This window comes from Sphingobium sp. TA15 (genome assembly GCF_037101235.1).
GTDB lineage: Bacteria > Pseudomonadota > Alphaproteobacteria > Sphingomonadales > Sphingomonadaceae > Sphingobium > Sphingobium indicum.
In genome coordinates this window covers 312,501-543,186 of record NZ_AP025356.1, presented here as the reverse complement: position 1 = coordinate 543,186, position 230,686 = coordinate 312,501, and the positions used below count along the sequence as shown (strand labels likewise).

Annotated in this window: 184 protein-coding genes, 2 rRNA genes and 3 riboswitches (2 of these 189 only partly in view); of the genes, 112 read left to right on the top strand and 74 right to left on the bottom strand. The window is 65.6% G+C overall.

The window, feature by feature from the left end; all coding sequences use genetic code 11:
• The 3 genes from Sj15T_RS19565 to Sj15T_RS19555 all read right to left on the bottom strand — a co-directional run.
• Positions 1-562 carry the 5' portion of a zincin-like metallopeptidase domain-containing protein gene (locus Sj15T_RS19565; protein ID WP_004213405.1) on the bottom strand. Its footprint begins 311 nt before the window's first position, so only the first 562 of its 873 coding nucleotides appear in the window; it begins with the start codon at positions 560-562; the stop codon falls past the left edge of the window.
• A gap of 502 nt (positions 563-1,064) precedes the next feature.
• Entirely contained in the window at positions 1,065-1,679 is a 615-nt protein-coding gene (locus tag Sj15T_RS19560; protein WP_338756236.1) for a hypothetical protein, read from the bottom strand.
• Positions 1,680-1,889: 210 nt separating this feature from the next.
• The gene (locus Sj15T_RS19555) at positions 1,890-2,483 is read right to left on the bottom strand and encodes a recombinase family protein (RefSeq protein WP_013039114.1); all 594 of its coding nucleotides are present in this window, start codon (positions 2,481-2,483) and stop codon (positions 1,890-1,892) included.
• 139 nt (positions 2,484-2,622) lie between these two features.
• On the opposite strand from Sj15T_RS19555, the gene Sj15T_RS19550 reads away from it, so the two are divergent.
• Positions 2,623-5,580, top strand: coding sequence for a Tn3 family transposase (locus Sj15T_RS19550; RefSeq protein WP_011627729.1), 2,958 nt, complete (start codon positions 2,623-2,625; stop codon positions 5,578-5,580).
• An 801-nt stretch (positions 5,581-6,381) separates the two neighbouring features.
• Positions 6,382-7,356, top strand: a complete 975-nt coding sequence (locus Sj15T_RS19545) for a ParB/RepB/Spo0J family partition protein (protein WP_338756235.1) — start codon at positions 6,382-6,384, stop codon at positions 7,354-7,356.
• Between the two features lie 50 nt (positions 7,357-7,406).
• On the opposite strand, the gene Sj15T_RS19540 is transcribed toward Sj15T_RS19545, so the two are convergent.
• Positions 7,407-10,364, bottom strand: coding sequence for a Tn3 family transposase (locus Sj15T_RS19540; RefSeq protein WP_011627729.1), 2,958 nt, complete (start codon positions 10,362-10,364; stop codon positions 7,407-7,409).
• A 139-nt stretch (positions 10,365-10,503) separates the two neighbouring features.
• On the opposite strand from Sj15T_RS19540, the gene Sj15T_RS19535 reads away from it, so the two are divergent.
• From Sj15T_RS19535 to Sj15T_RS19525, 3 genes are all read left to right on the top strand, one after another.
• Positions 10,504-11,097, top strand: coding sequence for a recombinase family protein (locus Sj15T_RS19535; RefSeq protein WP_013039114.1), 594 nt, complete (start codon positions 10,504-10,506; stop codon positions 11,095-11,097).
• 66 nt (positions 11,098-11,163) lie between these two features.
• The gene (locus tag Sj15T_RS19530) at positions 11,164-12,378 is read left to right on the top strand and encodes a TonB-dependent receptor (protein WP_013054014.1); all 1,215 of its coding nucleotides are present in this window, start codon (positions 11,164-11,166) and stop codon (positions 12,376-12,378) included.
• 29 nt (positions 12,379-12,407) lie between these two features.
• Positions 12,408-13,691, top strand: a complete 1,284-nt coding sequence (locus Sj15T_RS19525; protein ID WP_013054013.1) for a metallophosphoesterase — start codon at positions 12,408-12,410, stop codon at positions 13,689-13,691.
• A gap of 129 nt (positions 13,692-13,820) precedes the next feature.
• On the opposite strand, the gene Sj15T_RS19520 is transcribed toward Sj15T_RS19525, so the two are convergent.
• Positions 13,821-15,161, bottom strand: a complete 1,341-nt coding sequence (locus tag Sj15T_RS19520) for a 4Fe-4S binding protein (protein WP_013054012.1) — start codon at positions 15,159-15,161, stop codon at positions 13,821-13,823.
• Between the two features lie 429 nt (positions 15,162-15,590).
• Between Sj15T_RS19520 and Sj15T_RS19515 the strand changes: the two genes are divergently transcribed.
• The 4 genes from Sj15T_RS19515 to Sj15T_RS19500 are packed head-to-tail and all read left to right on the top strand — an operon-like array spanning position 15,591 to position 18,822.
• Positions 15,591-15,716, top strand: a complete 126-nt coding sequence (locus tag Sj15T_RS19515; RefSeq protein WP_267904108.1) for a hypothetical protein — start codon at positions 15,591-15,593, stop codon at positions 15,714-15,716.
• Complete coding sequence (locus Sj15T_RS19510; RefSeq protein ID WP_013054009.1) at positions 15,706-16,692, top strand: aliphatic sulfonate ABC transporter substrate-binding protein; 987 nt, start codon at positions 15,706-15,708, stop codon at positions 16,690-16,692. Before Sj15T_RS19515 ends, Sj15T_RS19510 begins: the two co-directional genes overlap by 11 nt.
• A 5-nt stretch (positions 16,693-16,697) precedes the next feature.
• Positions 16,698-17,876: an acyl-CoA dehydrogenase family protein gene (locus tag Sj15T_RS19505; protein ID WP_013054008.1), complete on the top strand. Its 1,179-nt coding sequence runs from the start codon at positions 16,698-16,700 to the stop codon at positions 17,874-17,876.
• A gap of 1 nt (position 17,877) precedes the next feature.
• Positions 17,878-18,822 carry a D-isomer specific 2-hydroxyacid dehydrogenase family protein gene (locus Sj15T_RS19500; protein ID WP_013054007.1) on the top strand — a complete coding sequence of 315 codons (945 nt, stop codon included), beginning with the start codon at positions 17,878-17,880 and terminating at the stop codon, positions 18,820-18,822.
• Between the two features lie 209 nt (positions 18,823-19,031).
• Here Sj15T_RS19500 and Sj15T_RS19495 read toward each other — a convergent pair whose 3' ends face one another.
• On the bottom strand, positions 19,032-19,868 hold the full coding sequence (locus Sj15T_RS19495) for a LysR substrate-binding domain-containing protein (RefSeq protein WP_013054006.1): 837 nt from the start codon (positions 19,866-19,868) through the stop codon (positions 19,032-19,034).
• Between the two features lie 292 nt (positions 19,869-20,160).
• Here Sj15T_RS19495 and Sj15T_RS19490 point away from each other — a divergent pair, with 292 nt between their 5' ends.
• The 6 genes from Sj15T_RS19490 (at position 20,161) to Sj15T_RS19465 (ending at position 25,598) form a co-directional block, all read left to right on the top strand.
• A complete protein-coding gene (locus Sj15T_RS19490; protein WP_013054005.1) occupies positions 20,161-20,979 on the top strand; it encodes an ABC transporter permease in 819 nt (272 codons plus the stop codon).
• Between the two features lie 2 nt (positions 20,980-20,981).
• Positions 20,982-21,782, top strand: a complete 801-nt coding sequence (locus Sj15T_RS19485) for an ABC transporter ATP-binding protein (protein ID WP_013054004.1) — start codon at positions 20,982-20,984, stop codon at positions 21,780-21,782.
• Positions 21,779-22,405 carry a cysteine dioxygenase gene (locus Sj15T_RS19480; protein WP_013054003.1) on the top strand — a complete coding sequence of 209 codons (627 nt, stop codon included), beginning with the start codon at positions 21,779-21,781 and terminating at the stop codon, positions 22,403-22,405. The genes Sj15T_RS19485 and Sj15T_RS19480 overlap by 4 nt, the downstream gene beginning before the upstream one ends.
• Complete coding sequence (locus tag Sj15T_RS19475; RefSeq protein ID WP_013054002.1) at positions 22,402-23,676, top strand: rhodanese-like domain-containing protein; 1,275 nt, start codon at positions 22,402-22,404, stop codon at positions 23,674-23,676. The genes Sj15T_RS19480 and Sj15T_RS19475 overlap by 4 nt, the downstream gene beginning before the upstream one ends.
• Positions 23,677-23,781: 105 nt before the next feature.
• Positions 23,782-24,741 carry an ABC transporter substrate-binding protein gene (locus tag Sj15T_RS19470; protein ID WP_013054001.1) on the top strand — a complete coding sequence of 320 codons (960 nt, stop codon included), beginning with the start codon at positions 23,782-23,784 and terminating at the stop codon, positions 24,739-24,741.
• A 68-nt stretch (positions 24,742-24,809) separates the two neighbouring features.
• Complete coding sequence (locus Sj15T_RS19465) at positions 24,810-25,598, top strand: class II aldolase/adducin family protein (protein WP_013054000.1); 789 nt, start codon at positions 24,810-24,812, stop codon at positions 25,596-25,598.
• A gap of 18 nt (positions 25,599-25,616) precedes the next feature.
• On the opposite strand, the gene Sj15T_RS19460 is transcribed toward Sj15T_RS19465, so the two are convergent.
• The 3 genes from Sj15T_RS19460 to Sj15T_RS19450 are packed head-to-tail and all read right to left on the bottom strand — an operon-like array spanning position 25,617 to position 28,118.
• Positions 25,617-26,855 carry an amino acid aminotransferase gene (locus tag Sj15T_RS19460; protein WP_013053999.1) on the bottom strand — a complete coding sequence of 413 codons (1,239 nt, stop codon included), beginning with the start codon at positions 26,853-26,855 and terminating at the stop codon, positions 25,617-25,619.
• Positions 26,856-26,869: 14 nt separating this feature from the next.
• Entirely contained in the window at positions 26,870-27,892 is a 1,023-nt protein-coding gene (locus tag Sj15T_RS19455; RefSeq protein WP_013053998.1) for a putative sulfate exporter family transporter, read from the bottom strand.
• Positions 27,893-27,899: 7 nt separating this feature from the next.
• Positions 27,900-28,118, bottom strand: coding sequence for a DUF6356 family protein (locus Sj15T_RS19450; protein ID WP_013053997.1), 219 nt, complete (start codon positions 28,116-28,118; stop codon positions 27,900-27,902).
• A gap of 114 nt (positions 28,119-28,232) precedes the next feature.
• On the opposite strand from Sj15T_RS19450, the gene Sj15T_RS19445 reads away from it, so the two are divergent.
• Positions 28,233-28,691, top strand: coding sequence for an Lrp/AsnC family transcriptional regulator (locus tag Sj15T_RS19445; protein ID WP_233448199.1), 459 nt, complete (start codon positions 28,233-28,235; stop codon positions 28,689-28,691).
• A gap of 136 nt (positions 28,692-28,827) precedes the next feature.
• Here Sj15T_RS19445 and Sj15T_RS19440 read toward each other — a convergent pair whose 3' ends face one another.
• On the bottom strand, positions 28,828-29,682 hold the full coding sequence (locus tag Sj15T_RS19440) for a fumarylacetoacetate hydrolase family protein (protein WP_013053995.1): 855 nt from the start codon (positions 29,680-29,682) through the stop codon (positions 28,828-28,830).
• 145 nt (positions 29,683-29,827) lie between these two features.
• Positions 29,828-30,346 (bottom strand): VOC family protein, encoded by a 519-nt coding sequence (locus tag Sj15T_RS19435; RefSeq protein WP_020819532.1) that lies wholly within the window; start codon positions 30,344-30,346, stop codon positions 29,828-29,830.
• 214 nt (positions 30,347-30,560) lie between these two features.
• Here Sj15T_RS19435 and Sj15T_RS19430 point away from each other — a divergent pair, with 214 nt between their 5' ends.
• From Sj15T_RS19430 to Sj15T_RS19350, 17 genes are all read left to right on the top strand, one after another.
• A complete protein-coding gene (locus tag Sj15T_RS19430; protein WP_013053993.1) occupies positions 30,561-31,235 on the top strand; it encodes a TetR/AcrR family transcriptional regulator in 675 nt (224 codons plus the stop codon).
• A 395-nt stretch (positions 31,236-31,630) separates the two neighbouring features.
• Positions 31,631-33,265 (top strand): FAD-dependent monooxygenase, encoded by a 1,635-nt coding sequence (locus Sj15T_RS19425; RefSeq protein ID WP_041386838.1) that lies wholly within the window; start codon positions 31,631-31,633, stop codon positions 33,263-33,265.
• Positions 33,262-33,684, top strand: coding sequence for a nuclear transport factor 2 family protein (locus Sj15T_RS19420; protein WP_013053990.1), 423 nt, complete (start codon positions 33,262-33,264; stop codon positions 33,682-33,684). Before Sj15T_RS19425 ends, Sj15T_RS19420 begins: the two co-directional genes overlap by 4 nt.
• Before the next feature lie 141 nt (positions 33,685-33,825).
• Positions 33,826-34,581 (top strand): SDR family NAD(P)-dependent oxidoreductase, encoded by a 756-nt coding sequence (locus Sj15T_RS19415; protein WP_013053989.1) that lies wholly within the window; start codon positions 33,826-33,828, stop codon positions 34,579-34,581.
• An 85-nt stretch (positions 34,582-34,666) separates the two neighbouring features.
• Positions 34,667-35,866 carry a cytochrome P450 gene (locus tag Sj15T_RS19410; protein ID WP_013053988.1) on the top strand — a complete coding sequence of 400 codons (1,200 nt, stop codon included), beginning with the start codon at positions 34,667-34,669 and terminating at the stop codon, positions 35,864-35,866.
• 182 nt (positions 35,867-36,048) lie between these two features.
• Entirely contained in the window at positions 36,049-36,939 is an 891-nt protein-coding gene (locus Sj15T_RS19405; protein ID WP_013053987.1) for an enoyl-CoA hydratase/isomerase family protein, read from the top strand.
• A 178-nt stretch (positions 36,940-37,117) separates the two neighbouring features.
• Positions 37,118-39,460: a TonB-dependent receptor gene (locus tag Sj15T_RS19400; protein ID WP_013053986.1), complete on the top strand. Its 2,343-nt coding sequence runs from the start codon at positions 37,118-37,120 to the stop codon at positions 39,458-39,460.
• Positions 39,461-39,557: 97 nt separating this feature from the next.
• A complete protein-coding gene (locus Sj15T_RS19395) occupies positions 39,558-40,403 on the top strand; it encodes an SDR family oxidoreductase (RefSeq protein ID WP_013053985.1) in 846 nt (281 codons plus the stop codon).
• Complete coding sequence (locus Sj15T_RS19390) at positions 40,400-41,392, top strand: phosphotransferase family protein (RefSeq protein WP_013053984.1); 993 nt, start codon at positions 40,400-40,402, stop codon at positions 41,390-41,392. Before Sj15T_RS19395 ends, Sj15T_RS19390 begins: the two co-directional genes overlap by 4 nt.
• Positions 41,382-41,849 carry a DUF6285 domain-containing protein gene (locus Sj15T_RS19385; protein WP_013053983.1) on the top strand — a complete coding sequence of 156 codons (468 nt, stop codon included), beginning with the start codon at positions 41,382-41,384 and terminating at the stop codon, positions 41,847-41,849. Before Sj15T_RS19390 ends, Sj15T_RS19385 begins: the two co-directional genes overlap by 11 nt.
• Complete coding sequence (locus tag Sj15T_RS19380; RefSeq protein ID WP_013053982.1) at positions 41,833-42,831, top strand: NADPH:quinone oxidoreductase family protein; 999 nt, start codon at positions 41,833-41,835, stop codon at positions 42,829-42,831. The genes Sj15T_RS19385 and Sj15T_RS19380 overlap by 17 nt, the downstream gene beginning before the upstream one ends.
• 13 nt (positions 42,832-42,844) lie before the next feature.
• The gene (locus Sj15T_RS19375) at positions 42,845-43,339 is read left to right on the top strand and encodes a MaoC family dehydratase (protein WP_013053981.1); all 495 of its coding nucleotides are present in this window, start codon (positions 42,845-42,847) and stop codon (positions 43,337-43,339) included.
• 46 nt (positions 43,340-43,385) lie between these two features.
• Entirely contained in the window at positions 43,386-44,648 is a 1,263-nt protein-coding gene (locus tag Sj15T_RS19370) for an aromatic ring-hydroxylating dioxygenase subunit alpha (protein ID WP_233448197.1), read from the top strand.
• Positions 44,645-44,989 (top strand): hypothetical protein, encoded by a 345-nt coding sequence (locus Sj15T_RS19365; RefSeq protein WP_013053979.1) that lies wholly within the window; start codon positions 44,645-44,647, stop codon positions 44,987-44,989. Before Sj15T_RS19370 ends, Sj15T_RS19365 begins: the two co-directional genes overlap by 4 nt.
• A gap of 155 nt (positions 44,990-45,144) precedes the next feature.
• A complete protein-coding gene (locus Sj15T_RS19360; protein WP_049775250.1) occupies positions 45,145-46,374 on the top strand; it encodes an acyl-CoA dehydrogenase family protein in 1,230 nt (409 codons plus the stop codon).
• 43 nt (positions 46,375-46,417) lie between these two features.
• Entirely contained in the window at positions 46,418-47,896 is a 1,479-nt protein-coding gene (locus Sj15T_RS19355; RefSeq protein ID WP_253720730.1) for an AMP-binding protein, read from the top strand.
• Between the two features lie 21 nt (positions 47,897-47,917).
• Positions 47,918-48,709, top strand: coding sequence for an SDR family NAD(P)-dependent oxidoreductase (locus Sj15T_RS19350; RefSeq protein WP_013053976.1), 792 nt, complete (start codon positions 47,918-47,920; stop codon positions 48,707-48,709).
• A gap of 51 nt (positions 48,710-48,760) precedes the next feature.
• Here Sj15T_RS19350 and Sj15T_RS19345 read toward each other — a convergent pair whose 3' ends face one another.
• Positions 48,761-49,738 carry an alpha/beta hydrolase gene (locus tag Sj15T_RS19345; protein WP_013053975.1) on the bottom strand — a complete coding sequence of 326 codons (978 nt, stop codon included), beginning with the start codon at positions 49,736-49,738 and terminating at the stop codon, positions 48,761-48,763.
• Between the two features lie 299 nt (positions 49,739-50,037).
• Between Sj15T_RS19345 and Sj15T_RS19340 the strand changes: the two genes are divergently transcribed.
• Complete coding sequence (locus tag Sj15T_RS19340; RefSeq protein ID WP_013053973.1) at positions 50,038-51,738, top strand: FAD-dependent oxidoreductase; 1,701 nt, start codon at positions 50,038-50,040, stop codon at positions 51,736-51,738.
• A 68-nt stretch (positions 51,739-51,806) separates the two neighbouring features.
• On the opposite strand, the gene Sj15T_RS19335 is transcribed toward Sj15T_RS19340, so the two are convergent.
• Both Sj15T_RS19335 and Sj15T_RS19330 read right to left on the bottom strand, forming a co-directional pair.
• Positions 51,807-53,855 (bottom strand): PQQ-dependent dehydrogenase, methanol/ethanol family, encoded by a 2,049-nt coding sequence (locus tag Sj15T_RS19335; protein ID WP_041386926.1) that lies wholly within the window; start codon positions 53,853-53,855, stop codon positions 51,807-51,809.
• A gap of 88 nt (positions 53,856-53,943) precedes the next feature.
• A complete protein-coding gene (locus Sj15T_RS19330) occupies positions 53,944-54,330 on the bottom strand; it encodes a nuclear transport factor 2 family protein (protein ID WP_013053971.1) in 387 nt (128 codons plus the stop codon).
• A gap of 449 nt (positions 54,331-54,779) precedes the next feature.
• Between Sj15T_RS19330 and Sj15T_RS19325 the strand changes: the two genes are divergently transcribed.
• The 4 genes from Sj15T_RS19325 (at position 54,780) to Sj15T_RS19310 (ending at position 60,416) form a co-directional block, all read left to right on the top strand.
• Positions 54,780-55,871: a CaiB/BaiF CoA-transferase family protein gene (locus Sj15T_RS19325; RefSeq protein WP_013053970.1), complete on the top strand. Its 1,092-nt coding sequence runs from the start codon at positions 54,780-54,782 to the stop codon at positions 55,869-55,871.
• A 56-nt stretch (positions 55,872-55,927) separates the two neighbouring features.
• Positions 55,928-57,133 (top strand): acetyl-CoA C-acetyltransferase, encoded by a 1,206-nt coding sequence (locus Sj15T_RS19320; RefSeq protein ID WP_013053969.1) that lies wholly within the window; start codon positions 55,928-55,930, stop codon positions 57,131-57,133.
• Positions 57,134-57,143: 10 nt separating this feature from the next.
• On the top strand, positions 57,144-59,339 hold the full coding sequence (locus Sj15T_RS19315) for a 3-hydroxyacyl-CoA dehydrogenase NAD-binding domain-containing protein (protein WP_013053968.1): 2,196 nt from the start codon (positions 57,144-57,146) through the stop codon (positions 59,337-59,339).
• 312 nt (positions 59,340-59,651) lie between these two features.
• A complete protein-coding gene (locus Sj15T_RS19310; RefSeq protein WP_253720728.1) occupies positions 59,652-60,416 on the top strand; it encodes a TetR/AcrR family transcriptional regulator in 765 nt (254 codons plus the stop codon).
• Positions 60,417-60,473: 57 nt separating this feature from the next.
• Here Sj15T_RS19310 and Sj15T_RS19305 read toward each other — a convergent pair whose 3' ends face one another.
• Both Sj15T_RS19305 and Sj15T_RS19300 read right to left on the bottom strand, forming a co-directional pair.
• Entirely contained in the window at positions 60,474-61,715 is a 1,242-nt protein-coding gene (locus tag Sj15T_RS19305) for an acyl-CoA dehydrogenase family protein (RefSeq protein ID WP_013053966.1), read from the bottom strand.
• A gap of 406 nt (positions 61,716-62,121) precedes the next feature.
• Positions 62,122-62,610, bottom strand: a complete 489-nt coding sequence (locus Sj15T_RS19300) for a nuclear transport factor 2 family protein (protein ID WP_013053965.1) — start codon at positions 62,608-62,610, stop codon at positions 62,122-62,124.
• Between the two features lie 492 nt (positions 62,611-63,102).
• On the opposite strand from Sj15T_RS19300, the gene Sj15T_RS19295 reads away from it, so the two are divergent.
• The 3 genes from Sj15T_RS19295 to Sj15T_RS19285 all read left to right on the top strand — a co-directional run bounded on the left by Sj15T_RS19295 (position 63,103) and on the right by Sj15T_RS19285 (position 66,558).
• On the top strand, positions 63,103-63,885 hold the full coding sequence (locus Sj15T_RS19295; protein ID WP_041386924.1) for a crotonase/enoyl-CoA hydratase family protein: 783 nt from the start codon (positions 63,103-63,105) through the stop codon (positions 63,883-63,885).
• Between the two features lie 175 nt (positions 63,886-64,060).
• A complete protein-coding gene (locus tag Sj15T_RS19290) occupies positions 64,061-64,846 on the top strand; it encodes an enoyl-CoA hydratase-related protein (RefSeq protein WP_013053962.1) in 786 nt (261 codons plus the stop codon).
• 257 nt (positions 64,847-65,103) lie between these two features.
• Complete coding sequence (locus Sj15T_RS19285) at positions 65,104-66,558, top strand: AMP-binding protein (RefSeq protein ID WP_013053961.1); 1,455 nt, start codon at positions 65,104-65,106, stop codon at positions 66,556-66,558.
• A gap of 57 nt (positions 66,559-66,615) precedes the next feature.
• Here Sj15T_RS19285 and Sj15T_RS19280 read toward each other — a convergent pair whose 3' ends face one another.
• The gene (locus Sj15T_RS19280; RefSeq protein WP_013053960.1) at positions 66,616-67,290 is read right to left on the bottom strand and encodes a TetR/AcrR family transcriptional regulator; all 675 of its coding nucleotides are present in this window, start codon (positions 67,288-67,290) and stop codon (positions 66,616-66,618) included.
• A 102-nt stretch (positions 67,291-67,392) separates the two neighbouring features.
• Positions 67,393-68,256, bottom strand: a complete 864-nt coding sequence (locus Sj15T_RS19275) for a MaoC/PaaZ C-terminal domain-containing protein (RefSeq protein ID WP_013053959.1) — start codon at positions 68,254-68,256, stop codon at positions 67,393-67,395.
• Positions 68,257-68,394: 138 nt separating this feature from the next.
• Here Sj15T_RS19275 and Sj15T_RS19270 point away from each other — a divergent pair, with 138 nt between their 5' ends.
• Both Sj15T_RS19270 and Sj15T_RS19265 read left to right on the top strand, forming a co-directional pair.
• Positions 68,395-69,558, top strand: coding sequence for an acetyl-CoA C-acetyltransferase (locus Sj15T_RS19270; protein ID WP_013053958.1), 1,164 nt, complete (start codon positions 68,395-68,397; stop codon positions 69,556-69,558).
• A gap of 72 nt (positions 69,559-69,630) precedes the next feature.
• Entirely contained in the window at positions 69,631-70,350 is a 720-nt protein-coding gene (locus Sj15T_RS19265; protein ID WP_013053957.1) for an enoyl-CoA hydratase, read from the top strand.
• A 58-nt stretch (positions 70,351-70,408) separates the two neighbouring features.
• Here the strand turns inward: Sj15T_RS19265 and Sj15T_RS19260 are convergent, their stop codons facing one another.
• Positions 70,409-72,472 (bottom strand): 3-hydroxyacyl-CoA dehydrogenase NAD-binding domain-containing protein, encoded by a 2,064-nt coding sequence (locus tag Sj15T_RS19260; RefSeq protein WP_013053956.1) that lies wholly within the window; start codon positions 72,470-72,472, stop codon positions 70,409-70,411.
• Between the two features lie 332 nt (positions 72,473-72,804).
• On the opposite strand from Sj15T_RS19260, the gene ribB reads away from it, so the two are divergent.
• Positions 72,805-73,887, top strand: a complete 1,083-nt coding sequence (gene ribB / locus Sj15T_RS19255) for a 3,4-dihydroxy-2-butanone-4-phosphate synthase (RefSeq protein ID WP_338057854.1) — start codon at positions 72,805-72,807, stop codon at positions 73,885-73,887.
• Positions 73,888-73,999: 112 nt separating this feature from the next.
• Entirely contained in the window at positions 74,000-75,409 is a 1,410-nt protein-coding gene (locus Sj15T_RS19250) for a 4-hydroxyphenylacetate 3-hydroxylase N-terminal domain-containing protein (protein WP_013053954.1), read from the top strand.
• Positions 75,410-75,531: 122 nt separating this feature from the next.
• On the opposite strand, the gene Sj15T_RS19245 is transcribed toward Sj15T_RS19250, so the two are convergent.
• From Sj15T_RS19245 to Sj15T_RS19220, 6 genes are all read right to left on the bottom strand, one after another.
• Positions 75,532-76,260 (bottom strand): EthD domain-containing protein, encoded by a 729-nt coding sequence (locus tag Sj15T_RS19245; protein WP_013053953.1) that lies wholly within the window; start codon positions 76,258-76,260, stop codon positions 75,532-75,534.
• Positions 76,261-76,278: 18 nt separating this feature from the next.
• The gene (locus Sj15T_RS19240) at positions 76,279-77,118 is read right to left on the bottom strand and encodes an SDR family NAD(P)-dependent oxidoreductase (protein ID WP_013053952.1); all 840 of its coding nucleotides are present in this window, start codon (positions 77,116-77,118) and stop codon (positions 76,279-76,281) included.
• Positions 77,115-77,456, bottom strand: a complete 342-nt coding sequence (locus tag Sj15T_RS19235) for a hypothetical protein (RefSeq protein ID WP_013053951.1) — start codon at positions 77,454-77,456, stop codon at positions 77,115-77,117. Before Sj15T_RS19235 ends, Sj15T_RS19240 begins: the two co-directional genes overlap by 4 nt.
• Positions 77,457-77,500: 44 nt before the next feature.
• A complete protein-coding gene (locus Sj15T_RS19230; protein ID WP_013053950.1) occupies positions 77,501-77,923 on the bottom strand; it encodes a nuclear transport factor 2 family protein in 423 nt (140 codons plus the stop codon).
• A gap of 55 nt (positions 77,924-77,978) precedes the next feature.
• Entirely contained in the window at positions 77,979-79,625 is a 1,647-nt protein-coding gene (locus tag Sj15T_RS19225; RefSeq protein ID WP_013053949.1) for an FAD-dependent monooxygenase, read from the bottom strand.
• Positions 79,626-79,775: 150 nt separating this feature from the next.
• Entirely contained in the window at positions 79,776-80,351 is a 576-nt protein-coding gene (locus Sj15T_RS19220) for a VOC family protein (RefSeq protein ID WP_013053948.1), read from the bottom strand.
• A 341-nt stretch (positions 80,352-80,692) separates the two neighbouring features.
• On the opposite strand from Sj15T_RS19220, the gene Sj15T_RS19215 reads away from it, so the two are divergent.
• Together Sj15T_RS19215 and Sj15T_RS19210 are read left to right on the top strand one after the other, a co-directional pair.
• Entirely contained in the window at positions 80,693-81,391 is a 699-nt protein-coding gene (locus Sj15T_RS19215; RefSeq protein ID WP_233431822.1) for a TetR/AcrR family transcriptional regulator, read from the top strand.
• A gap of 296 nt (positions 81,392-81,687) precedes the next feature.
• The gene (locus Sj15T_RS19210; RefSeq protein WP_013053946.1) at positions 81,688-82,500 is read left to right on the top strand and encodes a glucose 1-dehydrogenase; all 813 of its coding nucleotides are present in this window, start codon (positions 81,688-81,690) and stop codon (positions 82,498-82,500) included.
• 39 nt (positions 82,501-82,539) lie between these two features.
• On the opposite strand, the gene Sj15T_RS19205 is transcribed toward Sj15T_RS19210, so the two are convergent.
• Positions 82,540-82,872: a hypothetical protein gene (locus Sj15T_RS19205; protein WP_013053945.1), complete on the bottom strand. Its 333-nt coding sequence runs from the start codon at positions 82,870-82,872 to the stop codon at positions 82,540-82,542.
• A 40-nt stretch (positions 82,873-82,912) separates the two neighbouring features.
• Positions 82,913-84,142 carry an aromatic ring-hydroxylating dioxygenase subunit alpha gene (locus tag Sj15T_RS19200; RefSeq protein WP_013053944.1) on the bottom strand — a complete coding sequence of 410 codons (1,230 nt, stop codon included), beginning with the start codon at positions 84,140-84,142 and terminating at the stop codon, positions 82,913-82,915.
• Positions 84,143-84,409: 267 nt separating this feature from the next.
• On the opposite strand from Sj15T_RS19200, the gene Sj15T_RS19195 reads away from it, so the two are divergent.
• The 4 genes from Sj15T_RS19195 to Sj15T_RS19180 all read left to right on the top strand — a co-directional run bounded on the left by Sj15T_RS19195 (position 84,410) and on the right by Sj15T_RS19180 (position 88,599).
• The gene (locus tag Sj15T_RS19195) at positions 84,410-86,785 is read left to right on the top strand and encodes a TonB-dependent receptor (protein ID WP_013053943.1); all 2,376 of its coding nucleotides are present in this window, start codon (positions 84,410-84,412) and stop codon (positions 86,783-86,785) included.
• Positions 86,782-87,540 (top strand): glucose 1-dehydrogenase, encoded by a 759-nt coding sequence (locus Sj15T_RS19190; RefSeq protein ID WP_013053942.1) that lies wholly within the window; start codon positions 86,782-86,784, stop codon positions 87,538-87,540. The genes Sj15T_RS19195 and Sj15T_RS19190 overlap by 4 nt, the downstream gene beginning before the upstream one ends.
• A gap of 42 nt (positions 87,541-87,582) precedes the next feature.
• Positions 87,583-87,957 (top strand): EthD domain-containing protein, encoded by a 375-nt coding sequence (locus tag Sj15T_RS19185; RefSeq protein ID WP_013053941.1) that lies wholly within the window; start codon positions 87,583-87,585, stop codon positions 87,955-87,957.
• Between the two features lie 138 nt (positions 87,958-88,095).
• Positions 88,096-88,599, top strand: coding sequence for a flavin reductase family protein (locus tag Sj15T_RS19180; protein ID WP_013053940.1), 504 nt, complete (start codon positions 88,096-88,098; stop codon positions 88,597-88,599).
• Here the strand turns inward: Sj15T_RS19180 and Sj15T_RS19175 are convergent.
• On the bottom strand, positions 88,560-89,483 hold the full coding sequence (locus Sj15T_RS19175) for a LysR family transcriptional regulator (protein ID WP_013053939.1): 924 nt from the start codon (positions 89,481-89,483) through the stop codon (positions 88,560-88,562). The two genes, Sj15T_RS19180 and Sj15T_RS19175, sit on opposite strands and share 40 nt — an antisense overlap.
• Positions 89,484-89,578: 95 nt before the next feature.
• Between Sj15T_RS19175 and bla the strand changes: the two genes are divergently transcribed.
• Complete coding sequence (gene bla, locus Sj15T_RS19170) at positions 89,579-90,502, top strand: subclass B3 metallo-beta-lactamase (protein WP_013053938.1); 924 nt, start codon at positions 89,579-89,581, stop codon at positions 90,500-90,502.
• Positions 90,503-90,557: 55 nt separating this feature from the next.
• Here the strand turns inward: bla and Sj15T_RS19165 are convergent, their stop codons facing one another.
• Positions 90,558-91,451, bottom strand: coding sequence for a type 1 glutamine amidotransferase domain-containing protein (locus Sj15T_RS19165; RefSeq protein WP_049775249.1), 894 nt, complete (start codon positions 91,449-91,451; stop codon positions 90,558-90,560).
• A 167-nt stretch (positions 91,452-91,618) separates the two neighbouring features.
• On the opposite strand from Sj15T_RS19165, the gene Sj15T_RS19160 reads away from it, so the two are divergent.
• Positions 91,619-92,248 (top strand): TetR/AcrR family transcriptional regulator, encoded by a 630-nt coding sequence (locus Sj15T_RS19160; RefSeq protein ID WP_013053936.1) that lies wholly within the window; start codon positions 91,619-91,621, stop codon positions 92,246-92,248.
• Positions 92,249-92,252: 4 nt separating this feature from the next.
• On the top strand, positions 92,253-93,383 hold the full coding sequence (locus Sj15T_RS19155) for an MBL fold metallo-hydrolase (RefSeq protein WP_013053935.1): 1,131 nt from the start codon (positions 92,253-92,255) through the stop codon (positions 93,381-93,383).
• Positions 93,384-93,452: 69 nt separating this feature from the next.
• Here the strand turns inward: Sj15T_RS19155 and Sj15T_RS19150 are convergent, their stop codons facing one another.
• Both Sj15T_RS19150 and Sj15T_RS19145 read right to left on the bottom strand, forming a co-directional pair.
• On the bottom strand, positions 93,453-96,509 hold the full coding sequence (locus Sj15T_RS19150; protein WP_013053934.1) for a TonB-dependent receptor: 3,057 nt from the start codon (positions 96,507-96,509) through the stop codon (positions 93,453-93,455).
• A gap of 169 nt (positions 96,510-96,678) precedes the next feature.
• On the bottom strand, positions 96,679-97,641 hold the full coding sequence (locus tag Sj15T_RS19145) for a fumarylacetoacetate hydrolase family protein (RefSeq protein WP_013053933.1): 963 nt from the start codon (positions 97,639-97,641) through the stop codon (positions 96,679-96,681).
• Positions 97,642-97,740: 99 nt separating this feature from the next.
• Here Sj15T_RS19145 and Sj15T_RS19140 point away from each other — a divergent pair, with 99 nt between their 5' ends.
• On the top strand, positions 97,741-98,631 hold the full coding sequence (locus Sj15T_RS19140) for an NAD(P)-dependent oxidoreductase (RefSeq protein WP_013053932.1): 891 nt from the start codon (positions 97,741-97,743) through the stop codon (positions 98,629-98,631).
• A 13-nt stretch (positions 98,632-98,644) separates the two neighbouring features.
• Positions 98,645-99,442, top strand: a complete 798-nt coding sequence (locus Sj15T_RS19135) for a TIM barrel protein (protein ID WP_041386920.1) — start codon at positions 98,645-98,647, stop codon at positions 99,440-99,442.
• Positions 99,443-99,479: 37 nt separating this feature from the next.
• On the opposite strand, the gene Sj15T_RS19130 is transcribed toward Sj15T_RS19135, so the two are convergent.
• Both Sj15T_RS19130 and Sj15T_RS19125 read right to left on the bottom strand, forming a co-directional pair.
• Positions 99,480-101,009, bottom strand: coding sequence for an acyl-CoA synthetase (locus tag Sj15T_RS19130; RefSeq protein WP_013053930.1), 1,530 nt, complete (start codon positions 101,007-101,009; stop codon positions 99,480-99,482).
• Between the two features lie 96 nt (positions 101,010-101,105).
• Positions 101,106-102,092, bottom strand: a complete 987-nt coding sequence (locus tag Sj15T_RS19125) for a ketopantoate reductase family protein (RefSeq protein WP_041386830.1) — start codon at positions 102,090-102,092, stop codon at positions 101,106-101,108.
• A 100-nt stretch (positions 102,093-102,192) separates the two neighbouring features.
• Between Sj15T_RS19125 and Sj15T_RS19120 the strand changes: the two genes are divergently transcribed.
• On the top strand, positions 102,193-103,497 hold the full coding sequence (locus Sj15T_RS19120) for an MFS transporter (RefSeq protein ID WP_013053928.1): 1,305 nt from the start codon (positions 102,193-102,195) through the stop codon (positions 103,495-103,497).
• A gap of 54 nt (positions 103,498-103,551) precedes the next feature.
• A complete protein-coding gene (locus Sj15T_RS19115; RefSeq protein WP_007686119.1) occupies positions 103,552-104,262 on the top strand; it encodes a GntR family transcriptional regulator in 711 nt (236 codons plus the stop codon).
• A gap of 58 nt (positions 104,263-104,320) precedes the next feature.
• Here the strand turns inward: Sj15T_RS19115 and Sj15T_RS19110 are convergent, their stop codons facing one another.
• The 4 genes from Sj15T_RS19110 to Sj15T_RS19095 all read right to left on the bottom strand — a co-directional run bounded on the left by Sj15T_RS19110 (position 104,321) and on the right by Sj15T_RS19095 (position 107,864).
• Entirely contained in the window at positions 104,321-105,337 is a 1,017-nt protein-coding gene (locus tag Sj15T_RS19110; protein ID WP_013053927.1) for a fatty acid desaturase family protein, read from the bottom strand.
• An 85-nt stretch (positions 105,338-105,422) separates the two neighbouring features.
• A complete protein-coding gene (locus Sj15T_RS19105; protein ID WP_007686117.1) occupies positions 105,423-105,860 on the bottom strand; it encodes a hypothetical protein in 438 nt (145 codons plus the stop codon).
• A 70-nt stretch (positions 105,861-105,930) separates the two neighbouring features.
• Positions 105,931-106,917 (bottom strand): demethylmenaquinone methyltransferase, encoded by a 987-nt coding sequence (locus Sj15T_RS19100; RefSeq protein ID WP_013053926.1) that lies wholly within the window; start codon positions 106,915-106,917, stop codon positions 105,931-105,933.
• 71 nt (positions 106,918-106,988) lie between these two features.
• On the bottom strand, positions 106,989-107,864 hold the full coding sequence (locus Sj15T_RS19095; RefSeq protein WP_013053925.1) for a ThuA domain-containing protein: 876 nt from the start codon (positions 107,862-107,864) through the stop codon (positions 106,989-106,991).
• A gap of 337 nt (positions 107,865-108,201) precedes the next feature.
• Between Sj15T_RS19095 and Sj15T_RS19090 the strand changes: the two genes are divergently transcribed.
• A complete protein-coding gene (locus Sj15T_RS19090) occupies positions 108,202-108,615 on the top strand; it encodes a MarR family transcriptional regulator (protein ID WP_013053924.1) in 414 nt (137 codons plus the stop codon).
• A 118-nt stretch (positions 108,616-108,733) separates the two neighbouring features.
• Here the strand turns inward: Sj15T_RS19090 and Sj15T_RS19085 are convergent, their stop codons facing one another.
• Positions 108,734-109,774, bottom strand: a complete 1,041-nt coding sequence (locus Sj15T_RS19085) for a LacI family DNA-binding transcriptional regulator (protein WP_041386828.1) — start codon at positions 109,772-109,774, stop codon at positions 108,734-108,736.
• 40 nt (positions 109,775-109,814) lie between these two features.
• Positions 109,815-111,947 (bottom strand): alpha-glucuronidase family glycosyl hydrolase, encoded by a 2,133-nt coding sequence (locus tag Sj15T_RS19080; RefSeq protein WP_013053922.1) that lies wholly within the window; start codon positions 111,945-111,947, stop codon positions 109,815-109,817.
• A 158-nt stretch (positions 111,948-112,105) separates the two neighbouring features.
• On the opposite strand from Sj15T_RS19080, the gene Sj15T_RS19075 reads away from it, so the two are divergent.
• The 9 genes from Sj15T_RS19075 to Sj15T_RS19035 all read left to right on the top strand — a co-directional run bounded on the left by Sj15T_RS19075 (position 112,106) and on the right by Sj15T_RS19035 (position 128,373).
• Positions 112,106-114,481 carry a glycoside hydrolase family 3 N-terminal domain-containing protein gene (locus Sj15T_RS19075; protein WP_013053921.1) on the top strand — a complete coding sequence of 792 codons (2,376 nt, stop codon included), beginning with the start codon at positions 112,106-112,108 and terminating at the stop codon, positions 114,479-114,481.
• Complete coding sequence (locus Sj15T_RS19070; RefSeq protein ID WP_013053920.1) at positions 114,478-116,850, top strand: glycoside hydrolase family 3 N-terminal domain-containing protein; 2,373 nt, start codon at positions 114,478-114,480, stop codon at positions 116,848-116,850. Before Sj15T_RS19075 ends, Sj15T_RS19070 begins: the two co-directional genes overlap by 4 nt.
• A gap of 14 nt (positions 116,851-116,864) precedes the next feature.
• Positions 116,865-118,076: a D-mannonate dehydratase ManD gene (gene manD / locus Sj15T_RS19065; RefSeq protein ID WP_013053919.1), complete on the top strand. Its 1,212-nt coding sequence runs from the start codon at positions 116,865-116,867 to the stop codon at positions 118,074-118,076.
• Between the two features lie 127 nt (positions 118,077-118,203).
• Positions 118,204-119,481: an MFS transporter gene (locus Sj15T_RS19060; RefSeq protein ID WP_013053918.1), complete on the top strand. Its 1,278-nt coding sequence runs from the start codon at positions 118,204-118,206 to the stop codon at positions 119,479-119,481.
• A complete protein-coding gene (uxaC, locus tag Sj15T_RS19055; RefSeq protein ID WP_013053917.1) occupies positions 119,478-120,890 on the top strand; it encodes a glucuronate isomerase in 1,413 nt (470 codons plus the stop codon). The genes Sj15T_RS19060 and uxaC overlap by 4 nt, the downstream gene beginning before the upstream one ends.
• The gene (locus Sj15T_RS19050; RefSeq protein WP_013053916.1) at positions 120,887-122,359 is read left to right on the top strand and encodes a mannitol dehydrogenase family protein; all 1,473 of its coding nucleotides are present in this window, start codon (positions 120,887-120,889) and stop codon (positions 122,357-122,359) included. Before uxaC ends, Sj15T_RS19050 begins: the two co-directional genes overlap by 4 nt.
• Before the next feature lie 339 nt (positions 122,360-122,698).
• Positions 122,699-125,629 carry a TonB-dependent receptor gene (locus tag Sj15T_RS19045; RefSeq protein ID WP_013053915.1) on the top strand — a complete coding sequence of 977 codons (2,931 nt, stop codon included), beginning with the start codon at positions 122,699-122,701 and terminating at the stop codon, positions 125,627-125,629.
• Positions 125,630-125,698: 69 nt separating this feature from the next.
• On the top strand, positions 125,699-126,934 hold the full coding sequence (locus Sj15T_RS19040; RefSeq protein WP_013053914.1) for an SGNH/GDSL hydrolase family protein: 1,236 nt from the start codon (positions 125,699-125,701) through the stop codon (positions 126,932-126,934).
• Between the two features lie 152 nt (positions 126,935-127,086).
• The gene (locus tag Sj15T_RS19035; RefSeq protein WP_013053913.1) at positions 127,087-128,373 is read left to right on the top strand and encodes a DUF3422 domain-containing protein; all 1,287 of its coding nucleotides are present in this window, start codon (positions 127,087-127,089) and stop codon (positions 128,371-128,373) included.
• A gap of 118 nt (positions 128,374-128,491) precedes the next feature.
• Here the strand turns inward: Sj15T_RS19035 and Sj15T_RS19030 are convergent, their stop codons facing one another.
• Both Sj15T_RS19030 and Sj15T_RS19025 read right to left on the bottom strand, forming a co-directional pair.
• Positions 128,492-129,673, bottom strand: coding sequence for an acetyl-CoA C-acyltransferase (locus tag Sj15T_RS19030; RefSeq protein WP_007686088.1), 1,182 nt, complete (start codon positions 129,671-129,673; stop codon positions 128,492-128,494).
• A 150-nt stretch (positions 129,674-129,823) separates the two neighbouring features.
• Complete coding sequence (locus tag Sj15T_RS19025) at positions 129,824-130,456, bottom strand: MgtC/SapB family protein (protein ID WP_013053912.1); 633 nt, start codon at positions 130,454-130,456, stop codon at positions 129,824-129,826.
• Positions 130,449-130,640: riboswitch (cobalamin riboswitch) on the top strand. (Overlaps the previous gene by 8 nt.)
• Positions 130,641-130,831: 191 nt before the next feature.
• Here Sj15T_RS19025 and Sj15T_RS19020 point away from each other — a divergent pair.
• From Sj15T_RS19020 to cobU, 7 genes are read left to right on the top strand one after another with little or no spacing between them, the layout of a single operon-like run.
• The gene (locus tag Sj15T_RS19020) at positions 130,832-131,239 is read left to right on the top strand and encodes a DUF1636 domain-containing protein (protein ID WP_007686084.1); all 408 of its coding nucleotides are present in this window, start codon (positions 130,832-130,834) and stop codon (positions 131,237-131,239) included.
• Positions 131,236-132,252 carry a nicotinate-nucleotide--dimethylbenzimidazole phosphoribosyltransferase gene (cobT, locus tag Sj15T_RS19015; protein ID WP_013053911.1) on the top strand — a complete coding sequence of 339 codons (1,017 nt, stop codon included), beginning with the start codon at positions 131,236-131,238 and terminating at the stop codon, positions 132,250-132,252. The genes Sj15T_RS19020 and cobT overlap by 4 nt, the downstream gene beginning before the upstream one ends.
• A complete protein-coding gene (locus Sj15T_RS19010; RefSeq protein WP_013053910.1) occupies positions 132,249-132,812 on the top strand; it encodes a histidine phosphatase family protein in 564 nt (187 codons plus the stop codon). Before cobT ends, Sj15T_RS19010 begins: the two co-directional genes overlap by 4 nt.
• A complete protein-coding gene (locus Sj15T_RS19005) occupies positions 132,809-133,519 on the top strand; it encodes an adenosylcobinamide-GDP ribazoletransferase (RefSeq protein ID WP_013053909.1) in 711 nt (236 codons plus the stop codon). Before Sj15T_RS19010 ends, Sj15T_RS19005 begins: the two co-directional genes overlap by 4 nt.
• Positions 133,516-134,493 carry an aminotransferase class I/II-fold pyridoxal phosphate-dependent enzyme gene (locus Sj15T_RS19000; protein WP_013053908.1) on the top strand — a complete coding sequence of 326 codons (978 nt, stop codon included), beginning with the start codon at positions 133,516-133,518 and terminating at the stop codon, positions 134,491-134,493. The genes Sj15T_RS19005 and Sj15T_RS19000 overlap by 4 nt, the downstream gene beginning before the upstream one ends.
• Positions 134,486-135,421 carry an adenosylcobinamide-phosphate synthase CbiB gene (gene cbiB, locus Sj15T_RS18995; RefSeq protein ID WP_013053907.1) on the top strand — a complete coding sequence of 312 codons (936 nt, stop codon included), beginning with the start codon at positions 134,486-134,488 and terminating at the stop codon, positions 135,419-135,421. The genes Sj15T_RS19000 and cbiB overlap by 8 nt, the downstream gene beginning before the upstream one ends.
• Before the next feature lie 5 nt (positions 135,422-135,426).
• Positions 135,427-135,930, top strand: coding sequence for a bifunctional adenosylcobinamide kinase/adenosylcobinamide-phosphate guanylyltransferase (gene cobU, locus Sj15T_RS18990; protein ID WP_007686074.1), 504 nt, complete (start codon positions 135,427-135,429; stop codon positions 135,928-135,930).
• A gap of 33 nt (positions 135,931-135,963) precedes the next feature.
• Here the strand turns inward: cobU and Sj15T_RS18985 are convergent, their stop codons facing one another.
• The 3 genes from Sj15T_RS18985 to Sj15T_RS18975 are packed head-to-tail and all read right to left on the bottom strand — an operon-like array spanning position 135,964 to position 141,623.
• Positions 135,964-137,340 carry an efflux transporter outer membrane subunit gene (locus tag Sj15T_RS18985; protein WP_013053906.1) on the bottom strand — a complete coding sequence of 459 codons (1,377 nt, stop codon included), beginning with the start codon at positions 137,338-137,340 and terminating at the stop codon, positions 135,964-135,966.
• A complete protein-coding gene (locus Sj15T_RS18980) occupies positions 137,337-140,480 on the bottom strand; it encodes an efflux RND transporter permease subunit (RefSeq protein ID WP_013053905.1) in 3,144 nt (1,047 codons plus the stop codon). Before Sj15T_RS18980 ends, Sj15T_RS18985 begins: the two co-directional genes overlap by 4 nt.
• A gap of 12 nt (positions 140,481-140,492) precedes the next feature.
• A complete protein-coding gene (locus Sj15T_RS18975; protein WP_013053904.1) occupies positions 140,493-141,623 on the bottom strand; it encodes an efflux RND transporter periplasmic adaptor subunit in 1,131 nt (376 codons plus the stop codon).
• Positions 141,624-141,865: 242 nt separating this feature from the next.
• Here Sj15T_RS18975 and Sj15T_RS18970 point away from each other — a divergent pair, with 242 nt between their 5' ends.
• The 6 genes from Sj15T_RS18970 to Sj15T_RS18945 all read left to right on the top strand — a co-directional run bounded on the left by Sj15T_RS18970 (position 141,866) and on the right by Sj15T_RS18945 (position 149,638).
• The gene (locus Sj15T_RS18970) at positions 141,866-142,594 is read left to right on the top strand and encodes a response regulator transcription factor (RefSeq protein WP_013053903.1); all 729 of its coding nucleotides are present in this window, start codon (positions 141,866-141,868) and stop codon (positions 142,592-142,594) included.
• A gap of 18 nt (positions 142,595-142,612) precedes the next feature.
• Positions 142,613-143,983, top strand: coding sequence for an ATP-binding protein (locus tag Sj15T_RS18965; protein WP_013053902.1), 1,371 nt, complete (start codon positions 142,613-142,615; stop codon positions 143,981-143,983).
• A 462-nt stretch (positions 143,984-144,445) separates the two neighbouring features.
• The gene (locus tag Sj15T_RS18960; protein WP_013053901.1) at positions 144,446-146,389 is read left to right on the top strand and encodes a PrkA family serine protein kinase; all 1,944 of its coding nucleotides are present in this window, start codon (positions 144,446-144,448) and stop codon (positions 146,387-146,389) included.
• 19 nt (positions 146,390-146,408) lie between these two features.
• Positions 146,409-147,716 (top strand): YeaH/YhbH family protein, encoded by a 1,308-nt coding sequence (locus Sj15T_RS18955; protein WP_013053900.1) that lies wholly within the window; start codon positions 146,409-146,411, stop codon positions 147,714-147,716.
• Between the two features lie 13 nt (positions 147,717-147,729).
• A complete protein-coding gene (locus tag Sj15T_RS18950; RefSeq protein WP_013053899.1) occupies positions 147,730-149,271 on the top strand; it encodes a SpoVR family protein in 1,542 nt (513 codons plus the stop codon).
• 163 nt (positions 149,272-149,434) lie between these two features.
• The gene (locus tag Sj15T_RS18945) at positions 149,435-149,638 is read left to right on the top strand and encodes a hypothetical protein (protein WP_013053898.1); all 204 of its coding nucleotides are present in this window, start codon (positions 149,435-149,437) and stop codon (positions 149,636-149,638) included.
• Between the two features lie 48 nt (positions 149,639-149,686).
• On the opposite strand, the gene cobF is transcribed toward Sj15T_RS18945, so the two are convergent.
• From cobF to Sj15T_RS18920, 5 genes are read right to left on the bottom strand one after another with little or no spacing between them, the layout of a single operon-like run.
• Complete coding sequence (gene cobF / locus Sj15T_RS18940) at positions 149,687-150,433, bottom strand: precorrin-6A synthase (deacetylating) (protein WP_013053897.1); 747 nt, start codon at positions 150,431-150,433, stop codon at positions 149,687-149,689.
• Positions 150,430-151,749, bottom strand: coding sequence for a cobyrinate a,c-diamide synthase (locus Sj15T_RS18935; RefSeq protein WP_013053896.1), 1,320 nt, complete (start codon positions 151,747-151,749; stop codon positions 150,430-150,432). Before Sj15T_RS18935 ends, cobF begins: the two co-directional genes overlap by 4 nt.
• Positions 151,746-152,528, bottom strand: a complete 783-nt coding sequence (gene cobM, locus Sj15T_RS18930; protein WP_013053895.1) for a precorrin-4 C(11)-methyltransferase — start codon at positions 152,526-152,528, stop codon at positions 151,746-151,748. The genes Sj15T_RS18935 and cobM overlap by 4 nt, the downstream gene beginning before the upstream one ends.
• Positions 152,525-152,890, bottom strand: coding sequence for a cobalamin biosynthesis protein (locus tag Sj15T_RS18925; protein ID WP_013053894.1), 366 nt, complete (start codon positions 152,888-152,890; stop codon positions 152,525-152,527). The genes cobM and Sj15T_RS18925 overlap by 4 nt, the downstream gene beginning before the upstream one ends.
• Complete coding sequence (locus tag Sj15T_RS18920; RefSeq protein WP_013053893.1) at positions 152,887-154,095, bottom strand: bifunctional cobalt-precorrin-7 (C(5))-methyltransferase/cobalt-precorrin-6B (C(15))-methyltransferase; 1,209 nt, start codon at positions 154,093-154,095, stop codon at positions 152,887-152,889. Before Sj15T_RS18920 ends, Sj15T_RS18925 begins: the two co-directional genes overlap by 4 nt.
• Here Sj15T_RS18920 and Sj15T_RS18915 point away from each other — a divergent pair.
• Complete coding sequence (locus Sj15T_RS18915; protein WP_013053892.1) at positions 154,094-154,843, top strand: cobalt-precorrin-6A reductase; 750 nt, start codon at positions 154,094-154,096, stop codon at positions 154,841-154,843. The two genes, Sj15T_RS18920 and Sj15T_RS18915, sit on opposite strands and share 2 nt — an antisense overlap.
• Here Sj15T_RS18915 and cobJ read toward each other — a convergent pair.
• The 10 genes from cobJ to Sj15T_RS18865 form a co-directional block, all read right to left on the bottom strand.
• Entirely contained in the window at positions 154,819-155,568 is a 750-nt protein-coding gene (cobJ, locus tag Sj15T_RS18910; protein WP_013053891.1) for a precorrin-3B C(17)-methyltransferase, read from the bottom strand. The genes Sj15T_RS18915 and cobJ overlap by 25 nt on opposite strands.
• Complete coding sequence (cobI, locus tag Sj15T_RS18905) at positions 155,565-156,284, bottom strand: precorrin-2 C(20)-methyltransferase (protein WP_013053890.1); 720 nt, start codon at positions 156,282-156,284, stop codon at positions 155,565-155,567. Before cobI ends, cobJ begins: the two co-directional genes overlap by 4 nt.
• Positions 156,281-156,910 carry a precorrin-8X methylmutase gene (locus Sj15T_RS18900; protein WP_013053889.1) on the bottom strand — a complete coding sequence of 210 codons (630 nt, stop codon included), beginning with the start codon at positions 156,908-156,910 and terminating at the stop codon, positions 156,281-156,283. Before Sj15T_RS18900 ends, cobI begins: the two co-directional genes overlap by 4 nt.
• Positions 156,910-157,974: a cobalamin synthesis protein CobG gene (locus Sj15T_RS18895; protein ID WP_013053888.1), complete on the bottom strand. Its 1,065-nt coding sequence runs from the start codon at positions 157,972-157,974 to the stop codon at positions 156,910-156,912. The genes Sj15T_RS18900 and Sj15T_RS18895 overlap by 1 nt, the downstream gene beginning before the upstream one ends.
• A gap of 172 nt (positions 157,975-158,146) precedes the next feature.
• A riboswitch (cobalamin riboswitch) is annotated at positions 158,147-158,364 on the bottom strand.
• An 87-nt stretch (positions 158,365-158,451) separates the two neighbouring features.
• Positions 158,452-159,060, bottom strand: a complete 609-nt coding sequence (bluB, locus tag Sj15T_RS18890; protein ID WP_073507147.1) for a 5,6-dimethylbenzimidazole synthase — start codon at positions 159,058-159,060, stop codon at positions 158,452-158,454.
• 17 nt (positions 159,061-159,077) lie between these two features.
• Positions 159,078-159,683 carry a cob(I)yrinic acid a,c-diamide adenosyltransferase gene (cobO, locus tag Sj15T_RS18885; RefSeq protein ID WP_013053887.1) on the bottom strand — a complete coding sequence of 202 codons (606 nt, stop codon included), beginning with the start codon at positions 159,681-159,683 and terminating at the stop codon, positions 159,078-159,080.
• The gene (gene cobN, locus Sj15T_RS18880; protein WP_013053886.1) at positions 159,680-163,492 is read right to left on the bottom strand and encodes a cobaltochelatase subunit CobN; all 3,813 of its coding nucleotides are present in this window, start codon (positions 163,490-163,492) and stop codon (positions 159,680-159,682) included. Before cobN ends, cobO begins: the two co-directional genes overlap by 4 nt.
• The gene (cobW, locus tag Sj15T_RS18875; protein WP_013053885.1) at positions 163,492-164,532 is read right to left on the bottom strand and encodes a cobalamin biosynthesis protein CobW; all 1,041 of its coding nucleotides are present in this window, start codon (positions 164,530-164,532) and stop codon (positions 163,492-163,494) included. The genes cobN and cobW overlap by 1 nt, the downstream gene beginning before the upstream one ends.
• The gene (locus Sj15T_RS18870) at positions 164,529-165,602 is read right to left on the bottom strand and encodes a HoxN/HupN/NixA family nickel/cobalt transporter (protein WP_013053884.1); all 1,074 of its coding nucleotides are present in this window, start codon (positions 165,600-165,602) and stop codon (positions 164,529-164,531) included. Before Sj15T_RS18870 ends, cobW begins: the two co-directional genes overlap by 4 nt.
• A 151-nt stretch (positions 165,603-165,753) precedes the next feature.
• A riboswitch (cobalamin riboswitch) is annotated at positions 165,754-165,984 on the bottom strand.
• Positions 165,985-166,139: 155 nt separating this feature from the next.
• Positions 166,140-166,382 (bottom strand): hypothetical protein, encoded by a 243-nt coding sequence (locus Sj15T_RS18865; RefSeq protein ID WP_013053883.1) that lies wholly within the window; start codon positions 166,380-166,382, stop codon positions 166,140-166,142.
• A 309-nt stretch (positions 166,383-166,691) separates the two neighbouring features.
• On the opposite strand from Sj15T_RS18865, the gene Sj15T_RS18860 reads away from it, so the two are divergent.
• The 9 genes from Sj15T_RS18860 to Sj15T_RS18820 all read left to right on the top strand — a co-directional run bounded on the left by Sj15T_RS18860 (position 166,692) and on the right by Sj15T_RS18820 (position 190,182).
• The gene (locus Sj15T_RS18860; RefSeq protein WP_041386918.1) at positions 166,692-169,760 is read left to right on the top strand and encodes a CHAT domain-containing protein; all 3,069 of its coding nucleotides are present in this window, start codon (positions 166,692-166,694) and stop codon (positions 169,758-169,760) included.
• 5 nt (positions 169,761-169,765) lie between these two features.
• Positions 169,766-171,805, top strand: coding sequence for an adenylate/guanylate cyclase domain-containing protein (locus Sj15T_RS18855; protein ID WP_013053881.1), 2,040 nt, complete (start codon positions 169,766-169,768; stop codon positions 171,803-171,805).
• On the top strand, positions 171,792-172,535 hold the full coding sequence (locus Sj15T_RS18850) for a hypothetical protein (RefSeq protein ID WP_013053880.1): 744 nt from the start codon (positions 171,792-171,794) through the stop codon (positions 172,533-172,535). Before Sj15T_RS18855 ends, Sj15T_RS18850 begins: the two co-directional genes overlap by 14 nt.
• 154 nt (positions 172,536-172,689) lie before the next feature.
• Positions 172,690-174,474 (top strand): ShlB/FhaC/HecB family hemolysin secretion/activation protein, encoded by a 1,785-nt coding sequence (locus tag Sj15T_RS18845; protein WP_013053879.1) that lies wholly within the window; start codon positions 172,690-172,692, stop codon positions 174,472-174,474.
• Positions 174,474-180,788, top strand: coding sequence for a hypothetical protein (locus Sj15T_RS18840; protein WP_013053878.1), 6,315 nt, complete (start codon positions 174,474-174,476; stop codon positions 180,786-180,788). The genes Sj15T_RS18845 and Sj15T_RS18840 overlap by 1 nt, the downstream gene beginning before the upstream one ends.
• A gap of 153 nt (positions 180,789-180,941) precedes the next feature.
• Positions 180,942-182,288: a multiheme c-type cytochrome gene (locus Sj15T_RS18835; protein WP_148225614.1), complete on the top strand. Its 1,347-nt coding sequence runs from the start codon at positions 180,942-180,944 to the stop codon at positions 182,286-182,288.
• Positions 182,285-184,264, top strand: coding sequence for a heme-binding protein (locus tag Sj15T_RS18830; protein WP_013053876.1), 1,980 nt, complete (start codon positions 182,285-182,287; stop codon positions 184,262-184,264). Before Sj15T_RS18835 ends, Sj15T_RS18830 begins: the two co-directional genes overlap by 4 nt.
• A gap of 3 nt (positions 184,265-184,267) precedes the next feature.
• A complete protein-coding gene (locus Sj15T_RS18825) occupies positions 184,268-186,091 on the top strand; it encodes a hypothetical protein (RefSeq protein ID WP_013053875.1) in 1,824 nt (607 codons plus the stop codon).
• A gap of 113 nt (positions 186,092-186,204) precedes the next feature.
• Entirely contained in the window at positions 186,205-190,182 is a 3,978-nt protein-coding gene (locus tag Sj15T_RS18820) for a multiheme c-type cytochrome (protein WP_013053874.1), read from the top strand.
• Positions 190,183-190,191: 9 nt separating this feature from the next.
• Here the strand turns inward: Sj15T_RS18820 and Sj15T_RS18815 are convergent, their stop codons facing one another.
• Positions 190,192-191,097: a tetratricopeptide repeat protein gene (locus Sj15T_RS18815; RefSeq protein ID WP_013053873.1), complete on the bottom strand. Its 906-nt coding sequence runs from the start codon at positions 191,095-191,097 to the stop codon at positions 190,192-190,194.
• 168 nt (positions 191,098-191,265) lie between these two features.
• Here Sj15T_RS18815 and Sj15T_RS18810 point away from each other — a divergent pair, with 168 nt between their 5' ends.
• Genes Sj15T_RS18810 through Sj15T_RS18795 form a run of 4 tightly spaced genes read left to right on the top strand, consistent with a single transcriptional unit; the run spans position 191,266 to position 197,382 of the window.
• Positions 191,266-193,779, top strand: a complete 2,514-nt coding sequence (locus Sj15T_RS18810) for a cyclic nucleotide-binding domain-containing protein (RefSeq protein WP_013053872.1) — start codon at positions 191,266-191,268, stop codon at positions 193,777-193,779.
• On the top strand, positions 193,779-194,657 hold the full coding sequence (locus Sj15T_RS18805) for a hypothetical protein (RefSeq protein ID WP_013053871.1): 879 nt from the start codon (positions 193,779-193,781) through the stop codon (positions 194,655-194,657). Before Sj15T_RS18810 ends, Sj15T_RS18805 begins: the two co-directional genes overlap by 1 nt.
• A 7-nt stretch (positions 194,658-194,664) precedes the next feature.
• Positions 194,665-196,491 carry a cytochrome c3 family protein gene (locus Sj15T_RS18800; RefSeq protein ID WP_013053870.1) on the top strand — a complete coding sequence of 609 codons (1,827 nt, stop codon included), beginning with the start codon at positions 194,665-194,667 and terminating at the stop codon, positions 196,489-196,491.
• Positions 196,492-196,536: 45 nt separating this feature from the next.
• The gene (locus tag Sj15T_RS18795) at positions 196,537-197,382 is read left to right on the top strand and encodes a phosphodiesterase (RefSeq protein ID WP_013053869.1); all 846 of its coding nucleotides are present in this window, start codon (positions 196,537-196,539) and stop codon (positions 197,380-197,382) included.
• Positions 197,383-197,396: 14 nt separating this feature from the next.
• Here Sj15T_RS18795 and Sj15T_RS18790 read toward each other — a convergent pair whose 3' ends face one another.
• A complete protein-coding gene (locus Sj15T_RS18790; RefSeq protein WP_007683450.1) occupies positions 197,397-198,332 on the bottom strand; it encodes a LysR family transcriptional regulator in 936 nt (311 codons plus the stop codon).
• A 141-nt stretch (positions 198,333-198,473) separates the two neighbouring features.
• Here Sj15T_RS18790 and Sj15T_RS18785 point away from each other — a divergent pair, with 141 nt between their 5' ends.
• The 4 genes from Sj15T_RS18785 to Sj15T_RS18770 all read left to right on the top strand — a co-directional run bounded on the left by Sj15T_RS18785 (position 198,474) and on the right by Sj15T_RS18770 (position 201,243).
• The gene (locus tag Sj15T_RS18785; protein WP_013053868.1) at positions 198,474-199,586 is read left to right on the top strand and encodes an S-(hydroxymethyl)glutathione dehydrogenase/class III alcohol dehydrogenase; all 1,113 of its coding nucleotides are present in this window, start codon (positions 198,474-198,476) and stop codon (positions 199,584-199,586) included.
• Between the two features lie 68 nt (positions 199,587-199,654).
• The gene (gene fghA / locus Sj15T_RS18780) at positions 199,655-200,512 is read left to right on the top strand and encodes an S-formylglutathione hydrolase (RefSeq protein ID WP_013053867.1); all 858 of its coding nucleotides are present in this window, start codon (positions 199,655-199,657) and stop codon (positions 200,510-200,512) included.
• Between the two features lie 3 nt (positions 200,513-200,515).
• Positions 200,516-200,644: a hypothetical protein gene (locus Sj15T_RS18775; protein ID WP_013053866.1), complete on the top strand. Its 129-nt coding sequence runs from the start codon at positions 200,516-200,518 to the stop codon at positions 200,642-200,644.
• On the top strand, positions 200,641-201,243 hold the full coding sequence (locus tag Sj15T_RS18770) for a GNAT family N-acetyltransferase (RefSeq protein WP_013053865.1): 603 nt from the start codon (positions 200,641-200,643) through the stop codon (positions 201,241-201,243). Before Sj15T_RS18775 ends, Sj15T_RS18770 begins: the two co-directional genes overlap by 4 nt.
• 22 nt (positions 201,244-201,265) lie before the next feature.
• Here Sj15T_RS18770 and Sj15T_RS18765 read toward each other — a convergent pair whose 3' ends face one another.
• On the bottom strand, positions 201,266-202,513 hold the full coding sequence (locus Sj15T_RS18765) for a TetR/AcrR family transcriptional regulator (protein ID WP_253720768.1): 1,248 nt from the start codon (positions 202,511-202,513) through the stop codon (positions 201,266-201,268).
• A 204-nt stretch (positions 202,514-202,717) separates the two neighbouring features.
• On the opposite strand from Sj15T_RS18765, the gene Sj15T_RS18760 reads away from it, so the two are divergent.
• From Sj15T_RS18760 to Sj15T_RS18740, 5 genes are all read left to right on the top strand, one after another.
• Positions 202,718-203,962, top strand: coding sequence for an acyl-CoA dehydrogenase family protein (locus tag Sj15T_RS18760; RefSeq protein WP_013053863.1), 1,245 nt, complete (start codon positions 202,718-202,720; stop codon positions 203,960-203,962).
• Complete coding sequence (locus Sj15T_RS18755) at positions 203,959-204,996, top strand: phosphotransferase family protein (protein WP_013053862.1); 1,038 nt, start codon at positions 203,959-203,961, stop codon at positions 204,994-204,996. The genes Sj15T_RS18760 and Sj15T_RS18755 overlap by 4 nt, the downstream gene beginning before the upstream one ends.
• 29 nt (positions 204,997-205,025) lie before the next feature.
• Positions 205,026-205,802, top strand: a complete 777-nt coding sequence (locus Sj15T_RS18750) for an SDR family oxidoreductase (protein WP_013053861.1) — start codon at positions 205,026-205,028, stop codon at positions 205,800-205,802.
• Positions 205,799-206,596, top strand: coding sequence for an SDR family oxidoreductase (locus Sj15T_RS18745; protein ID WP_013053860.1), 798 nt, complete (start codon positions 205,799-205,801; stop codon positions 206,594-206,596). Before Sj15T_RS18750 ends, Sj15T_RS18745 begins: the two co-directional genes overlap by 4 nt.
• Positions 206,597-207,158: 562 nt before the next feature.
• Entirely contained in the window at positions 207,159-208,025 is an 867-nt protein-coding gene (locus Sj15T_RS18740; protein WP_013053858.1) for an OmpA family protein, read from the top strand.
• A gap of 135 nt (positions 208,026-208,160) precedes the next feature.
• On the opposite strand, the gene Sj15T_RS18735 is transcribed toward Sj15T_RS18740, so the two are convergent.
• Positions 208,161-208,484, bottom strand: a complete 324-nt coding sequence (locus Sj15T_RS18735; protein ID WP_013053857.1) for a hypothetical protein — start codon at positions 208,482-208,484, stop codon at positions 208,161-208,163.
• 186 nt (positions 208,485-208,670) lie between these two features.
• On the opposite strand from Sj15T_RS18735, the gene Sj15T_RS18730 reads away from it, so the two are divergent.
• The gene (locus Sj15T_RS18730; RefSeq protein WP_013053856.1) at positions 208,671-208,961 is read left to right on the top strand and encodes a hypothetical protein; all 291 of its coding nucleotides are present in this window, start codon (positions 208,671-208,673) and stop codon (positions 208,959-208,961) included.
• A gap of 216 nt (positions 208,962-209,177) precedes the next feature.
• Here the strand turns inward: Sj15T_RS18730 and Sj15T_RS18725 are convergent, their stop codons facing one another.
• Positions 209,178-210,179 (bottom strand): IS30 family transposase, encoded by a 1,002-nt coding sequence (locus Sj15T_RS18725; protein WP_013039050.1) that lies wholly within the window; start codon positions 210,177-210,179, stop codon positions 209,178-209,180.
• Between the two features lie 221 nt (positions 210,180-210,400).
• Complete coding sequence (locus tag Sj15T_RS18720) at positions 210,401-210,949, bottom strand: hypothetical protein (RefSeq protein WP_007688040.1); 549 nt, start codon at positions 210,947-210,949, stop codon at positions 210,401-210,403.
• Between the two features lie 379 nt (positions 210,950-211,328).
• Here Sj15T_RS18720 and Sj15T_RS18715 point away from each other — a divergent pair, with 379 nt between their 5' ends.
• Positions 211,329-211,586: a hypothetical protein gene (locus Sj15T_RS18715; protein ID WP_253720766.1), complete on the top strand. Its 258-nt coding sequence runs from the start codon at positions 211,329-211,331 to the stop codon at positions 211,584-211,586.
• 6 nt (positions 211,587-211,592) lie between these two features.
• On the opposite strand, the gene Sj15T_RS18710 is transcribed toward Sj15T_RS18715, so the two are convergent.
• A complete protein-coding gene (locus Sj15T_RS18710) occupies positions 211,593-212,507 on the bottom strand; it encodes an NAD(P)/FAD-dependent oxidoreductase (protein ID WP_013053853.1) in 915 nt (304 codons plus the stop codon).
• Between the two features lie 4 nt (positions 212,508-212,511).
• On the bottom strand, positions 212,512-213,513 hold the full coding sequence (locus Sj15T_RS18705; RefSeq protein ID WP_013053852.1) for an SDR family oxidoreductase: 1,002 nt from the start codon (positions 213,511-213,513) through the stop codon (positions 212,512-212,514).
• Positions 213,514-213,862: 349 nt separating this feature from the next.
• On the opposite strand from Sj15T_RS18705, the gene Sj15T_RS18700 reads away from it, so the two are divergent.
• A complete protein-coding gene (locus Sj15T_RS18700) occupies positions 213,863-214,660 on the top strand; it encodes a DUF2189 domain-containing protein (protein ID WP_007688037.1) in 798 nt (265 codons plus the stop codon).
• A 5-nt stretch (positions 214,661-214,665) separates the two neighbouring features.
• Here the strand turns inward: Sj15T_RS18700 and Sj15T_RS18695 are convergent, their stop codons facing one another.
• Positions 214,666-215,571 carry a LysR family transcriptional regulator gene (locus Sj15T_RS18695; RefSeq protein ID WP_020817728.1) on the bottom strand — a complete coding sequence of 302 codons (906 nt, stop codon included), beginning with the start codon at positions 215,569-215,571 and terminating at the stop codon, positions 214,666-214,668.
• A 101-nt stretch (positions 215,572-215,672) separates the two neighbouring features.
• Here Sj15T_RS18695 and ilvD point away from each other — a divergent pair, with 101 nt between their 5' ends.
• Positions 215,673-217,526 carry a dihydroxy-acid dehydratase gene (gene ilvD / locus Sj15T_RS18690; protein WP_007688035.1) on the top strand — a complete coding sequence of 618 codons (1,854 nt, stop codon included), beginning with the start codon at positions 215,673-215,675 and terminating at the stop codon, positions 217,524-217,526.
• Positions 217,527-217,773: 247 nt separating this feature from the next.
• Here ilvD and Sj15T_RS18685 read toward each other — a convergent pair whose 3' ends face one another.
• Complete coding sequence (locus Sj15T_RS18685; RefSeq protein WP_007688033.1) at positions 217,774-218,205, bottom strand: MarR family winged helix-turn-helix transcriptional regulator; 432 nt, start codon at positions 218,203-218,205, stop codon at positions 217,774-217,776.
• 94 nt (positions 218,206-218,299) lie between these two features.
• On the opposite strand from Sj15T_RS18685, the gene Sj15T_RS18680 reads away from it, so the two are divergent.
• The 4 genes from Sj15T_RS18680 (at position 218,300) to Sj15T_RS18665 (ending at position 223,261) form a co-directional block, all read left to right on the top strand.
• Positions 218,300-219,451 carry an HlyD family secretion protein gene (locus Sj15T_RS18680; protein ID WP_013053850.1) on the top strand — a complete coding sequence of 384 codons (1,152 nt, stop codon included), beginning with the start codon at positions 218,300-218,302 and terminating at the stop codon, positions 219,449-219,451.
• Positions 219,448-221,004, top strand: a complete 1,557-nt coding sequence (locus Sj15T_RS18675) for a DHA2 family efflux MFS transporter permease subunit (protein WP_013053849.1) — start codon at positions 219,448-219,450, stop codon at positions 221,002-221,004. The genes Sj15T_RS18680 and Sj15T_RS18675 overlap by 4 nt, the downstream gene beginning before the upstream one ends.
• A 10-nt stretch (positions 221,005-221,014) precedes the next feature.
• Positions 221,015-222,454 carry an efflux transporter outer membrane subunit gene (locus tag Sj15T_RS18670; RefSeq protein WP_013053848.1) on the top strand — a complete coding sequence of 480 codons (1,440 nt, stop codon included), beginning with the start codon at positions 221,015-221,017 and terminating at the stop codon, positions 222,452-222,454.
• 108 nt (positions 222,455-222,562) lie between these two features.
• A complete protein-coding gene (locus tag Sj15T_RS18665; RefSeq protein ID WP_041386816.1) occupies positions 222,563-223,261 on the top strand; it encodes a methyltransferase domain-containing protein in 699 nt (232 codons plus the stop codon).
• Here Sj15T_RS18665 and Sj15T_RS18660 read toward each other — a convergent pair.
• The 5 genes from Sj15T_RS18660 to Sj15T_RS18640 all read right to left on the bottom strand — a co-directional run.
• Positions 223,191-224,324, bottom strand: a complete 1,134-nt coding sequence (locus Sj15T_RS18660; RefSeq protein ID WP_013053846.1) for an FAD-dependent monooxygenase — start codon at positions 224,322-224,324, stop codon at positions 223,191-223,193. The genes Sj15T_RS18665 and Sj15T_RS18660 overlap by 71 nt on opposite strands.
• Positions 224,321-225,385 (bottom strand): type III polyketide synthase, encoded by a 1,065-nt coding sequence (locus tag Sj15T_RS18655; protein WP_013053845.1) that lies wholly within the window; start codon positions 225,383-225,385, stop codon positions 224,321-224,323. The genes Sj15T_RS18660 and Sj15T_RS18655 overlap by 4 nt, the downstream gene beginning before the upstream one ends.
• Before the next feature lie 297 nt (positions 225,386-225,682).
• Entirely contained in the window at positions 225,683-227,578 is a 1,896-nt protein-coding gene (locus Sj15T_RS18650; protein ID WP_025160872.1) for a potassium transporter Kup, read from the bottom strand.
• Positions 227,579-228,090: 512 nt separating this feature from the next.
• Positions 228,091-228,205 (bottom strand): 5S ribosomal RNA (gene rrf, locus Sj15T_RS18645).
• Positions 228,206-228,350: 145 nt separating this feature from the next.
• Positions 228,351-230,686: ribosomal RNA gene (locus tag Sj15T_RS18640) — 23S ribosomal RNA — on the bottom strand (it continues 460 nt past the right edge of the window).

The window sequence follows — 230,686 nt, the reverse complement described above, 5'->3', positions numbered from 1 at the left end:
CGGCGGAATGGAACGCTTCAAAAGCAGGCATTTGGATATAGTCGTCGCGGGTGTGGTAATAGGCTTGCGATCCGCCGATGCGAACGGTTGCGTCGATGCGAGAGAACATCACTTCAAGCTCAACGTCGCGGGTTTCGGGATTGGTAATGATCGGGGCGGGCGCGGGATATTTGCCGTCCAGTCCCTCGACCTGATCGGCATTGAAAACCGTGTATCGTTTCAGAAACGGAATGGCGCGCTCGTCGTCCGTCTCGGAGTCCTTCACGACAAGCTTGTTAGCATAGACAACGGTGGTCCCCTTGCTGCCCTTCCGGACATTGCCGCCAAGCTCCAATGCCTGTTTGAAGGTCAGCCAATAGGGGGAGGCGAAGCCCTGACGCATGGCGCTGGCCCAAAGGCTGAGGACGTTGATCCCACGATAGGCGACCCCATTGTGCCGGAGCGGAATGGTCGGCCCACCGCTCCACGGCTTCACCCAAGGCTTGGTGCCCGCTTCGAGCATCGCAAGAATGTCGTCGGTGACGGCCTGATAAATGTCGATCCGGTTCGTTTCCTTAGCCATTTTCCTCACTCCTTTAGGCGAAGCCGCTGCCTGCGGCCTGCGGCTCTGACCCGCTGGCGAAGCGCGGGATGGGGAGGGGGGAGCAAAATCGATGGGAGTGGTGCGGGCGGCGCGACTAGGGAGGCCCCGGCGCGCGCGAGCGCGCCGGAACTGGCCGAACTTGTCGGGCAACCCGGTCCTGTCGATTATGCTTCGGGAACGAAAGGGCGGGTGCCCTTGGTGTTCCCCCGGTGGCAGCTGCCACCACTGACGGAGCGCGGCCCTGGGCCGCTCGATCCTATGTGGCAGCTGACAGACTACTAAGCGCGCGGCCCTGGCCGCTCATTTTGGCGGCGGCTTGCATGATTTTGTGCTGTTCGTCGCACCCATCGGGATTTTCTTCCTCAACAGGCGCATTCGCTAATCGCAAAGGCGGGGCGGTGGCAGCTGCCACCGCCCCCAAGTTTGCGGGGAGCGCGGGAGTGAAGCGCGCTCCCCGTGCCGTCATGCCGCTTGGCTTTCGCTATCGGCGGCATCGGGCAAGGCAGAGGGTCGAAGCGGGGGGCAGGATGCGCCGCCCCGCAAGGCGCTCGTTGACCGTCACGGCAAGGTCAGAGCGCTTCATGGTCTGGCAATTCTCTACAGCGTCGTTGCCGCAACCTTCGGCCAGCAGCTTCAAGAGCGTGGCCTTGCTAAGCTGGTCATAGAATACCTGATTAGGTTCCCACTTGTCGGCCATGTTGATCTGCGCGGCTCCGACGATCTGCGCCAGCTGGCGGTCGCGGTCGCTGTGGAACGAAAGGCTCGTGATCTGCGAGGCAACGCAGTAGGCCAGCAGCCGCAATTTCGCTTCGCTGTCCATCTGGCGCATGTCGTCCAGCGTGGGTGTTTCGGCCAAGCGGTCAAGATCGGCCCTTGCGATCTCGTCAATGTCGGCAATCGTGGAATGGCCCATGACCGCATCGTCAACATGGAAGCGGTTCTTCTCGGCGGTGATTTCGGCGGCTTGTTGCCACGAATAAGCGTTGCCGCGAACCTGCCCCAAGAGGCCCGTTAAGAGCACGTCCAGCGCCAGCTCCGGGTCGCTGGCAAGGGCTTCCCGAACCGCCATCGTGCGGATGCCGCCCAGCTGATCCATGACTTTCTGCGAGTAGTCGGGGCGAGGAGGCTTGGGGCCATCGGCGGCGGTGCCCTTGGCGGTGCGGGTGAACGCGACCTGTTCGATACCGTCATGGCCGATGAAGACGATAAGCGAGTGCTCGGCCTTCTGCTCGGCGGTGAAAACGCGGCAAGCCGATACGATAGCGTCCTGTTTGGGGTGACTGCACGAAAGTGACTTATCTGCACGCTAAGAGCGAACGGACCGGGAACGCTGGGACTTTGTGTTCTTCTCCGTGGCTTCGAGGGCTTTGTAGAGGGCGGTTTTGCCGATCTTGAGGCGCGCGGCGGCCTCGCGAACTGTGAGGCCGGAAGCGATATGTTCGCGCGCCTTGCGGAGCTTGTCAGGTGTGACCACTGGCCGCCGCCCACCGGGGCGACCTCGCTCGCGAGCGGCCTTGAGGCCTGCATGGGTGCGCTCCCGGATCAGATCGCGCTCAAACTGGGCAAGCGAGCCGAAGATGTTGAACACCAGCATCCCGCCCGAAGTGGTGGTGTCGATGTTCTCGGTGAGCGAGCGGAACCCGATACCTCGCGTCGCTAGCTCGCCGACCTTCTCAATCAGATGGCTCATCGAGCGCCCAAGACGGTCGAGTTTCCAAACCACCAGCGTGTCGCCGCTGCGCAGATAGGCGAGCGCCTCGGCCAGGCCGGGCCGATCGGCTTTTGCACCAGATGCGTGATCGTCGAATATCCGGTCGCACCCGGCCGCGTTCAGCGCGTCGAGCTGGAGTGAGAGCTTCTGGTCTGCCGTCGAGACGCGCGCATAGCCGATCAACGCCACATGCAGCCCAATCCTGTCCGTTTTCCCATCATTATCTGATCTTGTCCGAATCGCCGTTATAGGTCCAGAGTTAACGGACATATTCCTGCTGGCCGCCAGAGGACCGTCTGACGGACAAGGACGCGGAAGGAGATAGTGCTTGGCGAGACGGCGACTGGTGAGCGCGGAAATCTGGGCAGGGCATTATGGCGCGCCGCTCGATGAGCGCGAGATTGCGCGGCACTATACGCTGACCGGTGACGACCTGGAAATTGTCGGCCGCCGTCGCGGCGATGCCACCCGGCTCGGCTACGCGATGCTCCTACTCTATATGAGATGGCCTGGCCGTGCGCTGGAAGCGGGTGAAGTCCCGCCCGCTCCTGTGCTCGCCTATGTGGCGCAGCAACTCGGCGTCGCGCCCGAAGCCTTCGCGGACTATGCCCATCGGGACCAGACCCGTCGCGAACATCTCGTTGAAATCCGACGATCGCACGGGTTCAGGATTTTCGACCGCAAGGCTTTCCACGAAGTTGTCGCATTCTCGATCCCGATCGCACAGACCATCGTCCACCCCGGCCAGATGGCGGGGGTCATCGTTGACGAACTTCGGCGCCGGCAGATCCTCCTGCCTTCTTCATCGGTTCTCGAAGCGGTACTCCGGCGTGCTCGCCAGCAGGCCGAACAGCTTACCTATGAAGTGCTCACGAACGGCCTGCGGCCCGATACGCTGCAGGGGCTGGACGATCTGCTGGCCCGACGAACAGGGCAAGCCGCGACATGGCTATCCTGGCTGCGCAATGCACCACAGTCGCCGGCAGCGCGCAACATCCTACGCCTGATCGAACGGCTCACTCATATCCGCGCGCTGGATCTCGATCGCGCCCGTGCCGACATGATCCCGGCTTTGACTTTTGACAGGCTGGCGGACGAAGGCAGCCGGATCACACCCCAGCACCTTGGCGAACTCAATGCCCTGCGCCGCCATGCGACGCTGGCGGCGCAGGGCATCCGTCTTGAGGAAAGCCTGACCGATGCCACCCTGACGATGTTCGACAAGCTGTTGGGCAGCATGTCGCGTCGCGCCGAGAACCGGACCCGTGACAAAGCCCTCAAGACGGTGCGCGAGTTGCAAGGCCATCTCCGGACGCTCACAGGGTCTTGCCGCATTCTCATCGAAGCGCGCACCAACGGTGTGGACTCTCTGGCGCAGATCGAGGCGCTGGATTGGCAGCGCTTCGCCGTGGCGGTCGCGCGGGCCGAAGTACTCGGGCGACCGGAAACCGTCGATCGCACCGCTGAATTGATCGAGCGGCATCGCACGGTGAAGCTCTTTGCCGGTGCCTTTCTCAACACCTTCGAATTTCGCGGCGCCGGTGCGGTGCAGGGACTCCTGTCGGCGCTTACCATCATCGCGGAGCTATACCGGACCGGCAAACGGCGCTTGCCTGATCGCGTGCCGCTGCGCTTTGTGCCCTCCGCATGGCGGCCGTTCGTCCTGCGGGACGGCATCGTCGATCGCGCCGCCTATGAACTATGCGCCTTGTCCCAGCTACGGGAGCGGTTGCGAGCGGGAGACATATGGGTCTCGGGAAGCCGCCAGTTCCGCGATTTCGATAGCTACCTCATCCCGCCGGCCACCTTCGACGCGCTTCGCGAGAAGGGGCCGTTGCCGCTCGCCATCGAAACGGACTTCGATCGTCATATCGAGGAAAGGCGCGCCAGGCTCGACACGGCGATCGAACAGGTGACGGTCCTCGCCCGACAGGGCGAGCTGCCCCAGGTCAGGCTTGACGAAAGCGGCCTTATCATCTCGCCGCTGAAAGCGGCAACGCCACCCGCCACCGAGATTGCCCGTCGCGCTGCCTATGACCGACTGCCGCGCGTGAAGATCACCGATCTCCTGCTTGAGGTCGATGCCTGGACCGGGTTCAGCGAATGCTTCATCCATCGGCGTTCGGGCCGGGAGGCCGACGACCGCAATGCGCTGCTCACCGTCATCCTTGCCGATGGCATCAATCTCGGCCTCACACGCATGGCGGAAACCTGCCGAGGCGCAAGCCTGCGCCAGCTCGCCCATCTCCACGACTGGCACATCAGCGAGGCCGCCTATGGTGAAGCGCTGGGAAGGCTGATCGACGCCCATCGCGCCATGCCGCTCGCCGCGCTGTGGGGAGACGGCACCACCTCGTCGAGCGACGGACAGCAATTCCATGCCGGGGGCCGTGGCGCCGCAATCGGCGACATCAACGCGCGCAGCGGCAACGAACCGGGCGTTGCCTTCTACACCCATGTCTCGGATCGATATGACCCCTTCGCGACCCGGGTAATCGCGGCGACCGCCGGCGAAGCTCCCTATGTGCTGGATGGCTTGCTGTATCAGCAGACCGGCCTGACAATCGAGGAGCACTACACCGATACAGGCGGTGCATCGGACCATGTGTTCGGCCTTATGCCCTTCTTCGGCTACCGCTTCGCGCCGCGCCTGCGCGACATCAAGCAGCGTCGTTTGCACCTCCTTCCCGGCCAGGAAGCCGGCCCCTTGCTTGCCGGCATGACGGCCGAACCGATCGCATTGGGTCATGTCGCGGCGCATTGGGATGAACTGCTGCGGTTCGCCACATCGATACGCACCGGCACCGCCACCGCTTCGGCGATGCTTCGCCGCCTGTCCGCCTATCCGCGACAGAACGGACTGGCCCTCGCGATGCGCGAGCTGGGCCGCCTCGAACGCTCGATCTTCATGCTCGACTGGCTGCGCGACATTGATCTGCGCCGGCGTACCCAGGCGGGCCTCAACAAGGGCGAGGCCCGCAACGCGCTCGCACGCGCGCTCTTCTTCAACCAGCTCGGCGAATTGCGTGATCGGCGGTTCGAGAACCAGACCTATCGCGCCTCCGGCCTCAACCTGCTCGTCGCCGCCATCATCCTGTGGAACACCCGCTATCTCGAAGTGGCGCTGGCTGATATCGGCACGCCCGACGAAATCGCACGTCACGTCGCGCCATTGGGCTGGGAACATATCTCGCTCACCGGCGACTATAGCTGGAATGTTGAAGATCGGCCCGATCCGGATGTCCTGCGGCCACTGCGCGCCATCAGTTCGTTGCTCGCCGCGTAACGTTCACCATACGTTCGCGCTTAGCGTGCGGATGCGTCACTTTCGTGTAGTCACCCCTGATTGTCGATTATCCGCAGTTCCTGCCGAACAGCTATATCGGCTTCCTGATCTACCGGGCCGGTCCCGCCGCCACCTTGCTATGGGCCTGCGCCGGCGCGACCATCACCGTCAGTGCAGCGCCGAGGCGTCCCGTTCTCCTGATCGCTCTGGTTAGCTCGATCGCCGCGTGCTTCGCGCTCTCCGGGCTTTGATCTCTAACCCCATGCCTTGCGTTGATAATTCAGGCATTAACCCTGGAACACCACCATCCATTATCCAATCAGGCTCACAGCGTTTTCATGAGCAGGTCCCCTCACGATTATCATAGACGCTTGCGGGCGGTTGATGAGCGCGCCGCAGCTCTCCGCGCTGAATCAGAACGCTGGCAAGCCTTCTGGAATGAAGCTGGCGGAGATCAGATCGATCCTCCCATTGTCGCAAAGCCCCCACGCCGCCGCTGGTTCTCCTTCTTAAAGCGACCGCAATAGTTTGAGCGGCCCAGGGCCGCGCTCCGTCAGTGGTGGCAGCTGCCACCGGGGGAACACCAAGGGCACCCGCCCTTTCGTTCCCGAAGCATAATCGACAGGACCGGGTTGCCCGACAAGTTCGGCCAGTTCCGGCGCGCTCGCGCGCGCCGGGGCCTCCCTAGTCGCGCCGCCCGCACCACTCCCATCGATTTTGCTCCCCCCTCCCCATCCCGCGCTTCGCCAGCGGGTCAGAGCCGCAGGCCGCAGGCAGCGGCTTCGCCTAAAGGAGTGAAAAATGACCATCCAGACCATCCAACTGAACAAGCTGGCGCTTTCCGACCTCAACGTGCGGAAGGTGAAGCCCAAGGAAATCGAAGCCCTCGCCGCCGACATTCAGGCGCGGGGCGTGCTGCAAAACCTGATCGGCTATGATGAAGACGGCAAAATCAGGATTTGCGCCGGAGGGCGGCGCTACCGGGCCTTGAAGCTGTTGCAGAAGGCAAAGGCCATCCCCGGCACTTTCGAGGTTCCCGTTGAAATCCGCAGCAAGGACGAGGCGCTGGAAATCTCGCTTGCCGAGAACGCGCAGCGCGAGGACATGCACCCCGCCGATGCCATCGCAGCCTATCGGGCGATCATCGACAGCGGCAAGGACGTTGACGATGTTGCAGCATCGTTCGGCGTCTCCCCGGCCTATGTCCGCCGCGTGTTGAAGCTGGCGGCGCTGCACCCGACCATTCTCAAAGCCTTCCAGAAAGACGAAATCGGCATGGGCGCGGCGCAGGCTTTCGCGCTGACCGACGATCAGGACCGCCAGCTTGAGGTTTTCAAGCGCACCGGCGACAACGCCCACCAAATCCGCGCCATGCTCACCCAGGAGAAGGTTGCCGATACCGACAAGCATTTTCGCATTGTAGGCGAGGAAGCCTATTGCGCCGCAGGCGGCACCTTCACCACCGATCTTTTCGGAGAACGTCGCTATTGCGATGATGCGGGCCTTGTCATGGACCTTGTGCAAGATCGGCTCGACGCCATCGCCAAGGCGGCGCGCGAAGATGGCTGGCGCGATGCAGAAGGGCAGCTCTACCGGCCTGATTCCTACTGGATGCGCGGCCATCTGGAACCCGCTGGCGAGCGCGATCCGACCGAGGAAGAAACCGCGCAGCTGGTCGAGATCGAGGCGGCAATCGCCAAGCGGGAAAGCGAGGTGGACGAGGACGATCACGACTATGACGACGAGTTGCGCGCCCTGACCCGCAAACAGGGGTGACTACACGAAAGTGACGCATCCGCACGCTAAGCGCGAACGTATGGTGAACGTTACGCGGCGAGCAACGAACTGATGGCGCGCAGTGGCCGCAGGACATCCGGATCGGGCCGATCTTCAACATTCCAGCTATAGTCGCCGGTGAGCGAGATATGTTCCCAGCCCAATGGCGCGACGTGACGTGCGATTTCGTCGGGCGTGCCGATATCAGCCAGCGCCACTTCGAGATAGCGGGTGTTCCACAGGATGATGGCGGCGACGAGCAGGTTGAGGCCGGAGGCGCGATAGGTCTGGTTCTCGAACCGCCGATCACGCAATTCGCCGAGCTGGTTGAAGAAGAGCGCGCGTGCGAGCGCGTTGCGGGCCTCGCCCTTGTTGAGGCCCGCCTGGGTACGCCGGCGCAGATCAATGTCGCGCAGCCAGTCGAGCATGAAGATCGAGCGTTCGAGGCGGCCCAGCTCGCGCATCGCGAGGGCCAGTCCGTTCTGTCGCGGATAGGCGGACAGGCGGCGAAGCATCGCCGAAGCGGTGGCGGTGCCGGTGCGTATCGATGTGGCGAACCGCAGCAGTTCATCCCAATGCGCCGCGACATGACCCAATGCGATCGGTTCGGCCGTCATGCCGGCAAGCAAGGGGCCGGCTTCCTGGCCGGGAAGGAGGTGCAAACGACGCTGCTTGATGTCGCGCAGGCGCGGCGCGAAGCGGTAGCCGAAGAAGGGCATAAGGCCGAACACATGGTCCGATGCACCGCCTGTATCGGTGTAGTGCTCCTCGATTGTCAGGCCGGTCTGCTGATACAGCAAGCCATCCAGCACATAGGGAGCTTCGCCGGCGGTCGCCGCGATTACCCGGGTCGCGAAGGGGTCATATCGATCCGAGACATGGGTGTAGAAGGCAACGCCCGGTTCGTTGCCGCTGCGCGCGTTGATGTCGCCGATTGCGGCGCCACGGCCCCCGGCATGGAATTGCTGTCCGTCGCTCGACGAGGTGGTGCCGTCTCCCCACAGCGCGGCGAGCGGCATGGCGCGATGGGCGTCGATCAGCCTTCCCAGCGCTTCACCATAGGCGGCCTCGCTGATGTGCCAGTCGTGGAGATGGGCGAGCTGGCGCAGGCTTGCGCCTCGGCAGGTTTCCGCCATGCGTGTGAGGCCGAGATTGATGCCATCGGCAAGGATGACGGTGAGCAGCGCATTGCGGTCGTCGGCCTCCCGGCCCGAACGCCGATGGATGAAGCATTCGCTGAACCCGGTCCAGGCATCGACCTCAAGCAGGAGATCGGTGATCTTCACGCGCGGCAGTCGGTCATAGGCAGCGCGACGGGCAATCTCGGTGGCGGGTGGCGTTGCCGCTTTCAGCGGCGAGATGATAAGGCCGCTTTCGTCAAGCCTGACCTGGGGCAGCTCGCCCTGTCGGGCGAGGACCGTCACCTGTTCGATCGCCGTGTCGAGCCTGGCGCGCCTTTCCTCGATATGACGATCGAAGTCCGTTTCGATGGCGAGCGGCAACGGCCCCTTCTCGCGAAGCGCGTCGAAGGTGGCCGGCGGGATGAGGTAGCTATCGAAATCGCGGAACTGGCGGCTTCCCGAGACCCATATGTCTCCCGCTCGCAACCGCTCCCGTAGCTGGGACAAGGCGCATAGTTCATAGGCGGCGCGATCGACGATGCCGTCCCGCAGGACGAACGGCCGCCATGCGGAGGGCACAAAGCGCAGCGGCACGCGATCAGGCAAGCGCCGTTTGCCGGTCCGGTATAGCTCCGCGATGATGGTAAGCGCCGACAGGAGTCCCTGCACCGCACCGGCGCCGCGAAATTCGAAGGTGTTGAGAAAGGCACCGGCAAAGAGCTTCACCGTGCGATGCCGCTCGATCAATTCAGCGGTGCGATCGACGGTTTCCGGTCGCCCGAGTACTTCGGCCCGCGCGACCGCCACGGCGAAGCGCTGCCAATCCAGCGCCTCGATCTGCGCCAGAGAGTCCACACCGTTGGTGCGCGCTTCGATGAGAATGCGGCAAGACCCTGTGAGCGTCCGGAGATGGCCTTGCAACTCGCGCACCGTCTTGAGGGCTTTGTCACGGGTCCGGTTCTCGGCGCGACGCGACATGCTGCCCAACAGCTTGTCGAACATCGTCAGGGTGGCATCGGTCAGGCTTTCCTCAAGACGGATGCCCTGCGCCGCCAGCGTCGCATGGCGGCGCAGGGCATTGAGTTCGCCAAGGTGCTGGGGTGTGATCCGGCTGCCTTCGTCCGCCAGCCTGTCAAAAGTCAAAGCCGGGATCATGTCGGCACGGGCGCGATCGAGATCCAGCGCGCGGATATGAGTGAGCCGTTCGATCAGGCGTAGGATGTTGCGCGCTGCCGGCGACTGTGGTGCATTGCGCAGCCAGGATAGCCATGTCGCGGCTTGCCCTGTTCGTCGGGCCAGCAGATCGTCCAGCCCCTGCAGCGTATCGGGCCGCAGGCCGTTCGTGAGCACTTCATAGGTAAGCTGTTCGGCCTGCTGGCGAGCACGCCGGAGTACCGCTTCGAGAACCGATGAAGAAGGCAGGAGGATCTGCCGGCGCCGAAGTTCGTCAACGATGACCCCCGCCATCTGGCCGGGGTGGACGATGGTCTGTGCGATCGGGATCGAGAATGCGACAACTTCGTGGAAAGCCTTGCGGTCGAAAATCCTGAACCCGTGCGATCGTCGGATTTCAACGAGATGTTCGCGACGGGTCTGGTCCCGATGGGCATAGTCCGCGAAGGCTTCGGGCGCGACGCCGAGTTGCTGCGCCACATAGGCGAGCACAGGAGCGGGCGGGACTTCACCCGCTTCCAGCGCACGGCCAGGCCATCTCATATAGAGTAGGAGCATCGCGTAGCCGAGCCGGGTGGCATCGCCGCGACGGCGGCCGACAATTTCCAGGTCGTCACCGGTCAGCGTATAGTGCCGCGCAATCTCGCGCTCATCGAGCGGCGCGCCATAATGCCCTGCCCAGATTTCCGCGCTCACCAGTCGCCGTCTCGCCAAGCACTATCTCCTTCCGCGTCCTTGTCCGTCAGACGGTCCTCTGGCGGCCAGCAGGAATATGTCCGTTAACTCTGGACCTATAACGGCGATTCGGACAAGATCAGATAATGATGGGAAAACGGACAGGATTGGGCTGCATGTGGCGTTGATCGGCTATGCGCGCGTCTCGACGGCAGACCAGAAGCTCTCACTCCAGCTCGACGCGCTGAACGCGGCCGGGTGCGACCGGATATTCGACGATCACGCATCTGGTGCAAAAGCCGATCGGCCCGGCCTGGCCGAGGCGCTCGCCTATCTGCGCAGCGGCGACACGCTGGTGGTTTGGAAACTCGACCGTCTTGGGCGCTCGATGAGCCATCTGATTGAGAAGGTCGGCGAGCTAGCGACGCGAGGTATCGGGTTCCGCTCGCTCACCGAGAACATCGACACCACCACTTCGGGCGGGATGCTGGTGTTCAACATCTTCGGCTCGCTTGCCCAGTTTGAGCGCGATCTGATCCGGGAGCGCACCCATGCAGGCCTCAAGGCCGCTCGCGAGCGAGGTCGCCCCGGTGGGCGGCGGCCAGTGGTCACACCTGACAAGCTCCGCAAGGCGCGCGAACATATCGCTTCCGGCCTCACAGTTCGCGAGGCCGCCGCGCGCCTCAAGATCGGCAAAACCGCCCTCTACAAAGCCCTCGAAGCCACGGAGAAGAACACAAAGTCCCAGCGTTCCCGGTCCGTTCGCTCTTAGCGTGCAGATAAGTCACTTTCGTGCAGTCACCCCCAGAAGCTGGGCGACGCGCTCCGGCTCGATCTGGTGGCGGGGCACGAGGAATCCGACCGCACGCTGGACGGCGCGCCGGGTGCACCCTTGCGCATCAATCAGTTTATCTTCACCGATCAGGTCAAGCAGACCTCGCTGGAAGCGCGCCTGTCCAACGCGCAGGAAGGCGGCTTCAATTGGGTGGCCGGCGCCTATTATCTGAAGGACAAGACCGATTTCGGCACGACGCTGTTCTACGAGGACAGCCGGTTCACGCAGATCGAGACCGACTATCATCAGAAGCGCGACAGCTTCGCCCTGTTCGGCCAGGTCGACTGGCGGCTGTTCGACCGGCTGACGCTGACCGGCGGCCTGCGCTACACCACGGAATCGTCCAATTATTTCGGATCGACCATCGACGCCAATCCCTATGGCATCTCGCTGGGCGTCGGCCTGCCGCTGCCTGTCTTCTTCGACAATGATTTCGACGACGACAATCTGTCGGGCCGCGCATCGGCGAAGTTCGACCTGACCCGGTCGCTGTCGATCTACGGCGCCTATGGCCGTGGCTACAAGGCGGGCGGTTTCGACGGGACGAGCATCTTCTCCGCGCCCGAAGCGCTGTCCTTCAAGTCGGAGACGGTGGATTCCTTCGAAGGCGGCATCAAATGGTTCCCGGCCTCCAATCTGTTCAACCTTTCGGTCGACGGCTTCCATTATTCCTTCAAGAATCTGCAATCGAGCACGGCGACGCCCAACGGCAATGTCCGCACCAACATCGCGGCCGCCAAGCTGAAGGGAGTGGACGTCACCGGGACGCTTAACCTGGTGCGGACGGAGACGCAGCAACTGACCTTCGACGTAGGCGCGACTTTCCTGGACAGCGAAATCACCAGGTTCGAATCCAGCAACCCGGTCCTGGTGACGCTGAACCTGGGCAATAATCTGCCCGCCGCGCCGAAGGCGTCGGGCCATGCGCGTCTGGCGCACAGCATTGCCCTGATGCCTGACTGGCGCTTGCGGTCGAGCGTGGACGTCACCTACAAGGGCAGCGAATATAAGCGCCTCGACAATTCGCTGTCGTCGAAGACGGAGGCTTACGCCCTTCTGAACCTGCGCCTGGAACTGCAAAATGCCGCCAGCGGGATTTCGCTCTACGGCTATGTCAGGAACGTCACGAACGAGCGCTATTATGTCGACATTGCAGGACCGTCGCGCCTTATCGGGGCGCCGCGCACATTCGGCGCGGGGGCGCGCTTCGCCTGGTGATCATCGGCCATTTTTCAGGGGCTTGACGCATGAAACCGAACCATCTCTTCCGCGCCGTCGCGGCATCGTTCCTTGCCATGGCCGCGCCTTCCGCGGCGCAGGCTCCCGATCGGGGCTTCACCATAGCGGTCATTCCCGACACGCAGAATTACCTGGACTACAGCCATCAGCGGGAGGCGGGCTTCCCCATCGACGCCAGGGAAATCTTCCTCGACCAGATGGAATATATCGCCCGCAACGCCAGGTCGGCCGGCGGCGACATCGTCTTCGCGACCTCCGTCGGCGATGTGTGGCAGCATGGCAGCCGGTCGATGGACGCCGAACATGCGGCGAAGGGGCTGAAGGCGATCCCCAATCCGGTCTTCGGCAATTATCTGAAGCCCGAACCGCGCACCCTGACGGTGGAGATGCCGACGGCGCGCGCGGGCTACAGCATATTGGCCGGAAAGCTGCCCTTCTCGGTCGTGCCGGGCAATCATGATTATGACGCCGTATGGTCGGACTCGCGCTGGCCCGCGACGATGAAGGGCAACGATCCTATGCGATACGGCATGCTCCATTATGGCGGGCTGGACAATTTCCGCTCCGTCTTCGGCAGCGGCTCGTCCTTCTTCAAGGACAAGCCCTGGTATGTCGCCTCCTTCAACGGAGGCGCCGACAGTGCCCAGATTTTCGAGGCGGGCGGCTATCGCTTCCTGCATATCGGGCTGGAGATGGCGCCGGAGGATGATGTGATCCAATGGGCGCAGGGCGTGCTGAAAAGCCATCCGGGCCTGCCCACCATCATCTCCATCCACGATCATCTCAACATAGCGGGAGAGCGCAAGCCGATCCCGGCGGTGGATTTCGACGCCGTCCACAAGGAACATAATTCGCCGGAAGAATTGTGGCGGAAGTTCATCGCCCGCAACGATCAGATCTTCATGGTCCTGAGCGGTCATCAGCATGGGCAGGCGCATGCAACCGACAGCAACGCCTTTGGCCATGACGTGCATCAGATATTGGCGGACTATCAGGATCGCGGCCAGATCTTGCCGATGATCGCGCCGGGGGCGCCGAAAGCCGCGCTGGGCGACGGCTGGCTGAGGTTGATGAAGTTCGATTTCTCAGGCGAGGTTCCGACCGTGTCGGTGTCGACTTACTCCACTTATTTCCACAGCTCGTCCGATCGCATGACAAGCTATCCCGCCCTCTACAAGGAACATGAGAAACCCGCCGCCAGCGACGCCGCCTTCGGCGCGGAGGATCGGTTCACGCTGACCCTTTCGGACTTCAGGGAACGCTTCGCGAAAGCGGCGGTCGCGGCAAGATAAGGAGGGGTTGGAGCAGGGCCGTCCGGTCCTGGCCCGTTGAAAACCGCCGCTGATGTCGCGCCAGCCCACCCCCTAACCCCCTCCCGCTTGCGGGAGGGGGAATGACCGCTTCCCACCTGTCCACCTTGCCTAAAATGGGAAGCAGGCGAGATAGGCGTCCAACTGGCTCCGCTCTCCTTCCAGCCGGATGGAGCCTTCCTCGAAAAGGTCGTCCAGCTCGCACAGCATGTTGAGATAATCATACCATCGCTCCAGCCTGACCCAGACCTTGAAATCGGCTTCGCCCACATGGCTCCGATCGCTGATGTCGAGTTGCTTGCCGGCGATGCGGACGGTGACCAGATGCGGTTTCGCATCCTCGAAGGTCCAGTGGCTGGTCAGATTGAGCTTTCGCGCCGCGCCGCGCTGGAAGCTGAGGCGAAGAGAGAAGATGTGGCCCATCAGGCTGGTCGTGATGCGCCCCGCCCGGACATGCTTGATCTGCTTGTGCGGGAACTTGCGCGGCACGCTCTCGTCCGCGTCCGTGCCCTTGATGACGTAGAGGGTCTCTTTTTTGTCCAGAAGAGGTTTCACCACATCCTCAACATAGGTCTTGCGATCCCGCAGGAACGGGGAAATCACTTCCTCGCCGGCCGGACAGACGGAGATGCAATAGGCCGCCTTGTACTGCGGCTTGAAGGACAGGGATTGCCACATCAACTGGGTCTCGCTGGGCGGAATGCGCTTGCGATAATCGGCCTTGTCCTTCGCCTCGACGACATTTTCCACCCAGTTCAGGAAATTGCCGGTGAAGTCGTGATAATTGTGGGTGTAGCAGGTCATGAAGTCGAACGCGCCGTCCGCCTTGATGGCGCCCACGGGACAGGCGGCGACGCACAATTTGCAGCCCAGGCACGGATTATAGTCGACCGGCTGGTCATATTCGTCGACCTCCACGCCCAGCAATACGGTCCCCAACAGGATGAAGCTGCCGAATTTCGGATGGATCACGCTGCGGTGGACGCCCATATGGCCCAGCCCCGCCTCGACGGCGACGGGCTTGTGCTGCACCATCATGATCTTGGGTTGGTCGAGTTCCATCGGAAATGCCGCGATGGCGTTGCAGGCCGGAATGCCGCGCCGGGCAAGTTCGCGCACGATTTCGCGGCAGGCTTCGTTCACATGGTCGTAGGTCGCATGGAATTCCTCGTTCGCGACCGATCGCGTCTCCGAACGCACCGGCCACTCGTTCATCCGGCAGACGATCGCGAGAAGCGTCTTCGTCCTGCCATAGACCTTCCGGATATAGGGGATTTGCGGGGCGAGCGCGGGGCGCGTGAGTTCCACGAGCCCGGCGTCGGCGGCGCCGCATTCGCGCGCGATCTGCTTCAGGAGGGCGGCGGACACCTTCTCGACAGGCTCGATACTCTCCTGCTCGCGCAGGGCACGAACGGTAGGATGATCGTCGAACGCCATGGCTTCACCTGTCATGATATTATGTCAATAATCTAATGGCTATCTTCCTTCCTTGACGATTGCAAGAGCGCAACGGCGGCAGCGCCTGTCGCTTTCGCCGCTTTGCCGATCCGGGGCCGGAATGGCGCGGATTTTACAGGACTATTTCCATCGCGAGGTGAAAGATCGGCGGCGGGACGCCGCGCTCTCCGGCGCCAATGCCCGCCTGGCAATCTTCGCGACGGCTGGAAGTCCAGTTCCAGATAGTCGAGCAGCTGGCGGCTTTGGCTGCCGGGCCAGTTTTTCATGGCGGAAGGGCACGCTGCTCTTGCCCTCCGACTCGTCGAACGGCGGAAGCCTCCACTAAGGAAATCTAATAAGCCGCCCAACATTGCTTGTGAGACTAATCTCTACCAATAAAATAGATAATGCTCGTCCCATTCCGGAAGGATGAGTATGAAGCCGTTGCAAGCCCTTAAGGAATATTGGATCCGCCTGCGCGCTGCCGCCCGGCGCGAATTTCTGCGCGACCCGGACGTGATCCTGTTCGAACGCGCCGCGCCGCAGCAGGAAAGCGCCGGTGGTCGCTGAGGGCTGGTCGCGGCGCGCCGTTCTGGCGGCGGGTGCGGCGACGGGGCTTTTGCTCGGCGGATGCGGCGCGGGGCGCCATGCGCGGCCCCGGCTGCGCGTCTCCCTCACCGGCAAGGGAGAGGTGGACTCGCGGCTGCTGTTCAAGGCGGCAGGGATCGCGCCCAAGGGATTCGACATCCATTACAGCGAATTCCAGTCCGGCCATCTGGTGGTGGAGGCGCTGAACGGGGGGTCGCTCGACTATGGCGGGATGAGCGAGATTCCGCCGATCTTCGCGGCCGCCTCGACGATCCAAAGCTTCCGACAGGTTGCCGTGGTCCATGGCGACGTCAACAACCAGGTGGTCCTGTTGCCGAAAGGGTCGAAGGCGCGCTCGATCGCCGACCTCAAGGGCAAGCGGGTGGGCTATGTGCGCGCCACCACTTCGCAATATTTCCTGATCCGGATGCTGGAGGAAGCGGGCCTTGGCTGGGACGACATCAGGCCGGTCGCGATGGGCGTTTCCGACGGCGCGGCCGCCTTTTCCCAGGGCGCGCTGGATGCCTGGGCGATCTATGGCTTTCCGATCCAGCGTGCGATCGCGATCGAGGGGGCCCGGATATTGCGCACCGCCCAGGGCATATTGTCGGGCAACTATCTGATTTCCGTCCATGTCGATGCGCTGGCCGATCCGGAAATGTCGCGGATCATCCGCGAATATCTGGCGCTGGCGCAACAGGCCTATGGCTGGGCGGCGGCGAACCAGGATGAATGGGCCGGCATCATCGCCAGGAATATCGGCGTGCCGCGCCAATATGTGACCGACCAGTTCCGGCGCAGGAGCGCCATTTACGAACTGCGCCCCGTGACCGATGCGGCCATCGCATCGCAACAGGAGGTGGCGGACCTCTTCTTCGCCCAGAAACTGCTGCCCAGGGCGGTCGATGTTCGACCGCTCTGGGACGCGCGCTTCAATGATTCCATAGGGAAAGGCTGAAAATCATGGCCAGCCACGCATTTGCTGTCGAAACACCGTCCCGCGAACCGATCGGTCCCGAATTGCTGGACCGGATCACCCGGAAATTGGCGGAAACGGCGGAGGCCTACGACCGCAGCGCCGAATTCCCCCGCGCCAATTTCGACCTGCTGGCACGGGAAGGGCTGGTCGGCCTGACCGTGCCGGTGGAATATGGCGGGCGGGGCGCGTCCCTTTCCGAAGGCCTGCGCGTGCTCGGCGCAGTGGCGAAGGGCGAGCCGTCGACGGCGCTGATCCTGTTCATGACCTATCATTATCATGCGGCCCCGGCCCGGGCGCAGGGCTGGCCGCCCGGCATTTACGAACGATTGGCGCGGCAGGCGGTGCAGGGGCGCGGCTTGATCGGCGGCCTGCGCGTCGAACCGGAACTGGGCACGCCTGTGCGCGGCGGCCTGCCCGCGACGGTCGCCCGGCGCACGGCGGACGGCTGGGCGATCAGCGGCACGAAAATCTATTCGACGGGATCGACCGGGCTCGACTGGTTCGCCGTCTGGGCCAGGACGGATGAGGAACAGCCGCGCGTCGGCAATTTCCTGGTCCGCTCCGATAGCCCCGGCATCGCGATAGAACCGGCCTGGGACCATCTGGGCATGCGCGCCACGGTCAGCCACGCGGTGCATTTCACGGACACGCCGGTGCCGCTAGACCATGCAGTCGACATCCGCCGGCCCGAACAATGGGCGTCGGGGGCGGGCGATTTCAGCCTGGCGATCTGGAACGCGCTGGCCATCTCCACCATCTATGACGGCGTGGCGCGGGCCGCGCGCGACTGGCTGCGCGCCTATCTCAACGATCGCGTTCCCAGCAATCTGGGCGCCTCACTGGCGACCCTGCCGCGCGTTCAGGAGAAATTCGGCAAGATAGAGACGCTGTTGCAGGTCAACCGCACGCTGATCCGCGACGCCGCGGCGCGCCATGACGCGGGCGACGCTCCGGGCGCGGTGGAGGTCAACAACATCAAATATCTGGCGACGGCCAATGCGATCCGCGCCGTGGAGATCGGGCTGGAACTCACCGGCAATCCAGGCATCAGTCGCAAGAACCCGCTGGAGCGCCATTATCGCGACGTGCTGTGCAGCCGCATCCACTCGCCGCAGACCGACACGATATTGATCGCGGCGGGTCGTGCCGCGCTGGGGAACTGACATGTCCTTGATCATCGCCAGCCAGCTGGACCCTGATTTCAACCGCAGCCTCGGCCTGCACCCATCCGCCCCGACCCTGATCGACGTGGCGGAGGATGAACCCTGGACCGCCGCGAGAGAGGCGGACATATTGCTGATCAGGCCGTCCCCGGCCTGGCGGCAATCCGCCCGGATACGGCCGGACATCTGGCCGGGGCGGCTCAAATGGGTCTACAGCGCGTCGGCGGGGGTGGATTTCTACCCCGGCTGGCTGCTGGAAGCGCCGCTCGTCACCTGCGGCCGCGGCGTCGCTTCGGAGGAGATCGCGGATTATGTGATCGCCGCCATCTACGCCCATGCCAAGAATCTCCAGGCGGCGGAAGCGCATTCGCGGGAACAGTGGATTCCCCGCCCGCTCGGCCGCGTCTCCGGAACGACCATCGGCATCGTCGGCCTGGGCGCGATCGGCGCGGCGGTGGCGCGGCGCGGGCTGGCGCTCGGCGCGCAGGTCATCGGCCTGCGGCGCAGCGGCGCGCAGTCGGGCATCAGCGGCGTGCAGCATGTCAGCGACCTCGCAACGCTCGCGGCGGAGGCGGACCATATCGTCGTCGCCGTCCCCGGAACCCCCGAAACCCGCCACCTCTTCAACGAGGCGCTGTTCGCCCGGATCAAGCCGGGCGCGCATCTCATCAACGTGGCGCGGGGTTCGGTGGTCGACCAGGAGGCGCTGATCGACGCGCTGGACCGGGACAGGCTGGGCTTCGCGACGCTGGACGTCACCGATCCGGAACCGCTGCCCGAAGGCCACCCCCTCTACACCCATCCCCGCGTGCGGCTGACGCCGCATATCTCCAGCAACTACAGCCTGGTCCGCCACCGCCTGCTGGAAAAGGTCAATGACGACCTGTCCCGCTTCGTGCGCGGCGAAAAACCCAGCGACATCGTCGATCCGGCGCGGGGCTATTAGGCAGCGTGGACCGATAGGGGACGCTCTCAATCCTCCCTACGCGCAGCGTGGGGAGGGTCGAAGAGAGGCACGTGCCTCTCTTCGACGCCGCTGAAAGCGGTGGTGGAGGGGAAAATCGGAGGTCATGCCCCATTCCCCTCCACCAGCCTTCGGCTGGTCCCCCTCCCCATCTCCCGATAGGGAGGAATAGGATAAGGTTCAGCTCCGCCCTAAAGCGTCTGAACCGTTTCCCGCGCCAGTTCCGCCAGCCGGTGCGCGGCCTTGTCCAGCTTCTCCCCCGCCCGCAGGATCGCCGCGACCCGCGGCAGGTGCGGCAGCCGCTCATGCTCCAGCGCCTGGCTGTCCTCCAGGAACAAATGGGTGCGGCAGGTGATGCCCAGTCCCGCCCCGACAGCGGCTTTCAGCGTCGCCAAGTTGGGCGTCTCCACCGCGATCCGCCATTGCAGTCCGCTATCCTCCAGCGCCCGGATCGCCGCCTCGCGGAAGCGGCACGGCTCCTCCAGCACGGCGAGCGGGATCACCTCCCGCTCGACCAGCGCCTGCTCGCCATACCAGCTCATCGGCGCGACCGTCACCGCATGCGGATCGTTGGGCGCGGCGAAGCCCAGCACGATGTCCAGTTCGCGCCGGTCGAGCAGCGTCTGCAATTCCGCCGTGCCCGCAACCCGCGCATAGATTTGCGCGTCGGGATGCAGTTCGGAAAAACGCGACAGCAAACCGCTCAGCAGGCTGTCGGCGAAATCCTGCACCATGCCGATCCGCGCCGGTCCGGCGAAACGCCCCGCGCTCACCGCCGCCACCGCCTCGTCATGCAGCAGCAGCACGCGCCGCGCATAGTCCAGCAGCACTTCCCCGGCGGTGGTCAGGTTCAGCCGCCGCCCCTCGCGCAGGAACAGCGTCTGCTGCACCAGTTCCTCCAGCCGCTTGATCTGCAGGCTGAGCGCGGATTGAGTCACGAACACCTGCTCCGATGCGTTCAGCATCGACCCCGTGTCGACGATGGCGACGAAGCTGCGCAGCAGGTTGGTGGGCAGATTGACCGGCATGGAAACCTCGATGGAAAAAGGGGGAAGCCGCCGATCCGATGCCGGAAACGGAGTCGCGCTTTTATCGCGAAGGCTTATATATCAATCAAAATAGTAGAGATTTAAAGAGGCCATGAAAATCTTGGCCAATACGGTCGAAGCAAGGAAACCCGCCATTTCCGGCGGCGGACGGCGCCTGATTTGCGGCCACATGTTCCCTATGAGCGCCCCTCATAGATCGACCGAGAAAACTTAATTGAATTGGTAGAGAATTAATGTTGGGCTTTCCCTCACCACAAAGAGGGCGAGTTTGATGACGGTTTTGACAGTGGACAGAAGCGGTGCCGGGCATGTCGGCGCGCGGGGATTTTCCCTCTCGCGCTTCGGCGGACGCTGGCTCTCGCCCGTTGTCCTGCTGCTGCTCTGGGAATTGGGATCGCGCAGCGGCCTGATCCCGGAACGGACCTTGGCCGCGCCCTCCGCGGTGATCGGCACGCTGCTGGAAATGCTGCTGTCGGGCGAACTGCCCTCCAACCTGCTCGTATCCTTCGCGCGAGTCGCCGCCGGCCTGCTGATCGGCGTGAGCCTGGGCCTCATCCTCGGCCTCGTGGCGGGCCTTTCCCGCGCTGGTGAGCTTGCGGTCGACCCGCTGATGCAGATCAAGCGCACCATTCCTGCGCTCGCGCTGACCCCGCTCTTCATCGTCTGGTTCGGCATCGGCGAGACGCCCAAGGTGGCGCTGATCGCTTTCGGCACCGTCTTCCCCGTCTATCTCAACCTCTACAGCGGCATCCGCAGCGTCGACCTGCGCCTGCTGGACGCGGCGAAAAGCTTCGGCCTCAGCCGCTGGGAACAGATCTGGCATGTCGTCCTGCCCTCCGCTCTGCCCTCGCTGCTGGTCGGGCTGCGCTATGCGCTGTCGGTCGCCATCCTGGTGCTGGTCGTGGCGGAGCAGATCAACGCCTCGGCCGGTCTTGGCTATCTCATCAACAATGCCCGCGATTTCATGCGGACGGACATCATCGTCGTCTGCCTCATGGTCTACGCCATTCTCGGCCTTGGCGCCGACTGGCTGGTCCGCACCGTCGAAGCCCGCGCCCTCATCTGGCGCCCCAGCATAGTGGAGCAATAAGCATGGACGCCCGTCTCGGATTTTCCGCCCTGCAAAGCGCCGCCGACCATCGCGACCCGCCGCATCCCGAACCAGTCGTCAGGCTGCGCGATTTCACCCGCCGCTTCGGTCCCAACACGATCATCGACGGCCTGGACCTCGACATCGCGCCGGGCGAGTTCATCGCCCTGCTGGGCCGTTCCGGCTCCGGCAAGACCACGCTGCTGCGCACGCTCGCGGGGCTGGACGAGGTGCGGGGCCAGGATGTGGAAGTCCCCGACTCCCGCGCCGTGGTGTTCCAGGACGCCCGCCTGCTCCCCTGGAAGCCGGTGTGGAAGAATGTCGCCCTGGGCCTGAAGGGCGACCGGGTGCGCGACCGCAGCGAAGCCGCGCTCAAGGAAGTCGGCCTCGGCCACCGGCTCGACGCCTGGCCGCTGACGCTTTCGGGCGGGGAGGCGCAGCGCGTGGCCCTCGCCCGCGCCCTGGTGCGCGAACCGAAATTGCTGTTGCTCGACGAACCCTTCGCCGCCCTCGACGCGCTGACCCGCTACCGCATGCACGACCTGGTCCTCTCGCTCTGGCGCGCCCACCGGCCCGCCGTGCTGATCGTGACCCATGACGTGGAGGAAGCCATCGCCCTGGCCGACCGGGTGCTGGTGCTCGACAAGGGCCGCATCGTCGCGCAGGAACGGATCGCGGTCCCGCGCGGCGACCGCTCCGCCATCTCCGGCCGCCTGCGTGAAAAGCTGCTCTCCTATCTGGGCGGCGACGATCATGGGGAGGGCGTCCTGCCCTTCGCCCCCGTCGCCGAGGCTGCCGAATGAACGCAGTCGCCGCCATGGCCCAACCCGTCGAAGGCGCCGCCGACATAGGCCGCCTGCGCGGCTTCGTCACCGCCTTTGCCGACTTGCTGGCGGCGACCCGCGACGAAGGCGCGATCCTGGAAGGCGGCCGCGCCCTGCTGAGCCGCCTGATCGCCAGGGACGACTGGCTGCCGGAGGAATTCACCCGCCCGCATCCGGACCGCTACCAGCAATATCTGCTCCATTGCGACAGCCGCGAACGGTTCAGCGTCGTCAGCTTCGTCTGGGGACCGGGCCAGTCGACGCCGATCCACGATCACACCGTCTGGGGCCTGGTCGGCGTGCTGCGCGGCGTCGAGAAGGTGGAGCGCTTCCGCCAGTCGCCCGACGGCCGGTTGATCCCGCATGGCGAACAATTTCTGCGCGAAGGCGAAGTCGATGCCGTCTCCCCCCGCATCGGCGACATCCATCGCGTGACCAACGGCCTGGCTGACCGCCCGTCGATCAGCATCCATGTCTACGGCGCCAATATCGGCGCGGTCGAGCGGGCGACCTACGCGCCCGACGGCACCCCCAAGACCTTCATATCGGGTTACGCCAACGGCGTGATCCCCAACCTCTGGGACAGATCGAGAAACGCATGACCACCGAAACGCTGGACCGCACGAGCGACCGCACTTTGACCGCCACGCCGCAGGACATCCGCCGCGCCCTGCTGGTCGGCAGCGAGATCGCCCTGATCGACGTGCGCGAGGAACATGAATTCGCGCAGGGCCACCCCCTCTTCGCCGCCCAGATTCCGCTGCGCCGCATCGATGAGGAGGCGCGTTGGCGCATCCCGCGCCTCGACACGCCGATCATCGTCTATGACGATGGCGAAGGTCTGGCGCGCAAGGCCGCCGTGCGGTTCGAGGGGCTGGGCTACACCGACGTCCGCGAACTGGAAGGCGGCCTCAACGCCTGGCGCGAGGCGGGCTATGAACTGTTCGAGGATGTGAACAGCTATTCCAAGGCGTTCGGCGAACTGGTCGAACATCGCCGCCACACTCCCAGCCTGGCGGCGGAGGAAGTGCAGGCGCTGATCCGCGAAAAGGCCGACATCGCCATCCTCGACGCCCGCCGCTACGACGAATATAACACGATGAGCATCCCCACCGGCACCAGCGTGCCCGGCGCCGAACTGGTGCTGCGCGCCCGCACCATAGCGCCCGATCCGGACACGACGATCATCGTCAACTGCGCGGGCCGGACCCGGTCGATCATCGGCACCCAATCGCTGGTGAATGCGGGCCTGCCCAACCCGATCTTCGCGCTGCGCAACGGCACCATCGGCTGGACGCTGGCGGGGCAGGAGCTTGAGACCGGCCAGACCCGCGTCGCGCCGGAGGTCGACAACCGCTCCGCGGAGGACGCCCGCGCCCATGCCCGCGACGTCGCCTATCGCGCCGGGGTGAAGCGCATCGGCTGGGAGGAACTGGAGGAGCTGAAGGCGGACAAGGCCCGCACCCTCTATCTCTACGACGTGCGCCAGCCCCGCGAATATGAAAGCGGCCACCTGCCCGGCTTCCGCAACGCGCAGGGCGGCCAGTTGGTGCAGGAAACCGACCATAACGCCCCGGTGCGCGGCGCCCGCATCGTCGTCACCGACGATATCGGCCCCCGCGCCGACATGACCGCCTCCTGGCTCGCGCAACTGGGGTGGGAGGTGTTCGTGCTGGACGTCGACTGGTCGGCCGTGACGCTGGAAAAGGGACCGGACGGCGCGCCCGGCCCGCGCGGGCCGGAGGGCCGCTACAAGCGCCCTTATGAAGGCACCGACAACAAGGCCGCCGCCATGCAGGCCTATCTCGACTGGGAATATGGCCTCGTCGCCCAACTGGAGCGCGACGGCACCCACGGTTTCTTTGTCATCTGATTTTTTAGGGGCGACCCATGAGCGTCAAATCCATCGGCCATATCGGCTTCAACAACGGTTCCGAAACCCAGGCGGCGGTGCGCAGCCGGGCGCTGGCGGGCTGACATGGCGAAGAACAGGGGTGCGATCGTCGCGGTGGCATTGGTGGCGGCGGCGGGCTTCGGCCTTGCCGCCGCGAAATTCGGCGGCGGCGACGACAAGGTGCTGCGCGTCGCCAACCAGAAGGGGCAGGTCAAATCCATGATGATCGCGTCGGGCGTTCTGAAGGATGCGCCCTACACGGTCGAATGGTCGGAATTCCCGGCGGCCCAGCCGCTGCTGGAGGCGGTCGGCGGCGGCGCGGCGGATCTGGGCCTCGCCGCCGACGCGCCCTTCATCTTCGCCTATCAGAGCGGCAGCCCGGTCAAGGCCATAGGCATACAGGCGCCCGCCGCCCAGGCGGGGGAGGCGCTGGCGATATTGGTGAAGAACGGATCGCCCGTCCGATCCGTGCAGGATCTGGTCGGGAAGTCCGTCGCCGCCACGCGGGGATCGATCGGCCATCACCTGCTGCTCCAGGCGCTGGAGCGGGCGCATATCCCGGCGGACCGGGTGCGCGTGACCTTCCTGCCGCCCGGCGACGCCAAGGCCGCCTTCGACAGCGGCGCCATCGACGCCTGGTCCACCTGGACGCCCTACACCAATGTGGCGATCAAGGAAGGGGCGAGGGCGGTCGTCGACGCGAAGGATTACGGCCTGCCCATCTATATCGACATAGCGCACGCCGAATCCATCGGCCCCAAGCGCGCCCTGCTGGCCGATTTCCTCCAGCGGGAGGCGAAGGCGGTCCAGTGGGCGAGGGCGCATCCCGACGAATTCGCGCAGGTGCTGGCGAAGGAGACCGGCCTGCCGCTGGACATCGCCCGCGCCAGCTTCGACCGCAACAACCGCATGGCGCAACCGATAGACGACAAGATCATCGCGCATGAGCAGGCGATCACGCAACGCTTCCAGCGCGCCGGCCTGACCGACGGCAAGCGCCCCGTCGCGGACGCCTTCGACGCGAGCTTCAGCAAGGGCGGATAAAGCCGCACTTCGCCCACCCGCCATCGATCATTCGAACGATCCCGAATCCGCCCAGAAGGAGCATCCCCATGGCCACAGTCTTGAAGGACGACCGTTTCCGCCAGCCGGGCGTCAGCGAAGCGGAATGGAAGGTCCGCGTCGACCTTGCCGCATTCTACCGCCTGTCCGCCCTCTATGGCTGGGACGATTTGATCTACACCCACATCTCCGCCCGCGTGCCGGGGCCGGACCATCATTTCCTGATCAACCCCTTCGGCCTGATGTTCGATGAAATCACCGCGTCCAGCCTGGTCAAGGTCGACCTGGACGGCAACGTCATCGGCGAAAGCGATTACGGCATCAACTATGCGGGCTATGTGATCCACAGCGCGATCCACGGCGCGCGCGAGGACGCCCATTATATCGCCCATTTCCACAGCGCGGACGGCATGGCGGTGTCGGCCCATGCCGAAGGGCTGCTGCCGCTCAACCAGCGCGCCCTCTCGCTGATCCCGCGCCTGTCCTATCATGATTATGAGGGCGTCGCGCTCAACCTGGACGAACGGGAAAGGCTGGTCGCCGACCTGGGCGACACCAAGGTGATGCTGCTGCGCAACCACGGCACGCTGGCGCTGGGATCGACGCCGGGCGAAGCGTTCAGCGGCATCTATCATCTGGAGGAAGCCTGCAAGGCGCAGGTCCGCAGCCTGGCCGTCGGCCGCGACAATGTGCTGATCGCTCCCGAAGCCGCGCAGGAGGAAGTTCGCCGCCAGATGAGCGAGCGCAAGCCGGTCGAGGGCGCCCGGTCGCACCACGACCTCGTCTGGGAAGCCGCGCTGCGCAAGGCGCAGCGTCATTCGCCGGGCTTCGATAACTGATCGGGGGCGTCCTCCCCGTCAGACCTGCATCGTCGATGCGACGTCGCGGAGCGATGAATTCGGCTCTGCGCGGCGGTTCGCCGGGTGGGACATGTCGCGGCAGGCGTGGAGGAAACGGTCGATATTGCCGGCGTTTAGGCCGGCGATGTTGATGCGTCCGCTCATGTCCATATAGACGGCATGCTTTTCGCGCATCGCGGCGATCTGGCCGGAATCGAACGGCATCATCGCGAACAGGCCCTCCTGCGCCGCGATCGGCTCCGTGCCGGGCAGGCCCGACGCCGCAAGCCGGCTGCGAATGCCGGCCAGCCGATGGCGCATGGCGTCGAGTTCGGCCAGCCAGTTCGCGCGCATCCCTTCATCCCCCAAAATGGTGCGCACGATCGCCGCGCCATGATCGGGCGGGTTCGACCATAGCGAGCGCGCGAAGGTTTCCGCCGTCAGTCGGCAGGCGTCGGCCGCGGACGGGGATGCGGCCATGACGGCGAGCATGCCCGTGCGCTCGCTGTAGAGGCCGAAACTCTTGGAACAGGAAATCGCTATGATCGCTTCGGGAAGCCTGTCGAGCAGGCGCCGCGTTCCTGCCGCGTCCTCGACCAGGCCCCTGGCCATGCCGGCATAAGCCAGATCGATGAGCGGAAGCAGCTTCGCTTCGAGCAGCGCGTCCGCCAGTTCGGCCCATTGCGCCGGGCTGAGCGCGGCGCCGGTCGGATTGTGGCAGCATCCATGAAGGAGGAAGAGGTCGCCCGGCCTCGCGTCCGACACGGCCTCCATCATGGCGTCGAAATCCACCGTTCCGGTCGCGGGATCATAATGGCGATAGGTGACGGATCGCAGCCCCGCGCGCTCCGCGACGGGGATATGGTTCGGCCAGGTGGGCGCTCCGACGATCAGCCGCGACGCCGGCGAACGGAAGGCGGCGAGTTCGAGACCGAGGCGGTAGGCGCCCGTGCCCCCCGGCGTCTGGACGAAGGAAAGCCGGCGGTCGGCCATGGCGGGCAGGTCCGGGAACAGCGCCTCCATGAGGCGCTCGCAATAAAGCTGGTCGCCGCCGGGGCCGAGATAGCCCTTTCCCATCTGGCTTTTGAGCTGCCGCTCCTCGGCTTGCTTCACCGCCGCCATGATCTTGATGCGCCCTTCGCCATCGCGATAGGTTCCGACGCCGAGATCGATCTTCTCGTCGCGCATGTCGGCGCGGAAGAGGCGCCCGACCTCCATCAGCGAGTCGGGTGCCGGCGGGCGCATGGTTTCGAACATCGGGAACGTTGCCTTCACATTTTGAACAGGAAGATGCAGCCGATGACATAGGCCGCGAGCAGCAAGGTCTGCGCGGTCATCGCCGCGAGCGGCCGCCAGCCCTCGGCCATCAGCAGGCGGAGCGAGGTCTTCATCCCCAGCGCGGCGGTGGCGGCGACGAGGCAGAAGGTCGCGGAGGCGGAGAGGAAACTGCGCAGCGCCGGAGGGAGGAGGCCGAAATTGGCGGCCGCCGCGATGAGCGCGAAGCCGACCAGGAAGACAGGAATGGCCGGAGGCGCGCCCGCGTCGGCGGCGGCGACGCCGCGGCGCGCGCCAAGGAACAGGATAGCCGCGACGACCGGCGCCAGGCACGAAACGCGCACCAGCTTGGTTGCGACCGCCGCCGTGGTGGTCGCCGGCGAGACCATCGCGCCCGCGCCTGCGACCTGGGTCACGTCATGGATTGAGGCGCCGAAAAAGATTCCCGTTTCAAGCTGGCCAAGCCCCAGCATGCGACCGATCAGCGGATAGATGAGCATTGCCGCCGTGCTGAGCGCCGTCACCAGCGCCACGGTTGTGACCGTCTGCCGTTCCTGCGCCGGGTGGGGCGGGAGCACGGTCGAAATGGCGAGCGCCGCCGATGCGCCGCAAATCCCGACCGCGCCCGCCGAGAGGATCGATCGTCCGCGCGGCAGTCCGAAGGCCATGGCGATGACCGTGCCGGCGCTGAGCATGAGGAGCACGCCGCCGGCGGCGACGAGCACGGTAGAGATGCCCAGTTCGGCGATCTGCGCGACCGACAGCCGGACACCGATGAGGGCTATGCCCGTTCGCAATATCGTCCTGACGGTGAAATTGACGCCTTCGCCCAGCGGGGCGACGTCGAAGCGGTGGGCCAGCGCGGCGCCCCCGATGAGCGCGAGCAGCACGGGCGGGATGCCGGTCGCGTTGCCGGCCAGCGTCGAAAGCCATGCGATCGCCGCGCATATGACCACGCCGGAGACCGCCAATTGGCGCGGTCCGAAGTGAAGGCGCTGGCGCAAGACCGGGTTGTTCATGCGGCGATCAGCGGGATGCGCGGGCGCGGTTGACGACCATGCGGTCATGCAGCCGCGTGATGATGCCGCTGCCGGTTTTCTTGAACATGGAGGGGATGAGCGCATGGACAAGGCAGGCCATCGCCCCGACGAACATCGCCGCCGAGAAGGAGAGCGCGTGCGCGAAATGCTGACCGTAGGTTTCGCCGACCGAGGCCGGATGCGCAATGAAAAGCCGCTTGATCATGAATGTCCTCCTTGGCCGAGGATGTACGTGATCGGATGCGAAATGTTCTTTCAAAGATTTCCTGGCCAGTCTAATCAGGGAGGATAAATTTCTCCAGATATGCTCAATGGGAAAATGAATTTGCTGGACTCGATTGACCGGAAGATATTGCGATCCCTCCAGCAGGATTCGTCGCGCGGCCTTGCCGAAGTCGCCGAGGAGGTCGGGCTTTCCTCAAGCCCGTGCTGGAAAAGGATCAGGCGTCTGGAAGCGGAAGGCTATATCCAGAGGCGCGTCGCAATCCTGGATCGCGAGCGGCTGGATCTTGCGGTCACGGTCTTCGTTGCGGTGAAAACCAATCAGCATCATGAGGGCTGGCTGGCCGATTTCGCTCGCACGGTATCCGATATTCCGGAAGTCGTCGAATTCTACCGCATGAGCGGAGAACTCGACTATATGCTCAAGATCGTGTGCAAGGACATCGCGGACTATGACCGCATCTACAAATCGCTCATCAAGCGCACCACGATCTACGACGTCAGCGCTTCCTTCGCGATGGAACAGATCAAATGCACGACGCAGCTCCCGATCTGAGGCGCCGATTCATATCGATGCGGCGCCCAGGAGGTGAGAATGGCGGCTACGGCATCCCCCGTTCGGATGAAGGCAGGCATGGGGCGTCCCCTGCGATGGTGGGTGGCGGGCCGCGCCCCATCGCATAGGGATGGGGTTAGCGGCCCGGCTCGTCCATGACTTCGTTTTCGATGAAGCCGATGCCGTCGATTTCCACCCGGACGCGGTCGCCGGGCGAGAGGAATTTCGGGGGACTCATCGCAGCGCCTACGCCTCCGGGCGTCCCGGTGAAGAGTATGTCTCCGGTTTCGAGCGTCATCGCCTGGCTCAGATGCTCGACCTGGGCGACGGGATCGAAGATGAGGTGGCGCGTGTTGGATTGTTGGCGGACCTCGCCATTCACCAGGCTGCGGATCGGCAGGGCGGATGCGTCGACTTCATCGGCGGTGACGATCCACGGGCCGAACGGGGCATGGGTGTCGAAGGATTTGCCGATCGAATATTGCCCGCTGCGCACTTGCCAGTCGCGGACGCTGACGTCATTGCCGACGCAATAGCCGAAGATCGCCTCGGCGGCGCGCGCGCCCGACAAATGGCGGCCGCCCCGGCCGATGACGGCGACGAGTTCAGCCTCATAATCCAGCGCCTGCGAAACGGCCGGCCGCTCGATCGGCTGATATGGTCCGGCAACCGCCGTGGAGGCCTTCACGAACCACATCTGATGTTCCGGGATCGGCAGGCCGGATTCCTCGGCATGGTCCGCATAGTTGAGGCCGATGCCCCAGATCTTGCCCGGCCGGGGGATCGGCGCCAGCAACTCGACCTCCGCCAGGCTGAAGTCCTTTTCGCCGCGCAGCTTTTCGGCTGCATCGCGCAGACCGTCCCAGGCGGAAATCAGCGCGAGCATGTCCTGCCCCACCTGCGGGAGCCGGCCGGTGAGCCGGACGACGCGATCCTCCTCGACCAAACCGACCTCGACGGTGCCATTCACCGAATAGCGAGCCAATTTCATGCGCAACTCCTGATCACGGGGCGACCTGGACGGTCGGGCCGTCCGGTCGCATCTCTACCTGTCGATTAGCAGGATGACCGCCCGATCGACAACCCGAACCGACGAAGCCGCCGGCTTGCGGGGATCGTGCGGTTCCCCTGCCCGATCATTCGCCTGCGGATAGGGTGTCCGGGCGGGCCAGCAGCGCGGCGGTGCTTTCCCCCGCCCTGAATCGCGCGACGAAATCGTCGGGATCGAATTCGATGCCATAGGAATTGCGCGCGAACTCGTCGCTGCTGAAGAATGCCCTCGCCCCGCCCGGGAAAGTTGCATTGTCCACTTGCAGTTCGATCTTCACGCCGTCGGGATCCTTGTAATAGATCGACGTCGTCGGACCATGGTTGATGCACCAGAAGGGGACGATCCCGGCCGCCTTGTTCCGTTCGTAGGCAGTCACCAGGTCTTCCAGGTTTTGCATCGAAAAGGCGATGTGATCGACGCCCGCGATATTCTCCCGATGATCTTCCAGGTCCGGAATGCGGCCGATGGCGATCCGGTGATGTTCGTCGTCGAACGTCAGGAAGGTCAGGCCGTCCTGGGCGTAGACCGTCTCCGTGTCGAAAAACCGCTGATACCAGGCCAGCGACTCGTCATATCTGGAGGTGCGGATCACGAAATGGGCCATATAATGTGGCCGGACCCGGCGTCCGGAACTTTCTGTTGCCGAAACCATATGATCGAACTCCCTTCCGCATCCTGTCTTCGCAAATTTTTTAATTAATCGCATTGCAGGTAGCAGTTACTGTCCTATTGATCAATATGTTTTTCCCGAATATCCACGGGCTTCTTTGAGTCACTGATCGATTGCCTGCCGACGTCAAGCGCTTTATGCAGGACCGATGACGTCGAAGACCATCGGGGCCAAGTCCCCCGCGAAGCAGCAAGAAGAGTCGGCCCCGACAGGCAGGACGCGGCAAAGGCGGCCGCAGGAGGTTCGCGAGCGGGTGATAACGGCCGCGCTGCACGCCTTTGCGACGGTCGGGTTCGAGGGCGCCTCCACCCGGTCCATCGCGGCGGACGCGCAGGTGTCGCACTCGCTCCTCATCTATCATTTCCAGACCAAGGACGACCTGTGGAAGGCGGTGGTCGTCAACCTGGCCGAGCGGTTCGCCATATCCCGCGTGGACGAGGTCGTCGCTTCCGGCGGAGCCTCCGCCAGGGATCGCCTGAAGCGCGCTATCCGTAAGATCGTCACCATGTCCGCGCAATATCCCGAACTGCACCGCCTGATGACGATCGAGGCGCACCAGCCCTCCAAGCGGCTGACCTGGATGTGCGAAAACCTGATAGGCGAACAGTTCGAATTCATGCGCGACCTGATCAGCGAAGCGCAGAGGGAGGGTGCGGTCCGTCGCGCCGACCCGGAGCGCCTGCGGTTTTCGATCATCGGCATGGCCGCGGTCCCGTTTTCAGTGTCGGCCGAATATCAATATCTCACGAAGCGCAACCCGTTCAGCAAGATCGAGATCGAACAGACGATCGACCTGATCAACGCGTTGATATTCGTCGACTGAATCCGGAATATCGCTCCGGGCAGGCGCGGCGACGCGGCCGGCGATGGCCTGCATGGCCGGAATCCCCGGAAAACCGCTCGCGCCGCACCCTCGCGCCGCGCCCTCATTTCTGCGTTGGCGCTATTGACTAACTGGACAGTATTGCGTTACTCGCTGGCAAGAGGCGGCGTTGGCTGAACCTGGCGGGGTTCCCGCCCCGCAGCGCCGCCGGGAATGAGGAAAGCCTGCGTCGGGGAATTCCGGCGCCAAGGGCGATAAAGCTGTGGCGGCCGGAATGGCGGGTCATGGTCGAAAGTTCGCTGACTGTCATGACGGCCTCATCAATGGCCGGGCCGGGGCGGACTTGGACTCGATGACGTTGACCAGCGCCGATCCACCGTCTGGAGGAGAGTTGAATGCCTGGGATTCAAACGGAGGTCTTGATCGCCGGCGGCGGACCTGTCGGTATGTCGCTTGCCCTGGAACTCGCCCATCATGGCGTGCGCTCGGTACTTCTGGAGCGCAATCCGACGACGACGACCCACCCGAAGATGGACCTTACGAATGGGCGGAGCATGGAATTGTTCAGGCGCCTGGGCGTTGCGGACAAGCTGCGCGCCGCCGGCGTGCCGGCCAGCGAACCGCTCGACGTCGTTTGGGCGACCAGCGGTTCGGGAAGCATTCTCCATCGTTTTGCTTATGCCGCGCCCGATGCCGCGCGGGAAGCCGCCCGCGTCAGGAACGACGGGACCGATACGCTGGAACCGGCCATGCGCGTGTCCCAGATCGTCCTTGAACCAGTGCTGAAGAAGCTGGTCGATGCGAACCCGCTCGTCGACGTGCGATTCGGCTGGGCTTATGAAGCGTTCGAACAGGATGCCGAGGGCGTGACGGCAACGATCCGGAACGGCGGCACGGGCGAAACCGCGTCGATCCGCGCGCTCTACCTGGCGGGATGCGACGGTGGCGGCAGTCGCGTGCGCCGCGATGCGGGGATAGATCTGGAGGGGATGCACGCCATAGGCGAAGCCTATATGGTCCATTTCCGGTCGACGGATCATCAGGCTTTGGCCAAGTTCGGCATCGCCTATCATTTGCAGACCGCCCATGGCACGCTGATCGCGCAGAACGGGCATGACATATGGACACTCCAGACCCTGGCGCCGCCCGATTCCGATCCGGATGAATTGCTGCGCAACTTCATGGGGCGCTCCTTCGACTACGAGATTCTGGTCGCCAATCCGTGGACGCCGCACATGGTGGTGGCGAACCGCCTGCGGAACGGGCGCATATTCCTGGCCGGGGACGCGGCGCATCAGGTGATCCCGACCGGCGGCTATGGAATGAATACCGGCATCGGCGATGCGGTGGACCTGGGCTGGAAGCTGGCGGCGGCAGTCAAGGGCTGGGGGGGCGAGGCCCTTCTGGAAAGTTATGAAGTCGAACGGCTCGCCATTGCCCGGCGAAATCGCGAAGCGGCCCAGCGGCATCTTGAGGTGCGGCTCGCCATCATCAATCTCTTCATGGAGGCGCAGGCCGAAGGCGATCTGGAGGGCGCGGAAGCTAGCGAGCGGCGTTTGGAACTTGGCCGCCGCATCGCCGAACTCGGCAATGCGGAAAATGAGAGCTGGGGTATAGAGCATGGCTATCGCTATCGTTCGCCGGTGATCTGTCCGGATGGACCGGAACCCGCGCTGGACCCCATGCGTGCCGCGCCGACGACATTTCCGGGCAGCCGCCTGCCCAGCCTTCATCTGGCCGACGGCCGGCCATTGTTCGACCTGCTGGGTCCGGAATTCACCTTGATCGCGACAGGGCAGGCCAATATCGGCGGTTTCGAGGCCGCTGCCGCTGCCGCGGGAGTGCCGGCCACCGTCGTCAGGCTGGATCGCGAGCCGGTGCTGGACCTTCTGGAGCGTCCCCTCCTGCTCGTCCGGCCGGACCAGCATGTCGCCTGGCGCGGCGTCGCGGCGCCTGACGACTGGGCTTCCATCCTTGCCACCGTCACGGGACGGGCCGGCGAAGCGGATCGTCGGGAGAAGGCGGCATGATGTCCGGCAATGACGAAGCCTATCGCGCATGCACCGCATTGATCTCGGCGTTCGCCCATCATGTCGATCATCGTGAATTCGACAAGGCAGTCGCGCTTTTCGCGGCGGACGGATGCTTCGAACGGGCGGACATAACCGCACGGGGACATGCCGAAATCGCAGCCTTGTGGGCGGATCGCCCGGTTTCCCTGATCACCCGCCATCTTTGCTCGCTGCCGCACTTCACGAAGCTGGAAGCGGATGCGGCGGAATCGATCACGGGCTTCACCCTCTATCATGTGAACCATGAGGATGGCGGTCTGCCGCGCTTCGAGCATGCTGCAGGGGTCGGCGAATTCCACGATCGGTTCGTGCGCACGCCCGGCGGATGGCGGATCGCTCACCGGCGGGGCGTGCCGGTGCTCATCGGCGGACATTAGGGCGCTTTCCGGGCCGTTCGCCGCCAACGGTAGGGCTGAAGCCGGTCCGGCACCGACGGGACAGCGGCCAAGAAAATAGAAAAAGCCACCGGCAAAGGCGTCGAACGCAGCCGCGATGGTCCATTAAGGCAGGAGGATGATATGGCAGGATTGACCGACAAGTCGGTGCTGGTTACCGGTGGCGGAAGTGGAATAGGCAGGGCTACGGCCCTTCTCCTCGCCGGTGCGGGGGCCAAGGTCACCGTCGCCGACGTCAATCATGCCGCCGCCCAGGCTGTCGCGGACGAAATCCTGGCCGGCGGCGGCGTCGCGCAAGGCATTGTCGCGGACGTGGCGAGCGAGGCCGACGTGCGCGCCATGGTGGACGCCGCGGTCCGGTCGTTCGGTCCCCTCCATGGCGCCGCAAATGTCGCGGGCGTGCCGTGGAAGGGCGTTCCGACGCATGAATTGGCGCTGGAAGACTGGGACCGCTGCCAGGCGGTCAATGCGCGGGGCCTGTTCCTGTGCAACAAATATGAAATCGCCGCGATGCTGGAGGCGGGGGGAGGCTCCATCGTCAACGTCCTGTCCTCGGCGGCGGTGGCGGCCTTCGAAAATGGCGTCGAATATTGCGCGTCCAAGGCGGGCGGCCTGGGGCTCACGCGCGGGGCGGCCGTCGAATATGGCGGCAAGGGCATCAGGATCAATGCCGTGTTGCCGGGCGCGACGCTGACCCCCATGCTGGAAGGCGCGATGGGGGACGGCGAATATCGGGAATGGGCCATGAACCAGCACCCGTTGAAGCGTTTTGGGCAGCCGGGCGAAATAGGGAATGCGGTTCGCTGGCTGCTTTCCGACGAGGCGAGTTTCGTCACCGGGGCGGCATTCACCATCGACGGCGGCCTCACCGCCGTTTGAACGCTGCCGTCGCGGCAAAGGATGGAATCTCGCCGATGCCGGCCGACCCGCGAAGGGCGCCGGAATCCGATCAATGGAGGCATGAATGGATGACATGATCATATCCGCACCGCCCATATTGGAATTCGACCCCTATGCGGAGGACGTCATTCTCGATCCGGCGCCGTTTCTGGAGTCGGTGCGGAATGCCGGCGTCGCCTATCTGCCCGCGAACGAGGCCTATGCCGTCGGGGGCATGGACGAAGCTGTCCAACTGTCCAAGGATTTCGACAGCTTCACCTCCAGTCACGGCATAGGCCTGCTCGACATTACCAAGCCGGGTCTGCTCCGGCCGACCAATGCCCTGCAGGAATGCGACCCGCCGCAGCATAGCCAGCTTCGGAAGGTCGTGCAGAAGATCCTGTCGCCTTCCCGCGTCCGCGGTTTCCAGGAATTGCTGGCGGAACGGGCGCGGATATTGGTGGACGACCTGCTTGAGAAAGGATCGGTCGACGGCACGCGGGACATTGCCCAGGCGTTCATCCTGGACGTGTTTTCGAGCGTCGCAGGGATCGACCTGCCCGCCGAACCGGCGATCGCGACGAGCAACATGATGCTCAACCTGATGGGGCCGGTGAATGCGGTGAGCCAAAGGGCCATGGCCGCGGCGGAACCCCATCTGCCCTGGTTCAACGAAGCCATAACGCGCCGCAACGCAGCGCCGGGCGGGCTCGTCGACCTGGCCTACCAGGCCGAGGAGGAGGGGCTGCTTCCCGAAGGGATCGGCGGCAACATGGCCATCGTCTTTGTGGGAGGCGGCTTCGATTCCACGATTGCGGGCATCGCCAATGCCCTGCGATTGCTGGCGCTGCACCCGGCGGAATGGGCAAGGCTTCGTTCCGATCCGACCCTTGTCCCGGCGGCGATCAACGAAGCGATCCGATTCGATCCGCCCTTCCGCGTCTATTACCGGATGACCACCCGGCCCGTGAAACTGGGGGCGTTCGATCTGGCGCCCCAGACCAAGATCGGGGTATGGATGGGCGCGGTTAATCGCGACCCGCGCCATTTTGACCGGCCCGACGAATTCGACGTCTCCCGGCGGGGCGCGCATGCCGGACTGGGTTTCGGCACGGGTCCGCACAATTGCGTCGGCCAGATCCTGGCCAAGGCGGAGACGGAGGCGATCATATCCGCGCTGGTGCGCAAGGTCGCGCGTCTGGAACTGACCGGAACGCCCCAATATGAGGCCCATAACCAGGTTCGCATGCCCGGCAAGTTGCCGCTGCGGCTGCACCCTGGCTGATCCCGCCGCTGCTGCCGGACAGGCGGCTTCGGGCATCCTTCGCGGCTTGTCGGTCGCCTTTGCCGGGCACGCAAATTTCCGCTTGTATTGCGCGATAAAATGAACTTTACTGTTCACATGGTTAGTATATAACAGGACGAAGGCGGCATCAGAACCGCTGCGATCGTACAGGAGTTGATGGGATGAATCGCGGACCGGAAAGGCGGGCGGCCGTCTTGATCGACTATGCCGACGGCGTTCTCACTCTGACGAAAAACAATCCCGACACGGGATATGGAATGACCTGCGCAGTGCTGGACGCGATGGAGGACGCTCTGTTGCATGCCGGCGACCGTGAAGACCTGCGCGCGGTGGTGATCGATGCGGGAGGCGATGGTTTTCACGAAGCCGCGGTGATGGTCTTCGAGTTGAAGCCGGATTATCACGACATGGATCGCGAAGACACCAGGGAGATTGTGCGACGCGGACAAAGTCTTGGCGAACTGATTTCTTCGCTGCCCGTGCCGGTGATTGGCCTGGCCGCGGCGGGAGCCAGGGGCGGCGGCCTGGAGATGATGACTCGGGTCGACATGCTGTATTGCACCGACGCGGCGTTGTTCTGCCTGCCGGAAGTGCAGCTCGGCTTCTATCCCGGTTGGGGCGGATTGCAGCATGGCGCGCGCATGATGCAATGGCGCCGTGCGCAGGAATTCATCCTCCTGGGGGAGGAGATTGACGGCCGCGAGGCTGAGCGCGCCGGCCTTGTCACCCGGTCGTTCGGGTCGGTCGAGGACATGCGGGCAAGGGCGGCGGCGGTGTGCAAGCGTCTCCAATATTGCTCTCCGCACGCGGTTGCGCGGGTCAAGGCGGAATTGAGGAAGGTCTGGCGCGAGGCCGTGGAGGTCGGCGAGAAGCGGGATTATGAAAGTCATGCCGAAGTCATGGAGACCCGCGACTTCGTCAAGGCGATGGACGCCCTGCAGAAGGGGCGGGCCTGGAACTATCTCAAGCGGGTCGACGAACCTCCCCTCGCAACGGGAAGGGCGTTTCCTCAACTGGAAGGGGTAACGGCCGGCGCCGCGCCGGTCGAATAGGATGTGCGTTTCCGCGCCTTCGTCGGCGCGGCGTGCCGGTGCATCGTCATCCGTCCGGACTTGCCGGGGCGGGAGCGGTGATCGGGCGGGTTTCATGGTTTGCAAGGCCGTCCGAAATGCAGCGCGACGGCAATTTGGCGTTCAGGACAGATAATAACTCTATTTGGAGGAGGGGAAGATGAGAAATAATCGTTTATTGCTGGCCGGGGTCGGACTTATGTCGCTCGTTCAGGCTGCCCATGCGCAGGACGCCGCTGCCCCGCAGGCCGACGTCGGCATTGGCGAAATCATCGTCACCGCGCAGAAGCGCGCCCAGTCGCTCAACGACGTGCCCATCACCGTCGCGGTGGCTTCCGGCGAGCAACTGGCGCAGCGCGGCATCACGGATACGGCCGACCTGGGCAAGGTCGTGTCCGGTTTCGTCGCGGTGCCGGCGCCTTTCGGCCAGCCGGTCTACGTGCTGCGCGGCATCGGCCTGTATGATTCCGGCCTGGGTTCCGCGCCGACCGTGAGCGTCTATGTCGACCAGGTTTCGCTGCCCTTCTCGCTCATGACGCAGGGCGCGGCGCTCGACCTGGAACGGGTCGAGGTGCTCAAGGGGCCGCAGGGCACGCTGTTCGGCACCAACAATACCGGCGGCGCGATCAACTATGTCGCGGCCAAGCCCACGGAAGATTTCCAGGCCGGCGGTTCCGCGACATATGAGCGGTTCGACAAGGCGACGCTGAAGGCATTTGTCAGCGGGCCGATCACGGACACGCTGCGCGCGCGCGTCGCCGTGCAGGGGGCGTCCGGCGGCGCGTGGCAGCGCAGCCTGACCCGCGACGATGAACTCGGCAATGCGCGCCAGATCATGGGCAGGCTGCTGCTGGACTGGACGCCCACCGATCGGCTGAAGGTCGCGATCAACCTCAACGGCTTCCGCGACAGGTCCGACACGCAGGCTTCGCAGCTCAAGGCGATCACGCCTTCCGATCCCGCCTTTGCCTATCCGGAAATGCTCGCCGCGCCGCTGGCGGAGGACAATGCGCGGTCGGCCGACTGGAATCCGCTGGCGTCGAACCGCAAGAACGAGAAGTTCTACCAGCTTTCCGGCCGCGTGGATTTCGAAGCGACGGACACCGTCACGCTGACGTCGATCTCCTCCTATTCCGACCTCAAATCCTCGCGCTATCTGGATATTGACGGCGCCGCGCCCGTTGGCCTGGAATTTCAGACATTCGGCCGCCTGAAGGACTTTGGACAGGAATTGCGGTTGCAGTTGACCACCGATGCGCTGATCGGCCTGGTTGGCGTCAATTATCAGCACAGCAATACCAAGGACAACAACTTCAACTTCGTCGACAAATTGTCGACCAATCGCGTCGGCGGCCTGCTGGCGGCGACGCCGTTCACCCGGCCGACGTCCTACGTCAATCAACAGGTCGACAATTACGCCATCTTCGCCAATGCGGAATATAAGATCACGCCGCAACTGACCTTCCAGGCGGGCGGCCGCTACACATGGTCGGAACGCGATGCGCAGGCCTGCGCCTATGACAGAACGCCGGGCGCGCCGCTCAACATCTTCTTCACCGGCCTCCAGAGCATCCTGGCGCCCGGGGTCGTGCAGGATCCGATCACGAAATGCTATCAGTTGAACCCGTATGACAATTTCTCCGCGGGCGAATTCGATCTGAGACTGAGGGAGGACAACTTCTCCTACCGCGGCGCGCTCAATTACAAGTTCGACGGCGGCACCATGATCTTCGGCAGCGTCAGCCGGGGCTACAAGGGCGCCATCATATCGAACATCACCGCCTCTTCCGCCCAGCAATTCCTGCCGGTGAAGCAGGAGCGGCTGGATTCCTACGAAATCGGCATCAAGGCGCCGCTGTTCGATCGGGCGGCGTTCCTGAACGTGTCCGGCTTCTACTATGACTATAAGAACAAGCAGTTGCGCGCCCGCATCCTCGACCCCATCTTCGGCCTGGTGGAGACGCTGGTGAGCGTGCCCAAGTCGCGCATCTGGGGCATCGACGCCGACCTGAATTTCGCGCCGGCGGAGGGGCTGACGCTGACCGCGTCCGGCACCTATCTGAACAGCAAGATCAACGGCGACTTCACGACGAGCAACGGCGCGGCGGTCTATGACCAGGCCGGCCAGTCGGGCAATTTCAGAGGCTCGCCGCTGTCCTACACCCCGAAATTCACGGGAAATCTGGATGTGCAGTATGAATGGCCGCTGAGCGACAGCTTCAAGGCCATGCTCGGCGCGGCCGTGACCTATCACAGCCGCGACAACGCTTCGCTCGTCCTGCAGGGGAATTCGCGGGACAGGAACTTCGACATACCCAGATATGCGCTGCTCGACCTGCGCGCCGGTATTTCGGCAGCGGACGACCGCTGGAGGGTCGAACTGTTCGGACGCAACGTGACCAACAAATATTATATCACGACGGTGTTCCAGGATCTCGACAACCGTCACCAATATGCCGGCATGCCTGCCACCTATGGCATCACGTTCGGCTTTAAATATTGATCCCGCGCGGGGCGGCGCATCGGGCGCCGTCCCGCCCGGCCACTGAACCGAAAACGGTTGTCGACGGTCGGTCGGCCAGGAAATGAAGAGGAATAGCATGTCGGATTTTGCCGGAAAGACAGCGATCGTCACGGGCGGCGGTTCGGGAATCGGCCGGGCGACCGCGCAGTTGCTGGCCCAGCGGGGCGCGCGACTGGTGGTGGCCGACATTCGGGAGGATGCGGCGCGCGCCGTCGCCGAGGAAATCCGCAGCGCCGGCGGCGTTGCCGAAGCCTTCCACTGCGACGTCGAGAAGGAAGGCGACATCATCGCCATGGTGGCGCACGCGGTGGCGACGTTCGGCGGCCTCCACATCCTCCACAACAATGCCGCGCTGGTCGATCTGGAGGTCAATATCCAGGACCAGAATGTGCTGACGATCGATGCGAGCCTTTGGGATCGCATCATGGCGATCAACGTGCGCAGCGTCATGCTCGGCTGCAAGCACGCCATTCCGGAGATGATCCGCGCTGGCGGAGGCGCCATAGTGAACACCTCCTCCACCTATGGCGTGGCGGCTTATGCCAATCTTTGCGCATACGGCACGTCCAAGGCCGCCTTGATCCAGCTTACCCGCTATGTCGCCGTCGCCTTCGGCCGCCAGGGAATCCGGTGCAACGCCGTGGCGCCGTCGCTGGTGGCGACGCCGGGCGTTCTGGAGCTGTTTCCGCAGGAACTGCTGGATGCCAACCGCAACGGCGCGGCGATGGACCTGCTGGTCACGCCGACGGACATCGCCGAAGCGGTGGCCTTCCTGGCGTCCGACGCCGCGCGTCACATCACCGGCCATCTCCTGCCCGTGGACGCGGGCACGCTTGCGCATCTCTCCACCGCTCCTGCGGGACGGGCCTTTGACGAGAAGATGGCGGCGGCGGGCGGCGGCGAAAAGGCGGTCCCGCAGTGAGCGACGCGTTCGAGAATGCATTGCATGCCGTCGTCGAGCGGCGCTGGAACGGCCGGATCGGCACTTTGCGGCGGTTGACGGCCGGAGCGAGTTACGAAACATGGGCGCTGGACGTGGTCGCCGAAGGCGCGACGGAGGAGTTCATCCTTCGCCGCGCGCCGGGCGGCGCCTTGCGGGAGGGCGCGACCACGACGCCCGAGCAGGAAGCCGCGCTCATCCAACTGGCCGATGATGCCGGCGCGCCGGTGCCAGCGGTCCGTTACGTGCTGCAACCGTCGGACGGGCTGGGCCGGGGATTCTTCATGGAGCGGCTCAAGGGCGAGACGCTGGCGCGCCGCATCCTGCGGGATGAGCAATTTGCAGGCGCGCGGGCGCGCCTCGCTGGCGAGAGCGCGAGCGCGCTGGCGGCGATCCATCGGATCGAGGCCGGGGGCGTGGGCGTGCGGTCCAGCACCCCGGCGTCGGAGATCGCGCTGCTGTGGGAAAGTCACTGCTCGTTGGACCAGCCCCGGCCGGTGTTCGAGGCGGCGTTCCGTTGGCTTCGGGAACATGTGCCGGACCCGGTGGCTCCCCGGCTCGTCCACGGCGACTTCCGCCTTGGCAACCTGCTGGTCGACCCTCAGGGCCTGCGCGGCATTCTCGATTGGGAACTCGCCCATCTGGGCGACCCGCATGAGGATATTGCGTGGATCAGCGTCAATAGCTGGCGCTTCGGCAATATCGACCTTCCGATCGGCGGCTTTGCCGAGAGGGAGGATTTCTACCTGGCCTATGAAGCCGCCGCCGGCGTCGCCATCGACCGGCAGCGCGTGAAATTCTGGGAGGTGCTGGGCAGTTTGCGCTGGGGGCTGATGTGCGCCGGGATGGTCGGATGGATCCGGTCCGGCGAGGACGCAAGCGTCGAGCGCACGATGATCGCGCGCCGCGCATCGGAAGCCGAGATCGACATTCTCGGCCTCATCATGGCGGAGACGGCCCATGCAGGATGAACCGGGCGCCAGCGAACTGCTCGACGCGGTGGCGCGCTTCCTTCGCGACGACCTCGGGCGGCTGGGTCAGGGCGAAACGCGCTTCCATGCTCTCGTGACGGCCAATGCCGTGGACCTGGCGCGGCGGGAAATCGATCTCGCGCCGGGCTTCGACGAAGCTGAGCGCCAGCGGCTTTCGGTCCTGCTGGGGGAGGATGGCGACTGCCGCACTCTCAACGCCTTGCTGTGCGCCCGGCTGAGGTCGGGCGCGCTGACCGCCGACGACCCGCTTGTTGGGGAGCATCTGTGGCTGACGACGATGGAGAAACTGGCGGTCGACCAGCCCCATTATTCCGCCAACCTGCGGGCGCGCAAGATGGTCAGGCCCACGCGCTTCACCGACAGTCACCTCCGCGCGGCCGATGAAAAGGGCGGCGCGACGAATGCCAGAAAGACGAAGCATGAAAGCAGTCATTAGCCGGGAGGCCGGCGGCCCCGACACGCTCCTGCTGGAAGACGTCCCCGATCCGCGGCCCGCCGCGGGCGAGGTGGTCATCGACGTCAAGGCGTGCGGCGTGAATTTCCCGGACGTGCTGATCATCAACGATCAATATCAGTTCAAGCCTTCCCGGCCCTTCTCGCCGGGGGGCGAGGTCGCAGGCATCGTCAGCGAGGTGGGCGAGGGGGTCGATCCCGCGCTGATCGGGCAGCGGGTCATCGGCCTTGTCGGCTGGGGCGGCATGGCCGAACGCGTCGCGACTTCGGCGGGCAAGCTGGTCCCGATCCCCGACTCCATGCCCTTCGACGAGGCGGCCGCCTTCATCGCGACCTATGGAACCTCCTATCATGCGCTCAAGCAGCGGGCGCGCCTGGCGCCTGGCGAGAGCGTGCTGGTGCTGGGCGCCGCCGGGGGCGTCGGGTTGGCGGCGGTGGAACTGGCGACGGCCATGGGGGCGCGGGTGTTCGCCGCCGCGTCCAGCGAGGAAAAGCTGAACGTCGCCCGCGCGCGCGGCGCCGGAACCTGCATCCTCTATCCGGGCGACGTTCCCGGCGTGCCGGAGATGCGCGACCTGGCGGAGCAATTCAGGGCGCCGGTGGGCGCGGAAGGATATGACGTCATCCTGGACATCGTCGGCGGCAATTATTCCGAACCCGCGCTGCGCACGATCGCCTGGAAGGGGCGCTTCCTGGTCGTCGGTTTTCCCGCCGGCATAGCGAAGATGCCGCTCAACCTGGCGTTGCTGAAGGGCTGCGACATCGCGGGGGTTTTCTACGGCCTCTTCACCGAGAAGGAGCCGGACGAAAATCGCCGGAACAATGCCGAACTGTTCGAAATATACGAGGCCGGGCGCATCCGTCCCCACATTTCGGCGCGGTTCGGGCTGGACGAAGCGGCAAGGGCGCTGGACCTTCTGGCAGGCAGGCAGGCGCAGGGAAAGATCGTCGTGACCGTCGGCTGAAAGACAGGAGAATATGGTGGCAAGGACCATAGATTATAGCGAGCTGGAAAGTTTCCAGGGCCAGGAGATCGGCGTGTCGCGCTGGTTTGAGGTGACGCAGCGGTCGATCGACCTGTTCGCGGAGGCGACGGGCGACCGCCAGTGGGTGCATGTCGATGTCGAGCGGGCGACGCGGGAGAATGGCGGAACCATCGCGCACGGATTCCTGACCCTGGCGCTGTTGCCCGTGATGCTGGCCGACGTGCTGGAGATCACCGGCATCAACCATGCGCTGAACTATGGCCTCAACAAGGTGCGTTTCACCAATCCCGTCCGGGCGGGCGGGAATGTGCGCGTTCGCCAGAAGCTGTTGAGCACGGAGCCGAAGGCGGGCGGCCTGCTGATGATCAGCGAGATGACGATCGAGATCGAAGGAGAGGACCGGCCCGCATGCGTGGCCGAGGGGATGGGACTGCTGTTTCCCGGCACGGGCCGGCTGGACACGACGGCGAAGGCCGAGGGCGCATGATCGGGCGTGGTCCGCGCCCGGCGCGCCCGATCCGCAGGAGGTGAACATGAGTGTGCATGAAATGGTCGACCGGCCCGGTTCCGCTTCGTCCTTCGCTGCTCGCGGCGGCATGGACAACGGCATGGTGTCGCTGGAGACATACCGATCCCCGGAGGCCTTCGAGCTGGAGCGGGAGCGGATCTTCCGGCGGGCCTGGCTTTTCGCCGGACGCGTGGAGGAGGTTCCGAACAAGGCGGACTTCGTCGTGAAGGAATTTGCGATCTGCAAGGCCTCCATCATCATCATTCGCGGCAAGGACGATGTCCTGCGCGCTTTCCACAATGTATGTCCGCATCGCGCGAACCTGGTGGAGAGCCGTCCGAACGGCAATGCGCCGGTTCTGGTCTGCCGTTACCACGGCTGGTCCTATTCGACCGACGGCAGGTTGCGCGGCGTGCCGGACCAGGAGATGTTCCTGGGACTCGACAAGGCGGGCTGCGGCCTCACGCCGGTCGCGCTGGAAATCTGGGACGGCTGGATGTTCGTCAACCTGGCCGAGACTCCGGAGGTTTCGCTCGACGAGTTCCTGGGCGACTGGAAGTCCTTTTACGAAGGGGTCGAATATAATAATCTCGACCATCCCATCGTGGTGGAGACGCGGCTCAACTGCAACTGGAAGATTGTCGCGGACGCCTTCGTCGAGGCCTATCACATCCCCTCGATCCATTCGACGACGCTCAAGACCTTGTTCTCCAACGACGAGAATAAATATGGGCGCCTGCTGGATGCGCGCTTCTTCGGGCCTCATCGCTTCGTTTCGATGTTCGGCAACGCGGCCGCGGAATTCAAGCCCGGCCATGCGATCGCGAAGCTGGTCAACGATCCGGAAAAGGTGCCGCAGCAGGTGATGGACGCCGCAATGGCATATCTGAATCATCCGGCCGTCAACCCGACCAAGCAACCCGACTGGTCGATGGACATCGCGACGATCTTTCCCAACGTCAATATCGCCGCCCGGATCAGCGGTCCGTTCGTCCACGAATATTGGCCGTTGAGCGCGACGGAGACCCTGCACCGGGCGACCTTCTACTTCCCCAAGCCGGCGACGGTGGGGGAGCGATTTGCCATGGAGCATACGATCGCCTGGCTCGTGGACATCATCTATGAGGATCTGGGCAATGTCGAGCGGACCCAGCGGGGCGTGGAGTCGGGCGCCACGCGCGGCATGAACCTGTCGGAGAGCGAAGTGTCGATCCGCCATTCGGTGCAGCAGGTGGAAAAGTGGATCGGATCGGCCACCGTCGCCGAGGCGCTGGGGAGGGGGCAATGAACGGACCATCCGCGCTGCCCAGGGGCTTTGAGGATCTCGAACCCTTTGTCGAGCAATGGGCGCTGGAGGATTTCCAGGCGCGCAACGAACACCGCTTCGCCGCCGGCATGGCGCAGGTGCAGGCCTTCTACGACGCCGTGGCGCCCAGGGCACCCGCGATCCTCGATCATCTGGACCCATTGCCGCTGGACGCGCTTTCGCCTGATGAGAAGCGGCTTTACCAGCTTCTCATGGCGGTGGCCCATTGCGCGTTGTCGGTCGAATTCCACGGCCAATTGGCGCCGCCCAATTCCACCTACAACCCGGCAGTGCGCATCGTAAAGGGCCCATCTCCCCCCTGATCGCGGCGAGATTTGTGAATATTCGGCGAAGCAGCGGCCTGCGCACCGGAAGAAAGCAGCCCTGCGCTGATCAATTTGTGGAAGGTTTGATTGTGGAATCTGGAACGGTTGGCTATTTCGGCGACAGCCCTGAACTCAGCGCCTATCTCGCGAAGATGGATGCATTCATCGATGCCGAGATCAAGCCGCTCGAGCAGCGCGACGACAATATCCGCTTCTTCGACCATCGGCGCGAATGGGCGCGCACCGACTTCGAGGGGGGCGGCCTGCCGCGGCCCGAATGGGAGGCCCTTCTGCGCCAGGCCCGCGATCTGGCCGACCGCGCCGGCTATCTGCGCTTCGGCCTGCCCAGGGCCTTTGGCGGGCAGGACGGTTCCAACCTGTGGATGGCCGCCATCCGCGAGCATCTGGCGGCGCGGGGCCTTGGCCTGCACAACGACCTTCAGAACGAGCATTCGATCGTCGCCAACTTCCCCCAGGTGCTGATGTTGCAGGAATTCGGCACGCAGGAGCAGAAGGAGAAATTCATCGGCGGAATGCTGGACGGCGACCTTTCGCTGGCCTTCGCGCTGACCGAGCCGGAGCATGGATCGGACGCGACGCACATGCAGACGCGCGCCGTGCGCGAAAGCCGCAACGGCGCCAGCGGCTGGCGCATAGACGGCGAGAAGATGTGGACCACCGGCATGCACAGCGCCAGCCATGTCATCATCTTTGCGCGCACCCATGGCGAGCGCGGGGACGGCAAGGGCATTACCGGCTTTCTCGTCCCCAGCGACACGCCCGGCCTCAAGATCGAGGAGTGGCTCTGGACCTTCAACATGCCCACCGATCATCCCCGCATCAGCCTCACCAATGTCTGGGTGAGGGACGAGGATCTTTTCGGCGAGCCGGGCGATGGGCTGGCGCTGGCCCAGACGTTCGTCCATGAAAACCGCATCCGGCAGGCGGCGGCGTCCCTTGGGGCGGCAAGCTATTGCATCGAGGAAAGCGTGCGTTACGCCCGCGAGCGCAAGCCGTTCGGCAAGCCGCTGGCCACGAACCAGGCGATCCAGTGGCCGCTCGTCGAAATGAGCACCCAGGCGGAGATGCTGCGCCTGCTGATCCGCAAGACGGCATCCGACATGGACCGGATGTCCCGCGCGGAGGTGACGGCGACGCTTTCCCACAAGGTCAGCATGTGCAACTATTGGGCGAACCGGCTCTGCTGCGAGGCCGCCGACCGCGCCATGCAGGTGCATGGCGGCATCGGATATTCGCGCCACAAGCCCTTCGAGCATATTTACCGGCATCATCGCCGCTACCGCATCACCGAAGGTTCCGAAGAGATCCAGATGCGCAAGATCGCGGCCTATATGTTCGGCCTGGGCGGCGCCCGCAAATAATCATCATGGCGCCGTGCTGCGCCCAGCTATGGACTATCGGCAGATGCAATATTCGATCGGGGACTGCATTCGATATTGGGCGGAAAGGCTGGCCGATGAACCGGCGATCGTCGACGAGGCCGGCGAGATTTCCTGGCGGGATCTGGACCGTTCCACCAACCGGCTGGCGCGGGCCTATCGCGACGCCGGCGTGGGGGAGGGCGATTTCGTCACCATCATGCTGCCCAACGGCCGCGAATTCTACCAGGCCAGCATCGCGGCGTGGAAGGTCGGCGCCATCCCCCAGCCCATTTCCGCCCGGATGCCGCCGGCCGAGCGATCCGCCATCATCGACATCGTGTCGCCCAGGCTGATCGTCGGGTCGGAGGGCGAGCAGACTTCCGTTCCGCAACTGCCCGCCGGTTTCCTTCCCGATCCGGCATTGTCGGACGAGGCGATGGATTATCCCGTTCCGCCTTATTGGAAGGCGGTCGCATCGGGCGGTTCGACCGGCCGGCCCAAGGTGATCGTGTCGCGCCAGCCCGGCATCTTCGATCCCCTGGCCCCGGAATTCCGCATGTCGGTTCAGGGCAGGCAACTGGTCGCGGGGCCGCTCTATCACAATGCGTCGTTCATGTGCAGCTCGCGCGGGCTGTTCTGCGGGAACAGGCTGATCGTGATGGAGCGGTTCGACGCGGAACGCGCCCTGGACCTCATCGATCGGCATCGCATCGACTGGACGATCATGGTCCCGACCATGATGCATCGCATCGCGCGCCTTCCGGCGGAGGTCCGGGACCGGCATGACATGAGCAGCCTGCGGACGGTCGTGCATACGGCGGCGCCCTGCCCGCCCTGGCTGAAGGCGGAGTGGATCGAGTGGCTGGGCGCGGACGTGGTGCAGGAGGCCTATGGCGGCACGGAGGGCTGCGGCACGACCTGGATTTCCGGCGAGGAGTGGCTGGCCAGGCCCGGTTCGGTCGGCCGGGCGGTGGAAGGATGCGCGATCAAGGTCGTGGACGATGCCGGGCGGCCCGTTCCGGCCGGGGTGATCGGCGAAGTCTATATGCGGCCCGACAGCGGTCCGGGTTCCACCTATTTCTACCTTGGCGGCGAATCCAGGCGGTCTGAGGACGGCTGGGAAACCATCGGGGACATGGGGCATGTCGACGAGGAGGGTTATCTGTTCCTGGCCGACCGCCGCACCGACCTGATCATCTCCGGCGGCGCCAACGTCTATCCCGCCGAGGTGGAGGCCGCCATCGACGCATTCCCCGGCGTTCGGTCGAGCGCGGTCATCGGCTTGCCGGACGACGATCTTGGAAACCGCGTCCATGCCATCATCGATGCGGCGACGCAGATCGATCCGGAGGCGCTGAAGCGGCATCTGGCGGAGCGGATCGTCCGCTACAAGATACCGCGAACCTTCGAGTTCGTCGCGGATTCGGTCCGCGACGAGGCGGGCAAGGTCCGGCGGAGCGCGTTGCGGGCCGCCAGGATGGATGGGTCCGACAACAAGGCCGGCGCGGCAAATCGCGCCTGAACATCGGGATGAGGTGATAGGATGAAGGATCGGGTAGCCATTGTGACCGGGGGGGCGAACGGCCTTGGCGCCGCTGTCGCCAAGGGACTGGCAGGACGCGGAGCCCGGGTTCTCGTCAACTATGCGCACAGCCGGGACGAGGCGGAGGAGACGGTCGAAGCATGCCGCCTGCTGGGCGCCGATGCCCTCGCAGTGCAGGGCGATGTGGGGGAGGATGCGGATTGCCGCCGCATGGTCGCCGCCGCCGCCGAACGGTGGGGGCGGGTCGATGTCCTGGTCAACAATGCGGGCACGACCCGCATCGTCGCCCACGCCGACCTTGAAGGCCTTGGCAGCGACGACTTCCTTTCGATCTATCGCACCAATGTGGTCGGCGCCTTCCAGATGATACGGGCTTGCACGCCCCTGATGAAGCAGGGCGGCTATGGCGCGATCGTCAACGTCTCGTCGATCGCGGCGATCGCGGCGATCGGCAGCTCGATCGCTTATGCGGCATCGAAAGCCGCGCTCAACAACATGACCGTGTCGCTGGCCAGGGCTCTGGGTCCGGAAATCCGTGTCAATGCCGTTTGCCCCGGCTTCATCGCGACGCGCAGATTCTCCGACGCCCTTGGCGAGGCGGGAATGCGGGAACTGATCGAGACGGTAGAGGGCATGACTCCCCTGCGGCGGGCGGGTACGCCGGAGGACATCGCCACGGCCATCCTGTTCCTGGCCGATGAAGGCGCCCAACATATCACGGGCACCAGCCTGGTGACCGACGCCGGCCAGATCCTCAATCCTTCGCCGTCCGTCGTCTCCGCCAAAGACTGAGATATGCCGCCGTGCCGGCGGCGCGGCGGCATGATATTCGTCGCGGCCCGTTCACTGGGCAAGCAGGTCGCGGCAGAAGCTGATGACGGCATTGTTGAACAGGCGGGGACATTCCCAGGACAGGAAGTGCCCCGCGCCGTCCACGAAGAACGGTCCGACCAGATTCCTGTAGGCGACCGCTATGCGCCGGGCGGTGTTGGCGTTCGCCGTGGTGAAATCATGCGCGCCCAGCAGGAACAGCGTTTCCACGTCGCTCGCCTGCGCCAGCAACGGCGGTTCGGAGAATGTTTCGGGATGGAGCGGCGTTTCGTACCAGCGCAATGAATCGCGGAACATCCTGGCGTCGCCAAAGGGTTCGGCATGGAAGGACGCCATGTCCTCGTCGAAGGCGCCCGGCCCGGCTATGCCGGTCGCGGGCCGGCCGGCTTTCCAGACCCTGGTCGTGTAAAAGCCCTTGACGTAATCCCGGCGGGCCTCCGCCGTGTCCAGTTCGGCGCAGAGGCGATCGGCATGATTGCCATGTTCCAATATGTGATCGGTCGCCGCGACGACTTCCTCGATCATGTCGCCGCCGATGCCGGCCGCCGCATAGACATCCCACATGAAGGGGACGACGCCGCTCCACAACACTTGCCGCAGGATGCGTTCGGGGAATCTGTTGACGAGGTCGAGGCCCACTATGGTCCCCTGGTCGAAAGCGGCGAGGACGAACCGCTCATGGCCGAGCGCTTCCATCAGCGCCACGCTGTCGCGCCCGGCCATGACCTGATCCGTCCACCTGTCCGCGCGCGGCGGGGAGTCGCCCCATCCGCTCGCATCCGGCGCGATCACCTCGAAACCGGCTTCGGCCAGGGGGCCGATGTTCCGGTAGAAGATGCGCTTCGTGCTCGGCCAGCCGTGGAGCATCAATAGCGGCAGGCCGCCCACGCCCTCCCGGATATAGGCGATCTCCGCATTGTCGCGGACGGTGGTCCGGCGGACCTCGAACGAAGCGGCGTGTATCTGGCGATCGGCGGGTGGGGTGGTCATCTGATGCTGCTCCTCGCGCTTCGATGATGGGCTTTGGGTTTCCGGCCGCGCCGGTGGAACGGTGCGCCGGTTTGCTGCACAATAGAATAAATTATCCTATTGTTGAATGAGGCGGCCTTGTCTACGATCTTTCACGGAACCGGGAATATGATGGAGAGGCAAGCGGCAGGACGCGGGTTGGCGCGCCTGCCCGGACCGCGTTCATCCATCCTCCCCGGTCCGCGGAGCCCGACATGATGGGATGAGCCAGTCCCCATGCCGGACCGGCCGGTTTCGGACGAGGCGGGGAGGGGATTTTCATGGAAGCTGCGACCGGCGAAGGATCGTCCGTGATCGAATGCGACGTGCTGGTCGCCGGGTCGGGGGCGGCGGGCCTCTCCGCCGCGATCGTCGCGGCTAAGGCGGGGCTGTCGGTCGTGGTTGCGGAGAAGGCATCGGTTTTCGGCGGGACCACCGCGCTGTCGGGCGGCGGCGTCTGGATACCGGCCAGCCGGGCGATGCGCGCCGACGGCTTTGACGACAGCATCGCAGACGCCGCCGCCTATCTGAAGGCCGTGCTCGGCGCCCAATATGACGACAGCAAGGTCGAAGCCTATCTCGCTCATGCCAATGAGGCGGTGGATTATCTGAGCGAACATGCCGGCCTGGAACTGATCTCGGCCGGGCTGCCCGATTATGAAATGCACTTGCCAGGGGCCGGACATTCGCGATGCCTGTTGTCGCCCGACTTTGACGGCCGCAAATTGGGGCCGCTCCTTGGCAAGCTGCGCCCGGCCCTGCGGGAAATGGGCGGCCCGCTCGGGTTCCAGATCGGCTTTGCGGACATGGAACCGCTCCTGAACCTGCACCGTTCCTTCGCCGCTTTCCGGAAAAGCGTCCGCATCGTCGCCCGGCAGGTCGCCGACCTTCTTGTCCATGGCCGCGCCACGCGACTGGCGAACGGCAACGCGCTTGCGGCTCGGCTGCTGCTGGCGGCTGCGGACAGCGGGGTTTCGCTTTGGAGCGATGCGCCCGTCAAGTCGCTCCGGACCGCGGACAATCGCGTCATCGGCGCCATCGTCGAACGATCGGGCCAGACGATGGAGGTCCGGACGAGCAAAGCCGTCATCATGGCGACGGGAGGATTTGGCGCGGATGCGGCGATGCGGCGGGAGCATATCCCGCTCGCCGCGACGAGCTACAGCCTGGCGCCCAGGGAGAATAGGGGCGACGGCATTCGGCTCGCCCTCGGCGCCGGGGGGCGCCTGGCCGAAGGCAATGCCGCCAATGCGATCTGGACGCCCATGTCGGCGATGCCGGCGGGCGATGGGTCGCCCCGGCCCTTCCCGCATCTGGCGGGAGACCGGCTGAAGCCCGGGTCGATCATCGTCGATGCCGACGGGCGCCGCTTCACGGATGAAGCGAATCACTATCAGGCGGTCGGCAACGACATCAACCGGGTCGGCGCCGAACGGATGTTCCTTGTCGGCGATGCGCAATTCCTGCGTCGATACGGCATGGGGCTGGCGCGTCCGGCGCCCTGGCCGCATGGCGCGCTGCTGCGGAAAGGATATTTGAAGCGGGCGGGGACCGTCGCGGAACTGGCGGGCCAATTGGGAATCGATCCGGCGCGGCTTGAACGGACGGTCGCCACCTTCAACGAACATGCGCGCCAGGGCCATGATCCGGAGTTCGGCCGGGGCGCCCATGCCTATTCGCACTTCATGGGCGATCCGGGGAGGGACAATCCCAGCCTGGCGCCGCTGGAGCACGCGCCCTTTTATGCGATCGAATTGAGGCCGGGCGATCTTTGCACGTTGCTGGGGGTGGTGACGGATGCTCGCGCCGCCGTCCTGGACGCGGCAGGGCAACCGATAGCCGGTCTCTATGCCGTTGGGCTGGACATGAATTCCCCCTGGCGCGGGGCCTATCCGGGCGGCGGCGCCGCTTTGGGGCCTGCCATCGTCTTCGGCTACCTCGCTGCGCGGGACATCGTCCGGGCAGGGCAGGCCGCCGCCTGAGCGGGGCCGCGCCCGGTCGCGACGCGGGCAGCCTTTCGCTCCGACGAAAAGCTGCCCGCCTTCCGATCTCAACGGGTGCCGGCGCGCCCCTTCTGCATTTCCGTTCGGATATACTGGCGCACATCTTCGCGCTGGCGATCCGTGAACTCTTCGAAGCGCGGCATTCCGCCCGACACCAGCGCCCCTTCGCGCAGCACGCTCGCAAAGGCTTCCGGAGAGGTCGGTATGGTCGACCGCCGCAGGTCCGGCGCGTGCGATCCGCTCACCGCGCCGAAGCCGTGGCACACGACGCAGTGCTTCATGTAGATCACTGCTCCGGCGGCGGCGCTGGCCGGGTTGGGCGCGAATTCCGGATCGGCGGCGATCGGCTGGACGGAATGCTTGTCGGCCGGGAGCTTCGCCCTGGCGCCGATGGCGAAGGTCAGGACGCGCCGTTTCTGGCTGCGGGGATCGATATTATACCGGGACAATATCGGCGCCCACATCGCCAGGCCCGTGCCAAGGCCGGTGATTATGGTCACATATTGGGTGTCGCCCACCCTATAGGAAATGGGCGGCGCCACGATCGGCGTGCCGGTGGCGAAGGACCAGACGGTTTTGCCCGTGGCCGCGTCATAGGCCTTGAAGCTTCCGTCCACCGTGCCCTGGAAGACCAGCCCGCCCGCCGTCGCCATGACGCCGCCGTTCGCCAGCGTCGGATGCTCCACGCTCCATTTCTTCTTCTGCGTGACCGGGTCCCATGCGACGAGCGCCCCCGTCGCCTGTTTCGGATCCTTCACGTCGAAGTCGGGAATGAACGATCCGCCGGACGATCGGTCCAGAGGCGGCTTGTAATGGGCGAGGTCGGGCTCGTCCCGGATGGTCATTCCGGCATTGATGACCGGAATATAGGCCAGCCTGGTGGCGGGACTATAGGCCATGGGTTGCCAACTATGGCCGCCGGCCGACGAGGGCCAGATGGTGAAGGTCTTGCCGTCCGGGTAGCGCGCGTCCGGATTTTCGACCGGGCGGCCGGTCGCCAGGTCGATTTTGCTGGCCCAGTTCACCTTCGTATAGGGTTCAGCGGAAATCAGCTTTCCCGTGACGCGGTCTATGACGTAGAAAATGCCGTTCTTGGGCGCCGTCACCAGGACTTTGCGCGGCTTGCCGGCAATGGTCAGGTCGGCCAGGGCCATGTCCATCGCGGCGTTATAGTCCCATGTCTCGCCCGGATTCTGCTGATAATGCCATTTATACTCGCCGGTGGAGCCGCTGACCGCCACGACGGACGCCAGGAACAGATTGTCTCCCTTCCCGCCGCTTCGCACCTTATGATTCCATGGATAGCCATTTCCGGTTCCCAGGAAGATGGTGTCGGTTTCGGGATCATAGGATATGGCGTTCCATACCGTGCCGCCGCCGCCATATTTCCACCATTCTCCCGACCAGGTTCCGGCCGCCATTTCCATGGCCTTGTTTTCGAACCCGTCGGCGGGATTGCCCGGCACGGTGTAGAATCGCCACAATTGCTTGCCGGTGTCCGCATCATAGGTGGTCACATAGCCCCGCACCTTCCCCATGTCGCCGCCGAAGCCGACGATGACCTTGCCCGCATAATAGCGCGGCGCGCCGCTGATATAGGTGGGCTGGTTCTTGTCGAAGGTCTGCACGCTCCAGACTTCCTTGCCTGTCCGGGCGTCGATCGCGATCAGGCGGCCGTCCTGCGTTCCCGTATAGATCTTGCCATTGCCCCAGGCGATGCCCCGGCTGCCCCATCCCAGGCGAAGATTGGGCCCGGCCGCCTCCGCGGCGTGCGGGTCATGGCGCCAGAGCAATTTTCCGGTCTTCGCGTCGATGGCGTGCACGATGCTGTGCCCGACGCCGAAATAGAGGACGCCATCCACCGCGATAGGCTGGGTGGCCGAATTTTCCGGGCCAAGGTCGAACCACCATGCCAGCCCCAGATCGCCGACCGTCTTGCCGTCGATCTGCGTCAGGGGGCTGTAATGCTGTTCGCCGAAGCTGCGCCCATAGCCCGGCCAGTCCTTTCCGTCGCTGCCGTCGAGATAAGGCTCCGCCGGCCGGGGCGCCGAGCATTGCTGCGTCGTTCCCGCTACCATGGCCAGAGCCAGGGACATCAATGCCGCCTTCCTGAAATGCCGCATCCCATTTTCCTTCATATTCGGTGATCGGCCGACTCCGGCCATGTCCGCGCGCGGGATCGGCTTAATCCGCGCCGTGGAGGAGTTGGTGGAAGGGCGCGGGATCGCAATATTCGGCGATATGGTGGATAAGGCCGTCCTTGAACTTTATGACCATGCACACGGGCACTTCGAATTCGCGGCCGTCATTCAGTCGTCCCCAGACGACATGCTGCTGCACGAGCGTGCCGGCGTCCGTCACGTCGCGTTCGATGTTCCTGTATTCGACGGCCGAGCAGATCGAAAAAAAGCCCTGCAACTTGGCCAGGTTCTCTTCGCGTGCCTGCACGATCCGGTCGTCATTGTGCCAGACGGTCGCGTCCGGCCCATAGGTGCTGACGAATCCGGCCGCGTCGCGGTTCGAGAAAGCCTGCGTGAACCGTTCCGCGACGGCCAGCATGGCGGATTTCATATTTTTTTCCAAAGTTTTTACCTCCCCAAGAACTTATATTTGCCGGAAGATCCAATCGTTCCAGGCCATCGGCGCGGCGCGGCATGAGATGCTCCATGGCGCGACACTGCAAATGCGTGGGCGCCGCGAAGACGGTGGGCCGCAGGCGTCGTGTCGGCCTGGCGCTTCCACAGGCGCCAAGCCCGCGTCGTCCCGAATCATAAGATAGGTTATGCGGTGATGCAAGGCGCTCGCGGCGGGCATGCCCACCGGCGACGGGTGCATCGGGACAATCCTCAACCCATGTGAAATCCCGCATTTCAACGCTCGATCCGTTCAAATCGCGATTATCGACCCGCCTTTCAGGCGCCCTCTTTCCATCGATACATTTTTCTGCAATGGACTGCAAATAATTCGCCGCCTGGGTGATCGAGTCCCGGCGAATACGGATATTCGGAAAGGAGGAGCGGATGAGCGGCCCACTGGCAGGCGTTCGCATCATCGAGATGGCAGGCATCGGTCCCGGCCCGTTCTGCGGGATGATGCTGGCCGATCATGGCGCGGAGGTGATCCGGGTGGAACGCCCCGGCGCGGTCGTCGACCGGCACGACGCGCTGGCGCGTTCGCGCAGATCCATCGTGCTGGACCTGAAGGATGCCGACGCCATCGCGCAATTGCGCGGGCTTGTCGCGACGGCCGACGGGCTGATCGAGGGATTTCGGCCCGGAGTCATGGAGCGGCTGGGCCTTGGCCCGGACGTGCTGCTGGCCGACAATCCGAAGCTGGTCTATGGCCGGATGACCGGATGGGGACAGACCGGCCCGCTCGCGCAGGCGGCTGGACATGACATCAATTATGTTGCGCTTTCGGGCGCCCTGCATGGTTGCGGGCGCGCTGGCGAAAGGCCGACGCCGCCGATGAACCTGCTGGGCGATTTCGGCGGCGGCGCGATGATGCTGGCCTTCGCGATGGCGAGCGCCCTGTTCCACGTGTCGCGGGGCGGCAGCGGCCAGGTGATAGATTGCGCCATCACCGATGGTTCGGCGCTGCTCAACGCCATGACGATGAGCTTCGTGACGGCGGGCGAATGGCGGGACGAGCGCGGCGTCAACCTGCTCGATACGGGCGCGCATTTCTACGACAGCTATGAATGCGCCGACGGCAAATATATCAGCATCGGGGCGATCGAACCGAAATTCTACGCCCTGTTGCGGGAAAAGCTCGGCCTGGAAGACGACGCCGCGTTCGACCGGCAGTTGGACGCGACGGCATGGCCGCTGCTGAAGACGCGGCTGGAGGCGCTGTTCCGGACGCGCGCCCGCGATGAATGGTGCGCGCTGCTGGAAGGGACCGACGCCTGCTTCGCGCCGGTGCTGTCGGTGGCGGAGGCGCCCGGCCATCCCCACAATGCGGCCCGCGACACGTTCATCGATGTCGACGGCCTCATGCAGCCCGCGCCCGCGCCGCGCTTTTCGGTGACGCGGGCGGATCGCCCCCGCGCGGCGCGGCCGGTCGGGGCCGACACGGTCGAGATTCTTCAATCGGCGAATGTGGCGGGATAGCCGCCGCGACATCAACAATTCGGAACGCTTCAACCCTATCGACAGGAACAGGACGCATGCCAGAAGCCTTCATCTTCGACGCCGTTCGCACGCCCAGAGGGCGCGGGAAACCCGACGGCTCGCTTCACGAGATCAGCGCGCTGGAGCTTGCCGCGCAGACGCTGGGCGCCATTCGCGATCGCCATCGACTGGACACGTCGCTGGTGGACGACGTGATCCTGGGCTGCGTCATGCCGGTGGGCGAACAGGGCGCGGACATCGCCCGGCTCGCCGTGCTGGCGGCCGACTATGCGCAGTCCACCGCCGGGGTCCAGGTCAACCGCTTCTGCGGATCGGGGCTTGAGGCGTGCAACATGGCGGCTGCCAAGGTGGTGTTCGGTGAAGCCGAATTCGCCATCGGCGGCGGCGTCGAATCCATGTCGCGCGTGGCGATGGGGGCCGATGGCGGGGCGATGGCGGTCGATCCCAGCTTCGCCTATGACAGCTATTTCACGCCCCAGGGCATCGGCGCCGACCTGATCGCCACGCTCGACGGATTCAGCCGCGAGGATGTCGACGGCTATGCAGTGGAAAGCCAGCGCCGGGCGGCGCGCGCCTGGGCGGAAGGGCGCTTTTCCCGTTCGGTCGTTCCGGTGGTCGACCAGGCCGGCGTCACGCGGCTCGACCATGACGAACATATCCGCGCCGACGCGACGATCGACTCGCTCGCCACGCTCAAGCCCTCCTTCAAGGCGATGGGCGAGACGCTGTTCGACCCGGTGGCGATCCAGCGCTATCCAGAAATCAGCCAGGTCGACCATGTCCACCATGCCGGCAATTCCAGCGGCATCGTCGACGGCGCGTCGGCGGTTCTGATCGGATCGCGCGAGGCCGGCGAAAAGGCCGGCTTGAAGCCGCGGGCCAAAATCCTGGGCGCGGCCTCCATCGGATCGGAGCCGACGATCATGCTGACCGGCCCGTCCTATGTCACTGAAAAGCTGCTGAAGCGGCTGGGCATGGCGGTGGCCGACATCGACCTTTTCGAACTGAACGAGGCCTTCGCGGCGGTGGTGCTGCGCTACATGAAGATGCTCGACATCCCGCATGACAAGATCAACGTGAACGGCGGCGCGATCGCCATGGGCCATCCGCTGGGCGCGACCGGCGGGATGATCCTGGGAACCGTGCTGGACGAACTGGAACGGTCCGGCAAGGAAACGGCCGTGATCAATTTGTGCGTCGGCGCGGGCATGGGCACCGCAATGGCCATCGCGCGCGTCTGAGGAGAGTATCATGCAGCATATCAGCATCGAAACAGGCGCGGACGGCATCGCGCTCGTCCGGTTCGACGTCATCGGCCGGACGATGAACACCATCACGGCGGCGTTTTCGCAGGAACTGGAACAGCTTGTCGAACGGCTGAAGGGCGATGCCGCGATCAAGGGCGCGATATTGACGTCGGGCAAGGACAACGGCTTCATCGCCGGCGCCGACCTGGTGGAGATGGAGGGCGACATCGCCCGCTGGCGCGTGGCGAGCACCCAGGAGGAATTGGCCGGTGCGGTTGCCGATTGCGCGTCGCTGAGCCGTCGCCTGCGCGCCATCGAAACGCTGGGCAAGCCGGTTGTCGCGGCGATCAGCGGGCTGGCGCTGGGCGGCGGAATGGAAGTGGCGCTGGCCTGCCATTATCGCGTCGTGGCCGACAATCCGAAGATCCAGCTAGGCTTTCCGGAAGCGACCATCGGCCTGCTGCCCGGCGCGGGCGGGACTCAGCGCCTGCCCCGGCTCATCGGGCTTCAGGCCGCGCTGCCGCTGCTGCTCCAGGGCAAGCCCGTCAGTCCCACCAAGGCGCTTGAACTGGGCTTCGTAGATGCGGTGGTTCCCGCCGCCGATCTGATCGAGACTGCCAAAGCGTGGCTGCTGTCGGTCGGCGATCCGGTTGCCCGCTGGGACCGCAAGGGCTTCAAGCTGCCCGGCGGCGCTCCCTATTCGTCAGCGGGCCAGCAGATCATGGCAGGCGCCAACGCCATGCTGCGGTCGACAAGCTACGGCAATTATCCGGCGCAGGAACAGATTTTGAAGGCCGTGTTCGAAGGAACGCAGGTGCCGATGGATGCCGGCCTGCGCATCGAAAGCCGCCGCTTCCTCAACACGGTGCAGACTCCCCAGGCGGAGGCGATGGTGCGCACCCTGTTCCTGTCGATGCAGGCGCTGGGCAAGGGGCAGGGCCGTGCGACGGGACGCGAAAGGTTCGATCCCCGGAAAGCAGGCGTGCTGGGCGCGGGCATGATGGGCGCGGGCATCGCGCATGCGCATGCCCTGGCGGGCATCGACACCGTGCTGATCGATGTCGATCAGGCCGCTGCCGACAAGGGCAAGGCCCATGGAGACAATCTGCTGGACAAGGCTGTCCGCCAGGGGCGTCTGTCGCAGGAGAAGGCGGATGCGGCGAAGGCCCGAATCTGCGCTTCTACGGACTATGGCGACCTGGCGGGCGCGGACATCGTGATCGAGGCGGTGTTCGAGAACCGCGCCCTGAAGGCGGAGGTCACGCGCAAGGCGGAGGCGGTGCTGGGATCGAACGCGATATTCGGAAGCAATACCTCGACGCTGCCCATCGACGGACTGGCCGACGCGTCCCAGCGTCCCGAATCCTTCGTCGGCATCCACTTCTTCTCGCCGGTCGATCGCATGCGCCTTGTCGAGATCATCCGGGGCAAGCGCACCAGCGACGCCACGATCGAGGCCGCGACCGATTATGTGCTGCGGATCGGCAAGGTTCCGATCATCGTCAACGACAGCCGCGGCTTCTACACCAGCCGGGTGTTCGGCACCTATATCGCCGAAGGCTATGAGATGCTTGCCGAAGGGATCGCGCCGGCCATCATCGACAATGTCGGCCGCATGACCGGCATGCCGCGCGGACCGCTGGAACTGAGCGACGACGTGGCGCTCGACCTGCTCGACAAGGTGACGAAGCAGACGGCGGCGGATTTGGGCAGCGCCTATGTCGCCAAGGCGCAGGACGGGATCGTCGACCGACTGGTCAACCAGCTCGGCCGCCTGGGACGCAAGAACGGCCGGGGCGTATATGACTATGCGCAGGACGGCAGCGGCAAGACATTATGGGCCGGACTGGCTGATCTCGCGCCCCCCAGCATAGTCTCGAGCGACGCGGCGCTGGTCGAGCGCATTCGCCTTCGGCTGCTCTACCGCCAGGCGATCGAGGCGGCGCGCTGCGTCGACGAAGGGGTGATCGGCGATCCGCGACAGGCAGATGTCGGGGCGATCCTGGCCTGGGGCTTTCCGGCATGGACCGGGGGGCCGCTCTCCTTCATCGATTCCGTCGGCGCCGCGACCTTCGCCGCCGTCGCGGACGAACTGGCGCGCGATCATGGGGACAGGTTCGCCATACCGCCCCTGTTGCGCAAGCTCGCCGAGGAACGGGGCCGGTTTTACGAGGCCCCGATCCGGCAGAAAGCGGCATGATCGACCGCGCCCAACTATGGACGGCGCGGTTCCGCAAGGGGGGCGCCGCCTGATCGGCGCGGGCGATCGTCTGGATCGGCGCCGGGGCGTGTCTTCCGCTCCGGCGCCGGCCCATGGATGGAACTGGCCAAGGGAGCGCCGGAGCATCATGCTGGCGCGCAGTTTGAATCTCGCTAAACATGCCCCGATGCTGACGCTCCGTGAGCCTGAGATGCTGCTTGCCGCTGCTGCCGAAGGCCGCGATTGCCGCCGGTCGGGCATGACGACGCGCTGTGCCCGGCTCGCCGCCTCGCGCGGATGGCGGGGGCCGGCATGACCTCTCCGCCCGCTTCCGGCCACTCGCGGATTTCCAATCGGGAACTATATGCCGTCGCCGGCATGACCAGCGCCAGCGCGCCGATGTTCGAACGCCGTCGCCGCATATTGCGCGAAACCCAGCATATGTTGGCGGAACAGGGCCTTGGCGGTTTCAGCACGATGGAATTGAGCCGGCGATCCGGCGTCGCGCAGCGCACGATATTCAACGCGTTCGGCAATCGCGACAATCTGGTGGCGCTGGCGATCCGATTTTATTTCGAGGAGTTCAACCTGGCGCTGGCCGACCGATTCGACGTGTCCACGCTCGACGGGGCGTTGGGGAAGTTGACGGCGACGACATTGCGCAATCTTCAATTGCGCAACTATATGACCGCGATCGTCTCATTGCATTTTTCCCCCTCCGCCCCGGCTCAGGTGCGGGCTGTCACCTTGGCCATCGGTGCGGGATTCTTCCGCGATTGGCTGGACAACCAGCGAAACAGGAGCCTGCTGCCCGCGGAGATCGACCTTGGGCGGCTGACCCGGCACATTGCCCATCTCGAATATGCCGTGATCAACGATTGGCTGGTCGGCGCGGTGGAGGAGGCCCAGGTCGTCGACAATATGTTGCAGGCTGTCCTGGAAATGCTGGTCGGCGCGCTGGATGGCGATGTTCGCGCGCGACTGGAGCAATATCTGGCGGACGTTCGGGAATCAGGGCCGCTCTCGCTGCAATTGAAGGCCGATGGAGCGAACGCCATCGCGGCATTGTCCCTGTAGAGGGACCAGCCGAAAAAGCATGGCATCCGTTCGTCCGGTCGGCACCATCCGAACGCCTCAAAGCAGCGGATCGTTCGGCGTCGCGCCGAACGCCAGCGTCCCCAGACTCTCGCTCGCCGTATCCGAATCCAGGAAGGCATGCAGGCGCAATATCTCAAGGTCGCGGGCGTAGCGTTGCAGCGGATTGGCCTCGCGATAGCCATTCGCGCCGACCCCCTGCATGATCAGCCGCATGGTGTCGGCGGCCAGTTCTATGATCAGCACGGCGTTCATCTTCGCGGCGGCGCGGGCTTCCAGCGGGCGCAGCCGGTCGGGCGCGCCGGGGGTCAGGAGATCGGCGACATAGGCGTCGAGCATCTGCTCCGCCAGGCGCGTTTGCGCGAGCACCCGGCCAAGCCTCATGCGGGCGGAGGACTTGGCGGAAACGGCCTCTCCAGTATTCGTATTATGGCGGGCGCGCACCTGGCTCAGGAAAATGTCGGTCGCGCCGCGCAGCGCGCCCACGAAGACGGGCAGCGGCTCCACGAAAAGCGCCGGCATCAGCGGCAAGGCATAGAGCGGTTGGTCGGCATGGATTGCGGCGCCGGGCGCCACGCCCGCCAGCAGGTCCGCCAGCGACAATGACCTGTGGGCCGGTACGAACACGTCATGCACGGCGACGTCGTGACTGCCGGTGCCCTTCATGCCGGTGACGTGCCAGGTGTCGATCATCTCCACCTGATCGCGCGGGATGGTGAAGGTGCGCGCCTCCGGCGGGCCGCCGGGTGGATAGACGAGGCCGCCGAAGATGACCCAATCGGCATGGACGATGCCCGAACTCCAGGCTGTCCGCCCGGTGATGCGATAACCGCCCGGCACGATCTCCACCTTCGCGACCGGCGCTGCCTGTCCCGCGCCCAACGCATAGTTGCGCGAGCGGAACAGCTCCTCCTGCCCCTCCATCGGCAGCAGGGCGGCGCGCCATGCCTGGCCGATATAGAAGGACGCCACCCAGGCCGTGGACGGGCATGCCGCCGCCAGGATGGACACGACCCGCGCCATCGTGTCGAGATGCAGCCCGTGGCCGCCGAAGCGGGTCGGGGTGAGGATTGCCATCAGCCCCGCGTCGACCAGTTCCCTGATGCTCTCGTCGAGCGGTGCGCGGTTCAATTCGGTCGCCTGCGCTCGCTCGGCAAGTCGCGGCGCGATCTCCCTGGCGCGGGCGACGAGCGTCTCCGCGTCCAGCGGTTGCTTGCCATGCGGCTGCTCTGCGAGGGCAATATCTGCTTCGATATGGGAGATCGTCGACACGGGCAGCATCCTTCAACCGTTGTTCGGATACTGACTATGAAGCAAATAATATCCGGGCATCCGCCCGCGCAGCAGCGATTCGCCGTTCATCCGATCTCTCCTCGACCAAATATTTTTATCCACGGCCCGCGGGTCTTTCCTGTCCGCCCGCTAAAGCCCGAAAAATACCGAGATTTGTGCAATCGTCCATGACAGGCGCGCAAAACGCCCGTTCAGGTCGATGCCAATCCCTTCCATGCGACCCGAGGCTCCGCCTGCGTCCAGCCAGGCTCGATGTTACTAATCACTAGGACAGTTAAATGTATTTTTGCGGGTAATACAAGCGGAAAGATGAAGGGTGAGGACAGCTTTGCCGGGCGGTTCCTTCCCGCCCCCGCCTCCACGGCTGCGAGCGGCGGGATGAGCGTGCCGGATTTCAGCCGCGCTGCGCCGAAGCGAGATGCTCCACGATCCTGGTCGCGCCGGCAAAATAATCCTCGCCTTCGGTCCACGCGACTTCAGGGAACGCATCGACGATCCGCCAGCCGCTTTCCGTACGGCGGAAGGTGAATCTGAGCCATCCTCCCACGGTCCGGCTTTGGGAGGGATGGGCCTGCACCGTCACATGATGGGTGATGCCGGGACAGCGCGCCCGCGCCTCGTCCCCGTCGATCGCAATGGCGGGCAGGCCGAGAAAATGATGGGTCTTTTCATAGGATGACAGGAGCTCCTCGCTGCCCTTGGCCAACAGATGCTTGGCCAGGCGATTTGGCGGCGCGCCATAGCCGCCCTCATCGGCGAAAAGATCCTGCCAGGCGGAAAAATCCCGGTCGTCGAGACAATTTGTATAAGCCGAGATCAGTTTCTGGATCTCGGCCTGGTCGACCAGCCATTTGATCTGGTCTTCTGTAGCACTGTCGATCATGATCCGTCTCCGACATTCGATTGATTTTCTTCAGCTGGGCAGCGGTGACCATCCGTTCAATATTGTCGCCACGGATGCCGCATCTGCGCTCCATGGCTTCCCAAGGCGATGAACGGGGCCAAGGAAGTTGTCCTTACGCTCACCTAGCCCAGGTGCGCCTGATTCGGAAAGGGCGCGGGAGTTTCCAGCGTTTCCGCCTTGTGCCCCGCATGGAATTCATGTTCGTCCATCATACTGATTTGGAACGATTATATAATAACTCTTGTCGCGTAGAAACTGTCGCGGCTTGCAATATCACGGTCAGAGATTAGGCCTTTGACCCTAAATCCGAAAGGCTGGCGCATGCTCCAGGGCGGGCGGCGTCCTCCATCGCAAGGATATTGTCATGGCTCGAACTTATATCATCGATGCGGCATGGACCGCATGTGCGCGCCCGCGGCGCGCATCCGGCGCCATCGCCACCATCTCCATCGCCGTGCGGCTCTGATCGACATGGCTGTCCCGCAGACGGTCGGCGGCCGCATCCGCATCGAAATCGACCAGGGCATAGCCGATATAAGGCTGGTGCGGTCCGCCAAGCGCAACGCGCTGGACGGCGCGATGTTCGGCGCCCTGGCCGAAGCCATCGATATCGTCCGGGAATCGCAGGCGCGGGCCGTCGTCCTTTCGGGCGAAGGCAGCGATTTTTGCGCGGGCCTGGACCTTGGCATGTTCGCCGAAATGCAGGCCGGCCTCAGTCCCAGCGGTATTCCGGCAGACCTTGTCCCGCGCACCCATGGCAGTTCCAACCTGCCGCAATATTGCGTGATGGGCTGGCGCAGCCTTTCCATGCCCGTCATCGCCGCGATCAGCGGTTCGGCGATCGGCGGCGGCCTTCAGCTTGCCCTGGGCGCCGACATCCGGATCGTTCATCCGGATGCGCGATTGATGCTGAGGGAGGTCCATTGGGGCCTGGTCCCGGATATGGGGGCGTTCGTCCTGCTGCCCCGTCTTGTCCGGGATGACCAGCTTCGCCGCCTGATCTTTGCGTCGGCGCCGGTGAATGGCCGTGAAGCCGTGGAAATCGGATTGGCGACGCAATGCGACGAATCGCCGCTGGCGGCGGCCCATGCGCTCGCCCGGCAGATCGCGGGCAGCGACGCGGCGGCGGTGGCGGCGGCCAAGCGGCTCTGCAACGATCCCGACTCCGGCACCGATGCGATGCTTTTGAAGGAATCGGCCGCGCAGCAGCAGCGCATCGAGGCGGTGATCAGGGCAAACGCCGCGAACCCCTGAATGGCGGGTTCGCGGCTTCAGGCGGAAAAGCCCGGCGAGGAGGGCGCGGGATAGCGCTTGAGCGGAGAGATAAATTAGCTTATGGGATTGTCCTATCGGCTGCTCAAGGCCCGCTCCATGGGGTGTCGCCACCCTCTTGGAGCCGAATTTCAGATATAGGCGCACAGGGAAGAACATGGCATTTGAAACCATTTTGTTCGACGTCGAAGATGGAGTGGCCACCCTCACATTCAACCGTCCCGAACGGCTGAACGCCATCGACGAGCAGATGGTGGGCGAGGCCTATGAAGCGGTTTCGGCCATCGAGGACGACGACAGCATTCGCGTCCTGGTGATCACGGGGGCGGGCCGCGCCTTTTCCAGCGGAGCGGATCTGGCCGGCGGCGACCTGGAGCCGGGAGAGGTGGATGCGGGCCGCGTGCTCGAAACCCTGTTCAACCCGCTGCTGGAAAAGCTGTTCGCGCTGTCGGTTCCGGTCGTGGCGGCCGTCAACGGCCCGGCGGCAGGGGCCGGATGCTCCCTGGCGCTCGCGGCGGACATCACCGTCGCGGCGGAATCGGCCTATTTCCTCCAGGCATTCATCAATATCGGGCTTGTGCCCGATGTGGGTTCGACATGGGTGCTGCCTCGCCAGGTCGGGCGGGCAAGGGCGACGGCGATGATGATGCTGGGCGAGCGCATTCCCGCGCCGCAGGCGGCCGATTGGGGCTTGATCTGGAAATGCGTGCCCGATGCCGAGCTTCACGATGAAGTGCGGAAAATCGCCCGCAAGTTCGCCGCGGGTCCGACCAGAGCCTATGCCATGGTGCGGACCGGCATTCGCGACGCATTGGAAGGCCCGCTGAGCAAGGCGCTCCACGCCGAGCGCCGCAACCAGTGGTTGGCCGGCCGAACCGCTGATTTCGCCGAGGGCGTGGCGGCCTTTCAGCAGAAGCGTCCGCCAAATTTCCGGGGCAGCTAAGCACTGTGCGGAAAAGCGGGAGCCGGCTTTCTGCTTGAAACGATGCGATAACCCAGAGCGCCGCCTTTGTCGGGTTTGACGCGGCGCGCTCTGAGTTTCTGCTGTCGTACCGTTTCCGGCGGAAAAGCGGCTCCCGCCCTTCGGCAGGCTCAGGGAGCAGGGCGCTCCGGCTCCGGGTAGGAAACGTTGCATTGCCGCGCGGATTCAAGGGGGTCGCGGCGAATGGCGTGGGTGGATTCAGGAGATGGACCGGAGGCATGACTCTTCTCTCGATATCGCGCTGCATTTCCTTCTGGGCCGGGCGCAAGGGCGCCTCCCCGGCGATCACATGCGGCGATGAAAGCATAGGCTGGCGGGAACTGGAGGAACGAAGCAACCGGCTTGCCCGCCATTATCAATCGCTGGGCCTTGGGCGGGGCGACTTCGCCACCATCGTCCTGCCCAACGACATCGAATTCTACTGCGCCGCGATAGCCGTCTGGAAGCTCGGAGCAACGCCGCAGCCGATCTCCTGCCACGCGCCGCTGGTCGAACAATGCGCGCTGATCGAACTGGGGCAGCCCAAGCTGGTCATCGGCTGGTCCCATGCGCAGCCGCCCAACGGCGTCGCCACCGTGCCGCCCGGCTTCGCGACGCCCGACCTGTCGGCCGAGCCGCTGCCCGACATGGTCGCGGACAAGTGGAAGGCGCTCGCTTCCGGCGGATCGACCGGACGGCCGAAACTGATCGTCTCGATCGCGCCCGGCCGCTTCGATCCGCTCGACCCTTCCTATCTGATGGAGCCGGAGGGTGTGATGCTTGCGTCCGGCCCGCTCTATCACAATGCCTCCTTCATGTTCTCCATGCACGCCTTGTTCTGCGGCGCGCATGTGATCGTGATGCCCCGATTCGATCCGGCAGAGGCCTTGGCGCTGATCGACCGGCATGGCGTCACCTGGGCGCTGTTGGTGCCCACCATGATGCACCGGATCTGGATGCTGCCGCCGGAAGTGCGGGAAGGGCACTCGCTCAAGAGCCTTCGGATCGTGCTCCACACCGGCGCCGCCTGTCCCGCATGGCTCAAGCAATGCTGGATCGACTGGGTCGGGCCGGAGGTGTTGCAGGAGGGCTATGGCGGCACCGAAGGCTGCGGCGCGCACTGGATCTCGGGTACCGAATGGCTCGCGCACCGGGGATCGGTCGGGCGTTCGCTGGAGGGATTCGACGTGCGCGTCGCCGGCCCGTCGGGGGAGATATTGCCGCCGGGGGAAATCGGGGAAATCTGGTCCCGGCCCAGATCGGGGCCGGGATCGACCTATGAATATCGCGGCGGCCAGTCCCGCCGGGACGCGGACGGTTACGAATCGATCGGAGACATGGGCTATCTCGACGCGGAGGGCTATCTTTACCTGGCCGATCGGCGCACGGACCTTATCGTCTCGGGCGGCGCGAACATCTATCCGGCCGAGGTGGAGGCGCAGATCGACTCCTATCCGGGCGTGCGCGCCAGCGCCGTGATCGGCCTGCCGGACATGGACATGGGCGCGATCCCGCACGCCATAGTCGAGGCCGACGCCGGCCTGGACGTTGATGAGCTGCGCGGGCATCTCGCGGTCCGGTTGAGCAGGAACAAGATTCCGCGGTCGTTCGAGATAGTCGACGGTCCCCTGAAGGACGAAGCCGGAAAGCTGCGCCGTTCGGCGCTGCGAGCGGCGCGGATTGAACAAGGATGAGATGGCCGGCCGGTGACAAGGCCATCGTCGTTGGCGGCGCTTCCGGCCCGGCCGGGATCAGTCGGGCTCCGCGAATATCAGGGCGTTGATCAATTCGATCGTTTGCTCGATCTCTATCTTGCTGAACGGATTGCGTTTGGTGAGATGCTGATATTCGGCCGAGACGGAGAAGGGGATCGCGGCCATGCCGAGTATGGCGAACCGCAGCCTTCCGGGATCGACGCGGCGAACCGCCCCCTGCTTCTGCGCTTCGGAAATCAGGCCGGACATATATTCGAAGTCCTTGCCGATGAAGTTTTCGCACATCCAGGTGAGGCGTTTCGACGGCTGATGCGCTTCAAGCGTCATGAGGCGGTGCAGTTCGGGAACCTCCGCCGACATGTTGACGATGCCCCTGATCATCGCCTTCAGGCGATCCTTGGGCGATGTCGCGTCTGGCGCTACGATCGCGTCCAGCCCGGAAATGGAATAGCGTTCGGCCAGATCCACCACCACCGCCTTCCACAGATCGTCCTTGGTCTGGAAATGGTAGAGTAGGAGGGAGAGCGAAACCTGCGCGTCAGCGGCGATCGCGCGGGTCGAGGCGCCTTCGAATCCGACCGTCGCAAAGGCATGCAAGGCGGCGGTGAGCACGCGGGCGCGCACCTCCTCCGGTCGCCGTTTCCGCGTCGCGGCCGGCCGACCCTTCGCGCCTGCAACGATGCTCTCGGCCTTGGCGGATGCAGACGTCATCGATCCTCCATAGGGATGAACGGGCCACCGCGCAAATCCAAAGAGGCTTATGCCGGGGCCGGAGCGGGCCGTCGGACCCGAAGTCCCCGGCATCTTCAGCGATCAGCTTGCGCGGATTTTCGCCAGGCCGTTGGAGAGCGCCACGCGATTACCGGCGCGACAGACAAAGGCGACGGTCGATCGGTCGACCTGCCACAGATCGAACTCCAGCGTCTCGCCGGGATATACAGGCGCGGAGAAACGCACGTCCAGTTGCGCCAGCCTTTCGGGATCTCCCTCCGCCGCCAGCGCGATGATCGCCCGCGCCGCGAAGCCATAGGTGGCCAATCCGTGCAGGATCGTCCCGTCAAACCCGATGCGGCGGGCGAATTCCGGGTCGACATGCAGCGGGTAATAATCCCCGGAAAGCCGGTAGATCAGCGCCTGTTCCGGCCGCGTGGGCATGGCGATCCTGCGATCCGGGGGCCGGGAAGGGGCGGGAAATGCGGGTTTCGGGGCAATGGCCGAACCGCCGAAACCGCCATCTTCGCGCAGGAAGACGCTGCCCCTGATGGTGGCGAGCGTGCGGTCGCCGTCCGCTTCGTGCAGGGTTCGCCGCGTCACCAGGATCGCGCCCCGGTCGGCCCCCTTGTCATAGATCTCCTCCACGGCTGTGCGCGCGATCACCTCGCCGGACGCCGGCAGCGGCGCATGCCAGGTCACGCTCTGTTCGGCATGGACCATATTGCCCGCCGAAATGGTGGTCGCGGGGTCGAGCATCCAGGACGCGCCCTCGCCCAGGACGGCGGCCATGGTGGGGACAGGGACGAGGCGCCGTTCCCAGACGAAGCGCAGATCGACATGGCCGTCTTCGTCCGGAATGCCCGCGCCGACGCCCAGATTGTAAAGCATGGTGTCCCGGACGTCGAAACGCTGCCGCATATCCGCTATGGGCCAGGCCTTCACCAAGTCATAGTCCAGCGGCATTGGCCATCCCTCCCGTTTCTGCATCGGCTCGTCAGCGCGCAACGATGCTCTGCCTGCAGTTGTCTTATAACATAATACATGTTATGTGAAGGCGATTTCGAGCGGTCCGATGAAGGGGCCGCGCAAGATGGAGAGCATATGGTCGAAGCATATATCGTTGCCGCGGCGCGGACCGCCGGCGGACGGCGGGGCGGAAAGCTCGCCGGGTGGCATCCGGCGGATCTGGCGGGCAAGCTGCTGGATGCGCTTGTCGACCGGGCTGGGGCGGACCCTGCTATCGTCGACGATGTCATCATGGGGTGCGTCGGCCAGGCGAGCGAGCAATCGACCAATATCGGGCGAAGCGCCGTCCTCTCATCGAAGCTGCCGGAAAGCGTGCCGGGGACTTCGGTCGATCGTCAATGCGGTTCGTCGCAGCAGGCGCTGCATTTCGCTGCGCAGGCGGTGATGTCCGGAACCATGGACGTGGTGATTGCGGCGGGCGTCGAATCGATGACCCGCGTGCCGATGGGCACTGCCTCCAATGGGCCGGGATTTGGATCATGGTCCGGCGAGGAGATGAAGGCGCGGTATCCGGGGATCGTCTTCAACCAGTTCGACGGCGCGGCCATGATCGCGAAGAAATACGGTCACAGCCGCGATCAACTGGACCAGTTCGGTTATGAAAGCCACCGCAAGGCAATCGCCGCGGTGGAGGCGGGCGCGTTCGATGCGGAGATCGTTCCGATCCCCGTCGAGGGCCCCGACGGCGAGGCGGCGCTGCATGTCCGGGACGAGGGCATCCGGTTCGACGTGACCCGCGAAGCCATGGCGGGCGTCAAATTACTGGCCGAGGGAGGGATCATCACGGCCGCCACGTCCAGCCAGATCTGCGACGGCGCATCCGGCGTCATGGTGGTGAATGAACGGGGACTGAAGGGGCTGGGAGTAGAACCCCTGGCGCGAATACATCATATGTCGGTGCGCGGCGGCGATCCCGTGATCATGCTGGAAGCGCCGCTGGAGGCGACGAGCCATGCGCTCAGGAAAGCGGGCATGTCCATCGACGATATAGACCTGTTCGAAGTCAATGAAGCCTTTGCCCCCATTCCCCTTGCCTGGCTCAGCCATTGCGGGGCGGACCCCAAGCGGCTGAACGTCAATGGCGGCGCCATCGCCCTGGGGCATCCGCTGGGCGCGTCGGGAACGAAATTGATGACCACCCTGATCCACGCCCTGCGCGCGCGGGGCAAGCGTTACGGCTTGCAGACCATGTGCGAAGGCGGCGGGATGGCCAATGTCACGATCGTCGAGCGGCTCTAGGCTGTATCGACATTCAGCCCTGGCGGCGTGCAAATGCCGGTATCCACGCGTCCGGTCCGGCAAGGGGTTGCGATGTCGAACATGGTCTTGATCGAGCGCAAGGCTGGCTATGCCATAGTGACGTTGAATCGGCCGGAGGCGCTCAACGCCCTGTCCGACCGGCTTCGCGCGGACCTGAACGCGGCCATGCGCAGCCTGGCGGAGGACGGCGATGTCCGGGTCGTCATCCTGACGGGGTCTGGACGCGCCTTTTGCGCCGGTCTCGACCTCAAGGAAATCGCGGAAAAGGGTTTCCCCAAGTTCGGCGACGCCGATCTGGCGGACCCCGTGCGAAGCGTCGCGAGCTTTCCGGGGCCTGTCATCGTCGCCGTCAACGGCCATGCGATCACCGGCGGATTCGAACTGGCGCTCGCCGGGGATGTGATACTCGCGAGCGAGAATGCCAGTTTCGCCGACACCCATGCGCGGGTCGGCGCGATGCCCGGCTGGGGATTGTCGCAGCGGCTGAGTCGGCTGATCGGCGTGAACCGGGCGAAGGAATTGTCGCTGACCTGCCGGTTCGTCCCGGCACAGGAGGCGGAGCGATGGGGAATCGTCAACCGGGTGGTCGAGCCGGACCGCCTTCTGGAAACGGCGGAAGAGATGGCGCAGGCGATGCTTGCCACCGCGCCCGGCATGATCGAGCGGCTGAAGGCGGTCATCGACGACGGCTATCTGCTGACCCTTGGAGAGGGGCTGGCCCTTGAAGGAGAGCGCGCCCAGCGCTTCAATGAAGGCGCGCGGCCGGCCTGATCCGACGCCGCAGCGCCGGCAGCCGCCGTTCGGCGTCGGCCGGCGCAGCGGCGGGCGGTTACAGGGAACCGAATGTCCTGCCGCTCTCCGCCAGCTCGACCAGCAGCCGCGATGGTCGCATCGCCTCTCCCTGTTCGGCTTCCAGCGCCTTCATCGTCTCGACGATCCTGGGCAGGCCGACCGCATCGGCCCAGAACATCGGGCCTCCGGTCTGCACCGGCCAGTTATACCCCTTGATCATCGCCACATCGATGTCCGATGCGCGCATGGCGATGCCTTCCTCCAATATCTTCGCGCCCTCATTGACCACCGGATGCAGCAGGCGGGCCACGATTTCCTCCTGGCTGAAGCTGCGTTGCGCTATGCCCTTCCAGGCGGCATGGGCGCGGATGATGTCTAGAGCCGCTTCGCTGGGACGTGCTGCGCGCGCCTCGTCATAATCATAATAGCCCCCGCCGCTTTTCTGGCCCATGCGGCCGGCGGCGACCAGATCCTTGGCGACGCTGCGCTCCGTCGAGTCGCGGCCGATCACGTCGAGGCCGACCAGGTCCAGCATGCGGAACGGCCCCATGGCGAATCCATAATCGTAGATGGCGGCGTCGATCGCGTCAGGGGAAAGGTTCTGAAGCAGCAGCAGGTCGGCCTGTTCGGTGCGCGCCCTCATTGCGCGATTGGCGATGAAGCCGTCGCACACGCCCGACAGCACCGGCACCTTGCCGATCTTGCGCGCTAGTTTCATGGCGGTCGCGACCACGGGCTTCGCCGTGGCGTCGCCCCGCACGACTTCGAGCAGCGGCATCACATTGGCGGGGGAGAAGAAGTGCAGGCCGATAACATGATCGGGGCGGGACGTGGCCCTTGCGATCTGGTTCAGGTCGAGAAAGGATGTGTTCGACGCGAGGATCGCGCCATCCCTGGCCACCGCATCGAGTTTCGCGAATATCTCCTGCTTGAGCGGCATGCTTTCGAACACCGCCTCTATGATCAGGTCGCAATCCCTGAGATCGCCGAGGTCGAGGGTGGCGTGGAGCAGCGACATCCTCCGTTCAAGCGCCTCCGCAGTGAGCTTGCCGCGTTTCAGGCTGATCTCGTAATTCTTGCGGATGGTCGCGATGCCGCGATCGAGATTGGCCTGCGCCGTCTCCACGATATGGACGGGGATGCCGACGTTCAGGAAGTTCATGGCGATCCCGCCGCCCATCGTCCCCGCGCCCACCACGCCCACGGTTCGAACGGGCAGGACGGGGGTGTCGCCGGGCACGTCCTTGACCTTCGATGCGGTGCGTTCCGCGAAGAAGGCGTGGATCTGCGCCTTGGCCTGGAGGCCTTTTTCCAGTTCGACGAACAGCTCGAACTCGCGAGCCAGCCCTTCCTCGAAAGGCAGGGCGACTGCGGCCTCGATCGCCTTGACGATGCTTTCGGGCGCATCCTTGCCGCGGAAGGCGCGGGCATTGCTGCGACGGAATTCGTCGAAAAGCTCCGGCTGTTGCCGGTCGGCGGCGATCCTGTCTTCAAGATCGCGGACCCGGCGGAGCGGCGCGCCCCCGGCGATCAGCTTGCGGACATATTCAAGCGCCGATCCGACCAGCGCGCCTTCATCCGCCACTTCGTCGACAATCCCCATTTCCCTTGCCGCTGATGCGGAGACGGGCGCGCCGCCGGTGATGAACTCCAGCGCCTTGCGCGCGCCGATCAGGCGGGGAATGCGCTGCGTCCCGCCCGCGCCGGGCAGCAGGCCGAGCGCCACTTCGGGCAGGCCGAGGCGGGCGGAGGGCACAGCGATGCGATAATGGCAGCATAAGGCGACCTCCAGCCCTCCGCCCAGCGCCGTTCCATGGATGGCGGCGACGATGATCTTGGAACTGTTCTCGATATGCCGGCAAACGACGCCGAGATCGGGGGCCTGGAATGGCTTGCCGAACTCGGAAATGTCGGCGCCCGCGGAAAAGGTCTGCCCGGCGCATGCAAGGATGACGGCCTCGATTTCGGGGTCCGCCTCGGCCATCGATATATACTTCAGCAGCGCCCGGCGCACGTCCAGCCCCAGCGCGTTGACCGGGGGGGAATCTATCGTGAGGACGGCGATCGATCCATGCTTCTCCAATTTGGCCACTTCAGTCATTGCTCCCCTTTCGATCCATGTCCGGCTGTCTTGTCCCGCCGAATTTGCGATGCAAGTCACGTGGTTGCATATAGTGGCTTGTCACATAACATAATATGAGTTATGTCTCAACGATAATCAATGCCTGTAGAGTTGCATGCGGTTCCAGGGAAATTGCGCGGTGCGACCGCGCTTCGCTCCGGGACCGGGCGACAAGGAAATTGGTTAGAAAATAAATTTTGTTATGTGACGGCGCTCGTCCCATCGGCGGGACCGGCGCCAAGAAGGATCGAAGGGAAGAGGCTGTGGTTCTTGTGGCGGAACGGATGCCATCATCGGGCGCAATGGCGTCGATGGAGGACATTGTCGATGACGCCGGGCGCGGCGAACCTTGCGTCCTGGTCGATTCAGACGATGAAGACGCCGAGGGAAGTATCCTATGGCCAGCCGCATTTGCGGACGCCGCCGCGATCTCCTTCATGGCGACGCATGCGCGGGGCCTGATCTGCCTTGCCATCACCGCGCAGCGGGCGGGTGAACTCAGGCTCGAACTCATGGCTCCTCGCGCGCCCTCCTCCGAAGGACGGCCTTTCACGGTGTCTATCGAGGCGCGGGAGGGAGTGACCACCGGAATTTCGGCCCATGACCGCGCCCGCACCATCCAGGTGGCCATTGCGGCGGACTCGCTGCCCTCGGACCTGGTTTCGCCCGGCCATGTCTTCCCGATGGTGGCGCGGGACGGCGGCGTTCTGGCCCGCGCCGACCATGTCGAGGCGGCGGTCGATATAGCCCGTCTCGCCGGGCTTGCCCCTGCCGGCGTCGTCTGCGGCGTGCTGAACGCGGATGGCTCCACGGCCCGCCTGCGGGACTTGCGCGGGTTCGCGGCGCGTCACGGGCTGCGGATCGGATCGATCGCGGACCTGATCGAATATCGCCGGCGGCTAGAATGCCAGGTCGAAGAGGTGCGGCGCGGCCCCTTCAAGAGCCTCTATGGCGATTTCACCATGCATGTCTTCCGCAACCGGATAGACGATACGGAGCATGTCGCGCTGACGCGCGGCCGGATCGGACCCGGCATGCCCACATTGGTGCGCATGCATCAGGTGGACATGGCGACGGACCTGCTGGCCCATGCCGAGGCGCGGCAAGCCTATCTTCCCTCGGCGATGCGGATGATCGCGAACCAGGAAGGGCCGGCGGCGCTGGTGCTGGTCCGCGATCCCGACCAGGACTGGCTGTCGCGCCGGATGGCGGGCATGCAGGACAAGGCGGCGAAGCAGATGGCGCTGCGCGACTATGGCGTCGGCGCGCAGATCCTGCTCGCGCTGGGGGTTCGCGACATGATCCTGCTCAGTTCCAGTCGGGTGAAGCTGGCCGCCTTGGCCGGATATGGCCTCAACATAGTGGAGCGGCGACCGATCCAGACGATCTTGTAGTGGAAGAAAAGTCATGGCGTTGCGGATAATCCGCCGACAAGCACAGGAAGTCGGCGTGAAGCCCGACCGGCCATGATGGACATTTGATGAATTCGATTTGAGGAGAGCGACCTTGGCTAGAAAGACCCCGCAACAATATATCGAAAGCCTGAACGACGGGCGCGTCACCTATTGGGACGGCGAGCGCATCGACGACATCACCACCCATCCGCGCTTCCAGGTGCCGCTCGCGCTGACGGCCAGCGATTATGACGACGGCGATCCGGAGGTGAACGAATTTCGATTCTACCGGGATGAGGAGGGCAACGAGCATCACCGAATCTTCCAGATTCCGACCACCAAGGAGCATCTGGTCGAGCGCGTCGAAATGATGAAGCAGACGACGATCGGAACGCTCGTCACCGGCGTCTTCATGGCGTTGATGAGCGTCAAGGACGATGTCGCCAAGGTGAACCCGCGCTATGCCCACAATATCGAGCGCATATACAAATATGCGCGCGACAATGATCTGCGCGGAGCGGAAGTGATCACCGATCCCAAAGGGGATCGCAAGCGCCGAGCCAATGAGCAGGACGATCCCGACCTTTATGTCCGGATCGTCGAGCGCCGCGAGGACGGCATCGTCGTGCGGGGGGCAAAGCTGCACATCACGGCCGCTTCGCTGGTCCATGAGCTGGTGGTCATGCCCACCAAGGGCATGCGCCCGGAGGAGGCGGATTATGCCGTGTCTTTCTCCATCCCGGTCAATACGCCGGGGGTTTCCATCATCAATCGCAGCTTCGCGCCCGCCGAATTGAACGAATTTGACTATCCTGCAAGCTCCCATCACAGCATGCCGGAAGGTTTCGTGGTGTTCGACGATGTCTTCGTGCCATGGGACCGCGTGTTCCTTGCGGGCGAAGTGGAACTGGCGAGCGTTCTGGCGCGTTCGCTGGGCCTTTGGGAACGGACGGGCGGCCTGGTCGAGTCGGTTCGCAACGGCGAACTCTATATCGGTCTTGCCCAGCTCGTATCGGAGATGCAGGGGAAGGACAAGGATCCCGTCGTCCAGAGCAGCCTGAGCGAACTGATCGTCTATCAAGAGATGATCAGGATGGGCCTGGACTATGCCTGCGAACATTATGAAACGTCCCAGCCTTCCGGCATGGTGTTTCCGAACACGCTGGCCGTCAATGCGACCAAATATTATCTCGCCGCCAATTTCCATCAGACGATCAAATATCTGCACGACCTGGCGGGGGGGCTGGTCATCACCGTCCCGATGGAAGCCGACCTGCGCAATGAGGAGTCGGGCAAGTTCATCCGGAAATATCTCTACACCCGCAAGGATGTGGACATCGAGGCGCGGATGCGCGTCTACAACCTCATCCGCGATCTCACGGCCGACGCCTATGGCGGATGGTGGTTCGTCGTGGCGCTCCAGTCGGGCGGCGGCCTTCCCGCGCAACGGACGATGATGAACCGGACATTCGACATGGAAAAGGCCAAGGCGGCGGCGCGCAAGGCGGCCGGGATAAGCTGAGGCAGCTTCATGTCAGCCGGCGTCGTCCGGCGACCGGGAAAATGAGGGAAAGGGAAAATCGGCGCATGATCCTCCTCAATCCGGGAGGATCATGCTCCGGCTGTGGGCGGCTCGGTATTGGCCTATCGCGGCTCGGTCGACCGAGATTTCGTGGAGGCGAATGCCAGCGCGCCGTCCGGCTTGCCGAAAACGGCTTCGTCCGCGCGAATGGGGCCGGCATAGCTTGGGAGGGTATAGGCCGTAAGGATGTCCCTCAGCGACCGCAGCCCCATATGACCGCAAAGGGGCATGAATTCGTAACGGCCGAACAGATCGAGACCTTGCAACGCCGCCCGGTCGCGGCCATGGTTCTGGACATAGCCCGTTATATATTCAGCGAAGTCCTTTTCGGCGAGAAAGACCTTCGGATGAATGTCGCGCCAATATTGCTGCGCGCGCTCCACATCATATCCGTCGGCCGCCTTTCCCGCCAGGATCAATGTAGCGGTCGTCCCCGGCAGATCGATCCTCATATGTATCTCGGCGAGCCACTGCAGGCTGTTGTCCTTGTCGATCCATCCGTCCATCTTCAGCCTGAGGTCGCGGCTGGCGTTCCATGAAGGCAGCGCGTCCATCGCCTCCTTTTCCGAACAGAACCAGAATTCATACACGCCATCATATGCGGCGGGGATCACATCGCCGCAAAGCCCTTGCTCCATCGGGTCCAAGGGATGGTTTTCGACGATCCGCCGCGGCTTTGGCCCGTGGCCTTTCGCAATGGCGTCGGTGACGTCCGGCCATCTGGCCAGGAATTCGGCCCGGCTGGTTCCCGCCGCCCGTTGCAGGAACATGATCTGGCGCCACATATGCATTGCATCCTCTCCTGCCTGTTATCGGCCATGCGTCCGCGCCTTTTCGGCAAGGGCGCGGGCGGCGGTCACGGTCGGCAATTGGGCGGTCGTGCCGCCGTCTATGGCGATCACCTGGCCGCTGATGAACCTGGCGGCGTCCGACGCGAGGAAGGCGACCATCGAAGCGACATCCTCCGGCTTGCCCAGATAGGGAAGGGCGGCATGGCTCTCGTTCATATCGACCAGCTCTTGCGGCAGGAACCGCTTGACGCCTTCGGTCAGGATCACGGCCGGCGCTATCGCGTTGCACCTTATGCCCCGCTTGCCGTGGGAGGCGGCCACATATTTCGTCAGCATGGCGACCCCCGCCTTGGATATGCCGTAGCACGGCATTGCCTGATAAGCGGCGAGGCCGTACATCGACGCCGTGTTGATGATGGAGCCGCCTCCATTCTCCAGCATGGCCGGGATGGCGTGCTTGCACCCCAGCATATGGCTTGTGAGGTTGACGGCCATCATGCGGTTCCAGAAATCGACTGTCATCGAAACGACGTCGATGTCCCCCTCTATCGCGTCGGCGCCCTGATAAGCGGCATTGTTGTGCAATATGTCGAGCCTGCCGAAGGCCGATACAGCGGCAGCAACGGCGGCCGCGATCTGCTCCTCCTGGGCGACGTCCAGCGCCATATGCCGGGCCCGCCCGCCCGCCGACACTATCCGGTCGGCGACGTCGCGGGCGGAATCGGCGTTGATGTCGGTCACCATCACGGACGCGCCGAGGGAGGCGACAGCAAGGGCGCTCGCCCGCCCGATGCCCGATCCGGCCGCCGTCATCAGCGCAACCCGGCCTTCCAGCGACATGGCCGGTTCCAGGGTCATTTCGCGTCCCCGGACAGCGCTTCGTAGACGGGTTCGAACCAACTCTTCCGGTCGAGAAATTCCGACAGATGATATTCGGGGATATTATCCAGCGTCTTCTTCACGGTTGCGACGAACCCATCGAAATCGTCGGTCTCTATTTCGTAGAAGGACGCATATTTCCAATATGTCGGCATATCGGAATCGTCGCCGCGGCTGTGATGCCGGAACCGGCCCAGCGGCACGAGGCCGGGTATCTTCCGGTAGGACGGGATGGCGACGGTGTCGTACCAGTGGTTGAATTCGGCCTCTTTCCCTTCCACGGGATTGGTGAGCGCTACGGCGATATATCTGGGCACGGAATTCTCCTTTCAGGTCACTGCACGGCTTTTGTCCGTGGCTGTCATGCGCGCCGGGGCAGCATGATCGGGATGGCGCGGCGCTCGGCGATCCGCCAGCCTTCATCGGTCTTCACGAAAAGGTCGTGATATTCCGCGATGGCCGCCGGCCCTTCCAGCGGAGCCGTTTCATCCCCTTCGCGCTCCGCCGTGTAGAGCAGGAAGGGCGTCACGGCGCGGGCGGATTCTTCGCCGACATCATGGAAGAAGGAAGCGTGACACAAATGTTTCGTGACGAAGCTGGCCGGGCGGTCGGCCCATAGGGCGGCGATCTGATCACTGCCCCTGGCCTCCAGATCGGGCCTGAGGAATGCGCCGTCTTCGGCGAACAGCGCCACGGCGTCGCCGAATTCGCGATGGTCGACATGGTGGGCGAAGGCGGCGATGATGTCGCCGCAGGCCGCCTTGATCTCGGTCGGATTATCCATCCTGTTCCACCTTTCCGTGGCTTTGGCGCCGTCCTTGCCCCCGAAACCCGTGCTTTCAGGCGCGGGCGTGGCTTCTTTCCGGGATTTCGCGTTCCAGGGCGGATTGCCAGCCGGTCACGCGACGCAGCAGCGCCAGGCAATCAGCGGGGAGTTCCGTCCCGCGCCATGCGACATGCTGGTCCGGGCGAACGAGCAGCAAGGGACGCTCCATCGCCGCGCAGACCTTGGGATCGTGGAGACCGACGATCTTCAGGGGCAGGCCCATTTGGGCGGCGGCATCCTCCAGCGGCCCGGTATCGGCGCCGCGGCAGTTGATCAGGGTGAAGCCGGGGCCGAGAATATCGTGCAGGGCGTTGCCGTCCTCCAGATAATAATGCGGCAGCCGCGCGCCCGGCCAGGTGGTCGGCCGGTAACTGTCGGGATCGAAGGGCGGTTCCGGCGTGCCGTCGGGCGCTATGATCGGCGATCCGGCATAGCGATAGCCATGTTCGATGCCCCAGCTTTCATTTTCGGCATTGCCGAGGCGCTCGATCTCCTCCGCCATATGGTCCCAGGCCTTATCGTCGTCCGTCGTGGCCGGGGAAGCGGACCATATGGCGATGTTGACATCCAGGTGGCGACGCGAGGCCGCGCGGTTCTGGATCGCGATCGGGCGCCGTTCCTCTTCATAGGACCGCAGCAGCGCTGGCCCGCCCCAGCCATGGATCACCGCCGCGAGCTTCCAGCCCAGGTCGACGGCGTCCCCCACGCCCGTGTTCATGCCATATCCCCCGGTCGGCATGAACTGATGCACGGAGTCGCCCGCCATCCATACGCGGCCTTCGCCATAGCGTTCGGCGACGACCATGTGCGGCGTCCAGGGATTGGCCACCAATATTTCGAAGTCGAAGTCCCGTCCGGCCCAATTTCTGAGCAGTGCGCGCGGATCGACGGATTCGGGGGCTATGCCCTCCGGAACCGGCGTGTGCAGGGTCCAGAGATCCCGGTCATTCTGCGCGACCATGCCCCCCGCATTGGTGAGCCAGTGCCACCATGGCCCGTCGGGCTGAAGGGCGTCCAGCGCATCGGACCTGAAATGCACCATATAGAAGCTGCCGACCGCGAAATCGCCCTCATATTTGATGCCAAGGCCGCGCCGGACATTGCTTCCCCCGCCGTCGCATCCCGCAAGATAGGCGCATTCGATCGTTTCGGTCGCCGTGCCGTCGGTTTCCGAAATGGCGACGCGGACGCTGTCCTCATCCTGTTCGAACGACTGCACGGTCCAGCCGAACCGCGCATCGATGAGGGGGTTTTGCCCGATCACCTCCAGAAGGGCGGGTTCCAGCAGGATTTGCGATATGCGAAGCGGCGGTTCGCGGGTCAGCGTGCCGTCATTCGTTTCCCGCGACATTCTGCGCACTTCGTCGGGCGAGGGATAGGCGAAGCGGAACAATTCCTTTCCCACGCCGGGAAGTCCGTGGCTGACGCGGACGATGTCGAAGCAATTGCCCGACGGCACGCCGGCCGCGCGCAAAATATCCACCACGCCCAGACGCGCCAGCAATTCCATGCTGCGCCCGTTGGTCAGATCCATCTTGGGATGGCGCGTGGTCGTGGGATTGCGTTCGATCAGGATGGACCGGACACCTTGATGCGCCAGTTCCAGGCTCAAGATCATCCCGACCGGGCCGCCCCCCGCGATCAGTACCGGCACATCCATCAGTTTTGTCCTCTCTCTTTATGTCCAGGCCGCCCCAAAGGTCCACATGAACCTGACCGGAGCTTTCCGATGCTGAGGCCGCGAAATCGCTGCGGCCTCATGCCAGCCTTTTTCCGTTCCACGCCCCAGGGCTGAAGTCCGCGATGGCTTTCAGCCGCGCACGTCCGGCCGCTTGAGCAGGAAATCCACGGCTATTCCCGCCTCGAACTGCCGGACAAGTTCCTCGGGATCGAAATCGACGCCCCCGACATTGTCGGCATAGGCCTGCGACTTCATGAACTCTGCGGTTTCGCCGAAGGTCTCATAATTGTCGGTCTGGAATTCGACCTGCGATCCATCGGGATCCTTGTAGTACATAGACGTCGTGGGTCCATGATTGACGCACCACCAGGGAAGGATCGACCTCTCCTTCAGGCGCTTGTAGTTTTCCAGCAGGTCTTCGAGGGACGCCAGGCTGAACGCGACATGATGCACGCCGGCGGTATCGTCCCTTTGCGGCAGGAGGCCGGGCATGTTGACGATGGCGACGCGATGATGTTCCTGATCGAACGTCAGGAAGGTCGCTATCTCGTTCGAAAACACGACCTCCCCGTCGAAGAAGGTCAGATACCAGTCGATCATCTTCTCATACTGGGCGGTCTTCACGACGAAATGCGCCATGTGGGTGGGGACGACCTTCCGGCGCGCCTTCCCGTCGCCAGCCTGCTTCGCCTTCGCTTCGGCCATTCCGCCTCTCCTATATTCTTCATGCATTGCAAGGATGCCCGGCGCGCGCCGTTCCATCAACATGTTTGAGCCGTAGCATAAAATAACTTATCTCCTGTTGCAAGCCCGGCATTCGGCTCGATTTGCGGCTTGCATTTCGGGCGCGGATACATCCGCCATCTTTGATTTCCTTGCCCGCGCAGGGTTTTCCGGTGCGCCCGCGACGATCCCGGACTGGAATCGGGCTGGCTTTCGCGGCGTTTTCCTCCGCTGTCGGCGGCTCGTCGGACCGGGCCGGACGCTTTCCGGCCAAGAGCCGCCTTGGCTTTCCGGCCGATCGAGGGTAGTCCATAGCGGAATATATGGTGTGGAGCGAAGGTCAGATGGTCAAGGGGCAGCGTCAGCGGGCAGTGGCGAGTGGTTCTCGATGGCTGGGTCGTGCCGATTGGATGGAGGCGGGGCAGCAGCTTCTGATGAGCGAGGGCATAGCCGGCATGCGCCTCACCAAGCTGACCAAGCGATTGAAGGTGTCCACAGGCAGCTTCTACCACCATTTCAGCGACATGGATGATTATCTCGGCGCACTGGCCGATTATTTCAACGTGGCGCAGGTGCAGGGCCTGGTCGCGGAGCTTGCGGCCGAGTCTCCCGACCCGATGGTCCGCATACGCCATCTCGCCTCCCGCAGCCTCAAGAGCAGCCTGTTCGCCCTCGATCGCGCGATGCGCGTATGGTCGGCCTCCGATCCCAGGGCGGCGTCGTCGGTAAAGCAGGCTGAGAAGATCGTGCTCGATTTCATCGCCGACGCCTTCGAGCATATCGGCTTCGGTCGGAAGGAGGCGCGCACGCGGGCGCGCATATTGCTGACGGCGGCGATCACGCCCTTGCTTTCCTCGACCAAGGAGGAGGAAAAGCTGTTCCGTGAGGAAGTGCTGGCCGTCCTGCTGGAGTCGGAGCCGGGCGGATCGCGGCAAGCCGCGCCGAAAAGCGGGTCGCCGCCTCGCCAGGGGGCAAGAGGCGGCAAGCGGTCGACGGCGAAGAACAGCGCCGCCGCTGCCTGACCTGCCGACCGACCACCCGTCGCCCGATTCGCCGTATGCCTTCGGGGCTGGAGTTGGTCGCGCCCATGCTCTCATGACCGCGCCGGGTTTCTTGACCATGCATTTGCGGCCTGGTTGAGCAGGCGCGCGTGACTCGCATCGTGATCCGGCCCGGCATCGGCTTGCCAGATAACATAAACAATATTATGTTATGCCGAAATAACGGCAAGACCGCGGGCGGGAATCTGTCAGGAGAGGAAAATATCTTCCCCCAGGCATGGCCGCATGCGGATTTGCAAGGAGGAGAGGGCCGCGCAATGACGTTCGAGGGCAAGGTGGCAATCGTGACGGGCGCCGGGACGGGCCTGGGCGCGGCCGTGGCGCGAAGGCTCGCGGCGCAGGGCGCGAAGGTCGTCGTCAACTATTCGCGTAGCCGGAACGAAGCGCAAGGCGTGGCGGACGAGATCGTCGCCGCTGGCGGCGAGGCGGCGGCGGTTCAGGGCAATGTCGATCAGGATGAGGACTGCCGGCGCCTTGTCGCCGAAACCGTCGACCGATGGGGAAGGGTCGACATATTGGTGAACAACGCCGCCCGCACGAAGCTGGTCGCCCATGACGATCTGGACGGGCTTTCCGCCGAGGATTTCCTGGCCATCTATCGAACCAATGTGGTCGGCGCCTACCAGATGGTGCGCGCATGCCGCCCCCTTATGAAAGCGCAGGGATTTGGGGCGGTGGTCAATGTCTCGTCGATCGGCGGGCTTCTGGGCGTCGGATCGTGCATGGCCTATTCGGCGTCCAAGGGCGCGCTCAACACGATGACCATGGCGATGGCGAGGTCGCTGGGGCCGGAAATCCGGGTAAACGCCGTATGTCCCGGTTTCATCGCGTCGCGCTGGTTCTCGGACCCGTTCGGGCAGGAGGGGTTGCAGCAGATGATCGAAGCCCAGCAATGCCTCACGCCGCTGGCGCGGGCCGGCACTCCCGAAGATATTGCAAAGGCGGTCGTCTTCCTGGCTGGGGAGGGCGCCGAACATATCACCGGAGTGACGCTGATCTCGGACGCCGGCCTGCACCTGTCGACCGGCGCGACCACGCCGAGGAAAGAGGAGATGACGTCCGGCCGTTGACGGAGGCAAAGCGGCTTCAGGCTGGCCCAGCGGCATATTCTAGGCCGGCGAAACGCTCCGGACCAGCCTGATCCTGCTTGGGTAGACCGCATTGGGCGCGCGGGGCGCGCCATGGCGTTCCAGGCCATAGGCGACATGCGACAGCGACATCAGCAGGTTCATCAGATTGCGCTCAGGCTCCTCCATCGCTTCGAGCGGGAAATCGTCCAGATAGGCGAGAGCCTCCTCGACCCTGGGCATCAGCGAATCGTAGAAATGCCTGAGGTCGGCCGGATCGCCTTCGTACCGCGCCTGGAAGCGGGCGTGGGTATCGGGCAGGCACCATGCCGAAACGAAGCCTTCCCATTCAGCGAATTTTTCCGGAAGAAGCATAAGCGGTCCCTTGTTTGATAGCCTGTCGATGCCGCGATTGTCAGCCGCTGATCCATTCCTGCAATTTCGTGATGGAATGGTGGATGAGAATTTCCGCTTCCGACAGCGGGATCGTGTCCGTCGCGCGAGAATTTATCCCGACCTGCGTATATTCGACATTGCTCAGATCTTCGAGATAGACGTCGAAGGCGCGGGCCAGGTGGAATTCGAACGCTATTCGTTCCCTGATCGTCCTGGGCCGACGGACGTACATCCTGGTTTCCTGGATCGCCTCATCGACGGATACAGGCCAGAAATGATGCACGAGGAAGCCGGTTCTGATCGAATCGATATGAACATTGGGGAATATGTAATTGACATCCATCGACCAGCGGGCGGTCTTCGTCGGATTGACGGCCGCATGGGCCCGGTAATGGTTCAAGGTCTCTACATGATCTGAAGCCATATGGGCAGGATTTTCGACGATCCGTTCGAAGGCGTTTCGGTCGCCGGGCGCATAGTCGGGATTGCCGTACATGGAATTGACCGCGTGAAGTCCCATGATCCTGGTGGTGAGGGGCTTGCCGAAAGCGTTGCTTCGGTCCGAAAACCACTCGCATATCGTGTTGCGATGGAGGGCAGGCAGATGATAGGCCTCCGCGAAGGCATCCATGACGACCTTCCAGTTGCACTTGACCTTCACTTCAAGAACGACCGGCGTGTCCGCATAGGGATAGCTCAGTCCCGACAGATAGGGCGCCATGTCGCCGAGAAACTCCTCCAGCGTCATGGCCGGTTCGGGATCGAGATTGATGAAGATCCATCCCTCCCAGACCGAAAGCGCTATGGGCTTCAAGCCGCATTTCTTCTTGTCCAGGCCGCCGAACATGGATTCCCCCGGCACGCCCTTCAACGATCCGTCGAGCGAAAAAGACCAATTATGATAGTTGCAGACAAGCGTGCCGCCGCTTCCGGACTCCGTCCTGACCAGCAGGTTGGCGCGGTGCGGGCATATATTGTGGAAGGCGCGGACAATATCGCCGCCGTCCCGGGTGATGAGGATGGACGCGTTGCAGATGTCGACCCTCTTCACCACATGGCTGCGCGGGGTGGGCAGTTCCTCGATCCGGCCCATCAGCAGCCAGGCCCGCCCGAACAGCCTTTCCCGTTCCGCCGCGAAGAATTCGGGCGAGCGATAGGGTTCCAGCGGCACTGAAAGCCCCCCGCCCGTTCCTTCGGCGGTCGCGGGGCGAATGGGCGATTCCACGGGAGTTGCCGAATTCCTGCTCATGGGTCGTCTCTCCTGTTCGAACCGCCACGGGGCTGCTCTTTTTTCAGGGATGGTCACCGACCTCGCGCATCGGCGAACTCCATAATTTCAGTTATGATGACATGGTGCGGCGGCCTGCGCAAGGTGGCGCTTTCCGAGACGCAACATAAAATACTTTACGGTATGATCGGGAGGTGATATTGAAATGCTTGCACGGGATAGCTGCCGGCTCGCTGCCCCAATCCCGTCCATAATATCTATAATATACGACATTCTGGAGGGGATGATATGGCCAAGGTTCATTTGATAACCGCGCTTGTTGCCACGACGATCTTGTCGAGTCCTGCTTATGCATCGGCGGATGAGCAGACGGGGAGCGTCGCCGCGAGTCCGCAATCGTCGGCGGACGGCGCGCCGTTCGCCTCCATACCCGACATCGTCGTCACGGCGCAGAAGCGCTCGGAATCGATCAACGCCGTGCCGATGTCGATCACGGCGCTGGGCGGCGCAGAACTCGCGCAGCGCGGCATCGCCAACGTCGCCGATCTGGCCAAGGTCGTGCCCGGGCTTACCTTTGCGCCCTCGCTCAACAATACGCCGGTCTATTCGCTGCGCGGCATCGGCTTCAACGACTCGGGTTTCGGTTCGGCGCCTGCCGTCGCCGTCTATATCGACGAATCGCCGCTTCCCTTTCCGGTCATGACCGAGGCAGCCGCCTTGGACCTGGAACGGATCGAAGTCTTGAAGGGACCGCAAGGAACTCTTTACGGACAAAATTCGACTGGCGGCGCGATCAATTATATCGCTGCGAAGCCTACTCCTATATTTGAGGCGGGCGGACAGGTTTCCGTCGAACGCTTCGGCAAGACTTCGGTGGAAGGCTTCGTCAGCGGTCCGATCAGCTCGACTCTCCAGGCGCGGGTAGCCTTGCGGACGGTGCAGGGCGGAGCATGGCAATATAGCCTGACCAGGCCGGGGGACAAGCGGGGCGAACAGAACCAGTTGGCGGGCCGCCTGCTGCTCGACTGGACGCCGGCGGAACGCCTGACGCTAAGGTTTTCCGCAAATGCCTGGCGGAACAGGTCCGACACCACGGCGACCCAGTTGGTGCAGATCGTTCCGGACAATCCGGGCCCCGTTTCGCCCGAAGTGGCTGCCTCGCCGATCGCGCCAAACAACCCTCGCGCCGCCGATTGGGACCCGTCATGGCCGAAGGCGATGAACGATCGTTATTGGCAGGTCGGGCTGCGCGGCGAATATGAATTGTCGGACCAATTGAAGCTGATTTCGATAACATCCTATCAGCATCAGGATCTTGACCGATTCCAGGATTATGACGGAACGGCCTTCGTGGACTTCACGGGTCGGGCCTTTGGCCGGATCAAGACGTTCAACCAGGAACTTCGGCTCAGCCTGGATACTGACCGCTTCCGGGGTCTGATCGGCGCCAATTACGATTATGCGAATGTGGACGATCGCCATCAGTACCGCATTTTCGACGCCTCGGCATCCACGCCCTTTCCCGACCTGCCTCCGATCTCGGCCGCCATATCGCAGGCGCTTCAGAAGACGCGCACCTATGCGGTTTTCGCCAATGCCGAATATGAGGTCGTCGATGGCCTGTCGATCAAGGGCGGCATCCGCTATACGAAGCAGAATCGGTCGGCCTATCAATGCAGCTATGATGGCAGCGTTGAAAACGCCACCGGACGGATATTCACCCGGCTCCAGGAAATATTCGCGGCCTTCGGCCTCAAGAACACGCCGGTCGAAGTCGTCGACCAGAACCAATGCTATTCCCTGACGCCCGCGCCTGAACTCTTGCCCGCAGGCAATCAGTCCTCGCTGAACGAGGACAATATCTCGCTCCTGGCAGGCATGTCCTACAAGGCGCCGAGCGGCGCTCTGCTCTACGCGACCTTCAGTCGGGGGTACAAGGCGGGCGCCTTCTCGAACATCTCGGCCTCCTCCACCTCGCAATATGTGCCGGCGCGGCAGGAGCGGGTGGACGCCTATGAGGCCGGGGCGAAGCTGCCGCTTTTCGACAAGCATCTCCAGTTCAATCTTGCCGGATTCTATTACGACTACCGCAACAAGCAGGAGCGCGCGCGCATAGAGGATCTTGTCTTCGGCCTGCTGGAACTGCTCGTCAACGTGCCGAAGGTGCGCTCGGTCGGGGCGGAGGCGAGCCTCGTGGCGCGGCCTTATCCCGGCCTCTCGCTCTCGGCCGCGGCGACCTATATCAAGACCAAGGTCGTTTCCGATTTCACGACCTTCAACGGCGCCGGCGACTTCGGCAATTTCAGGGGATCGCGCGTCCCGTTCACGCCCACCTGGCAGGGGTCAGCCGACGCGCAATATGAATGGAACGCGGGCAGCTTCAAGGCATTTGTCGGAAGCAGCCTGAACTTCCAGAGCGCGTCCAATTCCACCTTCACCCTGCCCGACAATCCGGAAACCCTCTACAGGCTGCGCGGTCGGGCCTTGCTCGATCTTCGTGCGGGCGTCGCGGGGCATGACGATAGCTGGCGGCTTACGCTGTTCGGCCGCAACGTGACGAACAAGCTCTACGAGACGTCGGTCAACTTCGCCAACGACACCATCGCGCGACGCGTGGGGACGCCCGCCACATACGGCATATCCCTCACAGTGCGGACGCGATGAGCGAGGGGGTGGAATCCGCGTCGAACGGGCGGCTCGGCGGCACGGTGGCGATCGTCACCGGCGCCGCGAGCGGCATGGGCGCGGCCATAGCCCGGAAATTCGTCGAGGCCGGCGCATCGGTCGTCCTTGCCGACCGCAATCCCGCCGGCGAGCGGCTGGCGGCGGAACTGGGAGCGGCGGCAAGGTTCCAGCTTCTGGACGTCGCTAGCGAAAGCCAGTGGGACGATGCCTGTTCGACGGCGCTGGCGGCTTTCGGCAAGCTGACGGCATTGGTGAATTGCGCGGGCATTTTCATTCCGCTGCCCATGCTCGAAACGGACAGGGAGCAGTTCGCAAGAAGCGTCGACGTCAATCAACTGGGCGTCTTCCTGGGGATGAAGGCGGCCGCGCCCTTGATCGCCGATGCGGGGGGCGGTTCGATCGTGAACATATCGTCCGGCGTCGCGCTGCGCGGAATAGCCGGCATGTTCGCCTATTCGGCATCGAAATGGGCGGTCCGGGGCATGACCAGATGCGCGGCCCTGGAACTGGCGAAGCATGGCATTCGCGTGAACGGCATCTATCCGGGGGCTATCGACACGCCCATGATCCAACTGAATCCCGCCGGCTTCAACGACGCGATTGTGGCGACCATGCCCTTGGCCAGGATGGGGACGCCCGATGAGATTGCGGACGCCGTGACATTCCTGACGTCGGCGGAGGCCGCCTACATCACGGGCGCGGAACTGCCCGTCGACGGCGGCGGAGCGATCTGATCGCGCCCTGATGAACGATCATATGCAGCAGGAGAGGGCGCAATGTTCAAGCTGTTGGTATCGATGAGGAGAAAGCCGGGAATGTCCCTGGATGAATTCATCCGCTATTATGAAGAAAAGCATGCGCCCTTGGCCAGGCGAATACTTCCCCCGATCGGCGTGTATCGGCGTAACTACATCCGGGCGGATGATCCGCTGCTGGCGTCGGTGGGCGATGGTCGTGCAAGCGCGGCAAGTGTCGATTTCGACGTCATAACCGAAGCCGTCTACCCGACGCGCGCGCACGCCGAGGCGGGAATCCAGGCGTTCTTCGATGCAGACATCATGCAGGTCATTCGTGCCGACGAGGACGAGTTCGTAGAAGCCGGCAGCGTCAAGATGTATGTGGTCGAGGTTCATCAATCCGCGATCCCATAGGCAGGGCGCGGCAGGAAAAGCCGACGCGCTTGCCGCGCTGCCCCTTCACCATAGCCGATGGAGCCGCACGGTCCCGTTTCCGGGATTCCGTTGCCGCCCGGAAGAGAATCCCGCTGGTCTGGAAAGTCTGAAATCGTCATGACCCTCGCCATCGAACCCGCGACCTTTCGCCGCATATTGGGCCATTATCCGACCGGCGTCTGCGCCATCACGGCGATGCCGCCCGACGGCAGGCCCGCCGCCATGATCGTGGGATCCTTCACATCGGTGTCGCTCGACCCGGCGCTGGTGGCGTTCTTTCCCGACAAGGCCTCTTCGAGTTGGCCCAGGATCGCGGAGGCGGGGCGTTTCTGCGTCAATGTCCTGGGCGATGATCAGGAGGCCCTGTGCCGCACCCTCGCATCGAAGGATCCGGACAAGTTCGCCGGCATAGCGCATCGTCCCTCGGCGCTCGGTTCCCCGCTGCTCGACGGCGCCATCGCCTGGATCGACTGCACCATATATGCGGTGCACGACGCGGGGGACCATCATCTCGTGCTCGGCAGCGTGCATGCGCTGGACGTGCATCATCCGGGCGCGCCCCTGTTGTTCCACAGGGGCACCTATGGGAAATTGGCGCCGCCGCCCTGCTCGCGGACATAGGGCCATGACGCGATCGGGGCCGTGATCTCTTCGCCAAGCCATTCGCGAAAGCACCGCATGGCGTGGGTTTCGGGTCGCGACATCAGCCGGGTGAGCCAATAGCGGCCCGCGTCGATCATGATCGGGAAAGGCTGAGCCAGCAGTTCCGATGCAAGTTCGCGGATGAACATCGCGGGAGGCGCGAGCGCGACGCCGAAACCGGCCATGGCGGCGGACACCATCAGCGCCGAACTGTCGAAAACGGGTCCGCGGAAAAGCGGGACGGGGATGTCCGCCGCCTCGAACCAGAGCGCCCATTCATCCGGCCGGTACGAACGCAGCAGCCGTTCGTGCAGGACGTCGGCGGGCGACCTCAGCCGCGCCGCCAGGGCCGGAGCGCACAGCGGCGTCATTGGCGCTTCGATCAAAGGTTCGGCCTGGGTGCCGTGCCATGCGCCGTCGCCGAAACGGATCGCGAAATCCAGCGCTTCCCCTGCCAGGTCCACGCGGTTGTTGTTTGTCGAAACGCGCAGGTCGATGGCGGGGTGGGCGCGGGCGAAGGCGTCCAGCCGCGGCAACAGCCAGCCGGCCGCGAACGTGCCGACGACGCCGACCTTCAGCACCTCCCGAAATCGGCCGCCGGCATATTGGTCCAGCGTCGCGCCCACCCGGTCGAACGCTTCGGCCAGCACGGGGACGAGCGCGCGCCCCTCGTCGGTAAGCGAGAGTCCTCGCGGCAGGCGGTGGAAGAGGCGCACGCCGAGCCGGCGTTCAAGCTGCGCGACATGATGGCTGACGGCCCCCTGGCTGACGCAAAGCTCGATCGCGGCGCGGGTGAAATTGAGGTGACGCGCCGCCGCTTCGAAGGCGCGCAGGGCGTTCAGGGGAAGTTGGGCGCGGTCCATGACCCGTCATCAATTATTCTCATGGCTTTGTCGAGAAATCATGCTTTGCGGGAAGGAGGTTGAATCGGGCATCCCCGCCGGGAAGGGAGACGAGGATGATCGCAACGATGACAATCGCCGCGTCGCTGGCCATCAGCCCGGCGGCGGCAGCGACAGGGCCGGAGCCGGAAGCCATGGCCGCCGCGGACCGGGCGGGCGGCGCCCGCCCCTCCGATGACCCCCTGACCCGGCCGATGGCGGTCGAAAGAGCCAAGGAATGGCTTGCGCCCCTGCCGCCCGAAAGGATTTTCGGCAACAGCTATCTGGTCGGCTTCGCGGGTCTCAGCGTCGCCTTGATCGACACGGGTGCGGGCCTGGTGCTGATCGACGGCGCGCTTCCGCAGGCGGCACCGATGATCCTCAGCAATGTTCGCAAGCTGGGCTTCGACCCCAGAGACATCAAATTTATTCTGAGTACCGAGCCGCATTATGATCATGCTGGCGGGATCGCCGCCCTGGCGCGCGACACCGGCGCCACCGTGGTGGCCAGCCGGCGCGGCGCGGAAGGCCTGCGGGCAGGCGCGCATGCGAAGGACGATCCGCAATTCGACTATGGCGGCGCCTGGCCGGCGGTGTCGCGGCTGCGCGTCGTGAAGGATGGAGAGGTTCTGAGGATCGGCCGCGCATCCATCGCCGCGCATGCGACGCCGGGCCACACGATGGGCAGCATGACATGGAACTGGAACGCCTGCGAGGGCAAGAGGTGCAAGGCGATCGTCTTCGCCTCCAGCCTCAATCCGGTGTCGGCCGACCGTTACCGTTTCACCGCGCCTTCCAGCGCGCCGATCGTCAAGGGCTTCGAAGCCAGCTACAGGCGCATGGGCGCTTTGAACTGCGACATTTTGATCTCCGCGCATCCCGACAATGCGGGCGCGGGGCGGTATGGCAGTGGATCCGGGGCCTGCCGGTCCTATGCGGAACGTTCGCGCCGCCTGCTCGCGAAGCGGTTGGCCGAGGAGCGGCGAGAGACGTCGAAATAGCGTTCCAGATGAGACACCTTGATCGGCAGGCCTTCGTCGATCCGGATGGGGCGGATCAGGCGACCCGCGCCCGGCGCGCATCCTCTTCCGCCGGGCTGCGGGCCAGGAGCCGGGCAAATGTGCTGGCGAAACAATGCGTATCGCCGGGCCATCGCGCCGACACATAATTGCCGTCCTCGACCACCAGCGCCGGGCTGTGGTCGATGAAGCTGTCGCGGACCAGTCCGGATGTCTTGCGACGGAAATGCGGATCCTCGGGTCGCACATCTATGAAATCGCCAGGATCGGCAAGGTGGCGGATGACCTCCTGCTCGACCGACATATAGCCCTTTGGCTGTCCATCCTCCTCCAGATAGGTGCGGTAATAGTTGCGGTCCCAGAAGCGGCCGACATGCGCGAATGCGCTCGCGGTCCGTTCATGCCTCCAACTCAGCGCCGTCGTCTTGCGGCCGTGGAGAACCGAGCGCCCGTCCGCCCGCTTGCTGCGCGCCGCGAGCAGCACGCCATGGCAGATCGCCGCCACGGGCTTGTCGGCGGCGAAGAAGTCGGCCACCAGCTTTTGCAGGACCGGGCTTTCCAGATATTCGCGCATCCCGCGCGCCCGATGGCCGCCGCCCAGCACGATCGCGTCATGGCCGTCCACCGAAAGCTCGTCCCAGCGGCGGGGCGACCGGAAGGCGGGGCTGGCGATCATCTCGGCATAGGCGCGGCGGGCATCCTTGTTGGCGCGCAGCACCCGGCCGATCACCGTGATCCGCCCGATCAGCGGGATCGGACTCCATGGATCCAGCCCGCGCCCCGTGATCATGATCGGGTCGGCGGCGCCGGCCTTGCCGTCGGGCGTGGCGAAGCTCACGCCGTGCCCGGCGGCGGTCAGCACGCGCCATGTGACGCCGACCTCGGTCGGATCGAAATCGCGCGAGGGCAGGGGAAAGAGAATATGGGCCATGATGGATTCCTCGATCGAAGGGGACCGGACCGCTTCCGCTCCGTCCAATGGCGGGCCGGGTCCGGCATGCGGCGCGGGTCGCATTCGAAGCGTCGAACCTCGCGCCTTTATGTTGACACTGTCTACATATGGTGTGTAGACAGTGTCAACATCTTTCTGGAGCCACCATGCCAGCCGAGCCGAACGCCGCCCCTGCCTATCATCATGGCGATCTGAGACGCGTGCTCGTCGACGCCGCGACCGCGATCGTCGCGGAGGAGCAGAATTGGGAATTTTCCTTGCGCGAGGTCGCTCGCCGGGCAGGGGTGAGCCACAACGCGCCTTATCGCCATTTCCCCGGAAAGTTGGACCTGCTGGGCGCAATCGCGATAAAGGGCTTCGTCGACCTGCGCGCCGCGATGTTGGCCGCGGCCCAGCAGTCCGAATGCATCGAGGAGGCCCTGATCGCGATCGGCGCGGCCTATGTCGCCTTCGGGCTCGACAATCCGGCGCGCTATCGCCTCATGTTCGGCACGGCGCTCGCCGCATCGCGCGCCGCCCTTCCCTATCCGGTCGGCGAAGCTGCCGCCGGCTCGCATGCGGTCCTCCTCTCGGTCATCGCGCAGGGCATTGCGGAGGGCGTGTTCGATGCGCCGCCCGACGATGAGGAGGCGGCCGCCATAGTCGCGCTCGCCGCCTGGGCGAATGTCCACGGCCTGGTCTTGCTCCTGCTCGACGGGCTGTCGGTGGTGCCGCCCGTCCCTTCCCTGGCGGAGCGGGTCGGGCGGATACTCCTCGGCGGCATCAAGCGGCGTTAGGCGAATGCCGCGCAATCCTTATTATGCCGGGCCGCCGAGCGATCATTTCGATGGCCTGCGCTTTTTCAATCCCGGCCAGGCGTCCACCGATCGCGGTCTGGGCGACCTGCTGCGCTGGCGGTTGGGCAAGCGGGCGGCGCCCTGGCCGCGCTCCGTTCCCGTCACGCCCACGCGCCCGGCGCAGTCCAGCCAGGCGCTGGTGGTGACGATGGTCGGGCATGCTACGGTGCTCATCCAGGCAGCCGGCTGCAACATATTGACCGATCCGGTCTGGTCCGACCGCGCCAGCCCCGTCGCCTTTGCCGGCCCCAGGCGCGTCACCGCGCCGGGCGTCGCCTTCGAAGACCTGCCCCGGATCGACGCTGTGCTGGTCAGCCATTGCCATTACGACCATCTCGACCTCGGGACGCTTGCGCGGCTGCATGCCCGCGACCGGCCGCTCATGGTCATGCCGCTTGGCAATGACGCCATAGTGCGCGCCCATATTCCCGATGCCAGGCTGGCGACCGGCGATTGGTGGGATGCGATCACGCTCGCGCCAGGCATCGCCACCACCCTCACGCCGGCGGTCCATTGGAGCAATCGGTCGCTGGCGGACCGGCGCATGGCGCTCTGGTCGGGCCATTTCCTCGCGACGCCGGCCGGCACCGTCTGGTTCGCGGGCGACACCGGCTTCGGCGACGGCGCGATCTTCGCCCGGATCGCACATCTGGGATCCCCTGATCTTGCTCTCCTTCCCATCGGCGCCTATGCGCCGCGCTGGTTCATGGCTGCCCAGCATGTCGACCCCGCCGAAGCGGTGCGCATTTTCCAGATCGTCGGCGCGCGGCGGGCGCTTGGCATCCATTGGGGCACATTCCGCCTCACCGACGAGCCGCGCGATGAGCCGGTGCTTCGCCTTGGCGAGGCGCTGGCCGCGGCGGGCGTTGACCCCGCCCGCTTCGTCGCCGCCAGGCCGGGCGAGGTTTTCACCGATTCCCAAGGCAGCGTGGACGAATTCGAAATGTCGGGAATTGGCCAGTTGCGAACATCAGTTTTCCGTCACCCCGGACTTGATCCGGGGTCCCGCTTTTCTTTAAAACGGCGGCTCGACCAAGGCAGCGGGACCCCGGGTCAAGCCCGGGGTGACGAATAGGGGAATGGCCGGTTCCCACCCAAATCACTCAGTCCAGTGAGTCTGGAATTTGCCCACGCGTTCCAGCCCCTAGAAATTCACTCCGGCGGCGATCCCATAGCGTCGCGGTTCGAGCGTGAAGATGTTGGTGAAGAGGCCCGAAGGCTGGTCGGATACGTAGAGGCCGGTGATCGCATTGCTGTCGGTCAGGTTCTGCACGAAGGCGCGCACGAACCAGCGGTCGTCGCGGCCGTTGAGCTGCAGCTGCGCGTTGACGATCACATAGCTGGGTATGCGATTGGCGTTTCCGTTGAACACCGATCCATAGCTGCCGCCGGTGAGGATGACGTCGACGCGGGGCACGAGGGTGGACCCGCCCGTTCCCATGTCGACGACATATTGCGCGCCCGCCGAAACCTTGAAGTCGGGCGCCTGCGGCAGGCGGTTGCCGCGCAGGTTCACCGGAACGCCGTCGGTGAGGACGGAGACTCCGCTTGGCCCCGCGCCGGCGCTGGCGACGTAGGAGGCCAAAGCCGAACATATGCTGTAGGCCCCCGTCGCGCCGTTCAGCCCGCTGTCGGCCGGGAAGGGAGTGGTCCCTTGCAGGCCGGCGCCCGGCCGGAACAAGGGACGCCCGGTCGAGGAGTTGACGACGCGGCCCGCGTTGATCTCCCCATTCACGAAATTGACGAAATTGTTTGACGCGGCGGAATTGCCGGCGGTGTTGGGGACGACCGTGCAGTTGGAACCGTTCGAGATGTCCTTGACGATGACGGCGTCGCTGCGGCCGCCCGACGGGTCTCGCGGATTGGTGATGTATCTGTCCGACGATACCTTGGTATGAAGGTAGCTGGCGTTGATGTTGACCGTCAGCGCCGGGATCGGGCGGGCGATCGCTTCAAGCTCGATGCCGTAGATGTCCGCGTCGACATTGTCGTTCACGCTGGTGCGACTGACGATGCGGCTGAGCTGGAGTCCCTTGTACTGATAGTAGAAGGCGGATGCATTGAGCCGCAGGCTGCCGCCGAGAAAGCTGTTCTTCGATCCGACCTCCAGCGCGTTCACGAATTCAGGCTCGAAACTGTCGGAGATGTTGAAGATCGGCAGCAGCGGCGGGTTGATGCCGCCCGACTTGTAGCCCCGCGAATAGGAGGCGTAGAGCAGGTTCCTCGGCGTGACCTGGAAATCGATCACGGCCCGGCCGGTGAACTCGCCGAAGGTCGCGTCGCGCTGTTGCACGGGCTGGATGCCCGGCCGCCCGGCATCGGCGTCATAGGCGGCGAAGAAGGGAGAATCGAACGCGTTTGCCGTGCCGTAGGGCACGGGGAAGGAGATGATGGTGTTGCGCGCGCGATTGGACTTGTCGTCATGATTATATCTGAGCCCCGCCGTCAGCTTCAGCCGGTCGTTCGGCTCGAAATAGGCTTCGCCGAACAGGCCGTAGGATTTGAGCTGGAATAGCTGGGAATTGTTGCGGACATAGGGGGAGGCGAGGAACACGGTGGGATAGGTGACGGGCTGGCCCGCGGCGGCCTGCCCTCCCTGTTGGCCGAGCGACGTCAGCACGCCGAGCACGCCTGCCGCATAATCGATATTGAACGCGTTGACGTTGTAGTCGGCATTGTGGTTGCGATAATCGCTGTATATGCCGCCGACCAGGAAGTTGAACGGCCCGTCGAACTTGCTGGCGACGATCGCCTCGCCGGTGAAGGCCCGGCCGAACAGGCTGGTGCGGTCGAAATCCTGGGGCGTCGCGGAGCATAGGCTGTGGCCCCCGAACGCGCCTGTGGCGCTCGGTTCGACGATCGACGTGCAATAGGGGCCGGCCGGGCCGTTGGGGATCAGCGCGGCAGCAACCCGTCCGAATTGCGCGAGCGAGGGGCCTGCGACGCCGTTGCCATAGGCTTGCAGGGTCGAAAGGCCCGGAAGGAACAGCGCGGCGTTGTTGACGCTCAGATTATAATCCTGCGACGCGGCGGTGCGCGTGCGCTGATACTGGCCCGACACCTTCAGGGTGACCGGCCCGAAATCATGTTCGATCCGCAATTGCGCCTGGATCTCATCGGAAAAGAAGGTGGGATGGAAGTCGGTGTTGACGGTCCTGGGGTCGGCGATGAGCGGATTTCCAAGATTGGAGTCGGGACCGTAGAGGCTGCCCAGGGCAAGCGCGCCGATGCCCGGGCCGCCCTGCATCGTCAGATATTCGCGGGACGTCAGCGTGCCGCCGAACGTCGCATTGTTGTTGGTATAGTCATTGCCCAGCCGTCCGGGAAGGCAGCCGAGCACGCCCGTGGGATCGCGCAGGCATTTCTGCTTCTGGATGCGAAGGCGATTGTCCTTTTCATGGAAATAATAGCCCAGGAGGTCGATCGTCGTGGAACTGGACGGTTCCCAGCGAAGGGAGGCGCGGACGGCGTAGATGTCGCGCCCGTCCAGCCTGGCGCCGTCATGGAGGTTCTTCGTATAGCCGTCGCGATTGACGTATATTCCGGCGAAGCGCGCGCCCAGGCTCTGCGTCAAGGGCAGGTTGAGCATGCCCTTCACCTTCCTGGAATCATAATTGCCATATTCGATCTCGCCCGAAGCGTGCACGCCGTTCAGATCGGGCTTGGCGGTAATGAAGTTGACGACGCCGGAGGTCGCGTTGCGGCCGAAAAGCGTTCCTTGCGGCCCCCGAAGCACCTCGACCCGCTCCAGATCGAAATATTCGACCTCGAACAGCCGGGTGTCGAACAGCGGAAGTTCGTTATTCGTGATCCCCGTCGCGCTGTCGCATGAGCTGCCGACGCACAGGTCGCCTATGCCGCGAATCGTGAAGCTGGACTTGGAAAAATTATTCTTGGTGAAGATTGTATTCGGAAGCGATAGCTGAAGATCGAGAGAATTGTCTATCTGCTGGCGCTGCAATGTCTCGGCAGTGAAAGCGCTGACGGAAATGGGAACGCTTTGCAGCGACTGGCTCTCGCGCTGGGCGGTGACCACGATGTCGATCACGCTGGCCGGCGCGGATGCCCGGCCGCCCCCTTCGGCGGCCGGAGGCGCGGATTTCGATGCCTCCTCTGCCTGGGCGACGGACGGCGCAATCAAGCCGGCCATCGCCGCGCCCAGAAGAAAGCCGGTGCGCTTGCGGATGAATATCCTGGTCATGTCCCTATCCCCTCCTGGCCCCGCTCGACGGGCAGATGACATTCCCCGTCGACGGGCTGGCTTCGCGAACGATATATTAATTTATAATCGCTGTTATCATTAAATATCGATATTTAGAAAAAGGTCAAGCGGAGCACTGGCGCGACATGCACAATGGCTCCGCCGCCGGTCAGTCCTGCCTGCGCACGCGGTTGGTCAGCACGCCGATGCCGTCGATGGCTAGCGCGACTTCGTCGCCATCTTCCAGAAAGCGGTCATGTTCGACGCCGCAACCATTGCCCATCGTGCCGGAGCCCAGAAGCTCCCCCGGATGAAGCGTCTCGTCACGCGACACATAGGCGATGATGTCCTCGAATCGATGCAGCATCGCGCTGTTGGACCCTTCGGCCCACAATTCGCCGTTCACCAATGCGCGCATCCTTATGTCGTGGACGTCGGCAAATTCATCCGGCGTGGCAATGCAGGGGCCGATCGCATTGCTGCGGTCGAAATCCTTGCCCTTCGCCGGGCCCATCATGCCGGGCATCTCCGCCATCTGCGCATCGCGCGCGGAAAAGTCGTTGAAGATGGTGTAGCCGAAGATATGGGCTGCCGCCCGCTCTGCCTTGATGTCGGCCCCCGGCCGGCCGATTATGATCGCCAGTTCCAGTTCGAAGTCCATGAACTTGCTGTACCGGGGCCAGAGGATTTCCGTATCCGGACCGACGACCGTCAGGGGATTGCCTTTGTGGTAGATCGCCTTCTCAAGATAGAGCGCAGGCAATTCGGTCAGTGGCGGGGCGGTGGGGGCCGGCATTCCGGCCAGCCTGGCGCCCAGGCGCTGCATGCCGGCATATGACTGCCGGATATGGTCGGGAAAGGTGAAGAAGTCGCGGATCGATTGCGGGCGCGGCAAGGGCGCGAGCAGGCGGACATCGGCAAGCGGCACGACATGTCCATCGCTCTCCATCAGCCGACGGGCTTCGTCGATCCCGGCGTCGCCGGCCTCGATCAGGGCCTGCATGCCAGTGAACCACGCCGGATCCCCTCGGCCGGACGCCGCGCTTGCGGCCGTCAAATTCTTGACGGCATCGTCGCCGACCAACGCTCCGACGAAACGGTTGCCGCCATGCTCATAGGTCACGAATCGCATAAATGCCTCCCCATCAGGAATGAGCGTGAAAAATTATCGATATTTCTATTTAATGACGATATATGTATCGGGTATCAAGCAAATTGAAAGGGGACTGCTGTGATCGATCGTGTGGCGCTGCTGGGTACGGGGCTGATGGGCGCGCCGATGGCGCGGAACCTGGCGCGGGCGGGCTATGCGGTCAGCGCGTGGAATCGCACGGCGGATAAGGCGGCGGCGCTTGCGGAGGACGGGGTGTCGGTCGCCGATACGGCGCGGCTGTGCGTGGCCGACGCCGATTCGGTGTTCATCGTCCTGAGCGATGGCCCAGCCTGCGACAGGCTCCTCTTCGGCGACGACGACGGCGTGGCGCGATGGATCAGGCCGGGCGCGACCGTCGTCATGATGAGTTCCATCGACCCGCCTTCGGCCCGCCGGCAGGCCGACCGCCTGTCCGCCCTGGGGATCGATTACATGGACGCCCCGGTGTCGGGCGGCGAGCGCGGGGCGATCGATGCCAGGCTGACCATCTTCGCCGGGGGCGTTCCGGCGACGGTCGAGAAGATGAGGCCCCTGCTGGAAACGCTGGGCCGGGTGAACCCGGTGGGCGGCGTCGGGAGCGGGCAGTTGGTCAAGCTTGCCAACCAGATGATCGTCGGGATCACCATAGAGGCCGTTGCAGAGGCCCTGCTGCTCATCGAGCGCGGCGGAGGCAGGCCGGCCGAGGCGTTCGCCGCGCTGGAGGGCGGATTTGCCGACTCCACGGTCCTTCGCCAGCACGGCGCGCGCATGCTGAACGGCAACCATGTGCCGGGCGGCACCGTCGCCACGCAGCTCAAGGACTTGCGCATGGCCACAGCGATGGCCGCCGATCTGGGCCTGTCGCTGCCCTTGCTCGCCGGGGCGGAGGACATGTTCGCGCGTGCCGCCGACGGGCCGGACCGCTCGCTGGACCATAGCGCCGTCCACCGCGCGCTGCGGGCCATGCAATCAATCGGCGATGCGATCTGAAAGGGGAATGACGATGAAGATCAGCGCCAGCGTGTCGACGATGTTCCGGGAGCTTCCGTTGCTTGAGCGGTTCGCCGCGGCCGCCCGTGCGGGCTTCGACGGGGTCGAGATACAGGTGATCGACGAGGGCGATCCGGCGGAGATGGCGCAGGCCGCGCGCGCCGCCGGAATGCCGGTCGTGCTCATGAACCTGCCGCTCGGCGATCTTTTCGCGGGCGGCCCCGGCCTGTCGGGCGTTCCGGGCCGCGAGGCCGAGTTCGCTTCCGCCGCTGAGCGGGGACTGCGCGCAGCGAGGGAAATGGATGCCCGGTTCGTCCATGTCGGGCCTTCCCGCATTCCGCCCGGCCATGACAGGGAAGCGTGTCTGGAAACCTACAGGCGCAATGCCGGCCAGGCGCTCGCGCTTGCGGGCCGCCTCGCGCCCGATGCCGTGCTGCTGGTGGAGCCGATGAACCGCGTGGAGATGCCCGACGCGCTGTTCGCCTCCATCGACGAAGCGGCCGATATGGTTCGCTTGATCGGTTCGGCTGGGTTCGGATTGCTTTTCGACCTCTATCATGTCGCGATGAATGGCGACGACATCGCTCGCGCATGGGCGGCGCACGGCCATATCGCGCCGCATGTCCAGTTTTCCGATGCGCCGGGGCGGAACGAGCCAGGCACCGGATCGATCGACTTCGCCGCGGCGTTCGCCGGGTTCCGGGCGTCGGGTTATGGCGGATGGCATGGGGCCGAATATCGTCCGGCCGGGCCGACGACGGCCGGACTCGGCTGGCTCGCGGAGATGCGCCGGCTGCATCCGTCCGCATAAGGGGGATGTCAGCCGCCGTGGCGGCGGACGTCGCTTTTCAGATCGCGCGCCCCTCATTCGCCCAATAGGCTTCGCGCAGGCGACGCTTGAATATCTTGCCGGAATCCTCGCGGGGAAGGTGGGTTTCGAACCGGACCACCTTGGGAATCTTGTAGCGGGACAGGCTGCCGGCCAGGCTCCTCTGGATTCCCGCCGCATCCAGCGTCGCTTCCTCGTCCGGTTCGACATAGGCGCATACCGCTTCGCCGAATTCGGGGTCGGGAATGCCGAATACCGCGCAGTCGCGCACGCCGCCGATGCCGAGCAGCGCCGCCTCCACCTCCGCGGGATAGATGTTGACCCCGCCGGAGATGATCATGTCGCGTCGCCGGTCGCACAGGAACAGATAGCCGTCCTCGTCGAGCCAGCCAATGTCCCCCACCGTGACGAAGCCGGCCTGTTCCAGTGCCGATTTTTCGTCCGGATGGCCATGATAGGTGAAGTCCGGCACGGCTTCGGACCGGACGTGGATGTCCCCTGCCTCGCCGGTTCCGGCGTGCTTGCCATCCTCCCCGATCACCCGGAGCGTCACGCCGGGAAGCGCGCGACCGACCGTTCCGGGCCTGGCAAGGGCATCGGACGAGCCATGCCCCGTGACAAGGCCGGTCTCCGTCGAACCGTAATATTCGTGGATGACCGGCCCCCACCAGTCGATCATCTGGCGCTTGATCTGCGTGGGGCAGGGGGCGGCGCCATGCACGACGAACCGCAGGGAGGAAAGATCATAGCCGGCCCGGACCTTCTCCGGCAGTTTGAGCAGGCGCACGAACATCGTCGGCACCACATGCATGTGCGTGATCCGGTGCTGCTGAACGAGGGCCAGCAGCTCCTCCGCATCGAAACGCGGTTCCAGCACGATCTTCTCCGCCAGTTCCGCCGACACCAGTCCATAGGCATTGGGGGCCGAATGGTACATCGGTCCGGTCATGAGCACCCGGATGGTTTCGGCGGGGTCCAATCCATAACCGTGAACGGCGATCTGCGCCTGCGCGGCCAGGTGGCCGGGTTCGAACGGCCTGCGCCGCACGCCTTTGGGCTTTCCCGTCGTGCCGGAGGTGTAGATCAGGGAGGATGCGCCGCCCGGCCCACGGGGCGGCGCGGGGCTGGCTTCGTCGGGCAGCCAGGCGTCCCAAGCCATGGCCCCCGCCGGCGCGGTCGAAGGCGGGAGGCGATAGGCAGCGGCGATCTCCGCCGGCGTCGGCACGCAGACCAGCGTCATGCCCGCCAGCCGGTCGGCCAGCGGGGCGGCCAGGTCGTCATGGGCGATCAGAAGCCGCGCGCCGCTGTCTTCAAGGATATAGCCGATTTCGTCCGGCGTCGCATGCCAGTTGATCGGCGTGGCGAACGCGCCGATCCAGCGCGCGGCCAGGCTGGCGACGAAAAAGGCGAAATCGTTGCGCAGCAAGAGGGCCACGGCATCGCCAGGAGCCACGCCGCTGGACTGCATCGCGGCGGCCGCGCGTTCGATTTCGCGTTCGAAGGCGGCGGGTTGCATCACCCTGTTGCCTGAGAGAAGCGTGGCTGTCATCTGCGCACTCCATTGGTCGTGGTGGATATCGGGCCACGCCTTGGCGGCTTGGCCATTGCGTGCCAGGCGGGCAGGCGCCTGGCGCGGCGCCCCTGGTCAACCCGCCGCTGCGACAGGCCGGTACAAGCCCGCATTCGCGGCCAGCCGCTGGGCCAGCGCGCCGAGCATGTCGAGCGTCGGACTCGCCAGCCCGGCCGCCCGGGCGAACGCCATGGGGGCCTTGACCAGCGCATCCATCTCCAGCGTCCGGCCAAGCAGGAAGTCCTGGAGCAGGGAGGGCTTGTGATCGGGCGCGCGATAGCCCGGCGGCATGGGCGGGATCGAATATCCCTGGGCGGCGGCGATGGCGACGGCCTCCGCCATCAATCTGGGCACCGTATCGCCGAATATCGGATCCTCGACGGCTTCCCGCGCCGTCTGGCCGGTAATCATGCAAAGCACCGAGACCGTCATATTGGCGATCAATTTGCGCCAGAGCACCTCGCGGAGGTCATGGTGGGACGGGCTGGCCAGTCTCGCGTCCGCAAGGATCGTCCTCAGCTTCACGATCCTGTCGCTTTCCGACCGATCCGGCTCGCCGACGAACAGGGCGTTATATTCCGGAGAATCGTTGCGCACCACACCCGGTTCCATCACCTCGTTGGAAGAGAAGATCACGCCGCCGATCGTCCTGCGGAGCCCGACATGCTCCTCCAGCGCGCCGCCGGGATCGAGCCATCTTAGCCGGGGCAGAAGGGGGGATTGCGGAAGCCCGTGCGTGTACCACCATGGAATGCCGTTCTGGGCGAAGACGACCGGCGTGTCCGGTGCCAGCAAGGGTTGGACGCCCTCCGCCAGAACATGGAGCGACGAGGATTTGAGGGTGGAGATCACCAGGTCCTGATGACCGAGATCGGCGGGATCGTCGGACGCCTTCACGCGGACGTCCAGCCGCTCCGGACCGGAGAGGAGGGTCAATCCCCTGGCGCGGATCGCCGCCAGCGCCGCGCCGCGCACGACGATCGACACCTCATGGCCGGCGGCGGCCAGCCGCGCGGCGAAATGGCCGCCCACCGCTCCTGCTCCATATACCGCGATTCTCATTGGCATCCCCATGTTTGATTTATCGATATTCCGCGAATATACCGATTGTCAATCGACGTTCAGACATGTTATCGATATTTCAACGATGGAGGATGCCAGAATGGACGGAAGATCGACAGGCGCGATAAACCCCGACATCGGGCTTTTCGGTGCAGCCGGGGAAGCCGAGGGCGAGGCCGAACTGCGACATGGCTGGCCGATCATCCTGGTTGCGTTCCTGGGCATCACCGTGGGAATCAGCAGCACCTTCCTGTTCTCGACCGGGCTTTTCCTGAAGCCGGTGGCCGACGCATTCGGCTGGGGACGCGGAACGGTGAGCATCGCGCCCTTCGTCGCCTCCATGCTGACGGCGCTATGCGCGCCCTTCGTCGGCCGCTGCGTCGACCGTTTCGGCGTCCTGCCCGTGTTGCTCCCCTCTCTGCTGGGGTTGGCCGCCGGCTTGCTGCTTCTGGGAATGTTGAGCGCCGACTTCTTCTCCTATGTGGCGCTGATGGCGCTGGTGGCGTTGCTGGGGGCGGGCACAGCGGCGCCCGTCATCACCAAGATGATCATCGCGGGCTTCAAGCGCCGTCGCGGACTGGCGCTGGGCCTGTCCCTCGCGGGGTCCGGACTGGGGGGAGGGTTGATCCCCCTGTTCCTCACGCCCATCATCGCCGCGCACGGCTGGCGGGCAGGCTATATGGCGCTGGCCGGCATCGAGCTGGCGGGCTTCGCCGTCATCGGGGCGCTCATCTGGCTTTGGCGGCGCACGATCCTGCCGCCTGCGCGGCCCACGGGCGCCCGCGTCCCCCGACAGGAAGCCGCCGTTTCCGCCGATGGGCCGCCGCTGCTGCGCGACCGCACGTTCCTGCTGCTGGCGCTGGCCTTTTTCCTTTCCGCCTGGGGGATATTGACGACCGTGGTGCATTTCGTGCCGATGCTGACCGATGCGGGCGTCGATGCGACCCGCGCCGCCGGAATGGCCGGAACGATCGGCGCGGCGCTGATCTTCGGGCGGATCGTCGTGGGCTATCTTCTCGACCGACTGCCGGCCGTGGCGCTGGCCCAATGCCTGTTCGCGATGGTCGCGGCGGGAATGCTGACGCTGGTCGCGGGCGGCGCCCATGTGGCGGTTGTCGCTCTGATCGCGGCCATCGCGGCGGGGATTGGCATCGGTTCTGAAAACGACATCATGTCGTTCCTCGTCGGCCGCTATTATGCCACCAGCCGCTTCGGCTCAGTGAACGGAGCGCTCTTTGCGGTCTTCCTGGTCGGAGGGTCCATCGGTCCCGCCGCGTCGGGCTATATGTACGACGCCACCGGCAGCTACACGCTCGCGCTGCTCCTGTCGGCGGGCGCGCTGGTGACGGCCGCGCTGCTGCTGTTCGCTCTGCCGAAGTTGCCATCGTCCGCAGCCAGCGGCTAAACGCGCCCTAATCGACTTGCCCGCTTCCTGACTCCATGCGATCCTGGAACCCATATGTCCTACGAACCACGGAAATCCCCCCCCGCCGAATCCGCATTCGCGACCCATACGGAGGCAGCCGCCCGCCTGCTTTCCGACGCGATCCTTTCCGGCGACATCGCGCCCGGAACCAGGCTCAACATCAGGGCGCTTTCGGAGGGGACCGGGCTGGGTCCGACGCCGATCCGGGAGGCGCTGGCCAATCTGGCGGGGCGGGGCCTCGTCACCTTCGCGGGGCAGCGGGGGTTCCGCGTCGTCCCGGTCAGTCCCCAGGATCTCCAGTCCATCATGACGGCGCGGACAGTCGTCGAACAGGGCGCGCTCGCCCTTTCGATGGATCGCGGCACGGAGGATTGGGAGGTCGAGATCGTGGCGAGCCTCCACCGGCTCAAGATGTTCACGGACAATCCCCCCACGGACATCGACAAGAGGATCGACACGTTCGAGCGGGTGCACTGGCGTTTCCACCTGTCCCTGATAGGGGCATGCGGTTCGGATCATCTCATCGCCATATATCAGGATCTTTACGAGCAGACGCGCCGCTATCGCTCGTTGATGCTGAAGACGGACGTCGATCCCGACCAGGCCTATGAAAAGCACAGCCTGCTGGCCCAATTCTGCCTCTCACGCGACAAGCGCCGGGCGCTCGAGATGCTTTCTGGGCACAACAACATGCTGCTCAGCACGATCTACGGACCCGTTGCTGAAGCGGCCGAGAAGGTTTGAAATCATGAGGGCGCCGGATGGATTATCGTCCGCGCCCGCCCGCATGGAGCGCGGAACCTCAGGACTTCGCCTCTGACGGGACGACAGGTCCGCTTTCGCCCGCAGAGGCGCGCGGCGGCATCAATTCCCTGATCATGCCCCAATAGCCGCGGGTGATGTGCGCGTCCGCCGCATAGGTCGGATCGGTCATCAGATGCGCGTGCAGCCGCCGCAGGTTGGGCCAGGGCACCGAGGGGAACAGATGATGTTCCAGGTGATAGCTGACGTTGAACGGCGCGATCAGGAACCGATCGAGCAGGGTCGGGATGACCGTGCGCGTGCCGTTCAGCTCCCGCTCGTCGGCGACGCCGTTATGTTCGGCCATTGCCCGTATCCGGTTGAAGACATTTGCCCAGATGAATTGCGGGATCAGCAAAAGGCCCAATATCTTCCAGCGGAAGGGCGACAGGAGGATCAGGCCGTAGAAAAGCAGCGCCCACAGCACATAGCGAATGCGCAGTCCCAGGCTGAAGTCGTAACCGAAGCGTCCGGGATTGTGGAAATTGGCGAAGGGCGCCCAGACGCGGCTGTCCCGCGCCATGCGATAGAAGTTGAGGCCGGTCACGCTGCGGACCAGCAGCCAGGCCATGGCGGCGGCGCTTTTCGGGAAGTGCTGGTCGCTGTCCCGCCGCTGCACGCGATAGTCGCGATCGCGCAAGGTGTTGGTGTAGCGGTGGTGATACATGTGATTGGCGCGGTACAGGTCGATGCTGAAGCCGAGCGGATAAGCGACGAAGATGTCGCCGATCAGATCGTTGAGACGGCGATTGCTGAACAGCATCCCGTGGCAGGCGTCGTGCATCATGACCGCCAGGCACTGAATGCGCGATCCGATGACGAAGCCGGCCAGCAGATAGACCGGGATTCGGTCCACATGGATGGCGACGGCGCCCGCCGCGATCGCTATCGCCCATTGGAGGACGAGTAGCAGGGCGTTGCGACGGTTGTCGATGACCGACAGTTCGCGGACCAGCGCCAGGGTGCCGCGCCGCGAATAGCGATATCCGGGTGGACGCTCCTTGGCGACCTCTTCCATGGGCCCATGTCTCCGAATGCCGCGCAAAGCCAGTCGCGGGGGACGCTATGAGCGGCGCGATCGAGCGTCAAGTGCGCGCCCTGCGTCAGTCGACGAAAATGGCCTGGAACACGATCTTGTCGTCGCGCACGATGAAGGCGTCCTTGCCCGACACCTGCTGGGGCTGGCCCTTGAACTGGACCCAATGCAGGATGACGCTGTCCGGGCCGGCCGGTTCGATCGTCGTTTCCATGGCCTTGATGCCGGGATGATGATCCTTGTCGGTCAGCGTCGCGAAGACGCGGCGCGCCTGCGCCTGGCCTGAATAGATGCCCGGACCCCTGGCCGGCGCCTGATCCGCGACCAGCCCCTGGGGCGTCACGACCACCGTGTCGGCGGAATAATCGTCCATGATCGGCTGCAACTTGCCGAGCTTCATGCTTTCGACATGGCGGGCGACGACTTCGGCGGGTGTTGCGGCTTGGGCGGCGCCGGCCAGGGAGAGACCCAGCAAGGCGGCGGCGAAGGGGAGGCGGAAGTCCATGGCGGCAGGAGCCTTTCTCAAGCGTTTTCGGGGGGAAGGGTGGGTTTCGGGCCGGTCATCCGTCATAGGGTCATCCCTCATAGGGGATGCCCGCTTCATGATCGCGGATGATCTGCCTCACGGCTTCGGGCTTCACGGGCAGCTTGTTCTGGTTGGCCTGGAGCCAGGCGAAGAAGTCCGCCTCGATCGCGTCGGTCCAGCGCGTGTCGATCTGGCCGGCGGTATATCTGCCCTCGCGCAGGCGCATATGGCCGAACAGGTCGCGCAGCCGCGTGTTCTCCGACAGCTTCACCACCTTTTCGGCCAGTTGCGGCGGGATGAACAGCACGCCGCCGTCGCGGCCCAGCACGACATCGCCGGGCATGGCGGTCGCCTTGCCGATGCGGATCGGGCCATTGATGCCCACCATCGTCGAATTGAGCCGCGCGCCCGTCGCCATCGCGCCGAAATGGTGCGACGGGTCGTAGGAGCGGACGAAGGAAACGAAGTTCGGCAGTTCCTTGAGGCCGTTGATGTCGCGCACCGCGCCGTCATAGACGATGCCGTTGCCGCTGCGGGCGTAGATGGCGTTGCCGACATTGTCGCCGATCGACGGTCCGTCCTGCTTCAGCCCGAAATGGTCGCTGACATAGACGTCGCCCCTTTGCAGCATGTCGACCGGCCAGGCGTTCATGGCGCCCTTGCGCTTGTCGGCTATGCCCTGCTTCTCCAGCACTGTCTGGATGTCCGGGCGGCCGGGCAGCCATTGGGAGGTCAGCGCCCGCCCGACCAGCACCTTGCCGGGGAAGATGGACAGCCAGCCATCCTCATATTGATGGTTGAACCCGGCGCTGCGCAGCGTCGCCCAGGCTTCCTCCAGCGTGACCTCCCGCATCCGCTCCAGAATGTCGTCGGGCACCTTCGGCCGGCCGTCCGGAAAGCGTTCCCCGGTCCAGGCCGGCGTATGGCGGATCACCTGCTCGCGCGTGAAGAAGCCGTCCTCGGCCAATGCCGGCTGCGATAGCAGCATGGCCGAAAGGGCAAGGGCGGCGCCCATCAGCCGCCGGTCAAATCCCATGGTTCAGCATCTCCCCATTCCATGCGCGGCGCGGCGCGGGCGTGCGCGGCCGCCGGTCGTACCCGTCCATTTCAGAATTCCGGCGGCATCTGGTCGTTCGCGCCGCCCCGCGGCACCTCCACCCCTGCGGCCCACAGGATTCCGTTCACCAGGAACCGCCGTTGCTGCGGATAGAGATGCATGTTGTCATGAAAGTCGTTGCCGCCCCACACGACCGAACGTCCTCCGTCGGGCCGTTCATAGGCCCAGGCGACCGGACCGCCGGTGCCGTTCGCCGCCTGCGACGGCCTGGCGGTGAGCAATGGGGTGCGGCGGCTGTTGTCGGGCAGGAAATAGCGCGCATACATCTCCTCCCGCGGCGTCCACGGCTTGACGCCGCGCAGGATCGGATGCCTGCCGGGGATGGGCCTGATCGCCCATGTGTCGACCGGATTGTGCGAGACATAGGGAATCCAGACCCCGCCCAGCCAATCGTTGAGATAGAGCCGGCCCGCCCGGTTATCCACGAACATCGTATAGTGATAGACGACCAGCCCGGTCTTCCTGCGCTTCAGCAGCGCATCGAAATCCTTGAGCGCGGCGGTGGTCTCCGCATTGTAGCCCAGGCCGTCGGTTTCGGCATATTGCTGGAAGATCGCGCCGGTTTCGCGCTTCAGCCAGTCGCCATTGCCGTCGATCACGATGGCGTCCGCCGTTTCCAGCATGGCCTGGTCCCGCGGCTTCTCTCCGACGATGACCTGCGTCTTCACCTGCCGCGCCGCGCCGGAATGCTCCAGCAGCCAGGCGAGTTCGCGCATGTCCTTCTCATATTCGTGGCGGCCGGGGGCGCCGTGCTGCTTCGGCCCGGCGAACAGCAAGATGCGCACCGGCGGCAAGGGAGCCGTTCCGGCTGCGGCCGGGCAAAGGAAGGCGACGGCCATCGCCGCCAATGCCGCATGTCGGCGCATGGGGAACCGCCCTGTGAACTTCCCTTTCAACTCACCCTCGCCAGCATAGATGGTCTTGCGACTCTCTTGGTCGATAATATCCTATATGATCTGCCATAATGTGGCGGATATACCAATCCCTCTCGCTATTTTTCTTGCGCTTCGGGCGAACAGGCCCGAACCCGGCAGGACGATGGGGAAAACGGGTCGTTTCCCCCCATCGGATGGGGGCAGAGTGGCCGCGCATCCGCGGGAACCCGCGCCATCATGCCGTTGCGGGCTTCCCGAATCGGGCAAATCCCTCTTTGGTGCTGGATGCCGCCTATGAAACGCGGCGCGATATGAAGATGAAGGTCTTATGGAAGCAGACGGCGCCATGTTGCAGGATGGGGATTATGCGGCGCTGGCGGAATTCCGCTTCGCATTGCGACAGTTTCAGGCGTTCAGCAGCGAGCGGGCGGCGCAGATGGGGCTGACCCCACAGCAGCATCAGGCTTTGCTGGCCCTGCGGGCCGTGCCTGCCCAGGACGCCACGGTGGGTTATGTGGCGCGGCGCCTGTTGCTGAAGCCGCACAGCGCGACGGGCCTGGTCGACCGGCTGGAAAAGCTGGGGCTGGTGACGCGCCATGCCAGCGCCACGGATCGCCGCCGGTCGCAACTGCAATTGACGCCGCGCGCGCTGGACCTGCTGGCGAAGCTGTCCGCCACGCATCGCGATGAGATCCGCCGATTGCGACCGCTGCTCAACGAGTTGCTGGCGCGGTTTGCCTGAGAAATTTGAGGTCTCAACATATTGAGGGAAACGCGCTCCTGCGACGGCAGCAGCCCGGTTCCGCAATTGATTCGCGCTTCCGCCTTCGCTGGAACACGTGGCTTGCGAGCGGAAGTCGCTACGCCCGCCTGTGGTTCAGGCGCGGGACCGCGTCGGATTGGCGGCGCACCAGGCTGTAGTCCAGCCGCGCCAGCCCTCTTCCGTTCATTTCGTCCCCGCGCTTCATCGCCTCCGCCAGCAGGGTCATGGCGGCGCGGCTCATGTCGCGGATCGGCTGGCGAATGGTGGTGAGCGTGGGCCAGATCGCGGCGGCGAGCGGCGTGTCGTCGAAACCGCAGACCGTCAGATCCGCGGGCACGCTGATCTGCCGCTGATGCGCGATGGTGATGGTCGCGGCGGCCATATCGTCATTGCAGGCGAAGATCGCCGTGGGCGGCGTTTCCAGGCTCAGCAGATGCGATGCCGCCTCCAGCCCGGAACGGTAGCTGAAATCGCCTTCCACGATATAATCCTCTTCCACCGCCAGGCCTTGCGCGGTCATGGCGGCGCGAAAGCCCTCCAGCCGCCGCGCGCTGGAACGGTGCTGCGGATTGCCCTGGATGAAGGCGATGCGGCGGTGGCCGAGGTCGATCAGATGACGCGTCATCTCGCCCGCGGCCTGGCGGTCGTCGATCGCGACCACCATCATGCCATGGCTCTCGTCCGGCGCGATCGCGACCCAGGGAATGTCCTGCCGCGTGAGGGCCTGCGCCAGTTCGTCCCAGTCGCACAGGGGCGGCGGCACGATGACGCCGGAAACGCGGGCCTGGAGGATCTGGGCGATGATGTCCTCCGCCGTGGCGCCGGTCTCGCATTGTTCGACCACCAGGTGGAGGTGATGCTTCGCCGCCTCATCCAGCCCGCCCAGCAGCAATTCGCCCAGATAGGCGGAGGTCGTCGTGTTGCGGTAAAGCAGCGCCACCCGCCGGTCGTCGCCGCCGGCCAGCGCGCGGGCTGAGACGTTGGGCGCATAGTTCAGTTCCGCGATCGCCTGTTCCACCCGCGCGCGGGTCTGGGGGCTGACCCAGCTCTGCTTGTTCGCGACGCGCGACACGGTCATCACGGACACGCCGGCCCGTGCGGCGACTTCCCGGATTGTCGGCGGCTTACGTTCGTTCATGGTCGTTCACCGACTAGCCTCTGCCGCCCCCTAAAACCAGTCATGGATTGCCCGGCGCATAGGGGAAAGCGAGCGATTTGTACCAGTTCAGGTCATGTTCCGGCGCCGCGGTGCCGGGGGGCATGGGGCGTTTGGACAGTGTCTGGAAATAGGCGATGCTGGCATCGCGCCACCATTTCGCCTCGCGATGCTGGATGCCCAGGAAAGCCTGGGTCTGGGCGAAGCGTTCCGCATCGACATGGGGGCGCAGGCCGTCCCATGTACGGCGCATCGCCGCGACATAGGCGACCCCCGCGTCATAATGGCGGATGAGGCCGTTCCACAGGGTGTCGCCCGATTTCAGCTTCGCGTCCCAGCCGACATGGTGGAACCAGAGGAGGTCGCGTTCCGGCGTCTTCTTCGGGTCGGCGAGCATCTTCGCGACCGGCGGGGCATATTGGGCGATGGCGTTGCTGCCGGTCTTCGTCCGGTCGAAGCCGATCCCCTGCGCGTCCGCCTTGTGATAATAGACCGGGTTCCATTCGGGCCGGGCAAGCTCTGAAATCCAGGGAGCCGGGCCATAATGATGGCCGGTGCCCATGACATGGGACAGGCCGAGCGGGGTCATGTAATCGACCGCTGCCTCGCGCGATCCCATCATCATGGCGACGATTGGATCGACCACCTTCGCATCCGTCGAGAAAGTCTGCGCCGCCCATTCGCGTGCGATCGCCTCCGCCGACAGGTCGGGATCCCAGGCGAGGCGGCCGAAGGCGTACCAGTCCGCCTGGTTGAAGATCGATCCGCTCCAGTCGCGGTCGGCGCCGATATTGGCGACGCCGGCAATGCCGGTCAGCTTGTGGCCCTCCAGCGATCCGTCGATCACCCTGGCAACCGTCGATCCCTTGCCGCGGGCGAAGGTGTCGCTTTTCAGCGTCTCCTCGAACAAGGGGCCGAGATAGGTGAGGTGGGTCGACTGGCCCAGATATTCCTTGGTGATCTGGAATTCCATCATCAGCGGCGTCCGGGGCATGGCGCCGAACAGAGGATGGAAGGGTTCGCGCGGCTGGAAGTCGATCGCGCCGTTCTTCACCTGCACCAGCACATTGTCCGCGAACTGGCCGTCCAGCGGCTTGAAGTCGCTATAGGCCTGCTTGGCGCGGTCGTCGGGATTGTCATGCGCATAGACGAAGGCGCGCCACATCACGATGCCGCCATGCGGTTTCACGGCGGCGGCCAGCATGTTCGCGCCATCGGCATGGGTGCGCTTGTAATCCTGCGGCCCCGGCTGCCCTTCGCTGTTCGCCTTCACCAGGAAGCCGCCGAAATCGGGAATGGCCCTGTAGATTTCGGCGGCCTTCGCCTTCCACCAGGCGGCGACCGCGGGGTCGAGCGGATCGGCGGTCCTAAGGCCGGACAGTTCCATCGGCGCGGTCCATTTCACCGACAGATAGACCTTGATGCCATAGGGCCGGAACACGTCCGCCAGCGCCGCCGCCTTGGCGATATAGGGCGCGGTCAGGCTGTCGGACCTGGCGTTCACATTGTTGAGCACCGTGCCGTTGATGCCGATGGAGGCGTTGGCGCGGGCATAGTCGGTGTATCGCGGCCCCTTCCAGTCGGGCAGGCGCCACCAGTCCCAGATGGATTGCCCGGCATAGCCGCGCTCCACCGTGCCATCCAGATTGTCCCAATGGTTGAGCAAGCGCAGCTTCATGCGCGGCGCGCTGCGAATGTCGAGCCGGTCCAGCGATGCGCCCGTTTCCGCCAGCCGCAAATAGGCATAGGCGCCGTAGAGCAGCCCCGCATCGCCATTGGCGGCGATCACCGTCACGGACTGGCCGTCCAGCGTGACCGAGCGAATGGCATAGCCCTCTTCGCCCAGCCCGTCGAGCTTCACCGGCAGATCGGGCGCGGAGGCCGGAGTCGCGAGCCAGATCGCGCCGTTCATGGGCTTTTCAACCAATGCCGGCGCCGCGCCGTTCGCGCCCGCAAGGCCGCGCATCAGTTCGTCGCGGGCGGCCAGCGCGGTCGCGCTGCGACCCGGCGCGACGACCGCCGCGGCGTGCCGCGCCAGATTGCCGCCATCCCGCACCTTTTCGTGCCGCAGCCACAGATCATAGCCGTCCTCCGCCAAAGCGGGCGCCGTCATGACGGCGGTGGCGACGGTCCAGCAGAACAGGCGCGCGAACATAGATCCCCTTTCCTCTCCTTCCCGTCTTCGCCCGAACCGAGGCTTCGGATCGAAGGGCATTGACAGGCTGCTCTTGTCTGAGCAATGTTAACGCTATCAGTTGGGATGCGGCAAGCAAAAAGCTGGAAGCCGCCGCAAAAAAGGGGAGAGGCTGTTTCGTGATCCGGTTGCGCAAGCTGTTGGGCGCGGTTTCGCTGCTGACGCTGGCGGTCGCGACGCCCGCCGCTCCCATTGCGGCGGCGCCCGCGTCCACGGGCGCCCGGCCGCTGTACAAGGATGCGAACGCCTCCATCGAATCGCGGGTGGACGACCTGCTCTCCCGCATGACGCTGGAGGAGAAGATCGCCCAGATCACTGCGGTCTGGACCGAAAAGGTCAGGATTTTCGACGACAGCTTGCAGCTCGACCCATCGAAACTGGCGCAGCGCTTTCCCCATGGCATGGGACAGTTCACGCGTCCCTCCGATGCAAAGGGAGCATTCTCCCCCCGCGAAGTCCCCGGCCGCAATCCGCGCCAGACGGTGGCGCTGGTCAACGCGCTGCAACGCTGGGCGACGACGCAGACCCGGCTGGGCATTCCGATCCTGTTCCATGAGGAAGGGCTGCACGGCTATGCGGCTGTTGGCGCTACCAGCTTCCCGCAGTCGATCGCCATGGCCTCCTCCTGGGATCCCGACCTGCTGCGCGAGGTGAATGCCGTCATCGCCCGCGAAATCCGCTCGCGCGGCGTCAGCCTGGTCCTTTCCCCGGTGGTCGACATCGCCCGTGATCCGCGCTGGGGCCGGATCGAGGAAACCTATGGCGAAGACCCCTATCTGGTGGGAGAGATGGGCGTCGCCGCTGTCGAGGGGTTGCAAGGCAAGGGTCGGTCGCGCCTGCTGCCGCCGGGCAAGGTCTTCGCGACGCTCAAGCATCTGACCGGCCACGGCCAGCCCGAAAGCGGCACCAATGTCGGTCCGGCGCCGGTTTCCGAACGCGAACTGCGCGAGAATTTCTTTCCGCCCTTCGAACAGGTGGTGAAACGCACCGGGATCGAGGCGGTGATGGCCAGCTATAACGAGATCGACGGCGTGCCCTCCCACGCCAATCGCTGGCTGCTGCGCGATGTGCTGCGCGGCGAATGGGGCTTCAGGGGCGCGGTGGTCAGCGACTATTCGGCGGTCGACCAGTTGATGAGCATCCACCATGTCGCCGCCGATCTGGAGCAGGCGGCGGGCCGCGCGCTGGATGCGGGCGTGGATGCGGACCTGCCCGACGGTCTTTCCTACGCGACGCTCGGCCGCCAGGTGCGCGAGGGCAAGATCGGCGAGGCGCTGGTCGACCGTGCCGTGCGGCATATGCTGGAATTGAAGTTCCGCGCCGGCCTGTTCGAAAATCCCTATGCCGACGCCGCCGCTTCGGAGAAGATCACCAATGATGCGCGGGCGCGCGCTCTGGCGCTGAAGGCGGCGCAGCGTTCCATCATCCTGCTCAAGAATGACGGCATGCTGCCGCTGAAGCCGGAGGGCAGCATCGCCGTTATCGGTCCCAGCGCCGCCGTGGCGCGGCTGGGCGGCTATTATGGCCAGCCGCCGCATAGCGTATCGATTCTTGAAGGCATCAGGGCGAAAGTCGGGAATCGGGCGAAGATCGTCTTCGCGCAGGGCGTCAGGATCACGGAGAATGACGATTGGTGGGCGGACAAGGTCACCCGGTCCGACCCCGCGGAAAACCGCCGCCTGATCGCCCAGGCGGTCGAGGCGGCCCGCCATGTCGACCGCATCGTCCTGACGCTGGGCGACACGGAACAATCGAGCCGGGAAGGGTGGGCCGACAATCATCTGGGCGACCGCCCCAGCCTGGACCTGGTGGGCGAGCAGCAGGAACTGTTCGACGCTCTCAAGGCGCTGGGCAAGCCGATCGCCGTGGTGCTCATCAACGGTCGTCCGGCCTCCACCGTCAAGGTTTCGGAACAGGCCGACGCCATTCTGGAAGGCTGGTATTTGGGCGAGCAGGGCGGCCATGCCGTGGCGGACGTGCTGTTCGGGGACGTCAATCCGGGCGGCAAGCTGCCGGTGACGATCCCGCGTTCGGCGGGGCAGTTGCCGATGTTCTACAATGTGAAGCCCAGCGCCCGGCGCGGCTATCTCTTCGATACGACCGATCCGCTTTACCCCTTCGGTTTCGGCCTCAGCTATACGAGCTTCGACCTGTCCGCGCCGCGCCTGTCGGCCGCGAAGATCAGCGTCGGCGGCATGACCCGCGTGTCGGTCGACGTGCGCAATAGCGGCCGGCGCGAGGGCGACGAGGTCGTCCAATTATATGTGCGGGACAAGGTCGGTTCGGTCACCCGGCCGATCAAGGAGTTGAAGGGCTTTCAGCGCGTGACGCTGAAGCCCGGCGAGGTGCGCACGGTGACCTTCACGATCGGGCCGGAAGCGCTCCAGATGTGGAACGATCATATGGACCGCGTGGTCGAGCCGGGCGATTTCGAGATCATGACCGGCAACAGTTCGGTCGCGCTCAAATCCGCTACGCTGACGGTGGCGCCATGAGCGGTTTCGCGCGCCGCCAGGCGCTGGGCCTGCTTGCCTCGACCTCGCTGCTCGCCGCTGCGCCCGCCATTGCGAAGGGGAAGGGCGGGCCGCTCTACAAGGATGCCGCCGCCCCCATCGACCTGCGCGTCAGGGATCTGCTGGCGCGCATGACGCTGGAGGAGAAGGTCGGCCAGATCATCGCGCTCTGGGCGACCAAGGCGGAGGTCATGGACGATCTGACCTTCTCTCCCGCCAAGGCGAGCAAGGCCTATCCCGACGGCTTCGGCCAGATCACCCGCCCGTCCGACCGTCGCGGCGCGCCCAACGGATCGACCCAGGCGGGCGGCGTGGGTGCGCGCTGGCGGACGCCCGCCGAGACGGTCGCCTTCATCACCGCCGTCCAGAAATGGGCGATGGAGGAGACGCGGCTCGGCATCCCCGTGCTGTTCCATGAGGAATCGCTGCACGGGCTTATGGCGACCGAGGCGACCATGTTTCCCATGGCGATCGGGCTGGCCGGCAGTTTCGACCGCCAGTTGATGGAGGATGTCCAGTCGGTCATCGCTCGCGAGGTGCGGGCTCGCGGCGTCCATCTGGCGCTTTCGCCGGTGGTGGACATCGCCCGCGACCCCCGCTGGGGCCGGATTGAGGAGACCTTCGGCGAAGACCCCTATCTCTGCGGCGAGATGGGCGTGGCCGCCGTGCGCGGCCTTCAGGGCGGGAGCAGGCAGATCGGCCCGGACAAGGTCATGGCGACGCTCAAGCACATGACCGGCCATGGCCAACCCCAGAGCGGCGAGAATATCGCGCCCGCGCCGATCTCCGAACGGGAACTGCGCGAAAATTTCTTTCCGCCCTTCCGGGAAGTGGTGAAGCGCACCGGCATCGCCGCCGTCATGCCGTCCTATAACGAGATAGACGGCGTGCCTTCGCACCAGAACCGCTGGCTGCTGAACGACATATTGCGCGGCGAATGGCATTTCGACGGCGCCGTCGTCAGCGATTATGGCGCGGTCCACGAACTGGATACGATCCACCATGTCCAGCCCGACCCGGAGGCGGCCGCACGCGCCGCTCTGCGGGCGGGCGTGGATTGCGAGCTGCCCGATGGCCAGGCCTATCGGACGCTCGTCGAACAGGTCCGCGCGGGCAAAGTGCCGCTTGAGGCGGTCGATCTGGCCTGCACCCGGATGCTGACGCTCAAGTTCCGCGCGGGCCTGTTCGAAAATCCCTGGCCGCGCAAGGATCATGAGCGACTGGCCGGCAATGCGGAGGCGCGCGCGCTGGCGCTGAAGGCGGCGCAGCGTTCCATCGTGCTGCTCGGCAATGACGGCACGCTGCCGCTCACGCCCGGCGCGCACAAGCGGGTTGCGGTGATCGGTCCCAATGCCGCCATTGCGCGACTGGGCGGCTATAGCAGCGTTCCGCGCCAGACCGTCTCCCTGCTGGAAGGCGTGCAGGCGAAGCTCAAGGGCAAGGCGGAGGTCGTCCACGCCCAGGGCGTCTTCATCACGCGGAGCGAAGATCGCTCGGCGGACGAGGTGCTGCTGGCCGATCCGGCGGACAACCGTGCACTGATCGCGCAGGCGGTCGAGGTGGCGAAAGCGGCGGACATCGTCCTGCTCGCCATAGGCGACACGGAACAGACCAGCCGGGAAGGCTTTGCGAAGAACCATCTGGGCGACCGCACGAGCCTGGACCTGCTGGGCGAGCAGAACGAACTGTTCGCCGCGCTGAAGGCGACCGGCAAGCCGGTGGTGGTGTGCGCGATCAATGGCCGCCCGCCCAGCTATCCCACGGTTGCGGAGGGCGCCAACGCGCTGCTGGAATGCTGGTATCCGGGGCAGGAGGGCGGCACCGCCATGGCCGACATCCTTTTCGGGGACGTCAATCCCGGCGCGAAGCTGCCCGTCACCGTGGCGCGCGATGCGGGGCAGATTCCGATCTTCTACAACCGCAAGCCGTCCGCCCGGCGCGGCTATGTGTTCGAGGATATTTCGCCGCTTTTCCCCTTCGGCTTCGGCCTCAGCTACACCCGTTTCGAGTTTGGGCCGCCCCGCCTGTCGTCGCCGCGCATCGGCACGGGCGGCGAGGTGACGGTGGAGGTCGACGTCCGCAATATGGGGCAGAGGCCAGGCGACGAGGTCGTCCAGCTTTACGTCCGCGACCGGACCGCCAGCGTCACACGGCCGATCAAGGAGCTAAAGGGCTTCGAACGCGTCACGCTGGCCCCCGGCGAGAGCCGCACCGTGCGCATGACTCTGAAGCCCGCCGCCTTCGCGCTCTGGAATCTGGAGATGGAGGAAGTGGTCGAACCCGGCCTGTTCGACATCATGACCGGGCCGGACAGCGAAAACCTCCAGAAAACCACGCTCGAAATCATCTGAACAGGACTATCCCAATGCCCAAGATCATCGATGCCAAGGTCATCGTCACCTGTCCCGGCCGAAATTTCGTCACGCTCAAGATCATCACCGACGAGGGCGTCCATGGCGTGGGCGACGCCACGCTCAACGGCCGGGAACTGGCGGTGGGGAGCTATCTGGCCGATCATGTCGTTCCCTGCCTGATCGGGCGCGACGCGCACCGGATCGAGGACATCTGGCAATATCTCTACAAGGGCGCCTATTGGCGGCGCGGTCCGGTGACGATGACCGCCATCGCGGCGGTCGACATGGCGCTGTGGGACATCAAGGGCAAGATTGCGGGCCTGCCGGTCTATCAGCTTCTGGGCGGGGCCAGCCGGGAGGGGGCGATGGTCTATGGCCACGCCAACGGCACGACCATAGAGGACACGATCAACGCTGCGCTGGAATATCAGGCTCAGGGTTACAAGGCGATCCGCCTGCAATGCGGCGTGCCGGGCATGGCGTCGACCTATGGCGTGTCGAAGGACAAATATTTCTACGAACCCGCCGACGCCGACCTGCCGACCGAAAATGTCTGGAACACGTCCAAATATCTTCGCGTCGTCCCCGAACTGTTCAAGGCCGCCCGCGAAGCGCTGGGCTGGGACGTGCACCTGCTGCACGACATCCATCATCGCCTGACACCCATAGAGGCCGGACGTCTGGGCCGGGATCTGGAGCCATATCGCCCCTTCTGGCTGGAGGATGCGACGCCGGCGGAAAACCAGGAGGCGTTCCGGCTGATCCGCCAGCACACCACCGCGCCGCTGGCGGTGGGGGAGATCTTCAATTCGATCTGGGATGCGAAGGATCTGATCCAGAACCAGCTTATCGACTATATCCGCGCGACCGTGGTCCATGCGGGCGGGATCACCCATCTGCGCCGGATCGCCGCGCTGGCCGATCTTTATCAGGTCCGCACCGGCTGCCATGGCGCGACCGACCTGTCGCCGGTCTGCATGGCCGCCGCGCTGCATTTCGACCTCAGCGTCCCTAATTTCGGCATTCAGGAATATATGCGGCACACGCCTGAGACCGACGCGGTCTTTCCCCATGCCTACACTTTCTCCGACGGCATGATGCATCCGGGCGAGGCGCCGGGCCTGGGCGTCGACATCGACGAGAAATTGGCCGCCGGATATGAATATAAGCGCGCATTCCTGCCGGTGAACCGGCTGGAAGACGGCACGATGTTCAGTTGGTGATCCGTGCCTGCCCCTCTTTCTCCGTCATTCCCGCGCAGGCGGGAATCCATCTCCCGGCGTTCGGCGGGACTTGGGGCGTGAAATGGATCGCCGCCTGCGCGGGGATGACGGATCATAGGGACCGACCATGACCCGATCCATCCCCAAACCCTCCGGCAAGGTCCGCTGGATCGTCTGCGCCCTGCTGTTCGCGGCGGTGGTGCTGAGCTATGTCGACCGGCTGGTCCTGCCGACGCTCAAGCCCGATCTCCAGGCCCGCTACGGCTGGAGCGAGAGCGGCTATGCCGACCTCGCCATCTGGTTCCAGGCGGGCTACGGCATCGCCTATGTCTTCTTCGGGCGGCTGATCGACCGCATCGGGGCGCGGGCGGGCTATGCGCTGGCAGTCGGGCTGTGGACCGTCGGCCACGTCATGCACATCTTCTTCACCTCTACGGCGGGGATGCTGCTTGCGCGCATTCCGCTGGCCGTCGGGGAGGCGGGAACCTTCCCCGCCGCCATCGCCGCGACCAATGAGTGGTTCCCCAAGAAGGAGCGCGCCTTCGCCATCGGCATCTTCAATGCCGGGTCCAATGTCGGCGCGATCCTGACGCCGCTGATCGTGCCCGTCATCGCCGTCACCATGGGCTGGCGCTGGGCCTTCATCCTGACCGGCCTGCTGACGGTGGCCTGGCTGGCGGCATGGCTCGGCTTCTATCGCCGCCCGCGGGAGAAGAAGGGCCTGTCGCAGGAGGAACTCGCCTGGATCGAAGCCGATCCGCAGGAGCCGCAGCGCCCGGTCAAATGGCGCACCCTGTTCCGCCACCGCCAGACCTGGGCCTATATCGCCGCGCGCTTCCTGATCGATCCGGTGTGGTGGACCTTCCTCTTCTGGCTGCCGGACTTCTTCAACAAGCAATATGGCGTCAAGATGCTGGACTTCGGCCCGCCGCTGATCGCCGTCTATCTGCTGGCGGACGTCGGGTCCGTCACGGGCGGCTGGCTGTCGTCGCGCCTGATGGGCCGGGGCATGAGCATCAACCGCGCCCGCAAGACCGCGATGTTCTGCGCCGCGCTCTGCGCCCTTCCCATCGCCTTCGCCGCGCAGGCGCCGGGCTTGTGGGTGGCGGTCGGGCTGATCGGCCTTGCCTGCGCCGGGCACCAGGGGTTTTCCGCCAATGTCTATGCGCTGCCGGGCGACCTCTTTCCCCGCTGGATGGCGGGATCGGTCATCGGCCTTGGCGGGCTGTCGGGCGCTATCGGCGGCATGCTGATGGCGAAGTTCGCCGGCATGATCCTGGAAAGCGTCGGCAGCTTCCAGCCGATCTTCATCGTCGCGGCCTGCGCCTATCTGGTCGCGTTACTGGTCGTTCACCTCATCGTGCCGCGCTACGCGCCCGTCACCCTTTCGGAACCCCGTTCATGAAGCCGCTGAAGCTCCACACCGACCGCCTTTTCCCCGCCGAGCCGCGTACCCGCGACATCGCCCGCGCGCTCCATGCCACGGTCAGGGATTTGCCCATCGTCAGCCCGCACGGGCATACCGATCCGCGCTGGTTCGCCTATGATGACCCCTTCCCCAACCCGTCCGAACTGCTGATCGTCCCGGATCATTATGTCTTCCGCATGCTGATGAGCCAGGGCGTGAAGCTGGAGGAGCTGGGCGTTCCGACCAGGGACGGCAGCCCCACCGAAACCGATCCCCGCGCCATCTGGCACAGGTTCGCCGCCCATTATCACCTGTTCCGGGGCACGCCGTCGCGCATGTGGCTCGACTGGGTCTTCGCCGAAACCTTCGGCATCGACGTCCGGCTGGGAGCGGACACCGCCGACCATTATTACGACGTCATCGACGCCGCGCTGAAGACGCCCGCTTTCCGTCCCCGCGCCCTGTTCGAACGCCATGGCATAGAGGTCATCGCCACCACCGAAGGACCGCTGGATCCGCTGGACCATCACCGCGCGATCCGGGCGTCCGGCTGGGGCGGCAGGGTGATCACCGCCTATCGGCCGGACCCGGTGATGGACCCGGCGGTGCGCGGCTTTGCCGACAATGTCCGCGCCTTCTGCGCCATGGCGGGGGAGGATGCGGGCAGTTTCGCCGGCTATCTGCGCGCTCATGAGAGGCGTCGCGCAGACTTCCGCGCCGCCGGGGCGACCTCCACCGATCATGGCCATCCCACGGCCTTCACCGCGCATCTCGGCAAGGCGGAGATCGAGGCGCTTTATGCCAGCGTCATGTCCGGTCCCGTCAGCGACCGCGACGCCGAATTGTTCCGTGGCCATATGCTGGTGGAAATGGCGCGCATGTCGATCGAGGACGGCATGGTGATGCAGCTTCATCCAGGCGTGCATCGCAGCCATAATGCAGCCGTTCTGGCGCGTTTCGGCAGGGACAAGGGCGGCGACATTCCGGCGGCCGGAGAGTTCGTCCAGGCGCTCAAGCCCCTGCTCGACCTTTACGGCAATGACCCGCGCCTGACGCTGATCCTCTTCACCCTGGACGAGGATGTCTATTCCCGCGAACTCGCGCCGCTGGCGGGCCATTACCCCGCCCTGAGGCTGGGTCCGCCCTGGTGGTTCCATGACAGTCCGGAAGGAATGCGCCGCTTCCGCGAGCGCGCGACCGAGACGGCGGGCTTCTACAACATGGTCGGCTTCAATGACGACACCCGCGCCTTCCTGTCGATTCCGGCGCGGCACGACATGGCGCGGCGGATGGACTGCGCCTGGCTGGCGCGGCTGGTGGCCGAACACCGACTGGAAGAAGACGAGGCCTTCGAACTCGCCCGCGCCCTGTCCTACGACCTGGTGAAGCAGGCCTATAAGCTGTGAGGCGCCTATCCTCCGCGACGCTCGGCACATTGCCCGCTGATGTGATCCGGCCTGCCTATGATCGCGCTGCGGTGAGGGCTGGCGTCGTTCATCTGGGCATCGGCGCCTTCCACCGCGCCCATCAGGCGGCGGTCTTCGACGACGTGCTGAATGCCGGCGACCTGCGATGGGGCATCGTCGCCGCCTCCTTGCGCTCATCGCAGGTGCGCGACCAGATGGCGCCGCAGGACGGCCTCTACGCCATGCTGGTGCGGGACGGCTCGTCCGAGGGGGCGCGGATCATTGGCGCGGTCCAGCGGGTCATCGTCGCGCCGGAGGAGCCGCAGGCCTTGCTGAACGCCCTGGCGTCGCCCGACACCCATGTCGTGACGCTGACCATTACCGAGAAGGGCTACAGGCTCGATCCAGCGACCGGCGCGCTGATCGAGGACGATCCGCAACTGGCGGCCGATCTCGCCTCGCTGGCCAGGCCGCAGACGGCGCCGGGCTATCTGGTGGCGGCCCTGGCGATGCGGAAGGCCCTGGGCCTGCCGCCCTTCACGGCGATTTCCTGCGACAATCTGCCGCATAATGGGCAGCGGTTGCGCAATGCCGTGCTGGCGCTGGCGCGCCGCCACGATCCCGCGCTGGCCGAATGGATCGGGGAAGAGGGGGCCTTTCCCGAAACCATGGTCGACCGCATCGTGCCCGCCACCACGCTGGACGATGTCGCCGCGCTCGCCGCGCGGCTGGACGTGGAAGACCGGGCGATGGTCAAGACCGAACCCTTCATCCAATGGGTGATCGAGGACCGATTTTGCGGCCCGCGCCCGAAATTCGGGGCAGGGGTGCAATTGACCGCCGCCGTCGCCCCGTGGGAGGAGGCGAAGCTGCGCCTGCTGAATGGCGCGCATAGCGGCATCGCCTATCTGGGCGGCCTTGCGGGCATCGACCATGTGCATGAAGCGCTGGCGCTGCCGGCGATCCGCGCCTTTGTCGAGGCGCTGTGGGACGAGGCGCAGACGACGCTGTCGCCGCCGCCGGAACTGGACCTCGCCGCCTATCGCGACGCGTTGATGGCCCGCTTCGACAATCCGACGCTGCGCCATCGCACGCGCCAGATCGCCATGGACGGATCGCAGAAGCTGCCCCAGCGCCTGCTCGCCCCCATCGCCGCGAGGCTGGCGGCGGGGCAGGGGATAGAGGCGCTCTCGCTCGCCGTCGCAGCCTGGATGCGTTGGCAGGCGGGCCGGGACGATCTGGGCAACGCGCATGGTGTCGACGATCCCCTGGCAGGCGCGATCGCCGCCCGCCTCGCGGATGCCGATACGGCGGAGGAGCGGGTCGCCGCGATCCTGCGCCTCGACGCGGTGGTGCCGCCCGCACTGGCCGCGAATGCGGCTTTCCGCATGGCGCTGATCCGGTGGCTCGCCATCCTCGAAACGCAGGGGGCGTTGGCGGCGCTCTCCACCTTCCAGGAACGGATATGATGCAATTCGCCAAGGTCGACTTTGGCGCCCGGCATTCAGGGACTCGTTGCAACGCCTGATACCGTTAACGCAGGTGGCGTCATACAGACAGGGCCAGAGGATCGACCGATCGCCGGCCGGGCATCGCCGTCACCTTGGCGCCTGTGGAAGCTGGTCCGAGTCTCGCCGGGATCGATTGCGCCTGGGACTTCCAGATCCAGAAAGTCCGCTTGTACCGTTACCAATAAAGTCTGTTCCGGGCTTGACAAAAATAACTCAGGGTTTATCAAAGCCTAACTGATAGCGCTACCAGACAGGCTTACCGGATAGGCGGAAGCTGCGCTCAGGAGGGGATTTTTGATGGCCGATTCTCATATTCGTTCTTTCCGCATGGCGCTTTGCGCGGCCTCGGCCTTCGGCGCGCTGACGCTGGCCCAGGCGGCGATCGCCCAGGACAGCGCGGCCCAGCCCGCCGCTCAACCCGTCGCCCAGCAGGATGAAGCCGCCGACATCGTCGTGACCGGCATTCGCGGCAGCTTGCAGAGCGCGACCAACGCCAAGAAGAACGCCGTAGCCTTCGGCGATTCCATCTTTGCCGAAGACATCGGCAAGCTGCCCGCCACCAACCTGGCTGAAACGCTGAACCGCATGCCGGGCGTACGCCTGAACCGCGACATCAGCGGCGAAGGCACGCAGGTCGCGATTCGCGGCCTTGGCCCCAGCTTCACCCGCGTGCTGCTGAACGGATCGCAGCTTCAGGTCGCGTCGGACGGTGGCACGAACGGCGGCAGCGCCAATCGCGAAGTCGACCTCGACTTCTTCCCGTCCGAACTCTTCACCCGCCTCGACCTTGCCAAGACGCCGTCGCCCTCGACTCTGGAAGGCGGCATCGCAGGCACCGTCAACCTGCGCAACGCCCGCCCCTTCGACAAGCCGGGCACCCACGTCACCGTGGTCGCGCAGGGCCAATATACCGACAGCAATGAAAAGCTGAGCCCGCGCGGCGCGATCGTCGCCAGCCATACGACCGACACGTTCGGCATCCTGGTGGGCGTCGCTGGCGTCAAGACGAAGACGCGCATCGACGGCTTCGACACGGTCGGCTGGACCGACGGCAATCTGGGTCCGGTCAATGGCGTGCCCGATGCTGGCGGCAACAACTTCTTCTGGGCATCGACCGTGCCCGCCAATGCCGGGCATGGCCTCATCCCCGGTCAGCCGGTCGATGTCGTCGCGACATCCGGCCTGACCCGCGACCAGCTGAGCACCGCGCTGCTGCCGCGCCTGGGCCGCAATACGCTGACCGATGGCGACCGTTCGCGCATCTCCGCCCTGGCCTCGCTCGAATGGCGGCCCAGCGATACGATGCATTTTGCCCTGGACGGCATCTGGGCCAGGTCGAAGCGCGACTATTCACGCATCAACATGAACTGGCAGGTCCGCAACTCCGGCCCCGGCACGGGAGCGCAGGCGACCGGCGGCATGATTCCGATCGACCTGACCGTCGACGACAACGGCGTCGTGACGTCGGGCACCTTCGCCAACTCCTCCTTCTTCCTGGAGGCGAGCCAATTCAAGCAGACCACCAAATTCTGGAACATCAATCCCAGCCTGAGCTGGCAGCCGACCGACACGTTGAAGGTCGATCTCAGCGCCAATTATTCCAAGAGCCGCTTCTTCCGCGAGCAGCCGACCTTCGCGTTCCAGACGCCGCCCAATTCCGGCGTCGACGTCTATTATGACAACATGCAGGGCTACTATCCGTCGATCACCACCAATGTCGACCTGAACGATCCCAATCTGGGCTGGCAATGGTATCGCCAGAACATCGCATTGGTCCGTCGCAAGACGGAAACAAAGGGCGCGCATCTGGACGTCATGCTGGGCGACGCCGCGTTCAACGTGAAGGTAGGGGCCGCCTATGACCGGGCGACCCGTTCGATCCGCGCCTATGACAACAGCCAGGCCTATCAGCTTTCGGTCTGCGGCACGGGTTGCACCGGCGCCACCGGATCGATCCCGACCAGCGCCATTCCGCAATATCTGATGCCGATGACGGTGGGCAATTTCGGCCATCTGGCGAACCGCAATATCGGCTATAACGCCTTCATCGTGCCCGATTTCGGCGCGATCAAGGATGCGACCGACTATTACAGCTATCGCGACAGCGCACCGGAAACGCGCGGCGCGGTGACCGGCGGCGCGACCGGCGACATGGACGAAAAGGTGTGGGGCGCCTATTTTGAACTGAACGGCGTCACCACCATCGCGGATCGCGACCTGCACATCAATGCCGGCATGCGCTACGCCGCCACCGACCAGTTGGTGGTCGGTCCCAGCCAGGTGGGCACGGCGATCGTCGACATCACTTCGCGGTCGAAATATGACAATTTCCTGCCGTCCATCAACCTGACCTACGACATCGCCGACAATGTGAAGCTGCGCGCCTCCGCCTCGCGGACCATGACGCGGCCGGACGCCAGCCAGATCCTGCCGGGCGTGACCTTCACCGATCCATCGGCGCTGGTGGCGACCGCCGGCAATCCGACGCTGAAGCCCTATACTTCCGACAATTACGATCTGGGCGGCGAAATCTACACCGGCGGCATCGGCTATGTCGGGCTGTCGCTGTTCCAGAAGAATGTCCAGGGCTTCACCGTCACCCAGTCCCAGGACGTCGCCTTCGGGTCGCTCAACATCCCCTATGACAGCCTGATCGCAACCCAGCAGCAGGCGCTGACCAACCGCGCGGCATCGACCGGCGTTGCGATCAACGACCTGATCGTTTCGGTGAACCGGCCGATCAACCTCAGCGACCTCAAGATCAAGGGCGTCGAGGCGACCTGGGTGCAGCCGCTCGATTTCCTGGTGAAGGGCCTGGGCTTCTCCGCCAACGGCACTTACCTCAAGCAGTCGTCGAAGCTGATGCCGGGTCAGGCGACCAGGCTGGTGGCGACCGGCGTTTCCAAATGGTCGTACAATCTTCAGGGCTTCTATGAAAATAACGGCCTGTCCGTAAGCCTGAACTATGTCTGGAACGACAAGTCGATCGCGGTGAACGCGCCGCAGAACGGCATTACCGGCGCCGCCCTGCGCAATGATGCCCGTGGTCAGCTCGACCTGTCGGCGGGGTATCAACTGCCCTTCCTCAACAAGGCGATGCGCCTGACGCTGGATGTGCTGAACATCGCCAACGAGCCGATCCGCACCACCTTCGAATATGATAATGCGCCCTATTCGATCTACTATCCGGGGCGGACCATATTGGCGGGCATTCGCGCGAATTTCTGATCCTCCCCCAAGGAGCCTGGGGCCGGTCGCAAGACCGGCCCCCTTTCTTCATTCGATGAGGACAAGCCCATGCGGTTGACCCTTGCCGCCTTTCTCCTCCCGCTGGCGGCCTGCGTCGCGACCCCGGCCTGGGCAGCGTCATGCCCGGTACATTGGACGGCGGCCTGGGCCTCCGCCCAGATGGCGCCGACCGGGGACAATGCGCTGGCGCCGGGCATGCTGGCGGACAGCAGCCTGCGGCAGATCGTCCGGCCCTCCATCGCGGGGGACCGGCTGCGCGTACGCCTGTCCAATCTCGCCGGCACCGCCCCCCTGCACATAAGGGGCGCCAGCATTGCGCGGGCGCTGCGTGCCGGATCGCCGGCCATCGATGCGAAGACCCTCATTCCGCTACGCTTCGACGGGCGGGGCGATGTGACGATCCCGGCCGGCGCCGAATATCTGTCCGATCCGGTGGCGCTGCCGGTCCGCGCCTTTGACGATCTGGCGATCAGCATCGCCTTTGATGAGGAGCCTTCGGGTCAGACCTCTCACCCCGGATCGCGGGCGACCTCCTGGCTGCTCAAGGGCGATCATCTGACCGACCCCGCCATGGCGGGCGCGCAGACGGTGGAGCATTGGTTCTCGCTCGCCGGGCTGGAGGTGGAGCGCTGCGCGGCGGCGCAACTGATCGTCGCGCTGGGCGATTCCATTACCGATGGACGGGGGTCGACCACGAACGGCAACGACCGCTGGACCGACAATCTCGCCCGGCGGCTCCAGGCCGATCCGGCGACGCGGCATCTGGCCATCGTCAACCAGGGCATAGGCGGCAACCGCCTGCTGAACGACGGCCTTGGCCCCAATGCGCTGGCCCGGCTCGACCGCGACGTGCTGGCGCAACCGGGCGCGCGCTTTCTGATCCTGCTGGAGGGCATCAATGACATCGGCACGCTGACGCGTGAAACGCAGGTGAGCGATGCCGAACATGCGCGGCTGGTATCGCGCATCATCGGCGCCTATCGCCAGATCGTCATGCGGGCGCGCGCCAGGGGCATCAAGGTGATCGGCGGAACCATATTGCCCTTCGTGGGCAACGACTATTATCATCCCGACGCCCGCAACGAAGCCGACCGCCAAGCCGTCAACCGCTGGATTCGCGAGCCGGGGAATTTCGACGGGGTGATCGATTTCGACCGGGCGATGCGCGATCCCGCCCATCCCGACCGCCTGCTTCCGCGCTATGATGTCGGGGATGCATTGCATCCTTCGCCCGAAGGCTATCGCGCCATGGCCGAGGCGATCCCGCTCGACCTGTTCAAATAGCAGGAGCCGGGCGGCCTGACCGATCTCCGCCCATTTGCCTGTCATCCTTTAGGGCAGGGCGGATTGCCAATGGCGATCCCGCCGCATTATGAATCGACAAGGACGATATTGTCGGACTTAATAGCGCAAGCCTGCCAAGGAAGAACCGGCCCATGGACGACATGACCAGCGATCCCTTTGCGGCGCTCAGCCGGCGGGACCATCCGCTGCGGGCTTCCCTGTCGCGGGAAATGCATATTCGCGGCCTGCCCCGGTTCGATGCGCCTGCCCTTGCCCTGCAATTCGTGCTGCTGGTCGACGAGCAGCAGGCCGAGAAGGGCATCGCCCTCCTGTCCGACCGTTTTCCCGCCCTCAAGCCCGGCGACCGCTTCCTCGCGGCGCGGATCGGCGACCTCCATTTCTCCTGGGAGCGTCATACCGAATTCATGACCTACAGCTTCCTGGCGGCGGTCGAGGGCGCGACGCTGTTCGACCTCTCGCCATTTGGCGATGTGCCCGCATGGATGGCGGACATGCCGGGCAGGGTGATCCGTTCCACCCAGATCGCGATGGTCATGAACGAGCCGCCGCCCGCTGCGATCGCGGCGCATTTCGCCACCGACGACCTCATCATTTCCGACGTGGCGGACGGCCAAGCCCGCATCTGGAGCGACTTTCGCCTGCACGCCGACGGCTTCGGCCGGCTGCTCATCCATGACAAGGGATTGCAGGGCGGCGAAAGTTCGCAACTGGTTCAGCGGCTTCAGGAACTGGGCAATTATCGCAAGATCGCCTTGCTGGGCCTGCCTGAAGCGCAACAGGCGACGCCCTTGCTCACCGCGCTGGAACAGCGGCTGACGGCGATCACAAGCCGCGTCGCGCAGAAGGATGCGGATGCCGATCAGGTGCTGGAGCAACTTTCCGCATTGAGCGCGGAGCTGGCCGGGATCGTGGCGCGCACCCGCTACCGCATGAGCGCGACGCAGGCCTATGCGGAAATCTGCCGCGACCGCATTCGCCGCCTCGCCGTCGCGCCGGTGCGGGGCTACCGCTCGCTCGACGACTTCACCGAGCGGCGACTGCTGCCGGCCATGCGCACCTGCGATGCCTTCACCCGCCGGCTGGAGGATCTGGCGCAGCGGACCGCCTGGACCAGCGCCTTGCTGCGCACGCGGGTCGACACCGCCCTTGCCCGCCGGAACCGCGACCTGCTGGCTTCCATGGACCGCCGGACCGCGCTGCAATTGCGGCTGCAACATACGGTGGAGGGGCTGTCGGTGGTGGCCATCAGCTATTATGCCCTTGGCCTTTGGCACCATCTGAAGGAAGCGCTGGAGCTTCAGGGATGGCATTTGCCCGCCTGGATCGATGTCGCGCTGTTCCCGGTGACCATCGTCACGGTCTTCCTGGGGATCGGGCAGATCAGGAAGGTCAAGCGGCCATCCGGCAGCGGGCATTAGGCCGCGTGCCGAACCTTCCCGATAAGTTGCGCCACGCCAAATTCATGACTTGATGGACATGGATCAAGGACCGGCGCCTGCCGGATCGCGCCGGCCCCGGAAGTTCCCTTCGTCCCGCTTACAGGATTTCGAGGGCGACGGCGGTCGCTTCGCCGCCGCCGATGCAGAGCGCCGCGACGCCTTTCTTGAGGCCCCGCGCCTTCAACGCCGCCACCAGCGTGGCGATGATGCGCGCGCCGCTGGCGCCGATGGGGTGGCCCAGCGCCGTGGCGCCGCCATTGACGTTGATCCTGTCGCGCGGAATGTCGAGGTCGCGCATCGCGATCATGGCGACGGCGGCGAACGCCTCGTTCACTTCGTAGAGGTCGACATCGCCGGAGGACCAGCCCGCCTTCTCCAGCACCTTGCGGATCGCGAAGACCGGGGCCGTGGTGAACAGCGCGGGAGCATGGGCATGGGCTGCGGCGGCGACGATGCGCGCTTCCCTCGCCAGGCCCAGCTTCTCCGCCACGTCGGCGCGGGTCAGCACCAGCGCGGCCGCACCGTCGGAGATGGAGGCGGAGGATGCCGCGGTGATCGCGCCGTCGCTGGCGAAGGCGGGCTTGAGCGACGGAATCTTCTCCGGCCTTGCATTGCCGGGCTGTTCGTCCTTGTCGACCTGGACCTCGCCGCCGCGCGTCCTGACGATGACCGGCACCACCTCTCCAGCGAAGGCGCCGCTGTCGATCGCCGCATTGGCGCGGGCGAGGCTTTCGATCGCATAGGCGTCCATTTCCGCGCGGGTGAACTGATAGTCGCGGGCCGTGTCCTCGGCAAAGGCGCCCATGGGCTTGCCGCGGTCATAGGCGTCCTCCAGCCCGTCCATCATCATCGTGTCGATGATCCGATCATGGCCGATGCGCGCGCCGGAGCGATGCTTGGGCAGCGCATAGGGCGCGTTGGTCATGCTCTCCATGCCGCCGGCGACGACAATGTCCACCGTCCCGGCGCTCAGCGCTTCGGCCGCCATGATCGCGGCCTGCATGCCCGAACCGCACATCTTGTTGACCGTGGTCGCTTCGACGGATTGAGGCAGGCCCGCGCCCAGCGCCGCCTGCCGCGCTGGCGCCTGGCCAAGCGCGGCGGGCAGGACGCAGCCCATATAGATGCGGTCTATGGCTTCCGGCGCGGCGCCGGAGCGTTCGACCGCCGCCTTGACCGCGACGGCGCCCAGTTCCGGGGCGGAGACGCTGGCCAGTGCGCCCTGAAAACCGCCCATGGGCGTCCGGGCATAGCCGGCGATGATGATGTCCTTGTTCATTTTTCTTTCCTCAGGCGCCTGGGCAGGTTCCGGACGGGGCGAAGCGCCGCGTCGCAGGCGAATCGCAACCCTGATTTTCCATTCGCATCGGTTCGCTCTTTTCCTATACCGCCGGGCGCATAGCCAGGGAAGGCGGCGCGGATTTGCCGTTCAACCCTCGCGATCCCGGACCACGGAACCGCGCCGGTTGGGCATGGCGTCGCCCTCCAGCCTGTCCGCCTTGCGGCTTCGCCGGGCGATGCGCTTTTCGACCAGGAGGAGCAAGGAAAGCAGCATCAGCGCGATCAGCGATCCGACGAGCACGAGCACATATTGGCCCGCCCCCGCCGTGATGCCGACGGCCGCGGCCATCCACAGGCTGGCGGCCGTGGTCATGTTGCGCACATCCCCGCCGCGCACGAAGATAAGGCCGCCCGCAATGAAGCCGATCGCCTGGGCAAGTCCCTGAACCACGCGGATCGGATCCCCGTCCGGGTGCACTTCCACCAATTCTAGCGCCGACAGCGTCAGCATGGCCGAACTCAGCGACACCAGGCCATGGGTGCGCAGGCCCGCATCATGGCCGTTGCGTTCCCGCTCGAAGCCCAGGGCAAGGCCGAGCAGCGTCGCAAGGACAAGGCGGACGAGCGTGGTACCGAAATCGTTGGCCAACATGGCCATGAAACCCGCGAAGGGCGGCTGCCGTTCCCTCCAGGACGGACGGAAGCGGAAGCCGAGGCCCGACCGCGTCGCCACCCTGCCATTTCCGGCCTTGCGATTGATCGAAGCCGGCTTTATCAGCACTGGCGCGACAGGTTCCCTGCAAGGGGATGAAAAGGGAAGTCGGGTGAAATGCCCGCGCTGCCCCTGCAACTGTAAGCGGCGAGCCTTCCGGCCATCGCGCCATTGAACCGACAGGGTTTCGAGAAGGCGGCCGGACAGCATCGACCCGCGAGCCAGGAGACCTGCCTGACGCCGTCGTTCTTCGACCGGACAGGGTGTGCCGGGCGAACGGGGGTCTCCTCGCCGAGCGACAGCCATCGCCTTGCCGGTGCGACCGCGCGGGGGGAGTCCTGTCGCCTGCCTGGTGCCGGCCCGTCCTCCCTTGCCCGGTTCCCGATGGGGCACATGCCGCCGGGCTGGAGGATGTGGAATGACTGATTTGCGGGGCCATTGCTGATGCTGCGGGCTGTCGGGCCTGGGGCGTCGGTGGTCGTCTGTTCGACCTGCCGTCTTTCGGCGGAGCAGCGGGAGGATGCGGCAGGGCGGCGAGGCGGCGCCCTGCTGGTCGAGGCGCTTCACAGGGTTCGCGACGGCGATCCCGCCTATGCGGCGGTCGCGGTGCAGGACATGCCCTGCCTCTTCGCCTGCGATCGCCATTGCGCGGTGCATGTGCGCGGGACCGGAAAGGTCGGCTATGTGCTGGGCGACTTCACCCCCGATGAGGAAGCCGCGCGGGCGATACTGGACTATGCGGCGCGCCACGCCGAAAGCGAGGAGGGCGTGGTGCGCTATGCCGACTGGCCGCAGGGGGTGAAGGGGCATTTCATCGTCCGCACGCCGCCCGACGGCTTCGTCTGTTCATGATCCGCTTCGTCGACCGGGCCGCCTTTGCCGCCGCTCTGGCGGAGCTTCCCGCCCCCGACGCAGGCGCTGCCGCAGCGGCGGCGGAGCGGCAGCGGGTGCTGACGAAGCCCGCCGGTTCGCTGGGGCGGCTGGAGGAGATCGCCCTGTTCATGGCGGGCTGGCAGCGGCGGGAACGGCCCCGGGCGGAGCGCATCCGCGCCGCTATCTTCGCGGGGAATCATGGCGTTGCGGCGCGGGGCGTCAGCGCCTTCCCGGCAGGGGTCACGGCGCAGATGGTGGCCAATTTCCGTCATGGCGGCGCGGCGATCAACGCGCTGGCCCAGGCCTGCGGCGCGGAACTGGCCGTCGTCGCGCTCGATCTGGAACGGCCGACCGGCGACATCTGCGCGGAGGCGGCCATGAGCGAGGCGGATTGCCTGAGCGCGATCAATGCCGGAGCGGCGGCGGCGGAAGAGGGCCTCGACCTGCTGTTGCCGGGCGAGATGGGCATTGCCAACAGCACGCCGGCGGCGGCGCTCTGCGCGCAGGCCTTTGGGGGTGCGGCGGCCCATTGGGTGGGGCGCGGGACAGGCGTGGATGGCGAGGGGCTGGCGCGCAAGGCCGATGCGGTATCGCTGGCGCTCGCCCTGCACGGGGCGCATTGCGCCGACGCCTTCGAAACCTTGCGGAGGCTGGGCGGGCGAGAGATCGCGGCGCTGGCGGGCGCGGTGCTGGCGGCGCGGATGCTGCGCGTGCCGGTCATGCTGGACGGGTTCATAGGCTGCGCGGCGGTCGCGCCGCTGGCGAAGGATAATCCGGCGATCGTCGACCATTGCATGGCCGCCCATATGTCGGCGGAGGCAGGGCATGAGCGCCTGCTGGCCGCTCTGGCGCTGGAGCCGTTGCTGCGGCTTGACATGCGGCTGGGCGAGGGGAGCGGCGCCGCGGTCGCCGCGCAGATCGTGCGATCCGCCCTGGCCGCGCATGGGGGCATGGCGAGCTTTGCCGAAGCGGCCGTGGCCGGCGCGCTGTGAACGCCTTTCCGCTCCACCTGATGCGCCATGGCGCGCCACAGCTTGCCGGACGGTTGCTCGGCCATCTGGACGCTCCGCCGGAGGCGGAGGGGATCGCCCTCTGCGTCGATCGGGCGCGGCATCTGGATTTCGCGCGAGTGGTGACGTCCGACCTCGCCAGGGCGCGGACGCCGGGCGCGGCGATCGCGGCGGAGCGGGACGTGGAGTTGGGCGTCGATCCGCGCTGGCGGGAACTGCATTTCGGGGATTGGGAGGGAGCCGACCCTACGCGCCTTCCGGCGGAGGATCTTGCCCGCTTCTGGGACGATCCGGACGGATTTCCCCCGCCTGGGGGTGAAAGCTGGACCGACCTATGCAATCGGATCGGGGACGGGCTGGCCGCGCTGGGCGAGCCGGTTCTGGTGGTCTGCCATGCCGGGGCGATCCGGGCGGCGCTGTCTGTGCTGTGCGGCTTCGACGCGCGGCGGGGCTGGGCGGTGGACCTGCCTTATGGCGCGGTGCTGAGCCTGCGGATCTGGCCCGAAGGACCGTCGGGGCAGATTACGGGCCTGATCGCATGAAGAGGCTGGTGCTGGCCCTGCAATTGATGACGCGCCTGCCTTTGCCCGCGCAGCATGTCGATGAGCGGGATTTCGCCGCCGCCGTCCGCTGGCTGCCCGCAACGGGCATCGCCGTCGGCCTGGCGGTCGCGGGCGGGGTCGGGCTGGGCATGCGGATCGACCCCTGGGCGGGCGCTCTTTTCGGCCTGGTTGCCTGGGTGGCCGTGACCGGGGCGCTGCATCTCGACGGATTGGGCGACATAGCGGATGCGGCGGGGGCGGCGCATGGCGACCGGACGCGCCTGTCCGCCGTCCTCGCCGATCCGCATGTCGGCAGCTTCGGCGTGGTCGCCATCGGTCTGCAATTGCTGGCCAAGCTGGTGCTGTTGCGGCTGTGGCTGGAGAGTTTTTCGCCATGGATGCTGGCGGCCGTGGCGATGGTGGCGCGCATCGGGCCTTTATTCTGGACGCGCTGGCTGCCCCCGCTCCACGAGGGACTGGCGAGCCGTTTTCGGGCCGGATGGCGGGCGGAGGCGTTTATCCTCTGGTCGATGCTGGCTCTGGCGGCGAGTTATCGGGCGCCCGCCCTTCTCGCGGCGGTTCCGTTGATCCCGCTTTGGGGCCTTTGGCTGCGGTCCCGGATCGGCGGCATCTCCGGGGATGGGCATGGCGCCGGCATCGAATTGCTGGAGAGCGCCCTGCTGCTGGCGATGGTGGCGGCGCGATGAGTGGTTTCGCCTGGCATGGCGGCCGCCTGGCGGAAGCCCGCGCCGTCTATGGCGGGAAGGAGTGGATCGACCTTTCGACCGGAATCAGCCCCTTCCCATGGCCGGGGGCCGATCATCTGGCCGTCGACTGGCGGCATTTGCCCGATCCGCGCGATCTGGCGGCGATGGAGGCGGCGGCCGCCGCCTGTTTCGGGGTAGATCCCGACCATCTTTGCACCCTGCCGGGCAGCGAGGCGGGATTGCGGCTGGTGGGGCGGATGCTGGACATGCCCGCTCGCTGGCTCGTCCCCAGCTATCGCACCCATGCGGAGATTTTCGCGCAAGGGGCCCCGTTGCCCGATGGGGAAGAACCGCCTCGCGAAGCGGTGGCCCTGCTGCTGGCCAACCCAAATAATCCCGACGGCCGCATCCTGCCGCCTGCGCGCCTGCTGCAATGGCTGGCCGGGCTGGAAGAGGGCGGAGGATGGCTGATCGTCGACGAAGCCTATGCCGACGCTGTGCCTTCATGCAGCCTGGCGTGCGAAGTGGGTGACGGGCGGCGGCTGATCCTGTTGCGGTCCTTCGGCAAATTCTTCGGGCTGGCCGGCGTCAGGTTGGGCTTTCTGCTTGGGCCGCGAGAGGTCGTCGCGCGGGCGCGGCGGATGCTGGGGGAATGGCCGGTTTCCGCGGCAGCCATCGCGTTCGGCGGCGCTGCCTATCGCGATCGGAGTTGGATCGACGCGACAGTGACGGCGCTGGGGGAGCGCGCGGCGCAACTGGATGGCGTGCTGGCGCGCCATGGGTTGGCGGCGCGGGGCGAATGCCCGCTGTTCCGCCTGGTGGAGGCGGAGGATGGCTGGACCCTGTTCGACAGGCTGGCCCGGCGTTCGATCCTGACGCGCCCCTTCGAGGAGGACCGGCGCTGGCTGCGGATCGGCCTGCCTGCCGATGCGGCGGCTCTTGCCCGCCTCGACCGGGCATTGGCCGATGGGTGAGCCGGCGGCCCTGGCGGCGCTGATGCTGGATGCGGCGCTTGGCTGGCCGGGTTGGCTGCACGCCCAGATCGGCCATCCGGTCGGCGGTTTCGCCCGGATCATCGGCGCGGCGGAACGGCGATGGAACCGGGAGGCGTGGAGCGGCCGGGTGCGTCGATGGACGGGACTCGCCCTGCTGTTGCTGTTGCTGGGCGTGGGCGGGGGCGCTGGTCTGGCGCTGGAATGGGCGATCCGCCGCTGGGGCGGGGGCACGGCCTGGCCATGGCTGGCGCTCGCCGCCTGGCCGGCGCTGGCGCAGAACAGCCTCTATGTCCATGTCGCGCCGGTGGTTCGCGCATTGGCGAAGGGGGAAATGGATGCGGCGCGGCAGGCGGTGGCCCGAATCGTCGGCCGCGACACGGCCGCGCTGGATGAAGCGGGCGTTGCGCGGGCCGGCATAGAAAGTCTGGCCGAAAGCTTCTGCGACGGCGTCGTCGCACCGCTGTTCTGGCTGCTGCTGCTCGGCCCGCCGGGCATATGGGCCTATAAGGCGGTCAACACCGCCGACAGCATGATCGGGCACAAGGAGGCGCCCTACACCGATTTCGGTTGGGCGGCGGCGCGCTTCGACGATCTCTTGAACTGGGTGCCGGCGCGGCTCTCCGGCCTGATCCTGTGCGTCGCCGGGGGTGGCGGATGGGCCGTGCTGCGGCGGGATCGCCGGAAGCATGCCTCGCCCAATGCGGGATGGCCGGAGGCCGCGATGGCCGGCGCGCTCGGCATCCGGCTGGCGGGGCCGATCCGCTATGACGGCGTGCTGCACGACAAGCCATGGATCGGGACGGGCGGGGAAGCGGACGTCCGCGCGATGAAGGCGGCGCTGCGCATCTATGTGCTCGCCTGCCTGCTGCTGTGGGGCCTCGCCGCAATCTGGGAGGGCGTCGGATGAAGAGAATGCTGGTGCTGGGCGGATGCCGGTCCGGCAAGAGCCGCTATGCGCAGGAACGCTGCGAGGCTGTCGGGAACGGGAGCCTGGCCTATATCGCGACCGCGCAGGCGTTCGACGCGGAGATGGAGGAGCGGATAGCGCGCCACCGGATCGAGCGTGGAAGTCGCTGGCTGACCATCGACGCGCCCATGGACCTGCCCGCCGCCCTGTCCGAAGCGGCCTGTCGGGCGGAGGCGATCCTGGTGGATTGCCTGACGCTGTGGCTGACGAATCTGATGCTTGCCGATGCGGACCTGGCCGGGGCCAGGGCCGTTCTGGCGGAGGCGTTGAGGGCCTGTCCCGTTCCTGTCGTGCTGGTGAGCAATGAAGTGGGCCTAGGCATCGTGCCGGACAACGCCCTGGCCCGGCGGTTCCGGGACGAGGCGGGGTGGCTGAACCAGCAGATGGCGGCCCTGTGCGAGGATGTCATGTTGATGGCCGCCGGACTGCCGCTGCGGTTGAAGGGTTAAGGACAGGCAGCGCGGGTTTGCCGGCCATGGCGATCACCCTTCCCGGAAATCCGCCCCGATGACCCGGTAGAGCAGGATGCGGTTCCTGATCATCGCCAGGTTCGTCGCGATCGCGCTCTGCTGCGCGTTGTAAAGGCTTCTCTGGCTGGTCAGGCTGTTGAGGAAAGTGTCTATGCCGGCGCGATAGCGTTCCTCGGCCAGCTTGTAGCTCCGCTGGCTGGCGAGGACCAGCCGCTGCTGCGCAGCCTGCTGCTCGTCTATCGTGCCTTCACGCGCCAGCGCGTCGGACACCTCCTGAAAGGCGGTCTGGATCGCCTTTTCATATCGGGCGAGGCTGAGGTCGCGCTGCGCCTTGCTGTAGGACAGATTGCCTCTGGCCGCGCCCCCGAAGATCGGCATGCTGGCGGAGGGCGCCGCCGACCAGGCGAAGCCGTCGCCCGTGAAAAGCGACGACAGGGCCGAACTGGCTACGCCGATGGCCGCGGTCAGGCTGATCCTCGGGAACATCGCGGCCCGCGCCGCGCCGATGTCGGCATTGGCGGCCTTCAGTTGATGTTCCGCCTGCAGCACGTCCGGCCGCTGGAGCAGCACGTCGGAGGAAAGGCCCGCCGGCACCTTCGCAACGTCGGGGGTGAGTTCCTGCAACGACCGGGGCAGCAGCGCATCTTCGACCGGCGCGCCGACCAGCAGGTCCAGCGCATTCCGGTCCTGCGCCACCTGGGTGAGGTTCGCGGCAATGTCGCTGCGCGCCTGTTCCACCGTGGTTTCGGCCTGGTGGACGTCCAGCTTGCCGATCAATCCCGCGCCGTTCAGCGACCGGGTGAGGGCGAGCGTGCGTTCGGCATTGGCCAATGTCCGGCGGGAAAGGTCCAGATAATCCTGATCGGCGGCCAAGGTCGCATAGGCCGTGGCCGTTTCCGCGATCAGGGCGATGCGGGTGGCCCGCGCCCCTTCCTCGGTCGCCAGATAGGATTCCAGCGCCGACCGGGTCAGGTTCTTCACCCGGCCGAACAGGTCGATCTCGAACGCGCTGAAGCCGATGTCGGCGCTGTAGCTGTTCTGGCGGGCGTCGTTCCGCCGGGTAAAGCCGGCTGCCGCCTCGCCCGTGACGGCGGGCAGCCGTTCGGCGCGCTGCACCCGGTAAAGGGCGCGGGCGGCCTCCACATTGGCGAGGGCGGCGCGCAGGTCGCGATTATTGTCGAGCGCTCGCCCGATCACTGTCTTCAGGCCGGCATCGCCGATCAGCGCGGTCCAGGGCAGGCCGGGTTTTTCCGTCGCCGTCGCAGGCGCATAGGCCGGGCCGCTGGGGAGGCTGGCGGGCACCGGGGGGGCGGGCCGGACATAGGTCGGCGCCATGTTGCAACCCGACAGGGCAGCCGCCGAAGCGAGGGCGCACAGGGCGCGCCTCATGCCGGAACCTCCGCAGCGGGGGCGGTGGGGGAGGGCGGGTTCTTGCGGTTGAAGATGCGCACGATCGTCAGGAAGAAGAGGGGGACGTAGAAGATGGCGAGCACGGTCGCGGTCAGCATGCCGCCGACCACCGCCGTGCCGATGGCGACGCGGCTCTGCGCGCCCGCGCCGCTCGCGATGGCGAGCGGGATGACGCCCGCGATGAAGGCCAGCGAGGTCATCAGGATCGGGCGGAAGCGCAGGCGGGCGGCCTCCAGCGCGGCGGACATGGCGTCCTTGCCCTGGAGGTAGGCCAGCTCCGCGAATTCGACGATCAGGATCGCGTTTTTGGCGGCGAGGCCCATGGTGGTGAGCAGGCCGACCTGGAAATAAATGTTGTTTTCCAGGCCCCGCAGCGTCACCGCCAGCACCGCGCCGATCAGGCCGAGCGGAATCACCAGCAGCACGGCGAGGGGGATCGACCAGCTTTCGTAGAGTGCGGCGAGGCAGAGGAACACGACCAGCACCGACAGGCCGTAGAGCAGCGGCGCCTGCCCGCCGGATAGCTGCTCCTGATAGGAAAGGCCGCTCCAGGCATAGCCGGTGCCGGGGGGAAGCTGTTTTTGCAGCCTGACCATCTCGTCCATCGCCTCGCCCGAGCTGGAGCCCGGCGCGGCCTGCCCCTGGATTTCATAGGCGGACTGGCCGTTATAGCGCGACACGGTGGTCGGCCCCATCGCCCAATGGGTGGTGGCGAAGGCGGAGAAGGGGACCATTTCCCCGGTCGCGGCAGAGCGCACCTGCCAGTTGTCGAGATCGGTGGGCAAGGCGCGGAAGGGCGCGTCGGCCTGCATATAGACGCGCTTCACCCGGCCGCGGTCGACGAAATCGTTGATATAGGTGCTGCCCCAGGCGGCGCTCAGCACATTGTCGACGCTGTTTTGGGTGAGGCCCAGGACCGCGAGCTTCTCGGAGTCGATGTCGACCTTGAGCTGCGGCGTGTCCTCCAGCGTGGCGGCGCGCACGCCCGCCAGTTTCGGACTGCCGGTCGCCGCCTTCATGAGCCGGTTGCGCATTTCGAGGAAGCGTTCGCGGCTGAGGCCGCCGGTATTCAGCAGTTCGAAGGTGAAGCCGTTGGACTGGCCCAGTCCGCGAATAGAGGGCGGCGTCGTCGCCAGCGCCTTGGCGTCGCGGATCGCGGCGAGTTGCTTCGTGGCGCGGTTCGCGATCATGGTCGCGCCGTTGGCCGCGCCCTTGCGCTTGTCCCAAGGCGCGAGGCTGACGAAGCCCTGCGCGGTATTTTCCCCCTGTCCGGCGAAGCTGAAACCCTGGGTCACGAAGATGAAGTCGACATTGTCCTTCTCGTCATTGGTGAAATAATTTTGGATCTGGTCGACGGCGGCGCTGGTGCGCGATGATTTGGCGCCGGCGGGCAAGGTGACCTGGACCATCACCTGGCCCTGGTCCTCCACCGGCAGGAAGCTGGTGGGCAGGCGCACGAACAGCAGCCAGAGCAGGCCGAGCATCGCCGCATAGCCGATCCAGAAGAGGGTTCGGCGGCCGATAAAGCCGTTCAGCCGCGTCATATAGCCATCCGTGACGCGACCGAACCAGCGGTTGAACCTGCCGGTCCAGCCGCGGTCGCGATGCTCATGCGAAACCGGCTTCAGGATCGTCGCGCAGAGCGCGGGCGAAAGGATCAGCGCCACCACCACCGACAGCAGCATGGAGGAGACGATGGTGATGGAGAATTGCCGGTAGATGACGCCCGTCGACCCGCCGAAAAAGGCCATGGGCAGCAGCACGGCGGACAGGACCAGGGCGATGCCGATCAGGGCGCTGCCGATCTCCTCCATCGACTTGATCGTGGCGTCTCGCGGGGAAAGCCCTTCCTCCTCCATGATGCGTTCGACATTCTCGACCACGACGATGGCGTCGTCGACCAGCAGGCCGATGGCCAGCACCATGCCGAACAGCGTCAGCGTGTTGATCGAATAGCCGAACAGCGCCAGCACGCCGAAAGTGCCGAGCAGCACCACCGGCACGGCGATGGCGGGCACCAGCGTCGCGCGCCAGCTTTGCAGGAAGACGAACATCACCACCACGACCAGCCCGACCGCCTCGATCAGCGTCTGGACCACTTCCTCCACCGACAGCTTGATGAAGGGCGTGGTGTCGCGCGGATAGGTGACGGTATAGCCATGCGGCAGGTCGGCCGACAGTTCCTCCACCCTGGCCTTGACCAGTTCGGCGGTCTTGAGCGCGTCGGCGCCGGGCGCGAGCTGCAGCGCCATGCCGGAGGCGGGATGGCCGTTCAGCCGCGCAGAGGAAGTGTAGCTTTCATTGCCCAGTTCGACCCGCGCCACGTCGGACAGGTGGACGACCGATCCGTCGCTCTGCGTCTTGACGATGATGTTGCGGAACTGCTCGGGCGTTTGCAGCCGGGCGCGGGCGGTGACGGTGGCGTTGAGCTGCTGCCCCTCCGGCGCGGGATCGGCGCCGATCTGGCCCGCCGACACCTCGACATTCTGGGCCGCGATGGCGCTTTGCACGTCGGACGGCATCAGCTTGACGGTGGCGAGCCTGTAGGGGTCCAGCCAGACGCGCATCGCATATTGCGATCCGAAGATCTGGGATGAACCGACGCCGTCCACGCGGGCGATGGCGTCCTGGAAATGATTGACCAGATAGTCGGAGATGTCGGCCTGCGACGCCGCGTCCGTCCTGTCGTAGAGGCCGACGACCATCAGGAAGTCGGTCTGCGACTTGGTGACGGTCAGTCCCTGCTGCTGCACGGCGTTGGGCAGCCGGCTCAGCGCCTGCTGCACCTTGTTCTGCACCTGCACCTGCGCGGTGTCGGGATCGGTGCCCTTCTTGAAGGTGACGGTGATCCGCGCCTGGCCGTTGGCCGTCGACGAGGAGGAGAAGTACATGAGGCCGTCTATGCCGGTGAGCTGCTGCTCGATCACCTGGGTGACGCTGGTCTCCACGGTTTCGGCCGCAGCGCCGGGATAGTTGGCGCTGATGTTGACGGACGGGGGAGCGATGTCCGGATATTGGGCGATAGGCAGGGTCAGCATCGCGCCCAGGCCCGCCATCATGATGCCGATGGCGATGACCCAGGCGAAGATCGGCCGTTCGATGAAAAAGCGGCTGAGCAAGGTTCCGCCCCCTTATCTCGCGGCCCGGTCGACGGGAACGGCCTTCACCGCGTCGCCCGGCTGCACCTTGTCCGTGCCCTCGACGATCAGCCTGTCGCCCCTCCGCAATCCGTCGGTGATCAGCCATTGGTCGCCCACGGCCTGCGCGGCGGTGACGGTGCGCCGCTCCACCTTGTTCCCCTTGTCCACCACCAGGGCGGTGGCGTTGCCCTTGGGATCGCGGCTGATCCCCTGCTGCGGCACCAGGATCGCGTTCGGCACGACCGATTGCGGCGCGACCACGCGCACGAACATGCCGGGCAGCAGCAGGCCGTCCGGATTGGGGAAACGGGCGCGCAGCGTGACGGTGCCGCTGTCCGGATCGACGATCGGTTCGGCGAATTCGATGCGGCCTTCCAGCGGATAATCGGTGCCGTCGTCCAGCTTCAGCCGGATCGTGGCGCTGGCGGGCAGCGCCTTGCCCGCCGCCAGCGCGCGGCGCAACTGGAGCAGCTTGGCGCTCGACTGCGTCACGTCGACGAAGATCGGGTCGAGTTGCTGGATGATGGCGAGCGGCGTCGCCTGGCTGGCCGTCACCAGCGCGCCGGGCGTCACGGCGGACCGGCCGATCCGCCCGCCGATGGGCGCCCGGACCTGCGTGAAGTTGAGGTTGATGCCAGCCGTCTGGAGCGTGGCGCGGGCCTGTTGCACGGCGGCGGCCGCCTGGCGGGCGGTGGCGATGACGTCGTCGCGGTCCTGCGCGCTCACCGCCTCGCTCTGGCCGAGCGTGCGGTAGCGGCTGGCCCTTGCCTGGGCGGCGGCGGCGGTCGCCTGCGCGCTGGCCAGGGTGGCCTGCGCCTCATCGCGGGAGGCGCGATAGAGCGAGGGATCGATCTGGTAGAGGGGCTGGCCCGCCTTCACGGTCGAACCCTCGGTGAACAGCCGCTTCTGGATGACGCCGGCGACCTGCGGCCGGACCTCCGACATCATGGTGGATGCGGTGCGGCCGGGCAGTTCGGTGGATACTGTCACGTCCTGCGTCGCCAGCGTCACCACACCGACCTCGACCGGCCCTTTTTTGGGCGCTTCCCTCTGGCCGCAGGCGGCGACCAGGACGCAAAGCGCCAAGAGGGCGGTCCGAAGGGCGGGGAGGCGGCTGGGCATGGTCGTCGGGCGGTTCCGGAATGAAGATGGGGGACTTCGCCCGGCGCAGGGGGAGGGAGGGGCGCGCCGGGCGAAGGTCGGCTCCAGTAGCTGGCGCCGACCTGCCCCTCATCCCTCTTCGCCCTGTCGCGTGGTAGAGCGACTTTTCATCCGGTTGGATCATTGTGTAGCGGATTGTATCGATATGTAACGACCGCAGCCCGAACGCAGACTTGGCCCGCGATTGCGGTTAGAAGGAGACGATGCCCGATATGCCGCCATCCCGCCCGTTCCGCGTGATCGTCGTCGACGATGACGAGGACATAAGGGGGCTGATCGTCGGCCAGCTTGCCCAGGAACATTATGAGGTGCTTGCGGCCGGCAGCCTGAGCGAACTGCACGGAATCATGGCGGCGCGGCCGGCCGACCTCATCGTGCTGGACCTCAACCTGCCCGATGGCGACGGGCTGTCGCTGTGCCGGGAATTGCGGGCGCAGGGCAGCGGCGTCCAGATCATCATGGTGACGGCGCGGGGCAGCGCCATCGACCGGGTGCTGGGGCTGGAACTGGGCGCGGACGATTATCTGACCAAGCCGTTCGAGCCGCGCGAGCTGCTGGTTCGGGTCCGCAACCTGCTGCGGCGGTCGCGCAGCGAGGATCGGGCGCGGCAGAAGGCGGCGCGGATCGCCCGCTTCGGCTCCTGGCGGCTGGACCTCTTCCAGCGACGGCTGATCGCCAGCGACGACCGGCTGATCATGCTGTCCTCCGCCGAATTCCGCTTGCTGTCCCGCTTCATAGAGGAACCCAATGTGGTGCTCTCGCGAGAGGCGCTGGTGCCTGAACGCCGGGCGACGGCGGCGTTCGACCGATCCATCGACCTCCAGGTCAGCCGGCTGCGGCAGAAACTGGCCGACAGCCCCGGCGGCGACGGCCTGATCCTGACGGTGCGCGGCGAAGGCTATGTGCTGGCGAGCACGGTGACCTATGAATGACGGGCGGATGATCGGCGCATGATGATCCCGGTCGTGGCGCGGGCGCGCAATTTCTTCCGGTCGCTGGTGGGACGGATATTCCTGCTGCTGACCGTCGGCATGACGGTGGCCGCCGTGCTGGCTCTGCTGGTGGCGGAGCAGGCCCGGCACCTCGATTTCGAACGCTGGCGCCTCCAGCGCGTGGTGGCGAGCGCGGTCGACATCGCCCAGCGGCTGAGCCACGATCCGGTGCGGATAGAGGCGATGCTGAAGGACCAGCAGATCATGGGCGCGAGGACCGCGCCGGAAGGCGTGGCGCTGGCGGACCCGGACCCCACCCTGGCGGACGCGCTGGAGGTGCGTTTCGGACCATATTCCAACCCCGAAGCGGGGCAGGTGCCGGTCGGGCTGTGCTTCCCCGCAAACAAGGTCGACCCCAATAATCGGGCGGCCGGCCTGATCGACGCGCCACGGCCCGATTGCTGGGTCGTCCGCTTCACCGACAGCACGGGCCAGCGGCGCTCGCTCGCGCTATACCTGCCGCGGGTCGCCAAGCCGCCCAGCAATCTTGCCAGGCCGATCTACCTGCTGCTGATCCTGTTGTCTTCGGCGGGGCTGGCGATCGTCGTCGCGCGCTTCGTCGCCAAGCCGCTGCGACGGCTGGAGCGGGCGGCCGAAGCCTTTTCGGTGTCAGTCGATCCGGAGGAAATCCCCGAACGCGGGCCGGAGGAGGTGCGGGCCGCGCTGTCGACCTTCAACCTGATGCAGCGTCGGGTGCGCGCCGGTTTTGCCGAGCGGACGCAGTTGCTCGCCGCGATCAGCCATGACCTTCAGACCCCGCTCACCCGCCTGCGGCTGCGGCTGGAACTGGTGGAGAATGAGGAGTTGCGGGCGCGGCTGTTGCATGATCACCAGGCGATGATGACCCTGGTGCGCGAGGGGCTGGACCTGGCGGCGAGCACCGAGGCGCAGGAGGACTGGTCGATGATCGACATCGATTCCCTGCTCACCAGCATGGCGGAGGACGCGCAGGACCTGGGATCGCCCGTTCGTTTCCTGTCGGGCTGCGGCGGCACGGTCCGCGTCAAGCCCAATGCGCTGACCCGCTGCATCAGCAACCTGGTGAACAATGCGGTGAAATATGGCGGCAGCGCCGATGTCAGTTGCATGCGGCAGGGCGGGCGCGTGCTGATCGAGGTGCGGGATCATGGGCCGGGCATCGCGCCCGATCAACTGGACCAGATGTTCGAACCCTTCACCCGCGGCGTGGCGGGGCAGCCGGGCGGGCGGCCGGGCACGGGCATTGGCCTCACCATCGCCCGATCCCTGGCGCTGAGCTTCCAGGCGTCGGTGCGGCTGGCCAACGCGCCGGAAGGGGGGCTGGTCGCGACGATCGACATGCGGGCGTAACGGCTTCGGCTTTTTACCTTGCGGCGAGGGCGCATTCCAATCTTTCTTGCTGAGAAATCTCGGCATGACAGGAGGGTTTGCGGTGGTCCCTCTCGCCCGAAGCCGATGCCTGCGGATGGAACCAACGCGGCCCTGGCGAGATTATCTCCTTTACCCTCTTCCCTCTCAAGGCCTCAGGTGACACTATGCATCAGATCGCGGCGGGGGATCGTCGCGCCGATTTGAAGACGCTGCATGGCGGCGGCGCGGCAAAGATGTTGCCGGCCGCAATATGACGGTCGTGCAAATGCCGGAAATGCTCTTGCGTAGCCGGACAAGCATCGTGCGTTCTTTTGCAAAGAAGTTTTCGGATAAAATTCTGCGCAGATTTAAATTTTTTACCCTGCCATCCTTCTATTACACTGTTTTTACGGACCATATGGGTCTATATATATTCCACGGCTACTTTAGCGGGAGTCGCCAGTGACAAAGAATGAGCTGTTTTCCAGCTTCACGCGGAAGTTCGATGATCGGCGCCAGGCCGAAATGTCCATCGAAGATTATCTGCTGGGATGTCGCAACGATCCATTGATGCACGCATCGGCGCCGGAGCGGTTGCTGGCCGCCATCGGCGAGCCTGAGATCATTGACACGTCCCGCGATCAGCGGCTGGGCCGCATCTTCATGAACCGGACGATCCGGCGCTACAAGAGCTTCACCAACTTCTACGGCATGGAAGGGACGATAGAGCATATCGTCAGCTTCCTGCGCCACGCCAGCCAGGGACTGGAGGAGCGCAAGCAGATTCTCTACCTGCTCGGCCCGGTGGGCGGCGGCAAGTCGTCGCTGGCCGAACGGCTGAAGGCGCTCATGGAGGTGCACCCCATCTATGTGCTGAAGGCGGGGGAAGAGGTCAGCCCGATCTTCGAAAGCCCGCTCGCCCTGTTCGACGCGGAGACGCATGGCGACTTCATAGAGGAAAATTACGCCATCCCCCGCCGTCGGCTGACCGGCATGATCAGCCCCTGGTGCCGCAAGCGCCTGGACGAATATGGCGGCGACATCTCCCAGTTCAGGGTCGTGCGCATGATGCCCTCCCGCATGCGGCAGGTCGCCATCGCCAAGACCGAACCGGGCGACGAGAACAACCAGGACATCAGCTCGCTGGTCGGCAAGGTCGACATCCGCAAGCTGGAAATGCTCTCCCAGAACGATCCCGACGCCTACAGCTATTCCGGCGGCCTCAACCGGGCGAACCAGGGGATGCTGGAATTCGTCGAGATGTTCAAGGCGCCGATCAAGATGCTCCACCCGCTGCTCACCGCGACGCAGGAGGGCAATTATATCGGCACGGAGAATATCGGCGCCATTCCCTATACCGGCATCATCATGGCCCACAGCAATGAATCGGAATGGGCCAATTTCAAGAACAACAAGAATAACGAAGCCTTCATCGACCGCATCTACGTCATAAAAGTCCCCTACAGCCTGCAAGCCACCGAAGAACGCCATGTCTACGAAAAGCTGCTGCGGGAATCCGACCTCAACAAAGCCCCCTGCGCGCCGGGAACATTGGACATGCTGGCCCGCTTTTCGGTCCTGACCCGCCTGCGCGAGCATGAGAACAGCAATCTCTACTCCAAGATGCGAGTCTATGACGGCGAGATGCTGCGGGAAATCGACCCGCGCGCGAAAAGCCTCCAGGAATATCGCGACGCCGCCGGCGTGGACGAGGGCATGTCGGGCATCTCCACCCGCTTCGCCTTCAAGGCGCTGTCGGCCACCTTCAACCACGACACCAATGAGATCGCGGCCGACCCGGTCCACCTCATGTACGTGCTGGAGGGCATGGTCCGGCAGGAACAATTCCCGGCCGAAGTCGAAGCCCGCTACCTGGAGTTCATCAAGGGCGAACTGGCCCCGCGCTACGCCGAGTTCATCGGCAATGAAATCCAGAAGGCCTATCTGGAATCCTATCATGATTATGGCCAGAACCTCTTCGACCGCTATGTCGCCTATGCCGATGCGTGGATCGAGGATCTGGATTTCAAGGATCCTGACACCGGCCAGCTTCTGGACCGGGAGGTCATCAACCAGGAACTGTCCAAGACCGAAAAGCCCGCTGGCATCGCCAACCCCAAGGATTTCCGCAACGAGGTCGTGAAATTCGCCCTGCGCATGCGGGCCAGCAACGACGGCCGCAACCCGTCCTGGACCAGTTACGAGAAAATCCGCGAGGTCATCGAAAAGCGGATGTTCAGCCAAGTCGAGGATCTGCTGCCGGTCATCAGCTTCGGGTCGAAGAAGGACGGCGAAACCGCGACCAAGCATGATGAATTCGTCGCGCGCATGATCGAAAGGGGTTATACGGAGCGGCAGGTCCGGCGCCTGGTCGAATGGTATATCCGCGTGAAACAGGCCGGTTGATGGAGGCGCTAAGCCCGCCATGCACATAGTCGACAGACGGTTGAACCCAGGCGGCAAGAGCCTGGTCAACAGACAGCGCTTCCTGCGAAGGGTAAGGGCCTATGTGCAGCAGGCGGTGCGCGACAGCCTGAAGGACCGCAGCATCAAGGATCTGGACAAGGAAGGCCAGATTTCCATCCAGCGCGACGTCATCCACGAACCGACGCTGCACCGCGCCGCGCAGGGCGGCAGCCGCGAACGGGTCTTCCCCGGCAATCACGACTATATGGAGGGCGACAAGATCAAGCGCCCCGACGGCGGCGCCGGCGCGGGGTCGAAGGCCGGGCAGGGCGAGGGCAATGACGATTTCCAGTTCGCGCTCAGCCGGGAGGAGTTTCTGGACCTGTTCCTGGACGATCTGGAACTGCCGGACCTGGCCAAAAGGCGGCTGATCGGCGGAGCGGTCGACGGCATCCGGCGGGCGGGCTATTCCACGGTCGGCAACCCCTCCAACCTGTCGGTCCCGCGCACCATGCAGAAGGCGATGTCGCGCCGCCTGGCGCTGCGCCGTCCCAAGGGCGCCGACCTCGCCCGCATCGAAGAGGAGATCGCCCTGATCGAGGCGCGCACCTCGCCTCTGCCCGACGACGCCACGCGGTTGGAGGCGCTGCGGGAGGAACGCTCCACCATCATCCGCCGCCGCAACCTCATCGCCTATATCGACCCCGTCGATCTGCGCTACCGCCGCTTCGAGACGGTGCCCAAGCCCGTCGCGCAAGCCGTCATGTTCTGCCTGATGGACGTCTCCGGCTCCATGACGGAGCATATGAAGGACTTGGCCAAGCGCTTCTTCGCGCTGCTGCACCTGTTCCTGTCGCGCTGCTACGAACATGTGGAGGTGGTGTTCATCCACCATACCGACCGGGCGGCGGAGGTGGACGAACAGACCTTCTTCTACAGCACGGTCACAGGCGGCACGCTGGTGTCCAGCGCGCTCGACAAGCTGATAGAGGTGGTGCAGGAACGCTTCCGGCCCGACGACTGGAACATCTATGTGGCGCAGGCGTCCGACGGCGACACGATGCAATCCGACAATGGCCGGGTGGTCAGCCTGATGCAGCAGGAAATCCTGCCCTTCAGCCAATATTTCGCCTATCTGGAGGTCGGGCGGGAGGAATTCGCCGACATAGAATCGATCGGCACGACCACCGGCCTCTGGCAGGCCTATGCCCCGGTTTCGGAGGCGAACCGCAATTTCGTGATGCGCAAGGTGCATCACCGCCGCGAAATCTACCCCGTCTTCCGCGAACTGTTCCAGCGCAAGGGCGTGGCGGAGCGGAGTTCATGATGGGGAGGTCGGCATGACGGGCGAACTGGCGTCCGCCCCGCTGTTCACGGGCAGCGATTGGGACTTTTCGCTCATCAATCGCATTTACGAAACCGTCGAGCCGATCGCGCTTCAGGAAATGAAGCTGGACATCTATCCCAACCAGATAGAGATCATCAGCGCGGAACAGATGCTGGACGCCTATTCGTCCATCGGCATGCCGCTCTTCTACAAACATTGGTCCTTCGGCAAGCAGTTCGTGACCAATGAAATGATGTACCGCAAGGGGCTGCGCGGCCTCGCCTATGAGCTGGTGATCAACTCCGATCCCTGCATCAACTATCTGATGCAGGAAAACAGCGCGACGATGCAGACCCTGGTCATCGCCCATGCCGCCTTCGGACATAATCATTTCTTCAAGAATAATTATGTCTTCAAGCAATGGACCGACGCGGAGGGCATTCTCGACTATCTGGAATTCGCCAAGCGCTACATCGCCCAATGCGAGGAACGCTACGGCCAGTTGCCGGTCGAACGGGTGCTGGACGCCGCCCATGCGCTGATGAACCAGGGCGTCCACCGCTATCCGCGCGTCCGCCCAAGGGACTTGAAGGCGGAGGCGGCGCGGGAGGCGGAACGGCAGGCCTATCGCGACCGCATCTATGACGATCTGTGGCGCACCGTGCCCACCGGCGCGAAGGCGGACGCGATCCCCAGCGACGCCCGGCGGGCCGCGCTGGGACTGCCGCAGGAAAATATCCTCTATTTCCTGGAAAAGTCCGGTCCCCGGCTGGAAAGCTGGCAGCGGGAGATTTTGCGGATCGTGCGGCTGATCGCGCAATATTTCTACCCGCAGCGCCAGACCAAGGCGATGAACGAAGGCTGCGCCACCTACACCCATTATCGCATCATGACGACGCTGCACGAACGGGGCTGGATCACTGACGGCTCGTTCATGGAATTCCTCTCATCCCATACCAATGTCGTCTACCAACCCACTTATGATTCAGGACAATTTGGCGGATTCAACCCCTATGCGCTGGGATTCGGCATCATGTCCGACATAGAGCGCATCTGCCGCGAACCGACGGAGGAGGACCGGGAATGGTTCCCCGAAATCGCCGGGTCGGGCGACGCGATGGAGGTGCTGAAGGACATCTGGGCCAATTACCGGGACGAAAGCTTCGTCTCGCAATTCCTCAGCCCCCATCTGATCCGGCAATGGCGGCTGTTCAAGATACTCGACAAGCAGGGCGAGTCGGAATTGCGCGTCGACGCCATCCATGACGAGCGCGGCTACCGGCGGATTCGTCGCTCTTTGGCGCGGGAATATGAGATCGGGCGGCAGGAACCGGACATTCAGGTGGTCGATGTCGACCTGGCCGGGGACCGCAAGCTGATCGTCGAACATGCGGTGCTGGACGGCGTGCAACTGGATGCGGGCGATGCCGCCATGGTGTTGCAAAATCTGGCGAATCTCTGGGGTTATGAGGTGCTGTTGAAGGAGGTCGACTCCGAAACACGCAAGGAACTGAAAAGCCACAGCGCTCAGCCCAATATGGCCTGGCTGCGCTGAACCGTTGCGCGCGGCGGACGGGAAAAGGGCGTCGGCAAGATTCCATTTTCAATCGATGACGGGAAAGGCTAAGTTGTGCGCCGGTTTTTCGTGGGCGAAGTCGGATCTGTCGCTCGAAAGGCGGTGGAGAGGACGAGCCCTGCGACAGGCAGGAGTTCGATTCATGACGAATGCTCTTACGCCAGAAGAATGTCTCGACCGGGCCAGAATGCATGACCAGTTGGCGGCGACGACCGCGGATGCTTCGGCGCGCATGATGCACCAGGCGATGGCCGCCGAGTTCCGCCGCCGGGCCGAAACGGCGTCGAGCGGCATGAGGCAGACGGCCAGCAGGCCTATCATAGAACTGATGCCCAACGTCGCCTGACGGAAGCACGCCGCGTTCCTGCGTGGGCAGGAATCCAGTTCCGACATTTCAACCGGATCTTTGCCTGCGCAGCAGGTAAATGTCCATGATCCAGCCATGCTCCTTCCGAAGCGCGGCCCGCCGCCGGACGATGTCCGCCCCGACCTCGGTCAATGCCCCGCGCATGATCGCCTCCTGCGGCAGTCCCAGATAGGCGCCCCACCAGATGTCGATCCCCTCGGCCGCCACGGCCTGGAAGGCGCAATTGCCATCCAGCATGACGGCGAGGGTGTCGGCGCAATCCGGCCAGCCCCGCTCGGCGAGGCGCCTGCCGGTGGTGATCAGCACGGGTTCGGCAAGGTCATTGAGGCAGATGCCGTGGGCGGCTGTCAGCGCCTGTATGCTGGTGATGCCGGGAATGACGCGGACCTTCACGCCCGGCAGGCGCCCGGCGATGCGCAGGCTGCTGTCATAAAGCGACGGATCGCCCCAGACGAGCAGGGCAAGCCTGCCCCCGTCCGGAAGATGCCGGGCGATCTGCTCCATCCAGAGCGCGGCGATGGCGTCGTGCCAGTCGAGCACGGCGCCGACATAATCGGTCCGGTCGGCTCGCCGGGGCATGTCGAATTCCACGATCTTCACCGCCTGCGTCAGCAGTTCGGCGCAAATGGCGCGGCGCAGGTCGACAAGGTCGGACTTGGCGGCGCCCTTGCGCGGCAGCAGGATGAGGTCGGCGTCGTTCATCGCCTTCGCCGCGGCGCGGGTGAGGTGATCGGGATTGCCCGTGCCGATGCCGATAAGGTCGATGCCGATCATGAGGAGGCTTTCGAAGAGGGCGCGATGAGGTGGAAGAAACTGCCGGTGACGCGGCCGCGATGCGATCCCGTCGAGGGAACCGCCTGACCCTCCGCGTCGGTCACATGAGCGAGTGGACTGTCCGGCTGCTCGACGATGGTGGAATAATGGAATTCATGGCCGTTCAGCATCGCTCCTGCGGGCATTCCGCCCATCGGCGCCAGCAAGCGGGCGCGGCGGTAGCCAAGATGGAGCCGCCGTTCCGCGAAGCTGGTGACGAGGCCGAGCAGGCCGGCCATGGCGTGCGCTTGTCCGTCGGCATCGATCAGCGCCTCGCCCAGCACCATATAGCCGCCGCATTCGCCATGGATCGGGCGGTCCAGCGCGTGGCGGCGCAGGCCGGAGAGGAAGCGGGCCGCCTGCGCGATCCGGCCCGCATGCAGTTCGGGATAGCCGCCGGGAAGCCAGACGGCATCGGCATCGGCCGCCGGGGCTTCGTCGGCCAGGGGGGAGAAGGGCAGGATTTCAGCGCCCGCATCGCGCCAACCGGACAGGAGATGCGCGTAAGTAAAGGAGAAGGCTTCGTCCCGGGCGATGGCGATACGCTGGCCCGGCGGCGACAGGATCGGCATCGCCGCATGATTTTGCGGCGTGGCGAACCGCGCGGCGCGGCGGATGGCGTTCAGGTCCACATAGGTCGCGACGATGTCCGCCATGCAGTCGACAATCTGGTCGAGATCGGCCTGCTCGGCTGCCTGGACCAGACCCAGATGCCGCTCCGGAAGGCGGAGCGCGGCGGAGCGGGGGATCGCGCCCAGGACGGGGATGCCCGCCTCCTCCATCGCGGCGCGGATCAGCCGTTCGTGGCGCTGGCTGGCGACATGGTTGAGGACCGCGCCGGCCATGGAAATATCGGACCGCAGGTCGCGGAAACCGCTGGCGATGGCGGCGGCGGACTGGCTCTGGCCCGACACGTCCATGACCAGGAGGACAGGCCAGCCGAACAGCGCCGCGATGTCCGCGCTCGCCCCCGTGCCGGCTTCCCCGATAGCCGGGGCGCCGTCGAACAGGCCCATCACGCCTTCAGCGACGATCAGCTCTGCGTCGGCCCGGCCCGCAATGGCCGCCATCTGCGGTGCGGACATCGCCCAGCTATCGAGGTTGAAGGACGGGCGGCGGCTCGCCGCCTGCTGGAAGGCAGGGTCGATATAGTCGGGGCCGGACTTGAACGGCTGCACCCTGACGCCCAGCCGTGAAAAGGCCCGCAGCAGGCCCAGCGTGACGGTCGTCTTGCCCGATCCGGATCGGGGCGCCGCGATCAGAAGGCCCGGCGTCATGGCTTGTCGATGAAGGGGGAGTCGGCGCTGGCCGGTCGGAAACGGCGGTCATAGCCGGGTGCATAGAGGCTGCTTTCCGGGAAATCCTGACTGCCCAGCACCGGGCCGACCAGAATGATGGCGGTCCGTTCGGGTCCGTCCGCAGCGGCTTCGCCGATGGTGCCGAGCGTCGCCCGCACGATCCGCTGGTCCGGCCAGCTTGCGCGCCACACTACGGCCGCGGGGCAATCGGCGCCATGATGCGGGATCAGGTCGCGCACCACCTGGACCAGGTTATGGATGGAAAGATGGATGGCGAGCGTCGCGCCGGTCGCGCCGAAGGCGGAGAGGCTTTCACCGGACGGCATGGCGCTGGCCCGTCCGGGCGTGCGGGTGAGGATCACCGACTGGCCGAGTTCGGGCAGCGTCAGTTCGGCGCCGATGGCGGCGGCGGCGGCGGCGAAGGAGGGGACGCCGGGCGTGATGCTGAAAGGAATGCCGATCGCTTTCAGCCGCCGAAGCTGCTCGCCCATGGCCGACCAGACGGACAGGTCGCCGGAATGCAGGCGCGCCACATCCTGTCCGGCTCGATGGGCCTGGACGATGATGGCGACGATCTCGTCCAGGGTGAGCGGCGCCGTGTTGACGATCCGCGCCCCCGGCGGACAATGATCGAGCAGGGCGGCGGGCACCAGCGATCCGGCATAAAGACAGACCGGAGAGCCGGCGATCAGGTCGCGCCCGCGCAGGGTGATGAGGTCGGGCGCGCCGGGACCGGCGCCGATGAAATGAACGGTCACGGGGCAGGGCTTTCGGCCAGGGCGCAGCTTGCGAAGCGGTCGGAAGAGAAGGCGCGGGGGGCAAGCAGGCGGCCCTTTTGCGTCAGGGCGGCGAGCGCCGTGGCTTCGGCGACGCTGCCGGCGCCATAGGCGGCCATGCTGGCGGGAGAGCGGGTGGCCACGGGCTGGTCCGCCAGCCTTCCCACGCCGACGGCGATGAGGGGAAGGGCGAGCTTGCGCGCCAATGGCGCAAGCTGCTGGGTCTTGCCGTCGAGGGTTGCCAGCGCATCCACGGCGATCATGCCGCCCGTCGCCCGCTCCAGCGCCGATTCCAGCGAAGCGAGCGACGCGCCGTGGCGGAAGCCGAAACCGGCGACGATCATAGCGTCACGCTCCACTGCACCAGCGGATAGGCGGAACGCCAGCCGCGACGGCTGCCCAGGGGCATCGCCTGCGCAAGCTCGATGCGAAGCAGGTCGCCGCCCTTGTCGGCATGCCACCGGGCGAGCAGCGCTTCGGATTCCAGCGTGACGGCATTGGCGACCAGGCGCGTGGGGCCGCCGGGCAGCGCGAACAATGCCGCGAGCAGGGACTGGCTCAGCCCTCCGCCGATGAAGACGGCCTCCGGACGAGTCCGGCCGGTCAGGATGTCGGGCGCCCTGCCTTCCATGACGGTCAGGCGGTCGACGCCCAGATGAAGGGCATTGGCGCGTGTCCGGCCGGCGCGGTCCGGATCGACCTCGAACGCGATGGCCTGGGTGGAGCCATGGGCGAGCAGCCATTCTATGGCGACGGAACCGCAACCTGCGCCTATGTCCCACAATGTCTCGCCGGGGCGGGGGGCCAGGGCGGACAGGGTCAGGGCGCGGGCCGGGCGCTTGGTGATCTGGCCGTCATGGTCGAACCAGTCGTCGGGGATGCCGCTGGCGCAGGGGAGCGTCCTGCCTTCGCCCGCCACGGACAGGCCGACCGCGACGGGATGGGCGATGTCCGCAAGGTCCGGCGCTTCGGCGGTGCACTGGCGGATGCGTTCGCGGGGTCCGCCCAGCGCTTCCAGCACATGCAGGGTAGAGCCGCCGAAGCCCTGTTCCGTCAGCCAGGCGGCAAGCTGTCCCACCGCCGGGCCATCGCGCAGCAGCAATATGGCGCGGCGACCGGGCGCGAGGCCGGGGCGCAACCGCGTCAGCGGCGCGGCGTGGAGGCCGTGGCATTCCACGTCCTGGAGCGCCCAGCCCAACCGCGCCGCGGCAAGGGAGAATGTGGAGGGGGCAGGATGCGCCGTCCATTCATCCGGCCGCAAATGCCGCGTGATGCTGCTCCCCGCGCCGAACCAGAAGGGATCGCCGGATGCAAGCAGGACGGTTGGGTCTCCACGGCGGGCGAGCAGCATCGGGACGCCGGCCGAGAACGGGACTGGCCAGGCCAGGCTTTCCGCCCTAAGGCCCGGCAGGAGCGCGAGATGGCGCGGCGATCCGGCGACGAGCGCGGCCCTCTCCAGCGCGTCGCGGGCAGCGGGCGACAGGCCATTCAGGCCGTCTTCCCCGATGCCGACGATCGTCAGCCACGGAGCGTCAGGAGTATCGGCCATGTCCAATATCCTCATTCTGGGCGGAACCACGGAAGCGAGCGCGCTGGCGGCTGCTCTGGCTGAGCGGGGCATGCGCGCCGTCCTGAGCTATGCCGGGCGGACGGACAAACCACGGGCGCAGCCGGTGCCGGTGCGCGTCGGCGGCTTCGGCGGCATGGCCGGCCTTGCGCGCTATTTGCGGGAGGAAGGCGTCACCCATCTGGTGGACGCCACTCATCCCTTCGCCGCGACGATGAGCGAGCATGCCGTTGCCGCGGCGCGGGAAGCGGGGGTGAAGCATATCATGCTGACCCGCCCGCCATGGATCGCTGCGGACGGGGACCGCTGGACCCATGTGCCTGACCTGGCAGGGGCGGTGGCGGCGCTGGCGGGAGCGAGGCGGAACGTGATGCTGGCCCTGGGGCGCATGCATGTGGACGCCTTCGCCGCGCAGCCCCAGCATCATTATCTGCTGCGCTTCGTCGACATGCCCGCTGCTGCGCCGGGGTTGCCCGACCATGCCTTGGTGATCGACCGCGGTCCCTTCACGGTGGAGGGCGACATGCAGTTGATGCGCGCCCATGGCATCGATTGCGTCGTGTCGAAAAATGCGGGGGGCAGCGGCGCGCAGGCGAAGCTGGTCGCAGCGCAGACGCTCGGACTGCCGGTCGTGATGATCGGGCGTCCGGCCTGCCCGGCCGCGCTGGTGACGCATGAGGTGGCCGGTGTGCTGCAATGGCTGGGTCATGCGGCGGAACGGGGCGTATAGAGGATCGGCGGGCCGGAGCGATCGATCAGCCGGGTGCGGCTGGAACCGACGATCACCATGGTGCGCATGTCGGCCATGTCCGGCGTGGCCCGGCTCAACGGCACGACGCGCAACATTTCCTCCGGCGTGGAAACGGCGCGGGCGAAGAGGATGAGCCGGTCCTCGCCGCATTCCTCGCGCAGGATGGCCAGCGCGCGTCCGAAACCCTCCGGCCGCGAGCGGGAACGCGGATTGTAGAAGGCCATGGCGAAATCGGCCTGCGCCGCGAGGCGCAGGCGGCGCTCGATCAGCGGCCAGGGCTTCAGATTGTCGGACAGGTTGATGGCGCAGAAATCATGGCCGAGCGGCGCGCCCGCCCGCGCTGCGGCGGCGAGCATGGCGGTGATGCCGGGCAGGACGCGGATGTCGAGGTCGCGCCAGCCCTCCGGCCCTGCCTCCAGTGCCTCGAACAGGGCGGAGGCCATGGCGAAGACCCCCGGATCGCCCGAGGAAACCACCGCCACCCGCTTGCCCTGGGCGGCGAGGGTCAGGGCATGGACGGCGCGGTCCAGTTCGACGCGATTGTCCGACGCGTGGAGCGTGAGGCCGGGCCTTTGCGCCACCCGCGCAACATAGGGGATATATCCGATGACGTCGGTCGCCTGCGCCAGCGCATCCGACACCTCCGGCGTGATGAGCGCATCCGCCCCTGGGCCCAGACCGGCTGCCGCGACCCAGCCGGTCATGGGCGGCGACCCTGCCCGTGGACCAGCAGGATAGAGAAATAGGGGGCGGCGCCGGTCGCCTGCGCCAGCGGGACGATGCGCTGATCCGCCATGGTCGCATATTCGACCAGCCAGGCGCTGTCCTGCTTGCCTGCCGCTTCGACGGCGCGGAGCAGCTTGGGAAGGTTGCGGCCGATCTTCATGACGACCAGGGCATGGCTGTCATGGATGCGGCGGACCAGTTCCTCTTCCGGAAGGGTCGCCATCAGCACCGTCAGCACATCGTCGCCCCAACCGATCGGCGCGCCGCTGGCGGTCCAGGCGCCGGACATGCCGGTGATGCCGGGGACGATCTTCACCGGCCCGGCGAGGCGGCTGTGCAGGTGCATGAAGCTGCCGTAGAAGAAGGGATCGCCTTCGCAGAGGACCACCACATCCTCTCCTCCTGCGGAAAGCCCGTCCAGATGCGCGGCGCAATCGGCATAGAAGGCTGAAAGCAGATCGTTGTAGCGCGGATCGGACAGCGGGATTTCCGTCGTCACCGGATATTCCATCGCGAATTCGACGGCATCGGGATGCAACATGCCCTCCACGATGCCGCGGGCATGACCCGGCCTCCCCTTCTTGCGGAAATAGGCGATGTGCCGGGCGTCGCGGATCAGCCGGTCGGCCCGGACGCTCATCAGATCCCGCGCGCCCGGCCCTAGGCCCACGCCATGGATGGTCCCGCCCATCATTCCGCTGGACTCGCTATCGCATTGACCGCCGCGACCGTGATGGCGCTGCCGCCCAGGCGGCCCTCCACGATGCAGCAGGGGACGGGCTGGCTCTGCCAGAGCGCCTGCTTCGATTCCGCCGCGCCGATGAAGCCGACGGGACAGCCGATGATCGCGGCGGGACGGGGACAGGCCGGATCTTCCAGCATGTCGAGCAGGTGGAAGAGGGCCGTCGGCGCATTGCCGATCGCCACCAGCGCACCCCCCAGATGCGGCCGCCAGAGTTCGAGCGCGGCGGCGGACCGGGTGTTGGACATGCGCGCCGCCAGCGCGGGCACCTGCGGATCGTTCAGGGTGCAGAGGATCGGATTGGCGGCGGGCAGGCGCTTCAGGCTTATGCCCTCCGACACCATGCGGGCGTCGCAGAGGATCGGCGCGCCCGCCCGAAGCGCGGCGATGGCGGCGAGGGCGAAGGAGGGGGAAAAGCGGATATGGGTAGCGAGGTCGACCAGTCCCGCCGCATGGATCATGCGGACGGCGATTCGTTCCTCCTCGGTCGAGAAACGGGCAAGGTCGGCTTCGGCGCGGATGGTGCGGAAGGACTGCCGGTAGATGGCGGCTCCGTCGGTTTCGTAGCTGTGGGGCATCAGGGCCTTCCGAAAAGGGCGAGGATTTGTCGGGCGGTGAGGCCGGTCTTTTCCGGCGGCGATCCGGCGCGGGCGTTGCGCGACAGGTCGAAGCGGCCCTGCCGGCCGGTAAGGACCAGCTGGGCGGTTCCCTGGCGGGCGCAGCCCTTGGCGCAGCCCGAAACATGCAGCGATCCTTCGACAAGGGGCGCGAGCCGGGAAGCGAGGCCGCGGGTCTCGACGCTTGCCTGCGGGCATGCGGGCGCGCCGGGGCAGGCATCGATGCGCAGCAGGCCGTCCGGGGGGGCGTGACCGGCGCGTTGCGCGCCGCCTTCCAGGACCAGGCCGCGCCATGGCGTCAGGCGCAGGGCGGCGACGTTCCGTTTTCGCGTCAGCGCGATGAGGCCGTCGGCGTCAATCTGGCCGAAGGGGACGGCGTGGAACGGCCCGGATGCGCTGGCCAACACCTGGGAAAGCGCGCGGGAAGGCGCGGGCGCCATTTCAGCGGCCATCGGCAGCGGCGCGCCATGCCTGGCTGCGCGGCCCGATGCCGCGCCGCCCGTGGCAAGGAACCAGCGGGCAAGCGCGATCAGGTCGCTCGCCGCCGTTTCGACGCTTGTGGGCGAGCCCATGGGGCGTCGCTCCACCCGCAACAGCAGCGCGCCCGCCTGGCTTCGTTCGAAGCGAAAGTCGGCGGGAACCCCCGCGAGGCAGGGGGCAGGCCCCGCGTCGATGGCGATCCCGATCTTGGAGGGAAGCTGGGGCAGGTCGTCGAGATGGGCGATCAGGCCGAGCGCGATGCTTTCGCTGTCGTCGCCGGGCGTTGAATCCGGCGCGAGCAGGAAATTGCGACGCGCTTCGCGGGCCGGATCGGCATCGGCGAGGCCAAGGGCGACGAGCTGCCGGAGCAGCGGGCCGTGGCTTTGCTCCGTCACGCCGCGAAGCTGAAGCGCGGCGCGGTTGGTGAGGTCGATCAGGCCGTTGCCGTGAAGGCGGGCGGCTTCGGCAAGGGCGATGGCTTGCGTGACGGCGAGGCGGCCCTGCGGGGGACGGACCCGCACCAGCAGCCCGTCGCCCGCCATCATCGGGCGCCATGCCGTCGGACACCAGCCGCGAATGGCGGCGGACGATGCGCTGTGCGCGTCTGGCAACGGACTTCACCTCCCACATCGCAACGACGACCGGAGGATGCTTCCCCCAGCCGCATTCGTCGCCCGTGCGGAGAACCGAGCCGTGACCATCCCCTGGACCATGGCTAGAGCGACCCTTGCGTTCGGCAGGTCTCCTGGCTTGCGGGTCATAGCTTCGGCAGGGGCCTTCCCGGATCGCTCCAGTGGCTGGCCGCCCGCTCGGGAGGCCGTCCTTGCCTTGCTCGCCGCTCACAGTTGCAGGGACAGCCGCGGATTAGGGAGCATCCTCCCGCACCGCGTTCCCATTTAAGCCCCTTGCGGGGCACCGACGCGATCGATGGAGCGGGCATGGCCCGTTCCAAGGCTGCTCATAGGCGGAGAGGAAGGGAAAGGGAAGAGGCCTTCAATCCCCCGCATGCGGGAGGGGAATTGTCAGCGAGTCACTATCGTCGAATGCCAGTCCGTCCGATGTTCCCAGCCGCGCCTTTCCAGTTCCGGCGTCGCCTCCTCGCTGACCGGATAGCCCAGGCACAGCAGGCCAAGGCATCGCCAGTTTTCCGGAATGGCGAGCATCGCGTCCACCGTCGCACGATCCAGTATCGACACCCACCCCATGCCGATGCCGCGAGTCCGGGCGGCGAGCCAGAGCGTGTGGATCGCCATCACGCAGCTATAGCGCCGCGCCTCCGGCATGGTGATAGCGCCCAGCCTGTGGCCGGTTTCCGTGCCTTCGTCGCAATAGACGGCGAACAGCACCGGCGCTTCGCGCAGGCCGTGCAATTTCAGGCTGCGGTAGAGCCGGTCCTCCTCCCCCTCGTACATCTTGCCCGCCTTGGCGACCTGGGCGTCGACATGGACGGCAAGACGCTCGCGCAGGGCGGGCGTTTCGACGCGGACGAAACGCCAGGGCTGCGACAGCCCGACGGACGGCGCGCTGTGAGCGAGGGCGAGGAGCCGTTCAACCTCGCTCTCCTCCAGCGGATCGGTCAGGAAATGGCGCACGTCGCGGCGCAGGTGGACCAGTTCCTCGAAGGCGGCGATGTCGAAGGCGGTGCGTGTCAGAATTCGATTCCCGGCTGGGCCTTCACGCCGCTGCGGAAGGGATGTTTGACGAGGGTCATTTCAGTGACGAGATCGGCCGCCTCCATCAGCGCGTCGGGCGCGTTGCGGCCGGTGACGATGACATGCTTCATTTCGCCCCTGGCGGTCACGGCTTCCAACACCTCTTCGACCGGAAGATAGTCGTAGCGCAATACGATGTTGAGTTCATCGGCAAGGACCATGTCATAGGCCGGATCGGCGATCATGCGTTTCACCTCATCCCATGCTTCGCGGGCGAGGGCAATGTCCCGCGTCCGGTCCTGCGTGTTCCAGGTGAAGCCTTCGCCCATGGGCTTGAATTCGACATTGTCCGGAAACGCATCGAACACCCGTTTTTCTCCGGTGGTCATCGCGCCCTTCACGAACTGGACGACGCCCACCTTCCGGCCATGGCCGATGGCGCGGACCACCATGCCGAGCGCGGCGGTCGTCTTGCCCTTGCCCTTGCCGGTGTGGACGATCAGCAGGCCTTTTTCCTGCGTCTTGGTCGCCATGATCCTGTCATGCGCGGCCTGTTTCTTCTTCATCTTTTCGGCATGTTGTTCGGGTGTGCGTTCGATCATTGCGGGGCATCCTTGAGTTGGGAGAGAAGCATGGCGGCGCTGTTCGACCGGGGTTTCCAAAGGGCGCGGTCCAGCGCTTCGCGGAGGCGCGCGGCGGTCTCCCGCAGGGCTGCCGGATTGGCCTCCGCCATGAAGGCGCGGACCGCCTCATCCTCTATGAAAGCGGCGTGGACGGCGTCGAAATGATGATCCTTCACCGCATGGGTCGTGGCGGCGAAGGCGAAGAGATAGTCGACGGAGGCCGCGATCTCGAACGCGCCCTTGTAGCCGTGACGCATCATGCCCGCGATCCATTTGGGGTTGGTGACGCGGGCGCGGACGATGCGGCCGATCTCATCCTCCAGCGTGCGGACGACGGGGCGATCCGGGCGGCTGTGGTCGTTATGATAGCTGAGCGGCCTCCTGCCGGAGAGATGCTCGACCGCCGCGGCCAAGCCCCCTTCGAACTGATAATAATCATCGCTGTCGAGCAGGTCGTGCTCGCGATTGTCCTGGTTCTGGATCAGGGCGTCGGCCTGGGTCAGGCGCTTCGCGAAGAGGCTGCGTTCGGCATCGCCCTCCACGCCGCCGCCATAGGCATGGCCGCCCCAGTCGAGATAGACGTTCGCCAGGTCGGCGCGGTCGTGCCAGATCTTCTCGTCGATCATCGCCTGGAGGCCCGCGCCATAGGCTCCGGGCTTCGAGCCGAAGACGCGGCTGCCGGCGCGACGTTGAGCCGCCTTTTCGGGAATGCCCTCCGCGATCAACGCGGCGGTTTCAGCGCGATGGCGGGCTGCGGCGGGGTTGTCCTCTTCCGGCTCGTCCAGCGCCATGACGGCGCGGGCGGCGCTGTCGATCAGGTCGATCTGTTCCGGGAAGGCGTCCCGGAAGAAGCCGGAGACGCGGAAGGTCACGTCGACGCGGGGACGGTCCAGCTCCGCGATCTTCATGACCTCGAAACCGATGACGCGGCCCGAAGCCCAGTCCCAGCGCGGGCGGACGCCCATCAGGGCCAGCGCCTGCGCGATGTCGTCGCCGCCGGTGCGCATATTGGCGGTGCTCCAGGCGGACAGGGCGATGGCGCGGGGATAGTCGCCCTCCCGCTGGAGATAGTCCTGCACGATGAGGTCGGCGGAGCGCTGGCCGAGATTCCAGGCGGCGACGGTGGGTACGGCGCGGGTGTCGACCGAATAGAAATTGCGGCCGGTGGGAAGGACGTCCGGGCGGCCCCTGGTCGGCGCTCCAGATGGGCCGGGAGGGACGAAACGACCGTCGAGGGCTTTCAGGAGCGCGGTTTTTTCAGCTTCCCCGCAGGCGTCGACGCGGGGGGCGAGGTCTTGCTCGATCACGGTGAGAACCGCTGCGGTTCTTTGCAATGCCCAGTCGTCGTCCCCGCGAAGGCGGGGATCCATCTCCTGAATGTTCCGCTTGGGGCTGCTTATGGGAGATGGGTTCCCGCTTTTGCGGGAATGACGGTCCATCAGTTCAATGGCGTAGAGTTCGAGCCGTTCCACCGTATCCCCGGCGGTACGCCAGGGGGCAGAGGTGACGTGCCGGAGCGCTTCCGGTCGAGGGCCGGTCCATGGCGTCCCCATGATGCAGTCGAGCGGATCGAAGCCCAACTCAAGATCATCCGCCAAGGCGCGCAACAGTGATTGGCGGCCTTCGTCCAACCCTCTGGGGCAGCGGGCAAGGGCGATCAGCAGGTCGCGGCGGAGAGCGCCCTCCGGGCTGCGGGTGAAGACATGCAGCCCGTCGCGTATCTGCATTTCCTTAAGGTCGCACAGATAGTTGTCGATCGCTGCCAAGGCATCGTCTCCGCCTCCCTGCACCCCTGCATCCTTGTCCAACCCTTGCGAGGCGGCGAGGGTGAGAATGTCCTTGCGCAGCGTTTCCAGCCGGCGAGGGTCCATGCCGGCGGCGAGATAATATTCGTCGACCAGCGCCTCCAATTCTTTCAGCGGGCCATAGGTTTCCGCGCGGGTCAGCGGGGGCGTCAGATGATCGACGATGCAGGCGCCGATGCGGCGCTTCGCCTGGGTGCCTTCGCCGGGGTCGTTGACGATGAAGGGATAGATTTGCGGGATCGGCCCGGCGCAGATTTCGGGAAAGCAGTTTTCCGACAGCCCGATCGCCTTGCCCGGCAGCCATTCCAGATTGCCGTGCTTGCCCACATGGACGACGGCATCGGCGCCGAAATCGCCGGCCAGCCAGATATGGAAGGCAAGATAGGCATGGGGCGGCGGCAGCGCCGGGTCGTGATAGCTGCTCCTGGGATCGACATGATAGCCCCGCGAAGGCTGGACGGCGAGCGCGATATGGCCGAAGCGATGCACCGGCAGGCGGAATGCCCCGTCGCGGAAGAAGGGATCGGCCTCGGGCGCGCCCCAGCGGGACCGGACGGCTTGGCGGACCCCTTCGGGCAGGGTGGCGAAGGTCGCGTCATAGGCCTGGAGCGGGAGGGCGACTTCGCCGGGACCGTCCGGGGCGGCGTTGGTGATGCCGCCCGTCATGCGCTGCATGAGCGCGGCGCCATCGGCAGGGGCTTCGCCGGTCCGGTAGCCCGCTTCCGACAGGGCCTTCAGAATGGCGGCGGCACTGGCGGGCGTGTCGAGGCCGACACCGTTGCCGATGCGGCCATTCCTGTTGGGATAGTTGGCCAGGATCAGGGCGACCCGCCGTTCGTCCACCGGCGTTGTTCGCAGTTTCGACCAGTTTGCAGCCAGTTGGGATACGAAGCTGACACGATCTTGCAGAACCTGGGGCACGACGATGCCGCATTGCGTGCGCTCGTCGAACCGCGCCGCGGCCTTGAAGGCGACTGCACGGGTGAAGAGGCGGCCGTCCACTTCGGGCAGCGCGACATGCATGGCGAGGTCGCGAGGGCCAAGCCCGCGGGCGCTGGATTCCCAGGCGCCCTGGTCCACGCTGGCAAAGATCGTCTGGAGGATCGCGCAGTCCGCCTGTTCGAGGATGGAGGGCGTGCGCGGCTCGCCCGGCGCGCTGGCGGCGAAGGCGGTGGCGTTGAGGATGACGTCCGGCGGCGCTTGCGCCATCAGCCCTTGCAGGAAATCACGGGCGAAGGGTTCGCGCAAGGCGCGCACATGGACGGGAAGGACGTTGAGGCCCGCCCCCTCCAGTCCTGCGATCATGCCGTCCACGGCGTCCAGCGTGCCAGCGATCATCAGGGCGCGGTAGAAGAGGAAGAGGGCGGTCGGCTGCCCCGCCTTCCACCTGTTCCTGACCTGATCCAGCGTGGGTCGATCGCCGCCGGGCAAATAAAGGCCGGCGTCGGCCACCGGAACCGGCGCATCGGGAACGCCCGCGTCGAAGCCGGCAAGGCGGGCGGCGTTGCGCAGGAAGGCGACGGCGTTGGCGATGCCGCCCTGCCGCAGATAGTCGCGCAGGAGGTCGCAGCTCTCCGCCGCGACGGTGGATGCGGCGGAGAGTTCTGGATCGTCCTCTCGCCCATCGGCGATCGCCGCGAAGGCTATGCCCCTTTCCCGGGCGATATTCGCAATTTCTTCAATGCCATAGGGCCAATAGCTCTTGCCGCCCAGCAGGACGACGCAGACGAATTTGGCGTGGGCGACGACCTTCTCGACATAGAGATCGACCGAATAGGGGTGTTTGAGCTGGAGGAGGTTGGCGAGGCGGATTTCGGGCGCCGCCCCGCCCAGTTCCTGCGCCAGGACATGGGCGGCGCTCGCGAAACAGGCGAGTTCGCTGTCCGCCACGGTCAGCAGCACGATATCGCCCGGCGACTGGCCGAGGTCGATGGCCTCCTCGCCGTTGGAAACGGCGCCGGGCGTGGCGGTCAGCAGATGCATCAGGCGGCAGCCATCCGCGCGCCGAGCGCGGCTTCTATGGCGGCGCGGTCCATGCCGCTCTGGCCGATCACCACCAGGCGGGAGCGGCGCGGTTCGCCGGCCTGCCAGTGCCGGTCATAATGATGCTGGATGCGGGGGCCGACGGCTTGCAGCACGAGACGGGCCGGGCGCCCTTCAATGGCAAGGAAGCCCTTGACCCTCAGAATGTCGTGCGCGGCGATGCTCCGCGCAAGCGCCGCCAGCAGCGGTTCGGGACCGGCAAGTTCGCCCAGATCGACGATGAAGCTCTCGAAATCGTCATGGTCATGCTCCTCCTCCCCGTCATGGTGCGAGGGGCGGTCATCGATCCGGTCCTCCGCCCCGGCGTCCAGGCCCAGCAGTATCGCCGGATCGATCTCTCCCCTCGCCGTGCGGAGGATGCGCACGCCGGGGCGGATTTCCCCGGCCAGTCCCTGCTCCAGCGCGGCCAGCCGGTCCGCCGCGACGAGATCGGTCTTGTTGAGCAGGACAAGGTCGGCGCAGGCAAGCTGGTCCTCGAACAGTTCCTCGATGGGGCTGTCATGATCCAGCGTCGGATCGGCCGCGCGGGCGGCGGCGAGCGCCGCCTCGTCATGGGCGAAGCGGCCCGCCGCCAGCGCATCGGCGTCGATCAGGGCGATCACGCCGTCGACCGTCGACCGCGTCCGGATGTCGGGCCATTGGAACGCCTTGACCAGCGGCTTGGGCAGGGCAAGGCCGCTGGTTTCGATGATGATGTGATCGGGCGGGGTACGCCGGTCGAGCAGCTTCTGCATGGTCGGCAGGAAATCGTCGGCCACGGTGCAGCAGATGCAGCCATTGGCCAGTTCGATGATGTCCTCGTCCGGGCAGGCTTCGTCGCCGCAGCCCTGCACCAGCGCGCCGTCGACGCCGACATCGCCGAATTCGTTGATGATGAGGGCGAGGCGACGACCGCCCGCATGTTCGATGAGGTGACGGATCAGCGTGGTCTTGCCGGCGCCCAGAAAGCCGGTGATGACGGTGGCGGGGATCTTCTTCATGCGGGATTTCCCTGTGCTTGGTGGCCGGCGATGGAGGCGACCTCGATCTCGTCGAAACCTCTCCAGCGGTAGATGGCCCAGCTCAGCAGCCAGCAGGCGGCGAACAGGCCGATGATGACGAAGCCCAGGCTGTTGAAATGATCGCCAAGGTCGGCGGCCAGGGTCCATGCGCCGCCGCGGAGGCCGAGCCTGTCGCCCAGCAGCGCCGCCGCCTCGATCCCGCCGATGAGCAGCGCGACCAGCGCCGACGCCAGCGTGATGGTGATGTTGTAGTAGAGCTTGCGGATCGGCTTCACGAACGCCCATCGATAGGCGCCCATCATCAGCGCGCCGTCCGCCGTGTCGATCAACGCCATGCCCGCCGCAAAGAGCAGGGGGAAGATGAGGACGGTCGCGATGGAAAGGCCGCTGGCCGCCTGGCCGGCGGACAGGCCCAGAATGGCGACCTCCGTCGCGGTGTCGAAGCCCAGGCCGAAGAGAAAGCCGAGCGGCGCCATGTGCCAGCTTCGCGTCACCAGCCGGAAAAGCGGCCGGAAGAGGCGCGACAGAAGACCCCGGCTGCCGAGCAGCATGTCCATGTCTTCATCGACATAGGCGCCGCCCCTTCGAACATGGTTGAAGGTCTTGAGCACTGATCGCAGGATGATCAGGTTCATCGCCGCGATGGCGAAGAGGAAGGTTGCCGACCCGATCGTCGCAATGGTGCCGCCAATGGCTCCGGCGGCCTCCACCCGGCTCAGCGCATTGGCGGCGAAGGCGATGAGGACAGCGGCGATCAGGACGATGCCGCTATGGCCGATGGCGAACCAGAAGCCGACGGCAAGGGGCCGCTGGCCATCCTGCATCAGCTTGCGGGTCGCATTGTCGATGGCGGCGATGTGATCGGCATCGACGGCATGGCGAAGGCCCAGGCTCCAGGCCAGCAACGCCGTGCCCAGCATGACGGGGTCGCCGGCGAAAATGGCGAAGGCCGCGATCCAGCCGGCCAGATTGGCGGCGAGGAGCCCGGCGAACATGCCGGCGGCGCGGCGGCGCAGGCGGCCAGCCGGCGCATGGGACGATATGGTCATAGGGACGATCCCCGTCGGCGTCTGCGAACCGGACGGAAGCCGCCTGCATGCCGGACGGACGCTCTTGCGCCCGGCATGCGGACAGCAGCTCCCGCTGCGTGAAGCGTCGCTCAGACGGAGGACCGTGCCGCGGCCATCCCCTGGACCATGGCAAGAGCGACCAGACGCAGGCAGGTTTCCTGGCTCGCGGGTCACGGCTTGGCGCATGGCCTTCCCAGGCCTCGCATGACTTAGCGTCCGGCCCAGTGGCTGATCCTGCCGCATGTGCGGAGGATCGCTATGCGTCTCGCTCGCCGCTTACAGTTGCAGGGACAGCCGCGGATTCATCACCGCATTCCCTATTAAGCCCCCTGAAGGGGGCACCGGCGCGATCATGAAGGCCAGCCGAAACCCGCCTTCATGGGCGTGCATAGAGGCTGGGCGAGCAAATGGGAAGAGGAGCAATGACGACTTCTTCCGTCGGGCAGGGCCAACGCGCCGCTCCCGGCGAGGCGCTGGAGGCGTAGGACTCGCAGCGCCGGGGACGACGATCCTATTTCAATGCACCTCCGCCCTCAGCCGTTCGACCAGCTTTTCGATCTCCCACGGCTCCAGCACCCAGGTTCGCGTCTTGCGGCCTTCGCGATGGACCGGCTGGGTCAACAGGATGCGCGCCTGTTCCTTCGCATGGGGCTTGAAGATCGCGAAATGCTGGGCGCAATCGCGGATCGTGCCGATGATCGGCGCCTTGCCGTCCAGGTCGATCATGGTGGCGGGCTGGTCCCAGGGCATGTTCAGCATGACGTCTTCCATTCTTCTATGATCGGCGCTGCAACTCGCTTGATCACCGGCGACCATAGCGGCGGATCGGCCGCCTGTATCGCCCAAAAACAAGGGCTCAACTGTCACTTCCCTGGTTTGCTCCTGGACAGGAGGCGGGCGAACATGCCCCTGCCGGGCGCGTTTCGCCTTGCGGCGCGGCGTCGGGGGGCGTTATGACGGCCCGATCATGCAAAAGGGGGCTTTGCACGGACATATCCGGCAGGGTTTGGGGGATAGGCCTTGAGCGTTTTGGGGAAGTTGGTTCGCGGGCTTGCGGGATGGGCCGCCTTGACTCTGTCCGTGGCGGCGCACGCCCAGGCGACGGGGGACCGTCCGTTGCTGAGGGACAGTTTCCGCATCGGCAGCGAAGGCGGCGCTCTATGCCAGGCGCAGAGCGCGACTGGCGACCCCGCAGCGCGAACGATGTTCGATCGCGCATGGACGCTGGTGTGCCGGGATGCCGCGCGCCCCGTCGGCCAGATCTATGCGCTGCGGCGCGGTGCGGACAAGGATGATGGGGCATTGCAGGATCGGCTTGCGGCTTCGCGCAGGGAGGCGATCGAGTGCAATGCGCCCGGCGGGGTCACTTTGCCCGGCATAGGCTCGGCGCTCATGCGCAACTGCGCGGGCGCGGTCGGCGCCTATCGCATATTGGCCGTCAAACGCGGCAAGACGATCTATGTCGCGCAGGGCTATGCCGCCTATGCAAGCGCGCTCGACCTGGGGCTGCGCTCCGTCATGGCCGGGCGGATCGTGCCGGGCCGGGTCGACATCGCGACGGTTGGGACGAACGACGCGGGTTATGCCCGACTGCAGGCGGCGACGCTGGACCCGCAGACTGTGCTGGCGGAGGGCTATCGGCGCAACGCTTCGGGCAATTATGCCGAAGCGGCGGAGTTTTTCGACAGCCTGACCGACCGGCTGGCCCGCGATCCGGATGCGGCGAAGCTGACCCCTGCCGAACGGGCGAACCGGGCGCATGAATATCTGGTCAATCGCGGCCTGCAACTGTCCAATCTGGGCCTGTTCGACCAGGCCGAGGCCGCCTTCGCCGAAGCGCGCCGGATCGTGACCGCCGATGCGGTGCAAGTCCGCCTGCGCCGCAATTTCGAGGCTATGCATCATATCAACCGGCAGGATAGCGCCGGCGCGCTGGCGATACTGGATCGCCCCCTGACGAGCGGAGCGACGGCGTCCGCCGGGGGAGACGGCGCGGTTTCCCTGCCGCCGGAGGTGGCCGCCGAAATGAGCAGCGGTGCGGCGCAGGCCCGCGCCCTGGGCGTGCGGCAGGACAATATGCTGACTCCGGTCGAGCGCTCCGCGATCCTGGACGCGCAGGCGCAGCAGTTGCGCGGCACCATCCTGCGCCTGTCGGGCCAGCCGGGCCCGGCGCGGGAGGTGCTGACGAAAGCGCTGGCAAGCGCCGTCGCGATCCGGGACGGGCGGGTCACGTCCATCACGCGCCTGCGGGCCCAGCTGCTGGGCGAGATCGCCCTGACCCATGAGGCCCAGGCGGATTATGGGCAGGCCGAGCGCCAGTTGAACCAGGCGCTGGCCCTGCTGGGCGCGCAATATCCCGAAACGGTGGCGCTGAACGGCGCGCGGGCGCGGCTGGGCGCCTTCCTGATCCGCCGGGGCCGCAATGAGGATGCGCTGAAAATCTATCGCGGCATCATCGCCTCCACCATGGAGAACCGCGCCACGCTGACCGGCATGGCGAACCAGCTCCAGCCCTATTTCAACCTGTTGGCGCGGGAGATTCCCACGCGGCCGGAACTGACCGCCGACCTGTTCGCAGCGTCGCAGACGCTGCTGCGGCCGGGCGCCGCCGATACGCTGGAACAGTTGAGCCGCGAACTGTCCGCCGGGGATGGCGAGGCGGCGCGGCTGTTCCGGCAGTCGGTTTCCCTCTCGCGCGACATAGAGCGGGGGCGGATCGCGCTCGCCCAGTTGCGGCAGGCGGCGCAGGGGCGCGAGGCGCTGTTGCCCGATGTCGTTCAGGCCCAGGCCGACATCGACCAACTCGCCGCCGACCAGGCCCATACGCTGGCGGCGCTGGCGGCCTATCCCCAATATCGCGCCCTCAGCCCCCAGGGGCTTACGCTGGCCGAGATGCAGGCGACGCTGAAGCCCGGCGAGGGCTATTACAAGCTGGCGCAACTGGGCGACGCGCTCTACGCGCTGTGGATCGACGGCGCGGGCGCGACCGGATACCGGCTGGCGGCCAGCGCGACCGATGTGGCGCGCAAGGTGGCGGCGCTGCGCGAGACGATCTCGATCGACGTGAACGGCGTTCAGACCACCTATGCGCTGGACGTGCCGGCGGCGCGCAGCCTCTATCTCGACCTGTTCGGGCCGGTGGAGCAACGGCTGGCGGCGGCGCGGCACCTGATCTTCGAACCGGACGGGGCGATGCTGCAACTGCCGGTCAACCTGCTGGTCGCCGGACAGGCGGGCGTCGACGCCTATGAGGCGCGGGTGGCGCAGGGGGGCGACGAGTTCGATTTCCGCGGCATCGCCTGGCTGGGCCGCGACCATGCGGTCAGCACGGCCCTGTCGGCCCGCGCCTTCCGCGATGCGCGGGCGGCGGCGCCATCCGGCGCGGCGCAGAGCTATATCGGCTTCGGCGACAATGCGCCGCTTGCCGGGCCGGTGCTGGCGGCCTCCAGCCGGGGCGGCCTGACCAGCGGAGCGGCGGACGATTGCGGCTGGTCGCCTTTGCAATGGAATCGTCCGATCCCGGCGACCGAATTGCGGGAGGCGGCGCAGGCCATCGGCGGACTGGGCAACGAACTGATCACCGGCGCGGCCTTCACCGACGAGGCGGTGATGGCGCGAGGCGATCTCGACCGTTTCCGCATCCTGCACTTCGCGACCCATGGGCTGGTGACGCCGCCCCACCCCGGATGCCCGGCGCGGCCCGCGCTGCTCACCAGCTTCGCGCCCGACCGGAAATCGGACGGCCTGTTGCAGTTCAGCGAGATTTTCGACCTGCGGCTGAATGCCGACCTGGTCGTGCTGTCCGCCTGCGACACGGCGGGCGCGGCGGGCGCGGAAACGACGCGTGCGGCCGGGCTTTCGGGCGGTGGCGGGGCGCTGGACGGGCTGGTGCGCGCCTTCATCGGCGCGGGAAGCCGCGCCGTCATCGCCAGCCACTGGCCCGCGCCGGAGGATTATCGCGCCACCGAAAGGCTGATGGGCGGCCTGTTCGCGGCCCCGGCCGACCAGCCCATGGCCGAAGCGCTGCGGGCGGCGCAGGCCAGGCTGATGGACGATGCGGAGACGTCGCATCCCTTCTACTGGTCCGGCTTCGCGATCATCGGCGATGGCGCGCGTCCGTTGATCGCGCGTCGCTGACCGCCGTGCCGACGCGGGGCCTGATGCGCCGCGGCGCGCGACTGGTGCGGGACACGGGCCGCTGGCGGCTGGCCGCGACCGGCGCGCTGCTGCTGCTGGCGCTGTTCCTGGCCGGATGGGACTGGAACAGGCCCCTGGGCAGGGGGACGGCGCGGGAAATACCGACGGCAGACGCGGAAAGGGGCGTTTACGACTGGCGAGCCGCCAGCTTCGCGCCCCGCGTGGCGCAGGACCACCGCATCCTGATGCTGGTCTATGACGACCAGACGTTGATCGCCACGCGCAAGCGGTCGCCGCTGGACCGGGGGCTGCTGGCGCGGGCGCTGCGCAACATCGACGCCATGGGGGCGAAGTCGATCGGCATCGACATCCTGTTCGACCAGCCGCAGGACGAGGATGGCGAACTGCTCTCCGTCCTGCGGGCGATGCGCACGCCGGTCTGGCTTGGCTACGCCAATCTGGGCGACAATCAGGAACAGATCATCTTCGAACAGCAGCAGTTCCTGGATCGCTTCATCCGGGCGGCGCGGACCGACAAAGTGCGCCCGGCGAGCATCCGGCTGGAAACCGATTCGGACAATGTGGCCCGAAGCTGGCCCGTTCCGACGCCGGGGCAGCCGCCCCTGCTGACGCTGGCGATGCAGCCTTCGCCCTCCTTTCGCGACTATCGCGGCGCGATCCGCTTCCGGCTGCCGGTCCGCCAGGCGGATGGATCGGAGGAGCCGGTGATCCCCAGCCTTCAGATCGACACGCTGGCCGATCCCGCCATGGCCCCGGCGCTCGCCGCCATGGTGCGCGGGCGGCATGTGCTGATCGGCGGCGACATCGTCGACATCGACCAGTTCGAGACGCCCTTGTCGGGACGGCAGGCGCGGTCGACCATGATCGGGCTGGAAGTGCATGCGACGATGCTGGCGCAATTGCTGGATGGCGCGCGCCTGGCCGCGGTGCCGGAAGGGTGGCGCTGGCTGGCCGCCCTGCTGGTCGTGGGCGCGGCGGGGCTCACGAGCCTGGCGGAGTTGCGCTGGTTCGCCCTGCTGCCCGCGCTGGCCGTTCAGGCGGGGGCGATTGCGGGCGTGCCGCTGTGGTTGCAGGCGCGGGGGTGGGACACCAAGGGACTGCCCGCCGTCGGCTGGGTGCTGGGCTGGGTGCTGGCCTTCACCGCCATCGGCGTGGCGGCGCGGGCCGTGACCTCGCAGCAGCGGCGCTTCGCGCAGGCGGCGCTGGGCAAATATCTGCCCCGCGACATCGCCGCGCAGATATTGGCCGAGCCGGAGAAGCTGGCGCTGCATGGCGAAAAGCGGCAGATCTTCACCCTGTTCACCGACCTGGAGGGCTTCACCAAGCTCAGCCACGCCATCGCGCCGGAAATGGTCGCCCAATTGCTGAACCGCTATCTCGACATGCTGAGCGACGTGGTGCTGGCCCATGGCGGCACCATCGACAAGTTCGTGGGCGATGCTGTGGTCGCCTTCTGGGGCGCGCCCATCGCGCGTCCCGACGACGGGCGCAACGCCGCGCTCGCCGCCCAGGCGATGTGGCAGGCGGGGGAGGCGTTCCGCCGCGACCTGCCGCCCGGCGTGCCGCCGATCGGGCGGACCCGCGTCGGGCTGCATCATGGCGAGGCGATCGTCGGCAATTTCGGGGGGGAGGGGCGCATCCAATATACCGCGCTTGGCGACAGCATGAACACCGCATCGCGGCTGGAGGCGGCGAACAAGGCGCTGGAAACCAATGTGCTGGCAAGCCGGGAGGCGATGCTGCTGTCCGGGCTGGACTGGTGGCGGCCAATGGGACGGGTGCGGCTGCGCGGGCGGTCGACGCCGGTCGACCTGTTCGAGCCGGCGCCGGAATTTCCGGCCGAGGAACGGGCGGCGCTGGCGCGGATATTGGCCGCTTTCGATGGCGAGGACGCCGTGGCGCAAGACGCGGCGCGGGAACGTCTCAAAGCGATGGTTAACCGTCATCCGGATGATGCGGCCATGGCCAATCTGCTATATCGTTATGAGTATATCGGGGAAGGAGGAAGCTATGGTCTGGGGTAGATTTGCCGCGAAATGCGCATTGGCCGGGTGCGTTGCCGGGCTGGGGGCGCAGGCCGCGGCGGAGACCATGGTGGTCCGCGCCACCGGCCCTTCGGCAGCGACCTACAAGCCGGGGAGCAAGCTGGCCGACGGCGGATCGATCGCGCTGAAGGCGGGCGATGTGGTGACTCTTCTGGACGCCAGGGGCACCCGGACGCTGAGGGGACCGGGCAGTTTCAACGTCGCCGCCGCCAATGCCGCGCCCGCCAACAGCGTGATGCTTTCCGCCCTGCTGGACACCAAGCGGGTGCGCCGGGCGCGGACCGGGGCCGTGCGCGGCAGCGTGGGCGAAGCGCCGCCGGCTGCGCCCCGCCGGCCCAATCTCTGGATGGTGGATGTCGCGCAGTCCGGAACGCTCTGCATCGCCGATCCCGCGTCCGTGCGGCTGTGGCGCGCAGATGCCTCCAAGCCCGCGACGATAGGGATCAGCGGCGAGGGCGTGCAGGCGACGGCGAGCTTCAGGATGGGCGAATCGGTTGCCCCCTGGCCGGTCGCGGCGCCCGTGCGGGAGGGCGCTGCCTATCGCCTGAGCGACGGGTCGCGCGCCGCCGATGTGCGGTTCGCGCTGATCGACCCCGCATCCCTGGGTCTGGACGGCGTGGCATCCGGCCTGATCGCGCATCAATGCATGGCGCAGCTCGACCTGCTGGTGGAAACGGCGACGCTGTCCGATAGAGCGGCGCGGAATTGATTGTCGGGGCGCGTCGGCGCTGTTAACCGGCGGCTGGGTTGCGGCGAAGGGGCGAAGGACAAAAAGTCCGCGCCTGAAGACAGGGAGTGAGGCAGCCGTGAGGGAAAGGCTGCCTTCGGCGCTTTGGGGACGTCTAATGGGGAAGAAGGGGCAGATGCGGGCTTCCGCTTTGGGGGGATCGGCGGCCGTGGCGCTGGCGCTGACGGCGCCCATGGCGGCGGCGCAGGTCGCGCCCCGCGCGCCGACGCGCGAGGAACTGACCCGCGGGCAACTGACCGACGAAGCGGCGGCGCAGGCCAGCCGCCTTACCGTCGTCGGCGGGGTCGAGCGCGCGCCCTGTCCGCTCGCCGATCCGCGCTATGCCGGCGTTCAGGTCGATTTCGCCGATGTGCGGTTCGATGGGCTGCGCGTCGTCGATCCCGCGGCCCTGGAGGATAGCTGGCGCGAATATGCGGGGCGCGAGGTGCCCATCGCCACCCTGTGCGAAGTGCGCGACCGGGCCGCGACCATGCTGCGGCAGATGGGCTATCTGGCGGCCGTGCAGGTTCCGCCCCAGCGCATCGAAAAGGGCGGCACCGTCCGTTTCGACATCTTCATGGCGCGGCTGGTGGCGATAGAGGTGCGCGGCGACGCGGGCAATGGCGAAAGGCTGATCGCCGGGCATATGGAGGCGCTGAAGGGCCAGCCGGTCTTCAACGTGCGGGACGCGGAACGGCACCTGCTGCTGGCCCGCGACCTTCCGGGCTATGACGTGCGGCTGGCGCTGCGCCCGGCGGGGACGGCGCCGGGCGAAGTGGTGGGCGAGGTGCAGGTGGTGCGCCAGCGCGTCGAGCTGGACGTCAACGTCCAGAATTACGGCAGCAACGCCGTCGGCCGCTTCGGCGGGCTGGCGCGGGTGCGGTTCAACGACATGACCGGGATGGGCGACAGCACGCTGTTCAGCATCTTCAACACCGTCCAGCCGAGCGAGCAGACCGTGCTCCAGGTCGGGCACGGCATGGCGCTGGGCAGCGATGGGCTGCGCCTGTCGGGCGACCTCACCTATGCCTGGAGCAAGCCGGGGATAGGCGGCTTGCCGCTGTCGTCCGAAACGATGATCGCGACGGCGGCGCTCGCCTATCCGCTGGCGCGGCGGCAGGTGCATACGCTGCTGGCGACGGGCGGGCTGGACATCGTCAACCAGGATCTGCGCTTCGGCGCCGCCACGCCCAAAGTGCCGTTGTCGCGCGACCGGCTGCGCGTGCTGTTCCTGCGGCTGGAGGGCGAACTGGTCGATCCGGACAGCATCGTCAGCACCATCGGCTATTCGGGGATGGAGCCGAAATGGCGGCTGGGCGGCATGCTGGAAATGCGTCAGGGCATCGATGGGCTGGGCGCGAGCGACGCCTGCGGAGCGGCTTTCGTCAACTGCGCCTCTCCCCGCACGCCGATCAGCCAGCTGGATGGCGATCCGTCCGCCTTCGTGCTGCGGGCCAGTGCGCAGGCGGAATATCGGCCGACGCCGAATGTCGCCTTCGCCCTGTCCCCAAGGGTGCAATACAGCCCGGACGCGCTGCTTTCCTATGAGCAGATGAGCGCGGGCAACTATACCACGGGGCGCGGCTACGATCCCGGCGTCATCACCGGCGACAGCGGCGTGGGCGTCGCGGCGGAGCTGCGTTACGGGCGGATCGCGCCGCGGGAACCGGGCGCCGTCGCCCTCCAGCCCTTCGTCTTCTTCGACGCGGCCTGGATGTGGCATCGCAGCGCCAATTTCGTCGGGCTCGACCCGCAGAAACTCTATTCGGCGGGCGGCGGCCTGCGCGCGACCTGGGACAATCATGCCCGGCTCGACCTGACCCTTGCGACGCCGCTGCGCAAGGCCGGTTTCCAGACCGAAAGGGGCGGCACGCGGCTGCTCCTTTCCCTGACCACGCAAATCCTGCCGTGGAGGCGTTGATGACCAGGAAACATGGCGCATTCTCGCTCTGGACCCTGCTGGGCCGCACAAGCGCGGTGGCGCTCGCGGTCGGGCTGGGGGCCGGTGCCGCAATCGGCCAGAAGGCGTTTCAGGGCAGCTATTCGACAAGTCCCGATGTCTTCATCTCGCAGGGCGCATTGCCGAACACGGACACGGTCTCGCTGAACTCGGCCCAGGCGGTGATCGACTGGACGCCCGACGATCGCGGCCCGGCCAGCGCCGGCACGATCGACTTCCTGCCCCAGGGCAGCACGGTCACGTTCAGCTCGTTCAGCGACTTCACGGTGCTGAACCGCATCCTGCCGCTGGACGGCAACGGACTGCCGGTATCGCGGGTGATCGCATTCAACGGCACGGTGCAGAGCCGGATCGGCGGCAACCCGCCCATCACCGGGGGGGCGGTGTGGTTCTATTCGCCCGGCGGCATCATCGCAGGCGCGAACAGCGTCTTCAACGTCGGATCGCTGGTGCTGACCACCAACGCGATCGACATCAGCAACGGCCTTGACAGGAACAATATCCGTTTCGCGGGCACGGCGGGCAGCACATCGTCCGTCGAGCTGCTTGCGGGAGCGCAGATCAACGCGCCTTCGTCCGGCAGCTATGTCGCGCTGGTCGCGCCCCGCGTGGTGCAGGGCGGCACCGTCACCGTCAACGGATCGACCGCCTATGTGGGTGCCGAAGCGGCCGACATCAGGATCAATAACGGGCTGTTCGACATAGCGATCACCGCCGGCACCACGGACGCCGACGGCGTGGTGCACAGCGGCACGACGACAGGCCCTGAATCGGTCGACGGCAACGACATGCAGCGCGTGTTCATGGTCGCGGTGCCGAAGAACAACGCGCTCACCATGCTGCTGTCGGGCAATGTCGGCTACACGCCCGCGACGGCGGTCACGCCGGACGGCAGCGCCATTGTGCTCTCGGCGGGTTCCGACATCGCCCACGACACCGGCGGGAACCTGGTCGCGACGCGCAACGCCACGACGACGGCGGAGGCGGGATTCAGCATCGGATCGGGCGACTGGCAGAACGACCTGACCGGAACTGCGACCGGCGACATCGTCATCCGCCCAACCGCGACCGCGCATTTCCTGGGCAATGTCGCGCTGTCCGCAGAGCGCGGCATCACCCTGAGGGCGGACCAGTCGGCCGCGATCGCCGCCGACAAGGACATGATCCTGACCGCCGGAAGCGGCGCTGCGGGCGGTCGCATCGACCTGCTGGCCTTCGGCGGCAGCGGCGCGGCCCTGACCAACGGACAGATAGACGTCACCGGCAATCTGAGGCTGAACGCCAGCGGGGATGGCGAGGCGGGCGTCAGCGCGACTCCCCTGGTCGGCGGGGATGCCAGCGGCGGCACGATCAACCTGATCGCCACCGGCGGATCGATCGCCGCGGCCAGCCTGGTCGCCAATGCCGTGGGCTATGCCGGCTATGGCAGCGACAGGTCCGGCAATGCCGCGGGCGGGGCAATCACCCTGTCGGCGCTGACCGCCGCCGGCCCTTCCGGCACCGAGGGGGGGAGCCTCAGCTTCGGCAGCACGACGCTCGATGCGTCGGCGGGCACGGCCTTCCAGGTTTCGGTGCCGCCGGTCGATGGCGGCGACGCCATTGGCGGCACTATCGCGCTCAACGGCGCGGCCGGCGCCGTCATAGCGGGCGGCCTCGATCTCGGCGCCGTGAGCGCCACGGCGCAGGCGACCGGCGGCATCGCCAGCACCGGCGCGGCAGGCGATGCGACCGGCGGCGACATCCGCGTCGCCATATCCGGCGGCACGCATGAATGGGCGAGCTTCTTCGCCGACACCAGCACCGCGCCGGGCCATGCGACGGAGGGCGGCAGCTATGGTGCGGCCATCCCCGGCGTCACCGGCATCGACATCGACGTCGGCGGCACGGGCAGCCTCAATATCCTGACATCCGTTTCGCTCTATGCCGACGCGCGCGCCTTTGGCGGCGGCGCGTCGGGCGGCGCGCTGCGGGCCGGGCGGATCAACATCGCCGCGCATGACGGCGGCAGCTTCGCGATCGCGGAGGATCTGTTCGCCACCGCCGATGCATATGGTTTCGCCGCCTATCCGGGATCGAGCTTCCTGACGCCGGGAACGGCCGACGCCCTGGGCGGCGCCATCGGCATCGGCGCGGCGGGCGGCAGCTTCAGCGCGGCGGAACTCCATGTCAGCGCCAGCGGCTTTGCCGGCGATGCGCCGGGCGTCGCCGGGACAGGGACCGGCGGCAGCGTGACGCTGTTCGCCAGCGCGTCGGGCGGGCGGCGCGGCAGCTTTTCGCTCGGCGATTGCACGGGTTCGTGCAGCATCCATGCCGATGGCGGCGGCGGAGCGGGTGCCAACGGTTCGAACGGGACGGGCGGATCGGTCCTGCTCTACGCAAGCGATGCCGATTTCTCGGCGCTCGGCGAGCTTTCGCTGCATGCGCACGGCATAGGAGGCGGCACGGCATATGACGATGCCGCAGGGCGCGGCGGCGACGGGTTGGGCGGCAGCGTCACGGTGGAAAGCCGCCTCGGCGCCGCAGGAAGCGGCGATCTCCGCTTCGGCAATCTGCTTCTTTCGGCGGAGGGCGCCTCCGCGCCTTCCAGCGAGGGCATGAGCTTCAACGGCGGCGATGCCGGCAACGGGACGGGCGGATCGGCCAATGTCATCCTGTCCGGCGGCAGCCTGACCGCCGATCTGGTGGATGCAGGCGCGGATGGATTTGGGGGCGCCGCCGGTGAAAACTGCCCGGATTGCGAAGGGGGCGGCACGACATCGTTCCGCGCCGGCAATGGGCAGGGCGGATCGGCGGGCTTCCTGATCTCCGGCGGAACGGCCACCTTGGGCGCATTGGCGCTCAGCGCGCAGGGCTTGGGGGGCGAGGCGGAAGGGGCGAGCAGCCCGCAATCGGCAGCCGCGATCGCCGGGGCCGGTTTCGGCGGCGACGCGCTGCTCGAATCGCGCGGCGGGACGCTGGACCTGACGACGCTCGCCATCGACGCGAGCGGCGTCGGGGGTGCGGGCTATCCTGTCTTTCAGGCCGACGGGGCCGATGGCGGCGCGGGAACGGGCGGCGCAGCGGGATTGCTGATGACCGCCGGAAGCAGCGGGCAGGTCGCGATCACCGGCTCGGCCATCGTCCGGGCATCGGGCACGGGCGGCGCCGGCGCCGTGGCGGAGTCCGGCGGCCCCGGCAATTACCGCGCCGGCATGGGCGGCAGCGGCACGGGCGGCGGCGCCGACGTGACGCTGGCGGGCGGCGCATTGACCGCGCCATCGCTACAGATCCTGGCGGAGGGCGTGGGCGGCGCCGGCGGCAATAACGGCAGCGACGACGCGGCAGGGGCGGCCGGCGACGGCCTGGGCGGCGCGGCGTCCTTCTCCTATCTCAGCGAAGGCCATGCGATCGGCGCGGTCACGGTCAAGGCCGACGGGCGGGGCGGCCTGGCCGGGGACAGCGGCTTCCTGAGCTTCGACAACAACAATAATCCGATTTTCTTCACGGGCACCACCCCCGGCGGGGCAGGCGGTCGGGGGACCGGCGGCAGCGCCACCATGCTGGTCGATGTCGATCCCCTTTTCGCGAGCCTGACCGTCAGCGCCGACGGGATCGGCAGCATGGGCGGCAGCGGCGGAACCGGGGGCGCTGGCGGCGCGGGAACGGGCGGGGCTGCGCTGCTTGACCTGTCGTTCGGCGCGACGACGGTGAGCGGCGCGCTGCGCGTCACCGCCAGGGGCCTGGGCGGCACGGGCGGCACGGGCCATGACGGCAGCGGCGGGCGCGGCGGCGATGCCTTTGGCGGCGGCGCGACATTCGGCCTGACCGGATCGTCCACCCTGCTGGATGCCGGCGACATCGGCGTGCTGGCCGAAGCGATCGGCGGGTCGGGCGGCCAGAGCGGCGTGCGCAGCGGCGCAGGCCTTGCCGGGGCGGATGGCGGCGATGCGAACGGCGGCGCGGCGTTGCTCGATCTTCGCTCTGGCGCGGCGGCGGTGACTGGCCTGGCGCTGCGCATCAGCGGCAACGCCACGGGCGGCAATGGAGCCATCGGCACTGCGGGGCCGGTGGGCGGCAATGGCGGCGCGGGCGGCAATGCCCTCGCCGGGTCGGCCACCTTGCAGATTGCGGATGCGCGCATGGCGCTGGGCAGCGCTTTGCCCCAGATGCCGGCTTACAGCATCACGGCGGTCGGCCAGGGCGGGAACGGAGCAGACGGCAGCGCTGGCGGCAATGCGGGCCTCACCGGCGGCCTGGGCGGCAGCGGCGGGAACGGGGCGGGCGGCATCGCGGCGTTCCAGGCCGGCAATGGCGATTATGCGCTGGGCGGCCTTTCCCTGGTCGCCGACGGGCGAGGGGGCCTTGGCGGCATGGGCGGCTCCGGGCCGGGCGGCGCTTCCGCCGCAGGCGCAACCGGCCTGGGCAGCGGCGGCACCGCCAGCTTCGCCAATGGCGACGGCGGCGTGCTGTCTCCGGGCGCGCAGCGGCGGATCGGCGCGCTGCTCATGAGCGCGAGCGGCGACGCCGGCGGCCTCGTCCGCTTCACCGACAGCAGCACGGCAGCCAATGGCGGGCTCATCGTCGACGGATCGGTCGCGCTTTCCAGCCTGGGCGCTCCGATCGCCGGCCTTTCCGGCATTTCCATTAGCGCGGCCAACGCCGTGCGGATCGGCGGCGATGCCGATTTCACGAGCGATGGGCCGCTTTCCTTCGCCTTCGCGGGGGCAGGCGGCATGGCGGCGACTGGCGCGCTGACGGGCCAGTCGGGCACGCATATCGACCTCAGCCATGACGGGCGGCCGCAGGGCAGCCACAGCCTGTTCGCGGACAGCATCCTGTTCACGGCGCCAGGCAATGTCAGCATGCTCTCCGCGGGCGCGATGCGGGCGGCCGGCGATCTGACGATCCTGGCAGGCGGCCATATCGATCTCGCCAATGGCAGCGCGGCGGTCGCGGGTGGCGACCTGACGCTGTCGGGACAGGGGATCGATGCCTTCGGCCTGACATCCGGCGGCGCGAGCATGCTGGACGCAGGCGCGGGCAATCTGGTCGTGACCGATATTGCGTCGGCAGGCGCGATCACCGCCGCCGGCGCGCTCGTCAACCTGGGTTCGAGCGGCGCGATGAACGTCGCGCAGGCCATCGCCTCGACCGGACCGCTGACCCTGAACGCCGGAGGACCGCTCAGCCTGTCGGGATTGGCCAGCGGCGGGATCATTACCATCGGCGCGAGCGACATCGTCATCGGCGGCGCGGCGCAGGTGGGCAGCCTGGGCGGAACGAGCCGCGTGGTCTTCAACGCCGTGAACCTGCAACAGCCCGCTTATATCGGCGGCGGCGATGTCGCGGGAGCCTACAGCCTCTCCATGGCCGAACTTGCGCGGGTCGCGGCGGCGGAAATCGCCATCAACGCGCAGGCGCGGGGCATCGCGGGATCGCCGGATCTCATCGTTCAGGATCTGACCCTGGGCGCGGCCAATCTGGCGAGCGGCGGCGTACTGGCGATCGGCACCGGCGGGCATCTGCGCGTCCAGGGGGCGGTGCGGCTGACCGGGCGGTCGGGGCAAGGCGGACTGACTCTGTCGGCGGGCCGGGCGCTGGAGATCGTGGCAGGCGCCGGTCTGATCGACATCAGCGACGGCAATGGCGGACTGGGCGGGGTTCTCACGCTGGACAGCCCTAGCATCATAGCCGCGTCGCCATCGGCCATGGCGGACATCGCCTCCGCGAACTCGCTGATCGCCAGGGAATTGCGCCTGGCGCAGAATGACGGATGGGTGGACGATGCCGGCATATTGCGCGCCGGAACCATCAGGGTGAACGCGAGCCAAGGCTTCTTCATCCAGAATAGCGGCCTGTCCAGCGCGATCCTTGACCGGCGCGGCTTCACGGCCAACGAACTGTCGATCGCGTCCCAGGGCACGGCTTTGCAGATCGCGATCAACGGGCAACTGGCGCTGCCGACGGGCGGCTTCGCGCAGGGACTGGAGACGATCCCGCTGGTCGCCGTCAACGGCGCCTATGCCCTGGGATCGAAGGTCAATGGCTGCCTGATCGGCAATCCGGCCGCCTGCACCAGCGCCGGCTTCGACAGCCGGGACACGTGGAACGGCGTGCTTGACCCTTCGGTGTCGGTCAGCCGCATCTTCACATTGTCCCTCATCGAATTGCGCGACATCGTGGCGCAGGGCTATCCGCCGCTGATCGACGAGCCGGTGACGGGCGCTGGCAATGAGGATCTGTGGGAACGCTCCTGCGGCGGGCCGGACGAACCGGCCTGCGATGCGCCCCAATAGATGGTCGCGGCCAAAACGGGATTGAAACAACGGGTTGAACCCGTAGAGAGAAAAGCGCGGCGGACGCAGGGGAAAGCGTTCGAATCAGCCGGCACGGGGGCGTGATGAATGGGGGGCGGTAAGGGCAGGGCGATCGGCAGGTCCGTTGGCGGGATGGCATTGTTGGCCATGCTGCTGGGGGTGCTGTTGCTGTGCTTGCCCGGCGGAAGATCGGATGCGGCTCCCGCGGCGCGGACCTATGTGGGCGTCGCCTCCTGCGCCGGGTCCACCTGCCATGGCCGGATGGAGGGCGACGGCAAGGTCGTTCGTCAGGACGAGTTGATGCGCTGGCAGGAGCCTTCGACGCCGGGCGGCGCGCATAGCCGGGCCTTTGCCGTGCTGAACGGCAGGCGGGGGCAGCAGATCGCGGCGACATTGGGGCTGGGCGATGCGGCTTCCGCGCCTGCCTGCCTGGGATGCCATTCCACTCCGGCGAGGGCGCGTGGGGCGCGTTTCCTGGCGCAGGACGGCGTGGGCTGCGAAGCCTGCCATGGCGCGGCGAGCGGCTGGATCGCATCGCATTATGCGGTGGGGGCCAGCCATGCCGCCAATGTCGCGGCGGGGATGACGCCGCTGGACCGGCCGCAGGCGCGGGCCTCGGTCTGTCTCGACTGCCATTTCGGCAGCGCGCGCGAGGGGCAGTTTGTCGACCACCGGATCATGGCGGCGGGGCATCCGCGCATTTCCTTCGAACTGGACCTTTTTTCCTCCATGCAGGCGCATCATGACGAGGATGCCGACTATGCGCAGCGCAAGGGGCGGACCGACAGTCTGAAGCTGTGGGCCGTGGGGCAGGCCATGGCGGTCGAGCGGGCGCTGACCCTCTATGCCGGGGCGAAGGGGACGGAAGGGGCTTTCCCCGAATTCTATTTCTTCGACTGCCAGAGCTGCCATCGCCGCATCTACGATCAGGCGGAACGCAGCAAGACGTGGGAAGCCAATCCGGGACGGCCGATTCCTGCGGGCATGCCGCCCTTCAATGACGAGAATATGATCATGCTTTCGGCGGCGGCGCGGGTTGCCGCGCCAGGATTGGCAGTCCGGTTCGACGCCGACAGCCGGGCTTTCCATGCGGCGATTGCGCGGGACCGGACGGCGGTGGTCGCGGCGGCGGGCAGGCTGGCGGGCAGTGCGCGGGCCTTGGCCGACGCCTTTGCGGCGGGCGGGCCGGGCGGCGGGATGCAGGGCGATATGGCCTTCGCCATCGTGCGCGAGATTGCGGGCAGCGCCATATCGGCGCGCTTCACCGACTATGAGGGGTCGGTGCAGGCGGTGATGGCGGTCGACACGCTGCTGAACGGCATGGTCAAGTCGGGCCGCGTGACCGTGGGCGCGGCGGCGGGGATCAGGGCGGAGGTCAACCGCGCCTATGCGGCGGTGAAGGAGCCGAACGCCTATCGCCCTGCCGAATTCCGCTCCGCCCTGGGCAGCGCGGCGCGCAGCATCGGGGCGCTGCAATGAAGGGGCGGCATCACAGGCTGGGCGCGCTGGCGACGATTGCGGCGCTGATCCTGTCCTCCTGCGGGGGTGGGGGCGGGGGCGGCGGAGGGGGCGGCAGCACGCCAACGCCCGGCCCGACGACGCCCACGCCGACCAGCCTTTATGCCGCGCCCGCGCAGGAGGCGCTGACGGTGGCGGATGTGGAGTCGGTCGTCGCCCATGCCGTGGCGGAGGCTCGCGCACGGAACCTGCCATCCGTCATCGCCGTGACCGACCGGGTGGGCAATGTGCTGGCGGTGTTCCGCATGACCGGAGCGCGGGCGAGCGCGACCACCAGCGCCGCGCCCAATGGCGACAATATCGACGCGCAGAATCTGACCGTCCCTGCCGAGGCGGGCGCCATCGCCAAGGCGATCACCGGGGCCTATCTGTCGAGCGGCGGCAACGCCTTTTCCACCCGCACGGCGAGCATGATCGTGCAGCAGCATTTTCCGCCCGCGCCGACCACGGCCGGGCTGGAGAGCGGGCCGCTGTTCGGGGTGCAGTTCAGCCAGTTGCCCTGTTCGGATTTGGCGGCGCGCTTCCTTTCTTCCGGCGCGATGGCGATGATCGGGCCGAAGCGTTCGCCCCTGGGGCTGGCGGCCGATCCGGGCGGGTTTCCGCTCTACAAGAATGGCGTGGTGGTCGGCGGCGTCGGGGTGATGGCGGACGGGGTCTATGGGTCCGACGCCAATATCCTCGACGACGATAATGATCCTGAGGAATATATCGCGCTCGCCGGGACTTTGGGGTTCGAAGCGCCGGAGGGCGTTCGGGCCAACCGCATCACGGTGGACGGCACGTCGCTGCGCTATTCCGATGCGGCTTATTCCGGGCTGATGGCGGCGGGCGCGGTGAGCTTTGCCGCGATCAACGGCAGCGCCGGATCGCTGGTGGCGGTGCGCGGCTATTATGGCGATCCCGCGCCGACGATCCTGGCGGGGGTCGCCTATGGCACCGAGGCGTCGGGCGTGCGGCGGGCGCGAACCGCCGAATTTTCCAAGAGCGACGCCTTCGTCCTGAGCGACGGGTTGGGCAATGACCGCTTTCCGATCCGCGCCGGGACTGATGCGGGCGATGTGGCGCAGCCGCTGACGGCGGCGGAGGCGACCGCGATCCTTGAAGAAGCCTTCACCGTCATGGGCCGGGCGCGGGCGCAGATCCGCCAGCCGCTCGACAGCCGGGCGCAGGTGACGATCAGCCTGGTCGATACGCGGGGGCAGGCGCTGGGCATCGTCCGCTCGCCCGATGCGCCGATCTTCGGCACGGATGTGAGTTTGCAGAAGGCGCGGACGGCAGCCTTTTTCTCCAATTCCCATGCGGCGTCGGACCTGCTGGCCAGCAGCAGCGCCGATGTGGCGGCTTTCGTGGGGAAGGCGCGGACATTCCTCAACGATCCCGCCGCGCTGACCGGCCGATATGCCTTTACCGACCGCGCCAACGGCAATCTGTCCCGGCCCTATTTCCCCGATGGCGAGGTGGGGCGGCCCAATGGGCCATTTTCCCGGCCCATCGCGCAGTTCAATCCCTTTTCCACAGGGCTGCAATCGGCGTTGGTGGTGGGCGATCTGGCCGCGCATCTCGCCTATGTGACGGGCGCGAGCGCGAGCGATACGCCGCAGCGTTGCTCGGCGGTGCCGACCGTCTCCGGCCAGAACCGAGTGCAGAACGGCATTCAGATCTTTCCCGGTTCCGTGCCCATCTATCGCGGCAATGTGCTGGTCGGCGCGATTGGCGTGTCGGGCGACGGCATCGATCAGGACGATATGATCGGCTTCCTTGGCCTTAACAATGCCGGGGCGCGGGTGGGCGGGTTCGGCAATGCGCCCGCCGCGATCCGGTCGGATCAGATCGTGGTGGACCTGGGCAATGCGAATGTGCGGCTGCGTTATGTTCAATGTCCGATCGCGCCTTTTCTCGACAGCAGCACCAATGATGCCTGTCCGGTGGGGCTGTAGGGTATGGGGCTGACCGCGCTTTTGCCGTTGTTCGCGCTGGCTCAGCCCGGCGAGCCGGTGCCGCCGCCTCCGCCGGAAAACTGGCGGGAGATTTTGGACGCGGATGGGCAGTCCATCGAAGGCCGCCGTCGTCCGGGCTATGAAGCGCCGCTGCCCGATGCGGTGACGCAGGACAATAAGGGCGCGGTGCGGGCGCCGCCGCCGGAGGCTTTTCCGACCGATCAGGTGCCGATCCCCGACCGCTGGCGGCTGATCGAGAGTCTGGGCGTGGTGAAGGAGCGCTGGTTCGATCCCTATCACCAGAACACGCTGAAGGGCGACCGGCCCATCGACCGGGAAAAGGCGAAGTGGCTGCCGATCAGGGGCGACGACTGGTTCTTCGTCGCCAATGCGGTGAGCGATACGGTGCTGGAGCCGCGCACCTTTCCAATCCCGGTCGGCGTGCAGACGACGGAGCGGCCCGGCAGTCTGGACGTGTTCGGCAAGGACGCCAGCGTCGTGTTCAGCCAGACCTTCATCGGGGGCGTGGCGTTGATCAAGGGGGCGACCGCCTTCAAGCCGCCGGAGATCGAATATCGGCTGACGCTGGCGCTCAACGTCAATCATGTGAACGTGCCCGAACGGCGCGTGCTGTTCGTGCAGCCGTCCAGGCCGTCGCACCGCACCGACCATTTCCTGGGGGTGCAGGAAGCCTTTGTCGACTATCATCTGGCCAATACGTCGGATCGTTATGATTTCCGGTCGGTGCGCGTCGGTATTCAGCCGTTCCAGTCGGATTTTCGCGGTTTCCTGTTCAATGACCAGCAGTTGGGAATCCGGCTGTTCGGCAATCGCGACAATAATCGGTTCCAGTTCAATCTGGCGGCCTTCTGGCGGTTGGAGAAGGATACGAATAGCGGACTGAATTCCGTCGTGCAGTCGCCGCGCCGGGACTGGATATTCCTCGCCAATCTCTATCGTCAGGACTTTCTGGTCCCCGGCCTCACCAGCCAGATCACCGCCGTCTACAATATGAACCGCGAGAAGCGGGACGTGGAGATTGACGATAACGGCTTTCCGGTGCGTCCGGCGCTGCTCGGCGACCTGCGCGGACGGGAATATGATGTCGTCTATCTGGGCTATAATGCCGATGGGCGGATCGGACGGGTGAACCTGACGGCGTCGCTTTATGGCGCGCTGGGGGAGGATCGGAACAGTTTCTTCACGTCGAAGCCTGCGCAGATTCGGGCCTTTTTCGCTGCGGCGGAGGCGAGCGTCGACAGGGATTGGATGCGGTTTCGCCTGTCGGGTCTTTATGCCAGCGGGGATGGCGACCCTTATGATAATCGCGAGAACGGGTTCGATGCGATTTTCGAAAATCCCGTCTTCGCGGGTGCGGACACCAGCTATTGGATCAGGCAGACCATTCCCTTTGCGGGCGGCGGGCGCGTGATCGCGATCAATGGGCGCAACGGCATTTTGAATTCGCTGCGGTCGTCGAAGGAGCAGGGGCAGTCGAACTTCAACAATCCCGGCACGATGCTGCTGGGGGCGGGGGCGGATTTCGACCTGATGCCGGAACTGCGGGTTTCGGCCAACGCCAATCATCTCTGGTTTCAGAATACGGCCACGCTTCAGGTACTGCGCAACGAAGGCAGCATTCCCAAGGCCATCGGCTGGGATTTGTCGACCGCGGCGATCTGGCGGCCGCATGCGACGCAGAATATCGTCTTCCGCCTGTCGGGGGCGACTTTGCTGCCGGGGACGGGATTTCGCGACCTCTTTACCAATAGCGAGCGTAACCGGAACTATTATTCGGTGCTTGCCAATTTGATCTTGAGTTACTGATGCGTTGGCGTTTTCCCCCTCTGTCATTCCCGCGAAGGCGGGAATCCATCTCCGGCGCTGGGTCCAGACGACGGGGTGGGAGATGGATTCCCGCCTTCGCGGGAATGACGGTGATGACGGTGATGGCGGTGCTTGCGGCGTTGCTGCTTCCCGTGGCCATCCTCCACGCTTCCGACGCCGAAAAGCCGGTTGAGCGCCATTATACTCCCGCGCCGCCAGCGCCGATGAGCCAGACCGCCGAACAGGTCGCGGCGAAATCGGACGGATGCTATAGCTGCCACAGCAAGACCGACGAACCGTCCATGCACGCGACGCCTGCGGTGATGCTGGGCTGCACCGACTGTCATGGCGGCAATGCGGCGGTGCGGGGCGATCCCGCATTGGGCTTCGAAGACCCCGCCTATGTCGCGGCGCGGGAGAGGGCGCATGTGCTGCCGCGCTATCCCAAGAGCTGGCACTATCCCTCCTCCGCCAATCCGCAGCGGACTTACACGTTGCTGAACCGGGAGGCGCCGGAGTTTGTGCGCTTCGTCAACCCCAGCGACTATCGGGTGGCGCGGGATGCCTGCGGGTCATGCCATATGCAGGTCATCGAGGCCGCGGAGCGTTCGCTGATGGCGTCGGGCGCGATGCTGTGGGGCGGGGCGGCCTATAATAATGGGATCGTGCCGTTCAAGAACTACATCTTCGGCGAGGCCTATACCAGGGATGGGAAACCCGCGAAGATCGTCTCGCCCGGCAGCCCGCCCGGAACGCTGACCGCCGACCAGAAGGCGCGGGGGGCGCTGGCGGAACTTTATCCATTGCCGACATGGCAGGTGATCCCGCCCGGCGACGTCTTCCGCGTGTTCGAGCGCGGCGGGCGCAATATCGGCACGCAATTCCCGGAAATCGGCCTGCCCAATCCCACCGGATCGATCCAGCGGCTGGAGGAACCGGGGCGGCCCGACCTCAAGCAGTCCAATCGCGGCCCCGGAACGGGCCTGCGCGTCGCGATTCCGGCGCTCAACATCCACAAGACCCGCCTCAACGATCCCTATATGTGGTTCATGGGGACGAACGACCAGCCGGGCGATTATCGCCATTCGGGCTGTTCGGGCTGCCATGTCGTCTACGCCAACGACCGCGAGCCGCGCCACAGCCTGATCTACGCCCAATATGGCCGGGACGGGCAGACCGCCACGGTCGATCCCACCATCGCGGCCAAGACGAGCCATGGCGGGTTGAAAGGCCCGCATGGCGAGACCGTCAAGCCGGATCATCCGGCCAGCCCCGAACACCCTGTCGGCGCCGTCAAGGAAAGCGGCCATCCGATCCGCCACGCCTTCACCCGCGCCATCCCGACTGCCCAGTGCATGAACTGCCACATGCACCAGCCCAATATCTTCCTGAACAGCTATCTGGGCTATACGATGTGGGACTATGAGTCCGACGCGCCGCTGATGTGGCCGGAGAAGCAGAAATATCCGACCGCCGCGCAAGTGCATGAGACGCTGGAGCGCAATCCGGAAGGGGCTTCCCCACGCGGCAAATGGGCGGACCTGGAATTTCTGCGCAACGTCTACGACCTGAACGACAAGGCGAAGGACACGCAGTTCGCGGACTATCACGGCCATGGCTGGAATTTCCGGGGCGTGTTCAAGCGCGACCGGGAGGGCAATCTGCTCGACGCGGACGGCAAGATCGTGTCGCCCGACGATCCGGAAAAATGGCGCAGGAAGGGGGAGGAGAAGTTCGTTCCCGTCGGCACCAATCCGGGCAAGTCCGTGCATCTGATGGACATTCACGCCGAAAAGGGGCTGCAATGCGCAGACTGCCATTTCGCGCAGGACAGCCATGGCAACGGCTTCATCTATGGCGAAGTGGCGAACGCCATCGAGATCGGGTGCAAGGACTGCCATGGCACGGCGGACGCCTATCCGACGCTGCTGACGTCCGGCCCCGCAGCGCCGCCCAAGGGGACGAACCTCGCCCTGCTGCGCAATCCGGACGGCAAGCGGCGCTTCGAATGGTATTATGACGCCAGCGGACGACAGCGGCTGATCCAGCGGTCCATCGTCGATCCCAAGCTGGAATGGGAAGTGTCGCTGGTGAAGGATAGCGTCGACCCGGCCAACCCGCATTTCAACGCCAAGGCGGCGCGGGCCAAGCTGATGAGCCGGTCGGGCGCGGAGGATGGCAGCTTCGCCTTCGGTCCCGGCGTGGCGAAGGCGGACCGGGCGCATGGCGACGACACTATGGCCTGCTTCACCTGTCACCTGAGCTGGACGACCAGTTGCGGCGGTTGCCATCTGCCCATCGAGGCGAACTGGAAGACGTCGCTCCACCATTATGACGGTGAGGAGACGCGCAACTTCGCGACCTATAACCCGCAGGTAGCGCGGGACGAGATGTTCCAGCTTGGCAAGCATATGACGACCAAGGGCAATGAAACCGCGCCGGTGCGGTCGACTTCGGCGCTGGTCCTGTCGTCCACCAACATCAACCGCGAGCGCATCTATATCCAGCAGCCGCCCGTGTCGGGCATCGGCTTTTCCTCGCAAGCCTTCGCGCCGCATTTCCCGCATACGGTGCGGCGGACCGAGACGAAGACTTGCTCCGACTGCCACTTGTCGGCGAAGGACGACAATAATGCGATCATGTCGCAACTGCTGTTGCTCGGCACCAATTTCGTGAACTTCGTGGGGCTGAATGCCTGGACGGGCCTGGAGGGCGGGTTCGAGGCGATCCGCGTCACCGAATGGGACGAGCCGCAGGCGGTGATCGGCAGCTATCTCCAGAAATATGCCTATCCCGACTATTGGAAGCTGCATGTCGAGCAGAACAAGCGGGAACTCAAGGATTGGGTGCGCGGCAAATATTTCGACAGGAAGGCTTCGGGCGAGACCCAGGCCGTGGAGGAATTCCGCAATGTCGCGAAGGGCACGGCGGGCCGCGTCGGATGCCTGCAACTGCGCGGCGAATATATGTATGTCGCCGAAGGAAGGGGCGGTTTCCGCGTCTATGACGTAGCGTCCATCGCCAACAAGGGCTTTTCCGAGCCGATCGTGAGCGGGCCTTTCTCGAAGCTTGGCCATGATGCGGGCATTCGCACGAAGAACGCGACCTGCATGGCGCTGCCGACCAACCAGCCGGTCAATCCGCTGCGCAACACGCCGGAACTGCGCCGGATCAACCAGGAGCAGCCTTTCCTGCCGATCTACAGCTATGCGGCGGTGACGGACAGCGTCGAGGGGCTGATCATGGTCAATGTCGAGACCATGGCCGATGGCGAGTTCCGCAACAATTTCCTGAAGCGGGCCGTGACCTGGAACCCTGACGGCGTGCTGAACGGCGCGCGGCATATCCAGTTGGCGGGGCAGATCGCCTATATCACAGCGGATGTCGGGCTGGTGGTGGTGGACCTCAGCGATCCGCTCCACCCCCGTCTCGCCGCCGTCCGCCCGATGAAGGATGCGCGGGCGAGCGCGATCCAGTTCCGTTATCTGTGGGTGACGGATGCGGAAGGATTAAAGCTCTTTGACGTGACGAAGCTCACCGATCCGGTGGCGGTGCCGTCCGCGACCGTGCCGCTGGCCGATGCGCGCCGCATCTATCCGGCGCGCACCTATGCCTATGTCGCGGCCAAATCCAACGGGCTGGCGATTATCGACATCACCAATCCGCTGCGGCCGGCCGTCTATGCGAAAGAAACGTTCGGCGGGCAGATGACCGATGTCGAGGACGTGATCGTGGGCACGACCAATGCGTCGCTGTTCGCCTATGTCGCGGACGGCCGCAACGGCCTCAAGGTGATCCAGCTCACCAGCCCGGCGAGCCAGCCCAATTTCTACGGCTTCTCGCCCGCGCCCAAGCCGGAACTGATCGCCTGGGCGCGGACGCCCTCGCCTGCGCTGGCGCTGTCCAAGGGGCTGGACCGCGACCGGGCGGTGGATGAGACCGGCGGGCAGATCGCGGTGTTCGGAAGATTGGGGTCGCGCCCCTTCACCCGGTCGGAGATGGAGCGCCTGTTCCTGACCAGCAAGGGCATCCCCTACAAGGTCAGCGACGAGGCGGATATGAAGGGCTGGCGGCCGCCCCTGCTGCGATGAGCCGGGGGTTCAGGCGCCCGGCACGCCCAATATCCGCGCCTCGTCCCTGATCCGTCCGGCCTGCGCCGGATTGGCGGCCCGCGCCTGCGCATAGGCCGCCGCCGCCTTGCCTGTCTCGCCCAGCGTCATGCGGCTGCGCATCAGCATGATCCAGCCGTCGACATTGCCCGGATCGGCCTTGAGCCTGGCCTCCAGACGGGCGACCATCCCCTCGACCATCGCATCCTGCTGCCCCTTGGGAAGCTGCGCCGCGGCCTGCATCTGCTCGCGGCTTGGCCCCGGTATCGCCGCCGCCGCCACGGACATGCCGACGCCCATGGGCGGATGCGGCGCGCTTGGCTTCACCGCCGCCAGCCGCCCAGCGACATCGATGCCGTTGATCTTTCCCACCTGCTCTATCGTCCGGCGCAGGTCGGCTTCCCACGGCGCGCCCGGCGGCGTGTCGCCCAGCAAGGCGAGCCAGTCGCGGATCGCGCCCTCATGATCCTTCGCCAGATCCTTGCGCACCGCCTGGAAATAACGGGCCCTCGGATCCTTGGGATCGATCGTAACTGCCCGATCGAAGGCGTCGGCCGCCTCCTTCGGCATGGGATCGCGCTCGCTCGCCATCACCGCCGCTTCGCCCAGCGACGACCAGAAGGTCGCGTTGCCGGGCGCCAGCTTCGTCGCATGGCGATAGGCGCGCACCGCATCGGCATGGCGGCCGCTCTCGAAATAGGCCCAGCCCAGCCTCTGCCAGCCCTCCGCATCATTGGGATTGGCCCCGACCCGGTCCTGCAGCGCGCGGATCGCCGCTTCCGGATCGGGCACCCCCCGGTTCGCCAGCGGCGAGGGCAGGGCGGGCGCTTTCGTTTCCTCAGGCGCCTGCGACACCCTGTAGCCGATCGATATGGCTGCTATGCCGACCGCGCCCATCAGGACCACGCGCCTCCAGCTCCAACCCATTATTCTTCCACTCCCCGACTGTTCCCCGCGATCTTCTCTAGCGTGACGCTGCGGAAATGATAGAGTGCCGCCCGGGACAGGCATCCGGTAACAGCCGGAGCACAGGGGCATATTGGGGGACAATCATTGACTGACCGCGTGCGTATCGCGATCGTCGGATCGGGGCCGGCGGGGCTGAGTGCGGCCGCCCGCGCCGCTGCGCTGGGGCTTTCGCACCTGCTGATCGAGAAGACGGATCATCTGTCCGACACCATCTTCAAATATCAGAAGGGCAAGCATGTGATGGCGACGCCCAGCCAGCTCGTGCTGCGGTCGGACTGCGATTTCGAGGCGGGCAGGCGCGAATCGATCCTGGACCGCTGGAATGCGCAGGCGGCGGAACAGGGCGTCAATGTCGCCTATAATGCGGAGGTGAAGGCGATAGCCGGCACCGGCGATCCCATCCCCGGCAGCATCCAGAAGATCGTCGAGCGCAAGCGCGACGGCACGAGCGAAACGAAGGAAATCCAGCGCCTCGCGCCGCCCTATCGCCTGACCCTGAGCGACGGGCGGGAGGTGATTGCCGACGCGGTGATCATGGCCATCGGCACGCAGGGCAATCCCAATCTGATGCGCGCGCCCGGCGCCGACCTGCCCCATGTCCAATATCAACTGGACGACCCGGCCGAATATAATGACGAGCATATCTTCGTCGTCGGCACGGGCGACGCGGGCATAGAAAACGCCCTGGGCCTCGCCGCCGACGAGGCGCAGGGCAATGTCGTCACCATCCTCAACCGATCGACCGAGTTCGCCAGCGCCAAGGCCGCGAACGTCAAGGCGCTGATGGCCGCCGCCGAAGCCGGCCGCCTGGCCATCATGACCGAAACCACCACGGCGAAGGTGGAGCCGGGTTTCGTCACGCTCGACAGCCGCGATGGCGAGGTGAAGCTGAAATGCGACCGCATCATCGCGCGCATGGGGTCCGCCCCGCCTCGCGCCTTCGTGGAAAGCTGCGGCATCGAATTCACCAGCGGCGACCGCCTGGCCTTCCCGAAATTGTCGCCGGTGTTCGAAAGCACCGCGCCCGGCATCTTCGTGATCGGCGCGCTGGCGGGCTATCCGCTGATCAAGCATTGCATGAACCAGGGCTATGACGTCGTCGAATATATCAACGGCAATCGCGACCTGAAGCCGGCGGACGAACCCATCCTGGCCGCCAAATTCGCGGGATTGCCGGAGAAAAAGGGCGTGGCGGAATGGCTGGAGCACCTGCGCGCCAACGTCTCTATCCTGGAGGGTCTCTCACCGCTCCAGATGCGCGAATTCATGCTGGACAGCGAAGTGCGCGCCTATCGCAGGGGCGATGTGATCTTCGAGAAGTTCGATCCCGGCTCCTCGCTTTTCGGCATAGCGCGGGGACAGGCGCTGGTGGAGGTCGCCCCCGGCGTCGAAGTGCCCATCGAACAGGGTTCGATCTTCGGCGAGGTCGGCCTGATCTCCGGTCGCCGCCGTGGCGCGACGGTGCGGGCGGGCGCGGATTCGATCATGGTGGAGGTGTCGCGCACGGCCGCGCTCAAGCTCATGTCCTCCAACCCGCCGGCCAAGCGCGCCATCACCCGCATATCGACCGAACGGCAACTGCTCCAGATGTTCGGCGCCGGCCTGACCCCCGCCGACCTTGCCGACATTCTGGACACGGCGGAAATCCGGACGGTTAAGGCAGGCGAGGCGATCCTGACGGAGGGCGATCTCGGCAACGACATCTATGTGATCCGCGTCGGCTCCATGATCGTGGAGAAGAAGATCGGCGGTAAAAACGTCTTCCTCTCCTATCTTCCCGCCGGCAGCTATGTGGGCGAAATGGCGCTCATCGCCGGCGGCCCGCGCACCGCCACGGTCAAGGCGACGGTCAAGTCGGAGGTCATCAGGCTGAACGGCGACGCCTTCGCCCGGCTGATGGCCGCCAAGCCCGCCCTGCTGGAGCGCGCCCGCCGCGACATGGCCGCCCGCCAGGACGTCAACGCCTTCATCGAAAGCCGCAAGGACAGCTTCTCCACCGTTGTCGACATGTATTCGGAAACGGCGAAATTCCTGGTCGACAACGGCATCGGCGAAGCGACCGACGTGCTGCTGATCGACGAGCATCTCTGCGTTGGCTGCGACAATTGCGAGAAGGCCTGCGCCGACAGCCATGACGGCCTCTCCCGCCTCGACCGGGAGGCGGGCCGGACCTACGCCCATCTCCACGTCCCCACCAGTTGCCGCCATTGCGAGCATCCCCACTGCATGGCCGACTGCCCGCCCAACGCCATCCATCGCGGCCCGGACGGAGAGGTCTTCATCGACGAAACCTGCATCGGCTGCGGCAATTGCCAGCGCAACTGCCCCTATGGCGTGATCCGCATGGACAGCGTGCCGCCCAAGAAGCCGGGCCTGCTCAGTTGGATGTTCTTGGGCGCCGGCCCCGGCCCCGGCGAACCGTCGAAGAAATGGCGTTACAAGAACGCGGAACCCGGCGTCGAAAAGCCGAAAAAAGCCATTAAATGCGACATGTGTTCCGGCATCGACGGCGGCCCGGCCTGCGTGCGCGCCTGCCCGACGGGCGCCGCGATCCGCGTCGCGCCGGAAGATTTCCTGACGGTCGCCCGGCTGGGCGGAGAGGCGCGCTGATGGCCACTCGCGCCGCCAACCCCGCGCGCCCGGCCAAGGGTGAAGTGCTGCATGACGGCTTCCTCCGCCACGCCGGTTTCCGCTGGCTGAAGATCGCGACGCTGATCTGCGTCCTGTCGATCGCCAGCTACATGCTGGTGGACATCACGCCGCGCCATAATGGCGGTAGCTGGTACGGCTATGCCATGGGCACGATCGGCATGCTGCTGATCCTCTGGCTGACGCTGCTCGGCCTGCGCAAGCGGGCGATGACGGGGGGGCGCTGGTCGCTCAAGGCCTGGACCTCCGCCCATGTCTATCTGGGTCTCAGCCTGATCGTCGTCGCGACGCTGCACACCGGCTTCCAGCTTGGCTGGAACGTGCATACGCTGGCCTATGCGCTGATGATGCTGGTGATTTTTTCGGGCCTGTTCGGCATTACGGTCTATGCGACCTTGCCCGCCGCGCTCAGCAACAACCGCGCCGAAATGACGCAGGTGCAGATGCTCGACGCGGTGCGCGCCATCGACCGGCAATTGCATGACGCCGCGCAGCCACTGACGCATGAACAGGCCGCGCTAGTGCGCCAGTCGCTGGAGGACGACCCGTTCGGCGGCGGCCTGCTCGCCCGCCTGTCGGGCCGCTATCCCCGCTGCGCCACGGCGAGGGCGCAGGCCGCGCTGCGCCGCTGGACCGGCGAGAAGCCCGATACGGGCAACGATCCGCTGGAAAGGATCGACGCCCTGCTGGAGCGCAAGCAGGCCATGCTTGCCCGCCTGCGCCGCCACCTGAAGCTGAAAGCGCTGCTGGAAATCTGGCTCTACGTCCATGTGCCCGCCACCTTTGCCCTGCTGGCCGCGCTGACCGCGCATGTCGTCAGCGTCTTCTTCTACTGGTGAGCCGGAGATGAGCTTCCTAGTCCGTCAGATCAGCCTTACCGCCGATGGCCGCGAGATCGTCCGCGCCGCCATGATCGCCAAGCCGCAACTTTCCCTCGGCCGCGCGGCGGAAAGCGACATCCACCTGCCCGACCTCGCCCTGGAACCGGACCATGCCCGGATCGAGCAGGTCGGTGAGCGCGCCATCCGCGTGCGCGCCACCGGCACGCTGGGTTTCGAACTGGAGGGCCGAACCGTCCTGCGGGCCGAGATCGAGCCCGCCCAGGGCGCGGAACTGCGCTTCGGCGGCCACCGCATCACCGTGTCGCGGGACGATGACGGAGAAGCGGAAGGCGCGACAATCCTCTCCATCCGCCGCGTCGATGCCGTGTCCGAAGCCTCGGAGGAAAAGGAGGAGACGAAGGTCTTTTCCCTGCGCGGCCTGTTGCCCGGCAAGCGGCTGACGGCCTGGGCGCTGGCGCTGGCGATCCTGGTCGGCTTCCTGGCCGTGCCCATCTGGAGCTATGCCGGCCGCCCCGCGGACGACACGCGCAACATCTACACGGTGGTGGGCGACAAGAGCTGGTCCTCCGGCCCGCTCAGCCAGGCGCATCACGCGCTGGAGGGCCGCTGCGAAACCTGCCATCAAAAGGCGTTCGTTTCGGTCCGCGACAGCGCCTGCCAGACCTGCCACAAGGACGCGCATGACCACGCCCCCGCCGCCCGCATCGCCATGGCGCGGGCGGAAGAGGGGCTGGGCGGCAAGCTGCTGGCGGGAGTAGCCTCCGCCTTCGGCAAGCCGCCCGAAGGCGCCTGCGTCGATTGCCACCGCGAACATGAGGGCGCCGGTCCGATGCAGCCCACGCCGCAGGCCTTCTGCGCCGATTGCCACGGCACTTTGAAGGATCGACTGAAGGACACGAAGCTGGGCGATGCCGCCGATTTCGGCACCAGCCATCCGCAATTTTCCGCACTGGTGCAGACGCGGCCGGGCAAGCATCCCCGCTTCGCCCGCGCATCGCTCGACAGCCGGCCGATGGACGATGGCGGCCTCAAATTCCCGCACGACATCCACTTATCCGCAACCGGCGGCGTCGCGAAAATGGCGCGGACGATGAAGGCGCAATATGGCTTCGGCGACGCGCTTGCCTGCAAGGATTGCCACAGGCCGACCGCCGACGGCGTGCGCTTCCTGCCGGTCGACATGGAACGCGACTGCCAGATGTGCCACAGCCTTGCCTTCGAAACGATCGGCGGCACCGTCCGCACGCTGCGCCACGGCCAGCCCGATCAGGCGATCGCGGACCTGCGGGCTTATTTCCGTTCGACCGGCCCGGCCCAGCCGCCAGCCTTGGGCGGCATGGCGCGGCGGCGGCCCGGAGACTATGCGCAAGGCCGGATATATCATGCCTATTTCGGCGCGGCGGCCGCTCGCCCCTCCCGCGCCGACGACGCTGTCAGGGCCGTCTTTTCGAAGGGCGGCGCCTGCTACGACTGCCACACCATCACGCCGCCCGGCGCGAACGGCAATGCAGGCTGGCAGGTGCTGCCCGTGCATCAGCCGATGCGCTATATGATGAATGGCTGGTTCGACCATGCCGCGCACCGGACCGAGAAATGCGAAAGCTGCCATGCCGCGCCCAAATCGCACGATGCCAGGCAATTGCTGCTGCCGGGAATCGACAGTTGCCGCACCTGCCACGGCGGGGAAAAGGCCAAGGCGGACGTGCCGTCGGGCTGCGCCATGTGCCACAGCTATCATGTCGGCGACGGCGCGCCATGGGCGCCCGCCAACCGTTCGATCGGCAAAGATGCTGCGGACCGGCCGAGAAAGTTTGATAGTCCAAGCGGGTAGCGCCTCAAGGACGGGCCGCGATATATAAGAGGGAAGCAAGGACCAATGCTGATCGCGCAGGTCACGGACATCCATCTGGGCTTCGACCCGGAAAACCCCGCCGAATTCAACCGCAAGCGGCTGGACCAGGTCTTGCGCGCCCTGAATGACGGTCCCAACCGGCCCGATCTGCTGCTGGCGACCGGCGACCTGACCGACCGGGGTGACCCGGACAGCTACCGCCGTCTCGCCAACGCCTTCGGCCAGTGCGACTTCCCGGTCTGGCCCTGCATGGGCAATCATGACGACCGGGCGCATTTCGCCGCGCATTTCCCCCACATTCCCCAGAATGACGGCTTCGTCCATTATGTGATCGCGCAGGACGGGCGGCGGATCATCATGCTCGACACGCTGGAGCCGGGACGCCATGGCGGCGCCTTTTGCGAGCGGCGCGCGCAATGGCTCGCCGCGCGTCTGGATGAGGACGACGTCACCCCGACGCTGATCGTCATGCACCACCCCCCGGTGGAGGTCGGCATCGACTGGATGAACACCCATCCCGAAGAACCCTGGGTCGGGCGCTTCGCCGCGACCATCGCCGGGCGCCCCAATCTGCACGCGATCCTCTGCGGCCACATCCACCGCTCGGTCGTCGCGCCGTGGAAAGGCACGACCATCGCCATCTGTTCATCCACCGCGCCGCAACTGGCGCTGGACATGCGGCCGATGGACCCGGATGCCCCGGACAATCGCCCGATGATCGTCGCCGACCCGCCTGCTTACGCGCTTCATCGGTGGACCGGGAACGGGTTGATCACGCATTTCGAGACGGCGGACGACCATGTCATGCTCGCGAAATTCGATGCGGGCATGCAGCCGCTGGTGCGAACGCTGATGGACGAGCGGCCGTAACGCAAGCCGGATGCTTAAATCCCGGAGCCTTCCGCCCAGGCGCCGGGACGGATCGCCTCTTCCCTGCGCGGAGGGTTCATTGCGGGCCCCAGTTCGCGCAGCAGGCAGTCCACGACCTGCCGCACCTTCGGCAGCAAATGGCGCCGCTGCGGATAAACCGCCCAAATAGGTTCATCGTCCGGCTGAACATCCTCCAGCAGCAGTTCGACCATGCCGTGCTTGAGATAGGGCAGGATGTAGAAGTCCGGAAGCTGGCAGATGCCAAGCCCGGAAATGCATGCCTCCATGACGGCATGTCCGCTGTTGCACCGGAAGCGTCCCTTCGGCCGATGGATCACCTCCTGCCCGTCGACCTTGAAATGCCATGTGCTGGCGGAGCCGGCGATGCACTCATGCCCGGCCAGCGCCTCGACGCTCGCGGGCCGGCCCGCGGAAGCCAGATAGCTGGGCGCGGCGCAGGTGTAGAGCGTGCGCGACGCCACCCGCGTCGCGATCAGGCGCGGGTCGTTGACCGTCCCCGTGCGGACCGCGACGTCGAATCCTTCACCGACAAGATCGATGACGCGGTTGGACAATTCTATCGACACGGCCAGCTTGGGGTGCTGCATGGCGAAGCGGCGGATGATCGGCGCCACGAAGCGCTCCCCCATGGCGGTCGAGCAGGTCACGCGCAATTCCCCCTGCGGCTCGCTTCTCTCCCCGATCAGGGCGATGGCTTCGTCCCGGTCCTTGGCTATGCGCTCGCACCGTTCGAAGAACACCCGGCCGGTGTCGGTCAGCCGGACGGTCCGGGTGGTCCGATGGAAAAGCAGCGCCTGCACGCGCTGCTCCAGCGCCATGATGGACCGGCTGACATGGGTGGTGGAGACGCCCAGCGCCCTTGCCCCGCGGGTGAAGGAACCCGCCGTGGCGACGCTGATGAACTCGTCAATGCCATCCCAGTTCGACATTTGATTATACCTGTCCAGGAATAATGATTTTCCGAAACACCATATTATCACCAATGCGGAACAGCGCTAGGGAGGGTGGAAAGAGGGGCAGGGCTAGAGCCGTGGCGCCTCTTACCGCCTGATCATGACGAGGAATGAGAGATGAAGACCCGCGCCGCCGTCGCCTTCGAGGCGAAGAAGCCCCTGGAGATCGTCGAAGTCGATCTGGAAGGCCCGAAGGCGGGCGAGGTTCTGGTGGAGATCATGGCGACGGGCATCTGCCACACCGACGCCTATACGCTGGACGGCTTCGACAGCGAGGGCATCTTCCCCTCGATCCTGGGCCACGAGGGCGCAGGCATCGTGCGGGAGGTCGGCGCGGGCGTCACCTCGGTGAAGCCCGGCGACCACGTGATCCCGCTCTACACGCCCGAATGCCGCCAGTGCAAAAGCTGCCTGTCGGGCAAGACGAACCTGTGCACCGCGATCCGCGCCACCCAGGGCAAGGGGCTGATGCCCGACGGCACGACCCGCTTCAGCTACAAGGGCCAGCCGATCTTCCACTATATGGGCTGCTCCACCTTCTCCAACTTCACCGTCCTGCCGGAGATCGCGGTTGCCAAGATCCGCGAGGACGCGCCCTTCCAGTCGAGCTGCTATGTGGGCTGCGGCGTCACCACCGGCGTCGGCGCCGTCGTCAACACGGCCAAGGTGCAGGCGGGCGAGAATGTCGTGGTCTTCGGCCTGGGCGGCATCGGCCTCAACGTCATCCAGGGCGCGAAGATGGTCGGCGCGGACAAGATCGTCGGCATCGACATCAACCCCGACCGGGAGGAGTGGGGCCGCAGGTTCGGCATGACTCATTTCATCAACAGCAGGGGCCTGTCGCGGGAGGAGACCGTCGCCAGGATCCTGGAGGTGACGGACGGCGGCGCCGACTACAGCTTCGACGCGACCGGCAATACGGAGGTGATGCGCACCGCGCTCGAATGCTGTCATCGCGGCTGGGGGGAAAGCATCATCATCGGCGTGGCCGAAGCGGGGAAGGAAATCAGCACTCGCCCGTTCCAGCTCGTCACCGGCCGCGTCTGGAAGGGGACAGCCTTTGGCGGCGCGAAGGGCCGCACCGACGTTCCCAGAATCGTCGACTGGTACATGAACGGCAAGATCGAAATCGATCCAATGATCACCCATGTGCTGACGCTGGAGGAGATCAACAAGGGCTTCGACCTGATGCATGCGGGGGAAAGCATCCGCAGCGTCGTGCTGTTCTGAACGGGACGGGGAAATTTCATGGGCGTGACTTCCGGTGCCGTTCCGACGCGATCGGACGGCAGGTGATCATGGAACAGGTGAGCGCCAGCAAGGCCTTCGGCGGCGTGCAGGGCGTGTACCGGCACGCCTCCGGCTCGACGGGGACGGACATGACCTTCTCGGTCTATGTGCCGCCGCATGACGAAGGGGCGAAGCTGCCGGTCGTCTGGTATCTGTCGGGACTGACCTGCACCCATGCCAATGTCACGGAGAAGGGCGAGTTCCGCGCCGCCTGCGCGGAACTGGGGCTGATCTTCGTCGCGCCGGACACCAGCCCGCGCGGTCCGGACCGCAACGGCGGCGCCGTGGCGGACGATCCGCAGGGGGCTTATGATTTCGGCCTGGGCGCCGGTTTCTATGTCGACGCGACGCAGGCCCCCTTCGCCGCCCATTATCGCATGTGGTCCTATGTGACCCGGGAACTTCCCGCGCTGGTCGCGGCGAACTTCCCCGCCGACATGGCGCGCCAGTCGATCATGGGGCACAGCATGGGCGGCCATGGCGCGCTGACCATCGGCCTGACCCATGCCGCGCGGTACAAGGCGGTTTCGGCCTTCGCGCCGATCGTCGCGCCAGGACAGGTGCCCTGGGGGCGGAAGGCGCTGGCCGGCTATCTGGGCGACGACCAGGCCGCCTGGCGCCGGCACGACGCGGTCGCGCTGATCGAGGATGGCGCCCGCGTTCCGGCGCTGCTGGTCGACCAGGGGACGGCGGACAATTTCCTGGAACAGGAATTGCGCCCCGAACTGCTGAAGGCGGCCTGCGAGGCGGCGGGCATCGACCTGACGCTGAACCTGCGCGAAGGCTATGACCACAGCTATTATTTCATTTCCACCTTCATGGCCGATCATCTGCGCTGGCATGCGGCCCGTCTGGGCAGGGATTGATCGATGGCGCCGATGTTCGCGAACGGCCGCGACGGCGCCGGAGCTGCGTTGCAGGCCGAAGCGGGTCCGCCATTGATGCCGATCCGCTACCAGGGGCCTGACGAGCGGCTGGATCAGGTGAGGGCGGGATGACGCAGGCGGACCTCGCCACCCCGCTTCGGATCGAACGCATCGGCAGGGATGACATGTCGCTGCGCGCGCTCGCGACATTGCGCATGACGGTGTTTCGCGGCTGGCCCTATCTTTATGACGGCAGCCTCGACTATGAAGCGGGCTATCTGTCCGATTTCCTGAGCGACGAAACCGCGGTGCTGGTGGTCGCGCGACTGGGGGACATCCCCGTTGGCATGGCGACCGCGTCGCCGATGGCGACCCAGGGCGACGCGGTGAAGGCGCCCTTTCTGGCGGCCGGCATCGATGTCCGGTCCCTCTTCTATTTCGGGGAATCCGTGCTGCTGCCCCAGTTTCGCGGGCTGGGCGTGGGTCATCGCTTCTTCGACGAGCGGGAGGCGGCCGCCCGAAGCGCGGGCGCGACCGGCGCGACCTTCTGCGCGGTCGACAGGGACCGGGACCACCCGGCCCGGCCGAGCGAGACCCGCGACCTGACGCCCTTCTGGACCAGCCGCGGCTATCGCATGGCGCCGCACCTCGCCATGACCATGCGCTGGAAGGAAGTCGGCCAGCCTGAGGAGAGCGACCATCTGATGCGCTTCTGGCTGAAGTCGCTATAGGCGGGTCGGCACGGCCGCCGGTTCAGGCGGGATGGAATATCCCCCGCGTGATGGCCGACAGGCAGTCGGCAACAGCATCATCCCTGTCCTGCTTGGCCGCCCAGGACCGTATGTCGGACGCGGAATTTATCGTCGACATGATGATGTGGCTCGCAAGGAGGGGGTTGACGTTTTTCGCCGCGCCCTCCCGCACCGAATCGACGAGCAGGCCCGAAAAGAGAAGCGTCGTCCTCTGGGCATGCTCATAGGGAATCTGGCGGACGCTGTCAGGCAGGGCCTGGAACGCGGTGGTGCGCAGAAGCGGATAGTCTTCCCCGAACTGATATTTCATCGCCTGCGCGATGACCGAAATCAGCGTTTCCCAGGCGTCCAGTCCGGCTTTCCGGGCCTGTTCGCGGAGATCCCTCAGCCGCTGGTAGCTGTTGCGGAAGCATTGCAGGATCAGTTCGTCCTTCGTCGGCAGGTGATGGTAGAAGCTGCCCTTGGTAAGGTTGAGTTCGGCGGCGATCCGGTCGATCGACGTCCCCCTATAGCCGACTTCGTTCATCAGGCGCGTGGCGGTTCTGAGAAACTGGGAATAGCTGTCGCCCGCCGCAACCGCTTCGCCGGTGCCGAGAGCGGCGGGAAGCGCGCGCGAAGGGCGCGTCGCGATTCCGCCGTCCAGAATATCGAATAGCTGCCGGCGCACTGTGTCGAAGTCGCCGACATCATATTGTTTCAGCCATATCGCCGACCAGAAGACCACCTCATTCAACATCTGGGTGCGCGCCGTCAGCCTGAGTTTCCGCGCGGCGGTGTCCGCCGGGCCGAAAAAGGCGCGGACGCCGCGAAATACGGCCTGATATTGCTGCATCAGCGCGGCGCGGGCGGCGCCTTCCAACGCTCGCATTTCCGACAATATGGCGAGGGGACGGGTCTTCCCCTGCATCGCCGCCGCATAATGGTCGAAGTGGATGCGCAGATATTGGTCGACCCTTGCCCGCGGCGTATCCGCCTTTCCCGCCTGTTCCACCATTTCCTTCAGGCGCTGAAGGCTGTCCTCGAAAACCGCACGGACAAGCTGTTCCTTGTACCGGAAATAATAGGTGACCGCCGTCGTCTTGAGGCCCAACTGCTCCGCCACTTCCTGCAGCGTCATGCCGGCGATGCCCCGCTGGTTGAGGAGCATGGTGGCCGCGTCCAGAATCTTGCCCCGCTGCCGCTCGAAACGCGAAAGCGGGGGGGCGGACGGCCCCTCCAGTGCTGCGCTGTCCGCTTTGGCGTCGGTCATCATCGCCCTATCTTCAATTTGTCGGCGGGAGTCGAGCCTTGCCCGAATTCGAATTCCAGGTCTTGCACGATTTTTCATGAATTCACGGAACCATGCCTGCATCGACCCATATTCCTGTTGGACAAACCCGATCAGGTAAGAGATTAAAAGTCGTAATTCGAATCGAGGGTATGGTTGAATGCCCTGGGATGGGAGAGGGATGGAATGGATTTCTCATTCACCGAAAGGCAGACCCGGTATCGCGACGCGGTCAGGCAGTTCATCGAGGGGGAGGTGCGTCCCCTGGTTCACGCCCATGAGGCGGAATTGGCGGAAGGCGACAGATGGGCGCCGCTCGACCTGATCGAGACGCTCAAGAGGAAGGCGCAGGCGGCGGGCCTCTGGAACCTGTTTCTGCCCCCTTCGAACGGGCATGCCCATGTCGACGACAGCTTCCTTTTTTCGGGCGAGCGGCTGACCAATCTGGAATATGCGCTGTGCGCCGAGGAAATGGGCCGGATCCATTGGGCGTCGGAGGTCTTCAACTGCTCCGCCCCGGACACCGGCAATATGGAGGTGCTGCATAAATATGGCACGCGCGCGCAGAAGGACCGCTGGCTGAAACCGCTGATGGACGGCGCGATCCGTTCCGCCTTCCTGATGACCGAGCCTGAGGTGGCCTCCTCCGACGCCACCAACATACGCACCTCGATCGACCGCGACGGCGACGATTATGTCGTCAACGGACGGAAATGGTGGTCATCGGGCGCCGGAGACCCGCGCTGCAAGATCGCCATATTGATGGGAAAGACCGATCCCGCCGCGGCGCGCCACGAGCAGCAGAGCATGCTGCTGCTGCCCCTCGACACCCCGGGCGTGACGATCAGGCGCAATCTTTCTGTGTTCGGCTATGACGATGCGCCGCATGGGCATTCGGAAATCCTGCTGGACAATGTCCGCGTGCCGGCCGGCAATCTGCTTCTGGGCGAGGGACGCGGTTTCGAAATCGCGCAGGGCCGGCTGGGGCCTGGACGCATCCACCATTGCATGCGCACGATCGGCGCGGCGGAAGAGGCGCTGGACATGATGTCCCGGCGCCTGCTTTCGCGATCCGCCTTCGGCAAGGCCATTGCCGAACATTCGGTGTGGGAGGAACGGGTGGCGAATGCGCGCATAGAGATCGAAATGACGCGCCTGCTCTGCCTGAAGGCGGCCGACATGATGGACAAGGCGGGCAACAAGGCCGCAAGAAACGAAATCGCGATGATCAAGGTGCAGGCGCCCGCCATGGCGCTGCGCATCGTCGACGACGCGATCCAGGCCCATGGCGCGGCGGGCGTTTCGCCGGATTTCGAACTCGCCCGGATATGGGCGGGCCTGCGCACCATGCGCATCGTCGACGGCCCTGACGAAGTGCATCGCCGCGCGATCGCGCGGGCCGAATTCAGCCGCCATCGGGACCGGCGGTGAGCGACCTCGACGAAGCGTCGCTGGCGCGCTGGATGGCGCGCGCCGTGCCGGATTTCCAGGGCCTTGGACGGATCGGGAAATTTCCCGGCGGCCAGTCCAACCCGACTTACAGGATCGAGGCCGGCGAAAGGACATATGTTCTGCGCCGCCAGCCATTCGGGGACTTGCTGCCCTCGGCCCATGCGGTCGACCGGGAATATCGGCTGATGTCCGCTTTGCATCCCGCGGGCTTTCCGGTGCCCAGGCCCGTGGCCCTGTGCGAGGACAGGAACGTCGCGGGCGCCCTGTTCTACATGATGGAGATGGTCGACGGGCGCAGCTTCTGGAACGGGGCCTTGCCTGAGATCGGGAAGGGGGAAAGGCGCGCCTTTTACGAGGCGATGATCGATGCGCTGGCGCGGCTTCATTCGCTGGACCATGAAAAAATCGGCCTGGGTGGCTTCGGGCGCGCCGGCAATTATTTCGAACGGCAGGTGGGGCGTTGGACGAAGCAATATCGCGCGGCGCAGACGGGCCATATCCCGGAGATGGAGAAACTGATCGAATGGCTGCCGCGCACGGTGCCCCGGCAGACGCGCAACTCGATCATCCATGGCGATTTTCGCATCGACAATCTGATCTTCGCGAAGGACCGGCCAAAGGTTCTGGCGGTGATAGACTGGGAACTGGCGACCATCGGCGATCCCCTGGCCGATTTCGCCTATCTGGCGATGAACTGGATCATGCCGGCCGATGGCCGTTCCTGGCTGGGCGGGCTGGACCTGGAGGGGGAGGGGCTGATGACCCTGGACCAGGCCATGGATCGATATTGCGATGCGGCCGGTTGCGGTCCGTTGCCCGACCTGTCCTGGCATTTCGCCTATAATCTGTTCCGCATGGCCGGCATATTGCAAGGCGTGAAGAAGCGCATGGCGGACGGCAATGCGTCGAGCAGCGAAGCGGAGGTCATGGTGGCGAAGATCGAGCCTCTGGCAAGCGAGGCATGGAGACGGGCCTGCATGGCGGGCGCGCTGGACCCGACCGTCAATTCGTGAACGGCTGTAAGTCCAAAAGGGAGAAGGGCATGGATTTGTTCGACCTGAGCGGCAAGACCGCGATCATCACCGGCTCATCCCGCGGCATCGGGCGCGCCATTGCGGAAGCATTTGCGGAGGCGGGCGCCAATGTGGTGATTTCCAGCCGCAAGCAGCAGGCCTGCGAGGAGGTGGCGGCCGCCATCAACGCGCGGTGCGGGACTGAGCGCGCCGTCGCCATCGCCGCCAGCATATCCGACAAGGCGGCGCTGCACGCCATGGTAGAGCAGACGCGCGAACATTTCGGGCAAATCGACGTCCTGGTCTGCAACGCCGCGTCCAACCCCTATTACGGCCCGATGTCGGGCATCACGGACGAACAGTTCCGCAAGATCTTCGACAATAACGTGCTGGCCAACCATTGGCTGATCGGCGCGGTCGCGCCGCAGATGCAGCAGCGCAAGGACGGATCGATCATCATCATATCGTCCATAGGCGGCCTGATCGGATCGGATGTGATCGGCGCCTATAATGTCTCCAAGGCGGCGGATTTCCAGCTCGTCCGCAACCTCGCCGTCGAATTCGGGCCGCATAATGTGCGCGTCAACGCCATCGCGCCCGGCGTCATCCGCACGGATTTTGCCCGCGCCTTGTGGGAAGACCCGAAGGCCGAAGCCGAATTGCGGCGCGTGACCCCGCTCGGTCGTATCGGGGAGCCGGAGAACATCGCCGGCACGGCCGTTTTCCTGGCGTCGAAAGCGGCCGAATATGTGACGGGCCAGGCGATCGTCGTCGACGGCGGCACGACCATAAAGGGCGCGCTGTGACCGGCCGCTTCCATGGCAAGAGCGTCGTCGTGACGGGCGCGGGTTCGGGCATCGGCCGGGCAACCGCGCGCCTGTTCGCAGGGGAGGGCGCGCGGGTCATCGCCTTCGACCTGTCCGAAGGCGTCGAGGAAACGGCCGCCGGCCAGGAACGCATCGTCGCCATGCGGGGCGATGCCGGGTCCGCCGGCGATGTGCAGGCGCTGATCGCGGCGGCGGTCCGCGATCTGGGCGGCGTCGACATCATCGCCGCCAATGCCGGCATCAGCGGCGGCCTGGCCGGCCTGTTCGAGCAGACGGCGGAGGACTGGGCGAAAATCCTGGAGGTGAACCTGATCGGGCCCTTTCTGGCGATCCGGCACGGCGCGGAGGCCATGATCAACGCTGGGCGACCGGGCAGCATCATCTGCACGGCGTCGGTGGCGGGGTTGCGCGCCGGCGCGGGCGGGCCGGCCTATTCCGCGTCCAAGGCGGGCGTCATCAATCTGGTGCAAACCGCCGCGCAGCAACTCACCGGGACGGGGATACGCGTCAACGCCGTATGTCCCGGCCTTGTCGAAACGGGCATGACGCAGTCGCTCTACGACGCCGCCCGCGCAAAGGGGCGGGAGGAGATGATCGGGCAGCTCAATCCCACGCAGCGCGGCGGGGAGCCGCGCGAACTGGCGGAAGCCATCGCCTTCCTGGCATCCGACCAGGCGAGCTACATCAATGGTCATGCGCTTGTCGTCGACGGCGGGCTGTCCACGTCCCACCCCTTCGCCAAGCCCCGCAAGCTGGGCGTGACGACATTCTGACGAAAGCGGTTCGGGCGTCCGCATTGCCGATGCCTGTTCAACGCTTCCTCCCTCCGCGGCGATCGGGGCGGGCGGCGAGACATGAGTCGTTGCGGCTCGCGCCCCCGGATCGATCCGACGCCGGATGGGCGACGGTCATTTGAACACGGGCAAATGAATGTTTCAGAAGGATAAATAGTGGAAGGGCGAACTTGGCCCATTATTTCGATCCTGCTGTTATCAAAGCAAATACCGGCGGATCGGAACAATCCCGTCCATGATCTATTGGCCCGCTTCACCTGATGCATAGGTCCATTTGCATCGGGCATTTCCATCGGTTCGTCGCAGTATGCGCTCCTATTGCCTACGCAACTGATGGAATGCACCGGATTGTTCATGTAGCAGAAAGGTCGGCATCAACAGGCAGAATGTCCATGGCGTTCATCCGTGACGTCATGAGGCATATTCTGGGAAGGCAAATGGAGGGGGTTCTGACAGCCGAATACGCCATCACGCGACCGGCAGTCGGACGAAAAGCTGCGATCATGCAGGCCCGACTGACCGATTTTGGAGGAGTAACGTGATGAGTGTGGTTTCCAACAACCCGAAATATCTCTTCGTTCTTGCCCTGCTTGCCGGCGCTTCGTCGGCCAGCGTGGCTGCGCAGACGCAGGAGGCGCCGGCCGCCGACGTTTCGGCGACCGCCTATCTGCCGGCCGAAAAGACCGCAGGCCCTGAAATCAAGGGCATCATTTCCGCGCGCAGCGGCGACAAGATGCAGGTCACGGCCGCCGACGGCACCAAATCCGTCATCGCCATCAACGACGCCACCAAGATCAGCGCCAGCAAGGGCCTTTTCGGCCTCAATCGCAACAGGCTTGCCGCGACCTCGCTGCTGAACGGCCTGCCGGTCACGGTCAAGACGCTGCAATCGGGCGAGGGCCTGGTGGCGAGCCAGATCAATCTCCAGAACAAGGATCTGAAGACCGCATCGATGATCCACAACGGCACCGCCCAGGGCTTTGAGGAGCAGACTGCGGCGACGGCGGCGCTGCGCGGTCGCATGGGCGAGATCGACCAATATAATGTGAAGAGCACGACCAACGTGAATTTCGACACCGGCAAGGCCGTGCTGTCGGCCCAGGCGAAGAACGACCTCTGCGCCACGGCAGCCACGGCCGAGGGGATGAGCAACGCCCTGTTGCTGGTCGTCGGCTACACCGATTCCACCGGAGACGATGAATTCAACCAGGAGCTTAGCGAGAAGCGGGCCGGCCGCGTCGTCAATTATCTTCAGCAGGCCTGCGGCTGGAAGCCCTATCGCATGCTGACCCCGACCGGCATGGCCGAGGCGGACCCCGTCGCGAGCAACGACACCATCGAGGGCAAGGCGCAAAATCGCCGCGTCGCGGTGAACATCCTGGTCAGCAAGGGCCTGGACGGGCTGTAAGGGGCGAGGGGGGGGAGGGAATTTCCCTACCCCCGGCCCGTCGCGGTTTCCTGACCGGGCGATTTGAAGCGGCAGTATGATCATATTGGGGCGGAAAAGCCCGGCCAATAGGAACGGCCCGATCCGCCATCCGGATCAATCGTCGCAATATTCCCATCGTCCGGCGTTGCAAGCCGCGACGGCGCGGCGCCATTCGGCCATCCTGCGCGCATATTCGTCGCGGGCGTCGGCATAGCCTTCCCGCTGGCCCTGCGCCTGGCGGTAGTTCTGCATGATCCTGGCGTCGCGTTGACGGACATAGGCTAGCTGCTGCTGGTTCATCCGCTTGATGGTCGCGCGGTCCCGCGCGCGCGCGGCGGCGCTGCGCATGGTCGGATCATTGGGGTCGTCCGCATGCGCCGGCACGGGCAACAGGGCCAAGCCGATTGCAAGCGCCAATGCACAGAACCCCGTTTTCATGAATGCGCCCCTTTTTTTATCCGCCCTTTTCTTTGCCTGGCGGCAGGCGAAAGGCAATCGATTTGCGATAAATGGTGAACCTCCCCGGCGCGGAAATTGTCCGAAGGGCGCCCCCTCCTTGAATGAAGAGTGGAACAAGAGTTGAGAGCCGATTGTTTCCCTCGTCTCTTGAGGAGGAGGACGGAGATGGCTGAAGTTCATAGAGATCGTTATACGGATGACCGCGTCGTCGTTCACAAGCATCGCAGCGGCCGGACCATTGCGATCCTATTGATCGTCATTCTGGCGATTGCCGGAATATTGTTCGCGACCGGCTTCTGGAAAGCGGATGTCTCCGGCGGCGACGTTCCCGAAGTCAGCGTGAAGGGCGGCGAACTGCCGAAGGTCGACGTCGATTCCAAGGCAGTGGTCGTCGGCAGCAAGAAGGAAACCATTGACGTGCCGACGGTCGGCGTCAAGAACAATGGCGAAGAATAAGGCCGGTCCTGAAATGCCGTGAGGATCGATCCTTGCCGGCGAAACGACCGGCTCATCCAGGCCGCGAAAGCCCTGTCCCGCAAGGGGCAGGGCATTTTCTTTGCCAACCACAATTGCCTGTTCGTCATCGGGCGGTTTCGATTTGAAGTGCGACACCCGTTGTGATGCGTAGCATTTCATCCGGGGTGGGGCGAGCCCCACCCCGGATGGCCAAATTTATCCGGCTTTGAGGAGGGCGATTTGCTCCCCCAGAACCTCATGCGGGGTGCGATAGCCCAGGCACTTGCGCGGTGTGCTGTTGAGGCGATCGGCAACGGCCTGGATTTCCCTGTCTGAGAGCAGTGCCAGGTCGGTGTCGGAGGGTAGGAAGCGCCGTATCCGCCCGTTGCAATTTTCCACGCCGCCTTTTTGCCAGGGCGCTGAGGGAAGACAGAAATAGCTGGTGATGCCGAGCCTGTTCCGCAGGGTCGCAAAGGCAGCAAATTCCGTGCCTCGATCGAAGGTGATGCTGCGCCGGAGGGGAGGCGGCATGTCGCGTAAATGCCGATCGATGCCGGCCATGACACCGGCAGAATGCCGGCTCGGATTACGCGTCAGGAAGGTGAAGCGGCTACAGCGCTCAACCAGCGAGGTGAGGTTCGCTTTGCCATATTCTCTCCTGAAGATCAGGAGATCGCCTTCCCAGTGGCCGAAACTGCTGCGATCCGCGATTTCCTGCGGCCGCGCGCCGATCGTATTTGCCACGGGTATATGGAGACCGCGCGGCTTTCGGCCATAACGTTGCCGGCGCGAACGGCGGGCAACTGGCAGATGGCGCCAAAGCTTATGGTGCCGTCCCTCAGCGCCGTAGACATACTGGTAAATGGTTTCGTGGCACACCGCCTCCCGCTGACCGCGATGACGCCGAAGATAACCTGCAATCTGTTCTGGCGACCAGGCCGCCAACAAGCGATCAGCAATGTAGGCGGCGAGTTCCGGCTGGCGAGCAATCTTGCCTCCGCGCACGCGACGATTGCTGGCCATGGTCTGCGCTGCAGTCGGGAAATATCCTCGGAACAGCGGTTCTTCATCAAAATGCCGGTTGCGCTTGATCTCTCGATAAATCGTCGAAGGATGTCGTCGCAGCGCATCTGCAACTTGCTTCACTGTGCGTCCGGTTCCGATCAGTCGATAAATATCGCGTCGCTCATCCAGACCCAGATGCTGATAGCCTTCCATATCGTGCCTTCCTGGAAAGGGGATCAAACCCCTATAAAACCAAGGATTTCGCACTTCGAGATAGAATCCACCCTCGCCTTGCAATAAGACCGATAATATATCTTATGTTAAATCCCGACAATGTGCGGACGGGAGGGAGACGATGGGAGTTCCGCCCCTCAATGGCAAGAACCGGACGCCTGCCAGACGAGGATTGCTGAACTCCGGTCATCCCATGTCCCTCAATGGCGCTGGAGCGCCCGCTTCGCCTCGGCCGTGATCGTATAGACGGCTTCGCGCTGGGCGCCGCGATTGGGATGATCGACCCGATACCCCTGATAGTGGCGGCGCAGCAGGCCGGCGCGGACCAGGTCGGACACGACCCGGCTCACATTCGTCCGGCCGGACCGCAAGATCCGCGACCGGACCTCCTGTTCGAGCCGGCGTTCCATCTCTTCCGGGTCGACCATGCCTGCCCGCGAGATGAGATCGGCGCGCACCGCGTCGATCATGGCGCGCCGCCGACAATCCCGTTGCGCAAGGGGCGCGAGCGCCTGGCAAAGCCAGTCGCGCACCGGCACCCTCCCCTTGCCGCTTCCGACATAGGGACCGACGCTGTCATGAGAACCGGCTTCCTGCGCGATCAGCTTCAGCACCAGCAATGCATAGCGCGGCCGTTTCGATACGGTCGATATGCGTTCGACAAGGTCCGGAAGCGCGGCCGCCCCGCGTCGCGATGACGGGCTGGATGGCGGCGGAGATTGCTCGAAGAGATCGGGCTGGTAGAACATATGCGGAATCTAGCACATGCTGAGTCCGTGTGAATCCCCTCTGCGGCGATCCTCCAACAAAAAGCACGGATGACACTTTACCCGACGGGCGCGGGATTTCGCCGGCACTTTTCACGACATAGGCAAATTTATATCGCTCAGCGGTCATTATGCCGGCGATGTCGCAGGAATGGCCCATTCCGCGCCCCTCCCCGAAATCAGCCGTGACACTTTGGCGCACATGGCCGGAACTCGGTAAAGTGTCACCTCTGTCATTTTCCGCCGTCCGACCCGGCGGCGCGGGCTGATATAGTTTTATATGGAGGCGGATTTGCGGGAACGGCCCTGAAATTGGGCCGTTGCAGAATAACAGTCATCAGAGGGTAATGAAGCGATGAAAATGGCCGCTCCCGCATTTCTCCTTGTCGCGCTGGCCGCATGCGCGCCATCCGATCAGACCGATTCCGGCGATTCCAACTTCGCGCCCAGCAACACGACCGCCGGCACCGTGCCGGACGGCATTCCCGGCGAAGGCCCCGGCACCGCCATGACGGATGGAGAGACCAGCACGCGGGGCGCCGTTTCCGCCGCCGACAGTCCCACGGCGACGCAAGGGTCTTCGGGTTCATCCGCGGCGCAAAACGGGTCCGGGCGATAGGCCAGCCTATCGAAGCAGCGAAATCCTCGCCGCCAGGTCGTTGCGGATCGTGGTGGCGGCGACGCCGCCCTCACCCATGGCGTGGCTGATCTGATCCAGGCCCTTGGCGACGTCGCCGGCGGCGTAAAGGCCCGGCACGCTCGTGCGCTGATGGTCGTCGACGACGAGGCAGCCGTCGTCCGTGGCTTCGGCGCCCAGCATCATCGCCAGTTCCGACCGGATGATCGATCCAAGCGCGGGATAGGCCGTATCATAGGCTTCGGCCCCGTTCGGCGTCGGCACCAATATGCGCTCGCCCTCGATGCGGAGGGGTTCGCAAGGGCCGTTCACCAACGCGACGCCCGCCTCCTCCAGCCTTATCCTCTGGTCGGCGGACAGTTCATGATCTCCCTGGGGTGAAATCAAGCTGATGTCGGCCGAATAGGTGCGCAGGAACATCGCTTCGTTCGCGCCGCGCTCGCCCGTCCCGATGACGGCGATGCGCCGGTCCGTGGCTTCATATCCGTCGCAGATCGGGCAATAGCGCAACAAGCCCTGCCGCAGCGCCGCATCGTGAATGTCGGGCGACATGGGCGGCGCGTTGTTCACCACGCCGGTCGCCAGCAGCACGCTGCGCGCCTGCCATGCCCCGGTCTCGACATGCGCCAGGAAAATGTCGCCGTCCTTCTCCAGCCCCGTGACCAGTCCTTCCGTCACCTCGCCGCCGAATTCCGCCGCCTGGCGACGCATCAGCGCGAGCAGTTCCCGGCCCGATATGCCGCCCGGATAGCCTGCATGATTGCGGGTATGCGGGATCAGCGCGGCACGGCTGTTGCCCGCGTCGACGATAGCGATCCTGAGATGGAAGCGGGCGAGATAAATGGCCGCCGTCAGGCCGGCTGGGCCTGCGCCCACCACCAGGCAATCCAGGGGCGCCGTCATTCCGCTATCGCCCGAACGAACGTCGCGCCGACAGCAGGCCGAGGAGCAGAACCCCGGCCGCCACGCCTGCGCCCGCCGACAGAACCGCCCTCCGCCGTTCCGGCGCGGGCTTGCGAAAGCCGCCATCGATGCCGCCGCTGTCCCGAGGCGGATCGAACAGATTGCCCCGCGAGACCGGCGCGCGTTCCGCCGAGGCGAAGTAGCGCCCGAAGGCCAGATTCCCGATCCGGCTGAGCAGCGAGGGCGCAAGCGGATGGGCGAACCGCACGAACCAGGTCGGCGCCCCCAGCAGCACGCTGTCGCGGGGCCGGTCGGCCAGGCCGACGATGGCGGCCACCACCCTCCTCGGGTCCAGCATGGGCGGTGGAGCGGTCAGCGCCTTGCCCGTATAATTGCCGGCATGGCGCAGCGCGGGCGTGTCGACGAAGGCCGGATAGACGTCGCAGATATGGATGTCCGGCCATTCCGTCATTTCGGCGCGCAGTGCCTCCGAAAAGCCGCGCAGGCCGAATTTGCTCGCCCCATAAGCGGCGGCATGGGGCGTGCCGGTCAATCCGCCGAGCGAGATCATGTTGACGAAGATCCCATGCCGCTGCGCCATGAAGACCGGGAGCACCGCATGGGCATCGTTCATATGGCCGATGAGGTTGGAGCGGATCGTCCGTTCATGCGCCTCGATCGGGACGTCGACGAACTTGCCGACGGCCCCGACGCCGACATTGCTGAACCAGAGGTCGATCGATCCGCAAAAATCGCGCGCCGACTGGGCAAGTTGCCGCACCGCTTCCGCATCCGCGATGTCGAGCGGCACGGTCAGCACCCCCGCGCCGGCCCGTCGGCACCTTTCCGCCACGGCTTCCAGCGCCTCGCCATCCCGCGCCGCCAAAACCAGCTTTGCGCCCCGGCCCGCGAAAGCCTCCGCCGTGGCCTGGCCTATGCCGCTCGACGCGCCCGTGATGACGATATGCGTGCAGGGCGTTCGCGTGCTCCTGCGGCTCTTGTCCATGATCGCTCCTGTCCGCCTGTTCACCGATAAGCGCGAGGAGGGGATTCCCGTTCCTTGTCCCGGTTCCGAAAACAGATTTTCATTGCCATGGGTTAACCCGCTTCGCAAAGATGGCCGAGAAGAACGCTATGCGTTACGGTTCAGGACCACCCATGAGCGAAGGCGGAAATGTCGTTGCGGCCCGGGATCGGAGGGACTGGCGGATGCGGTGTTCCGGGTGTAGGATGCCGCCATTGGCCATGAGGCGCATCCCTCATGCCGAGAGATGCTCGCCCGGAAGGCGCGCATGTCCCGACAGAGGACAGATCGGAATAAAGGGCTTCATGGCGTTCGGTCAGGAGAGCGCACCATGGCAATGGCTCACCCGTCCCAGGCGGCGTCCGCCGGGAAAGATATTTCCGTCCGCACCATCACGTTCGACGATCTGCGCATCGCCCTGCGCCAGGGCTGGGACGATTTCCTCGCCAAAAGGGGCGATCTGCTGTTCATCGGCTTCATCTATCCGATCATTGTCGCGCTGGCGATCATGTCCGCCAGCCAGATGTCGATCCTGCCGCTGATCTTCCCGCTGGTGGCGGGCGCGATCCTGCTGGGGCCAGCCTTCGCCAGCGGCTTCTACGAACTGGCGCGGCGGCGGGAGGCGGGGCTGGACGCCCGCTGGCGCCATTTCCTGGACGTGATCCGCAAGCCGGGCGGCTCCGCCCTGTTCGACCTGACCTGCGTGCTGGCGCTGCTGTTCATGGCGTGGATGGCGGCGGCCTGGTTCATCTATCATGCGACGCTGGAAAATGTGCCTGGGTCGACATCCTCCCCGGGCGCTTTCCTTTCGGCCCTGTTCGGCACGTCGCAGGGCTGGCGTATGATCGTGGTCGGCAATCTGGTCGGCTTCGGCTTCGCCCTGCTGACGCTGGCGGTCAGCGTCGTTTCCTTTCCCATGGCGGTGGACAAGCCGGTCAACTGGGGCGTCGCGGTGCGCACATCCTGCCGCGTGGCATGGCATAATCCGGTGACGGTCGCGGCCTGGGGCCTGATCGTGGTGGCGCTGCTGGTGCTGGGCGCCCTGCCCGCGCTGGTGGGGCTGGCGGTGGTGCTGCCCGTGCTGGGCTATGCGACCTGGCACCTTTATACCCGCGCCGTCGTCCGGTAAGGCGGTCAGCCCTCGGCCATATCGAGGGCGATGCCCAGCAAGGCGCGCAGCGTCGGCGCCTCGTCCGACCGGCGCCATGCCAGGCCGGTTTCCAGCAGGGGAGCGGGGCCGGCCAGCGGCAGGTAGCGCACGCCCGTCCGGGCGAGGTTGCGCAGGGACGCAGGGACCAGCGCCAATCCCATATCGGCGGACACCAGGCTGATGATCGTCTGCATCTGGATCGCCCGCTGGCGCACATGCGGCTCCCGCCCCCTGACCCGATAATGATCGACGATCAGGTCGTGGAAGGTGGGCGAAACGTGGCGCGGGAAAAGCAGCAACGGCTGGTCGAGCCAGCTCTCTCCGGCCAGCCTGCCCTCCTCCACCAGCAGGCGGCCGTCCTTCGCCCAATTCTCCGGCACGGCGGCGACCAGCGGCTCGCGCAGCAACGGGCGATAATCGATGGCGGCGGGCAGGCCGGACGCGGGCGGGATCAGCAGCCCGGCGTCGGTCCGCCCTTCGACCAGCGCCTCCACCTGCACGTCGCTCGTCGCTTCCATCAGCGTCATGTCGACGTCGGGAAAGGCATTGGCATAGCGCCGCACCAGCGCGGGCAGGATGCTGTAGTCCGCCGAACTGACGAAGGAGAGGGCGAGCCGCCCGACCGTCCCCGCCCGCAGCCGCCGCGCCGCGGCAGCCAGGTCGGCCACGGCCCCCACGGCGGGCCGGACATGCTCCAGCCATTGCCGTCCAAAGGGGGTGAGCGCCACCTGCCGCTTGGTCCGGGTGAAGAGAGGCGCGCCCAGTTCGCGCTCCAGCGCCATGATGGATTGGCTGAGCGGCGGCTGGGTCATGCCCAGCCGTTCGGCGGCGCGGCCGAAATGCAGTTCCTCCGCCACGGCGAGGAAATGGTTGAGCTGGCGCAGGTCCATGTCATTCATTCATCCTGCGACCTTATAGCGTGCCCGCAATATATTTCACAACCTGTCCCCAATGGCGTAAGGCGGGCCGGAGAGGAACCGAGGACAGACCCATGCCGCATTATCGTTCACGCACCAGCACCCACGGCCGCAACATGGCGGGCGCGCGCGGCCTCTGGCGCGCCACCGGCATGAAGGACGAGGATTTCGGCAAGCCCATCATCGCCATCGCCAACAGCTTCACCCAGTTCGTGCCGGGGCATGTGCACCTCAAAGATCTGGGCCAGCTTGTCGCGAGGGAGATCGAGGCGGCGGGCGGCGTCGCCAAGGAATTCAACACCATCGCGGTCGACGACGGCATCGCCATGGGCCATGACGGCATGCTCTATTCGCTGCCCAGCCGCGACTTGATCGCGGACAGCGTCGAATATATGGTGAACGCCCACACCGCCGACGCGCTGGTGTGCATCTCCAACTGCGACAAGATCACGCCCGGCATGCTGATGGCCGCGATGCGCCTCAACATCCCGACCATCTTCGTTTCGGGCGGTCCGATGGAGGCCGGCAAGACCGAGCTGCGCGGCAAGACCGTCGCGCTGGACCTGGTCGACGCCATGGTCGTCGCGGCCGACGACAGCTATACCGACGAGGAAGTGAAGGTCATCGAGCGGTCCGCCTGCCCGACCTGCGGTTCCTGCTCCGGCATGTTCACCGCCAATTCGATGAACTGCCTGACCGAAGCGCTGGGGCTGTCGCTGCCGGGCAACGGGTCGACGCTGGCCACCCATGCCGACCGCGAAAAGCTGTTCCTGGAGGCGGGCCGCACCATCGTCGACCTCGCCAAGCGCTGGTACGAGCAGGATGACGCGTCGGCCCTGCCCCGCAACATCGCCACCTTCGCCGCGTTCGAGAACGCGATGAGCCTGGACATCGCCATGGGCGGGTCGACCAACACGGTGCTTCACCTGCTCGCCGCCGCCTATGAGGGCGGGGTGGATTTCACCATGGCCGACATCGACCGTCTGTCACGGCGCGTTCCCTGCCTCTGCAAGGTCGCCCCGGCCAAGAATGACGTGCATATGGAGGACGTCCATCGCGCGGGCGGCATCATGGCGATCCTGGGCGAGCTGGAACGCGCCGGGCTGGTCGACGCGACCCTGCCGACCGTCCATGCGCCGACGCTGGGCGACGCGCTCAACCGCTGGGACATCGGCCGCACCAATAGCGAGGAGGTCCGCAACTTCTTCCGCGCCGCCCCCGGCGGCGTCCGCACCACCCAGGCGTTCAGCCAGAACGCCCGTTGGGAGGAACTGGACACCGACCGCGAGACCGGCGTGATCCGCAGCGCGGAACACCCCTTCTCCAAGGATGGCGGGCTGGCCGTGCTGTTCGGCAATATCGCGCCGGAAGGCTGCATCGTGAAGACGGCGGGGGTGGACGAGTCCATCCTGACCTTCCACGGCACGGCCCGCGTCTATGAAAGCCAGGATGCGGCGGTCGCCGGCATCCTGGGCAATGAGGTAAAGGCGGGGGATGTCGTCGTCATCCGCTATGAAGGGCCGAAGGGCGGGCCGGGCATGCAGGAAATGCTCTATCCGACCAGCTATCTGAAGTCGAAGGGGCTGGGCAAGGCCTGCGCGCTCATCACCGACGGGCGCTTTTCCGGCGGCACGTCGGGCCTTTCCATCGGCCATGTGTCGCCCGAAGCGGCCGAGGGCGGGCTGATCGCGCTGGTCGCGACCGGCGACCCCATCCTCATCGACATTCCCAATCGCGTCATCAGGCTGGACCTGGACGACGCCGTCATCGCGGCCCGCAAGGCGGAGATGGAGGGGCGCGGCGCGAAGGCGTGGAAGCCGCTCGGTCGCAAGCGCAATGTTTCCCCAGCCCTGCGGGCCTATGCGGCGCTCACCACCAATGCGGCGCGCGGCGCGGTGCGGGACGTGGGCCAGGTGGAAAAGGACTGATATTCAGCTTGCGCGCCGCGTTCGACGATGCGGCGCGGCCTTGCCGATGCTCGCCCGCAGGCGATCAGTGGAGCAGGATATAGAGCGTGCCGGTCAACGCCAGGGCCGATGCGCTGCACAGGCTCAGCAACCCGACGCTGCATTGGCACATGCTGTAATGCATACGCTCCATCGCACTCTCCCCTGCCGCCGGGCTTATGCCGGTCGACCAGGCGATGATAACAGAGAATATCGCGCGGATCAAAGGTCAGGCGTCAGCCAGTCCCTGCAGTAATTTTTGCAGCGCAGCATGAAAATGCCGCCTGTCGGACGGCGTCAGGGCGTTCAAAAGCCTTGCCCCCAATTCCACCCGCAGGGGTTCCGTCACGGCCACCGCCGCCTCTCCAGCGGGCGTGATGGCAAGCCGCTTCACCCGCCGATCCTCCTTGTCCGGCACTCGCTGGATCAGCCCTTCGCGCTCCAGCCCGTCCAGCGCCTCCGTCACCGTGCGGGGCGCAAGGTTCATGATTTCGGCCACGTCGGCGGCGCGCGCCATTCCCATCTGCGCCTTAATGCACATCAATATCTTGGTCTGGGCGAGCGACGCGCCCTGCTCCGTCATCGCGCGGTCGAAAGACCGGCGGATCAGCGTGATGACCCGAAAAAGGTCGGTCAGTAGCTGTTCGTCGGCGCCATTCATGAGGAACCTCAATAAATGGTGTTGCGCTATAGTGCAAGCGCGAGCATAGGAACGGGATAGAGATCAGCGGGTTCCCTCCATGAATTCTGAGACAGTGGCTTCTTCCTCCCCCCATGGCGACGACTCGGGCCAGAGCCGCCCCTCCGCGCTCAAGAGCCCGCGCACGCGCCTGATCCTGCTGATTGCGGCGCTGGCGCTGATCGGGGGCGGCGTGCTGTGGTTCATCCGCTTCGAAACCTTCGGCAAATATCAGGAATCGACCAACGACGCCTATATCCAGGCCGATTCGATCACGGTCGCGCCGAAGGTGTCCGGCTATGTCGACCGCGTCTTCGTCGAGGAGAACCAGGATGTGAGGGCAGGCCAGCCGCTGGTGCAGATCGACCCCCGCGACTATCGGGCGCAGGCGGCCCAATCCGTGGCGCAGATCGATGTGGCCAGGGCCAATGCTGCAGGCGTCGTCGCCCAGATCGCGGAACAACGCGCCGCCATCGCCCAGGCCGAGGCCGATCTGAACGCCGCCAATGCCAATGCCGCCTTCGCCGCGAGCGAGGTGGAGCGCTATCGCCCGCTGGCGGCGAGCGGGGCTGAAACCCGCGAGCGCCTGTCGGAGCTTCAGAACCAGGCAATCCAGGCGCGGGCAAGGGCCGCTGCCGCCAGGGCGACGCTGACCAGCGCGCAGAAGCGGATCGCCACCCTGCAGACGCAGGTGCGGCAGGCGGAAGCGCAGGGCGAGGCGGCGCGCGCGCAGCTTTCGGCCGCCAGCACCAATGTGGAGGCGACGATATTGCGGGCGGCCGCGGACGGGCGGATCGGCGACAAAAGCGTCAGGCAGGGCCAGTTCGTTCAGGCCGCCAGCCGCCTCATGACGCTGGTCCCGAAGGCCAGCCTCTATGTCGAGGCGAATTTCAAGGAAACGCAACTGGGCCTGATGCGCGTCGGCCAGCCGGTGAAGATCGAGGTCGACGCGCTGCCCGGCGTGGAGCTGCCGGGGCGGGTCGCCAGCATCGCGCCCGGCACCGGCGCCCAGTTTTCGGTCCTGCCGCCGCAGAACGCCACCGGCAATTTCACCAAGATCGTCCAGCGCATCCCGGTGCGCATCGCCGTCAGCGCCGGACCCGAAACCCGGAAGCTGCTGGTGCCCGGCATGTCCGTCGAAGTGTCCGTCGACACCCGTTCGGCCCGGAACGCCGCCGCGCAGATCCGCCGGGAGCAGGAGCGGCATAACGCCCGGATCGGCCGATGAACGCAACCGCCGCTTCGGCCGCGCCGCCCCAGCCCGAACGCGCCGACACCGCCGCATGGCTGGCCGTGATCGCGGGCAGCCTGGGCGCGATGATGGCGACGCTGGACATTTCCATCGTCAATTCCGCGCTGCCCACCATCCAGGGCGAAATCGGCGCCAGCGGGACGGAGGGCACCTGGATCGCGACATCCTATCTGGTCGCGGAAATCATCATCATCCCGCTCGCCGCCTGGCTGGAACGGCTGCTGGGGTTGCGCACCCTGCTGCTCGCCGCCGCCTTCCTCTTCACCGGCTTTTCCATGTTGTGCGGCGTGGCCGGCGATCTGACCACCATGGTCATCGGCCGCGTCGGACAGGGCTTTACCGGCGGCGCGCTGATCCCCACGGCGATGACCATCATCGCCACGCGCCTCCCCCGTTCGCAGCAGCCGATCGGCAATGCGCTGTTCGGCGTCACCGCCATTCTTGGGCCGGTGCTCGGCCCGCTGGTCGGCGGATGGCTGACGGAGAATATAAGCTGGCATTACGCCTTCTTCCTGAACCTGCCGGTGGGCATCCTGCTCATCACCCTGCTGCTGGCGACGATGCCGCATCAAAAGCCGCGCCTCAGCGAATTCCGGCAGGCCGACTGGCTCGGCATCGCGGGCATGGCGCTGGGATTGGGCGGCCTTACCATCGTGCTGGAGGAAGGGCAGCGGGAACAATGGTTCCAGAGCAGCGAGATCGTCCTGATGTCGATCGTCTCCGGCGTCGGCTTCATCCTGCTGTTCGCCGGGCAATATTTCGCGAAAAGGCCGGTCATCCGGCTGAAACTGCTGCTCGACCGGCAATTCGGCGCCGTGGCGCTGATGGGGCTGGTGATCGGCATGATGCTCTACGGCACCGCCTTCGTCATTCCGCAGTTCCTGGCGGCGATCGCCGGCTATGACGCGCTCCAATCGGGCCGGATCGTCCTGCTGTCGGGCATTCCCAGCCTGATGCTGATGCCGCTCACCCCCCTGCTGATCCGGCACCTCGACATCCGCATCGCGGTGGGCGCCGGGCTGCTCATCATGGCGACGAGCTGCTGGGTCGACACGGTGCTGACCAATCAGGCGGTCGGCCATGATTTCGTCGAGTCGCAATTGCTGCGCGGCATCGGCAGCGTGTTCGGTTTCCTCTTCCTCAACCAGGCGGCCATCGCATCGGTCCCGCGCGAGGATGCGGGCGATGCCGCCGGGCTGTTCAACGCCGTCCGCAACCTGGGCGGGTCGCTGGCGCTGGCGGGCATCGCCACCATCCAGGACCAGCGAAGCTGGCTGCACAGCCGCCGCATGGAGGAAAGCCTGAGCGCCAATAGCGGCCAGGTGCAGGATTATATCGGTGGTCTCGCCCATTCGCTGGGCGGGCAGGACGCCGCGCTTCGGTCATTGTCCGGCACGATCCAGCGGGAGGCGCTGGTGATGACCTATAATGACATCTTCACGATGCTGGCGGTCGGCATCATCGCCGTATTGCCGCTGGTGCTGTTCCTGCGTCCCTTGCCCAAGGGGCAAGCGGTCGCGATGCATTGAGGCTGGTTCCATGCGTTTCCCCCAGACCGTCCTTCCTTCGGCCATCCTCGCCCTGCTGGCGCTCGCCGCCTGCACCGCGGGGCCGGATTATCATGGACCGGAAGCCGCAAGGCCGGTCAGCCCCGCCGCCCAATTCGCCAGGGCGCCCACCGACGCCAGCGCGCAGGCTCCCGCCTCTGCAGCCTGGTGGACGGCGTTGGGCGACCCGGTGCTGGACGCGCTGGAAAGCCGCGCGCTTGCCGCCAATCCCGGCGTGGCCGTGGCGGAGGCAAGGGTGCGGCAGGCCCGCGCCTCGCTGCGAACGGAGCGCGCCAACGCCCTTCCCAATGTCAACGCCTCCGCCCTATACGTCCATGCGACCGTGCCCGGCGTCGACCTGGGCAGTTCGGAGGAAGACAGTTCGGAGGGCGGAGACAGCCAGTCGCTCAATTTCTACAATCTGGGCTTCGACGCGAGTTGGGAGGTCGACCTGTGGGGTGGCCGGCGGCGCGGGATGGAGGCGGCGAGGGCTGAGGTTGAGGCGGCGCAGGCCAATGTCGCGGACGCGCAGGTCAGCCTGACCGCTGAAATCGCGCAGGCCTATGTCAATCTGCGCGACCGGCAGCAACGGATCGCGCTGGCGCAGCAGGCGGCCGCCCGGCAGCGCGAGATGCTGCGCCTGACGGAGCAGCGCCACGCCCAGGGGACCGCTTCCGCCCTGGAGGTGGAACAGCAGCGCAACCAACTGGAGCAGAGCGACGCCGCGCTGCTGCCGCTCAGCGCGGAGCGCGACGCCTATCTGAACGCCTTGGCCACGCTGGCCGGGGAGGCGCCCGGCGCGCTCGACGCCATGCTGGCCGCGCCCGCCCCGGTCCCGCTGCCTCCGGCGCAGGTGGCGGTCGGCGATCCCGCCGCGCTGCTCAGGCGTCGTCCCGACATCCGGGCGGCGGAGCGCCGGTTCGCCGCCGCCACCGCCAGGATCGGCGTGGCGGAGGCTGCGCGCTTTCCCAGCCTCAGCTTCATGGGCCTGATCGGCATCGGCGGCACCGATCCGGGCGATCTGGTCGACCTCGACACGCTGGCGGCCATCGCCATGCCGCGGCTGAGTTGGAGCTTCCTCGATTTCGGCCGCAACGCCGCCCGTGTGGGACAGGCCGAAGGCGCGCGGGACGAGGCGGCGGCGCAATATCGGCAGGCGGTGCTCAATGCCCTGCGCGACAGCGAGGATGCGCTTTCCCGCTTCGGCGCCCGGCGGCTGAGCGTCGCCAGCGCCGCCCGGTCGAAGGCTTCGGCGGACCGCGCCGCCGCATTGGTGCGCCAGCGTTTCGAGGCGGGAACGGCCACCCGCATCCAGCTTCTCGACGCGGAGCGGCAGAGCCTGGCGGCAGCGCAGGCGCTGACGCAGGGAACGGCGGCAATGACGGCGGATTACATAGCGTTGCAAAAGGCGCTCGGTCTCGGCTGGCGGTAGCAAATCGACCTTCCGTCAAGGCTTTGGACGCGACTGCCGGATCAACGGCGCCTCCGCGCCCATGAAGATATGAAAATATGCTATGATGCCGGAGAGAAGAGAGGGCATATGGCCGACCTTTCGATCCGTTCGAGGCAGGAAGAACAGATGGACGCGCCGGACCTGGACCCCGCCGTCTATGAACGCGTGCTGCACGACCTGGCCCGCGTGAACCGCTGGACCTTCACCGCCTGGCCCGCCATCGCCTTCCTCAACCGCGCCATCGGTTCGGCCCGGCATTTCCGCCTGCTCGACGTCGGTTTCGGAGACGGCGACGTCCTGCGCGCGGTCGCCCGCTGGGCCAGGAGGCGCGGGATAGAGGCCGAACTGATCGGCGTCGACCTCAATGAAAAGAGCCTTGCCGCGGCCCGCCACGCGACTCCGCCCGACCTCGCCATCGACTATCGCGCCGGGGACTATCTGGACCAGCCGGAACGGTTCGACTTCATCATCTCCAGCCAGGTGACGCACCATATGACGGATGCGCAGTTGATGACCTTCCTGCGCCATATGGAGGCGGAGGCGCGGATGGGCTGGCTGGTCTGCGACCTGCACCGGCATGGCTTTTCCTATTGGGGCTTTCCGCTGCTCGCCCGCCTGCTGCGCGTCCACCGCATCGTGCGGGAGGATGGCCGGCTGTCCATCGCCCGGTCTTTCCGCCCCGGCGACTGGGCGGCGCTGTTGCCTGAGGCGGGCATCAGCCTGGACGATGTGCGGATCGTGCGCCGCTTTTCCTTCCGCCTGTGCGTGGAGCGGATATGCGGGTGAGCAGCGCGGCCTGAACGCCGAGCCCCGGCATCAGGCCCAGCAACCGCATCAGCAGCCCGCGCCCCCATGGCCCCGCCGCCCCGCGGCGCAAGGCTTCGGCAATGGCCAGCGGCCGCCGACTGCGGCGGCGCCATTGGCCCTGCCAGCCCATCGCCGCCTGCGGCCCGCCCCGCAGATAGGCCTGCGCCGCGCTGGTCCCGCTGTGGAGGGCGATGGCGATGCCGTCGCCGGCCAGGGAAGCGATCACCGCGCCCTGATCCCCGATGCGGAAAATGCCCGGCACGCTCGCAGCGGCGCGCCAGCCATAGGGCACGCCGGCAATCGCATCGAAAGAGGGCGGCATCTTTCCACCCATGCGCTCGGCCAGATGGGGCGCCTGCGCCATGATCGCCCGCATCATCGCGGGGACGCCATCCGACAGTCGGTCCCGCGCAACGGAAAGGCAGAGATTGGCGGCGCCATCCTCCTGCAGCAGCAGGCCGGCATAGCCGCCGTCGAACAGGTGCATCTCGATCACGCCCGCCAAGTCAGCGCTGCCGGACAGGGTTGCGCGAAGCCCGACGCAGGGCGCTTCCCGGCAGCCGGCGAGATCGCGGGCCAATCCGCGCAATTCATGCTTGCCCGTCGCCAGGAACAGCGCGTCACCGGCCAATTGCCCGCCATCGTCGAAGCGGATCGAGCGCGCTGCGGGGTCGGCGGCGCGCACCGCCCTGCCTCGCTGGACGACCGCTCCCGCCTGCGCCGCGCGACCGATCAGCGCTTCGTCCAGCACCCGTCGGGAGAGGCCCGCCGCGACATGGGGCAGCGGCAGTTCCATGCGCCGGCCGTCCGCCAGCAGCCGCAACCGCCGGATCGGCCGCGCGCCCAGCGCGAACGCGTCCACGCCCAGATCGGCCAATGCCGCCAACGCATCCCAGCCAAGGAAGCCGCCGCACACGCCATCATGCGGGCCGCCCTGGCGGTCGATGAGATGCACCTGCGTCCCCGCCCGCGCCAGGGCGATCGCCGCCGCCGCGCCCGCCGGTCCGCCACCGACGACCAGAGCGGGCAGGCGCGCCGTCATGCCAGTCGTTCGAAGCGGAACCCCTCCGCCGCCAGTCCCGGCCCGAAGGCCAGCGCCACCCCCTGCCCCGCACCCTCCATCATGTCGCGCAGGATGAACATCAGGGTGGAGGAAGACATGTTGCCGAACCGCGCCAGCACGGCGCGGGAAGGCGCCAGGGCATCGCGGCCAAGCTCCAGTCCCTGCTCCACCGCGTCCAGGATCGACCGGCCGCCTGCGTGCACCGCCCATCGGTCTATCCCGGCCATATCGTCGCTTCCCCACAGGCGGCGGCGCACCGAGGGATCGCCCAGCGCCGCCTGGATGCGCGCCGGCACCTCTCCGGACAGGTGCATGACGAAACCGCTATCCCCTATGTCCCAGCGGATCAGTTCCGCCGAATCCGGCAGGTTGAGCGAGAAGGGCCGGTCGATGGCGACGCCAGCGCCCTCCCCCGTCACCAGCGCGGCGGCCGCGCCGTCCCCGAACTGGAGCATCATCAGCAGCCGCTCGATCTGCCGTTCCGGCTGGAAATGCAGGGAAGACAGTTCGACCGTCACCACCAGCACCCGCGCATCGGGCTCCGACCGGACGATGTGCCGCGCCGTCCGCAACGCCGCGACGGCGGCATAGCAGCCCATGAAGCCGACCAATGTGCGCTCGACCCCCTCCAACCCCAGACGTTCGGCGATGATCTGGTCGATGCCGGGGGCGACGAAGCCGGTGCAGCTCGCCACCACCAGATGGCTGATCCCGTCGAGGGGCACCAGCGCCTTCAACCGCGCAATCGCCTCCATCGCCAGGCGGGGCGCATGATCGGCGTAGCAGCGCATGCGCAGCGAGGTCGGCGGCCTATCCCCCGCGTAGAAGCCGCCAGGGTCGACCGGCGACCCGCCCTCCGCCGTCGGCGGCAGCGCGCACCAGCGATGCTCGATGCCGGATCGCTCCGCCATGCGCTGGAACATCCGCCGCTCTCGCGGATCGTCCAACTGCCCGGTCGCCCATCGGATGAACGGCCCATGCATGTCCAGCGCGGGCACGGCGCACCCGATGGCGTTGATGCGAGCGCACGTATCGGTCATCGGGTCGCCTTGTCTCCTCTATTGGGTGAAACGTTCGGGTCACGACAAAGGATCAATCCCCCTCTGCCGTAAACCTCCCTCCGGCGCAGCAGGAGATCGGATCGCGCCGGATAAAAGCTGTCCCCCATTCGCAAAGACGGCGCCGCATCGGTTCCTCCGTGGCTGGCCCCATGGCGCCGTGCAGGACAATTTCCCACAATGACGGGCATCAGACGCGGAGTGGATCATTTCGCATGCGATTTCCACGCCTTGCCTTTGCGAAAATGACGGCGTGAAGTTGAAAATGCAAAGGGGGGATCAGATTTCGACCTGCGATCCCAATTCCACCACGCGGTTCGTCGGCAGCTTGAAGAAATCCATCGGCGTCACCGCATTGCGCATCATCCATGCGAACAGCTTTTCGCGCCAGATCGCCATGCCGGGCTTCTCCGACGGGATCAGGGTCTGGCGGCTGAGGAAATAGCTGGTCTGGCTGACGTTGATGGGGCCGCCGCAGCCCTCGACGGCCTTCATCGCGGCGGGAATGTCGACCTCCTCCATGAAACCGTGGCGCAGCACCACGCGGTAGAAGCCGGACCCCAGGTCCGTCACTTCCGAACGGCCGGTCAGCGGCAGGTGGGGCACGCCCTCCGTCCGCACGGTCAGGATGATCACCCGCTCATGCAATATCTTGTTATGCTTTACATTGTGCAGCAGCGCGGGCGGCACGCCCTCGACGCGGGAATTGAGGAAGATCGCCGTGCCAGGCACGCGCTTCAGGGAGCCGGAGACGGACTGGATGAACAGTTCGACATCCATCGCCCCTTCCAGCAGATAGAAGTTCATGATCTTCCGCCCGGTCGACCAGGTCGTCAGGATGACGAACACCACCGCCGCCACCCATAGGGGGAACCAGCCGCCGTCGGGGATCTTCGTTGCGTTGGACAGGAAATAGGCGCCGTCCACCGTCAGGAACAGCCCCGTCACGCCAGCGGCAAGCAGCCGGTTCCAGCGCCATACGCTGAAGGTCAGCACCGCCATCATGCAGGTGGTGATGACCATGGTCCCGGTGACGGCGATGCCATAGGCCGCCGCCAGGTTGCTCGACGACTGGAAACCCAGCACCAGCAGCACGACCAGGAACAGCAACGCCCAGTTGACCAGCGGCACATAGATCTGCCCCGCCGCCGCAGCGCTGGTATGCGCGATCTTGAGGCGCGGCAGGAAACCGAGTTGGACCGCCTGCTGCGTCACGGAGAAGGCGCCGGAAATCACCGCTTGGCTGGCGATCACCGTGGCGATCGTGGCCAATATGACCAGCGGCAGCCGCGCCCATTCCGGCGCGAGCAGGAAAAAGGGGTTTTCCGCCGCCGCGGGCAGGTCCAGCAGCAGGGCGCCCTGCCCCATATAGTTGAGCAGCAGGCAGGGGAAGGCGGCGTAGAGCCAGGCTATGCTGATCGCCTTGCGCCCGAAATGGCCCATATCGGCATAGAGCGCCTCCGCCCCCGTCACCGCCAGCACCACCGATCCCAACGCCAGGAAGGCGAGCTTCGCATCCAGCGCGAAGAAATGGATGGCCCACATGGGATTGACGATGGCGACGATCCCTGGATGGCGCGCGATGTTGAGGATGCCCAGCGCCGCCAACACCAGGAAATAAACCGCCATGATGGGCCCGAACAGCGCCCCCACCCGGGCGGTGCCATGTTTCTGGATCAGGAACAGCCCGGTCAGGATGACGATGGCGATGGGAAGGACGAAAGGCGTTAGACCGTCATTCACCGTCTCCAGCCCTTCCACCGCCGAGAGCACGGATACGGCCGGGGTTATGATGGCGTCGCCATAGAATAGCGCCGCCGCCAGCACGCCCAATATGGCGATGGTCGGCGTCCATCGGCTCTCCCCCAGCTTGCGGGAGATGAGGGCAAGCAACGCCATGCTGCCGCCCTCGCCATGATTGTCGGCGCGCATGATGATGAACACATATTTGACCGTGACGATCAGCGTCATGGTCCAGAAGACCAGCGACAGGACGCCGTAGATGTGAGCGGAATCGACCGCCAGCGGATGGTGGCCGACGAAGCTCTCCTTCAAGGCGTAGAGCGGCGACGTGCCGATATCCCCGAACACCACGCCCAGCGCCCCCAATGTCAGGAGAGACAACTTCTCCTGCGGATGGCTGTGGCCCACCCCCTCACCCGCTCGATCCGTCATCCGCACCGTACTCGCTGTTGCCGGGGCGGCTATCGCACGAAGCTGCATTATATTTCCAGTGGGACTTTACGATCGGCATGGGATTCGCACAGGAATGCGCAATTGGGCATCCTCCCGGAAAGAGGATGCGAAAAATGAAGGCTGGCATCAACATCCGGCAGCCAGGATCGGGTGAGATTGGCGGGCCTGATCCTGTTGATCTTCACCTAGCCCGAAGGCGGGCTGCCGCGCAGGCTGGTTATGGAGAACCCGGCGGCGGACATGACCATGCCGGAATTTGCGGCTGGCCGCGCTGCTGTTTCTGAGCACAAGCTCCGGTGCGCATCTGACAATGATGGGGCCGCGTCTTTGGCGGCCGACAGAGCTTTCAGCGCTTCGTCGACCTTGGTGAAGACCGGGCGTGTTGATATTGCGGATTGTGGTGGTTGTTCTTTGGATTGCGCGTTGTGGCGTGCATTGCGCTGTTGAGCGCATGGACATGCGAATGGGTTTAATGGAGCGCGAGCTATAATGCCTGGCGACGACCTACTCTTCCGGGGCTTGAGCCACAGTACCATTGGCGCAGACTGGTTTCACGTCCGAGTTCGGGAAGGGATCGGGTGGGTCACAGACGCTATGGTCACCAAGCAATAGAGCTTGCGCTTCGGGTTTTAATCGGTGCCGTGCACTTGAGATATGATGTCTGGCATGAGGGTGATCACCGCATCTTTGACGCTGGTTTGTTTATTCCAGTGTTGTCATTGATGGTGGGACTCGCTTCTTTGGAGAAGCATTCAAGCGCGAACAGAGCAATTAGGACCGGTTAGCTCCATGCGTTACCGCACTTCCACATCCGGCCTATCAAGGTCGTGGTCTACGACCGCTCGAAGAAATCTTATCTTGAGGGAGGCTTCCCGCTTAGATGCTTTCAGCGGTTATCCCGTCCATGCATAGCTACCCTGCTGCGCCCTTGGCAGGACGACAGGTACACCAGAGGCATGTTCAACCCGGTCCTCTCGTACTAGGGTCAACTCCTCTCAAATTTCGACGCCCACGGCAGATAGGGACCAAACTGTCTCGCGACGTTCTGAACCCAGCTCACGTACCACTTTAATTGGCGAACAGCCAAACCCTTGGGACCTGCTCCAGCCCCAGGATGTGATGAGCCGACATCGAGGTGCCAAACGATTCCGTCGATATGAGCTCTTGGGAATCATCAGCCTGTTATCCCCGGCGTACCTTTTATCCGTTGAGCGATGGCCCTTCCACGAGGGACCACCGGATCACTATGACCGACTTTCGTCTCTGCTCGACTTGTCAGTCTCGCAGTCAGGCGGGCTTATGCCATTGCACTCTAACAGACGGTTTCCAACCGTCCTGAGCCCACCATCGCGCGCCTCCGTTACTCTTTAGGAGGCGACCGCCCCAGTCAAACTACCCGCCACAGAGGGTCCCTGCACCGGATGACGGTGCGAGGTTAGACATCAGAAAACAACAGGGTGGTATTTCACCTATGGCTCCACCGGAACTGGCGTCCCGGCTTCAAAGCCTCCCACCTATGCTACACAGTTCTTTCCTAATGCCACTCTGAAGCTGCAGTAAAGGTGCACGGGGTCTTTCCGTCTAACCGCGGGTACTCCGCATCTTCACGGAGAATTCAATTTCGCTGAGCATATCCTGGAGACAGTGGGGAAGTCGTTACGCCATTCGTGCAGGTCGGAACTTACCCGACAAGGAATTTCGCTACCTTAGGACCGTTATAGTTACGGCCGCCGTTTACCTGGGCTTCAATTCAGAGCTTGCACTCCTCCTCTTAACCTTCAGGCACCGGGCAGGCGTCAGGCCCTATACGTCGTCTTGAAGCCGACTTAGCAGAGCCCTGTGTTTTTGCTAAACAGTCGCTACCCCCTGGCCTGTGCCCCCCATCAGAGCTTGCGCTTAGATGGGGCCTCCTTCTTCCGAAGGTACGGAGGCAATTTGCCGAGTTCCTTCAGGATACTTCTCTCAAACGCCTTGGTATACTCTACCATTCCACCTGTGTCGGTTTAGGGTACGGTCTATACGGAGGGGCTATTTCCTGGGACAGTTTCCCTGCCTGGACCAATCCAATAAGGCCAGACAAGTTGCACCATCCGTCACACACCTCCAGGCCCACGAATATTAACGTGGTTCCCATCGACTACCCCCTTCGGGCTCGTCTTAGGGGCCGGCTTACCCTGCTCAGATTAGCTTTAAGCAGGAACCCTTGGAATTTCGGCGAGAGGGCATCTCACCCTCTTAATCGCTACTCATGTCTGCATTCGCACTTCCGATACCTCCACGGTCGGTTACCCTCCCGCTTCAACGGCCTACGGAACGCTCCGCTACCGCTCAGCACAAAGTGCTGAACCCTAAGCTTCGGTGCACGTCTTGAGCCCCGTTACATCTTCGCCGCAGGATCTCTTGTTTAGACCAGTGAGCTGTTACGCTTTCTTTAAAGGATGGCTGCTTCTAAGCCAACCTCCTGGTTGTTTTGGAAATCCCACATGCTTTCCCACTTAGACGTGACTTGGGGACCTTAGCTGTAGGTTAGGGCTGTTTCCCTTTTGACGACGGACCTTAGCACCCGCCGTCTGTCTGCCGGACTAGACTCGTTGGTATTCGGAGTTTGGTTAGTATTGGTAGATCTCGCGACCCCCGCAACCATCCAGTGCTCTACCCCCAACGGCAATCATCCGACGCTCTACCTCAATAGATTTCGCGGAGAACCAGCTATTTCCCGGCTTGATTGGCCTTTCACCCCTAAACACAACTCATCCGATAATTTTTCAACATTAAACGGTTCGGCCCTCCAGTGCGTGTTACCGCACCTTCAGCCTGGTCATGCCTAGATCGCCGGGTTTCGGGTCTAATGCATCGAACTCAAACGCCCTGTTCAGACTCGCTTTCGCTGCGCCTACACCTAACGGCTTAAGCTTGCTCGATACACTAAGTCACAGACCCATTATGCAAGAGGTACGCTGTCAGGCTTCAAGAGCCCTCCAACTGCTTGTAGGCATCCGGTTTCAGGTACTGTTTCACTCCCCTCATCGGGGTGCTTTTCACCTTTCCCTCACGGTACTGGTTCGCTATCGGTCATGTACGAGTATT

Coding starts and splice junctions, on each gene's coding strand:
- Sj15T_RS18955 (WP_013053900.1), top strand. CDS start 146,409: ATGCACATAGTCGACAGACGGTTGAACCCAGGCGGCAAGAGCCTGGTC.
- Sj15T_RS18795 (WP_013053869.1), top strand. CDS start 196,537: ATGCTGATCGCGCAGGTCACGGACATCCATCTGGGCTTCGACCCGGAA.
- Sj15T_RS19525 (WP_013054013.1), top strand. CDS start 12,408: ATGAAACCGAACCATCTCTTCCGCGCCGTCGCGGCATCGTTCCTTGCC.
- Sj15T_RS18655 (WP_013053845.1), bottom strand. CDS start 225,385: ATGACCGATACGTGCGCTCGCATCAACGCCATCGGGTGCGCCGTGCCC.
- Sj15T_RS19340 (WP_013053973.1), top strand. CDS start 50,038: ATGGAAGCTGCGACCGGCGAAGGATCGTCCGTGATCGAATGCGACGTG.
- Sj15T_RS19290 (WP_013053962.1), top strand. CDS start 64,061: ATGGCATTTGAAACCATTTTGTTCGACGTCGAAGATGGAGTGGCCACC.
- Sj15T_RS19460 (WP_013053999.1), bottom strand. CDS start 26,855: ATGTTCGAAACCATGCGCCCGCCGGCACCCGACTCGCTGATGGAGGTC.
- Sj15T_RS19020 (WP_007686084.1), top strand. CDS start 130,832: ATGCTGCGGGCTGTCGGGCCTGGGGCGTCGGTGGTCGTCTGTTCGACC.
- Sj15T_RS18710 (WP_013053853.1), bottom strand. CDS start 212,507: ATGACGGCGCCCCTGGATTGCCTGGTGGTGGGCGCAGGCCCAGCCGGC.
- Sj15T_RS18870 (WP_013053884.1), bottom strand. CDS start 165,602: ATGACCATATCGTCCCATGCGCCGGCTGGCCGCCTGCGCCGCCGCGCC.
- Sj15T_RS19435 (WP_020819532.1), bottom strand. CDS start 30,346: ATGGCCCATTTCGTGATCCGCACCTCCAGATATGACGAGTCGCTGGCC.
- Sj15T_RS18685 (WP_007688033.1), bottom strand. CDS start 218,205: ATGAATGGCGCCGACGAACAGCTACTGACCGACCTTTTTCGGGTCATC.
- Sj15T_RS18850 (WP_013053880.1), top strand. CDS start 171,792: ATGGTCTGGGGTAGATTTGCCGCGAAATGCGCATTGGCCGGGTGCGTT.
- Sj15T_RS19035 (WP_013053913.1), top strand. CDS start 127,087: ATGGACGACATGACCAGCGATCCCTTTGCGGCGCTCAGCCGGCGGGAC.
- Sj15T_RS18740 (WP_013053858.1), top strand. CDS start 207,159: ATGAGTGTGGTTTCCAACAACCCGAAATATCTCTTCGTTCTTGCCCTG.
- Sj15T_RS19150 (WP_013053934.1), bottom strand. CDS start 96,509: ATGACCAGGATATTCATCCGCAAGCGCACCGGCTTTCTTCTGGGCGCG.
- Sj15T_RS19325 (WP_013053970.1), top strand. CDS start 54,780: ATGAGCGGCCCACTGGCAGGCGTTCGCATCATCGAGATGGCAGGCATC.
- Sj15T_RS19345 (WP_013053975.1), bottom strand. CDS start 49,738: ATGACCACCCCACCCGCCGATCGCCAGATACACGCCGCTTCGTTCGAG.
- Sj15T_RS19370 (WP_233448197.1), top strand. CDS start 43,386: ATGAGTGTGCATGAAATGGTCGACCGGCCCGGTTCCGCTTCGTCCTTC.
- Sj15T_RS19105 (WP_007686117.1), bottom strand. CDS start 105,860: ATGGACTTCCGCCTCCCCTTCGCCGCCGCCTTGCTGGGTCTCTCCCTG.
- Sj15T_RS19425 (WP_041386838.1), top strand. CDS start 31,631: ATGCCTGGGATTCAAACGGAGGTCTTGATCGCCGGCGGCGGACCTGTC.
- Sj15T_RS19520 (WP_013054012.1), bottom strand. CDS start 15,161: ATGACAGGTGAAGCCATGGCGTTCGACGATCATCCTACCGTTCGTGCC.
- Sj15T_RS19420 (WP_013053990.1), top strand. CDS start 33,262: ATGATGTCCGGCAATGACGAAGCCTATCGCGCATGCACCGCATTGATC.
- Sj15T_RS18705 (WP_013053852.1), bottom strand. CDS start 213,513: ATGGACAAGAGCCGCAGGAGCACGCGAACGCCCTGCACGCATATCGTC.
- Sj15T_RS19205 (WP_013053945.1), bottom strand. CDS start 82,872: ATGCTTCTTCCGGAAAAATTCGCTGAATGGGAAGGCTTCGTTTCGGCA.
- Sj15T_RS19295 (WP_041386924.1), top strand. CDS start 63,103: ATGGCTGTCCCGCAGACGGTCGGCGGCCGCATCCGCATCGAAATCGAC.
- Sj15T_RS19155 (WP_013053935.1), top strand. CDS start 92,253: ATGCCGCGCAATCCTTATTATGCCGGGCCGCCGAGCGATCATTTCGAT.
- Sj15T_RS19085 (WP_041386828.1), bottom strand. CDS start 109,774: ATGAACGAACGTAAGCCGCCGACAATCCGGGAAGTCGCCGCACGGGCC.
- Sj15T_RS18675 (WP_013053849.1), top strand. CDS start 219,448: ATGAACGCAACCGCCGCTTCGGCCGCGCCGCCCCAGCCCGAACGCGCC.
- Sj15T_RS19000 (WP_013053908.1), top strand. CDS start 133,516: ATGAGTGGTTTCGCCTGGCATGGCGGCCGCCTGGCGGAAGCCCGCGCC.
- Sj15T_RS18725 (WP_013039050.1), bottom strand. CDS start 210,179: ATGGAAGGCTATCAGCATCTGGGTCTGGATGAGCGACGCGATATTTAT.
- Sj15T_RS19005 (WP_013053909.1), top strand. CDS start 132,809: ATGAAGAGGCTGGTGCTGGCCCTGCAATTGATGACGCGCCTGCCTTTG.
- Sj15T_RS19500 (WP_013054007.1), top strand. CDS start 17,878: ATGTCCTTGATCATCGCCAGCCAGCTGGACCCTGATTTCAACCGCAGC.
- Sj15T_RS19360 (WP_049775250.1), top strand. CDS start 45,145: ATGGATGCATTCATCGATGCCGAGATCAAGCCGCTCGAGCAGCGCGAC.
- cobF (WP_013053897.1), bottom strand. CDS start 150,433: ATGATCGGCATCGACCTTATCGGCATCGGCACGGGCAATCCCGATCAC.
- Sj15T_RS18775 (WP_013053866.1), top strand. CDS start 200,516: ATGGCGCCGATGTTCGCGAACGGCCGCGACGGCGCCGGAGCTGCGTTG.
- Sj15T_RS19465 (WP_013054000.1), top strand. CDS start 24,810: ATGGCCACAGTCTTGAAGGACGACCGTTTCCGCCAGCCGGGCGTCAGC.
- Sj15T_RS19225 (WP_013053949.1), bottom strand. CDS start 79,625: ATGGATGTGCCGGTACTGATCGCGGGGGGCGGCCCGGTCGGGATGATC.
- Sj15T_RS19480 (WP_013054003.1), top strand. CDS start 21,779: ATGAACGCAGTCGCCGCCATGGCCCAACCCGTCGAAGGCGCCGCCGAC.
- Sj15T_RS19495 (WP_013054006.1), bottom strand. CDS start 19,868: ATGCCGGTCAATCTGCCCACCAACCTGCTGCGCAGCTTCGTCGCCATC.
- Sj15T_RS19450 (WP_013053997.1), bottom strand. CDS start 28,118: ATGATCAAGCGGCTTTTCATTGCGCATCCGGCCTCGGTCGGCGAAACC.
- Sj15T_RS19280 (WP_013053960.1), bottom strand. CDS start 67,290: ATGACGTCTGCATCCGCCAAGGCCGAGAGCATCGTTGCAGGCGCGAAG.
- cobJ (WP_013053891.1), bottom strand. CDS start 155,568: ATGACCGGCTGGGTCGCGGCAGCCGGTCTGGGCCCAGGGGCGGATGCG.
- bla (WP_013053938.1), top strand. CDS start 89,579: ATGATCGCAACGATGACAATCGCCGCGTCGCTGGCCATCAGCCCGGCG.
- Sj15T_RS18825 (WP_013053875.1), top strand. CDS start 184,268: ATGGGGCTGACCGCGCTTTTGCCGTTGTTCGCGCTGGCTCAGCCCGGC.
- cobW (WP_013053885.1), bottom strand. CDS start 164,532: ATGAAGAAGATCCCCGCCACCGTCATCACCGGCTTTCTGGGCGCCGGC.
- Sj15T_RS19060 (WP_013053918.1), top strand. CDS start 118,204: ATGACCCGATCCATCCCCAAACCCTCCGGCAAGGTCCGCTGGATCGTC.
- Sj15T_RS19265 (WP_013053957.1), top strand. CDS start 69,631: ATGTCGAACATGGTCTTGATCGAGCGCAAGGCTGGCTATGCCATAGTG.
- Sj15T_RS18915 (WP_013053892.1), top strand. CDS start 154,094: ATGTCCAATATCCTCATTCTGGGCGGAACCACGGAAGCGAGCGCGCTG.
- Sj15T_RS19440 (WP_013053995.1), bottom strand. CDS start 29,682: ATGAAATTGGCTCGCTATTCGGTGAATGGCACCGTCGAGGTCGGTTTG.
- Sj15T_RS18970 (WP_013053903.1), top strand. CDS start 141,866: ATGCCCGATATGCCGCCATCCCGCCCGTTCCGCGTGATCGTCGTCGAC.
- cobU (WP_007686074.1), top strand. CDS start 135,427: ATGCTGGTGCTGGGCGGATGCCGGTCCGGCAAGAGCCGCTATGCGCAG.
- Sj15T_RS19395 (WP_013053985.1), top strand. CDS start 39,558: ATGTCGGATTTTGCCGGAAAGACAGCGATCGTCACGGGCGGCGGTTCG.
- Sj15T_RS19355 (WP_253720730.1), top strand. CDS start 46,418: ATGCAATATTCGATCGGGGACTGCATTCGATATTGGGCGGAAAGGCTG.
- ribB (WP_338057854.1), top strand. CDS start 72,805: ATGGAGGACATTGTCGATGACGCCGGGCGCGGCGAACCTTGCGTCCTG.
- Sj15T_RS19045 (WP_013053915.1), top strand. CDS start 122,699: ATGGCCGATTCTCATATTCGTTCTTTCCGCATGGCGCTTTGCGCGGCC.
- Sj15T_RS18790 (WP_007683450.1), bottom strand. CDS start 198,332: ATGTCGAACTGGGATGGCATTGACGAGTTCATCAGCGTCGCCACGGCG.
- Sj15T_RS18750 (WP_013053861.1), top strand. CDS start 205,026: ATGGATTTGTTCGACCTGAGCGGCAAGACCGCGATCATCACCGGCTCA.
- Sj15T_RS19310 (WP_253720728.1), top strand. CDS start 59,652: ATGACCTCTCCGCCCGCTTCCGGCCACTCGCGGATTTCCAATCGGGAA.
- Sj15T_RS18945 (WP_013053898.1), top strand. CDS start 149,435: ATGACGAATGCTCTTACGCCAGAAGAATGTCTCGACCGGGCCAGAATG.
- Sj15T_RS18730 (WP_013053856.1), top strand. CDS start 208,671: ATGGCTGAAGTTCATAGAGATCGTTATACGGATGACCGCGTCGTCGTT.
- Sj15T_RS18770 (WP_013053865.1), top strand. CDS start 200,641: ATGACGCAGGCGGACCTCGCCACCCCGCTTCGGATCGAACGCATCGGC.
- Sj15T_RS19365 (WP_013053979.1), top strand. CDS start 44,645: ATGAACGGACCATCCGCGCTGCCCAGGGGCTTTGAGGATCTCGAACCC.
- Sj15T_RS18865 (WP_013053883.1), bottom strand. CDS start 166,382: ATGCTGAACATGCCCTGGGACCAGCCCGCCACCATGATCGACCTGGAC.
- Sj15T_RS19180 (WP_013053940.1), top strand. CDS start 88,096: ATGACCCTCGCCATCGAACCCGCGACCTTTCGCCGCATATTGGGCCAT.
- Sj15T_RS19185 (WP_013053941.1), top strand. CDS start 87,583: ATGTTCAAGCTGTTGGTATCGATGAGGAGAAAGCCGGGAATGTCCCTG.
- Sj15T_RS19070 (WP_013053920.1), top strand. CDS start 114,478: ATGAGCGGTTTCGCGCGCCGCCAGGCGCTGGGCCTGCTTGCCTCGACC.
- Sj15T_RS19100 (WP_013053926.1), bottom strand. CDS start 106,917: ATGGGATTTGACCGGCGGCTGATGGGCGCCGCCCTTGCCCTTTCGGCC.
- Sj15T_RS19470 (WP_013054001.1), top strand. CDS start 23,782: ATGGCGAAGAACAGGGGTGCGATCGTCGCGGTGGCATTGGTGGCGGCG.
- fghA (WP_013053867.1), top strand. CDS start 199,655: ATGGAACAGGTGAGCGCCAGCAAGGCCTTCGGCGGCGTGCAGGGCGTG.
- Sj15T_RS19545 (WP_338756235.1), top strand. CDS start 6,382: ATGACCATCCAGACCATCCAACTGAACAAGCTGGCGCTTTCCGACCTC.
- Sj15T_RS19300 (WP_013053965.1), bottom strand. CDS start 62,610: ATGATCGACAGTGCTACAGAAGACCAGATCAAATGGCTGGTCGACCAG.
- Sj15T_RS19230 (WP_013053950.1), bottom strand. CDS start 77,923: ATGGATAATCCGACCGAGATCAAGGCGGCCTGCGGCGACATCATCGCC.
- Sj15T_RS19560 (WP_338756236.1), bottom strand. CDS start 1,679: ATGGATCAGCTGGGCGGCATCCGCACGATGGCGGTTCGGGAAGCCCTT.
- Sj15T_RS18650 (WP_025160872.1), bottom strand. CDS start 227,578: ATGACGGATCGAGCGGGTGAGGGGGTGGGCCACAGCCATCCGCAGGAG.
- Sj15T_RS19110 (WP_013053927.1), bottom strand. CDS start 105,337: ATGGAAGAGGTCGCCAAGGAGCGTCCACCCGGATATCGCTATTCGCGG.
- Sj15T_RS19275 (WP_013053959.1), bottom strand. CDS start 68,256: ATGCCGCTGGACTATGACTTGGTGAAGGCCTGGCCCATAGCGGATATG.
- Sj15T_RS18805 (WP_013053871.1), top strand. CDS start 193,779: ATGGCCACTCGCGCCGCCAACCCCGCGCGCCCGGCCAAGGGTGAAGTG.
- Sj15T_RS18720 (WP_007688040.1), bottom strand. CDS start 210,949: ATGTTCTACCAGCCCGATCTCTTCGAGCAATCTCCGCCGCCATCCAGC.
- Sj15T_RS19145 (WP_013053933.1), bottom strand. CDS start 97,641: ATGCGATTCGTGACCTATGAGCATGGCGGCAACCGTTTCGTCGGAGCG.
- Sj15T_RS19080 (WP_013053922.1), bottom strand. CDS start 111,947: ATGTTCGCGCGCCTGTTCTGCTGGACCGTCGCCACCGCCGTCATGACG.
- Sj15T_RS19385 (WP_013053983.1), top strand. CDS start 41,382: ATGCAGGATGAACCGGGCGCCAGCGAACTGCTCGACGCGGTGGCGCGC.
- cobT (WP_013053911.1), top strand. CDS start 131,236: ATGATCCGCTTCGTCGACCGGGCCGCCTTTGCCGCCGCTCTGGCGGAG.
- Sj15T_RS19485 (WP_013054004.1), top strand. CDS start 20,982: ATGGACGCCCGTCTCGGATTTTCCGCCCTGCAAAGCGCCGCCGACCAT.
- Sj15T_RS19270 (WP_013053958.1), top strand. CDS start 68,395: ATGGTCGAAGCATATATCGTTGCCGCGGCGCGGACCGCCGGCGGACGG.
- Sj15T_RS18950 (WP_013053899.1), top strand. CDS start 147,730: ATGACGGGCGAACTGGCGTCCGCCCCGCTGTTCACGGGCAGCGATTGG.
- Sj15T_RS19415 (WP_013053989.1), top strand. CDS start 33,826: ATGGCAGGATTGACCGACAAGTCGGTGCTGGTTACCGGTGGCGGAAGT.
- Sj15T_RS19315 (WP_013053968.1), top strand. CDS start 57,144: ATGCAGCATATCAGCATCGAAACAGGCGCGGACGGCATCGCGCTCGTC.
- Sj15T_RS18700 (WP_007688037.1), top strand. CDS start 213,863: ATGGCAATGGCTCACCCGTCCCAGGCGGCGTCCGCCGGGAAAGATATT.
- Sj15T_RS18895 (WP_013053888.1), bottom strand. CDS start 157,974: ATGATGGCGGGCGACGGGCTGCTGGTGCGGGTCCGTCCCCCGCAGGGC.
- Sj15T_RS19200 (WP_013053944.1), bottom strand. CDS start 84,142: ATGAGCAGGAATTCGGCAACTCCCGTGGAATCGCCCATTCGCCCCGCG.
- Sj15T_RS19165 (WP_049775249.1), bottom strand. CDS start 91,451: ATGGCCCATATTCTCTTTCCCCTGCCCTCGCGCGATTTCGATCCGACC.
- Sj15T_RS19410 (WP_013053988.1), top strand. CDS start 34,667: ATGGATGACATGATCATATCCGCACCGCCCATATTGGAATTCGACCCC.
- Sj15T_RS18925 (WP_013053894.1), bottom strand. CDS start 152,890: ATGATCGTCGCCGGTTTCGGCTTCCGCCACGGCGCGTCGCTCGCTTCG.
- Sj15T_RS18670 (WP_013053848.1), top strand. CDS start 221,015: ATGCGTTTCCCCCAGACCGTCCTTCCTTCGGCCATCCTCGCCCTGCTG.
- Sj15T_RS18715 (WP_253720766.1), top strand. CDS start 211,329: ATGGCCGCTCCCGCATTTCTCCTTGTCGCGCTGGCCGCATGCGCGCCA.
- Sj15T_RS19090 (WP_013053924.1), top strand. CDS start 108,202: ATGGAAGCAGACGGCGCCATGTTGCAGGATGGGGATTATGCGGCGCTG.
- Sj15T_RS18830 (WP_013053876.1), top strand. CDS start 182,285: ATGAAGGGGCGGCATCACAGGCTGGGCGCGCTGGCGACGATTGCGGCG.
- Sj15T_RS19190 (WP_013053942.1), top strand. CDS start 86,782: ATGAGCGAGGGGGTGGAATCCGCGTCGAACGGGCGGCTCGGCGGCACG.
- Sj15T_RS19210 (WP_013053946.1), top strand. CDS start 81,688: ATGACGTTCGAGGGCAAGGTGGCAATCGTGACGGGCGCCGGGACGGGC.
- Sj15T_RS19380 (WP_013053982.1), top strand. CDS start 41,833: ATGAAAGCAGTCATTAGCCGGGAGGCCGGCGGCCCCGACACGCTCCTG.
- Sj15T_RS18835 (WP_148225614.1), top strand. CDS start 180,942: ATGGCATTGTTGGCCATGCTGCTGGGGGTGCTGTTGCTGTGCTTGCCC.
- Sj15T_RS19320 (WP_013053969.1), top strand. CDS start 55,928: ATGCCAGAAGCCTTCATCTTCGACGCCGTTCGCACGCCCAGAGGGCGC.
- Sj15T_RS19240 (WP_013053952.1), bottom strand. CDS start 77,118: ATGACCCTGGAACCGGCCATGTCGCTGGAAGGCCGGGTTGCGCTGATG.
- Sj15T_RS19455 (WP_013053998.1), bottom strand. CDS start 27,892: ATGAACAACCCGGTCTTGCGCCAGCGCCTTCACTTCGGACCGCGCCAA.
- Sj15T_RS19475 (WP_013054002.1), top strand. CDS start 22,402: ATGACCACCGAAACGCTGGACCGCACGAGCGACCGCACTTTGACCGCC.
- uxaC (WP_013053917.1), top strand. CDS start 119,478: ATGAAGCCGCTGAAGCTCCACACCGACCGCCTTTTCCCCGCCGAGCCG.
- cobN (WP_013053886.1), bottom strand. CDS start 163,492: ATGCATCTGCTGACCGCCACGCCCGGCGCCGTTTCCAACGGCGAGGAG.
- Sj15T_RS19505 (WP_013054008.1), top strand. CDS start 16,698: ATGGCCAGCCACGCATTTGCTGTCGAAACACCGTCCCGCGAACCGATC.
- Sj15T_RS19445 (WP_233448199.1), top strand. CDS start 28,233: ATGAATTTGCTGGACTCGATTGACCGGAAGATATTGCGATCCCTCCAG.
- Sj15T_RS19350 (WP_013053976.1), top strand. CDS start 47,918: ATGAAGGATCGGGTAGCCATTGTGACCGGGGGGGCGAACGGCCTTGGC.
- Sj15T_RS18985 (WP_013053906.1), bottom strand. CDS start 137,340: ATGAGGCGCGCCCTGTGCGCCCTCGCTTCGGCGGCTGCCCTGTCGGGT.
- Sj15T_RS19125 (WP_041386830.1), bottom strand. CDS start 102,092: ATGAGAATCGCGGTATATGGAGCAGGAGCGGTGGGCGGCCATTTCGCC.
- cbiB (WP_013053907.1), top strand. CDS start 134,486: ATGGGTGAGCCGGCGGCCCTGGCGGCGCTGATGCTGGATGCGGCGCTT.
- Sj15T_RS19260 (WP_013053956.1), bottom strand. CDS start 72,472: ATGACTGAAGTGGCCAAATTGGAGAAGCATGGATCGATCGCCGTCCTC.
- Sj15T_RS18935 (WP_013053896.1), bottom strand. CDS start 151,749: ATGACGCCGGGCCTTCTGATCGCGGCGCCCCGATCCGGATCGGGCAAG.
- Sj15T_RS19135 (WP_041386920.1), top strand. CDS start 98,645: ATGAAGATCAGCGCCAGCGTGTCGACGATGTTCCGGGAGCTTCCGTTG.
- Sj15T_RS18735 (WP_013053857.1), bottom strand. CDS start 208,484: ATGAAAACGGGGTTCTGTGCATTGGCGCTTGCAATCGGCTTGGCCCTG.
- Sj15T_RS18820 (WP_013053874.1), top strand. CDS start 186,205: ATGACGGTGATGGCGGTGCTTGCGGCGTTGCTGCTTCCCGTGGCCATC.
- Sj15T_RS19335 (WP_041386926.1), bottom strand. CDS start 53,855: ATGTCCCTGGCTCTGGCCATGGTAGCGGGAACGACGCAGCAATGCTCG.
- Sj15T_RS19195 (WP_013053943.1), top strand. CDS start 84,410: ATGGCCAAGGTTCATTTGATAACCGCGCTTGTTGCCACGACGATCTTG.
- Sj15T_RS19330 (WP_013053971.1), bottom strand. CDS start 54,330: ATGAAATCCGCCATGCTGGCCGTCGCGGAACGGTTCACGCAGGCTTTC.
- manD (WP_013053919.1), top strand. CDS start 116,865: ATGCCCAAGATCATCGATGCCAAGGTCATCGTCACCTGTCCCGGCCGA.
- Sj15T_RS19490 (WP_013054005.1), top strand. CDS start 20,161: ATGACGGTTTTGACAGTGGACAGAAGCGGTGCCGGGCATGTCGGCGCG.
- Sj15T_RS19160 (WP_013053936.1), top strand. CDS start 91,619: ATGCCAGCCGAGCCGAACGCCGCCCCTGCCTATCATCATGGCGATCTG.
- Sj15T_RS18760 (WP_013053863.1), top strand. CDS start 202,718: ATGGATTTCTCATTCACCGAAAGGCAGACCCGGTATCGCGACGCGGTC.
- Sj15T_RS18800 (WP_013053870.1), top strand. CDS start 194,665: ATGAGCTTCCTAGTCCGTCAGATCAGCCTTACCGCCGATGGCCGCGAG.
- Sj15T_RS19130 (WP_013053930.1), bottom strand. CDS start 101,009: ATGACAGCCACGCTTCTCTCAGGCAACAGGGTGATGCAACCCGCCGCC.
- Sj15T_RS19220 (WP_013053948.1), bottom strand. CDS start 80,351: ATGGCCGAAGCGAAGGCGAAGCAGGCTGGCGACGGGAAGGCGCGCCGG.
- Sj15T_RS19030 (WP_007686088.1), bottom strand. CDS start 129,673: ATGAACAAGGACATCATCATCGCCGGCTATGCCCGGACGCCCATGGGC.
- Sj15T_RS19285 (WP_013053961.1), top strand. CDS start 65,104: ATGACTCTTCTCTCGATATCGCGCTGCATTTCCTTCTGGGCCGGGCGC.
- Sj15T_RS18840 (WP_013053878.1), top strand. CDS start 174,474: ATGACCAGGAAACATGGCGCATTCTCGCTCTGGACCCTGCTGGGCCGC.
- Sj15T_RS18900 (WP_013053889.1), bottom strand. CDS start 156,910: ATGCCCCACAGCTACGAAACCGACGGAGCCGCCATCTACCGGCAGTCC.
- Sj15T_RS19175 (WP_013053939.1), bottom strand. CDS start 89,483: ATGGACCGCGCCCAACTTCCCCTGAACGCCCTGCGCGCCTTCGAAGCG.
- Sj15T_RS18695 (WP_020817728.1), bottom strand. CDS start 215,571: ATGGACCTGCGCCAGCTCAACCATTTCCTCGCCGTGGCGGAGGAACTG.
- Sj15T_RS19400 (WP_013053986.1), top strand. CDS start 37,118: ATGAGAAATAATCGTTTATTGCTGGCCGGGGTCGGACTTATGTCGCTC.
- cobI (WP_013053890.1), bottom strand. CDS start 156,284: ATGATGGGCGGGACCATCCATGGCGTGGGCCTAGGGCCGGGCGCGCGG.
- Sj15T_RS18845 (WP_013053879.1), top strand. CDS start 172,690: ATGCGGGCTTCCGCTTTGGGGGGATCGGCGGCCGTGGCGCTGGCGCTG.
- Sj15T_RS19120 (WP_013053928.1), top strand. CDS start 102,193: ATGGACGGAAGATCGACAGGCGCGATAAACCCCGACATCGGGCTTTTC.
- ilvD (WP_007688035.1), top strand. CDS start 215,673: ATGCCGCATTATCGTTCACGCACCAGCACCCACGGCCGCAACATGGCG.
- Sj15T_RS19040 (WP_013053914.1), top strand. CDS start 125,699: ATGCGGTTGACCCTTGCCGCCTTTCTCCTCCCGCTGGCGGCCTGCGTC.
- cobO (WP_013053887.1), bottom strand. CDS start 159,683: ATGATCGAACGCACACCCGAACAACATGCCGAAAAGATGAAGAAGAAA.
- Sj15T_RS19115 (WP_007686119.1), top strand. CDS start 103,552: ATGTCCTACGAACCACGGAAATCCCCCCCCGCCGAATCCGCATTCGCG.
- Sj15T_RS19430 (WP_013053993.1), top strand. CDS start 30,561: ATGACGTCGAAGACCATCGGGGCCAAGTCCCCCGCGAAGCAGCAAGAA.
- Sj15T_RS19375 (WP_013053981.1), top strand. CDS start 42,845: ATGGTGGCAAGGACCATAGATTATAGCGAGCTGGAAAGTTTCCAGGGC.
- Sj15T_RS18975 (WP_013053904.1), bottom strand. CDS start 141,623: ATGCCCAGCCGCCTCCCCGCCCTTCGGACCGCCCTCTTGGCGCTTTGC.
- Sj15T_RS19095 (WP_013053925.1), bottom strand. CDS start 107,864: ATGCGCCGACATGCGGCATTGGCGGCGATGGCCGTCGCCTTCCTTTGC.
- Sj15T_RS19215 (WP_233431822.1), top strand. CDS start 80,693: ATGGTGTGGAGCGAAGGTCAGATGGTCAAGGGGCAGCGTCAGCGGGCA.
- Sj15T_RS18920 (WP_013053893.1), bottom strand. CDS start 154,095: ATGGCCGATACTCCTGACGCTCCGTGGCTGACGATCGTCGGCATCGGG.
- Sj15T_RS18815 (WP_013053873.1), bottom strand. CDS start 191,097: ATGGGCGCGGTCGGCATAGCAGCCATATCGATCGGCTACAGGGTGTCG.
- Sj15T_RS19405 (WP_013053987.1), top strand. CDS start 36,049: ATGAATCGCGGACCGGAAAGGCGGGCGGCCGTCTTGATCGACTATGCC.
- Sj15T_RS19305 (WP_013053966.1), bottom strand. CDS start 61,715: ATGCTGCCCGTGTCGACGATCTCCCATATCGAAGCAGATATTGCCCTC.
- Sj15T_RS18765 (WP_253720768.1), bottom strand. CDS start 202,513: ATGACCGACGCCAAAGCGGACAGCGCAGCACTGGAGGGGCCGTCCGCC.
- Sj15T_RS18665 (WP_041386816.1), top strand. CDS start 222,563: ATGGCCGACCTTTCGATCCGTTCGAGGCAGGAAGAACAGATGGACGCG.
- Sj15T_RS18660 (WP_013053846.1), bottom strand. CDS start 224,324: ATGACGGCGCGCCTGCCCGCTCTGGTCGTCGGTGGCGGACCGGCGGGC.
- Sj15T_RS19245 (WP_013053953.1), bottom strand. CDS start 76,260: ATGCATATGTGGCGCCAGATCATGTTCCTGCAACGGGCGGCGGGAACC.
- Sj15T_RS18965 (WP_013053902.1), top strand. CDS start 142,613: ATGATGATCCCGGTCGTGGCGCGGGCGCGCAATTTCTTCCGGTCGCTG.
- Sj15T_RS18785 (WP_013053868.1), top strand. CDS start 198,474: ATGAAGACCCGCGCCGCCGTCGCCTTCGAGGCGAAGAAGCCCCTGGAG.